This window comes from Curtobacterium sp. 'Ferrero', from assembly GCF_002412165.1.
In the GTDB taxonomy this organism is placed as follows: Bacteria; Actinomycetota; Actinomycetes; order Actinomycetales; family Microbacteriaceae; genus Curtobacterium.
This window is the reverse complement of record NZ_NXIA01000003.1, coordinates 1-228026: the sequence shown is the minus strand read 5'-3', so window position 1 is coordinate 228026 and position 228026 is coordinate 1. Positions and strand designations below refer to the sequence as shown.

The following is a 228026-nucleotide window of genomic DNA, read 5'->3' as shown; positions in this document are numbered from 1 at the left end:
CGAACACGAAAACGGGGTACGTCGGAGCGGATCAGATCGATCCGGCCGACGTACCCCGAAGCAGGAGGGGGAAGCGGGTCACCAGGAGGGTTCGAGCCACCCCTCGCGCCGCTTGGAGGCCTCGAGGTCGGCGTCGCGGTCGAACTCGTCGTACTCGCTCTCGATGTCGCCGACGAGGCTCCGGGCGCTGCGGACGTGCGTGATGGACATGGGGTCGATCGTCGCCCCATTGGACGACGGGGGCGCGTCGCCCGGGCGACGGTCCTGCGACGGCGGGGTGAACGGACGGTGTCGGGCGCGCGGGTCGCTCGGCGGACGGGCACGGCGCGCGGGTCGCTCGGCGGACGGGCACGGCGCGGGTCCCGTGCCCGTCGTGCGGGGGCGGGTACGGCCGGTGTCGGTGTCGGTGTCGGGCTACTCGGCCGAGGTCGGGGCGGGCGCGGGTCGGCCGTGCTCACGCTCGAAGCGGGCGCGCTCCTCGGCCTCGACCTTGGCGTACACGGCCCGCTCGGTGCGGTCGGCCCGGAGGATCGCACGCATGACGAACCAGAAGATCAGACCGACGACGACGGTCGGCGTCAGGGCGAAGATGATCCCGGTCACGACTCCATGCGGCACGGCGACATCGTACCTCGCCGATCCGGCACAGCAGCTCGGCGCACGAGCGACCGCGACCCTACGACGCGGTTGGAGGGGTCGCCTGCATCCAATATGTTGAGGGCATGACAATCTCTTCCCCCGGCCTGGCTCCTGCAGCCCCCGCTGTCGCCCAGTTCCAGTTCGACGGAGGCGCAGGATCATGGTTCGGCGTCCAGATCGCAGGATTCTTCATCACCGTCTGTACGCTCGGGATCTGCTACCCCTGGGCCATCGTGATGACCTACCGCTGGAAGGCGAAGCACACGTTCCTCAACGGGCAGCGCCTGCAGTTCAACGGCAGCGCCGTCGGGCTGTTCGGGATGTGGATCAAGTGGTTCCTGCTGTGCATCGTCACGCTCGGCATCTACACGTTCTGGGTCTACCCGCGGCTGCAGAAGTGGACGATCGAGCACCAGAGTCTCGCACCCCTCGGCGTCTGATCGACCAACCCACCTGCCGGCCAGGCTGCCTGACCGGCCTTCGGCCGCCGGCCGGTCTCCCGACGGGCGACGCGGACCTTCGTTCGCGTCGCCCGCCGGGCGGCTCGTTCAGGCCGCGGGGATGAGCCCGTTCGGGTTGAGCACGTACTTCGTCGCCGCACCCTTGTCGAACTCCGCGTACCCCCGAGGAGCCTCGTCCAGGCCGATCGGCTTCGCGTTGACGTTCTTCGCGATGCTCGTCCGGTCGTGCAGGATCGCCATCATCAGCTGCCGGTTGTACTTCATGACCGGGCACTGACCGGTGGTGAACGACAGCGACTTCGCCCAGCCGGTGCCGAGACTCAGGGACAGCGCACCCTTCTTGGCGGCCTCGTCGATGCCGCCCGGGTCACCGGTGACGTAGAGCCCGGGGATGCCGAGGGCACCGCCCGCCGCCGTGATGTCCATCAGCGAGTTGAGCACCGTCGCTGGCGCTTCGTGGTCGGACCCGGCTCCGTGGCCCTTCGCCTCGAAGCCGACCGCGTCGATGCCGCAGTCGACGAGCGGCTCGCCGAGGATCTGGTCGATCTGCTCGGCCGGGTCGCCCTTCGTCAGGTCGACCGTCTCGCAGCCGAACGACCGCGCCTGCGCCAGGCGGTCGGCGTTCATGTCGCCGACGATGACGACGCTCGCACCGAGCAGGAGCGCCCCCGTCGCCGCGGCGAGACCGACCGGGCCGGCACCTGCGACGTAGACCGTCGAGCCGACCTCCACACCCGCGGTGACCGCACCGTGGAAGCCCGTCGGGAAGATGTCCGACAACATCGCGAGGTCGAGGATCTTCTCCAGAGCCTGGTCACGATCGGGGAACTTCAGCAGGTTCCAGTCTGCGTACGGCACGAGCACGTACTCGGCCTGTCCACCGACCCAGCCGCCCATGTCGACGTAGCCGTACGCACTGCCGGGCCGGTCCGGGTTCACGTTGAGGCAGATGCCGGTCTTGCGCTCCTTGCAGTTCCGGCAGCGGCCACACGCGATGTTGAACGGCACGGACACCAGGTCACCGACCTTGATGAACTCGACGTCCGGGCCGACCTCGACGACCTCGCCGGTGATCTCGTGCCCGAGCACCAGGTCCGATGGCGCAGTGGTGCGCCCGCGGACCATGTGCTGGTCGCTCCCGCAGATGTTCGTCGCGACGGTGCGCAGGATGGCGCCGTGGTTCACCTTCCGGCCGACGTTCGCCGGGTTGACCCCGGGACCGTCCTTGAGTTCGAAGGTCGGGTAGTCGGTCTCGATGACCTCGACCTTGCCCGGCCCCTTGTACGCGACTGCGCGGTTCTCCGCCATGTGGTCCTCCTCGACCTCTGGCCCACCCCGGGACGCACGGCCGACAAGCGTGATCGACGCCCGCGGTCGTTCCCACGTCGTCGTGGGACGGTCCTGGAACGGGGTGGTGACCGGAGACTACGCCTCCGGTCCGAGGACGGCGGGACCGGCTACTTGACGAGCGGGAACAGGATCGTCTCGCGGATGCCGAGCCCCGTGATCGCCATGAGCAGCCGGTCGATGCCCATGCCCATGCCGCCCGACGGGGGCATCGCGTGCTCGAGCGCCCGCAGGAACTCCTCGTCCACGCGCATCGCCTCCGGGTCACCGCCGGCCGCGAGCTTCGCCTGCTCGACGAACCGCTCCCGCTGCACGACCGGGTCGACGAGCTCCGAGTACGCCGTGGCGAGCTCGAAGCCGCGGACGTAGAGGTCCCACTTCTCGACGATGCCGGGACGGCTGCGGTGCTGACGGGTGAGCGGCGAGGTGTCGACCGGGAAGTTCATGACGAACGTCGGACGGTCGAGCGAGTCGATGACGAAGTGCTCCCACAGCTCCTCGACGTACTTGCCGTGGGTGGCGTGCGCGACCTCGACGCCCTCGGCCTCGGCGAGCGCCTGCAGCTCGGACAGCGGCGTCTCCGGGGTGATCTCCCGCCCGGCGGCCTCGGAGAGCGAGCCGTACATGTCGATGCGCGGCCACTCGCCACCGAGGTCGTACGTGGAACCGTCGGCCCACGTCACCTCGAGCGAACCGCCGGTCACGGCGCGTGCGGCGTTCTGCACGAGCTCCTGCGTGAGGTCGGCCATCTGCTCGTAGTCGCCGTACGCCTGGTACGCCTCGAGCATCGCGAACTCGGGCGAGTGCGTCGAGTCGGCGCCCTCGTTCCGGAAGTTGCGGTTGACCTCGAACACCCGGTCGATGCCGCCGACGACGGCGCGCTTCAGGAAGAGCTCGGGCGCGATGCGGAGGTACAGCTCGGTGTCGAACGCGTTCGAGTGTGTGATGAACGGCCGGGCCGACGCGCCGCCGTGCTGGGTCTGCAGCATCGGCGTCTCGACCTCGAGGTACTCGTGCGACGCGAAGGTCTGCCGGAGCGAGGCCATCACGGCGGCACGGGCCCGGACGGTCTTCCGCGCGTCCTCCCGCACGATCAGGTCGAGGTACCGCTGACGGACCCGGGTCTCCTCGTTGAGCTCGTTGTGCAGGTTCGGCAGGGGCAGGATGGCCTTCGCCGCGATCTGCCAGTCGTCGACCATGATCGACAGCTCGCCACGGCGGGACGAGATGACGCGGCCGTGCACGAAGACGTGGTCGCCGAGGTCGACGAACTCCTTCCAGCGCGCGAGCGACTCCTCGCCCACCTCGGCGAGGGAGACCATCGCCTGGACGCGCGAACCGTCGCCGGACTGCAGTGACGCGAAGCAGAGCTTGCCCGTGTTGCGGCTGAACACGATCCGCCCGGCGAGCCCCACGACGTCCTGGGTCTCCTCACCCGTCTCGAGCGACGCGTACCGGGCGCGGACCTCAGGGATCGTCGTCGTGATCGGCAGGCCCGCAGGGTAGGCCTCGATGCCCGCATCGAGCAGCTTCGCGCGCTTGTCGAGCCGGACCTGTCGCTGCTCGCTGGTCTCCTCGGCGGACAGGGCGTCTGCGGCGGCGGTCTCTTCGCTCATTGCTGGTGCGGCTCCGATGGGTCGTGGGGGTCGGGGAAATCGTACCGGGCGGTGCTCGTGACGAGCGACGGCAGCTGTCGGCGCGCGGGGGGGTCGATCGTGCCCGTTCATCGCTCCGACTCATCGCAGCCGCAGTAGGAGGCCGGATCGCTCGTGGGAGGCCGGGAGGAACGACTCACCACGAGCGAATCGGCCCACCACGAGCGAAACGACCAACTACGGGCGCTTCGGTCCACGACGAGCGAATCGACCCATCGCAGCTGCAGTAGGAAGCCGGATCGCTCGTGGGAAGCCGGGAGGAACGACTCACCACGAGCGAAACGGCCAACCACGAGCGGAACGGCACGCAGGGCACGGCAGCACGCGGCACGGCAGCACTTCGGCACGCGGGCGCCCGGGTACCGCGAGCGCCCTCCGCTCAGAGCCGGGCCTGGCCGTCGGCCGCGGCGAGCGCGTTGTCGACCGCGGACCGGACGAGGGCGCCGAGTACGCGCCCGGGGTGTTCGACCCCGATGCCGTCGAGCGTGCCCGCGGACTGCTCGACGATCGCGGTGGAGAAGCTCGCCGCTGCCCGGACGGCGTCGGCGTAGGCGGGACGGTCCTGCTCGCTGACGACGAACGGCTCCGCCCCCATCTCGACCACGAGCGCCTGCGCGATCGGCAGCACCGGCGCGGGGGCGGTCACCGCGCAGTAGGCGTCGCGCAGCCGGACGAGGTCGACGCTCGTGCCGGTGAAGACCATCGCGGGGTGGATCGCGAGCGGGATCGCGCCGGCGGCGAGGGCGGGGCGCAGCACGTCGGTGCCGTGGTCGGGGCTGGTGTGCACGACGAGCTGCCCGGGCTGCCAGATGCCGGCGTCCGCGAGGCCCTGCACGAGTCCGGCGAGCTGGTCGTCCGGCACGGCGAGCAGGACGAGTTCGCTCCGCTCGACCAGGTCCGGCGTCGCGAGCACGGGGATGCCGGGCAGCATCGCCTCGGCGCGGTCGCGTCCCGCGTCGGACACCGCGGTGACACCGACGACGGCGTGCTCGGCGTTCGCGAGGGCGGCGCCGAGCACCGGTCCGACCCGTCCGGCGCCGACGATGCCGACGCCGAGTCGTCCGGCCCTCACCGCGCGGCTCCGGGGGTGGGGACGCCGGTCCAGCCGGGAGGCCCGTCCTGCGTCCGCCAGGCCGGTCCCGTCGACGACGGGGCGGGCGGCGCGCCGGGGGCGACCGCCTGTGCGTCCGCGGCGTTCGGGGCGGACGCGGGCCGTGCCTCCCGTTCGCGCCACCGGTGGGACGTGTCGGCGGCCGCTGCCGCGATCGCCCGTTCCGCGGCCTCGGACCAGAGCCGCTGTGCATCGGCAGCGTCGAGCGCACCGAGCCGGGCGGAGACCGGACCGTGGACCGTGTGGACGTGCACCGAGGCGAGTCGCAGCAGCCGCTCGACGGGGCCCTGTTCAACGGCGACGCTCTGCACCCGCGGGAGCGGCACGACGACCAGGGAGCGCCAGACGGCACCGAGCCGGAGGAGCACCGCTCCCGGCACGAAGCGGTAGCCGTTGCGGCGGAACGACAGCGGACGCAGCCACGCGCCCCGCCTCGGGGAGTGCACGAAGCCGCCGCGGTCGCCGCTCGTGGTGAGGCTGTCGTCGACCACGCTGACGGCCTCGGCCGATCCGGCGCGGAGCTGGTCGCGGGTGGCCGCGGGTCCGGCGACGGCGGTGCCGACCAGACCGGGGAGGATGATGTCGAGCACCTCGCGGACGTCCTCGGCACGACCGACGGGCAGCACGATGGACGACACCTGCTGGTTGTTCGTCTGCCCGTTGCCGGCGTGCGTGGCCCGGTTGATGCGGACGTCCCACCAGCCGAACGGCCGCCAGAGCAGGGGCTGGGCGACGCTCACGGCGTGGATTCGGCCGGGCGGCAGGGTCTCGCTCGTGGTGGACACCAGGCCGAACCCGATCCGGATGCCGTCGCGCGTCTCGGCGATCGTGTACTGCAGCGACCGCGAGAACTTCCGGACGTAGTAGCCGCCGGCGCCGATGACCGCGGGGAAGACGCCGAACAGGATGCCGTACTCACCGGTGAGGGCGACGCTGACGACCATCGCGGCCACGGCCAGGAGGATGAACACCGTCGTGCCGGAGAGGAGCATCGAGGCGACCAGCCGGCCGGGGTGCACGCGCACGATGCGGGTCGGCCGCTCGGCCTCGGTGTCGAGCTCGGGCGAGAAGACCTCGTCGAACCGGTCCTGCAGCACGCCCTGCGACGCGCGACCGCCGGTGGGCCGGTCGTCCTCCTTCGCCCCGGACGCGAGCACGAGGATCCGGCGCCGGAGGTCCTCCGCGGGCTTCGACCCGAGGTACGCGAGCTGCACGTTGGCGTCGTTGCCGGCCTGCGCGATCTCGAGCTTCGCGGTGCCGAGGAGTCGCGGCAGGATCGGCCGGGACACGTTGATGCCCTGGATGCGGTCGAGCCGCGCCTTGCGGTGGTTCCGGAAGACAACGCCGGAGCGGACCTCGACGATCTCGCCCGTCACCCGGAACTCGTGCATGCGCCAGGACAGGTAGAACAGGCCGATCAGCACGAGCAGGAGCACCGCGATCCCGAGCAGCACCCAGCCGACGACGTGGTGCTCGACCACGTAGCGGACCGGGTCGCCCTCGTCGGGCGGTCCGCCGCCGGGGATGAAGAACCCGACGAGCTGGTCCCGCAGGCTGTTGAGCACGTACCCGAGCACCACGATGAGGACGATGCCACCGCGGAGCAGGGGTGTGAGCGGGTGCAGCCGGTGCCACTCGCCGTCGGTGAGCGGTGCCGCGGCGGCGGCGTTGCCCGCGGATCCGGGCGGGGGCGGCGGGGGTGTGCCGGGTCGGAACGTCACGGCGGCCCCTAGAGTCCGGCCCGACGGGACTCGGCGAGGTCGACGAGCCGGTCGCGCAGCTCGTCGGCGTCGGCGGCCGGGATGCCCGGGATCCGCACGTTCGAGGCTGCCGCTGCCGTGACGAACTTCAGCTCGCTCATCCCGAGGGCACGGTCGAGGGGACCGCGCGCGACGTCGACGAGCTGCATCCGCCCGTACGGCACGGCCGTGAAGCGCTGCCACATCAGGCCGCGACGGAACACGAGGTCGTCGTCACGGAGGGCGTAGCCGATCGACCGCACCCGTCGCGGTGTCAGCAGGGCGGTGACGAGCGCGATGATCCCGACCGCGATGCCGATGAGGGTCCACACGGTGCCGGCCGGCCGGGTGAAGCCACCCGTGACGACACCGATCACGACGACCCCGGCGGTGACCGCGGCGCCGATGAGCACGGTGGTCACGAGCTCGGTCCACACCAGCTTCGGGGACACCCGGGTCCAGGTGGTGCCGCTCAGTCCGAGACCCTGCTCGTCGAGGCGTTCTCTCGGCATCGCGGCCCTCCTGCGGTGGATCGGTCGGACCGGCGTCCGGTCAGTACGTCGCTGCCGAACCGCCCGGGTGGTCGTCCTCGTCGTCGTCGCTCGGAGGAGCGACGCACATCCGCTCGGCGACGAGGGCGCACACCGTCAGGACGACCGCTCCCGCGAGCGCCACGGCGTTCGGCACGGTCGAGCCTAGCGAAGGCGTCGCGGAACGGCTCAGCAGGTAGACGAGCAGGCCGATCGCGAACCCGCCGAACAGGGCACCGCCGATGCTCGAGGCCTTCGCGAGGACGACCACCCGGGTCGCGTACATCGGGTCGACCGGGCGCGCCCGTCCGGCGCCGTCACGTGCGTGTCGGCGGACCGGCCGGGCCATCAGGACGACGGCGATCCCGATGAACGCCAGGGTGAGTCCCAGCGGCACCGAGAGCAGCAGGGTCGGGGCGCTGCGGGATGCGAGGACGGCGTCGACGGCGAACCCGGCGACCGCGGTCACCAGGGCGACGCTCACCAGGACGGAGGCTCGGGTCGGCTTCACGCGTCGGCCTCCGGCCCCGTGGTCGGGTCGCCGGGCGCGCCGGTTCGCTCCGGGGGCGCGTCGAACAGCCGCGGCTCGTCGACGCGCTCGGTGTCGTCGCCCACCCGGTCGAGGAGCTCCGCCACCGGTCCGATGCCCGGCAGCACGGCCTCCGGGTCGGCGTCGAGCCACGGGGCGAGCACGAACGCGCGCTCCCCCGCGCGCGGGTGCGGCACCGTGAGGGTCGCCGTGTCGATGCGCCGGTCGTCGATGGCCACCACGTCGAGGTCGAGTGTGCGGTCGCCCCACCTGACCTCGCGCGTGCGGCCGTGGGCGTCCTCGATGCCGTGCAGGGCGTCGAGGAGCGCGTCCGGCTCGAGGTCGGTGTCCACGACCACCACGGCGTTCCGGTACCGGGGCTTCGTCTCGTCGCGACCGCTCAGGGTCACCGCGACCGACTCGACCTCGCGGCTCGATGCCACCGGCTGCACGCCGGGCAGCGCCGCGATCGCCGAGGCCGCCGCCCGCAGGGTGCTGCCGCGGTCGCCGAGGTTCGCCCCGAGCGCGATGACCGCCCGGCTCACTCTTCTTCCTCGGTCGCCACCGCACCACGCGTGCGGCGGATCGTGATCGACACGTCGGTGAACGGCACCGTGATCGGGGCCTGGGGCTTGTGGACGGTCACCTCGGTGGCGAGGGCCGCGCGGTGGGTGAGCACGGCGGCGGCGATCCGCTCCGCCAGGGTCTCGATGAGGTCGACGGGGTCGCGCTCGATCTCGGCGACGACCTGCTCGGCGAGCACCCCGTAGTGCACGGTGTCGTCGAGGTCGTCGGACCCGGACGAGATGCGGGCGTCCACCTCGACGGCGACGTCCACCACGAAGTCCTGGCCGTCCGCACGCTCGTGGTCGAAGACCCCGTGGTTGCCGCGGGCGCGGACCCCCGTCAGTCGGATGGTGTCGTTCACGATCGTGCTGCCCTCCAGGCATCCCAGACGTCGAGCACCGCGCGGGTCGGCGCGGGGTCGTGCACACGCACACCCCACGCGCCGCGTTCGGCGGCGAGCAGGCTGATGGCGGCGGTGGCGAGGTCGCGGTCCTTCGGCGGAGCACCGGCGGCGCTGCCGACCCCGTCGAGGAACCGCTTGCGGGACGCGGCGACGAGCACCGGCAACCCGATCGAGGCGAAGCGCTCGTAGCCGGCGAGGATCTCCCAGTTCTGGGCGCCCTGCTTGGCGAACCCGAGCCCGGGGTCGATGACGAGCTGGTCCTCCTGCACGCCGAGGACGATCAGCTCGGCGACGCGGAGCTCGACCTCGCGCCGGACCTCCTCGACGGCGTGCGCGTACTCGGCGTTGCGGTACATCCGGTCGCTGTGCCCGCGCCAGTGCATCACGACGAAGCCGGCACCGGAGTCCCGCACCACCCGGGTCATGTCCTCGTCGGCCAGACCACCGGACACGTCGTTGATGATCGCGGCGCCGAGCTCCACCGCACGCTCGGCGGTGGCGGCGTTCATGGTGTCGACGCTGACCGCGGTCCCCTCGGCCACGAGCTGCTCGACGACCGGCAGCACGCGCCGCTGCTCGACCTCGACGGGCACGCGGTCGGCGCCCGGACGGGTGGACTCGCCGCCGACGTCCACCAGGTCGGCTCCGGCGGCGACGAGCTCCCGGGCGTGCGCGATCGCCGCGTCGTACGCCTCGTGCAGGCCGCCGTCGCTGAACGAGTCGGGCGTGACGTTGAGGATGCCCATCACGCGTGTCCGGTCGGGCGTCGGCCGCTCCGGAGCAGCAGGACCGCGTCGACGCCCGGTCACGATCTCCGGGACCGGGGCGGGTGCCCGGAGGTCGATCGCGACTGTCGGCGGCTCGGCCGCGGCAGCGCGCGCCGCGTGTTCCGCGGCGCGCGCACGGTCCGCCTCGGCGAGGCGACGCGAGCGTCTCGTCGGCAGGTCGGTCATGCCGGCCTACGCGGGGGCGATACCGGGGTTGCCGAACGGGCGACGACGCGGCTTCGACGACGACTCGGTGTCCGTCGGCTCGGCGGCGGTCGACGCGGCCTTGCCCGGGAACTCGATCGCCGGCAGGTTCGAGACCGGCCGCTTGTCGCTCGAGAGCCACTGCGGGCGCTCCGGCAGCTTGCGGACGTCCTTGAAGATCTCGACGAGCTCCGGCGCGTCGAGGGTCTCCTTCTCGAGGAGCTCGCCGGCCAGGCGGTCGAGGATGTCGCGGTTGTCGTTGAGCACCTGGTACGCCTCGTCGTGCGCGGCCTCGAGCAGCGCACGGGTCTCGGCGTCGACCGTCTCGGCGATGTTCTCCGAGTAGTCGCGACCGCTGCTGCCGCCCATCTCACGGCCGACGAACGGCTCGCTCGATCCCGACCCGAGCTTGACGGACCCGACGGCACGGCTCATGCCGTACTCGGTGACCATCTTGCGGGCGGTGGACGTCGCCTTCTCGATGTCGTTCGAGGCACCGGTGGTCGGGTCGTGGAAGACGATCTCCTCCGCGACGCGGCCGCCCATGGCGTAGGTGAGCTGGTCGAGCAGCTCGTTGCGGGTGACGGAGTACTTGTCCTCGAGCGGGAGCACCATCGTGTAGCCGAGGGCCCGACCGCGCGGCAGGATCGTGATCTTCGTCACCGGGTCGGTGTGCCGCATCGCGGCGGCGGCGAGGGCGTGTCCACCCTCGTGGTACGCCGTGATGAGCTTCTCCTGGTCGGACATGATGCGCGTCCGACGCTGCGGCCCGGCCATGACGCGGTCGACGGCCTCGTCGAGCGCCCGGTTGTCGATGAGCTGCGCGTTCGACCGGGCGGTCAAGAGCGCGGCCTCGTTGAGCACGTTCGCCAGGTCGGCGCCGGTGAAGCCCGGGGTCTTGCGGGCGAGGAGCTCGAGGTCGACGCTCGCGGCGAGCGGCTTGCCCTTCGCGTGCACCTCGAGGATCTGCTTGCGTCCGTCGAGCGACGGGGCGTCGACACCGATCTGGCGGTCGAAGCGGCCCGGGCGCAGGAGCGCCGGGTCGAGGACGTCGGGGCGGTTCGTCGCGGCGATGAGGATGACGTTCGTCTTGCCGTCGAATCCGTCCATCTCGACGAGGAGCTGGTTGAGCGTCTGCTCGCGCTCGTCGTTGCCGCCGCCGATGCCGGCGCCGCGGTGGCGGCCGACCGCGTCGATCTCGTCGATGAAGACGATCGCCGGGGCGTTCTGCTTCGCCTGGTCGAAGAGGTCACGGACGCGGCTGGCACCGACACCGACGAACATCTCGACGAAGTCCGAACCGGAGATCGAGTAGAACGGCACGCCGGCCTCGCCCGCGACGGCACGCGCGAGCAGGGTCTTGCCGGTGCCGGGAGGGCCGTACAGCAGCACGCCCTTCGGGATCTTCGCGCCGACGGCCTGGAACTTCGCGGGCTCCTGCAGGAACTCCTTGATCTCCTGGAGCTCCTCGATCGCCTCGTCCGAGCCGGCCACGTCGGAGAAGGAGACCTGCGGGTTCTCCTTGTTGTTCATCTTCGCGCGGGACTTGCCGAACTGCATGACCTTCGAGCCACCGCCCTGGGCGCTCGAGAGCAGGAACCAGAACAGGGCGCCGATGATCAGGAACGGCAGGATGATCCCGAGGAGCGACAGGAACCAGTTCGACTGCTGGACGGTGTCGTTGTAGGGCACGCCGGCGTCCGAGACGGCCTTGACGACCTCTTCACCACGCGGCGTCGCGTAGTAGAACTGCTCGGTCGCGCCGTCCTTGGTCTTGAGGTCGACCCGCTGCTCGGTCGAGTTGATCACGACGGAGGAGACCTTGCCGTCGGACAGCTGCTGCAGCCCCTTCTGGGTGTCGATCTGCTGGGTGCCGGACTGGCTGATGACCGCCCATCCGATCCAGATCCCCACGAGCGCGATCAGGATGTAGATGTACGGCCCGCGGAGGATGCGCTTGAAGTCCATGTGATCCGGGCAGGACGCCCGACACCTTTCTCTGCCGAAGTTGCGTGCAGGTCAGCATACGGCTGCGATTCTGTGGCGAGAATGGGTGTCCTCTGCGGGCGAACTCCACGCCCCACCAGGGTCGCCCGAGCGTCGTCAGCTGTAGACGTGCGGCGCGAGCACGCCGATGCCCCGCAGGTTGCGGTAGCGCTCGTCGAAGTCGAGGCCGTAGCCCACCACGAAGGCGTCGGGGATCTCGAAGCCGGCGTACTTCACGTCCACCTCGACCTTGGCCGCCTCGGGCTTGCGGAGCAGCGCGACGATCTCGACGCTCGCGGCCCCACGCGACTCGAGGTTCTGCTTGAGCCACGAGAGCGTCAGTCCAGAGTCGATGATGTCCTCGACGATGATGACGTCCCGGCCGTGCAGGTCGGTGTCGAGGTCCTTGAGGATGCGGACGACACCGGACGACTTCGTGCCGGAGCCGTACGACGACACCGCCATCCAGTCCATCCGCGCCTGCATCTTGAGGTGGCGCGAGAAGTCGGCCATCACCATGACGGCGCCCTTGAGCACGCCGACGAGCAGGGGGTCCTTGCCCGCGTAGTCACGGTCGACCACCGCGGCGAGCTCGGCGAGCTTCTCGTCGATCTGCTCGGGGGTGAAGAGCACTTCGGACAGGTCTGCCTGGACGTCGGAGAGTTCCACCACCCCAGCCTAACCGGCGGTGAACGCCAGGCGGTCGCCCGATCGCGACGCCCGGACGCCGGGCAGGTCGATCGGCCCCTGCCCGTGCCAGTCGGTGACGAGCCGGCACACCTCGAGCGTCTGCGTGCGCGAGAGCGTCACCCCGAACTCGCTCTCGACGGCGAGCCGGACGAGTCGCTGCCGCAGGGCCGGCGGGTTCGCGGCGAGCTCCCGGGCCGACAGGGAGATGCCCGCCTCGGAGTGCTCGGCGAGGTCCTCGGCCATCTCCTCGGCGAAGTGGTCGAGCGCGGCGGAGTCCTCGCGGAGCTGCTCGGCGGTGCGGGCGAGCGCCTCGGGCACCCCGGCGCCGAGCTCGCGTTCGAGGGCTGGCATCAGGGCGTTCCGGACCCGCACCCGGCCGTACGCGGGGTCGTCGTTCTGCGGGTCGTCCCACGGCACGAGTCCGGCGGCGACGCACGCGCCGCGCGTGGTGTGTCGCCGGACGCCGAGCAGGGGGCGCCCGTAGGCCGGGCCGACGGCCCGCCGCGCGAGCGGCGGCATCCCCGACAGTGCGTCCGGCCCACTGCCGCGGAGCAGCCCGAGCAGGACGGTCTCGGCCTGGTCGTCGAGGGTGTGCCCGAACAGCACCAGGGGCGACCCGACGTCGGACGCGACCTCCGCGATCGAGGCGTGTCGCGCCTCCCGGGCGGCCCCTTCGGGACCACCCGCCGGACCGACGGTCACCCGGCGGACGGTCACCGGGTCGAGACCCAGCGACGCTGCCTGCCGGGAGGCACGGATCGCCACGTCCGCGGAGCCCGCCTGGAGCGCGTGGTCGACCACCACCGCGCCGGCGCGCAGCGCCTGCTTCGGCGCCTCGAACGCGGTCGCGGCCGCCAGCGCCAGCGAGTCCGCACCGCCGCTCAACGCGACGAGCACCAGGTCGCCGTCCGCGACGACCCCCTCGGCGCGTGCGGTGTCGAGGAGGGTCCGCACCGCGCGGCGGGTCTCGGCGGTGGCGGGGTCCAACCGGGGACGCGGGGAGTTCACCCGGTAACGTTAGCCGCGCTCACCGAACCACCGACAGACCAGGAGTGCACATGGCCGCGTACGACGTCGTCATCGAGATCCCCAAGGGCAGCCGCAACAAGTACGAGGTCGACCACGAGACCGGTCGCGTCTACCTCGACCGCGTGCTCTTCACGTCGTTCGTCTACCCGACCGACTACGGCTTCTTCGAGAACACCCTCGCGGACGACGGCGACCCCGTGGACGCGCTCGTGCTCCTCGAGTACCCGGCGTTCCCCGGCGTCGGTGTCAAGGTCCGCCCGGTCGGCGTGTTCAAGATGAGCGACGAGGCCGGCAACGACGCGAAGGTCCTCGTCGTCCCCGCGAAGGACCCGCGCTGGCAGCACATCCAGGACATCTCGGACGTCGACGAGCAGACGAAGGCCGAGATCGCCCACTTCTTCGAGCGCTACAAGGACCTCGAGCCGGGCAAGTTCGTCAAGGCCGAGGGCTGGGGCGACGCCGCCGAGGCCGAGGAGATCGTGCAGGCCGGCCAGAAGGCGTACGTGCCCGCCGGTCACTGACCGCGCCACCCGCGCCACCCGCTCGGAACCTGGTTCCGTTTGCGGGGGCCTGCGCCGTTCCGGTCCGCTAGAGCGAGCCGGTGGGGCGCGCGACGTACGGGAGCAGCTGGTTCGGCAGCCACACGGCACGCTCGACCACGCCGACGCCCGGGCGCGCGGCTTCGATCATCTGTCCGTTGCCGGTGTAGATCGAGTCGTGGTAACCACCGCTGGCGGTTCCGTTGCTCGAGTAGAAGAGGATGTCGCCGGGCTGCCGCTGCGAGAGCGGGACGAGCCGGCCGATCGAGGCGAAGTAGTTGTACTGCCACACGACGTTGTGGCCGCCGGTCGCGACGCCCTGGGAGTTGTAGGCCATCATCACCAGTCCCGAGCAGTCCCAGCTGTTCGGTCCCGCGGCGCCCCAGACGTACGGGTCGCCGAGCTGGGCGCGCGCGAAGGCGATCGCGCCGGCGGCACGGGACGGGGTGCTCGGAGCCGGCGTGGGCTTCGGTGTCGGCGCGGGCGACGGCTTCGGAGCGGGTTGGCTCGGCGTGCTCGGACTCGGGCGCGACGGCGTGCTCGGGCTCGTCGACGGCTGGGTCGTCGTGGTCCCGCCGCCGTTGGACGGCGAGGTCGTGGTGCTGCCCCCGCTCGACGGGGAGGTCGTCGTGCCGCCCCCGCTCGACGGGGAGGTCGTCGTGCCGCCCCCGCTCGACGGGGAGGTCGTCGTACCGCCGCTCGCCGCGCCGCTGGTCGAGCCGGAGCCGGTCGTGGTGCTGACGACCGGGAGCGCCGCGGCCGCCTGCTTCGCCTGCTCGGCGTTCCAGTACGCGGTCTCGGTCGCCACGCTCGTGCCCTTGAGGTAGGCCAGCTGCTGGAGGACCTCGCCCTGCTGCGCCTGCTCCCTGGTGACCCGTGCCTGCGCCGACGCCGCGATCGCGTTCGCCTCGTCGAGCTTGCGCTTCGTGGTCGTCGTGGCGTCGGCGAGTGCCTTCGTGGCGGCTCGCTGCTGGTCGGCGATCGAGTCGACGGTGTTCTGGTCGGCCTGGGCCGCTGCGAGCACGGTGGCCGAGTGCCCGGAGAGCTGCGCCATCGTGCCGACGCGGTAGAGCAGGTCCTTCGAGTCCTTCGCGTCGACGAGCATCGAGGTCGACAGGTCACCGCCGCCCGTGCGCGCGAGCTCGACGACGAGCGACGCGACCTGTCCGGCCGACGCCTTCGCCTGCCGCTCGGCGCGCTTCGCCTGGCCGTCGAGGGCGTCGAGCGTCGCCTGCGCCTCCTGCTGCTGCGAGGCGGCCATCGCGTAGGACTGGCCCGCCTGCATCTCCCGGACACCCGCGGCGTCCGCGGCGTCCTGCAGGTCCTGCAGCCGCGTGGTCAGCTCGTCGGCGGTCGACTGCGCCTCGGCCGCGTCCGCTTTCGCCGCTCGCACGTCGTCCCAGCTCGGCGCGGACGGCGTGGCCTGTGCCGGCACCGCGAGCGCGAGGGACAGGCCGATGCCGGCCACGGCCACGACGGCGGTGCAGGCGAGGGTGCGAGCGGACTGCTTCATGGTGGGGTCAACGCCTCCTGGCGACGCTCGTGCTCATACCGAGATCCCCCGCGCTGCCATGAAGGGGACCGGGTCGACGGCGGCGCCGTTCACCCGGGTCTCGAAGTGGAGGTGGCACCCGGTCGACCAGCCGGTCGAGCCGACCTTGGCGATCTGCTGCCCCGCGCTGACGTGCTGGCCCGCCGACACGAGGAAGCCCCCGTCGACGATGTGCCCGTACGCGGTCGAGATGCCGTTGCCGTGGTCGATGACGACCTCGTTGCCGTAGCCACCGCCGTTCGCCGCGAGGACGACCGTGCCCGAGGCTGCGGCGTAGATCGGGGCGTAGCACGCGGGCGCGAGGTCGACGCCGGCGTGCAGCGCGTAGGCGTGCGTGTACGGGTCGAGCCGGTAGCCGTACGCGCTCGTCTGGTACCCGCCGGTGGGGCGCACCCACCCGGACGAGGTCGGGGTCCCCCCACCGGTCCCACCCTGGCTCGTGGCGGCGGCCCGGGCGGCGGCGCGTGCCTGGGCGGCGGCGATCCGGGCCTGGCGCTCACGCTCTTCCTTGACGCCCTTGAGGTACTTCGCCTCGACGCCGTGCTGCTTCGTGGTCAGGAGGGTGAGCTGGGCCTCGAGACGCGACTGGTTGTCGTTCTGGGCGGCCACGGCGTCCTGGGCTGCAGCGGCCGCGCCCTGGGCTTCCTGCATCTTGTCCTGCGCGGACTTCGCCAGCGCGCCGAGGGCCTGTTTCTTCCGGTCGGCCTTGTCCGCGAGGCCCTGCGCGGTCCCGCGGTCCTGGCTGGCCTGCGCGTAGATGCCGTCCGCCTGCTCGGTCAGCTTCGACATCGCCCCGAGCTCGTAGAGCAGGTCCCCGGAGTCCGTCGGGTGGGAGAGCAGGTCCGTCGTGACGTTGTTGGCGCTCGCGCGGCCGAGCTGTGCCGCGAGCTGGCCGGCCTGCGCTTCCGACGCTGCGGCGGTCTTCTCAGCCTCGTCCGCCTCGGCCTGGAGGTTCTGCTGCTCGAGGGCTGCGGCGTCGTACTTGGTCTGCGCGGCCTGGTACGCCGTGCCCGCCTGTTCCGCTGCCTGCTGCTTGGCCTTCGCCTCGGACGTCAGGGTGGCGATGAGCCCCTTGATCTCCGTGACCTTGGCCTGCGCGGCATCGGTCGACGACTTCGCCTTCTGCACGTCGTCCCAGCTCGGGTAGCTCGCGGCACTGGCCGGGCCGCTCGGCGTGAGGGCGGCGACGGTCCCGGCGGCGAGCACGACGGCGACCGCGGCGGCGACGAGGCGGCTGCGGCGGCGGAGGGAGAGCGGTGAGGAGGACATGTGTCTCGATTTCGTAACAGCACGGCATGGCGCACGTTCGTAACACTGTTAACAGACGCAACAGTAACAACAGGTGCCGCACCGGGTCACCCCTCGTGCGAGGGGCAGCCGGAGCGACGACGATGCTTCCACGGGACGCATCGACGGCACGGATCGGAGCCGGGTGCTCCACGGTGAGTGAATGCCCGCGGCACCGATCGACCGGCGCGACACGCCGGGGATGACACGGCGAGGCGGCTCGATTTGTGAAACCCCGGGGGCATCCGTATGCTTGTCCATCGGTAGCGCACTGCACCGCTTGCGGCCCTATCGTTTAGTGGCCTAGGACACCGCCCTTTCACGGCGGCAGCACGGGTTCGAATCCCGTTGGGGTCACTCCACGTGAGTGAGCAGGCAAGCAGAGCAACACCGAGCAAGACAGTAATTCAACATGGCCCTGTAGCGCAGTTGGTTAGCGTGCCGCCCTGTCACGGCGGAGGTCGCGGGTTCAAGTCCCGTCAGGGTCGCCACGGCTGGATAGCTCAGTTGGTAGAGCGTTCGACTGAAAATCGAAAGGTCCACGGATCGATGCCGTGTCCAGCCACGGTGAAAGGCCCCCTACTCCGGTAGGGGGCCTTTTTGCGTTGGTCCGGATCGAGCGGCGGTGCGGTCGGGCCGCGACCGCGTCCAGGAGGCGCGGGGCGGGTCGGACCCGCCCCGCGCCTCCCGAGATGGGCACCTACGCCTCGCGCGTCTTCGGGCTGCTGTCGTTCGTCTTCGCCGGGTCGCGCTCGACGACACCACCGAGGGCCTCGTCGATCCGCGACATCAGCTCGTCGGGGATGGTGACCCCGGCCGCGCCGGCGTTGTCGTGCACCTGCTCCGGGCGCGACGCGCCGATGATCGCGGACGCCACGTTCTCGTTCTGCAGCACCCACGCGACCGCGAGCTGCGCCATCGACAGGTCCAGCTCGTCCGCGATCGGCTTGAGGCCCTGCACCGCCGTGAGCACTTCGTCGTTCATGAACCGGGAGATCATCTTCGCGCCGCCCTTGTCGTCGGTGGCGCGCGATCCCTCGGGCAGCGGCTGCCCGGGCTGGTACTTGCCCGTCAGGACCCCCTGGGCGATGGGCGACCAGACGATCTGCGAGATGCCGAGCTCCTCCGACGTCGGGACGACCTCGCCCTCGATGACCCGCCAGAGTGCGGAGTACTGCGGCTGGTTCGAGATGAGCTGGAAGCCGAGGTCCTTCGCGAGCGCGGCACCGGCTCGGAGCTGTTCCGCCGTCCACTCGGAGACGCCGACGTAGAGCACCTTGCCCGCGCGCACGACGTCAGCGAAGGCCTGCATCGTCTCCTCGAGCGGGGTCTCGTGGTCGAACCGGTGCGCCTGGTAGAGGTCGACGTAGTCGGTCTGCAGGCGCTCGAGCGAGCCGTCGATCGACTCGAGGATGTGCTTCCGCGAGAGCCCGGTGTCGTTGTGGCCCTTGGGTCCGGTCGGCCCGAAGACCTTCGTCGCGATCTCGAGCGACTGGCGCCGCTCCCCCTTCAGCGCCTCGCCGAGGACGGTCTCGGCGCCGGTGTTCGCGTACACGTCGGCCGTGTCGAACGTCGAGATGCCGACGTCGAGCGCCGCCCGGACGCACGCGATCGCGGCATCGTTCTCGACCTGGGAGGCGTGGGTCAGCCAGTTGCCGTAGGTGATCTCGGAGACCTTGAGGCCCGAGTTCCCGAGGTAGCGGTACTCCATGTGCGTGTCACTCCTGTCGTGGAGCGCATCGGTGCGCCCCGAACCGTGACGGTACGCGGCCGAGGAGGTGCAGGATCGCAGGGGCGCGGTGCACAGCGGCACCGCCGGGAGCGAAGGAGCATCCATGACCGGAGCGAGCGTGCTGTTCATCGGCGGGAGCGGCGTGATCAGCGCCGCGTGCGTCCGCGAAGCCGTCGAGCAGGGGTTCGACGTGACGGTGCTCAACCGGGGGACCACCGGGGGCAGGCCGATCCCGGAGGGCGTGACGCGCCTCCAGGCAGACGTGTCGGACCGCGCCGCCCTGGCGGACGCACTCGGCGACCGCCGGTTCGACGTGGTGATCAACTGGATCGCCTTCACGGCGGACCAGGTGCAGGCGGACGTCGACTTCTTCGCCGGACGGACCAGGCAGTACGTCTTCATCAGCTCGGCCTCGGCGTACCAGACGCCGGCGACGCACCTGCCGATCACGGAGTCGACGCCACTGAAGAACCCGTACTGGCAGTACTCGCGCGACAAGATCGCGTGCGAGGAACTGCTCATGGCGGCCTACCGGGAGCAGGACTTCCCGGTGACGATCATCCGGCCGTCGCACACCTACGACGAGACGAAGCTCCCGCTGACGGGTGGGTGGACTGCCGTGGCGCGGATGCGGGCGGGCAAGCCGATCATCATCACGGGCGACGGGTCCTCGCTGTGGACGCTCACGAACAGCCGGGACTTCGCGGTCGGGTTCACCGGGTTGCTCGACCGGGCGGAGGCGATCGGCGAGGCGTTCACCATCACGAGCGACGAGGCGCCGACGTGGAACCAGATCGCGGAGGAGATCGCGGCCGCTGCCGGGGTGGACGACCTGCGGATCGTGCACGTACCCGCGGATGCGATCAACGCGGTGGACCCGGAGTGGGGTGCGGCGCTCCTCGGGGACAAGGCGAACAGCTCGGTGTTCGACAACAGCAAGGTGCGCTCGCTCGTGCCGTGGTACCGGCCGCGGATCCCCTACCGGCAGGGCGTCCGCGAGGTCATCGCCTGGTACGAGGCACACCCGGAGGAGCAGGTCGTCGACGAGCGGCTCGACGGGCTGATGGACCAGCTCGCGGAGCGCTGGGCGGTGTAGCGGCGCGGCGCGCGGTCGCGGGTTGCCGGCGGCGGCCGGAACCAGGTTCCGGACACCACACCACGATTTTCCGCGGTGCTGTGTCCAGAACCTGGTTCCGGGGCGCGGCGGGGCCCACCGGCCGGGAGGCACGGCGCGCGCCCGCCCCGTCAGCTGCGGGCGCGCAGGACCTCGCCGAGCACGTCGATCGCGTGGCGCACCTCGTCGTCGGTGACGACGAGCGGGGGCGCGAAGCGGATCGTCGACCCGTGGGTGTCCTTCACCAGGACCCCGCGGTCGGCCATGTCGTGTGCGATCTCCTTGCCGGTGCCGAGTGCCGGGTCGATGTCGATCCCGGCCCAGAGCCCGGCAACCCGGTGCGAGACGACGCCGTGGCCGACGAGGTCGTCGAGGAGACCCCGGAGCGGCGGTTCGCCGTCGAGCGCCCGCTGCTGGAACGCGCCCTCGCCGAGCATCGCCACGACCTCGGAGCCGACGGCCGCCGCGAGCGGGTTGCCACCGAAGGTCGAGCCGTGCTCGCCGGGACGGAGGACGCCCAGGACCTCGCGGCGCCCGACCACGGCGGAGACGGGGACGATCCCACCGCCGAGCGCCTTGCCGAGCGTGATGAGGTCCGGCGTGACGCCGACGCGCTGCACCGCGAGGGTGTGGCCGGTGCGACCGAGCCCGGACTGGATCTCGTCGGCGACGAGCAGCGCGCCGAACTCGTCACAGACCTCGCGGACGGCCGGCAGGTACGACGCCGGCGGGATGACCACGCCGCCCTCGCCCTGGATCGGCTCGAGCAGGACGGCGACGACGGTCTCGTCCATCGCCTCGCGCAGGGCAGCGGCATCGCCGTAGGGCACGGTGCGGAACCCCGGGGTGAACGGTCCGAAGTCGTCGCGCGCCGTCGGGTCGTCCGAGAACGACACGATCGTGGTCGTGCGGCCGTGGAAGTTCCCGGACGCGACGATGATCGTGGCACGGTCGGCCGGGACGCCCTTGACGCGGTAGCCCCAGGCGCGGGAGACCTTGATCGCGGACTCGACGGCCTCGGCGCCCGTGTTCATCGGGAGCACCATGTCGGTGCCCGTCAGGTCGGCGAGCGCCTCGGCGAACGGTCCGAGCCGGTCGTTCACGAACGCGCGGCTCGTCAGGGTCACCCGGTCGAGCTGGGCACGGGCGGCGTCGAGCAGCCGGGCGTTGCCGTGGCCGAAGTTCACCGCGGAGTACGCGGCGAGACCGTCGAGGTAGCGCTTGCCGTCGACGTCCGTCACCCACGCCCCGTCGCCCGACGCGATGACGACGGGCAGCGGGCTGTAGTTGTGGGCGAGGGCGCGGTCCTCGACGGCGAGCGCCGCAGCGGTGGCGGTGCCGTGCGAGGCGGCGGTGGCGTGCGACGCGGACATCGCGCTGGCCATCAGGACCGCGCCACCGAGTTGCCGGTGCCGACCGGGTGTAGGTCGAGGGTGCAGCACTTCACGCCGCCGCCGCCGAGCAGGAGCTCGGACAGATCGACGCCGATCGGGTTGTAGCCCTTCTCGCGCAGCTGCGACGCGAACGTGGTCGCGCGGGACGCGATCACGACGTTGTACCCGTCGGAGTACGAGTTGAGGCCGAGGATCGCGGCGTCCTCCTCGGTCGCGATGATCGCGTCCGGGAAGCGCTCACGCAGGATCGCGAGTGACGGCTCGTCGAAGGCGCTCTCGAGGTACGCGATGTTCGAGCGGCCGGAGGCGTCGGGCTCCGGGTCGAGCACGGCGATCGCGGTGTCGAGGTGGTAGAAGCTCGGGTTGATCAGCTTGAGCGTGACGACCTCGCGGCCGTAGATCTTCGCGAGCTCCTCGTGCGAGGTGCTGTCGGAGCGGAAGCCGGTGCCGGCGAAGATCGTGTCACCGACGAGCAGGAAGTCGCCCTCGCCCTCGTTCGTCTCCTCGGGCTCGGCAACGGTCAGGCCGGCGCTGCGGAACCAGTCCATGTACGCGGGACCCTCGGGCTGGCGCTCGGGGTACTGGAACTTCGCGCCGTAGGCGACGCCGTCGAGCACGAACCCGCCGTTCGCCGCGTAGACCATGTCGGGCAGGCCCTCGATCGGCTCGATGTACGAGATGTCGAAGCCGAGCTGCTCGTAGACGTCGACGAGCGACTGCCACTGCTGGACGGCCTTCGACGTGTCGGTCGGGTCCTCCGGGTGCATCCAGGGGTTGATCCGGTAACTGACCGTGTAGTGGGTCGGCTTGCACATCAGGATCGTGCGCTTGGTGGCGACCCGGGTCGGGGTGGCGAGGGATTCGGGAGCGGTGTTCGACATCAGTCCTCCTGGAGGGACCGGGGCCCGAGCCTGCCAGGAACCACCACTGGACGAGTTGCAGAGCTCCGGCGAGATGCAGGCTCACTCGCCGTAGCGGACCAGGTCGACGCCACGACGAGTCTTGCACGAACAGTCCACCTGGTGCAGTCACGAGGCGGTCACGAGGTGGCACCCGTTCGGGTGACGCACGGATCGTGCGCCGCGGCCACCGTCCGTGCAAGAAGTCCGCGTAGCATTGGTGCAATGGATTCGCTCGACCACCGCATCCTGGACCGCCTCCGGGAGAACGCCCGCGCCGGCTACGGCGACATCGGGTCGGTGGTCGGACTCTCGGCCTCGGCCGTGAAGCGCCGCGTCGACCGGCTCGTCGCCGACGGCGTCATCCAGGGGTTCACGATCAAGGTCGACCCCGCCGTCGAGGACCGCGGCACCGAGGCGTGGGTCGAGCTCTACTGCCGCGGCACGGTCTCCCCCGACGAACTCCGCTCGCTCCTGGACAGCGTGCCCGAGGTCATCGACGCCGGCACGGTCACCGGGAGCGCCGACGCCGTGGTGCACATGCGCTCGAAGGACCTCTCGGCACTCGAGCTGGCCCTCGACCGCGTGCGGCTCGCCCCGCAGGTCGACCACACGCGCAGCGCCATCGTCCTCTCCAAGCTCGTCACCCGCGAGTCCGCCTGACGACGGGGCGCACCCGACGCGTAGGTTCGCCCCTGTGGGACGGAAGACGACGGACGGGAGGCGCGGCGTGCCTCCAGGACGGTCCGTGGCGGCCCGGCGCATGGTCGCCGCCGCCTGCGCCGCGTACGCGGCCAACTGCCTCTGGGGCACGGCCGTGGCCGTGCGCCTCATCCGGACGAAGAAGCTCCGTGTGGTGCACCACGGCCTCTTCGTCGTCACCGCCACGCTGACCGGGGCCGCCGCGACGACGCCGGTCTGGACCCGCGACCGCCGCGCGCTGTTCCTGCTCCCGGCGCTCGTGCCCCTCGCCGTCGCTCCACGCACGAACCCGCGCTCCGGAGCACACTGGAGAGTCGCGGTCGCCGCCGCACCGTCCTACCTGGGGGCGCTCCTGGCGGGCCGGCGACCAGAGAGGTGAGCCGTGGAGCTCTTCGAAGCCATCCGACGTCGACGCACGACCAACGGGGCGTTCCTGCCGGACCCCGTGTCCGAGGAGCACCAGCGGCTGCTGATGGAGCTCGCGGGGCGGGCTCCGTCGCAGCTGAACAGCCAGCCGTGGCGGTTCGTGCTCGTCGAGGAGCGGTCGACGATCGACCGGGTGGCCGAGATCAGCGGGTCCTCGATGACGCGGACGATGGCCGCGGGCACTTTCTTCGAACGCTACAAGCCGTACTTCCGGTTCTCGCAGGCCGAGATGGACGAGCGCCGCGACGGGATGCTGTTCGACAAGCTCCCCGGACCGCTCAAGCCCTTCACGAAGCAGGTGTTCACGAAGCGCGGACAGCTGCTCATGAACACCCTGCGGGTGCCGCAGACCCTCGGTGAGGAGAACCGGAAGCTCGTCGCCGGGTCGCCGCTGCTGCTCGGGGTGATGCTCGACCGGCACGAGTACCGGAAGGAGGAGCTCTCGGGCTTCTACTCGGTGTTCAGCATGGGTGCGGCGATGGAGAACATCTGGCTCGCCACCACCGAGCTCGGCCTCGGCATCCAGTTCGTGTCGTTCCCCATGGAGACGCCGGGTGCCTGGGAGGAGATCGAGGGGTTGCTGCGGGTGCCCGAGTCCCTCGAGCTGATGGCGGTGTACCGGATCGGGTACCTGCCGCCCGAACGCCGTCGGCCGGCGATCGACTGGACGTCGAGCGAGCGGAAGCGGCCGTCGCAGTACGTGTTCCGCGGGACGTGCGACACCCCGCAGCAGGGGTGGGACGACGTGGCACCGTCCGGCGGGGCGGACCCGCGGTGACCGCCGTCTCGGCCGTCGCTCCCCGGCTGCCGGGTCGGCCGTGGATCCAGCAGGACTGGCTCGACGTCGTGTTCGTGCACTGGCGCGTCGACGTCTCGGCGGTCGCTCCGCACCTGCCCCCGGGGATCCGCCCGGACACGCTCGGCGTCGACGGCACCGACGACGGCGTCACCACGTGGGTCGGGCTCATCGCCTTCCGGTTCACCGACACCGCGTTCCCGCCCGTCAAGGTCGGACGTGTCGGGGACTTCGTCGAGGTGAACGTCCGCGTCTACACCGTCGACGACCAGGGCCGACACGGCGTCGTGTTCCTGTCGCTCGACGCCGGGAAGCTCCTGCCCACGCTCGGCGCCCGGGCCGCGACGGCGCTGCCGTACTGGTGGGCGCACGCCGAGTTCCGCCGTCCGGAGCCGGACCGGGCGGCGTACGCGATGCGGCGGCACGGGACGCACACGCGGTCCATGGTGGACGTGCGGGTCGGTGCGCGGATCGAGGAGCCCACCGCTCTCGAGACCTTCCTCACGGCACGGTGGGGCATGCACGTGGCGCGGTTCGGCCGGACCCGCTTCTGGCCGAACGAGCACGAGACCTGGCCGCTGCACCGCGCATCGCTCGTGCACCTGCGCGACGACCTGGTCGCCTCGGCGGGACTGCCGTTCGGACTGACCGGACTCGAACCGGACTCGGTGCTCTACGCCCCCGGGGTCACGACCCGGTTCGGCCTGGGTCGCTGAGCAGATCCGCACGCTGACGCCCCGCTGCGCGCCACCGCAACACCGCGACGACGACGGCCGCCGGGACGATCACGACGCTCCACCCGATCCACCGCGCCCCGAGCCGCCCGTCGACCGCCGGGACCGTCCACGCGACGACGGCGAAGACGATCGACGCCAGCGCGACGGCAGCGGCCGCCGATGCCCGGGCCCGGAGCTCGAACCGCGTCGGCGAACGGCGTCGCCACATCGAGGCGATCGTCGGACCGACCACGAGCCCGGTGACGACGACCTGCGCTCCGACCGAGAGGCCGAACACCGCCAGGGCCACGGCCGCGACGCACCAGACCACGACCTTCGTCCGGTGCAGGCGTTCGGCGGAGGTCCGGTTGGGGTACCAGTAGGCCCGGCGACCGACGACGGCGAGGACGGTCGAGCCGGCGAGCCCGACACCGCCGACGACGAGGGCGACGGGCAGGGCGGGCAGCAGGAGCCACGCGCCGACGGCGATGACCAGCGATGCCGCGAAGGCCAGGGCTGCCGGCGGCCCCCACCACTGCTCGGGGACGAGCGGCGTCCACCGGACCCAGTCCGGCTCGGCCCTGTCGGGCGGCGCCGCGGGCTCCCCTCCGGTGTCCATGGCCCCATCATGGTCCCCCAGGCCCGTTCGGGCGCGCTGCCTGGACGGTCACGCAGTACCGCCTCGGTACAACGGGAGGCATGACTCGAGTGGCAGTGGTGACCGGTGGATCGGCAGGACTGGGACGGGCGACCGTCCGGGAACTCGCATCGCGCGGCTGGGACGTCGCGATCGTCGCGCGCGGGAAGGACGGCACCGACGCGGCCGTCGCCGAGGTCGAGGCCGCGGGACGACGCGGGCTCGCCGTGCTCGCGGACGTGTCCGACCGCCAGGCCGTCGAAGCCGCGGCGGACCGCATCGAGCAGGAGCTCGGCGAGATCGACCTGTGGGTCAACGACGTCATGGTCGGCGTCTTCGGGCGGTTCCTCGACACCGACCCTGATGACTTCGAGCGGGCCCTGCGCGTGACCTACCTGGGATGCGTGAACGGCACGCGCGCGGCGCTCTCCCGTATGGTCCCCCGCGACCGCGGTCAGGTGATCCAGGTCGGCTCCGCGCTCGGCTTCCGGGGCATCCCGCTGCAGGCCGCCTACTGCGGCGCGAAGCACGCGATCGTCGGGTTCACCGAGTCGGTGGTCTCGGAGCTCGAGCAGCAGGGCAGCCACGTCGCGATCTCGCGGGTGGACATGCCGGCACTCAACACCATCCAGTTCCAGTGGGTGAAGTCGACGCTGCCGCACCACCCGCAGCCCGTCGCCCCGATCTACCAGCCCGAGGTCGGCGCCCGGGCGATCGCCGCGACCGCCGAGCACCCGCGCCGCCGGACCTGGGTGGGCGAGTCGACCGTCTACACGATCCTCGGCAACCGGATCAGCGCACGCTTCGCCGACTGGTACGCCGCGAAGACACTGGTGTCCGGTCAGCAGGCTCCTCGGAAGGACGGCGACCAGCTCGGCACCAACCTGTACGAGCCGATCGCCGGCGACCACGGCGCCCACGGCGTGTTCGACGACTCCGCGCACGCCTGGTCGCCGCAGACCTGGTGGGTCGAGCACCGTCGGCTGGGCAACGGCATCATCGGTGCCGTGCTCGGTGCCGCCGGGGCGGTCGCCCTCGCCGCGGGTCGGCGGCGGTGACCCGGACCGGGACCGGCCGCACCGGCGCGGCCGTGGAGTCCGTTCGCTCCGCACTCGGTGCCGTGCACGCGATCCGAGCGCTCCGCGGTCACCCGACACCGGTGCTCGACGCGGTGCTGGCGGTCCGGCAGCTCGGTCAGGCCGTGCTCGTCCGACGATCCGAGACCCCTGACGCCCACACGGCGAGTGCCCTGGTGGACGCGCTGCACGGCGCCTCGATGGTGCCGGTCGTGCTCGTCAGCCGTCGGCTCCGCCGGTTCGCGACCGTCCAGCTCGTCGTGGCCGTGGCGCTCGCGGTCGCGGAGGTCGTCGCGGTGGGACGCCCCGCCCGACCCGGGGCGCACCGCCGCTGAGGAGTGGTCGACGCGCGCCCGGCTGGCTCTGTCGGCCGATGGTGGTGCGGATCACCGTTGGAACACGAGCGGGGTGCGGCTGCTCGACGCACCCCGCTCGCCGTTCCTCGGGAGGATGGTTGTCCGATCAGTTCCCGGTGAGGCTGAGGAACGAGGTCGGCGCGGTCTGGCGCAGGTCGGTGGACAGCACGATCCGCCCGGCGCTGTCACCCGTCGGGACGCCGACGAGCTGCTTGCCTCCGAGGCCCTCGAGCGCGAGCTTGCCGCCGGCCTCGAACGAGAAGGTGTTCATCGCGAGGTCGGACTTGCAGAACGCCGCGTCGCGACCGTTCACGTAGCCGCTGCTGCTCGAACCCTTCGACCCCATGGCGAGGCATCCGGAGCCGTCCTGTGCCCACAGCTCGACACCGCCGCGGACCGGCTGGACGTCGAACGTGGCGGCGGCGGCACGCGCCTGGGCGGCGGTCGTGAAGTAGTCGACGGTGCCGATCTCGTCGGTCACGGCGATGTACGGCAGGCCGTGGAGGGCGCCGACGCGGTCCTGCGCGACGAGCTGGACGTGTGCGGGCTCGGCTGCCTGGGCCGCGCCCGAGAGCGCGAGGCCGCCGGTCGCGGCGGAGAACGCCGTGACGGCGACGGCGGCGATCTTGAGGGAGGTCTTCACTGGATGGTTCCTTCTGTGTGGGGAGGAGGGAGGGGGGAGGGTCGTTCGACCGGGGATCAGAACCGGGGGAGGAACTGGCCGTCGACCGTGTAGGTTCCGGTCGCGGAGCGCTGTCCGTCGTGCAGCTGCACTGCGGTCACGCGGTCCTGACCGGCGAGGAAGCGGCCACCGGGGACCGCCGCGGCGAAGAACCCGGCATCGGTCGCGGTCACGACGGTCGTGTGCCCCGCGTAGGTGATCTCGACGCGGGCACCAGCGGCGACGTTCTCGCCGAGGAGCTCGGGCGTGCCGGACCCGTTGAGGGGGCTGAGGACGGTGTCGATCCGGGGGGCCGCCGACGGGGAGACGGTCGACGCCGGGGTCTCCCAGGGCAGGCCAGCCGACTCAGCTGCCTGCGCGGGAGCGGTCCCGACGGCGATCGCCCCGAGCGCGGCAGCTCCGAGGACTGCGGACGTGATGATGCGACGCATGCATGTGACCTTTCTATTTCATATGTTGCATGATGAAGCACCATGGTAACCGATCCAGCGGCACGAGTCCGCGCGTTCGCTGGACGTGCAGGCCGCCGCCGGGGCGGCTACAGACCCGGACGGGAGGCGCGGCTCACGCGACGTGCGCACGGAACGTGCGCAGGGCCTCCAGTCGGGCGTCGTCGAGGCCGGAACGGGCGCGGAAACGGTCGACGTCGAAGCCGTCGACCACGGCGCGGAACGCGCCCTCGACCGTCGTTCCGTGCTCGGCGCAGAGCGCCTCGATCCGTTCCTCCGGGTCGGGCACGCCGATCGACGCGAAGAGGGCGGGTGCGGCGTCGACGGTCCGCAGGTGGTCGGCGACGATCGCCTCCGGCTCGACGTCGGCGACGGCGAGCAGGGCCAGGGCGACGATGCCGGTGCGGTCACGGCCGCCAGCGCAGTGGAACAGGACGGCGCCGGCCGGGGCGTCGGCGATGGCACGGAGCGCCTGACCGGTGCGCTCGGGGAGTTGCTCGAGGTGCGGGCCGTAGTACAGCGGGGTTCCGACGAGACCGGTCTCCCAGTACGCGCTCCAGAACCCGGGGTCGTCGTCGAGTCCGTCGTGGTCGACGGCCACCGTGGTGAGCCAACCCGGCCGCGCACCGGTGTCCCGCGCCCGTTCGGAGGGTGCTCGGAGGTCGACCACGGTCCGGATGCCGGCGTCGCGGAGCGCCTGCCACCCGGACGGGGTGAGCCGGTCGATCCCCTCGGACCGGAAGATGCGTCCGCGCGGTGTCGTGCCACCGCCCCGCACCGCCAGGCCGCCGAGGTCGCGGGCGTTGAACAGCCCCTCGGCGTGCAGCGTGCGGTCGGAAGCCGCCGGGTCAGACACGGAGCTCCTGCAGGTCGGGGTCCGGGTCGCCGAAGCGGTGCACGGTGATCGACACGGACTGCTCGCGGAGGAAGGGCAGCATCTCGAGCAGGCCCGACTCGACCACCGGGGCGTCGTGCACGGCGGTGTCGATGCTCGCGCCCAGGGCTTCCTCGAGCGCGAGGGGGTCGCCGCCGAGCAGGCGGATGCGGCTCCCCGGTCCGCCGAACGCGGTCGGTGCGGGTCGGTCGTCGGGCTGTGCGAGCACCTGGTCGAGGGCGTCCTGCTGCTGGTCGTCCGGGTCGGACCAGCGCGTGCCGAACACCGCACCGGAGGCGGCGCGCGCCAGGAACTCCGCGTCGGACTCGACGAGGTGGTCGACGACGTCGAGCGGGGACCGGGCGGAGGCGAGCAGCTGCGTCAGCGGACCCGGGAGCGGACGCGCGGTGCTCAGGAGGACGTGCGCCCGAGCGGCGGTCGCGGCGACGAGCACCCGGACGAGGTCACCGGTCGGGGCGTCCTCGGCGTGCCGGACGATGACGGACTGCGGGCGGTACCGGAGGACCTCGCGGCGGACGGCCGACCCGGCGGTGTCGTGCGAGCGGCCGAAGTGTTCCTGACGGGCACGGACGTCGCTCAGCGCCCCGGCCCGCACCTGGTCGAACTCCTCGAAGGACAGGCCGCTCCGCGACGCCTCGATGACCGCCGTCACGCGCGGCGGCAGTCCGTGCAGCTGGATGCTCTTGTGGACCGCACGCTCGGTGCGCTCCCAGCGGCCGAGGGTGACGACGGCGGTCGGGCCGCCGCTCCGCGTGCCCGTGCCGATCGACGAGCGCTTCCAGCCGCCGAACGGCTGCCGACCCGCGACGACGCTGCCGGGGGCGCGGTTCACCACGAGGTTGCCGGCGCGGACGGTGGCGAGCCAGTCCGCGACCTCGTCGGCGTCGAGCGAGTGGATGCCCGCGACGAGGCCATGGTCGGTGCCGTTCTGGATCGCCACGGCCTGCTCGAGGGTCTCCGCGCGCACGATGCCGAGCACCGGCACGCCGGACGGGGTCTGGTGGAGGTCGCTCCCCGGCCGGACACCGTCACGGATGCCGGGCGACCAGAGCCGACCGGAGTCGTCGAGCGGTTCGGGGCGCAGCAGCCATGACTCCCCCGGCCCGAGCTCGGTGAGCGCGGCACGCCCGGCTCCCGTGGGCTCGGCGATCAGCGGTCCGACCTGGGCCGTGGGGTCGTCCGGCCACGCCACCCGGAGGGTCCGGGCGGCGTCGACGAGCTGCCGACGGAACCGCTCGCTGGTGCCGACCGAGCCGACGAGCACGACCAGCGAGGTGGCGGCGCGCGCCTGTCCCGCACGACCGAACGCGGACCAGACGACGTCCTGCACGGCGAGGTCGACGTCGGCGCTCGGGGTCACCACGACGGTGTTCACACCCCCGGTCTCGGCGGTGAGCGGCAGGCCGGCCCGCCACCACCGGAACGAGCGGGCGGTGTCGGCGGAACCGGTCAGCAGGACACGGTCGACGACCGGGTGCGCGATGAGCTCGCGTCCGAGCGCGCCCTCTTCGAGGTCGACGAGCTGCAGCAACGAGTGCGGGACGCCGGCGTCCCAGAGCACGTCGGCGAGGAGTGCGCCGCTGCGCTTCGCCCGTGGAGCCGGCTTCAGGACGACCCCGCTGCCGGCCGCGAGCGCCGCCACGACGCCGCCGGCGGGGACCGAGACCGGAGCATCCCACGACGGGACGACGACGGTCAGGCGCGGTGGCAGGTACCGGGCGCCGTCGCCGTCCGTCGTCGCGAGCAGACGGGCACTCTCGGCCGCGGCGTGGGCGGCGTCGACGGCCTCGGTCACGTCGGCGTCGGCCTCGGCGAAGGTCGCACCGGTCTCGGCGACGACCACCTCGACGAGGTCGGCTCGGCGGGTCTCGAGCTCATGCCCGATCAGGTCGAGGAGCTCGGCCCGGTCGGACGGGTCCTGGCGACCCCAGTTCACGCCGGCCTGGGCGGTGCGGGCCACGATGCGCTCGAGCGTCGAGCGGTCGAGCACCCGCGCGCCACGGATCGTCTGGGCGCCGAGCTGCGACCGCGGTACCCGGCGCAGGACGTCGAGCGCCCAGGAACGGTTCGCGGCGGTCGACGGATCCGTGTCGGGGGCGCGCCGGAACCCGTCTCGGTGCTCGGGCTCGCCGAGCGGCGCCCGACGGTCCTGCGTGCGGTTCGTCGCCGGCACCGGTTCGTCGAGGGCGGCGACGGCGGCGAGGTGGCGGCCGCGCTCGCGGTCGAGGACGCTCGCGTCGCGGGCGATGTCGAAGGCGCCGGACGCGGGGTCGTCGGGGTCGGCGGTCTCCTGCAGCCGCCGGACCAGGTACGGGATCGCGGCGTCGAACTCGTCGGGGTGCACGACCGGGGTGGACAGGACGATCCGGCCGACGTCGGCGCGGACCGCCTCCGCGAGGGTGGCCCCCATGCCGAGGACCGTCTCGTACTCGACCGCGTCGGACACGCCCCGTCGTTCGGCGAGGACCCGGGCCGTCGCGAGGTCGAACAGGCCGTGGCTCGCAGCTCCGATCCGCACGGCGTCGGTGCGTTCGGGGGTCAGGGCGGTGTCGAGCAGCCGGAGCCAGGCCGTGTCGGTCTCCCGCGTGCTGCCCCACGTCGCGAGCGGCCACCCGTGCAGGTCCGCGTCCACCTGTTCGCGCCGGACGACCTCGGCCCCCTTGGTGAGGCGCACGCGGACCGGCGCACCGCCGCGTGCCCGACGGGCCTGCGCCCACGCCGTCAGGTCGTCAAGGGCGCCGGCGGCGTCGGGCAGGGACGCGGGGACGGTGACGCCGCCGACGAGGTCGGCGAACTCGTCGCGGTCGAGCAGCGTGCGGAAGACCGCCAGGGTGACGTCGAGGTCGCGGTGCTCGTGCACGTCGAGCGTGACCGACGCCTGCGGTCGGCCGGACCGCTGCTGGTCGGCCGCGGTCCGGAACAGCGGCACGAGCCGGTCGACGGCACGCTCGACGGTCTGGTCGAACGCCCACTCGGCGCGCTGGGGCACCGCCGTCCCCACCGTGGTCGAGACGCGGTCGACGTCGTCGCGCGCCAGCAACTCGTCCGTCCGCTGGAGCATGCGGTCGCTCTGCGCGCTGCCGAGCACGGCTCCACCGAGCGGGACCACGTCGAGGGTCGTGCCCTCGCCGCCGACCCGCGCGAGCGCCGCCGCGGTCTTCGCCGGGGTCGCGTCGACCACGAGGTGTCCGGTCATGCGCCGCAGGATCCGGCGCACGGTGGGGATCACGGCCCACGGCGCCATGGTCGCGAAGCCGCCGCCGAGCGAGACGGCGCCACGGAGGTACCACGCGAGGGGGTCGGGGACGTCCTCGCTGATCCGCTCGAGGTGACCGGCCGCGACCCGCGGGTCCTCCGGTCGGATCACCCGGTCGACGAACCCGCGCGCGAAGTCGAGGCCGTGCTCGTCCCGCAGGACCTCGGCGAGCCGCGCGGCACCGGGGTCGGGCTTGGCCCCCGCCGACGCCGCCGTCCACCGGCGCACGAGGGCGACGGCGTCGTCGGTGCAGTCGGCGATGCTGGGGCTGGGCATGCCCTCGATCGTATGCCGGGCCTCCGACGCCACCTCGGAGCGCGCCGAGCGTCGGCCAGGAGTCATCCGGACGGACGAAACCGGGCCGATCCTGGGTGTTCCGTGGATACGCTGTCGAGCATGGCGACGCAGGACGACGAGGGGCACGACTGGGCCACGTGGGACGCCTACCACGACGCCTGGCGACGGTTGGACCGAGCGCTCGACCACGCCGTGCAGGAGGGCGCCGGCATCTCGATCCCGGAGTTCGAGATCCTCATCGGGCTGCACCGTGACCCGGACCACCGGCTGCGGGTCCGGGACATCGCGACCGGCATCGGCTGGGAGAAGTCGCGCGTGAGCCACCAGGTGACGCGGATGGTCGCCCGCGGGCTGGTCGAACGGGCCGACTGTCCGACGGACGGGCGTGGCAGCTGGGTGTCGATGACCGCCGAGGGACGACGGGCCGTGCTGTCGGCGATCCGCGCGCACACCGGTGCGCTCGAGGAGCTGTTCTGGAGGCCCGTGGGGACGGACGCCGCGGTCGTGCGGTCCGTCAGTGCGCGCGTCGACGCCGCGATCGGACCGGTCGTCGACGAGGCCGACGCGGGCTGACGCCCGCTGCGTCCCGGGCGTCCCGGGCGTCGTGGACGCTAGAGGTCCACGTCCGCGAGCACCCGGTCGTCGCCCCGGAGCCGGACCTGCACGCTGGCGATGTCCGCACGGGGGACGTCGGTCGAGGCGGACAGGCCGCGGGCGTCCTCCCCCGCGGCCGACCACGACGCCACCGTGACCGTCGACCCGTCGGAGCGGACGACGACGAGGTCGTACATCACCGAGGCGTCCGTCGCCCACGACCGCCCGCCGTACGAGCAGCCCCAGTCGAAGCGCGTGCCCCACGGCTCGCCGCTCACCGCCAGGTCGACGTCGAGACCGCGCTCGCCGACCAGGTCGTACCGGTCGGCGGTCGCGCTGGTCCCCCGGGCCTGCACGTCCGACGGGTCGACCCGCGCCGTGCCCACGGCCAGGCCCCCGAGCACCGCGGCCAGGACGGCGGCGGTGATCGTCGCCCCCACCCACACCCGGCGGCGGCGACGACGGCGCCGGACGCGGTGCGCGACGGCGGCGAGGGTGCTCTCGGGACGCGTGTCGGGCCTCCCGTCGGGTTCTGCGATCTCGACCGCCTGGTCGGCCGGCAGCCGGGACAGCAGTCCGGGCAGGCCGACGAGCTCGGCGACGGCGGCCGCGCAGCGGTCGCACGTCTCGAGGTGCCGCTCGTACTCGAGCCGTTCGTCCGCCGGCAGCGAGCCGAGCACGTAGGCGGCGTCCCAGTCGGCGTAGCGGTCGTCGCTCATCGGGTCACTCCTCGTTCCTGCAGTGCGAGCCGGAGGGCCCGCAGGCCGTAGTGCAGCCGCGACTTCGCGGTGCCCTCGGGGATGTCGTGCCGCCGGGCGATCTCCGGCACGGTGTGGCCGAGCCAGTACGCGTCCACCACCACCCGGCGGTGCTCTGGGCTGAGGGAGGCGAGGGCGTCCGCGACCACGATCCGGTCGAGGACGGCGTCGGTGCGGTCGGCCTCCACCCGGTCGACGGGCTGGTCGGTGCCGTGCTCCCGGCGGCTGTGGGCCGACCGGGCGTCGTCGACGACGAGGTTCCGGGCGACGGTGAACAGCCATGCCCGCACGCTGTCGGGGGACCGCTCGAGCACCGCCGGACGCTGCCACGCGCGCACCATGGTCTCCTGGACGACGTCGTCCACCGTGTGGCCGTCCCGCGTCAGGTGCCGGACGTACCGGGTGAGCGCGTCGCCGTGCTCACGGTGGAGCGCCGCGAGCAGCTCGTCGGCGGGACGACCGGTGACCATCAGCGCTCCAGGTCGAGCGAGAACTCGACGGAACCCTTCGGGTCGACCGTCACGAAGCCGAGCGACGGGGCCTGCACGCCGTAGTCCTCGAAGGTGATCGGGATGCTCCCGGCGACCTGCACCGTGCCGTCCTTCGTGACGCCGACCTGGGCGTCGGCGGTGACGGCCTGCTCGACGCCGTGCAGCTCCATCGTGCCGGTGAGGGTGACGTCCTGCGTGGAGCCGTCGAGGGCACCGGAGACGTCGACCGGCTGCGTCAGCGTGAACGTCGCCGTGGGGTGCTGGTCGGTCTGCAGGGCGGTGTTCCGGAAGTACTCGTCGCGGGCGGACTCGGGCGTGCTGATCGTCGCCACCTGCACGGTGACGGTCGCCTTCGTCAGGGAGCCGCCGCTGACCTCGGCGGTGCCCTCGACGTCCTTCGTGCGTCCGACCACGGTGACATCCTGGCCCTGGAGCACCTCGTGCACCCGGTAGCCGGCGAACGAGTCGCCCGCGGACTTCCAGGTGCCGTCGGCGTCGGCCGCGGAGAGCGTGCCACCGCCCGACGGCTCGGCGCTGAGCGACGGGGCTGCCGCTGCCTGGCCGTTCACGGTGTTCGCGTAGATGACCGGGCCGGCGATCGCGGCCGCAGCGCCGACGACCACGACGCCGGAGGCGATGCCGATGATGACCTTGGTGCGTGTACGGAGTTCCATACCGAGGACACGAGACAGCGCACCGGATCGTTCACCGGCACGCGGACAGCGACGCCACGCCCGAGCCGAGTGAAGCCGGCCCACCGAGGAGTACCACGTGCTCCGGGGCGACGGCGGCGATGTACGCCTCGACTTCCTCCGGAATGCAGTCAGGGTGGACCACGAGAAGAGGCGCGTGCTGCGGACCGGCCAACGGCGTGCCTGATAGGGCGTCAGGGAACTTCGTGCCCACGGTGAGGTAGATCGTGTTCGAGTAACCCGTGTAGCCGAAGGCCCCCCAGCCGACATTCGCGGAGACAGCGTAGCGATCACGGCCGTCGAACCGTCGATCGAACGCATCTCCGGCGACCGCGGCGACGATCGGCTGCGACAACGACACTGGTCCACCGACAGCCGTGACCGAGCGCACGTCCAATTTCTGGCGGAGGGCGGTGCCCGCTTGGTCAGATGAGCGCTTTCCGTCGACGAGAAGGAGCGGTACGCCATCAGAAGCGGCCGCCGCACCGGCGGAGAGCGCGTCCGGAAAGCCGGTCCCGGTCGCGAGGTACGCCTCGTCCGCGCCCGAGGTCGCCCACGTCCGTTCGATGAGCGACCGGCCGACCGCGTAACGGTCCCGCCCGCCCACGACCTGGACGTCGGGCGAGAACGATCGCAGTTGAGCGACAACAGTGGTCGGCACCGAACCGCCGACCACGACGATGTGCTCGGGTTGACGTCGGGAGAGTTCTCGTGCAACAGAGGACGGCACCCCGGACGGGGAGACCAGGAGCAGCGGTGCCTGATCATGGGCGGCTGCGGGTCCGGCGCTCAGAGCGTCCGGGAAGTTCGCTCCGCTGGCGACGTAGACGGTGCCCCGAATGCCCGGGACCCGCGAAGCGACCGCGGCAGACACCTCGTAGCGGTCGCTTCCACTGATCCGGGTCACATCCCGATGGGGGAGCGACAGATTGAATGTGTGCTCCTCGGTCGTTTGCCCGGAGCTGACGGTTACCGGCGTCGCCGCGGATTGGTCCGTGACCGTGCCGTGGTCCGACCAGTACGAGGACGCCCAGAGACCATGCTGCGTACTGAGCCGGAGCACGTAACGGCCCGGCGGCAGCAGGCTGATCCGCCATGAGCTGGAGGTCGCGTCGATCGCGGTGCCGTTCTCGAGGACAGGGGCTCCTCCTCTGTCGTCGAGCCGCCATGCGGCAACGTATCCGGTCATGCCTCGGTTGAAGCCGCCGGGCGGGAACCGGTATGACCCCGCGATGCGTCCGGGTCGGATGCTCCGGAAGCCCGTGACGGCGATGTGGTCACCTGCCGCCACCGTGACCGTCCCAGCGTCGCGCATCGACACCGCAGACGGGTACCAGGTGCTCGCGACCGACTGCTGCTCGGAGTCCAGGTCGCGGACCGCCAACCGGTACCTTCCCGCCGGCACCGCCAGGTCGAAGCCATCACCGTGCTGCTCGGCAGAAGCGACCTCGACGCCGCCACCGTCGACGGCCGAGACACGGACGTGCGGCTGGGGCGCTTCGCTGTCCGCTGCAGCGACGGTTCCCGTGAGATGACCCGCTAGATCACCTGCGTGGGCTCCGAGCGGAAACGAGACGATGCCGAGAGCCGGCACGAGAGCGAGGGCTGCGACGAGGACCTGCCGCCGACGGGAGAGCTGCACGCGTGGAGCGTACGACGCCCGTGGGACCCCTGGCCACTCCCCGTTCGGGTCCATGGAGGGGTTCGACCGCCGTGTCGATCCGTGCCAGGCTCGGACCGTGGAAGCGCATGCACCCGTCGTCGTCGCCGTGGCCCGTGACGGGGGTCACCACTTCAGCAAGCCGCTCGTCGACGAGGTCGTCCTCGTCGCCGGGTGGGGCGTCGAGGGAGACGCCCACGCCGGCACCACTGTGCAGCACCGGTCACGCGTCGCCCGGGACCCCTCGCAGCCGAACCTCCGGCAGGTGCACCTGCTGCACGCCGAGCTGTTCGACGAGGTCGCCGGCGCCGGGTTCTCGGTCAGCCCCGGGGACATGGGCGAGAACGTGACGACGCGCGGGGTCGACCTGCTCGGCCTGCCGACCGGGACGGTCCTGCACCTCGGGGAGTCGGCGAGCGTGCAGGTCACCGGCCTCCGCAACCCGTGCCAGCAGATCAACGGGTTCGAGCCGGGGCTGCTCAAGGCCGTGCTCGGACGGGCCGAGGACGGCGCCGTCGAGCGGAAGGGCGGCGTGATGTCCGTCGTGCTGACCGGCGGGACCGTCCGACCGGGCGACGCCGTGCGGGTCGAGCTGCCCGAGGGCGAGCCGGAGCCGCTGCAGCCCGTGTAGGGCGCGCGCGCGTCCGGCCCGGGCGGTCGCCCCCGCCCGGGCACGGCACACGAAACACGCGCGTTGCGACGTCCCGCGCGTCGATCGACACGTGCCTTGTCGGAACGCGCGCGTTTCCTCGACCTCCGGCTGGCACAGTGGAGCCGTGCAGCACCACGGAACCGTCGTCATCGCCGGCTGCGGCGACCTGGGGACCGAGGCCGGTCTCCGCTTCGCCGCGCGCGGCCACCACGTCATCGGCCTGCGCCGTCGGGGCGAGCTCGTGCCGGCTCCGCTCGAGGGCCGGAGCACCGATCTCCGGACGGACGTGCCGACGATCCCCGCCGACGCGGCCGTGGTGGTCGTCGCGACGGCGGCGGGCAGCCGGGACGTCGACGAGTACCGGGCGACCTACGTCGACGGACTGCGGAACGTGCTCGACGGGATCGACGCGTCCGGTGCTCGGCCCCGCGTCGTCGTGGTGTCGTCCACCGCGGTGTACGACGTGGACGACGGGGGCGAGGTCACCGAGGACACCCCGGCACGCGGCGGGACCCCGACCGCCGCGGTGCTCGTCGAGGCCGAGGAGCTGCTCCGACGACGAGCCCCCGGTGCCGTGCTGCTGCGGCTGTCCGGCGTGTACGGGCCCGGTCGCGAGCGGCTGATCGACCAGGTGCGTTCCGGGAGCGCCCGCCTCGCGCCCGGGACCTCCCCGCACACGAACCGCATCCACCGGGACGACGCGGCCGAGGCACTCGTGCACCTCGCGACGATCCCCGACCCTGCTCCGACCTACCTCGGCACCGACGACGAGCCGGCGCGACTGGACGACGTGCTCCGGTTCCTCGCCCGCGAGCTCGGGGTCGACGAACCGCCGCGCGGGGACGGCGATGCACGCCAGGCGGGCGGCGACAAGCGGCTGTCGAACACCCTGTTGCGCTCGACCGGCTGGGCGCCGCGGTACCCGACCTTCCGCGAGGGCTACCGGGCCGTCCTGGCCGGCGAGGGCGCGCGGCACGCCTGACCCACCCGGCGGGCTGCCGGTGCGCGGGGCGCGCTGACGACGCGCACGGCGTCGGCAGCGTGCGTCGTCGGCGCGCGTCGGCAGCGCGGCGGCGCCTCGGGCGTCAGCTCGCGACGGGCCCGGTGCTCTCGCGGACCACCACCGGGGGGTCGACCGTGTCGAGCGCCAACGGCTGCGCCCCGGTCAGGAGTGCCTGGAGCTGCGCGAGACCGTGCCGACCGAGTTCGGCGAAGTCCTGCCGGGCGGTGGTGAGGGCGGGCAGGAACATCGCCGCCAGCGGGTGGTCGTCGAAGCCGGCGACGCTGACGTCCTCCGGTACCCGTTTGCCGGCGTCGTGCAGCCCCCGGATCAGGCCCATCGCGGTCTCGTCGTTCCCGCAGAACACGGCGGTCACGTCGGGTTCGGCGGCGAGGTCCCGGCCGATCTCGCGGGCGGTGGCCGGGTCCCAGGACACGTCGCGGACCGGAGGGACGTCGACCCCGGCCTCGAGCAGTGCGCGGCGCCAACCCGAGGTGCGCCCGTCCTCCTTGCCGGACGGCGGCACGCGGACGTGGTGGACGGTGCGGTGGCCGAGCCCGAGCAGGTGCCGGGTGAGCGCTGCGGCAGCGTGCGACTCGTCGAGCACCGCCTGTGGGACGCCGCTCTCCGGGACACCCGACAGCGCCACGACGGGGACGTGCTGCTGGAGTGCGGCGAGCGCGGCGACGCCGGGCGGGTCGAACTTCAGCACGACGACTCCCGCCGGGGACTGGCGGAGCACGGCGTCGGTCGCAGCGGTGACGTCGTCGGGCTCGGCGGTCTCGACCACGACGATGAAGCTGAGGTACCCGTTGGCCCGAGCGGCTTCCTCGACGCCGCGGATCGCCTCGGCGTACCCGTAGCGTGACGTGTTGCCCGTCACGATGCCGATCACGTTCGACCGCTTGGACGCGAGGGTCTGCGCAGCGGCGCTCGGCCGGTAGCCGAGGCTCGCGATCGCGTCGAGCACGCGCCGTCGTTTGTCGTCACTGACCCGTGCGGCGCCGGTGATGACGCGCGACACCGTCGGGACCGAGACACCGGCGACGCGGGCGACGTCGCTGATCGTCACCGTCTTCTCGCGTCGCGTCACCATGGTGGCCTCAGCGTACGGCCTGCTCGTGAGGGAGCTCACTTGACCGCTCCGCTGGTGATGCCGGCGATGATCTTCCGCTGCATCACCACGAAGGTGACCAGGAGCGGCAGGCTCATCAGGATGATGTAGGCGAAGATCAGGTGCCAGTTCTGCAGGTAGAGCCCACTCGAGGCGACCTGGTAGAGGTTCAGCGGCAGGGTGTCGAGTCGGCCGCCGACGACGAAGAGTGCGTAGAAGACGTCGTTCCAGATGTACAGGCAGATGAGGATCGTCGCGGTCGCGAGGGTCGGGCCGAGCAGCGGCAGGATGATCCGGACGAACACCCGCACGGGCCCGGCGCCGTCGACCCGGGCGGCTTCCTCGAGTTCGGCGGGGATCGTCCTGACGAACCCGGTGACGAAGAAGATCACCGTCGACAGGTACATGCCCATGTAGACGCCGACCATCCCGACCGCGGTCCCGGCGAGGCCGAGCTGGCGGAGCAGCAGCACGATCGTCACGACGGCGGGCGGGAGGACGATGCCGCTGATCCCGAGGGCGTAGACGAACGAGGTGAGCCGGCTCTTCCGACGGGCGAGCACCCACGACGCCATCGAACCGAGGACCAGGACGCCGAGGACCGACGGCACCATCACGAGCATGCTGCCGAGGAACGCCGGGACCATCCGTCCCTGCGTGAGCACCGTGCCGAAGTTCTCGAGCAGCTGCCAGTGGCTCGGCAGGGAGAGGTTCGGGTTGAGCGCTTCGGCCTGGTCCTTGCCCGCCGTGACGACCACCATCCAGAACGGCACGCCGAGGAGCGCGACGACGAGCAGGACGACGACGACGGGTTGCAGCCACCGGCTGACGGGGCGACGCCGGCGGGGCTGGCCGGCAGCGGCGGGCGATCGACGGTGGTCGGCGGGCAGCGGCAGTTCGGTGACGGTCATGAGAGCACGTCCTCTCGCTTGCGCAGGAAGTAGATGACGGGGAACGCGAGCAGGGTGACCATGACGAAGAGGGACAGGCTCATCGTCGTGGCCTGGGCGAAGAGGCCCTGACCGAAGGTGCGGAAGATGAAGATGTTGAGCAGCTCGGTGGTGCCGCCGGGCCCGCCCGCCGTGGTCGCCTGCACGATGTCGAACCCGTTCATCGACCCGAGCAGGGCGGTCGCGACGTTGAAGGTGACCGCGGGAGCGAGGAGCGGGAACCGGATCGAACGGAAGGTGCTCCACCATCCGCTGCCGTCGATGCGTGCGGCCTCGAGGACGTCGCCGGGGATCGTCTTCAGTCCGGCGAGGTAGATGAGCATCGACAGCCCCATCCACTTCCACGCGTGGATGACCGCGACGACGAGCAGGGTCCAGGTCGTGCTGCCGAGCCACGCGATCGTGACCTCGTGGCCGAGGACGACGCCGAGGATCGCGTTGAGCCCACCGGCGGGCTTGAGCAGTGCCTGGAAGATGTACCCGACGGCCAGGGCGGACATCACGACCGGGACGAAGAACGCGGTGCGTGCGATGCGGTTGATGCGTGTGTCCGCCTCGAGGACGAGCGCGAGCACCAGGCCGAAGAGGTTCTGGAGGACGGCGACGAGGACGGCGTAGACCAGCGTCGTACGGAGGTCGGCGAGCAGGGTGCCGTTCTGGAACAGCGCGACGAAGTTGTCCCCGCCCACGAACTGGATGTCGCTGTGGAAGCTCGACCAGTTCGTGAAGGCGTAGACGAAGTTGAACAGCGTCGGGATGAAGAAGAAGACGACGAGGACGACGAGTGCCGGGACGAGGAACCACAGCGGGTGGTCCTGCCGCCGGCCGCGGGCGGCCGCGCTCGCGACGGGTGGAGCGGCCGGGGACGGCCGGTGCGGCCGGGTCCGGCGTGGGGTGAGCTGGGCGGTCATGGAGTTCCCTCTGCTTGCGGAGTGCGCTCGTGTCGTGGATGGCTGTCGGACGGGAGGCCCGTGGCGGGGCCGCCACGGGCCTCCCGTCCGTCACCGGGTCGGGCTCAGAAGCCGGTGGCGCCCTGCGCCTTGGCGAGCTGCGCGAACTGTTGCTGCGTCGCCTCGGTGACCTGCTCCGGGGTCTTGGTGCCCTGGATCATGTCGGCGAGGTTGAGGTACAGGTCGGGGTTCGCGATGGCCTCGGCCTGCATCGAGCCCACCGAGTCCGGCACGGCGGCCGCGGCGTCCTTGAGCGCGGTCGGGACGGTGGACGGAGTGGCGACGCCCTTCTCGATCGAGACGGTCGACTGGTCCTTGACGAAGCCGGCGTAGCCCGTGCCCATCCAGTACGACAGGAACTGCCGGGCCGCGGCTTCCTGCTTGTCGTTGCCGGTCGTGAAGGCGACGAGGGCGTTGCTCTGGTCCGGGATGAACGTGCCCGTGTTGCCGGACGGCGAGATCGGGAAGAAGCCGATCTTCTGGTTGAGCTCGTCGGTCTTCGCCAGCGTCTGCAGCTGGTTGAAGAACGAGTTCACCTGGATCACCATGCCGGCGTCACCGGCGAGGAGCGCCTTGCCCTGGTCCTCGAAGGTCGCGGTCTTGATGTCGCTGTTGAACAGCCCCTGCTTGATCAGGTCGTCGTAGTTGTCGACGGCCTTCTGGACCGTGGCGTCGGTGAACTTCTCCTTGCCGGTGTTGATCTGCTTCCACAGGCCGTCCTTCGCGGCGTCGGCGAGCTGGACCTGCACCCACCACTGGGTGGCCCACTTGTCGCCGCCCATCTCGAAGAACGGCGTGACGCCCTTGCTCTTGAGGGTCTTCGCGTCGGCGAGGAACTCGTCCCAGTCCTTCGGCGTCGAGGTGATCCCGGCCTTCGCGAACACCTCCTTGTTGTAGTAGACGCCCTCGACGGCGGGTGTGCTGACGAGTGCGGCGTACCGGGTGCCGTCGAGCTTGCCGGTGATGTCGGCGAGGTTCGCGGTGTACTTCGACGTCCACGGGGCTCCGGTCAGGGGCTGCAGGTTCTGCTTCGCGTTGAGCGAGGTGAGCTCGGAGGCGGTGGGCTGCCAGAACGCGAGGTCGGGCTTGTCGCCCGTGGCGACCTTGGTCTGGACGCCCTGCTCGTAGGGGTCGGGGATGGTGACGACCTTCACGGTCGCGCCGGTGGCCTTCTCGAACCCGCTGATGACGGAGTCGGCGGTCTTGTTCGAGTTCTGCGCGGCCCAGATCGTGAGCGTGGTGCCCTTGAGGTCGGCGGTCTGCGACGGCCAGGTCACCGAGCCGGAGCCCGTGGTCGAGCCGGATCCCGGGTCGCTGCAGCCGGTGAGGAGTGCAGCGGCCACGGCGGCGACGGCGACGGCGCCCTTCCATGCGTGCTTCATGTCAGTCCTTGGAGTGTGTGTGAGGGTCGGGTGGGGGTGGTGCTGGTGTTGTCAGGTGCGGTCCTCGTCCGACGGCGCCGTCGGGACGAGGGTGAAGGTCCGGGCCGTCGGGGGTGTGACGGTGGAGCGGACCGACAGGGTGCCGGTACCGGCGTCCCACTGCGTCTGCCACTCGGGCAGGTCGCGCGGGAAGATCGTTGCCACGTCGAGCGCGCGTCCGGCGAGCTCGGGGAAGCGCAGTTCGACGTCGGCGCTGCCGCGACCGCGGTCCCAGACGGACACGACGGTCCGGTCCGGAGCGTGTCGCGCGACGGAGACCCAGCGGTCGTCCCAGGCCGGGAGGCCCGTGGGCCAGGCGGGCGTGGAGGTCGCGAGGTCGCGGCGCAGGTCGCGGGCGACGACGACGGCTTGGCGGACCAGGGCGCGTTGCGCGTCCCCCATGCGGTCGAGGTGACCGGAGAGGTACAGCCGCCCGCTCAGTCCCGTCACCAGGGTGAAGGCGTTCAGTTCGTCGCTCAGGTCGGGCTGCGGGTACGCCCAGTTCGCCGCCTGCTCCGGGAGCACGGAGAGCGGCGCCGCAGCGGCGATCGGCGGGTACCGGAGGGCGTCCTGCTGGTCCGATGTCGACTGCAGCTGCGTGCGTGCGAGCATCGCCGGGTCCATCCGCATCGCTCCGGAGGCGCAGTTCTCGAGCACGAGCGCGGGGTGGCGGTGGTGCACCCCCTCGAGCCAGGCGAGGTGCGCGCGGTTGTGGTCGAGCAGGCCGGCGCCGACACTGTCCGCGTCGCGGTCCGTCCCGGGTCCGCCGTCGATGTTGTAGTCGAGCTTCAGGAAGCCGACGCCGAAGTCCCGCACGAGTCGGTCGACCACCTCGTCGAGGTGTGCCCGCGCCGCCGGGTGGCGGAGGTCGAGGTGGAACCGCCCGTGCTCCTCGACCCGGGTGCCGTGTCGCTGCAGGAAGGCGTCGTCGGGCAGGGTCGCGGCGACCGGGCTGCCGATCCCGACCACCTCCGGTTCGAGCCAGAGGCCCGGGGTCATGCCGGCGGCACGGATGGCGTCCGTGACCTCCGAGAGGCCGCCGGGGAACCGGGTCGTGGACGGCGTCCACGCTCCGACGCTGTCCCACCAGTCCGGCTCGTCCGAGTACCACCCGGCGTCGATGCAGAAGGTGTCGGCACCCACCTCGGCGGCTGCGGCGACGAGGGGCAGCAGCTTCTCGGTGCTCGGGTCGCCGTCGAGGGTGTTCATGTAGTCGTTGAAGACGATCGTGGGCAGCGCGTCGTCGGGGTGCGGGTCCCGCCGTGCGCGCCGAGCCGTGGTGAGTGCGGCGACGGAGTCGGTGAGGTCGCGCCCGAGCGCCACCGTCACGGGGACGGTCTCGAACGACTCCCCCGGCTCGAGTCGCTCGGACCACTGGTGGTCGCGGTCGGTCGGGCCGGAGAGGGCGAAGTAGCAGTCGCCGACGTGCTCGCCGACCTCCCACCGCCACGGTCCGTTGTGCTCGACCTGCCAGGTCCACGCGATCCCGGCGCGGGGCGCGACGAGCCCGGCGACCGGGAGCGCCCCGCCGGTGGACCACGTGCCGTTCGCCGTCCGGACGACGCCGGAGCGCGGGGTGTGCCCGGTGAGCTCCTGACCGAGCTCGGGGAGCAGGTCGGCGCGCAACGGTCGGGTGCTCCACCGCCCCTCGCCCAGCCAGTCACTCGCCCCCTCGACGAGCTGCCAGTCGGCGGCCCCGAGCGCGCGGCCTCCCACCTCGTGCCCGAGCGCGCTGGCCCAGCTGGTGATCGCCGTGAGGACGATCGGCTGCCGCCCGTCGTTCCGGACGGCGACGCGGGAGCGGACGGCGCCGGCCGTCGCCTGGAGCGTCAGCTGCACGTCGAGCGCGGTGTACCGCTCGTCGTCGGTGCCCAGCACGACGACGAGCTGGTCGCCGACCTCGGAGTGGGTGCGGTACCGGAGTGCCGCTCCCAGAGCGGTCTGCACCAGCCGGTCGACGGCCAACGTGTGCCCGTGGCCGACAGCGAGGACCTCGACGAGCGGGACCGCCGCGTCGGTGCAGGCCTGCACGTGGTCGGCGCCGAAGCCGGCGAGGCCGAACGGACGGTCCGGCCCGTGCTCGAACGCCAGGTGCAGTCCGGGTGTCCGCCAGTCGATGCGTGGCAACGTCGCCTCCTCGTCAGCGAGGTCCTCGACGACCTCCGCTCGATGATGATAGCGGTTTCAAGCAACGGCGCAAGACTGCTCTTGAAATCGCTATCGCGGCCTCCGTGCTGATTTTGTAGTTGAGAGGAGGGTTGCTGAAACCGATATCACGAACTACGGTCACCGCAGGTCCGAACGGGCCGTCCGTACGAAGGAGTACACCTGTGACACGACCAAGTCGTTCTCGGCGCCGCTGCGCCGTCCCGCTGCTGTCCATCGTGACCGCGGCCGCGATGAGCGTCGTCGGCCTCGCGCCGACCGCCCACGCCGCCACGACCGACCACCTCGCGGTGGCGTTCGACCAGACCACCGGCGCCGTCCGCGGCGGAGCCGGGGGCACACTGTACGGGCTCGGCGACCCGGGCAACCCGACGCAGGCGCTGATCGATGGAGCGCACATCACGAACACGTCGCAGAAGCCGCCGGGGGGCGCGCAGCACCCGACGGGCGACGCGCTGCGGGTGGAGCCGTCGTTCTTCGCCGGTGCCGGTCAGGACGAGTACGTCTACATGCAGGACCAGTACCCGGACTTCCCGTACAACGGCGGCAAGCGCCCCGGTGATGCGAACAACGACGGTGTCTGGGACTACCTGCCGATCGTCAAGCAGGAGGCGGAGACGATCGCGACGCAGTCGGCTCACCCGAAGCAGTACGTCTTCATCCCGTTCAACGAGCCGGACCTCGACTGGTACACGAACTGGTCGAACGACAAGGCGCAGTTCCTGTCCGACTGGTCCGCCGTGTACACGACGATCCAGCAGGTCTGGACCGCGCACGGTCTCGGACACGCTCGGATCGGGGCGATGGGCGACGGGTCCTTCCACTCGGACCGCACCACCGACTTCCTGACCTACGCCAAGGCGCAGGGACAGCTGCCGGACGTCACGATCTGGCACGAGCTGAACCCGGGCAGCCTGGCGAACTTCCGCGGGAACACGTCCACCTACCGCGGCATCCTGTCGAAGCTCGGTCTGCCCTCGATCCCGGTCGACATCACCGAGTACGGCAACCCGCGGGACATGGGCGTCCCCGGCCAGCTCGTCCAGTGGATCTCGATGTTCGAGGACCAGAAGGTCGACGCCCAGACCGCGTACTGGAACTACGCCGGGAACCTCAACGACAACTCCTCACGCACGAACAGCGCCAACGGTGCCTGGTGGCTGTACAAGTGGTACGGCGACCTGACGGGCACCACCGCGACGGTGACCCCGCCGCAGGCGAACACCACCGACACGCTGCAGGGCGTCGCATCGATCGACACGACCGCGAAGAAGGCCACCGTGCTGCTCGGCGGCGGTTCGAACGACGTGTCCGTCGACCTGTCGGGCCTGAGCAGCAGCGTCTTCGGCACCTCCGTCGACGTCACCGTCCGCGCAGACCGCCTGAACGGCAAGGAGGGGCTCTCGCAGCAGCCGCCCGTCATCGTCTCGCAACGCGCGACGGTGACGAACGGTGCCCTGAGCGTCACCGTCCCGAACTCCGACCGGTACGCCGCGTACCAGGTCGAGGTCACCCCGGTCCGGGCGAACCGGCCGGCGGTCGACACGTCGACGGTCAGCACCGTCGAGGCGGAGAACACCACCCTCTCCGACGCCACCATCTACACACAGGACCCCGCGTCCGTCAACGGCATGGCCTCCGGCGGCAAGGACGTCGGCGGGTTCAGCAAGGCCGACAGCGCCGCGACCTGGACGGTGAACGCGCCCACCGCCGGGACCTACCGGTTGACGGTCCTCGGTGGTGCGAACGCGCAGCCGGGCCAGCACGCGTTGTTCGTCGACAACACCTTCAACCAGCTCGTGAAGTACTCCGCCGACCAGAGCTGGACCTACCGGGGAACGGCGTCGGTGCTCGTGCAGCTCTCCGCCGGGTCGCACACGTTCTCCCTCCGCGCGAGCAAGGACGGCACCACCGTCCTGCCCGGGGCGGACATCACGCTCGACCGCTTCACGGTGCAGAACGTCACGAACGGTGACACGGACACCTACCCGGCCGTCGACGCCCGGCTCGCCGGCGGGGCGACGATGACCTACGGGTCCGGCACGTCCGCGGCGAACGGTGGCGCGTCCCTCTCCGGCACCGCCTCCGCGACGTTCTTCGTGTCGGCGCTCGAGTCCGGCTACCAGGACGTGAGCATCGATTCGGTGACCACCGGCGCGTCCGCCCTGACCCTGGCCGTCGGCGGACGATCGGTGCCCCTCGGTTCGGTGAGCGGCGCGGGCAGCTGGCGCACCACCGTGCGGCTCTGGCTGCCGCAGGGCATCTCGGAGTTCCGTGTCGGCTCCCCGAACGGTGCGACCGTCACCGGCGTCACGACGGTCCGTGGGGCGACACAGCGCGCTGCGGACACCGCGGCCGCGGACGCCGTGCGGGTCGAGGGCGAGTCCCTCACGCTCGCCGGCGCCGCGAAGGCCGTGAGCCTGCCCGCCTCGACCGGTTCGAACGGCGACGCCGATGCGAACGGTGTCGTCACCGAGCTCGGCTACCTCGGGAACGGTGCGGCCAACACCGCGACCCTGACGCGGCCGAGTGCGCTCGGTGCCGGCGCGTACGTCCTGACCGTGTCGGCGGCGAACGCCGAACAGACCTCGAACCTCAACTACAACCCGCAGGTCGTGAACCGGTTCCTGGACGTCTCCGAGGCGGGCGGCAGCACCGCGCGGGGCACGTTCCGCAACGGGTACTCGTGGAACAGCTTCTGGGACACGAGCATCCCGCTCGACCTGACGACGACGAACGGCGCGCTGACCCTCGGCAACGCGACCGCGTACGCGCCGGACATCGACGTCGTGACGCTCGCGAAGCTGGTCGCGGGGAGCGCGACCACCTCCGCGCGGTAGGACCACGGCGGCGGCGCGCATCGGGACGCGCCGCCGTCGTGTCCGAGACGGACGGGAGGCCCGTGGCGCCGTCGCCACGGGCCTCCCGTCCGTCTGTCGGTCGCGTCAGCGACGCTCAGTGCTCGTCGTAGTGGTCCTCGTGACGAGCGTGACGGTGACCGTCGTGCACGAAGTCGACGTGGTCGCCGTGCTCGACGGTCTCGTGCTCGCCACCGTCGTGCTCGTGGTCGTGCTCCGCGACGTCGTGCTCAGCGACGCGGTGCTCGGCGTCGTCGGCTGCGGGGGTGGGGGTGTTGTCGGTCATGATTCCTCCTGAGATCGGTTCTCATCAAGGAGCCTACGACGCAGTCCCCACCTTGTCCGGCGGCTGTGCCGTCGCTCAGTGGAAGCGGTGGTCCTGGATCGTCATCCGCGGCCCGAACGACGGCTTCCGGAACCCTGAGCCCCCGATGAGCCGCACGACGCGCTCCCGGTGCCCCCGGTACGGCTCGAGCAGCTCGAGCATCCCGTCGTCGTCGACCGGCCCTCCCGTCAGCGCCCACCCCACGAGAGCCGGCACGTGGTAGTCCCCGACACTCGGCGAGTCCGGGTCGCCGTGCGCCCGCTGCGCCGTCTCGGCAGCCGTCCACCGCCCGATGCCCGGCACGGACCGCAGCCGCTCGGCGACGACCGGACCCCCGCGACCGAGCGCGAGCGTCCGTTCGAGCGCCGGCGCGACCCGCACCGCGCGCATCACCGTGGCGGAGCGCCCGGGCTCGATGCCGGCCCGGTGCCACTCCCAGCTCGGGATCGCCGCCCAGCCCGCCACGGTCGGCTGCACCCACATGTCGGCGGGCGCCGGACCGGGAGCGGGCGTGCCGAAGCGCCGCAGCAGGTACCGCCAGGCACGCCACGCCTGTCGCGAGGTCACCTTCTGCTCCATGATCGCCGGCACGAGGGCGGCGAAGACCGCGTTCGTGCGGAGGAGTCGCAACCCGGGCTGGCGGTGGCGGGCGTCGGCGAGGAACCGGTGGTCGGAGACGTCGAGGTCGGACCAGTCGTCGCCGCGGCCGAGCATCTCGGGCGCGTGCGTCACCGCCCACTCGGCACCGTCGCCCCACGCCGACACCGCGACGGCGTCCGTGCCTGCGCGCCGCACGAGCACCGAGGCCGCCCCGAGCGGCGTGCGCAGGGCGAGCCACGTGTCGGCTCCGACCACGCGGAAGGCGGGATCGCCGGAGCCGCGCTGCAGCGGCCGGAGCGTCGCGCGGACGTCGAGTGCCCCCGTCGGTCGGTAGACCGTGTCGACGCGCGCGACCGCTCGCTCGACGTCACCGGCGGCGGAGGCGGGCGCGGCGAGGGACACCCCAGGATGGTAATGCGGAACCACCGTCAGTCATGATGGGCGTGTCCCACTGCATCCCGACGACGGAGTTCCCCATGCGCATCGGCATCCTCACCTCCGGGGGCGACTGCCCCGGCCTGAACGCGGTCATCCGCGCGATCGTCCTGAAGGGCATCGCGATCTACGGACACGACTTCGTGGGCTTCCGTGACGGCTGGCGCGGCGTGGTCGACGGCGACATCGTCCCGCTCGGACGCAAGGACATCCAGGGCATCGCGAAGCAGGGCGGCACGATCCTCGGCACCAGCCGGACGAACCCGTTCGAGGGTGAGAACGGCGGCGTCGAGAACATCGAGAAGATGCTCGAACGGCACGGCATCGACGCCATCGTGGCGATCGGCGGCGAGGGCACGCTCGCGGCGGCGAAGCGGCTCACGGACGCCGGGCTGAAGATCGTCGGCGTCCCGAAGACCGTCGACAACGACCTCGGTGCGACGGACTACACGTTCGGCTTCGACACCGCCGTAGCGATCGCGACCGAGGCCATGGACCGCCTCCGCACCACGGGTGAGTCGCACTCGCGCTGCATGGTCGCCGAGGTGATGGGTCGGCACGTCGGGTGGATCGCCCTGCACTCCGGCATGGCCGCCGGTGCGCACGCCATCCTCATCCCCGAGCAGAAGACGAGCATGGAGCAGATCGCGAAGTGGGTGCGCGCCGCCTACGACCGCGGCCGTGCACCGCTCGTGGTGGTCGCCGAGGGGTTCGTGCCGGACCACGAGGACACCGCGCACACCGAGCGTGGGCTCGACGCGTTCGGCCGACCCCGCCTCGGCGGGATCGGCGAGCGGCTGGCGCCCCTCATCGAGGAGATGACCGGCATCGAGACACGCGCCACGACCCTCGGCCACATCCAGCGCGGCGGCACGCCGACGGCGTACGACCGGGTGCTGTCGACCCGGCTCGGGCTCGCGGCGATCGACTCGGTGGTCGAGGAGCGCTGGGGCCGGATGGTGGCGCTCCGCGGGACGGAGATCGAGCACGTCTCGTTCGAGGAGGCACTCGGCGAGCTCAAGACCGTGCCGCAGGAGCGGTACGACGAGGCCGCCATCATGTTCGGCTGAGCGCCGCGCGGCACCGGCCTGGAGGCACGGTGTAGCGTCCGGTACGTGACCCGCGCCGTCCTCGTCTCCAGTTCCGCACCGCCCGCCGTCACGGACGTCGACCTCCCCGACCCCGCCGAGGGCGAGGTGCTCGTCGACGTCACGTACTCGAGCGTCAACTACAAGGACGGGCTCGCGCTCGCCCGGAGCCCGGGGGTGGCACGCGTCGACCCGCTCGTGCCCGGGATCGACGTCGTCGGCACGGTGTCGGCGCTCGGCCCCGGGGTGCACGAGGTCGCGATCGGTGACCGGGTCACACTGAACGGCGCCGGACTCGGCGAGACCCGGCACGGCGGGTGGGCCGCGCACACGGTCGTGCCCGCTGCCGCGCTGGTGGTGCTCCCCGACGCCGTGCCGGACGACTTCGCCGCGGCCGTCGGGACGGCCGGGTTCACGGCGCAGCTCAGCGTGCTGGCGCTCGAGCGGTCCGTCGCCCCCGACGACGGCCCGGTGCTGGTGACCGGGGCGTCCGGCGGCGTCGGCACCGTGGCGATCGCGCTGCTCGCGGCCCGCGGCTACTCCGTGACGGCGTCGACCGGGCGTCCGGGGAACGCGGACTCGCTCCGGCGGCTCGGGGCGTCCGAGATCGTCGACCGGTCGACCCTCGCCGAGCTCGGCAAGCCGCTGCAGCGTGCGGTGTGGGCGGGTGCCGTCGACAGTGTCGGCGGCGCGACGCTCGCGAACGTCCTCGCCGCGACACGCTGGGGCGGCGCCGTGACCGCGTGCGGCCTCGCCCAGGACTCGGCGCTCCCGACCTCGGTGATGCCGTTCATCCTGCGGGCGGTGTCGCTGCTCGGGATCAACTCGGTCGACGCGCCCGCAGCCCTCCGGCAGCAGGCGTGGGACCGGCTGGCGACCGACCTCGACCCGGCGCTCCTGGCCGACGTGACGCGGACGGTCGGGCTCGAGGAGGCGATCGAGGTCGGCGCGCAGGTCGTGGCCGGAGCGGTGCACGGACGGACGGTCGTCGACGTCCGCCACGGGTGATCCAGGTGCATTTCACAAACGTTTGCGCATTGACACGCTAGGATTTGAGTGCAGTACACGGACACCCAACCTGAGGAGCAACGATGCCGGTCCCGAAGTCATCCGTCGAGAACTCGCCGCGGAAGCTCCTGCGGGACGTCGTCCTCGAGAAGATGCTCGCCGCCATCCAGGACGGCACCCTCCAGGCCGGCGAGCGCCTGAACGACGACGAACTCGTCGCATGGCTCGGTGTCAGTCGCACGCCGATCCGTGAAGCCATCGCGAAGCTGGTCGACTACGGCCTGGTCGAGATGGAGGCGAACCGGTACACCCGCGTCGCGACCCCGACTGCCGAGCAGTTCGACGACGCACTGCAGGTGCTGTTCGGGTTCACGGAGCTCGCCGCTCGTTGGGCGGTCCCGAACCTGACCGACGCCGAGGTCGACGAGGTCAACGCCATCCTCGAGCGGATCCGCGGTTTCGCCGAGTCCGAGGACCAGCGGGTGAGCACCGAGATCACCGCCTTCGTCACGTACCTCGTCCAGCACTCCGAGAACGCGCTCTTCACGACGTTCTTCAACAGCCTGGCACCCCGCGTGCAGTTCCTCGCGTTGGCATCGCCCGAGATCGTGTTCTGGGACCTGAAGAACAGCGTCGACCCGCTGCGCGCCGCCATCGAGGACCGGGACGGCGAGGCTGCGAGTGCGGCCCTGCGCTCACTGGCGCGGGTGTCCGACCACCACCTCCGCTCGATGCGCGCTGCGCGCTGAGCGCCCCGGGCGTGGCCGAGCTGATCGTCGCCTCGGGTCTCCGGGTCACCCGCTCCGGTCGTGACCTGCTGCACGACGTCGACCTCACCGTCCGGCGCGGCGAGCACTGGGCGCTCCTCGGTCCGAACGGCGCCGGGAAGTCGACGCTGCTCGCGGTGCTCGGGGCGACCGGCCACCCCACGGCAGGGCGCGTCGAACTGCTCGGGCGGCGGCTCGGTCGCGTCGACGTCCGGGAGCTCCGCGAACGCATCGGGCACGTCGATCCGCGCCACCGGATGCTCTCGCCGTTGACGGTGCTCGAGACCGTGCTCACCGGCGTGACCGGCACGACCGACCTCATGATGCGGTGGACGCCGACCGAGGAGCAGGTCGCTGACGCCGAGCAGCACATCGCCGACGTCGGCCTCGCCGCGCGCCGGGATGCCCGCTGGCCCGTGCTGTCGCAGGGCGAACGCGGACGGACCCTCATCGCCCGGGCGTTGATGGCGCGGCCGGAGCTGCTCCTGCTCGACGAACCCGCCACCGGACTCGACGTCGCCGCCCGCGAGCACCTGCTCGAGACCGTCGACGCCCTCCGACAGCGGCACCCCGACCTCGGCAGCGTGATGGTGACGCACCACCTCGAGGACCTGCCCGTCTCCACGTCGCACGCGATGCTGCTGCGCGACGGCGCCGTGGTGGCGCAGGGCACGGCGGACGAGGTCATCACGTCGTCGGCGGTCTCGCACGCCTTCGACTTCCCGCTCGCGGTGGTGCGCTCGGAGGGCCGCTGGCACGCGAGGCGCGCGGCGTAGGCGACCCGCGCCTCCCGTCCGACCGTCGCGGAACCAGGTTCCGCGGGGGGGGTGAGCGGGGCTACGCGGTCGCGGCGGCCGCCGCTCGCGCCGCGGCCGGAAGCGCGTCGAGCACCCGCCCGACGGCCCGGTCGTCGTGCGCCGCAGTGACGAACCACGCCTCGAACACGCTCGGCGGCAGGGTCACGCCCTGGTCGAGCATGCTGTGGAAGAACGGCGCGTACCGGAACGTCTCCTGCGCGCGGACGTCGTCGTAGTTCCGCGGCACGGTCTCGGTGAACGCGAACGAGAACAGGTTGCCCGCGTGCTGCACGGTGTGCGCGACCCCGGCGGCCGAGAGCGCCTCGCTCGTGGCGGTCGCGATCGTCGTCGCGGTCCGGTCGAGGTGCGCGTAGACCTCGGGCGTCGCCGCACGGAGCGTCGCGATGCCCGCGGCGACGGCGAGCGGGTTCCCGGACAGGGTGCCCGCCTGGTAGACCGGGCCGAGCGGGGCGAGGAAGTCCATGACCTCGCGACGCCCGCCGAGCGCGGCGAGGGGCATCCCACCGCCGATGACCTTGCCGAAGGTGACGAGGTCGGGCTTCCACCCTGCACCGTCCGGCACCGTGTTCGACGCTTCGAGGCCCCACCAGCCGGCCGGGCCGACACGGAAGCCGGTGAGGACCTCGTCCACGATGAGGAGCGCCCCGTTCGCGGCCGTGATCTGCGACAGCGCGCGGTTGAACCCGCGCTCGGGGGCGAGCACGCCCATGTTGGCGGCGGCCGCCTCGACGATCACCGCCGCGATCCGCTCCGAGTGCTCCTCGAACGCCCGGCGGACGGCGTCGAGGTCGTTGTACGGCAGCACGAGGGTCTGCGCGGCGGTCTCGGCGGTGATGCCGGCGGACCCCGGGAGCGCGAGCGTCGCGACGCCCGAACCGGCCTCGGCGAGCAGCGAGTCGGAGTGCCCGTGGTAGTGCCCGGCGAACTTCACCAGGAGGTCACGGCCGGTGTAGCCGCGGGCGAGACGGATCGCCGTCATCGTCGCCTCGGTGCCGGTGGACACCATGCGGAGCTTCTCGATCGGGCCGTCGCCGTCCACCGAGACCCGCTGCTTGACCAGTTCGGCGAGCTCGGTCTCCCCCGGCGTCGACGCACCGAACGACAGTCCGCGCGACGCCGCCTGCTGCACGGCCTCGACTGTGCCCGGGTGCGCGTGCCCGAGGATCGCCGGCCCCCACGACGCGACGAGGTCGACGTACTCGCGGCCCTCGGCGTCGGTGACGTACGCGCCCTTCGCGGCGGTCAGGAAGCGGGGCGTGCCGCCGACCGACCCGTACGCACGGACCGGCGAGTTCACCCCGCCGGGGATGCTGTTCTTCGCGCGGCCGAAGAGCTGGTCGTTCGTCGTCGTGGTGGTCATTCGGGGGCCTTCCCGGTCGAGGCGACGCCGGACACCGCCGCGGTGCTGCCGGACGTGCGCAGGCCGGCCTCCTGGTTGAGCTTCCGGGCGATGTCGACCGCGAAGTAGGTGAGGATCGCGTCGGCGCCGGCGCGCTTGATGCTGACGAGGGCCTCCATCGCGGCGGCGTCCCGGTCGATCCAGCCGTTCTGGGCGGCGGCGGTGATCATCGCGTACTCGCCGCTGATCTGGTAGGCCCACACCGGCACCTCGGACACGTCGGCGGTCCGGGCGAGCACGTCGAGGTAGCTCATCGCGGGCTTCACCATGACGATGTCGGCGCCCTCCTCGATGTCGAGCAGCACCTCGCGCAGGCCCTGGCGGCCGTCGGCGGCGTCGATCTGGTACGTCCGACGATCCCCGACGAGCGACGACGCGACCGCCTCGCGGAACGGGCCGTAGAACGCGCTGGCGTACTTCGCGGAGTAGGCGAGCAGAGCGGTGCCGCTGTGGCCGGCCGTGTCGAGGGCATCGCGCGCGGCGGCGATCTGGCCGTCCATCATCCCGCTCATGCACACCAGTTCGGCACCGGCCTCGGCCTGCGCGACGGCCATGTCGCGGTAGCGGAGCAGGGTGGCGTCGTTGTCGACCGATCCGTCCGCCGCGAGGACGCCGCAGTGCCCGTGGTCGGTGAACTCGTCGAGGCACAGGTCGGACTGCACGACGAGGGCGTCACCCACTTCTTCTCGGGCGACACGGATCGCCACGTTGAGGATGCCGTCCGGGTCGGTGGCTCCGGAGCCGGTGGCGTCCTTGGACGTCGGCACGCCGAACAGGTTGACGCCGCCGATCCCCTGCTCCGCCGCCTCGACGAGCGCGCGCCGGAACGAGTCGAGCGAGTACTGCGACACCCCGGGCATGCTCGTGATCGGCACGGTCTCGGTCGCGCCCTCGCGGATGAACATCGGCAGCACGAGCTCCGCGGGGTGCAGACGCGTCTCGGCGACGAGACGGCGCATGGCCGGGGTGGCGCGCAGTCGGCGGGGGCGGACCTGGGGGAACTGTCCGGTCACGATGACCTTCCTGATCGGGGTGCTTCTGGTGCTTCGGTGGGGAGTGTCTCGACGACGGCGTCGAGGAGGGCTTCGGCGGAGCGGCTGCGTCCGATGACGTGGACCGGGAGTCCGGCCTCGCGCGCGGCTTCGGCGGTCGCGGGGCCGATGCAGGCGATGCGCGTGTGGGGGTCGAGCGGGGTCATCCGTCGGGCGACCTGCGAGGCGACGCTGCCGCTCGTGACGAGCACCACGTCGGGCGCCCGGTCGAGGTGGACCGGCTCGTCACCGGTCCCCACGGTACGGTACGCGACCACGTCCTCGACGTCGATCCCGGCGGCGCGGAGCCCGTCCACGACGGTGGCCGCGGCGATTTCGGAGCGCGGGAAGAGGACGTGCCCGCTGGTGACCGGGAACTCCGCGACGAGTCCGGCGCCGGACTCGTCCTCCGGCACGAGGTCGACCGGCCACCCGGTATTGCGGGCGACGCGCGCGGTCGCCTCGCCGACGCACGCCACGTGGACCCCGGCCGGGAGGCCCGCCATGCGTCCGGCGACGGCGCGGACGGCCGTCGCACTGGTCACCACGAGCCAGGGGGCATCAGCCCCCCGCCCGTCGGGTCGGGCCGCGGCCGCGGGACGCGCGCCGCTCGTGCCCGGGCTGCGCCCGTCAGGCGCAGGCGTGTCCGTGGGAGCCGCGCCGTGCCTCCCGGCCGCTGCCGCGAGGCGGTCGAGGGCCGCGTCGAGCGCTGCCGGATCCTCCGGCGGGGCGTCGACGATCAACGGGACCACGACCGGGTCGAGGCCGCGCGCACGCGCCGCCTCGGCCACCCGGTCGCCCCACGCGCCTCCGCGCGGGACGAGGACGAGCGGCCGCCGTGCCTCGTCCCCGGCGGGAGCGGTCATGGTCGTCGTCAGTCCGTGCCGGCCGTCGGTGCCCCGGACCCGGCATCGTCGGTCGGCTGCGCGGCGGCGGGCGTCGCGAGCCCCGGCCCGGCGGAGTGCTCACCGTCGCTCGGAGCATCCGCCACGGAGGACGCGAGGTCCGCGAGCTCGGCCGCACCGTTCTCGAGGAGTTCGGCAGCGACCCGACGGCCCACGTCGAGCGCCTCGTCCAGACGCTCCTGCGCGGAGCCGTCCAGGTGCGCGGCGTGCGAGGCCGTGCGGTACTCGGAGCCGTCGGGACGGTACACCGTCGCGCTGACGAGCAGCAGCTCGGCGTCCACCACGGCGGTCGCACCGATCGGCGCGGAGCACCCCGCCTCGAGCTTCGCCAGGACCTCGCGCTCGGCCGTCACCGTGAGGCGCGTCGGCGCGTGGTCGAGCTTCCTGAGCGCGGCGAGCAGGTTCCGGTCCGACTCGTCCGACCGGATCTCGACCGCCAGGGCACCCTGACCCGGGGCGCTCGGCCAGAAGCCGAGGTCGAGCAGCTCGGTCGCGGCGTCCAGCCGGTCGATCCGTCCGAGTCCGGCGGCCGCGAGCACGACGGCGTCGAGGTCGTCGTCGACCCGACCGAGCCGGGTGTCGATGTTCCCGCGGATGTCCACGACGTCGAGGTCCGGACGCTGCGCCCTGAGCTGTGCGACGCGGCGGGGCGAACCCGTGCCGACCTTCGCGCCCTCGGGCAGGGTGTCGACCGTCGCGCCGTTCCGCGCAACGAGGACGTCTCGGGCGTCGGCACGCTTCGGCACCGCGGCGATCGTGAGGCCCGGGTACGGCGCCGTCGGGAGGTCCTTGAGCGAGTGCACGAGGACGTCGACCTCGCCGGCGACGAGGGCCTCGCGCAGCGCACTGGCGAAGACCCCGGTGCCGCCGAGGCTCGCGAGCGAGGCGCGGTTCGTGTCGCCCTCGCTCGTCACCTCGACGAGCTCGACGGGTCGGCCGGACGCCTTCGCGAGCCGGTCGGCGACGTCCTGCGACTGCGACATCGCGAGCCGGCTGGCGCGGGTGCCGAGCCGGATCGGAGCCGGGCCGGTCTGCTCGCTCACGGTGCCAGACCTGCGGCGGCGGGCTTGAACCCGGCGCGCACGTTCTCACAGCACCCGGGTCGGCACACGTCGTACCAGGGGCCCAGGTCGGTCTCGTGCGGACGCTCGCTCGTCGGGACGCCGTTCACGCGCTCGAGGACGAGGTCGACCAGACCCGCGACGTAGGCCGGGTCGACGCCCGGGGTCTGCGTGCGGAGCGACCAGAAGCCGAGCTCCTGGGCGGTCTCGGTCGCCTCTTCGTCGAGGTCCCACATGACCTCCATGTGGTCGCTGACGAAGCCGAGCGGGACGATGAGCACGGCGCGCGTCGGGCCGCCCGCGAGCTCCTCGTTCATGTAGTCGTTGATGTCCGGCTCGAGCCACGGCTGCGACGGGGGCCCCGAACGCGACTGGTACACGAGCTTCCACGGCGGCGTGCTCGTCCCGCGCAGCGCGGCGTGCTCGGGCTGTTCGAGCAGCTCTGCCCACGCCTGGTCGAGCACCACTTGGGCGACCGCGAGGTGCTGCGCCTCGTACGCGCCGTGCTCGTCGAACCCGCGGAAGTCCGGGCCGGAGCGGGCGGCGTCGGCGGACGGGATCGAGTGGGTCGAGAACAGGACGTGCAGCTCGGTCGCGAGGTCGAGCCCCTCGTTCTCCGCGATCGCCTTCGCCAGGCCGTCACGGACGCCGTCGACGAACGGGCGGACAAAGCCCGGGTGGTCGAAGAACTGCCGCACCTTGTCGATCTTCACGGTGTCGATCAGCCCCGTGGCGTCGAGGACACGGGCGTAGTCCTCGCGGTACTGCCGGCAGCTCGAGAACGACGAGTAGGCGCTCGTGGCGATCGCGATCAGGTTCGTGAGCCCGCGCTCGGCGGCCTCCTTCACGGCGTCCTCGAGGTACGGGTCCCAGTTGCGGTTGCCCCAGAGCACGGGCAGGTCGATGCCGCGCTGCGCGAGCTCGGCCTCGAGCGCCGCCTTGAGTGCACGGTTCTGCGCGTTGATCGGGCTCACACCGCCGAAGTGGCGGTAGTGGTGCGCGACCTCCTCGAGGCGCTCGTCCGGGATGCCACGCCCGCGGGTGACGTTGCGGAGGAACGGGATGACGTCGTCCTGGCCCTCGGGTCCACCGAACCCGGCGAGCAGGATCGCGTCGTACTGCGTCGGGACCTCGACGTGCTCGGGACCGTCGACGGCCGCGGGCGTCGCGGCGAGGACCGCACCGTGTCCGTTCGTGATGTGGCTGGTGTCGGTCACGACAGCACCTCCGGGAGCTCGGCGGTCGTCACCCGACGACCGGTGTAGAACGGCACCTCTTCGCGCACGTGCATGCGGGCCTCGGTGTACCGCAGGTCGCGCATGAGGTCGACGAGGTCCACCAGGTCCGGGCTCTCGAGCGGCAGGATCCACTCGTAGTCGCTCAGCGCGAAGGTGGCGATGGTGTTCGTCAGGACGCGCGTGTACTTCGCGCCGGCGATCCCGTGGTCGCGGAGCATCTTCGAGCGCTCCTCCTCGGGCAGCAGGTACCACTCGTAGGAGCGGACGAACGGGTAGACCGTGATCCACGCCTCCGGCTCCTTGCCGCGCAGGAAGGCGGGGGTGTGCCGCTTGTTGAACTCGGCCTCCCGGTGCATCGCCATGGCGTGCCAGACCGGCTCGGCATCACGGAACAGCGTGGTCCGGCGGACCTCGCGCAGGACGGCCTGGATCGCCTGGGCGTCGTCGCCGTGCAGCCAGATCATGACGTCGGCGTCGGCCCGGAAGCCGGAGACGTCGTAGAAGCCGCGGATGGTGACCCCGCGCTCGGCCCCGGCGGACACGACCGCGTCGAGCTCGGACACGGCGTCGTCGCCCCCGCGCGCCACGGCGCCGGTCGGACGACGGAACACGGCCCAGAGCGCGTACGCCGTGAGGAGGTTGGGGTCGATCCCGCCCGGCGTGGTCTCGTGCGCTCCGGTGGCGTGCGCTGCCGTGTCGGGCGCTGCGGTCCGGTGCTGCTCAGCGTCGCCGTGCGCGGGCTCGGTGGAACTCATGGGGTCCATGGTGGTGGAGTCGCCGTCCTATCGGTTGCCAGGGATGACCTCGGCCCCCTACTGCCGAGTGCGCTCCGAGACTGCACCCGACCGGGCGGACACCCGCCGGCCGGTCAACGCCGTCGGAGCACCGCTACGACGATACCCCCGACCACCGCCACGCCGGCTGCGAGCCCCGCCAGGTACGGCACCGGGTTCTCGTCGGCCCGCTGCTTGACCTTGGCGGCGGCGATGCCGAGCTGCTTCGGCAGGTTGAGCTTGTCCTCGATCGCGTCGAGGGTGTCGAACAGCTGCGCGCGGGTCGCCGCGACGCGGTCGGCCAGGTCGTCGTGCTGATCGGTCACGGTTCCTCCGTCACGGATGGGGCGGGCGTCAGGGGTGGTGGTGCTGGACACGGCGGTCAGAACCGGCCGTCGACGTCGGGTCGGCGGGTCGCGTAGCGGGTCGGCGGCGTGGGCTTCTTGCCCATGCCCTTCACCGCGTCGACGTCGTTCTTGACACTCGCGATCGTGCGCTTGGGCGTGAGCGGCAGGCCCTTCTTGAAGCGCTTCCACCCCACGAGTCCCAGGATCGCGGCGACGACGAGCATGACGAACGCGACGACCAGCGCCGCGAGCCACGCCGGCATCACGGTCGCAAGGCCCATCACGGCGGCGGTGAGCAGGACGCCGATCGCGTACAGGACGATGACGAGCGCCGCGATCAGGAGGCCGGCCGCGAGGGCGAAGATCTTCGCCTTCCCGAGCATCTCGGCCTTGAGGAGGTTCAGCTCGCCCGTCACCAGCTCCTTGACGAGCCGGGGCAGGTCGCCGACCAGACCGAACAGCGAACGCGGCTTGCGGTCGCGGGTGTCGGTCATGAGGTCTTGCTGTCCTTCTTCTGCCCGACCTTGCGGACGACCTTCTTGGTCTGCTCGCCGACGAACTCCGCGACGTCCGGGGTCTTGTCCGCGATGAACTCCTCGGCCTGGTGGACGCCCTTCTGGACGCCGTTGCTGTTCCAGATCTTGCCGCTGACGGTCTTGATCTGCTCGTACCGCGCCCGTCCGGCTCGCGATCCCAGGACGTACCCGAGTGCGGCGCCGGCGACGAACAGGAGCTTCCCTCGCATGTGCGAATCCTCCGTTGGGTCAGTGTGCGTGGTCATGCGCCGAGCGGAATACGTCCGGCGGTCTCCCCAACAGTAGCCCTCGAGCGGCCGGGGGTCCGCTCAGGAACCCAGGATGCGTTCAGCGGCCGCTCGGGAGGCGGCCACGATGCCTGCGAGGCCGCGGCCGGAGGACGCCTCGCCGATGCCGGTGACGCCCTCGGCGAGGCCGGCGGCGACCGTGTCGGGGCCCGTCCAGCGGACGCGGGCGGCACCGCGCACGGCGCTCGGGCCGAGGGGCAGGCCGAGCAGGGTGGTCGCGTCGCGGAGGGCACGCGCGCCGACGGGGTCGTGCGGGTCGACCGGGAGGCTCGTCCCCGGCTCCGTCACGTCCGCCGCCCCGTCCTCGGGTCGCGCGGGCCCGGGTCGCTCGGCTCCGGGTCGCGCGGGTCCGGGTCGCTCGGGTCCGGGACGCTCGGCTCGCGTCGCGTAGGAGAGCCGGAGCACGTGCGCCCCGTCGGCGGCCTCGGCGAGCCACGGCCACTTCGCGGTCGCGTGCGTCAGCGCCTTCGCGGCGACACCGTCGGCCTCCGGGTGCACGAGCATCCCGGTCCCGCGGGGCGCGGCGTCGAGTGCGGGCTCGTCGACGACGAGCGTGACGAGTTCGATGCCGGTCCGGCGGGCGGGTTCCGGGCGCTGCGGGTCGGGCGTCGAGGCGAGGACGTGCTGCGCGGGCAGCCGCTCGGTCGTGCCGTCCGGTCCGACCACCTCGACGGCGTGCGGCTCGATCGCGGTCGCCCGGGTGTGCAGCCGGACGTCGACCCGGTAGGTCTCGGTGTCCGCCACGAGCTCGTCGACGATCCGGACGATCCCGCCACGGATGCCCTGCACCGCCGACCCCGCCGCGGCGCGGCCGCGCAGGGACAGCACGGCACGGGCGAGTGACCCGTCGCGCAGCAGTGCGGCGCGCAGGCCGGGTGCGACGCGGTCCGGGTCGAGCTCGTCCGGGTGGGTCGAGTGCACGCCACCGGCGATCGGGACCACCAGGTCGTCGAGCACCCGCTCGCCCATCCGCCGACGGACGAGCTCGCCGAGCGACGCGGCCCGCGCCCCGACCGGTGCCGGCAGCAGGGAGTCCATCTGCGCCCGGAGGCCGGCCTTCTGCCCGATCACGGCGAGCACGTCGGCGGCCATCGGACTGCCCGGGATCCCCAGCAGCCCCGTCGCGGGGATCGGCGCGGTCCGGCCGTCGCGGGTCATCAGCCACGCGCCGCGGGCGTCCGGGGACACGATCTCGTTCCCCAGGCCGAGTTCGATCGCGAGCCGCTCCACGGCGTCGTTCCTCGTCGCGAACGAGTCGGCCGCCATGTCGAGGTCGATCCCCGCGACGGTGTGCCGACGGACCATGCCGCCGAGCACGCTCGACGCCTCCACGAGGACGACGTGCGCCCCGCCCTTCGCGAGGTCGCGGGCCGCGACGAGACCGGCGACCCCGCCGCCGACCACGACGACGTCGGTCACGCCGGCTCCCCCACCGTCCGACCGTCGCCGAGGGCGTGCACGAGCTCGACGACCCGGCTGATGACGTCGGGGTCGGTCTCCGGCGGGACTCCGTGGCCGAGGTTCACCACGTGCGCCCGTGCCGCACCGCCGCGACGGACGACGTCACGCACGTGGTCCTCGAGCACCGACCACGGCGCGGAGAGCATCGCGGGGTCGATGTTGCCCTGCACGGTGACGTCGGTCCCGACCCGGCGCACCGCCTCGTCGAGCGGGATCCGCCAGTCGACGCCGACGCCGTCCACCACGACCGTGTCCCCGCCGAGGGTCGTCATGTCGTGCAGCACCTCGCCGCTGCCCACGCCGAAGTGGATGCGCGGGACGCCCAGGTCGGACACGTGCGACAGCGCCCGCGCCGAGTGCGGTGCGACGTGGGCGAGGTAGTCGGCGCGCGAGAGCGATCCGACCCACGAGTCGAAGAGCTGCGCCGCCGAGGCCCCGGCGGTCACCTGGGCCCGGAGGAACGCCCCCGAGACGTCGGCCGCCCAGTCGAGCAGGCGCGCCCAGGTCTCCGGGTCGGCGTGCATGAGGGTGCGGGCGCGGATGTGGTCCTTCGACGGGCCGCCCTCGACCAGGTAGGCAGCCAGGGTGAACGGGGCCCCGGCGAAGCCGATCAGCGGGGTGTCACCCAGCTCGGCCACCGTCCGGGCGACCGCCTCGGTGATCGGGGCGAGCGACGTCGGGTCGAGCGCGGTCAGGGCCTCCACGTCGGCGGCGGTGCGGACGGGGGAACCGAGCACCGGCCCGCGCCCGGGGACGATCTCGACGTCGACCCCGGCGAGCTTGATCGGGACGACGATGTCGCTGAAGAAGATGCCCGCGTCCACCCCGTGCCGGCGGACCGGCTGCAGGGTGATCTCGGAGGCCATCGCGGGGTCGAGGCAGGCGTCGAGCATCGCGGTGCCGACCCGGAGGTCGCGGTACTCCGGCAACGACCGCCCGGCCTGCCGCATGAACCACACCGGCAGGGTGTCCGGCCGGTCGCCGCGCAGCGCCCGCACGAGCGGGGAGCCCGCGGTCCGCCCCGACACGAGGGGGTGGGCGTCGGGCAGCGCGGAGGTGGTGGCGTCGGTCACCGGATGATTCTCCCATCGGCGCCGAGGGGTGCCTGAGCACGCGATCAGCGAACGCGCCTCCGAGCGAACGCGGGTTACGATGGAAGACGTGCTCATCTGTCTCACGGCGTCGCACCGCAACGCCAGCTTCGATCTCCTGGAGCGACTGAGCATCGGCGCACCGACCGCCGCGAGCCGGCTCGTGACCGACTCCGACGTGTTGGACGGAGCCGTCGTCCTCGCCACCTGCAACCGCTTCGAGGCCTACCTCGACATCGCGGGGGACGACCGCGACTCCGCCGTCTCGGCCACCGTCGACGCCGTCGCCGCCGCCAGTGACCTCTCCCCCACGGAGCTCCGCGACTCCGTCCGTGTGCTCGGCGGTGGTGACGTCGTCCAGCACCTGTTCGCCGTCTCGAGCGGCCTCGAGTCCGTCGTCGTCGGCGAGACCGAGATCTCCGGCCAGGTCCGGCGCTCCCTCGAGGACGCCCGCGCCAACGGCACCACCACCTCGGACCTCGAGCGGCTCTTCCAGGAAGCCGCGCACACCTCCCGCGGCGTCAAGACGCGCACCCGCATCGGTGCCGCCGGCCGCTCGCTCGTCCGCCTCGGACTGGAGCTCGCGTCGTCCCGGATCACCGAGTGGTCGCGCACCCGCGTGCTCCTGGTCGGCACGGGCAGCTACGCCGCGACGACGATCGCCGCACTCCGTGACCGCGGCGCCGCCGACATCCAGGTCTTCTCGCCGTCGGGTCGGGCCGCCTGGTTCGCGGCGAAGCACGACCTCGTCGCCGCCCACGACCTCCGCACGGCCATCGGACGCAGCGACGTCGTCATCACCTGCACGTCGAGCGAGACGCCGGTCGTCGCGCCCGCCGACCTCGACGACGGTGTCCGCCGCATCGTCATCGACCTGGGACTCCCGCGCAACGTCGACCCCGCCGCGGCCGGGGTCGACGGTGTCGAGCTGCTCGACCTCGAGACCATCAGCATCCACGCGCCGATCAACGAGCTGAACGCCGAGTCCGAGGCCCGGGCGATGGTGGACGACGCGGTGTCGCGCTTCCGGGAGCAGGCCCGCGAGCAGTCGACCACTCCGGCCCTCGTCGCGTTCCGCAAGCACGTGTTCGACATCCTCGACGACGAGATCGACCGGGCGAAGCGCCGCAGCGACGGCGACCCGGCAGCAGCCGAGCAGACCGAGCGGGCGCTCCGACACCTGGTCGGCGTGCTCCTGCACCGCCCGTCCGTCCGCGCCCGCGAGCTCGGCCGCGCCGGTCGCGGCGACGAGTTCGTGGGTGCGCTCGACGCCCTCTTCGGCGTCCGTCCCGACGAGGCGGCGCAGGTGCCGTCCCCGATCGTGCCGCTCGCGGAGCGCGCCGGCACGCCGCTGACCGGCACCGACGCCGACCGCACCGACGCGGCGGACGCGAGCTGAGCTCCCCGTCCGGACCCGCGACACTGCGCGTCAGCGCGCTGCTGCTCGTGCGTGACCGCCGCGTGCTCATGGTGCGCGCCCGCGGTCGCGACGTCCTCTACCTGCCCGGCGGCAAGGCCGAGCCGGACGAGACCGACCTCCGGGCGGTCCTGCGCGAGGCACGGGAGGAGATCGCGCTGCGCCTCGGTCCCGAGGACGTCGAGCTGTTCGGCACCGTGCTCGAACCGGCCCACGGGCAGGCGCCGGGCACGATGGTCGCGATGACGCTCTTCACGGTCCGGCCGGGAGGCACGGCGGACTCCGCCTCGCCGGTCGCCTCGTCGGAGGTGGACGCGGTGGAGTGGGTCACGTCCGCGGACGCGGACCGGTGTCCGCCCGCGGGCGTCGAGACCCTGCGGCGGCTCGTGGCCGCCGGGCTGGTGGACTGAGCGGGCTACTCGTCCTTGTCGACGTAGTGGCCGACCTCGCCGTCGGTCTGCGGCTCGGCCTCACCGGGGATCTGGCTGTCGACGTACTCGCCCTGCTCGCCGTCCGGGGTGGGTCGCTGCTCGCCCGGGATGTCGCTCTCGACGTACTCCCCGACCGGCTCGGTGCTCGTCACGTGCTCGTCGCCGGGGATGTCGCTGTCGGTGTAGGCCCCGGCGTGCGTCTCGACGCCGTCCGCGCGTCCCTCGTCGCCGCGTGCCTGCTCGTGCTTGTCCGTCATGGCGGTCTCCGTCGTCCGTGGTCGGTGGCGCGGTGGTCCACGCCCGTTGAGCGCGAGTGTGCTCGGGGTGGCTGGACGCTGACCGAGTCCGGTCGCAGGGTGCGGTGGTTGCCTTGCGGCATGTACCGCTCGCGTACCATCTCCGGGGCCGTGGCCGTCGGCGTGCTCGTCGTCGGGGTCCTGGCCGGCTGTTCCAGCGGGGGCGTCACGACGCCGACCGCGACCGCCACCCGGACCGTGACCGCGGCCCCGACATCGACCTCGTCCGGCGCACCGACGGACGCACCGTCGGCGACGCCGAGCAGCGGTACGCGTCCTGACGGCGACGCTCCGTCCAGCAGCGGCACCGGCGCGGCAGGACCGGCACGGTGCGTCACGGGGGACCTCGCCGGCAGCGTGCAGGCCGGCAGCGGAGGCGCCGCGGGGAGTGTCTACGTCCACCTCGTCCTGCGCAACACCGGATCGGGACGGTGCACGCTGCAGGGGTGGCCGGGTGTGTCCTTCGTCGGGGACACGAACGGGACGCAGCTCGGCAACGCCGCGGCGGAGGACCGCACCGCGGCTCACCCGACCGTCACCCTCGCGAGCGGCCAGGAGGCGGTCGCGCCACTGCGGATCACCCGCGCGGGGAACTACCCCGCGGCGACGTGCGACCCGACCTCCCCCGACGGCCTGCGGGTCTACCCCCCAGGCTCGAGGACCTCGCTCTTCGTGCCCGTCACGCAGTACACCGCGTGCCGGTCCACCGGGGTCACGATCCTCTCGGTGCAGGCGCTCGTGCCCGAGCGGCAGGCGGCCGACTGAGCGGGTCGTCCGACGCGTCGGACCGCCGTGCGAGGATGACCCGGTGCTGAGCATCGAGGCGGAACGGCCCGGGATCGACGAGGTGCTGCCGCTGTACGAAGCCGTGGGGTGGTCCGCGTGCACCCGCGACCCGGACGCGCTCGCGGCTGCCGTCGCCGGCTCGCACGAGGTCTTCGTCGCACGGCGGGCAGGGGCGGTCGTCGGGCTCGTGCGGACGGTGTCCGACGGGGTCACGATCGTGTACGTCCAGGACCTGCTGGTCCGTCCCGACGCCCAGCGGCACGGGGTCGGCGGTCGGCTCCTCGACGCAGTGCTGCGGCGGTACGCGACGATCCGGCAGACGGTGCTGCTGACGGACGACGAGGCCGGACAGCGGGCGTTCTACGAGTCGCGCGGGTTCGTCGAGGCGCACGACGTCGAGCCCGGCGCGCTGCGGTCGTTCGTGCTGCTGCGCTGAGCTGTCGGGGCTGAGGCGCAGGCGCTTGGTCCGCTCAGCGGCGGGCGGGCTCGTGCACGGCCTCGAGGACCTCGGTGCCCATCGTCCGGAGGGCGTCGACCACCGCGAGCCGGCGCTGCAGCGAGGCGTCGTCGAACGTCACCGTGACGGCGTAGCTGACCGACGACCCCGGCCCGCGGAGGATCCCCGCCTCGGCCCGGACGCCGAGCGAGGAACCGGTGACGGCGACCGCCTGCAACCCGTGGTCGAGCGATCGGTGCGCCAGCGGATCGAGTCCGAACGAGCCCGCGACGAGCGAGAGGTCGCTGGCGAGCGACAGCCAGCCGAGCACCCGGTTCGACACGGCCTCGTCGACGACCTCGCCGAGCGCGAGTCCCCGGAGGAGCCAGGCCAGCTCCCCGGTCGGCGCCACGGAGGCGTCCGGCGCGTCGTCCGGGCCCCGGCGGTCGCGGACCCGGTCGATCAGGGCGGTCCGCTCCATGCCGAGCGACTCCGCACGCTCCCGCACCGCGTCGATGCCGACGGTCGACAGCAGCGCGTTCATCGCCCACGCGTCGGCACTGGCGCCGACGAGGGTCGCGAGGTCGGACACCTGCATGGTCGACTCCTGCAGGAACTGCCAGAGACCGGCGCCGGTCGCGGTGTCCCGCGCCATCCGCTGCAGCCGGTCGCCGTGCAGCCCGCCGTCCTCGAGCTGTGCCGCGACCTCGATGAGGAGCAGGACGCGACCGAGGCTCGCGACCGGCTGCACGAGCGTGTCGTCCACCGCGAGCAGGGCCTTGCCCGTCGAGGTGTCGATCACGGAGGCGCTGACCCCCGCACCCTCGCGCGCCAACGTGCCCAGTGCCTCCAGGGTGGCCCCGAACCGGTCGTCACCGCCCCCGCGGTGGCGACCACGAGCGCGACTGCCGTCCCCGCCGCTCCCGTGACCCTGGCCCTGGCGGCGACGCCGGGACGGCGGAGCCGCGTCCGGCTCCACCATCACCAGATGGCGACGCGCTCGGCGGGGTCGAGGTACATGGCGTCCCCCTCCTGCACGCCGAAGGTGTCGTAGAAGCCGTCGATGTTGCGGACGACCTGGTTGCACCGGAACTCGTTCGGCGAGTGCGGGTCGATGCTGAGCAGGCGGGCTGCCTCCTCCGGGCGGATCGCCATCCGCCACGCCTGCGCCCAGCTCAGGAAGAAGCGCTCCGCGCCGGACAGGCCGTCGACCACCGGGGGCTCCTGGCCGTCGAGGGACAGCAGGTACGCCTTCCACGCGATCGAGAGCCCGCCGAGGTCGCCGATGTTCTCGCCGATCGTGAGCGCGCCGTTGACGTGGCCGTCCGGCACCTCGGTCGGCACGAGCGCGTCGTACTGGGCGATGAGGGCCTTCGTCCGCTCCTCGAACGCGGCCCGGTCCGCCTCGGTCCACCAGTTCTGCAGCCGCCCGTCGCCGTCGTACTGCGAGCCCTGGTCGTCGAAGCCGTGCCCGATCTCGTGACCGATGACGGCACCGATCGCGCCGTAGTTGGCGGCGGCGTCACGGCCGGCGTCGAAGAACGGGAACTGCAGGATCGCCGCGGGGAAGACGATCTCGTTGAAGCCGGGGTTGTAGTACGCGTTGATGGTCTGCGGCGTCATGAACCACTCGTCGCGGTCGATGGGCTTGCCGATCTTGCCGAGCTCGCGGTCGACCTGGAAGCTCGCGACCGCGCGGACGTTGCCGATGAGGTCGTCGGGCGAGACCTGCAGCGCCGAGTAGTCCCGCCACGTGACCGGGTACCCGATCTTCGGCGTGAACTTGTCGAGCTTGTCGAGGGCACGCGCACGGGTCTCGTCGGTCATCCAGTCGAGCGCCGTGATGCTCCGGCGGTAGGCCTCGACGAGGTTGGCGACCAGGTCGTCCATGGCCGCCTTCGAGGTCTCGTCGAAGTGCTCCTGCACGTAGATGCGTCCGACGGCCTCGCCCATCGCGCCCTCGACGAGCGAGACACCGCGCTTCCAGCGCTCGCGCTGCTTCGGCGCGCCGGTGAGCGCCGTGCCGTAGAACGAGAAGTTCGTGGCCGAGAAGGCGCTCGTGAGGTACGCCGCGGACCCGCGGACCACCTGCCAACGGAGCCAGTCCTTCCACACCCGCAGCGGGTGTTCCCGCAGCAGACGGGTCAGGCCGGTGATGAACGACGGCTCGCGCACCACCACGGTGTCGAACGCGCCGGCGGGGGCGTCGATGGACTCCCACCACGTGCGGAGGTCGACGCCCTCGGCCAGCGCCGCGACCTCGGCCCAGGGCAGCTTGTTGTACGTCTTCTGGCTGTCACGAGTGGTGACGTTGTCCCAGTGCTCGGCTGCGATCGCGGTCTCGAGACCGATGACGTCGTCGGTGCGCTCGGCGCCGTCGTCGAAGCCGGCGAGGGGGAACATCGCGGCGACGAACTCGCGGTACTTCGCCCGGATGTCGGCGAAGCGCTCCTCGCGGTAGTACGACTCGTCGGGCAGGCCGAGGCCGCTCTGCTCGAGGAACACGACGTACGACTCGGGGTCGCCCGGGTCGTTGTCGACGAAGAGCTGGAGGAAGCTCGGCAGGCCCAGTCGCTCGAACCGGCCGACCATCCGGACGAGGTCCTCGACGGAGTCGACCGCGTCGACCTCGGCGAGCAGCGGCTCGATGGGCTCGGTGCCGAGCGCCTCGAGCCGCTCCTCGTCGACGAACGAGGTGTAGAGGTCGCCGACCTTGCGCTCCTCGGTGCCCGGCGCGGCCTGCTGCGAGCGCTCGACGATGTCGCGCACGGCGAGCTCGGCGGCCTCGGCCAGGATGGTGAACGAGCCGTACCGGGCCTTGTCGTCGGGGATCGGCGTCGCGTCGACCCACGAGCCGTTGACGTGCCGGTAGAGGTCGTCCTGCGGTCGGACCGACGCGTCGAGCTCGTCGGTGTGGATGCCTGAGGTGCTTGCGACGTCGGTCATGGGTCCACGATAGCCACCGGACCCATGCGAGCGGTGTCGGTCCCGGGGGGCTGTGGACAGCGCGATCGGGCCTGTGGACAGGTCGTCACCGGCAGCGTCGTGCCGCTACCGTCGTCTGCATGGGACTCCCTTGGAAGCTGCACGGTGACGGCCGGACCGTGTCGGCGACGACGATCGTGGCGCCGGACGAACGGCTCGGCTGGGGTCGCACGATCGGCCTCGGTGTCCAGCACGTGGTCGCGATGTTCGGTGCGACGTTCCTCGTGCCCCTGATCACGGGCTTCCCGCCGTCGACGACCCTGCTGTTCAGCGGCATCGGGACCATCCTGTTCCTGCTCATCACGGGCAACCGGCTGCCGAGCTACCTGGGGTCGTCGTTCGCGTTCCTCGCCCCGATCGGTGCCGCGACGAAGATCGGGGGGATCCCGCTCGCGCTGTCCGGCATCATCGTCGTCGGTGCGCTGCTCGCGGTCGTCGGGCTCGTGGTGCACCTGGCGGGTGCCGGTTGGATCGACCGGCTGATGCCACCGGTGGTCTCCGGCGCCATCGTCGCGCTCATCGGCTTCAACCTCGCCCCGGCGGCCCGGGACAACTTCGTCAAGGCGCCGCTCATCGCGCTGATCACCCTGTTGACGATCATCCTCGTCACGGTGCTGTTCAAGGGGCTCGTCGGGCGGCTGTCCATCGTGATCGGTGTCGCGGTCGGGTACCTCGCGGCGGTGATCGCCGGCGAGGTCGACTTCTCGAAGGTCGCCGACGCGCCGCTGATCGGGCTGCCGACGTTCACGGCCCCCGCGTTCGACGCCGGCCAGCTGGCGATCTACCTCGGCTTCGTGCCGGTCGTCCTGGCCCTGGTCGCCGAGAACGTCGGGCACGTCAAGGGCGTCGGACAGCTCACCGGACGCGACCTCGCCCCGCTGACCGGTCGGGCACTCTTCGCGGACGGCGTCTCGACCGTGCTGGCGGGCATCGGCGGCGGGTCCGCGACGACAACCTACGGCGAGAACATCGGGGTGATGGCCGCCACCCGGGTCTTCTCGACGGCCGCGTACTGGGTCGCGGCGATCGTCGCGGTCCTGCTCGGGCTCTCGCCGAAGATCGGGGTCATCATCTCGTCGGTGCCGGCGGGGGTCCTCGGTGGTGCGACCACGGCGCTCTACGGCCTGATCGGTGTCATCGGCATCCGGATCTGGGTCGAGAACCGCGTCGACTTCGCGAAGCCGAAGAACCAGCTCACGGCCGGCATCGCCCTCATCATGGGCATCGCCGACTTCACGTTCTCGTTCGGCGGTGCGAGCTTCGGCGGGATCATCGTCGGCACGGTCGCCGCGATCGTGGTCTACCACCTGATGGACCTGATCGGCCGTGCCCGCGGGACGGATCCGGCGACGCCCGCGGCGTCGGACGAGGCGCACGCCGCGACCGGGGCGGTGCCGGCTGAGCCGCGCGTCGGTTGAGCCGCGCGTCGGCTGAGCCGCGCGTCGACCGGACCAACCGCTGCCGAGACCGGCCGTCTCGTCACGTCGGCCGACCGAGCGGGTCGAGCCGTGCCTCCCGGCCGGCCCGTCATCAGCCCCTCCGGTCAGCGCAGCTCGGTCACGCCGATGACGAGTTGCACCACAGCGAGGACGACCAGGACGACGACGAGGGCGCGCGCCCCCCACTCGGCGATCCACGACCGCATCGTGCGGAGCGGCCGTTCGGCACGCCGACCGAGGGCCACGGCCAGCAGGACGGGCAGCGACACCACGGCACCCGAGGCCAGCACGAACAGCGCCCCGACCACGAGGGTCTGCAGGGCGGCCGGGTCCTCGTCGCCGAGGGTGAGGCCCGCGGCGAGCGCCAGGACCACCGACTTCGGGCTGAGGAACAGCAGCGCACCCAGCAGGAACGCCCGGCCCGGGCCGAGCGCCTCCATCGCGTCGGCCCACCGGGTGCTCGCCGGTGATCCGTCCGGCAGCCGACGGCGCGTCCACTGCCACCCCGCGAGGACGAGGAGCACCGCCGCAGCCACGAGCGCGACGATCGCCTGCACGGGCGGTCCGTCGTCGGTCGCGGGCGGGAGCTGCTCGCCGACCGCGACCGCGACGACGAGGGCCACGGCCACGGCGGCCATCCATCCGAGGGCGCACGCGACTGCCGACCCGTACCCGCGGCGGTGGCCGAGCAGGAACACGACCGAGGCGATCGGGAGCGGGCTCAGCGCGATGCCGACCGCGGCCGGCACCAGTGCGGCGATGTCCACGCTCGGAGCGTAGTCCGGCTGCCGGTGGTCAGCGCGGCCGGTGGTCAGCGCGGCCGGTGGTCAGCGCGGCCGGTCGTCCAGCACAGTCGGTGGTCAGCGCGGTCGGACGGGAGGCCCGGATCGCCTCCGCCCCGCGACCCGCGACCCGCGGTCCGCAGGCGGTCACCGATGCCGCGTCGCGGCCGCTCCGCATCGCCGACAGAATGGGTCGGTGCCCCGACCGACCCTCTCCGCGCACGCCGACCGGCGCGCGGTCGACCGGGACATCCTCCGGCTGGCGGTGCCGGCGCTCGGCGCGCTGGTCGTCGAACCGCTCTTCCTGCTGACCGACACGGCGCTCGTCGGGCACCTCGGCGCGACCCCCCTCGCGGCGGTCGGGGTCGCCAGCGCCGTGCTGCAGACGGTCACTGGGCTGCTCGTCTTCCTCGCGTACTCCACGACCCCGGCCGTGGCACGGGCGCTCGGGGCCGGCGACCGTCGCGGCGCCGTGCACGCGGGCATCGACGGGATGTGGCTCGCGCTCGTGCTCGGTGTCGTGCTCGCGCTCGTCGGGTGGCCGGTGGCTGGGCCGCTCGTGTCGGCGTTCGGCACCGCGGGTCCGGTCGCGGAGGCTGCGACCGCCTACCTCACGCTGTCGCTCCTCGGACTCCCGGCGATCCTGGTGGTGACGGCGTCGACCGGGCTGCTCCGTGGACTGCAGGACACCCGCACACCGCTCGTCGTGGCGACGGTGGGCTTCCTTGCGAACGGACTCCTGAACGCCGCGCTCATCTACGGCGCCGGATGGGGCGTGGAGGGGTCGGCAGCCGGGACCGTGATCGTGCAGTGGGCGATGGCCGGCGTGTACGTCGTGATCGCGGTGCGGGCGGCCCGGTCGTCGGGAGCACCGCTGCGGCCGGGGCCCTCGGGCGTGGTGCGGGCGTTGCGGTCGGGCGCCTGGCTGTTCGTGCGGACGGCGTCGCTCCGGGTCGCCATGCTCGCGACCGTCTCGGTGGCGGCGGGGCTGGGGACGACCGGCCTCGCGACGACCCAGGTCGGGCTGACCGTGTTCGCCACGCTCGCCTTCGCCCTCGACGCGCTCGCGATCGCCGGGCAGGCCCTGGTCGGGCACGGTCTCGGGGCGCGGGACCCCGACCGGGTGCGGCTCGTGACCGGTCGGCTCGTGCTGCTCGGGATCGCGGGCGGGGTGCTCCTCGGCGTCCTGACCGCGGCCGTGAGCGGGGTGGTCGCACCGGTGTTCTCCGACGCCGAGGGGGTCCGGGAGGCGTTGCCCGGCGTCCTGCTCGTGATCGCCGCGGGGATGCCGGTGGCGGGGTACGTGTTCGTCCTCGACGGCGTGCTCATCGGCGCGGGCGACGCCCGCTACCTGGCCGTCGCGGGAGGGGTGAACCTCGTGGTGTACCTGCCGCTGCTCTGGTGGGTGGGCGGGACGCTCGCGGGGCTGTGGGCTGCGTTCGCCCTCGGGTACATCGGGGTCCGGGCGGTGACGCTCGGGGTCCGTGCACACCGTCGGGGATGGGTCGAGGCGGCACTCGCGCGCTGAGCGGTGCCGCGCGGCGGGCGCGGTGGTCCGGGCGGAGGCGGGGAGTGTTCCGCGGGAGCGACAGATGCGTGGCGCCCGGCAGCGGGAAACTGTCGCTTTCGCGGGACGGGCCAGACAGAAGTGTCGCTTTCGCGGAACACACCCCAGCCCAGAAGCGCCCCCAGCCCAGGCGCGCCGGCGCCGCGCCTCAGCGCGCGCGGGGCGGGGCCGTCGTGTCGCCGATGCGCAGCTCGGACCGGAACGCGGCGGGCTGCGCCGGCTCCCCCTCGAGCATGGCGATGGCCGCGCGGGCCGCCGCCTGCCCCTTCTGCACGAACGGCTGCACGAGCGTGGTCAGCTGCCGGATGTGGGTGCGGTGGAACAGGCTGTCGTCCACGGTGATGCCGTCGAAGCCCACCACGCTGACGTCCTCCGGCACGCGGAGCCCGGCGTCGAGCGCGGCCGCGACCACCCCCACCGCGAGGACGTCGCTCTGGACCACCACCGCGGTCGGTCGGGGGCCGTCCGGAGCGAAGAGCGGAGCGGCGGCGATGCGACCCTCCTCCACCGAGCTGCCGGACGCCTCGTAGGCCTGCGCCTCCGGGTAGACGCCGCGGACACCGCGCAGCCGCTCGAGCGACGTGTGGGCGATGCCCTCGGCCTCGCGCTCGGGGGAGATCCACCCACGCTGGTGGTTGCCGTCGAGCGGGAGCGTGACCACGGCGACATCGGCGTGCCCGAGGTCGCGGAGGAACGCGGCGGCCCGGCGTGAGGCCTCGCGGTTGTCGAGCTGGACGGGGACCGCGCCCTCGATGTCGTCGGCCTCGATCGCGACGACGGGGATGTTCCGCCGCCGCAGCACGGCGACCGCCGGGTCGATCCGGACCGAGCACCCGATGAGCACGACGGCGTCCATCGGGGCGTCCACGAGCGGCCCCGGGTTCGCTGCGTCGTCGAGCGGGCTGCGCACGAGGAGCAGCGACGTGCCGGCCTCCCCCGCGACCTCGGCGATCCCGTCGAGCGTCAGGACGTTGACCGGGTCGCGGAAGGCGTCGCTGAGCCGTTCGTCCATCACGACCCCGATGACCCCCGAGCGACCGCGCCGGAGCGACCGGGCACGAGGGTCCGGCCCGCCGTAGCCGAGCTCGGCGGCCGCGGCCAGGACCCGTGCGCGGGCGTCCTCGGACACCGGCCCGGCGCCGCTGAACGCGAGCGACGCGGTGGAGGCCGCGACGCCGGCGGCACGTGCGACCGCGGCCAGGGTCGGTCGGCCCGGGCGCGCGGCACGGGGCCGGCCCGACTCGCCGTTGCCCGTTGCCGCTTCGTCCATCGCCCGCTAGCGTATCCACGAACGGCGCTCGAATCGATTCGACCCCGACCCGACACGCAACACGAGGGCCGGAACGCGAGCACGAGCACCGCCCACCAAGCACCAACACCGGCACCGGCACCGGCACCGGCACCGAGCACCAGCACCACCCGCCGAGCACCAGCACCACCCACCGAGCACCAGCACGACCCGCACCCCCCGGAAGCACACCATGACCACGACCACCGCCCGCACCGCCCCGACCACCCGCGCGTGGATCGTCGCCGTCTTCGTCGTGTTCACCCTCTCCGGCCTCGACATCGCCACCTGGCTCGGGCGGATCCCGAGCGTCCGCGACGCCCTCGACGCGAGCACCTTCGAGATGGGCATGCTCGTGCTCGGCATGGCGGTGGGCTCCATCGGCGGCCTGACCTTCGCCGGGCACATCGTCGCGAAGCTCGGCGCCCGTCGGGGCGTGCAGGTCGCGGCGCTCTGCCTGACGGTCGGCATGCTGTTCGCCGGCCTCGCCGTGACGCTCGGGTGGGGCTTCGCCGCCATCTGGGTCGCCCTGATCGCGTTCGGCTTCGGCAACGGCCTGTGCGACGTGTCGATGAACGTGTCCGGCGCCGCCGCGGAGAAGGCCGGCGGCCGCACGATCATGCCGCTCTTCCACGCCGCGTTCAGCGTCGGCACCCTCGCGGGCGCGGGCCTCGGCGCCCTCACCGAGCAGCTCGAGGTCCCGGTCGCGTGGCACTTCGCGGTGCTCGGCGTCCTCGCGAGCGCGGCGATGCTGGTCGCGGTGCAGCGCTTCGGCGACGAGCACCGCTTCGAGGAGCACGAGGCCACCGACACCAGCCCGGTGCCGACCCGCCTCACCCGCTGGCAGGTGTGGGCACAGCCGTCGACGATCGCGATCGGGGTGATCGTGCTCGGCATGGCGCTGGCCGAGGGCTCGGCGAACGACTGGCTCCCCCTCGCGATGATCGACGGGCACGGCCTCGGGAACGCCGCCGGCTCGGCCGTCCTGACCGTGTTCCTGGCAGCGATGACGGCGGGTCGCGTCGCCGGCAGTCCGCTCATCGACCGGTTCGGCCGGGTCCCGGTGCTCCGTGCGAGCGCCGCGGTCGCGGTCGTCGGACTCGGCATGCTCATCTTCGTCGACAGCGTCCCGGTCGCGATCGTCGGGGTCGTGCTCTGGGGCCTCGGCGCGAGCCTCGGCTTCCCGATGGGCATGTCCGCCGCGGCGGACGACCCCCGCACGGCCGCGCTCCGGGTGAGCGCGGTCGCGACGATCGGCTACGTCGCGTTCCTCGCCGGCCCGCCGCTCATCGGGTTCCTCGGGGAACACCTCGGACTCCTGCACGCCCTGCTCGTGGTGTTCGCGTTCATCGTCGCCGCCGGCCTCGCGTCGGGCGCCGCCCGCGAACAGGGTGATGCGGCCCGCCAGCTCGCAGCCCGTCGCGCCCGCCGGCGCGACCGACGGGGCGGAGGCGAGCCGCGCCTCCAGGCCGACCCGACGGGCGACCGCGCGCCCGACGCGACCCACCCGCGCCCCACCGACACGATGGCGGGCCCCGCGTCCGACGGCGGCGTCGACCGCCGGTAGGCTGCCGGGCGTGCGTCTCGTCATCGCCCGCTGCTCCGTGGACTACGCGGGGCGACTCTCGGCCCATCTCCCGCTCGCGACGCGGCTGCTCATGCTCAAGGCGGACGGCTCGCTGCTCGTGCACTCCGACGGCGGCAGCTACAAGCCGCTCAACTGGATGAGCCCGCCCTGCTCGATCGCGATCACCGAACCCGACGACGAGCAGGCGAGCGCCGGCATCACCCAGGTGTGGACGGTCACGCAGAAGAAGACGCAGGACAAGCTCATCGTGAGCCTGTACGAGGTGGTCGCCGACGAGACCCACGACCTCGGCGTCGATCCCGGCCTGGTGAAGGACGGCGTCGAGGCGCACCTGCAACAGCTCCTCGCGGAGCAGATCGAGCTGCTCGGTGAAGGCCACACCCTCGTCCGCCGCGAGTACATGACGGCCATCGGGCCGGTCGACATCCTCGCGCGCGACGACGCGGGCGCGAGCGTGGCGGTCGAGATGAAGCGCAACGCGAACATCGACGCGGTCGAGCAGTTGACGCGGTACCTCGAGCTCATGAACCGCGACCCGCTGCTCCGGCCGGTGCAGGGCGTGCTGGCGGCGCAGACGGTCGCGCCGCAGGCGCGCACCCTGGCCGAGGACCGCGGCATCCGTGTCCTGGTCCTCGACTACGACGCGATGCGCGGCATCGAGGGCGGGCACACCCGCCTGTTCTGAGCAGGGCCGTTCCACCGTGCGGCCGGTCCACCGTGCGGCCGGAACCAGGTTCTGGACACAGCACCAGGATGTTCCGCGGTTCCGTGTCCGGAACCAGGTTCCGGACGTCACGCCCGGTCGGGAGGCCCGGCTCACCCCCGGCAGGCATCCGCCGGGCCGCCATGTGGTCGCCACCACGGCCCGACTAGGCTGGGCAGGACATGACGCGCCCGTTCTCCGCCATCCTCTTCGATCTCGACGGCACCATCAGCGACTCCGCTCCGGGCATCCTCGAGAGCATGACGCACACGTTCCGCACCGTGGGCGTCCCCGTGCCGGACCACGCGACGCTCATGTCGTTCGTCGGTCCGCCGATCCTCGACACCTTCCGCGACGCCATGGGCATGGACGAGGCGCAGGCCGATGACACCCTCGCCGTGTACCGGGAGCACTACCTGTCGCACGGCGCGCTCGACTCGCAGATGTTCCCGGGCATCGACGTCGTCCTGCACACCCTGCACGAGGCCGGCCTGCCGATCTCCACCGCCACGAGCAAGCCGGAGACCCCGGCGACGTACATCCTCGAGCACTACGGCCTGACCGGGGACATCGACATCATCACGGGCGCGAGCGACGACGAGGTGCGCAGCGCGAAGGCCGACGTGGTCGAGGAGGCCCTGCGCCGACTCGACGCCCGCGGGTTCGACATCAGCCGTCCGGTGCTCGTCGGCGACCGTCTGCACGACGTCGAGGGGGCCGCCGCCCACGGGGTGCCGACGATCTTCGCCGAGTGGGGGTACGGCTCCCCCGCCGAAGCCCAGGGCACCATCGCGCAGGCCGCCACCCCGCTCGACCTGCTCCCGATCCTGCTGCCGTGACCGGCGCCGTCCGCACCGGGCTCCGCGGGGCCGCGTGGCTGCTGCCCGCCGCCATCGTCCTCGTCGCGCTGAACTTCCGCGGGCCGATCGTCGCCCCGGCCCCGGTCATCGGGGACATCCGCGCCGACCTCGGCCTGACCGCGACCGTCGCCGGTCTCCTGACGACCATCCCGGTGCTGTGCTTCGCCCTCGCGACGCCGCTCGCGAGCTGGGTCATCGCGAAGGCCGACCCGGAACGCGCGGTGTCGCTGTCGCTCGTCGTGGTGCTCGTCGGCACCGTCATCCGCTCGCTGCCCTCCACCGCCGGGCTGCTCGTGGGCACCGCCGTGATCGGCATCGGGATCACGATCGGCAACGTCGTCGTGCCCGTCGTCATCCGGCGGGACACCTCGCCCGAACGCGTCGGCCTGGTCACCGGGGTCTACACGTCGGCGCTCAACGTCGGGTCGATGACCACCTCGCTCGCGACCGCGCCGATCGCCGCGGTGTGGGGCTGGCCGGTCGCGATCGCGCTCTGGGCCGTCCTCGCGGTCGTCGCCGGTCTCGCGTGGACGTACGCCGTCGGGGCGCGGGCAGCGTGGCGGCGTCCGGCGGTCGCGGAGCCCGTGGTCGAGACGGGGCCCATCGACCAGGTGCTCGGCACGGGGTCGATCCGCACCGTGCCTGCCGCGACCTCGGCCGGCACCGTCCGTCCCGCACGTCGGCTGATCACGTGGGGGCTCACGCTGGCGTTCGGCGGCCAGGCGTTCTCGTACTACGCCCTCACCGCGTGGATCCCGACGCTGCTGCACGACGAGATCGGGTTCTCGAAGGAGTCCTCCGGTGCGAGCTCGTCCGTGTTCCAGATCCTCGCCGTCGTCGGTGCCCTCGGCGTCCCGGTCCTCGCGGCGAAGTGGCGGCCCCGGGCGATCATCGCGCTCGTCGGGTTCTTCTGGCTCGCGATGCCGCTCGGCCTGCTGTTCGCCCCGCAGCTGTGGTTGCTCTGGTCGATCCTCGGCGGAGCAGCCCAGGGCGGTGGCATCACCGTCATCTTCATCGTGATCGTGCGGATCGTGTCGAGCGACGCCGATGCACGCCGCATGTCCGCGTTCGTGCAGGGCGGCGGCTACCTGATCGGGTCCGCGGGGCCGCTCGTCGCCGGCAGCCTGCACGGAGCCACCGGGGACTGGACGGCGCCGCTGCTCGTCGTGCTCGTGGCCGTCTTGACCCTCGGTGTCGTCGGGTCGGTGGCGGCGCGGCGGGTGGCCTGAGTCGTCGCGCCCCTCGAGGCGTGGTGGGCGTGACGACGATCTGCCGGTGACGCCACGCTCCACCAGTGACCCATCCGGACATGGGCAACCAGTTCCGTCCGGAACGCTCCGTCCAGGCGCTCGAGGACGAACCAACGAGTCGACTCGACCTGCAGCGGTCCCCCGCCCACCACGTGGGTGTCTGGAGAAGACCGTGGGAGGCTTCGGGCACGACCAAACCAGGTCAGCCTCTGCCGTGTGTTCCACCGCCGCCGGGCCACTTCGTCGACGTCGGCACGTCCGAGGACCGACTGCCGTCATGTGCTCGAGCGGTCATCGCGTTCGGCGGTGTCGGCGCAGTGCCAGCAGCCCGGCGCCTGCGAGGAGGAGTAGGGCTGCGAGTGCGGCTGCCTGCGCTGTGAGGGCCGCGCCCGTGAATGCGAGCTCACCGCCGCTCGGGGTCGGAGAAGCGGCTGCGATGGTGAAGGTCATGGTGCTGCGAGGTTGCTCTTGGCTCGCTGAATCTTGTCCGTACCGTCCGCGCTCTTCGTCACTGAGCAGTCAGCACCGGTCGCGACTCTCGTGATGGAGCAGCAGGTCAAGTCGACGACCTGCGTCGGGTTCGCGCTGTCCGACGACGTCTGCACGCGGGTGACCTTGTTGCCGGCCCCGTTGGTGATCTTCTGGTGCGCCGCCCGTCGTGGGCGCCGTGTCCGGCGTCGCGTTGGCGGGGGCGCCGAGCCAGGTGTCGATGCGGCGGCCGTGGTCGTCGATACTTTTACTTGCCTTTCCGACGCAAACGGTTGATCACCATGCCGAGCCGACCTAGTAGACGAGGCGCAGAACTGTAAGGCCAATAAGAAGAAGTGCCGTGATTACCAGAATAAGCACTGCGCTCTTAGTGGAGCGAACCTTGCCCTTTCCATCTCTCGCCCGCCGCGCTCGCTCCCCCCAGCGCCCACCGAGATATTGAGAGCCGAAAACGCAGACTGCCACCGCAATCACAGTCAGAACAATCTGAACCGGGGTGCTCACAGGAACTTGCTTCCTATCTTCCCGACCGTGAGCAGGAAGCTGAGGTAGGCCAGACCATATCCTGAACCAAGAACTGACGAACGACCTCGGCCGCCGGGTGCGCGAGTCGTTTGTGAGCGGCTACGCCGAGCGGCTGAACTCCGGAAACGAGTGGCTGCAAGCGAGCAGTCCTACCAGATCCCGAGTATGTTCAATACGACCGTAGCGACAAAAAAGACGACCACGCAGGCTACAACTGCCCATGCCCCCCGCGTTAATGGCTTTCGAGGCGCGCCACGTCCACGTTCCGCCGCTGCCTGCGACCATCGGACCACGAGTAGACTTCCGCTGACAACGACGAGCAGGACGCCTATCAAGATCCCGACGGCATTCCCAATCAATTTAACGCACCGACTTCCCGATTTGCGCAACTGCCAAGAGGAATCCGAGGTAGCCGGTCCCGCCGGCAACGGAGGACTTCTGATCGGCCGGAACCAAGTCCGTCAGCAATTGTGATCCAATATTGAAGGCACATCCTAAGCCCGCTTCAACGAGAAGCCCTTGAGGAGTGTAGGAGGTGCCAACTCCGAGCCCAATTCCAACACTAGTGAGCGCTCCGGTTGCGCATTGTGTGGTATAGGTACCGAACGAAGAGAGTTCGCCCGTCGGGTCCGCACTGTTGATCGGGTAGTCCCCGGCGAAAGCGTACCGGTTGGCGTTGCTCGGGCTGAGGGGTGCGTCGAGGGTGTCGCGTTCGATCCAGCCGCCGGTCTGGCTGGACTGCCACCGGTACCCGAACTTCGTCAGCCCGTTGCTGGAGCTGCTGGAGCGCAGACCGTTCTTGAAGCCGTACGGGTTCTGCAACCACTGCGCGCTGGTACTGCCAGAGGTGACGCTCTCCTGCCCGTACGGGTCGTACGTCACGGTGAACGCCGTCGCGCCGGTGTCCGCGATCGCCGCAGCCGGGTTCCCGACCGCGTCAGCGACGTGCATGCTGGTCACACCATCCGTGGTCTGCAGATCCACCGCCTGACCGGTCGCAGGATCACTGACCACCCATGCCGTTCCCGTCCCTGCAACGGTCCGGCCCGCGATCACGGGAACCCCGTTCTGGTCAGTCGCGCCATACGTGTAGTCGTACTCGGCGACGCCGCGTTGTAGGTCAACGTCTGCGAGCTGGTCGCGTCACCGGTCTCGTCCGCGGTCAACCGATTCCCGGCCGCGTCGTACGTGTACGCCCACGTCACGTTCGACGGCCCGCCGGACTGCGCAGCCTTCGTGAGCCGACTGTTCGCGTCGTACGTGTACGCGGTCACCTGGCCGTTGCCCGGCAGGTCGTTGCGCGACCACTGCAGCCTGTCGGTGTCGTTGCTCGCATCGGCCGCGCAGTCACCACTGGTCGCGGCACCGAAGATGTAGCAGTACGTCGTGTCGACCACAGCGGTGGCGTCGTCGTTCCCCGACCAAGCGCGCACGTGCGTGATCTTCCCCGACGCCTCGTAGTCGACGTGCTGGTGAGCCTGCCGTGACGCCGGCTGCACGCCGGGGGTCGCAGCTGCCGTCGGGTTCAGTTTGCCCAAAGGACTCAGTCAAGGAGTGATTGGACCGCGTTCCACAGGTCCATCTGCTTCCCGCCCGCGCACCAGGCTCCTGCACGTTTGAAACGGTAAGTGGTGGCTCCCGGCGTCCCTGCGCTCAGGAGGTGAACGCGCCCGATCGGAGCCGAGCTGTCCAAGTGCAGCACGTCCCAATCCGACTCCCGGTGCCGCTGGTGATCGAGCTGGACGAGTGCGCGAACATCGTCCGGTGGACGGCACTGCCGTCCGTGTACTCGTTCTACGGCTCGCTCGGAATGCCGCTCAACACTTCCAGTCGCGGGACCAGGCCGTCGAGGCGTTCGGGCAGAACGGGTGGGGCGCAATCTGGGGTTCCGCTGTGACACGCGTGTTCGGTGGCGGCGCGATGGATGACCAGTTCCTCAAAGGCCTGTCGAGCCTGACCGACGAGGAGCGCGACGCTTTCAACGACGCCGACGTCGAGGAAGAGGAGGAGTTCGACCTGACGCCGCTGTTCCTCGAATGCGTCGAGGAGCACCTGGCGGTGGTCGAGTACACGCACTCGGACAAGAGCACGGCCGTGTGGTGTCCGGAGTGGTGGAAGCACCCGGAGGCTGTGGAGCGGCTTGGGGCGTCGTTTGAGGCGCGGCAGCAAGCGAAGATCGACGCCGCGGAGCATGCCGACGCTCTGTCGGACTGGTGGTTGACGCACTGGGACCGCCACGCGGCGATCCTGTTCGATGGCAAGGCTGGCCCGTTCCGCAACTGCGACCGGAACCTCGGCCACCTGCACGACACCGAGGGCCGAAGCGAGCAACGAGTGCCGTACTACGCGCTGCCCGCCGACTGGCAGCGCTGACCCGCTGAACGACGAACGCCCCCTGATCCCGGTGGGGCGTTCGTCGTCGGTGGCTACCGCTCGCGGGCGTCGTCGCCGCGGGCCCGCTGCCAGACCGGCGGACGTTTCAACGACGCGCGCGGAGCGAGATCAGCCCCCACACCAGACAGGCGACACCAAGCCCGAAAAAGAGCAGCACGAGCAGGCCAGCAGGCATTCCACCCCTGCCAATTGGCTGCCAGAAGCCTCGCTCCGTGATTAATGTCACGACACCCAACACGATGAATATGGGTCCCGCGATACAAGCCAGGAATCTCCTCGTGCCGACGCTCGCCTGCTGACGGTCACTCATCTTCAATCACCCTATTCGCACTGCAGGTAATGAACTCTCCGACCGCGAAGCATCCCGCCGCGGAGATGAACCCTGCTCCGCCACTGCGCGCTGGTACTGCCAGAGGTGACGCTCTCCTGCCCGTACGGGTCGTACGCCACGGTGACGCCCTCACGCCGGTGTCCGCGATCGCCGCGGCCGGGTTCCCGACGGCATCTGCAACCTTCCAAGACAGTCGTGGACTACGGACGCGTCTCCCGATCTCGGCCAGGTGCCCACGTCCAGAGCCACCCAACCAGCAATCCAACAAACAGGTTGGACACGCCAAATATTACAACAGCCAGGGATTCGGGGCGGCCGATTGCAATGACAAGAAAAACCGCCATCCAGAGAGGAAAAATAACTGCACCTAATATGCGAGCGATCCGCCGCAGTTTGAAGTTATCCAACTTTAAGCCTGACCCGTGAGCTGCAAAATTGAGTTTGTAATGAAGCCGCCTACGAAGCCCGAAATAAGCCCCGACGCGAACCCGAGACCACAACCTGGAAGCGCTCCAGGACCCGCAGTAGTCAAGCCACCCACGATTCCTCCGGCGATACATCCACCAACACCCGAACCAACCGCGGTGGCCGCACCAGTCACGGTTGCCGCCCAGAGGTCATACTGGCCCGTTGGATCGAACTGATTGACAGGGTCTCCCGCGACGAAACCGTAACGATTGCCGTTACGCGGGTCGAGGGGCGCGTCGAGGGTGTCGCGCTCGAGCCACTGTCCCGTGCTTGCGGACTGCCACCGGTACCCGAACTTCGTCAACCCGGCGTCGCTGTTGCTCGAGCGGAGGCCGGTCTTGTACCCGTACGGGTTCTGCAGCCACTGCGCGCTGGTACTGCCGGCGGTGACCGTCTCGGCACCGTAGGCGTCGTAGGAGACCTGGTAGGCGATCTTGCCAGTGTCCGCGATCGCGGCGGCGGGGTTTCCGATGCCGCTCAGGACGTACATGCTGGTCACCCCGTCCGCGGTGCGCAGGTCCAGCGGCTGCCCGGTGACCGGGTCGGACAGCACCGACGCGGCGCCGGTGCCGGCGACTGCACGAGTGGCGATCACGGGAACCCCGTTCTGGTCGGTGGTGCCATACGTGTATTCGTACTCTGCACCGCCGTTCGTGGACTCTGTCAGCAGCTTGTTCATGTCCGCCCCGGCGTACGTGTAGCTGGTCGTCGTCCCGTCCTTCGTGGACGAGGTCAGCTGCTGCGCCCCGTTGTACGTGTAGGTCTCGCCCGGCGCCTTGGTGAGGTTGCCGGTCCCGTCGTACGTGTACCCGTCGGAGGTGATCTGCGACGCGGCGTTGTAGGTGAGCTGCTGGTCGCTGAGCACGGCGCCGGTGGCGGCGTTGGTGGACTTGGCTTCGGTGCGGTTCCCGGCGCCGTCGTACGTGTACGTCCAGTTCGTCGGGTTGGTGCCGCCGGTCTGGGTGATGCCAGTGAGGTGCTTGCTCGGCGTGCCGTCACTGTTCTGGTACGCGTAGGTGCTCACCTGCCCGGTGATGTTGTCCTTCGCCCACTGCAGCTTCGTGCGGTCGTTCGCCGCCGAAGCTGTGCAGTCGGGTGCGGTCGTGGACGCGGTGTAGCAGTAGCTGGTGTCCACCACCAGCTGCGGGTCCTCGTCAGCCGCCCACGCCTGCACCCGGGTGACCTTGCCCGACTTGTCGTACGTCAGCTTCTGGTGCGCACTCCACGTCGACGGTTCCACACCCGGCATCGCGGACGTGTCGGCACCGAGCCACGTGTCGGTGCGACGGCCCTGCGGGTCGGTGAGGTAGATCTGCTTCGCCGTACCCGAAGCGGTCGGGTACGTCGTGGCGGTGAGCACCTCCGATGGGTCGTACGTGTGGGTGACGGTGCCGGTCGAGTCGGTCACCTGGGCGATGTTGCCCGCCAGGTCGTACCCGTAGGACACGGTCCCGCCGCCGGCAGTGTTCACAGTGGCCACCAGCCGGTTGCGCTGGTCGTACGTGTTGGTGATGGTGCCGGTCGCGGAGCTCTGGCTGGTTTGGTTGCCATCGCCGTCGTAGACGTTGGTGACCGTCGCCGTGCCGTCACTGAACGCGGTGGTCGTGTTCCGGTCGTCCGCGTCGTATCCGTACGTGGTCGTGTTGCCGCGGCCGTCGGTCTCGGTCCTGACCCGGCCGAACGCGTCGTACGTGTACGTCTTCACACCGAGGCTGGTGCCGGTCGGCGGGGTGATCGTCGACAGCTGCTTGTTGGCGTCGTAGGCGTACGTGGTCGAGTTCGACCCGTTCCCCGGCGCCGTCGCGCTCTTGACCGTGCCATCAGAGTTGTACGACACCTTCGCCTGCACACTCGAATCCGAACCCGACTGCGATGACGTCTGGTTCCCGACACCGTCGTACCCGATCGTGGTGCTGTTACCGGAACTGTCCGTGACCTTCGACGGCAGGTACGCCGTCGCCGAACCCGACCCGTAATCCGCCGTGGAGCTCGACCCAGTCGCGGAGGTGGACTTCGTCAGTGACTGGCTGCTGTTCTTGCCGTACGTGTTCGTCGTCGTACCCGACCCACTGTCACCAGCAGCACCGGTGGTCGAGGTCGCGACGCCGTTGTTCGCCGCGTTGTACGTCTTGGACCGCTCACGGCCGGCCGCGTCGACGACGTTGGTGACCAGGTCGTCGCTGTTCAGCGTGTACGTGGTGTGCGCCGCGGACGCGACCGCCTGGGACTGGTCCGAGCGCGGGTCCGCGACCTGGGTGTGGTCACCATCCGTGTACGAGAACCGCGTCACCGCCGTGCCCGGCGAACCGGCCGTGGTGTTCGCCTGCGACACCTTCGTGACCCGCTTGGTCGCGTCGTACGTGAACGAGGTCACCCCACCCGTCGGTGCGGTGATCGAGGACAGGTCCCCGTTCGTGTACGCGAACGTCGTCTTCGCACCCGTCGCGTCCGTGTAAGTGGTGATGTCGCCGTTGCTGTTCTTCGTCCACGACACCTTCCGGCTGCTCGAGCCCGAGGTCTGCGTGAACGTCTGCGTGCCGTTGGCGTACGACGAGTTCGCCGTCTTCGCCCCCGCCGTGCCCGCAGTCGAGACCAGGCTGCTCAGCCGGTACCCGTCCGAGGTGTTGAAGCGGACCTGGTTGCCGTTGCGGTCGACCACGGAGGTCGGCTGCCCGGCGAGGTTGAAGTGCGTCGTCGCGTTCGACGTCCACCCCTTCAACGTGTACTCGTGCGTCGAGCCGCTGTCGACCCGGGTGAGGGTCTGCTGCAGGCCCGCCGGAGTCGTGAACGATCCGGCCGCACCAGTCGCCGTGAACTGCCACGCCGTGCCGACTGCGTCCGTGTACACCACGCCCTGCGCGTTCGCAGACAGGTCGCCAGCACCGCCGAGCGCGTACTGCCACCGGTTCGCGTCCATCGTGTTGCTGTTCGCCACGTTCATCGCCCGCGAGTTGTACGCAGCACCGATCGTGGTGTTCTGCGTCACCCCCGGCAGGCTCAACGCGCTCGTGGTCACCAGCAGGTTGCCGGTACCGACATCCACCGACGCGTTCGTCTGATCGGTGATCGGGAACGGCAACGTCGTCGCCGAGCTGCGCTGCCCGGTCACGTCCGTCTCCGCCGGACCACCCGGGAGCGAGTTGTACGTACCCTGCAGGTCGATCACGTAGTTCATCGCGGCCGGCCCACTGTTGCGGACCCGGATCGCACCGTTCGCACCCACCGGCGTGACGACCATGTTCGACCGCGTCGACGTCGCATCACTGTCGATCGCCGACCCAGACGGCACCGCCGCGCCGTCCGCGTACACCTGCGCGTACGTGTCCGACGAGCTGCTGTTCACCGCGGTGAACGTCAACGCCACCGCGGACAGTCCCTCCGCCACCGTGGGCACCCCGTCACGAACACCTCCGACCTGCACCGCGAACGTCGCACCCGACGCGATGCTGCCCGTGCTGCGCGTGTCGACCAGCCGGCCGGCCTGCGGCGTGAACCCTCCACCCGGGTTCGACGGCAGGAAGTACCCCTGCACGTCCACGAGCACGTCGATCAGACCGGCACCGCTCGCGGTGTCGAGGGTGATCTTCCCGTCCGAACCCAACGCGACCTGCGCACTCATCGACGTCGAGAGCCCCTTCGTCGAGTTGTAGTTCAACACCCCGGTGCTCTTGGTCCCGCCCGACGGCGACGGCCGGATCCACCCGGCAGCCTCCTGCTGGTTGATCACGATGATGTTCAACGCCACCGCCGCAGCACCCGCTGGGATCCCGTTCTTGCCGGTCACCTGGAACGACACCGAGTCACCGCCGTCGAGACGGCCCTGCGGAACACCCGTGCCGTTGCGCGTGTCGACGAACCGGGTCGGCGCCATCGGCACCAGGCCACCCGCCCCCACACCGTTCTGCGTCGACGTGTAGTAACCCGTGACGTCGATGATCACCCGCGACTCCGACGTCTGCGTCTTGATCTGGATCGTCCCGTCATCACCGACCGCGAGCAGACCCGTGTTCGACGTGTTCCCTCCGACACCGGCGTCGTAGGTCAGCATCAGCGTCTGCGAATCCGACGACGACGGACGGGCGAACAACTGCCCCGTCCCGCTCGGGTCCGCGACCGTGATCATCAGCGTCACCGCGCCGATCCCCGACGACGGCAGGCCTCCGACCCCGGCGACCTGCACCGTGCGGTACGTGTTCGCGGTCGTCGCACCACCGTTGAGCACGCGCGCGTTCGACGGCATCGGCACGTACTGACCGCCCGTGCCCGTCACCGCCGCCTGCGCTGGCAGCGGCTGCGCCACCACCGACAAGAACGACCCCAGCAGCGCCAACACCGTCACCAGCGCCAGCACCACCCAACGAGAACGACCAGACGACACCGTCGATGCGAACACGCGCAGAACCCCTCAACGGCTGCGACGAACGCGACCGCCCCCGTGACGGCACCGTGCAACCAGAAAGTCACGCTACGGAACCATCTCAACGACTGCGCCCCCACTAGAGGGGGTAGAAGTGAGGCACACTCGACCGATATCCGCGCGCGAACCTGCGACCGCCCTGGACGCCGCACACCCCCGCCCGCACGTCGACACAGCACGACGGTCCCGTCCGCAGCCGCTCGGCAGCGGGAACGCGGCACCCGGTCATCCCCGTCCGCCATGGTCCTCGGGTGGACACCCGACGACCCGCACGGTGGCGGGACCAGCACCTCGGCGCACGGCTGGCGCTCCTCGCCGTCCTCGCCGGCATGACGGTGCTCACCGGATGGAACGCGGCGCGGGGCGGCGCGTCGAGCTTCTACGCCGCAAGCGCGCGCTCGATGTCCGAGTCGTGGCCGGCCCTGCTCTCCGGCTCGTTCGACCCGTCCGCCACGGTGACCCTCGACAAGCTCAGCGGGTTCGCGGTGCCCCAGGCCGCGAGCGTCGCGGCGTTCGGCATGTCGACGGAGGCGCTCGTGCTGCCCGAGGTCGTCGCGGGCCTGGTCACGGTGTGGGCGTGCGCGACCGTCGGACTCCGCTGGGCCGGCGTCGGCACCGGGCTGGTCGCCGCCCTCGCCGCTGCGACGACCCCGGTGTTCGTGTCGATGTTCGGGCACCCGATGGAGGACGGCATGGTCACGGCCGCCCTCGCCGTGGCCCTGGTGTGCTGGCAGCGTGCCGCGATCACCGGTCGGTGGTGGCCGCTCGTCGCCGCGGGGCTGATGGTGGGCGTCGGGTTCCAGGCGAAGATGCTGCAGGCCTGGTTCGTGCTGCCCGCGCTGGTGGTCGGCACGCTGCTCGCGTCGGCCGCTCCGGACGGCGGTGTCCTCGGCCGTGCGCGGCGACTGGCCCGTGCGGCGGTGCTCGGCGCCGTCGCTGTCGCGGCGTCGCTCGCGTGGGTGGTCGGCATCACGCTGACGCCCGCCGGCTCCCGCCCGTGGGTCGACGGGTCGGTCGACGACGGTGCGTTCGCGATGGTGTTCGGGTACAACGGCGTCGACCGGTTCCTGCCGGGTCTGGTGCCGGGAGCGGTGGTGGCGGGCACGGAGCCGGGCCACGGGCACGAGCGGTTCGGCGGGCCGGGCGGGGTCACGAAGCTGCTCGACGCGCACCTGGCGTCACAGGTCGCCTGGCTCCTGCCCGCAGCCCTCTCCGCGATCGTCGTCGGGTCGGTCGTCGTGCTGCTCCGACGCCGGACGTGGCCGTTCGGCGCCGCGCTCGACACGCGTGCCGGGACCGCGGTGCTCGTCGTCCTGGTGGTGTGGCTCGCCACCGCTGCCGGGGTGCTGTCGGTCGCGAAGATCCCGCACACCGCCTACGTCGCGGCGATCGGCGTGCAGCTCGCCGTCCTCGCAGCCTTCGGGTGGCGCGGTGCCGTCGGGCTCCTCCGCGCACACTCGCCGTGGCTCCGAGCGCTCCCGGTGCTGCTCGCCGCGGGCCAGGCGGTCTGGTGGGGTGTCCTCGCCCGCGGCACGTCGATGCCGTCCGGACTGGCCCGGCCGGCCCTCGACGTCGCGACCGGCGCCCTCCTCGCGACGCTCGTCGCGCTGGTGTGGCGACCCCGCGCGGACCTGCGACGCGGGGCGGAGCCGCACCGCGCCTCCCGGCCGGCCGTCGCGCGAGCGACCATCGCCCTGACCGCCGGGCTGGCGCTCGTCGTCGGACCCGCGGCGTACTCGCTGCAGGCGCTCGACGCGACCCGCGACGGCAGCGGCACCGAGGCCTCCGTGGGCGGGTGGCAACGCGGTACCGACGGGACCTTCCGCGTGTCGCCGGCCGACTGGCAGGGCGGCACGCCGACGCCGTTCGACCCGCAGGACCGCGCGCTCGTCGCCACGACCCGTCGCCTCGACCGGTACCGGTCCGACCTGCCCCTGTTCCTGACCGACACGTGGCGCATCTCGGCACCGGTCATCGACGCGACCGGGCTGCCCGTCCTGACCGACGGCGGCTTCAGCGGGACGGTGCCCGTCTTCACGCCCACCCAGATCCGGCAGCGGATCGCGCACGGACTCCGTGTGCTCGTCGTCGAGGCCGGCGCGCCGCGCACCGACCCGGTGCTGCGAGCGGCCCTCGCGGGCGGGTGCCGGGCGGTGTCCGACACCTTCCCGGACGCGGTGCCGCCCGCGCAACCGTGGATGGTGACCCGGATCGGGTGGACGGTGTGGCGCTGCGGGCTGCCGGGGCCGTCGCTCGACCGTCTGCACGGGCTGGTGCCGCACCCGCTGCGCACGCGGCGAGCGGACGCGCACGCCCGGTGAGCGGGCGCGAGCACGCGCCAGGCGGAGGCGCGCACTCGCCCGACAGACGCGCGAGACCAGGGTTGACCGTGCGGAGGCCGGGCCGGTTCAGCCCTGCTCGAGGACCTCGCGCAACGACATCGGTCGGCGGCCCGTGACCCGCTCGACATCGCCGGAGACGTGCGCGAGGGCACCCTCCGCGATCGCCGTGTACGTGCTCACCCAGGCGTCGGCCTGCCACGGCTCCGGGTTCCAGCGCGCCCGGGAGGCGTACGCCTCCTCCAGGGTCTCCGGGTGGTAGGTGACCGTGCGCCCGCGGACCTCGCTGACGGTCGCCGCGGCCTGCGCGAGGGTGATCGCCGCGGGCCCGGTCAGCTCGTAGGTGCGGTCGAGGTGGGCGGCGGGTGCCTGCAGCACGGCGGTCGCCACGCGGGCGACGTCGGCCCGGGCGACCGCGGCCATCGCACCGTCGCCGGCGGGGCCGCGGATCACGCCGTCCTCGCCGACGAGGTCCTCGACGAAGTCCAGGTAGAACGAGTCACGGAGGAACGTGTGCGCCATCGAGGTCGCCCGGATCGCCTCCTCGGTCGCCCAGTGGTCGCGGCCGAGGGTGAAGGTGGCGTCCGCAGTAGCACCGACGAACGAGGTGTAGACGACGTGCCGGACCCCGGCGGTCGCGGCGGCGGCGACGAAGGAGCGGTGCTGTGCGAGTCGGTCCCGGGCCTCGGCGCCCGAGACCATGAGGAGTGTGTCGACGCCCTCCAGTGCCGCGCGGCTCGCGTCGGCGTCGCCGTAGGTCGCGCTTGCGACCTCGGTGCCGGGCAGCTGCGGTGCCCGTGATGGGTCGCGGACGACCATGCGGAACGGCACGTCCGCTGCGGCGAGCGCGCGGGCGACGGCTCCCCCGATGTTGCCGGTGGCTCCGGTGACGGCGATGGTCATGGTCGGTCCTCTCGTCGGGGCTGCTGGGCGGGTCCGGTCGCGTCTCCTGGTCGCGCCGGGCGGTCGGCGCCGGTCGCGCGTCGGGTCACGTCCGCACCGTCCTGGAGGCCCGACCCACCCTGGCAGCGACGCGCGCGGCGTTCACGCCGTCGACCTCCAGCGCCCAGGCGCGGGCCGCGTCGTGGTCGCGGCCGTGCCGCATGTGGCGGCCCACCAGGCGGTCGACGCGGACCGCGTCGTCGACGACGCACGCCCAGGTCTCGGTGAACAGGTCGACCAGGTCGGCCCAGGGTTCGTCGGCGTCGAGCAGGTAGTTGCCCTCGGTCACGACGAGTCGGGCCGACCGGGGCACCGCGATGCTGCCGGCGACGGGCTCGTCGATCCGCCGGTCGAAGTCGGGCGCCCAGACCACCGGCTCGGTGTTGGCGGCGAGTCGACGCACGAGCGCCACGTAGCCGCCGGCGTCGAAGGTGTCGATCGCGCCCTTGCGGTCGTGTCGTCCGAGTTCGTCGAGCGCGGCGTTCGCCAGGTGGAAGCCGTCCATCGGGACCTGCACCGCGGTGCCCGGGCCGAGGGCGGCGTCGACCTCGGAGACGATGCGTCGGGCGAGGGTGGACTTGCCGGCCCCTGGGGCTCCGGTGATGCCGAGCACGGCGCGGGTGGCGGTGCGGTCGGGGTCGGAGGTCCGGGCGGGGTCGGCGGTCTGGGCGCGGTCGGCGGTGCGGGCGAGCTCGACGGCGCGGGCGACGGCCTCGTCGACGGACACGGACGGCTGCGGCACGGGTTCATCCTGGCAGGCGCGGTGGTTCACTGGCCGCATGGTGGATGCGACGACGGCGTTCAGCGGGTTCTCGGTGCGGGACGTGGCCGAGGCCCGGTCGTTCTACGAGGGCGTGCTCGGCGTTCCCGTCGACGAGGAGCACGGCATGCTCTGGCTGCACCTCGGCGACGGACACCGGGTGCTCGTCTACCCGAAGGGCCCGGCGCACGAGCCGGCGTCGTTCACCGTGCTGAACTTCCCCGTGCCGGACGTCGACGCCGCCGTGGACGAGTTGCGGGCGGCCGGGGTCTCGTTCCTGCACTACGACGGTGTCACGGACGAGCGCGGGGTGAACCGGCAGGGCGGGCCGCTCATCGCGTGGTTCACGGATCCGTCGGGGAACGTGCTCAGCGTCATCGAGGGGTGATCGGCCCAGCACGCGGCGGACCCGGGTCAGCGGGTGAGGGCTCCGGCCCACCCGAGCGCGATCGGCACGAGCAGGCCGTGGCGGTGGTGCGGGAGCTCGGCGATGGGGATCCACCGCGCCTCGTCGGTGGTGCCGTCCTCCTCGTGCCGGAGCGCTCCGCCGGTCACGGACGCCCGGAACACGACCTGCACCGCCTTCATCGCCCGGCCGTTGGCGTGGATCCGACGTTCGGCGGGGACGATGTGGTGGCGCACGCCGAGCAGCGGTCCGACCGCTGCCTCGAGCCCGGTCTCCTCCCGGACCTCGCGGACCACGGCCTGTTCGACGGTCTCGTCGAACTCGACGCCCCCGCCGGGCAGCGTCCACGTGCCGGCGTCGGGGAAGCGCAGCCGCGCCAGGAGGACCCGCTCGCCCTCGGTGATCACGCCGTACGCAGCGAGCCGGGTGTCGTAGTCGGTGTACTCCATCACCCGACCATGCCAGAAGGCGAGCCGGACTCGCACAGCCGCGCCGCGCCTCCCGGCTGGAGGAGCGTGCGCAGCGCGCTCAGACCGGCGCGACCGCTCCCCAGCCGACGCGCAGGCGGGCGACTGCCCGGTCGTAGGCGCCGAGCACCTCGGCGTCGTCGCGGAGCATCGACTGGAGCTGCAGGCCCTCGTACAGCGCGACGAGCTGCTCCGCGGCGTGCCGCGGCGAGGCTCCGCGCGACTCGCGACCGGCGACGACGTCCCGGGTGAGCGCGAGCGTGATGTCCTCGAACGACCGCGTGTACTGCCCGCGGAACCATCCTCCCGCCGGGTGTCCCGGGGTGGACGAAGCGCTGAGCAGGGCCATCCGGAGTCGCACGAGTGCCGGCTCGTCGAGCCCGGCCTGCAGTCGGGCCCGGAGGTAGGCGACCACGCCGTCCCGCTCGGCGACGACCCAGAGCGCGCGTCGACTGCCGTTGTTCCACCGGTCCATCACCGCCACCACGAGCAGGTCCCACAGCGGGTAGGCCGCACGGACATCGGCCTCGGACATGCCTGCCGCGCGGGCGACCTCTGCGACCCCGACCCCGTGGAAATCCCCGGTCCGGTAGGCCTCGATCGCGCCGGACACGACGCGCGCGCGGAGTTCGGGATCGCTCTCGGACATGCGCACGATTCTGGGGCGCGCGGGTCGGTGGCCGCAGCGCCCAGTTCAGGGGCCGCGTGTCGACGACCGCGTCGCCTTGCTTGGTGGGCGGTAGCAGCCGGGCGGGGTCAGCCTCGGTCGAACGTGATGCCCGCGTCGTCCGGGGCGTCGACCCTGCCGGTCCGAGCGAACTCGGCCCAGACGGCTCGGAGTCGGCGCCCCCGCTCCGCCACGGCCGGCCAGTCCCGCGCCGCCACGAACGGCGATCCCGCCCAGGCGTCGCGTCCGCCGAGGAGCAACGGCAGGTCGCTCATGTGGACCGCACCCGTCGGTCGGGTCGTCGCACCGTGTCGGAGCCGGTACGACACCGCGTGCCCGCCCGCGGCCCGGTGGCGGTCCCGGAAGCGACGGACGTCGCGCCCGTAGATGATCTCGGAGAGCGGTCGGACGAGCAGCCAACGGACCAGGGCGCGGAGCGGACGTGACCGCACGGTGGCGCGCAGTGCGGGGACGGCCGGGAGGAACATCGCGGCCTCGTCCGCTGCCGAGCCGATGAGGACGTCGAACTCCGGGGCGACGGAACGCCAGGCTTCCGACGCGCGTCGCTCGGGCGGGAGCGGAGCGTGGCCGTACTGGGTGCCGAAGGGCATCCCGCCGCGGAGGCCGAACCGGGCCGTCGCACGCTCGGCCGCGACCTGGCGGGCGATGACCTCGTCGACCGGGGTGTCCGAGTCGATCGTCCCGACGGCACGGAGCAGTGCGCGCGTCATCCTCGCGCGGCGGCGGGAGATGCCGAGCGGTGCGCTCTGGATGATCGCGCGCTGGAAGAGTCCCCGGGTGCCGTCGCTGATCATGAGGTGGGCGGTGGCGTCGCCGCCGGCGGACTGGCCGAACACGGTGACGCGGTCGGGGTCGCCGCCGAAGGCCGAGATGTTCGTGCGGACCCAGCGCAGCGCCTCGACGAGGTCGAGGAGGCCGAGGTTGGCGGGGAGGTCGGTGCGCGGGCGGTCGCTGCGCGGGCGGCGCGTGCGGCGGTCGCGGCGCGTGCGGCGGTCGCGGGCGCTGCTGGAGCTGCTGGTGCGGCCACCGAGGAAGCCGAGCACCCCCAGGCGGAACGTCACCGCCACGACCACCACACGCTGTTCGAGGACGAGCTCGCGCGGGTCGTAGATCGGGAGGTCTCCCCCACCGATGACGTAGGAGCCGCCGTGGATCCACACCATCACGGGCAGCCGCTCGTCCGCGGAGACATCGGCTGGCATCGTGATCGAGAGCCGCTGGCAGTGCTCGTCCGACACGACGTCGGGCATCGGGTGGAGGAGCGATCCGACGTACCCCGACTCCGGCTGGGGGGCCACCGGCGCCGGGCTCAGTGCCTCGAATGGCTCCGTGAAAGCGGGAACGGGCCGGGGCGCAGCGAACCGGTCCGCCTGGGCGTACGGGATGCCGAGTGCTCGCACCACATCGTCCTCGTGGCGCGCAAGGACGGTGCCGACCGGGGTGGTGAAGGTGCGGAGGTCGGTCATCCCGTCACGCTACCGCGGGCGGACCACGCTTGCAGAGCCGTACGTGCCTCGAGCGGCATGTGTCCTGGGTTCCCCTGGCTCTCGCATCCCCTTCGCCTTCCCTTCGCCTTCCCTTCGCCGAGCGGGCTCTTCCGGCCGGGCCTGGCGCTCGTGCGTGACCGGATCCGCCCGCTCGCGGCCCGCGCGTCGGTTCCGGGTGCGCAGGCGTGCGCCTCGGTTGCGCGAGCGGGCGAAAGAGGCCGGTGACCGAGGTCGCAGGTGACCGATTCCACCCGCTCGCGAACGGGCGAAACCAGGCGGTGTCCGTCCCACCGGGCGCCAGGAAACGCCCGCTCGCGACGTGACTCGGACGTCCGGACCCGCCCCTCAGCGGAGGAGCCGCCCCGGAGACCGTGAGCGGGCAGAACACGCAGGCGTCGCCGTCCGCGAGCGACAGGAAACGCCCGCTCGCGACCCGGGCCGGGGCTCGCCGCGCCAGCACGTGCGTGGAGCGGCATGCCTCACCACGAGCGGGCGGAATCCGCGAGCATCGGCGTCCGCGAGCAACAGGGAACGCCCGCTCGCGCACCGAACGCGCCGAACGCCCGCTCGCGCACCGAACGCACCGAACGCACCGAACGCCCCCTCGCGCACCGAACGCGACACTGCGCACCAAACGCGACGCGGCGACAAAAACTACACAGCGGGTGGTTTCTCCGGTAGCGTCGTACTCGGTCTCGCCGTGGAGCAGCGCTCCTCGACGGGCTGCGACATCCAGTGCCGCGCCACCCAGACAGGATCGAAGGAGCCTCTGCAATGCCCACCACCTCTGTGCAGCTCTACTCGCTGCGCGACGCCATCGCCGAAGACCTCGACGCCGCCATCGCCCGCGTCCGTGAGATCGGCTACGAGAACGTCGAGCCGTACGCGTTCGTCGAGCGCGTCGACGACTTCGAGCGGGCACTCCGGGCGACCGGCCTCCAGGCTCCGTCGGGGCACGTCGCGGTGATCGACGCCGACGACACCGCGCCGATCTGGGACGCGGCGAAGCGGCTCGGCCTCCAGACCGTCATCGACCCGTTCATCCCCACCGACCGCTGGCAGACCGCCGACGACGTGAAGAAGATCGCGGACCGGGTGAACGAGCTCACGGCCGAGGCGGCCAGCCACGGCCTGCAGTTCGGCTACCACAACCACCAGTGGGAGTTCACGAACAAGGTCGACGGCCGCACCGTCTACGACCTGTTCGTCGAGCAGCTCGCGCCGGAGACCGTGCTCGAGGTCGACACCTTCTGGGCGACCGTCGGCGGCGCGGACGCCCCGGCCGTCCTCCGCTCCCTCGGTGACCGGGTCGTCGCGATCCACGTCAAGGACGGCAAGGTCGACGGTGACATCCTGACCGCGCTGCCCTCGTCGGAGAGCGCGCTCATCGTGCCGGAGGCGCTCCAGCGCGCCTTCGAGAACCAGACCCCGGCCGGCCAGGGCGACGTCGACGTGGCGGGCATCCTCGCCGCTGCGCCACAGGCGATCCGCGTGGTGGAGTTCGACGCCTACTCGGGCGACGTCTTCCAGGGCATCACCGAGTCGCTGCAGTGGCTCCGTGAGAACGACACCGCCGGGAGCGCCGCGTGAGCCGCGTGGGCGTCGGCATCATCGGTGCCGGCAACATCTCCGACCAGTACCTGACCAACCTGACGCAGTTCGCCGACGTCGAGGTGCTGTTCGTCGCCGACGTCATCCAGGAGCGCGCGAAGGCCCAGGCCGAGAAGTACGGCGTCCCGTCGTACGGCACGGTCGAGGAGCTCCTCGCCCGCGACGACATCGCGATCGTGGTGAACATCACCATCCCGGCCCAGCACGCCGAGGTCGGCCAGCAGATCATCGCCGCCGGCAAGCACACCTGGAGCGAGAAGCCGGTCGCCACCACGGCCGAGGACGCGCAGGCCCTGCTCGCCGCCGCCGATGCCGCGGGCGTCCGCTACGCCACGGCGCCGGACACCGTGCTCGGCGCCGGCATCCAGACCGCGATCCGCGCCATCGCCCGCGGCGACATCGGCACGCCGCTCACCGCGACGACGATGTTCCACGTGCCCGGGCCGGACCAGTGGCACCCGGACCCCGAGTTCCTCTACGCGCAGGGCGCCGGTCCGCTGTTCGACATCGGCCCGTACTACGTCACGACGCTGCTCCACGCGTTCGGTTCGGCCTCGCGCGTGCAGGCCGTGTCGTCGAAGTCCCGCGAGACGCGCGTGATCGGGTCGGGCCCGCGCGCCGGCACCGAGTTCGCGGTCGAGGTGCCCACGCACCACGCCGCCCTCATCTCGTTCGCCGACGGCCAGTCCGCGCAGACGACGCTGTCGTTCCAGCACGCCCTGCCCCGCAACGGGTTCGTCGAGATCAACGGTTCCGAGGGCACGATCGTGCTGCCGGACCCGAACGTCTTCGACGGCGACAGCACGCTGTGGACGCTCGGCAAGGACGAGCCGACCACGCTCGAGCACCGCGGTTCGACGTGGGGCCGCGGCACGGGTGTGGTCGAGATGGCCCGCGCGATCGCCGAGGGCCAGCCGGAGCGCGCCTCCGGTGCCGTCGCCTCGCACGCGCTCGACGTCATGCTGGGCATCCGTGACGCCGCCGAGTCCGGTCAGGCCGTCGAGATCACGTCGCGGATCACGAAGCCGGAGCCGCTACCCGAGGACTTCGACCCCGCGGCCGCGGTCCTGGCCGAGGGCGTCAACGCCTGAGCACGCCGCGAGCAGCAGCAGGGGCCGGTCCCGTCGGGGCCGGCCCCTGCTGCACCCCTCAGGTCGGCCGCGTCGCGGATGGCGCGGACTGGAGGCACGGCTCGCCTCCGCCACGTCGCGCACGCGGGTCCGCTTCGATGGTGCAATGGAGCGAGCCCGACGGACGGGCAGGAGAGGCGAGGATGCCAGCACCCACGAGCGACACCGAGGTCACGTACCCCGCCGGCGACCTGACGAGCGAGGGAACGGTCGTGCACGTGGAGCCGACCGCCGACGACCGCTGGGCCGTGTTCACCGACCGCACCGCCGCGCATCCGGTCGACACCGCGTGGCCCGACCAACCGGCCGACCGGGTGACCCTGACGGCGGGCGGCATGCGGTACGACGACGTCGAACTCCGCGTCGCGGGGTTCCAGGACGGCGCGGTCCACATCGGCGACGACCTGCCGGTCCGCACCGGGACCGACGGGTGGGTCTTCGCCGTCGCACACGTCGTGACGGGCACCCCTCCGCAGGTCGGCGAGCCGATCACGGTCAGCGTCGATCCCGCGTACCGTGCTGCGCTCAGCGTCGGGCACACCGCCTGTCACCTGGCGTCCCTCGCCCTCGACGCCGTGCTCGCGGAGCACTGGGGCAAGCCCGCCCCGGGGGACGCGCTCGGCCACCCGGCGTTCGACTCGCTGGCGATCACCCGGTCAACGATCGGTGCGTACCGGTCCGAGGACGCCTACCGCATCGGCAAGTCCCTGCGGAAGAAGGGGTTCGACCCGGCTGCGTTCGACGACCCCGACGCCGTCGCGGCCCGGATCACCCGACGGCTCCGCGACTGGGTCGCCACCGGGGGCACCGTGCGGATCGACACCGACGGCCCCGGCCTGTCCGACCGACGACGATGGACGTGCGAGCTGCCCGAGGGCGTCGCGACCATCCCGTGCGGCGGAACGCACCCGACGAGCCTGGCGGACCTCGTCGACCCCACCGTCGAGCTCGCCGTGGAGGACGTCCCCGGTGCGCGTCTGGTCACGATGACGACCACGCTCACACCGCGCTGAGTCCAGCCCGCGCTCGGTCGGTCGCATGCCGGACGGTGCCCGGGGTCAGTCCGCCCGCGGGACGATCTGCTCGAGCATCCGGAGCACCCGCTCGCCGTCCACGGCACCCGGGTCGAGCAGCCACTGCACCTGCAAGCCGTCGGACGCCGCGATGCTCAGTGCGGCGAGGTCGACCGGGTCGAGGTCGGCACGGATGCGTCCGGCCTCCTGGTCGGCCCGGATCCACCCGGCGAGCTCGGCGCGGAGGCTCGCGAACCGCTCGCGCATGAACTCGCGCGTCGACGGGTGGCCCTCCTGCACCGCATCGGCGGAGAGCGTCGTGTACAGCTGCACCAGGCCGGGTACCGCACGGTTCCGCACGGCGCTGTCCCGCATGTCGCCGATCGCCGACTTCTGCCGGTCCGGGTCGGGCTGCGACCGGACCTCGTGCTCGTGGTAGACGGCCAACAACAGGTCGTCCCGGCTCGGGAAGTAGTGGCGGAGCGCGGCGTGCGTGATGCCGAGCGCCTCGGCGACCGACCGGAGCGACGACGCGTCCACGCCCTGCGCCGCGACCATCCGGATGGTCTCGTCGAGGATCTGCGCGCGACGCTCGGCGCCCTTGCGGTACCCGCGTCGCTGCGGGCCCTCGTGCTCGTCGGCCGGGGTCGTCATCCTGCCAACTTACCGCTGGAAGGTTTTCCGTGCGAGGACCGCGTCCCCGCCGGACGTCAGCGCCGCTGCGTCGCGGGGGCGTCCTCGTCGGCCGGGGTCGGCGTCCCCTCGGCGAGGGCGTCGACGACGGCCGTGAGCGCCCGGCTCACCACCGCGTTGTCCGCGTCCGAGAGACCGTCGAAGACGTCCACGACGGCCTGGTGGAACGCCGCGTACGAGGCGTCGATCTTCGCGGCCGCCTGCTCGGTCGGCTGCAGGACCTGCTGCCGTCGGTCGGTCGGGTGGGCGTCGCGGACGAGGTCACCCTTCTCCACGAGCGCGTCGACGACCTTGGTGACCGAGGCGTTCGACACCGCGAGCATCACCGCGAGGTCCTTCGGCCCCATCGGCCGCTCGTCGCGTGAGGCCTGCAGGAGGTACCGCAGCGCGAGCGACTCGTTCTTCGACAACCCGGTGTCGACCCGCGCTGCCTCCACCTGCTGCTCCTCCGCGTGCTGCAACCGGAGGATGGCGTCGACGGCGGTCCTCGCGGCGGCCGAGCGGGGTGCTCGTGCGTAGAGGTGGTTGTGCTCGCGGCGGACGACGGTCAGCGGCATGGGGTCATGGGCTCCTGTGTCAGACGGCCGGGACGGCGAAGAAGTCGGCGTAGGACGGCTCGGAGCGCTGGGACAGGAGCGAGGGGTCCTCGATCCGGCGCTCGACGAACGCGTCGATGACGGCCTGGTCGGTGAGGCCCGCGCGCGGGTGGCTCCGACCGATCCGTGCGTGTCGCGGCATCCCCGTGTACGTGCTGTGCATGTCTGATCCCGCCTTCCTGCTCACTGCTGCCCGGCCCGGGCGGCAGTCCCTCGTGGACGTCGAAACTCTTTCACGGCGCGAACGGTTTCCACAACGAACCGTTTCCGGAATGGACGTTTCGCGCACCGAACCTCCGCGAACTCGTCGCCTGACGGACATCCGGCACGTCGCCGAGCGGGAGACGTGCGCTGCAGGACCCCCAGCGACCTCACGGCGTCCTGTTGGCACTCTCTGGGTTCGAGTGCTAAAACAGAAGCAGTTGAGTCGAGGGGACTCAACGAGAATCCACACGAAGGAGTTGACGACGATGACGATGAACTTCGACCCGTTCCGCGAGCTCGACCGCCTCGCCGGCTCCCTGCTCGGGAGCGCCGGCGGACCGCGTTCGATGCCGATGGACCTGTACCGCACCGGGGACCACTACGTCCTCGACGTCGACCTGCCGGGCATCGACCCGGGCTCGGTCGACGTCGACGTCGACGGGTCGGTCCTGACCATCCGTGCCGAGCGGACGCTCGGTGCGCCGGAGGGCTCGCAGTGGATCACGCGCGAGCGCCAGCCGGGCACCTTCGTCCGCCAGCTGACCCTCGGCGACCACCTGGACGCCGGCCGCATCACGGCGAACTACGACAACGGCGTGCTGAGCATCACGATCCCGGTCAAGGAGTCGGCGAAGCCGCGCAAGATCGAGGTCGCCGTCGGCGGCGGTTCCCAGCAGCTCGCGGTCGGCACGGGCCAGGGCGCCGCGGACTAGCCCGGAGGCGCCGTGGGAGCACTGCTCAACGCACTCGTGGCCGTCCTCGCGGTCACCGCCGCGCTGACCACGTGGAGCCTCGACCGCCGCACCGCGCTCGTGCTCGGTGCGGCGGGCAGCACGGTCGGCACGTTCCTGGCCTGGGTGGTCGCCCCGGCCGCCTTCACGGGGGTGGTGCCGTGGATCGCTGCTGTCCTCGGGACGGCGGCCGTCGTGGCCGGGTGGAGCGCCGTGCGGCTCTACGACGGCGTCTTCGCGCCGCCACCGGAACCGGAGGACGACACGCAAACGGTCGCGACGATCTCGAGGTGACCACAGAACGGACGGGAGGTCGCTGCCAGCCGGCACCGCGCCTCCCGTCCGTCTCGTGGACGGTCCGGGCTACTCCTTGTGCAGCTTGTCCTGCACCGTCCCGGCCGTCTTCTCGACGACGTTCGGCAGCTCGGTCGTGCCGTAGAACCGGACGTCCGGGTGGGTGGGCGGCGGCATCGGCGCCGACGTCGTCGGACCGTCGTGGTAGCTGTACTCGCCCTTGCCGTCGAACGAGGGACCGCTCGCCCACGGGCCGTTCGCCGCCTCCTTGCCGTCGGAGAAGTTCAGGTACTGGTAGTCGACCTCCTGGTTCTCCTTCGACTGGGGGAAGTTGCTCGGTGTCGGGAAGTCCTCGATCCCCTGTTCCCGGAGTTCGGCGGCCGCCGTCGCCCACATGTTCTGGTGCATCGTGTCGCGTGCGAGGAGGAACGAGAGCAGGTCCCGCACCCCGGCGTCGTCGGTCATGTGGTATAGCCGGGCGACCTGCACCCGACCCTGCATCTCGGCGTTGGCGTTCGCCGTGAAGTCCGCGAGCAGGTTCCCGCTCGCGGTGATGTACGAGCCCTGCCACGGGTTGCCGTTGCTGTCGACCGGCCGGGCTCCGGCACCGGCGACGATGCCCTGCTGGACGTCCGTGCCTCCGATGATCGCGGCGACGGTCGGGTCGTCCTGCACGGCGTCCTCGGTGATGCCCAGCGGGCTCTTCTCGAGCAGCTGCGCGATCATCGTGGCGAGCATCTCGACGTGGCCCATCTCCTCCGCGCCGATGCCGAACACCAGATCCCGGTACTTGCCGGGCATGTGCATGTTCCACGCTTGGAACTGGTACTGCATGGCGACGGTGATCTCGCCGTACTGACCGCCGAGCACCTCCTGCAGCTTGCGGGCGTAGACGGCATCGGGCTTGTCCGGGGTGGACGCGAACTGGAGTTCCTGCTTGTGGAAGTACAAATCGTTCTCCTGTCGTGGTGGTGCGGTCGGTCGCCGGGCAGCGGTGGTCTGCCGCTCAGAGGATCGGGGTGCCGCCCGTCACGGCGACACGGGCGCCGGAGACGTAGCTACCGTCGTCGCTCGCGAGCAGCACGTAGACCGGGGCGAGCTCGGCAGGCTGTCCGGGGCGGCCGAGCGGCGTCTGCTTGCCGAACTGCTCGACCTCCTCGGGCGGCATCGTCGAGGGGATGAGGGGCGTCCAGATCGGCCCGGGTGCGACGCTGTTGACGCGGATGCCGCGGGGGCCGAGCAGCTGGGCGAGCGCTGCCGAGAGGTTCGCGACGCCGGCCTTCGTGACGTCGTACGGGGCGAGGTCCGGCTTCGGGTTGTCGGAGTTCACCGAGCTCGAACCGATGATCGCCGAGCCCGGGCCGAGGTGCGGGAGCGCGGCCTTGACGAGGTGGAAGTACGCGCTGAGGTTCGTCGCGAGGGTGTGGTCCCACTCCTCGTCGCTGATCTCCTCGATCGTCTCGTGGGTCATCTGGTACGCCGCGTTGTTCACGAGCACGTCGAGCCCGCCGAGCCGCTCGACCGCGGTGGCGACCACGGACCGGCAGTACGCCGGGTCGCTGACGTCACCCGGGAGCAGGACCGCCGTCCGCCCGGCCTCCTCCACCCAGCGCTTCGTGTCCTGGGCGTCGTCCTCCTCGTCCGGGAGGTAGCTGATCAGGACGTCCGCTCCCTCGCGGGCGAAGGCGATCGCGACCGCCTTGCCGATGCCGCTGTCCCCGCCCGTGATCACCGCGCGCTTCCCGGTGAGCTTGCCGGAACCCCGGTAGGACTCCTCGCCGTGGTCGGCTGCCGGGGTGAGCTGCTGGTCGCTGCCCGGGGGCTGCTGCTGTTCGGTCATGTCGTCTCCTGATCGGTGGTCCGTCGTCGCTGCGGTCGGTGTCGCTGCGGTGCGGCCGATGGTCGGCGGCGGGCGCTGGACGGCCGTTCGGGAGTGGCCCGATCGCGCGGTCCGGCGGTGCCGGCCTCGTCGATCCGGGTCACCGACCGACGGGGCCGCGCGTAGCGTGACCGGCATGGACCTGCAGCTCTCGGATCGTGTCGCGCTCGTCGTCGGGGGGAAGGGATACATCGGCCGTGCCGTCGCCGACCGGCTCCGGGCCGAGGGCTCCACGGTGGTGGTGGCGTCCCGGAGCGCCGAGGACGGCGACGACAGCGTCTCGATGGACACCGCGTCACAGGAGTCGGTCGACGCCGGGGTCGCTGCGGTGCTCGCGCGGCACGGGCGCATCGACGTGCTCGTCGTCACCGCCGCTCCGAGTGCGCAGACGCTGGACCCGGCACGGAAGTCCGACCCCGAGCAGGTCGCCGAGGCGATCGACGGCAAGGCGCTGGGCTTCCTCCGCGTCGCGAACGCCGTCCTGCCGCACCAGCGGGAGGCGGGCTCCGGTCGCGTCGTCGTGGTGAGCGGGCAGAACGCCTACATCTCCGGCAACATCACCGCATCGCTCCGGAACACGGCGGTGAACGTCATCGCGAAGAACCTGGCCGACGACCTGGCGGGATCGGGCGTCAGCGTGAACGTCGTGAACCCGGGAACGGTCACCGACGAGCCCGGGTCCGAGGTGCAGCGCGGCGCGGGCGGCGAGTCCAGCCCGCAGCAGATCGCGGACCTGGTCGCGTTCCTGTCCTCGCCGCTGTCGGCGCTCAGCGGCGAGTCGATCTCGATCGCGCACCGGATGCTCGGCTCCGTGGTCGTCTGACGCCGACCCGCGGCGGACGGGAGGCACGTGGCGCGGCCGCCACGCGCCTCCCGTCCGCCGTGTGGGCACGTCGCGCGCACCCGCGCGCCGAGAGGGCTTCGTCCTGCGGGCTGATGCGCTTCGGCCGTGCGCCCGATGTCGCCGACCCACGACTCCACGAGGCTGAGCACATGGAGTCCTCGAGCAAGCACGTCATCGCCACCCTGAGCGTCTGCGCCGGGATCGTCGCCGTCACCGTGTGGGCCATCCTCGCCGTGGCACCCGTCGCCTGACCCAGACGACGGCGATGCCCGCACACCGCCGTGCGATGATCGGTGCCGTGACCCCACGGCGCACGCTCGTCCGACCGCTCGCGGTGCGCTCGGTCGTCGCCGACGTCGTGTGGGCGGTCGTCGCCGCAGCGGCGTTCCTCGCGCCGGTCGACCTCGGACTCGAGCACGCGAGCATCCTCGCGGTCGTCGCAGCTGCCGGAGCGATCGCCGTCCGCCGGGTGTCGCCGTCGGGCGCGATGCTCCTCGTCGTCGTGCTCGGTTTCGTGCAGGTCGCGGGCGGTGAGCGCCCCTCCCTGGTCGACCTCGCCATCTTCGTGGTGATCGGCACGACCGCGATCCTCGGGACCCGCGCCGAGGTCGTGTTGTCCGGCCTCCTCGCCTTCGTGACCGGGGTCGGGGCGACCCTGTACCTCACGGTCACGGGCTTCCGCTTCGCGGTGCTCGTCAACGGCCCGCGCGACCAGGCGTTCCTCGCGATGGTCGCACCGGTCGCGGCCCTGCTCGCCGTGTGGGCCGGGGGGCTCGCGGTGCGGGCGTTCCGCTCGCGCGACCGCGAGTCGGAGCGCCGTGCGCACGCCGAGGAGGCCCGCTCCCGCGCCGAGGCCGTCGCGACCGAGGCCGAGGCCACCGCCACCCGCGCCATCGACGTCGCCGAGGCGGAACGGATCCGCGCCGCGATCGCCCGGGACGTCCACGACGTCGTCGGGCACTCGCTCGCGGTCATCATCGCGCAGGCCGACTCGGTGCCGTTCCTCGCCGACGAGGCCCGGGTGCGCGAGGTGAGCGCCACCATCGCGAGCACGGCCCGCAGCTCGCTCATGGAGGTCCGGCAGGTCCTCGGGCAGATCGACGGCACGGCCGACGCGGGCCCGGCGACCCTGGACGAGATCGTGCAGGGGATCCGCGACGCCGGCATCCAGGTCGACCACACCGTCCGGGGCGTCCCGCGCACACTCGGCCCGGACAGCGGGACCGCCGCCCGGCGGGTGCTGCAGGAGATGCTCACGAACGCACTCCGGCACGGCGCACCCGGCATGCCCGTGACCGTGCACGAGACCTGGCGGTCGGGCGACCTCGTGCTCGAGGTGGAGAACCGGGTCGGCAGCGGGTCGACCGGCGGTTCCGGCCGTGGCGTCGACGGCATGCGCAGCCGGCTCGCCGCCCTCGACGGCTCCTTCGACGCAGCGGTCCTCGACGACGCGTTCGTCGCCCGCGCACGCATCCCGATCGACATCCCAGGGGGGAGCCACCGATGACCGAACGCATCCGCATCCTGCTCACCGACGACCAGGCACTCTTCCGGGCGGGTCTGCGCGTCGTCCTCGACGCCCAGGACGACATGGAGGTGGTGGGCGAGGCATCCGACGGCGCCGAGGCCCTCGCCGCGATCCCGACGCTCCGGCCGGACGTGGTGCTGCTCGACATGCGCATGGCCGGTGTGGACGGTGTCGAGACCGTCCGTCGGCTCTACTCGGGCGAGGTCGAGGGTCCGCTGCCACGGGTGGTCGTGCTCACCACGTTCGGCCTCGACCCGGCCGCCGCCACCGCCATCCGGCTCGGCGCGAGCGGCTTCCTGCTGAAGGACACCACGCCACCGTTCCTGTTCGCCGCGATCCGCGCCGTGCACGAGGGCAGCTCGGTGATCGCACCGAACGACCTCGCCCAGCTGTTCGGCGCCGACGTCGAGCGTGCGCCGAAGCCGCAGCCGATCGAGTTCGCGTCGCTGTCCGACCGGGAGCGCATCGTGTTCGGGTGGGCCTCGCGCGGGCTGTCGAACGCCGAGATCGCCGCGAAGGAGTTCGTCACCGAGTCGACCGTGAAGACGCAGATCTCGAGCATCCTGGGCAAGCTCCAGCTCCGGGACCGCGTGCAGCTCGTGGTGTACGCGCACGACCACGGGCTCGCGGGGGCGCGGGACGAGGTCTAGCCGGGCACGACCTCGTCGAGGATCGTGGCCACCGCCGCCGGGTCGTGCGCGAACCGCCCGAGGAACAGACCCCCGATCCGCCCCTGCCCACGCGTGAGCAGGCCGGGTCCGGCGCTCCCCCCGTAGATCACCCGGGAGCCCGCGAGCTCCGGGATCGCCGCCACGTGCGCCTCGATCCCCGCGAGCACCTGGACGATGTGCTCGTCCGGGGCCGGAGCCGGTGCGCCGATGGCCCAGACGGGCTCGTAGGCGACGATGACCGGACCCGCGACACCCTCCGCGATCGCCGGCGCGAGGGCGCGGTCGAGTTGCGCGGTCACCTCCGTCACGGCGGCCGCCGCGGAGGCCCTGACCGGCTCCCCGACGCACACCAGCGGCCGCAGGCGGTTGCGGAACGCCGCGAGCACCTTGGCGGCGACGACGTCGTCCGTCTCGTGGAACAGGGAGCGTCGTTCGGCGTGGCCGATCTCGACCAGGTCGACGCCGATCTCGCGGAGTTCTGCGCCGGAGACCTCCCCGGTGAACGCCCCGTCGTCGGCCCACGACAGGTCCTGCGCGCCGAGCAGCACCGGCCCGTCGCCGAGCACCTGCCGGACGGGGACGAGCGCCGGGAACGACGGGACCACGAACAGCTCGGCGGCTCCCGACCGCACGGCGGGGTGCCGCTCGGCGATGTCCGCCACCCGCCGGGCCCAGTCGAGGGTCCTGGCGTGCGAGAAGTACATCTTGAGCGACACCCCGACGAGCGTCATGCGCGGTCGGCTCCCTCGGCGTCGAGGCCCTCGGCCGCGGAACCGTCGTAGCCGCAGATCGCCTGGACCTTCTCGGCGCTGGCGGACGACGGGTCGAACTCGTAGCCGAGCCACTCCTTCGCCATCCGACGGGCGACCTCGAGCCCGACGACCCGCTGCCCCATGCAGAGCACCTGCGCGTCGTTCGACAGCACGGACCGCTCGACCGAGTAACTGTCGTGGGCGGTCACGGCTCGGATGCCGGGCACCTTGTTGGCGCTGATCGCCACGCCGAGCCCGGTGCCGCAGATCAGGATCGCGCGGTCGGCCTCGCCGTTCGCGACCATCCGGGCGGCGTCGACGGCTATGTGCGGGTAGGCGGTGTGCCCGTCCGCGTCGACCCCGACGTCGGTGACGTCCGCGACCCGTCCGTCCGCGAGCAGGTCGGCCTTGATCGCCTCCTTGTACTCGTAGCCAGCGTCATCCGACCCGACGACCAGACGCAGCGTCATGATGCTGCTCCTTCCTCGATGACCGCGGTCACCGTCTCGACGATCAGTGCGAAGGACACCGCTCCCGGGTCCCTCGTGCCCACGGCCTGCTCGGCGTGGGTCTTGGCGCGCCCCTTGCGGGGCACGAGGTCGGCCGTGGCGTCCGCAGCCGCACGGGCCGCCGTCGCCGCGGCGCGCCAGGCATCCGCGGTCGACGCCCCGCCCTCGACGGCGGACCCGAAGGCGTCGTCGAACGGCACGAGCGCGTCGACCATCGTCTTGTCACCGGGCACGGCGCCGAACGCGGACACCGCCGCGGTCGCGGCGTGCACCGCCTCCGCGAGCCGCGCCGCCGACGGACGCGACTCGTCCCCGACCACGCGACCCAGTGCCTCCAGGGCGGCGCCCCAGATCGCACCGGACGTCCCGCCGGCCTTGTCGGACCACGCATCGGCCGCCACGGCGAGCAGTCCGCCCGCCCCGACGCCGCGACCCAGTGCCTCCTGGGCGGCCGCGTCCGCCGCGTGGACGCCGCGCTGCATGCCGATGCCGTGGTCGCCGTCGCCGGCGATCGCGTCCATCTCGCCGAGCTCGTCGACGTGCTCGTCGACGACGCGGCGCGCGGCGGCGAGCGCCGACGCCACGCGGGCGGCGACCTGCTGGGACTCGTCCGTGCCGGTGCCGACCTCGATGCCCTGCGCGGCCTCGAGCTCCGACTCCGGCAGCGGCTCGGCCGCGATCGCACCGCCCTTGCGGAAGGCGGGGGTGTCGGCGGGTGCGGACCAGAGCCGCTCGAGCTCGTCGTCGAGCCAGAGCAGCGTGAGCGAGACCCCGGCCATGTCGAAGCTGGTGACGAGCTCCCCGACCTCGGGCTCCACGACCACGACGCCGGCGTCCTCGAGCAGGCAGGCCACGGAACGCCAGACGACGAAGAGCTCCTCGTACTTGACGCTCCCGAGGCCGTTGAGGATCGGGACGACCCGCGCACCGTCGGCGGTGACGCCGTCCGGCAGCTCGTCGAGCAGACGCGCGACCAGCAGCTGCGCGAGGCCGTCGGCCGTCGGGACGTCGGTCTCGTCGATGCCGCGCTCACCGTGGATGCCCATGCCGATCGCCATGCGACGTTCGGGCACCTCGAACAGCGGCTCGGACGCCCCGGGGAGCGAGCACCCCGAGAACGCGACGCCGAAGGACCGGGTGCGCTCGTTCGCACGCTCCGCGACGGCGGTCACGGCGTCGAGGTCGCGCCCCTCCTCGGCGGCGGCGCCGGCGACCTTGAAGACGCAGAGGTCCCCGGCGATGCCGCGACGCTCGGCGGCGCGGTCGGCGGGTGCGCTGACGACGTCGTCGGTGACCCGGACCGTCCTGACGGGGATGCCGTCGGCCTCGAGGGTCCGCGCCGCGGCGTCGAAGTTCAGGCAGTCGCCCGCGTAGTTGCCGTACGAGAACAGCACCCCGCCACCGCGCTCGGCGGCGCGTGCGACCCCTGCGACCTGCTGGGCCGACGGGCTGGCGAACAGGTTGCCCATCGCCGCGCCGGCCGCGAGCCCCGGTCCGACCAGTCCGCCGAACGCCGGGTAGTGGCCGGAGCCGCCGCCGATGACCACGGCGACCTGTCCGTCGGGGCTGGCCGTGGAGCGGGCGACGCCGCCGTGCACGCGCCGGACCCACCGCTGGTTGGCGAGGACGAAGCCGTCCGCCGCCTCGTCGGCGAAGTCCGCCGGGTCGTTGAACAGCCGGGTCACCGGGCCGCTCCCTTCGTGCTCGGGCGCGACGGCGTCGCGACGTGGGAGGTGTCGAGCAGCTCGTCGGCCCGTGCGCCGCGGAAGAACTTCGTGCAGAAGATCATCACGGCCGCCAGGAAGGCGAGGACCCCGAGCGAGACGATGCCGAACGCGCCGCTGTCCGTCGGGACGACGTCGTTGATCGCGGTGCGCATGATCGGGGCCACGAACCCGCCGAGGTTGCCGAGCGAGTTGATCAGGCCGATGCCCGCTGCGGCGGCGGCACCGGTGAGGAACGCCGTCGGGTAGGCCCAGGTGATCGGGCCGACCGCGAGGAAGCTCGCCACGGCCAGGGTGATGAAGAGGATGCCGAGAAACGGCTGCCCGTTCGCGCCCGCCCACGCGGAACCGAGGATCGACAGGCCGGTCGTGATGTAGAACATGGTGCCCCAGTGCCGGCGGCGCCGGACCGTGTCCGCCTTCGAGCCGACGAGGTAGCAGGCGACCAGCCCGACGAGCCACGGGATCGCGGCGACGAGCCCGACCTGCCAGCCGACGTCCTGCCCGAGGAGGGCCGACACCTGCTGCGGCAGGTAGAAGGTGGTGCCGTAGACGGCGACCTGCAGGCAGAAGTAGATGACGGTGAAGTACCAGACGCGGCCGCTCGCCATCGCCTTCCAGATGCCCTTCGGACCGTCCTCGTTCCTGGCGGTGTCCTCGCGGGCCATCGCCGCGGTCAACGACGCCTTCTGGCCGTCGTCGAGCCACTTCGCCTGCTGCGGGCTGTTCGTGAGGAACACCAGTGCGGCGACGCCGGCGAGCACGGCGAGGATGCCCTCGCCGGCGAACATGACCTGCCAGCCCGCGAACGGGGTGACCTGGTCGCCGACGCTGATCAGGCCGCCGGAGAGCGGTGCGCCGATCATCTGCGAGAACGGCTGCGCCAGGTAGAAGATCGCGAACATCCGCACGCGGACCTTGTTCGGGAACCACTCGGACAGGTACATGATCACGCCGGGGAACAGGCCGGCCTCGGTGACGCCGAGCAGGAACCGCAGGACGATGAACATTGTGTCGTTCGTCGTGAAGGCGAACAGGGCGGCGACGATCCCCCAGGTGACGGCGATGCGGGCGAGCCAGAAGCGCGCGCCGAACCGCTTGAGCAGCAGGTTGGACGGGATCTCGAAGATCGCGTAGCCGATGAAGAAGATGCCGGCGCCGAGGGCGAAGGCGGCGTCCGAGACGCCGCGGTCGACGCGGAGCGCCTCCTCGGCGAAGCCGACGTTGGTGCGGTCGAGGAAGGCGACGAAGTACAGGATGACGAGCATCGGCATGAGGTGCTTCGTCGCCTTGCCGATCGCCGACCGCAGTGCGGGGTCGTGGGTCGAGCCCAGGGCTGGGGTGGTTGCGGACACGAATCGCTCCTTCGCGATCGGGTGGGACTGTGGCCGGTGGCGGCCTGGAGGCACGACGGACGTCGAGCACGTCGGCTCGCTCTGGTCGTGGGGCCGGGTCGGCCCGGTGCGTGCTGGTCGCGCGCTGGTTGCGTTGGTGCGGGGCTCAGTGCATGTAGAGGCCGCCGTCGACGTTGAGGGTCTGGCCGGTGACGAAGCCGGCGTCCTCGCTGATGAGGTAGGCGACCGCGGCCGCGATGTCCCGCGGCGTCCCGATCCGGGGGAGCACGCCGTCGGCGGCCATCTCGGCCTTGCGCTCCTCGGAGAGCGTGCCGCCCATGATGTCGGTGTCGATCGGTCCGGGGGAGATCGCGTTGACGGTGACCCCCTGGTGCCCGAGCTCGCGGGCCATGCCGCGCGTGAGCCCGACGACGCCGGCCTTCGCGACGGAGTACGGCGTCTTGCTGAACGTCCCGCCGCCGCGCTGGGCGGACACCGACGACAGGTTGACGATCCGGCCGTAGCCGTTCCGCACCATCGACTGCGCCGCACGGAGGCTCGCGAAGTGCACCCCGTCGAGGTTGATGCTGAGGACGCGGTGCCACTCCCCCTCGGGGAGGTCGAGGTAGGCGTGCGCCGAGGAGACGCCCGCCAGGTTCACGAGCGCGGCGATCGGCGGCAGCGCGGCCTCGATCGAGTCGAACGCCGCGCGGACGGCGGCCTCGTCGGCGACGTTCGCCCCCGCCCCGACGGCCTGCACGCCGTGCTGCTCGCGGATCTCCGCGGCGACCTGCTCGCTCGCGGCCTGGTCGAGGTCGATGACGCCGACGTTCCAGCCCTGCTCGGCGAGGTGGTGGGCGGTGGCGCGGCCGATGCCCCGCGGGGAGGCGGCACCGGTGAGGACGACGGTTCGGTCCGTGGTGGTCGTGGTCATGGTCGTCTGCTCCCTCAGTGGATCGGGGCCGGGCCGAGGTCGTCGAGGAGCTTCTGCATCGCGACGTACGCCTTGTTGCGGTAGGCGACGAGCTCGGGCGTGCGGTCGGCCGGCACGTCGAGGTAGCCGGAGCCCGACTTCGTGCCGAGCTCGCCGGCGTCGACGTGCTGCTGGAGCGAGGGCGGCGTCGCGAAGCGCTCGGGCCAGCGGGTCTGCAGCGACTCGAAGCAGAACGCGTAGACGTCGAGCCCGGCCATGTCGGCGATCGCGAACGGGCCGAAGAACGGCAGGCGGAACCCGAAGGTGGTCCGGACGATCGTGTCGATGTCGTCCGGGCTGGCGATGCCCTCGTCGGCGATCTTCGTCGCCTCCTCGAACAGGGCGTACTGCAGGCGGTTGAGGACGAACCCGGTCGAGTCCTTCACCCGCGCCGACTGCTTGCCGGTCGCGGCGACGACGGTCTCCCCGACCTCGATCGCGTGCTCGTTCGTCGTCGGGTGCGGGATGAGCTCGACGCCGGGGATGAACGGTGCCGGGTTCGAGAAGTGCACTCCGAGGAAGCGCTCGGGCCCGGTGACGGCTTCGGCGAGCGACTCGATGAGGATCGTCGAGGTGTTCGAGCCGATGACGGCGTCCGGCCGGGCGGCCTCGCTGATGCGGCGCAGCGTCGCGTGCTTGATCTCGAGCTTCTCGGGGACGGCCTCCTCGATGAAGTCGGCCCGGGCGACGGCTTCCTCGATGGACGCCGCTGCGGTGAGGTGCGCGTCGACGCGGGACACGGCGTCGGCCGGGAACAGGCCGTCGGCGACGAACTGCTCCGTCTCGGTGAGGAGTCGTGCGCGGTTCGACGCCGCGACCTCGGCCGAGACGTCGGCGATCGTGACGGTGTGGCCGGCGAGGGCGAGGACCTGGGCGATCCCGCCGCCCATGTACCCGGACCCGACGACGGCGATGTCGAGGGTGCTCATCGGAGTGCTCCTTGCTTCGCCGCCCCGACCACCGAGGTGGCGAGGACGGAACGGATGTACTGCTGGTTCGTGGCGCAGACGCCGAGGCTGTCCCCGCCGTACTGCTCGGTCATGACGATCCCGCGGAAGCCGTCGGCGACCGCGTCGCGGAGGACCCGGCGGTAGTTGATGAGGCCGGTCTCCATGGTGCTCGGGACGCTCGTCGCCCAGCTCCCGTCGCTGGCCTCGTCGCGCGTGTAGTTCTTCACGTGCAGGTAGTTCGTGTACGGCAGGGTCGCCGCGAAGAGCTCCTGCCAGTCCTCCACGGGCCGGTGCAGGCGGATGAGGTTCGCGACGTCCGCGTTGAGCCCGACGTTGTCGAGCCCGATCTCCTCGACCAGGCGGACGGCGCTGTCGGCGGTGCCGAGGTAGGTGTCCTCGTAGAGCTCGAGGGCCATCGGCAGGCCGACGCTCGCGGCGTGCTCACCGAGCTCCCGGAGCCGGGAGACCGCGGCGTTCCAGACCTCGGGGTCGTCGGGGTCCTTCGGCCCCGGCGCCGTCCAGAACCACAGCGCCTTCCGCTGGGCGTCGGTGAACGGCTGGTGCAGCCCGGTCGAGAAGACCTGCATGCCCCACTCGGCCGCCGCGTCGATGGTCCGGTGGGCGTAGGCGAGGTTGTCCTCCTCGTGGCCCGGCTGGATGACGCTCTTGCGCTGCAGGTGCACCGAGGGGATCCCGACGCCGTGCGACGCCGCGATCGAGAACAGCTCGTCCCGCCGCGAGCGCTCGAGGTCCGCCGGACGGATGTGGCTGTCGGCGAGTTCGGCGAGCGTGAACCCGACCGCCTCGATCTGTGCGAACACGTCGTCCCAGACCTCGGGGTCGGCGTCGTGGAACGCGACACCGTCACGGGTGGTCTGCGGGAAGCCGTGCAAGCACGTCGCGATCGGCCAGGTCTCGGCGGTCCAGGTCGACGGGTCCCAGTCCTGGGTGACCCACTCCTGTGGTGATGCCACGTGCTTGCTCCTTCGCAGTCGTGCGGGGTTCTGCTCTGAACCTCTTTCCTATAGGAAATATAGTCGCACGAGCGCAGAGCGCAACCATCCTGCGTGATCAGGACCGCGGGTCAGGACTGGTGCGACGCGTCCGCGCGGGAACGGACCCGCACGTTGTCGATGTGGACCCGCATGGCCGACACGGCCGCCGACGGGCTCACCGCGAGGGCGTCCAGGATCGACCGGTGCTCCTGCACGGCACGCTCCGTGTCGTCGTCGCCACCGCCGACGATCTGCCGTGCGCGGTGCACGCGGGTGGTGATGATCTCGGACATCTCCTCGAGGAACGGGTTGTGCGTCGCGTCGAACAGCACCTGGTGGAAGTCCCAGTCACTCCGGAAGAAACGGGCGGTGAGTTCGTCGGGCACGGAGTCGCCCGGGACTGCCGCGATCTCGTCGGCCACGGCGGCCTGCACCGCGAGCGCCGCGGCGAGACGCTCCCGGAGCACGGCGACGTCCCCGTGGGCGGCGAGCTCCACGGCACCGCTCTCGACGATGAGCCGGGCGTCGAAGAGCGCCTCGAGCTGATCGCCCGCGAGGGGCGGCGCCACCCGGTACCCCTTGTTCGCCTCACGCGTCACGAGTCCGGTGCGTTCGAGCTGGACGAGCGCCTCCCGCACCGGGGTCGGCGAGACGCCGAGGGTGCGGGCGAGCCCGTCGATCGAGAGCCGCATCCCGGCCTCGACGTCGTGGCCCATCAGGAACTCGAGCACCCGGTCGTACACGCGGTCCCGCAGGCCGAGCTGGGTGATCCGCTGCGTGCCGAACCCGGCGACGGTCGTGGCGCTCGTCATCCTCCGATCATAGAGAATCGACGATCAGCCAACGGCCGCGATGCCGAGCACGTCGCCGAGTCCCAGGGTCCGCTGGGCGGTGTCGCACGGCGCCGAAGCCGGCTTCATCACCAACCCCGAGGCCTGCGGCGTGTGCCCGAGGCCGTACGCGTGCCCCCACTCGTGCGTCGCGACCCCGCGGAGGTCGTAGCGGGACCCGGAGCACGTGGTCGTGGCCGACCAGACGTGCCCCGTCGAGTAGCGCTGGTCGACCTCCGTCGCCGTACCGCTCCGTGACCACACGCAGGTCACGGCCAGGACCCCGGAGGACAGCGATCCCCACCCGGCGACGCTCGATCCGTCCGACGAACCGCACCCGCCCTTCGCCGTGACCCCCATCGCCCGTTTCAGCACTCCGCGGTAGGTGTCGTCCGCCCGCGACGTGACCGTCTTCCCGCAGGAGCTGATCCGCCCCGTCCACGCGTCCGCGCCGGCCCCGATCGCCGCGGCACCGGAGACCTTCTGGTTGTTCGGGTTGTAGCTCCACGAGACGACGCTCGCCCACCGGTACCCGAGGGCTGTGTACGCCTTGCTGCCGCAACTCGCGGCGACGGTCGTCCCCCGCGCCGTCGCCGGCTGCGCCAGTGTCGCCGCGAGCGACCGACGCTGGGTCGCGGCACGCTCCTGGCGGACCGCCGCGGGTGCGCCCGTCCAGGTGTCGTCGAGCCGGATCGCCACACCCGTCCGTCCGGTGTTCGTCACCGAGACGTCGCCCGGGTCGACGGAACCGACCGCTGCCACCGGGGCAGCGGTCACCGTGACACCGGGGGACGGGATCGTCATGGTCCGACCACCGACGACCACCACCGTCCCGGAGGCCGGGGTGCAGCCCGCTGCGAGCTGCCCGAGCGTCACCTGCGTCCCGCGACAAGCCGCTAGCGACTGAGCTGTCACGGCCTGTGCCGGTCCTCCGCCGACGCCGACGACGGCCGTGGTCCCGATCCCGATCGCGGCCGCCACTGCGACCGCACGCGTCCTGCGCACGATGATGCCCTCCCTGGCTCCGCCCCCGGCGGTGTCCCGGTCGCTCGGCGGCCCAGCAAGTGTGCGAACCTCGGTGCCGCGCGGTCAAGCCCCCCGAACAGGCCGTGGGAGGCGGCTACGCTCGTCCCGTGTCCTCGGGAACGGTGCGTCCGCAGGTGGTGACCGTGTCGGTCGTGCTCTGGCTGGTGTGGCTGGCGGGCTGTGTGCTGGCGTCCGTGGTCGGTTTCGTCGAGTTCCCGTCGACCGTGCTCGTCACCGTGGTGTCCGTCGTGCTCTCCCTCGTGGTCTGGGGACTCGTCGGGTGGGCGGTGGTGCGGGTCCGGCAGGGATCGGCGACCTGGCGGATCGTCCTCGTGGTGGTCGCGGCCGCCCGGGCACTGCTGAGCATCGGGGACGGGCTGTCGACGGTCCTGCTGGTGGCACTCTCGGCGGTGGCGGCGGTGCTGCTGTTCCTGCCGTCGGCGCGGCCGTTCTTCGCCCGGCGGTCCTGACCCGGCTGCGCAGTGGGCGCGCGCGGCGTCCGGCACTCGGCCGTCCGCGCGCTCAGCTGTCCGCGCGCTCGGGCAGCAGCTCGGCCAACAGCTCGGTCACCCGACGCCGGACCTCGTCGCGGATCGGCCGGACGTCGTCGATGCCCTTGCCGGCGGGGTCCGTGAGTTCCCAGTCCTCGTACCGCTTGCCCGGGAAGATCGGGCACGCGTCGCCACAGCCCATCGTGATCACCGCGTCCGATGCCCGGACGTCCTCGGTGAGCAACAGCTGCGGCGTGTTCCCGGTGATGTCGATGCCCTCCTCAGCCATCGCCGCCACGGCGACGGGGTTGATCTCCGCGCCGGGCTCCGACCCACCGGAGAGCACCCGGACGCGGTCGCCGCCGATCGCCCGCGCGTACCCGGCCGCCATCTGGGAGCGCCCCGCGTTGTGGACGCAGACGAACAGCACGGTCACCGACGAGGTGGCGGTGGTGTCGGTGGTGGTGTCAGGCATCGGGCTCCTCTTCCGGTCGGTGTGCCCAGTCTGCCCGACCGACCGGCCTACCCCCGGCGACGGAGCTACCCTCGCGTCCGCGCCAACCGCCGGTTCAGGGCGCCGTTGAGCAGTGCGACGAGCAGACCGACCGCGAACACGAGCGTCCCGAAGCAGAGCACCTGCGGCGGCATCCCGGCCTTCGCGGCGCCGTACACGAACAGCGGGAACGTGACGGACGGCCCCGCCACGAACGAGGTGATGACGTAGTCGTCGATCGACATCGCGAGCGCGAGCAGCCCGGCGGCGAGCATGCCCGGCGCGAGGAGCGGCAGGGTGACGAGCCGGAACGCCTGGAACGGTGTCGCGCCGAGGTCGCTCGCCGCCTCCTCGAGCACCCGCGCGGTGCCGGCGATCCGCGCGCGCAGCACGACGACGACGTACGCCACGTCGAACGCCACGTGCGTGATGAGGATCGTCAGGAAGCCCGTGCCGAGTCCGACGGACAGGAAGAACGACAGCGATGCCGAGCCGACGACGATCGAGGGTGCGGCGATGTCGGCGAACACGATCGAGCTCACCACGCCGCGCCCCGGGAACCGGTAGCGCTCGAGGGCGAGCGCGAGGGGCAGGCCGATCGCCACGGACACGATCGCCGCCAGGAAGGCCACGACCACCGACGTCACGAAGGCCGACCCCAGCCCGGAGACGTTCCAGAGGTTCTGGTACCAGTACGTCGTGAAGCCGTTCCACGCGAACGTGAGCCGGTTCGTCGGTGCGTCGTTGAACGAGTAGGCGATCATGTAGACGATCGGCACGAGGGTGATCGCGATGACCACCCAGTAGACGACGGCGAGCCACGGCCCGCGGCGGGTCGCTCCCCCGCGGCGACGGCGACCGGGGCGGACGGCCGCGCCCGCGGTGACGGGCGACGCGGGCGCGGTGGGCCCCGGACGGGTCGGGCTGACGGCGGTCATACGAGGTCCTCCAGGTCGTCGGTGCCGGACACCCGGGCGTAGATGAACAGGATGATGCCGAGCACGACCATGAGCACGGTCGACAGTGCCGCGGCGACGTTGTACTGCTGGTTGCCGGAGTAGGCGTCCTGGATGGCCTGACCGATCGTGTACGTGTTGGTCCCGCCCAGCAGCGCCGAGTTGACCGGGTCGCCGACGCAGTCGATGAACACGAGCAGCACGCCCGCGAAGATGCCGGACCGTGACAGCGGGAGCGTGGTGTGCCAGAACGCCCGGAACCTCCCGGCGTACAGGTCGTGGGCGGCTTCGCCGAGCCTCGGGTCGATGCGCTCGAGTGCCGCGTAGATCGGCAGCACCATGAACGCGAGGTCGTTGTACGCGTCGCCGAAGATGACCGCCCCCGACGTACCGAGGATGTGGAAGTCCTTGCCGGCCAGGCCGATCGCCTGCAGCGTCGTCACGACCGGCCCCTGCGACGCGAGCACGAACGCCCACATGTCGGTCCGGATCACGAACGACACCAGGAAGCTGATGAACACGAGCATGAGCAACGGGTTCTTCCAGCGCGGCGAGACCCGGAACGCGATGAAGTACGCGATCGGGTACCCGACGAGGATCGTCACGATCGTGGCGGCGAGCCCGTACCAGAGCGAGCGGAGCAGGAACGTCAGGTACGGCACCTGCGGGTCGACGAACAGCGACGAGTAGATCCCGAAGTTCCACGTGAACGTGTAGCCGTCGTCGGGGTTCCCCGACATGAGCGACACGATGAGCCCCGAGACGAGCGGGATCACGAAGAACACGCAGAGGTAGACGGTGCCCACCACGGCCAGCAGGAAGGGCACGCGCAGTCGCCGTCGTGCCGGTCCGCTCCCGAGGCCGGCGAGCGCAGCCGTCCCGACGGTGGAGGTGCCGGGCCCGCTCACGACTGCACCACCGCGTTGAAGATGCCGTTCCACTCCGAGTACTCGTCGTAGTTCTCGAACACGCGGAACTCGTGCGACCGGTCGAGGACGTCCTGCGACGGGAACACGAGCGGGCTGTCGGCGACCGTGGGGTCGTCGAGCACGTCGCGGACGTAGGCCTGCGCCCCCGGGACCGGACACACGTAGTTGACGTAGTCCTCGACGATGCCCGCGATCTCGGGCGTGTAGTAGAAGTCCATCCACGCCAGGGCCGACAGCGGGTTCGCCGCCTGCCTCGGGATCATGAGGTTGTCGTGCCACATCATCTGCCCTTCCTCGGGCGTGACGAACTTCAGGTGCTCGAACCCGGACTGCTGTGCCTGGAACACGTCGCCGGACCACGCCTGCGTGATCCAGGTGTCGCCGTTCTCGAGCTTGTTGATGTAGCTCTGGTCGTAGAACCCGGTCACGCTCGGCCGGAGCTTCCGCAACCAGGCCTGGGCCTTCCGCCAGTCCGACGGCGTCGAGGTCTCCGGTGTGATCCCGTTGGCGAGCAGCGCGAGCGACCCGAGCTCGGTGTTGTCGCTCATCAGCCCGACCCGACCCCGGAACGCCGGGTCGAGGAGGTCCTGGAAGGACGTGATCTCGCGGTCGACGTACTTCGGGTTGTAGGCGAGCCCGGTGAACCCCGTCTGCCACACCACCGAGTGCGCGTTGTCGGGGTCGTACGTCGGGTCCTTGACGGAGTCGCCGGCGTACTTCGCGAAGTTCGGCAGCCGCGAGTGGTCGAGCTCGCACACGAAGCCGTTCTTGATCATCTGCGTCAGCTCGAAGCCGTTCGTCATCACGACGAGGTCGTACCCGGTCGATCCCTGTGCGCGGAGGATCGGCGACACCGTCGCGTAGAACGTCGCGTTGTCCTGGATCACCGCCTGGTAGTCGACGGAGATGCCGGTGGCCTTCTCGAACAGCTGCAGTGACTCCGACTTGCCCTTGTCCGAGTCGATGTAGAGCGGCCAGTTCGCGAAGTTCAGCTGCTTCGTCGGCTTCGCGTCCGCCCAGAACCGCTTCCAGTCGACCGGGTGGTCCGCGAGCGAGGCCGCCGATCCCTCGATGCTGCACCCCGCGAGCAGCGCGGCGATCGCGGCGGCGCCGCCGCCGGCGAGGAACCCGCGTCGGCTGACGCGCGCGGACGTCAGCCCGCGGAGCAGGTCCGGCCGCCCGCTCACGCGACCGCTCCTGCGGTCGCCGGTGCGGACTGGAGGCCCGGGTCGCCCTGGGTGGTGACCGTCGCGTCGGACGCGGGGTGCGCCTCCAGGCCGAATCCGTGGTCGACGCCCCACGTCAGCCAGACCTCGGTGCCCGGGGCGATCCGCGGCCCGCCCTTCGAGTTCTGCGCGAACACGGAGACGTGCCCGGCGCCGGGGACGTCGACCAGGTACTGCGTGCTCACGCCGGAGAACGAGACGTCGACGATGCGGCCGGGCCCGAGGATGTTCCGGCCGGCCTCGGGCGACGGCTCCGCGGTGCGGATCTTGAGCTTCTCGGGTCGGACGCCCACGACGACCCGGCCGGTGGTCGCGACGGCCCGGTGGGCGGGCACGGCGAGCGAGCCGGCCGCGGTCCGGACGACGAGCAGCGGTCCGTCGGTGCCCGTGACCTCGCCCTCGAACAGGTTCGACTGGCCGAGGAAGTTCGCGACGAACGCCGTCCGCGGCAGCTCGTAGAGCTCCTGCGGGCTGCCCAGCTGCTCGATCCGTCCGCCGTTCATGACGGCGACGGTGTCGGCCATCGTCATCGCCTCCTCTTGGTCGTGCGTGACGTGCAGGAAGGTCAGCCCGACCTCGGCCTGGATCGCCTTGAGTTCGAACTGCATCTGGTGCCGCAGCTTGAGGTCGAGGGCGCCGAGCGGCTCGTCGAGGAGCAGGAGCGCGGGCCGGTTGACGATCGCGCGGGCCAGGGCGACCCGCTGCTGCATGCCGCCGGAGAGCTGGGCGGGTCGCTTCGACGCGGACCCCTCGAGCTCGACGAGCCGGAGCGCCTCGCGCGCCTTCGTCACGGGGTCGGCGATCTTCCGGCGCTTCAACCCGAACGCGACGTTGTCGAGCACGCTCATGTGCGGGAAGAGCGCGTAGTTCTGGAAGACCGTGTTGACGGGGCGCTGGTACGCCTTGGTGTCGGTGACGTCCTGGCCGCCGATCGTGATCGTGCCGCTCGTGGGCTCCTCGAGTCCGGCGACGAGTCGGAGCGTCGTGGTCTTCCCGCACCCGGACGGGCCGAGCAGGGCGAAGAAGGAGCCTGCCGGGATCACGAGGTCGAGCGCGTCGACAGCGGTGTGGCCGGGGAAGGCCTTCGTGATCTGGTCGAGCCGCAGATCGGCTCCGGATTCGGCGAACGTGCCGGTCATTGCCATGGTGCCTCCTGCTGCTCGGGTGCTGGTCGTCGCGGGGTCAGCCCGTGTAGGACATGACGTGCTTGATGCGGGTGTAGTCGTCGAACCCGTACTGGGACAGGTCCTTGCCGTAGCCGGAGTGCTTGAAGCCGCCGTGCGGCATCTCGGCGACGATCGGGATGTGCGTGTTGATCCACACGCAGCCGAAGTCGAGGTCGCGGGAGCACCGCATCGCCCGCGCGTGGTCGGTCGTCCACACCGAGCTCGCGAGGCCGTACGCCACGTCGTTCGCCCTGGCCAGGGCCTGCTCCTCGGTCGAGAACCGCTGCACGGTCTGGACCGGGCCGAAGACCTCCTGCTGCACGATGCGGTCGTCCTGCCGGAGCCCGGACACGATCGTGGCCTCGTGGTGGAACCCGCGGTCGCCGATCCGGTGGCCACCGAGCTCCACGGACGCGTGGTCGGGCAGGTCGTCGAGGAACGACCGGACCTGGGCGAGCTGTGCCGCGTTGTTGACGGGACCGAACGCCGGGTCCACGACGTCCGGGCCGGTCCGGGCGTGCGTCCGGGCGTGCTCGACGAGGGCCGCGACGAACTCGTCGTGGATGCCGTCCTGCACGAGCAGCCGGGTCGCGGCGGTGCAGTCCTGCCCGGCGTTGAAGAACCCGGCGGCAACGATCCCGGCGACGGCGGCGGGGACGTCGGCGTCGTCGAACACGATGACCGGGGCCTTGCCGCCGAGCTCGAGGTGGGTGCGCTTGAGGTCGGTCGCGGCGGCCCGGGCGACCTGCATCCCGGCGCGGACGGAGCCGGTGATGCTCACGAGCTGCGGCGTGGGGTGGTCGATCATCGCGGCCCCCGTGGTGCGGTCGCCGAGGACGACGTTGAGGACCCCCGGCGGCAGGAACTCGGCGGCGACCTCGGCGAGCAGGAGCGTCGAGAGCGGCGTGGTGTCGCTCGGCTTGAGCACGGTCGTGTTCCCCGCGGCGAGCGCCGGCGCGACCTTCCACACCGCCATGTTGAGCGGGTAGTTCCACGGGGTGACCTGTGCGACGACGCCGATCGGCTCGCGCCGGACGAACGACGTGTGGTCGGGCAGGTACTCGCCGGCGCTCCGGCCCTCGAGGTTGCGCGCGGCACCGGCGAAGAAGCGGATCTGGTCGACGGACAGCAGGATCTCGTCCTGCACGAGGGTGGCCCGGGGCTTGCCGGTGTCGAGCGACTCGAGGTCGGCGAACTCCTCAGCCCGCCGTTCCATCGCGTCGGCGATCCGGAACAGGGCGAGCTGTCGTTCCGCCGGCGTCGTCCGCCGCCACCGGGTGAAGGCGTCGGCGGCCGTGGCGAAGGCGGCGTCGACGTCGGCCGCCGTGGAAACCGGAGCGGTGCCGTACACGTGCTCGTCGGTGGGCGCGACGAGGTCCATCGTGGCGTCCCCCCGCGCGTCGACGTGCTCGCCGCCGACGAAGTTCCGGAGCACGCCGGTGGGCGTCGCTGCCCCCGGAGTGGTGCTGCGGGAGCCTGTGTCACTGTCCAGCATGGCGGCGATACTGGCACGGAAAGCCCGGCGCGGGAAGAAGAATTCCGAGGTTGTGGAGAACTGTAACAACGGAAATCGTCGCGAAACATCGTGTTCACAACGAAATCCCTTGCGCACGGCACCCGCCGCTGCCATGCTGTCCGGCATGGCGGCAGCACCTCGACGTCCTGGTCCGATCGATGAGACGTCCAAGCGGATCATCGAGCAACTCCAGGCGGACGGTCGTCGCCCGTACGGCGAGATCGGCAAGGCGGTCGGTCTCAGCGAGGCGGCGGTCCGCCAGCGGGTGCAGAAGCTCACGGAGACCGGCGTCATGCAGATCGTCGCGGTGACGGACCCGATGCAACTCGGCTTCCACCGCCAGGCGATGATCGGCATCCGGGTCAGCGGCGACACCCGAACCGTCGCGGACGAACTCGAACGGCTGCCGGCGGTCGACTACCTCGTGATGACCGCCGGCAGCTTCGACCTCATGGTCGAGGTCGTCTGCGAGGACGACGACGGACTCATCGAACTGCTCAACGGCACGATCCGGGCGATCCCCGGAGTGGCCGGCACCGAGACGTTCGTGTACCTGCAACTCCGCAAACAGCTCTACGACTGGGGAACGCGATGACCATCCAACAGCCCACGCGCCTGGGTTCCTACGACCCGTTCGCCGCGGTCGACGACGCCGACCTGCAGCGCAAGTCGCGCGACCACCTCTGGATGCACTTCGCCCGGCACGGCGCGAACCAGGCGGGCGCCGACGTCCCGATCATCGTCCGCGGCGACGGCCACAAGGTCTACGACAGCCACGGCAAGGAGTACATCGACGGGCTCGCCGGGCTCTTCGTCGTCGCAGCGGGCCACGGGCGCAAGCGCCTGGCCGAGATGGCGGCGAAGCAGGCCGAGACCCTGAGCTTCTTCCCGATCTGGTCCTACGCGCACCCCGCCGCGATCGAGCTGGCCGACCGGTTGGCCGAGCAGGCACCCGGCGACCTCAACAAGGTCTTCTTCTCCACCGGCGGCGGCGAGGCGGTCGAGACCGCGTTCAAGCTCGCGAAGTACTACTGGAAGCTCCGCGGCAAGCCGATGAAGCACAAGGTGATCTCGCGGGCGGTCGCGTACCACGGCACGCCGCAGGGAGCGCTCGCGATCACGGGCATCCCGGCGATGAAGCAGATGTTCGAACCGCTCACCCCGGGCGGGTTCCGCGTGCCGAACACGAACTACTACCGCGCCGACGAGATGGGCTTCCCCGGCGGCACGGAGGAGGAGTTCGGCATCTGGGCGGCCGAGCGCATCCGGGAGATGATCGAGTTCGAGGGCCCGGACACCGTCGCCGCGGTCTTCCTCGAACCGGTGCAGAACTCCGGCGGGTGCTTCACGCCACCGCCCGGGTACTTCCAGCGCGTCCGCGAGATCTGCGACGAGTACGACGTGCTGCTCGTCTCCGACGAGGTCATCTGCGCGTTCGGCCGCATCGGCACGATGTTCGCCTGCGACACCTACGACTTCGTGCCGGACATGATCACGTGCGCCAAGGCGATGACCTCGGGCTACTCCCCCATCGGCGCGACGATCATCAGCGACAAGCTGTTCGAGCCGTTCTCGACCGGCGACACGACCTTCTACCACGGCTACACGTTCGGTGGTCACCCCGTCTCGGCCGCGGTCGCGATGGAGAACCTCGACATCTTCGAGGAAGAGGGGCTCCTGCAGAACGTGCAGGACAACGCGCCGCTGTTCCGGGCCGAGCTCGACACGCTGCGTGACCTGCCGATCGTCGGGGACGTCCGCGGCGCGGGTTACTTCTACGGCATCGAACTCGTGAAGGACAAGGCGACGAAGACGACCTTCGACGACGCCGAGTCCGAGCGGCTGCTGCGCGGGTTCCTGTCGAAGGCGCTGTTCGACGCGGGGTTGTACTGCCGCGCCGACGACCGTGGCGACCCCGTGGTCCAGCTCGCTCCGCCGCTGACCATCGGCCAGCCGGAGTTCCGCGAGATCACGTCGATCCTGCGGAGCGTGCTGACCGAGGCGTGGACGAAGCTCTGACATGAGCGCACACCGGGGCGTCTCGTTCTGGCTCGACGCGCTCGTCACGAGCGGTCGCGACGACCTGACGCCCCGGCCTCCGCTCGACGGCGACACCACGGCCGACGTCTGCATCGTCGGTGCCGGACTGACCGGTCTCTGGACCGCGTGGTACCTGCACCAGGCCGATCCGGGCCTCCGCATCGTCGTCGTGGAGCGTGAGATCGCGGGGTTCGGTGCCTCCGGCCGCAACGGCGGTTGGTGCTCCGCCCTGTTCCCGGCGTCCGCGGCGTCGATCGCGGAACGCCACGGGCACGACGCCGTCCGCGCACTCCGCGCGGCCATGCGCGACACCGTCGACGAGGTCGGCCGGGCTGCCGCCGAAGCCGGTGTCGACTGCGACTTCGTGAAGGGCGGGACCGTCCTGTACGCGCGGTCCGCCGTGCAGGAACGTGCGGCCCGGGCCGAGGTCGCGTCGGCCGCCGAGTGGGGCGACGACATGACGTACCGCGACGCCCGTCCCGGTGACGCCGCGGGCACCGCGGGCGTCTCGTGGACACCCGACTGCGCGCGCGTGCAGCCCGCTGCGCTGGTCCGTGGCCTGGCGGCCGCCCTGGAGGCACGGGGCGTCCGGATCGCCGAGCAGACGTCCGCCTCGTCCTGGGACCACGGCCGGGTGGTCACCTCCCGCGGGACCGTCACGGCCGGCGCGGTGGTCGTCGCGGTGGAGGGCTACGGCGCACAGCTCGAACAGACGCGACGACGCGTCCTGCCGCTCTACTCGCTCATGATCGCCACCGCACCGCTGCCCGCTACGGTGTGGGACCGCATCGGGCTCGAGCACGGGCAGACGTTCTCCGACCACCGGCACCTGCTCGTGTACGGGCAGCGCACCGCGGACGACCGGATCGCGTTCGGCGGCCGCGGCGCCCGCTACCACTGGGGTTCCGCGATCCGTCCCGGGTACGACCGGGTGCCTCGGGTGTTCGCCCACCTGCGCCGGGCGCTCGTGGAGCTGTTCCCCGCCGTCGCCGACGCCCCGGTGACGCACTCCTGGGGCGGCCCGCTCGGCGTCCCGCGCGACTGGTGCGCCTCGGTGACGTGGGACGGTCACGTCGGGACCGCGGGCGGCTACGTCGGCGACGGCCTCTCGACGACGAACCTGGCGGGCCGGACCCTCGCCGACCTCGTGCGCGGGGTGTCCTCGCCGCTGACCGCGCTGCCGTGGGTGAACCACCGGTCGCCCGACTGGGAGCCCGAGCCACTGCGGTTCCTCGGGGCGAACGCCGGGCTCCTCGCGACCGACCTGGCCGACCGCGAGGAAGCCCTGACCGGCCGGCCGAGCCTCGCCGCCCGGCTGATGGCACCGCTGACAGGAGGGCACTGATGACCGACACCGCACCGGACACCGACGTCGTGGTGGTGGGGGCCGGGGTCTCCGGTCTCGCCACGGCCCGCGCACTCGCGCTCGCGGGTCGGAGCGTGGTCGTGCTCGAGGCCCGCGACCGGATCGGCGGCCGCACCTGGACCGACGACGCCCTCGGGGTACCGGTCGACCTCGGCGCCTCATGGATCCACGGCGTGGACGGCAACCCCCTCTGGGCCCTGGCCCCGGCGCTCGGCATCGACACCGTCGAGTTCACCGTCGGGAGCTTCCAGTACGCCGGCCGTCCGATCGCCTGGCACGCACCGGACGGCCGTCGGCTCACCCCGACCGAGGCGGCGTCGTTCGTCGCCGACCTGCACGCCGTCGACGAGGCCCTGCCCGCCGTGGTCGAGCACGCCCCGCCGCCCTCGACCTACGCCGCCGCGGTCGACACCGTCCTGCGCGCCCTGCGGATCGAGGGCGACCGGGCCGTCCGGGTGCGGGAGTTCATGGCGCACCGGTCCGAGGACCTCTGCGGCGCTCCCGTGACGGTCCTCGACGCGCACGGCCTCGACGAGGAGCACGTCGCCGGGGACGAGGTCGTGTTCCCGGGTGGGTACGGGCAGTACGCCGCCGCGTTCGCCCGCGGGCTGGACGTCCGGACCGGCCACGAGGTGCGCTCGCTGCACGCGACCGACCAGGACGTCACCGTCGTGCTGGCGGACGGGACGCGCCTGCGTGCCGCGCACGCCGTCGTCACGGTGCCGCTCGGGGTGCTGCAGGCCGGTGGCGTCGTGTTCGACCCGCCGCTCGACCCGCGCGTCCGGGGTGCGATGGACCGGCTCGGCATGGGGACCTACGACAAGGTCTTCCTGCGGTTCCCGTCCCGGTTCTGGGGCGACGACTGGGTCCTCCGGCAGCAGGGTCCCGCCGGGGTGGACTTCCACTCCTGGTACGACATGTCACGGGTGACGGGCGAGCCGGTGCTCGCGGCGCTCCTCGGTGGCACGGGTGCGCGGCGGGTCGAGGAGCTCCCGGACGTGATGATCGTCGACGAGGCGGTCACCGCGCTCCGCCGGATGTTCGGCGACGTGCCAGCGCCGGAGTCGTGGCGCATCACCCGGTGGGCCACCGATCCCCACGCCCGCGGGTCGTACTCCTACCTGCACGTCGGCGCCTCGCCGGACGACCACGACCTGCTCGGCACGCCGTCGGGTCGGGTGCAGCTCGCCGGCGAGGCCACGTGGGGTGAGGACCCCGCCACGGTGCACGGTGCCCTGCTCTCGGGGTTGCGCGCCGCCGGGCGCCTGCTCGGACACGACGTCGACCCGCTGACCCTCGCCGAACCGGTCAGCGTGGTCGGAGCTCCCGGCGCGGTCGGCGTTCGCGACGCGGGCGGCGACTGAGGACACCCACACGGTCCGCAGCCCGGAGGGACCGCTCGCGGGTGCGACACTGGCGACCGTGAGCGCGACGACCGCACCGACCACGCCGACCGGAGCCCAGCACGAGCACCGTGCGCCGGTGGCCGTCGCCGTCCTGGTGAACCTCGCCCTGAGCCTGTTCCTGCCGGACCAGGTGCGGTTCTTCCCCGCGTGGGTGGTCCCGCTCCTCGGCGTCCTCCTGCTCACGCCGCTCATCGTCTTCAACCCGCGGCGGCTGACCCGCGAGACGACGTGGTCGCGGTGGGTGTCGACCGCCCTCGCCGTGCTGCTCACCCTCGCGAACCAGTTGACGGTCGTGCGGACGGTCGACCAGCTCCTGCACGGCCACCCCGACGGCGGCGCGGTCCTGGTCACGGCGCTCCAGGTCTGGGTGAGCAGCATCATCGCGTTCGGGCTCGTGTACTGGGAGCTCGACCGCGGTGGTCCGGTGGCCCGTCGTCGGCCGGGGCTGTGGGCGACCGCCCGCGCCGACTTCCAGTTCCCGCAGGAGACCGACCCGCGCTCGGCCGACTGGCGACCGGTGTACCTCGACTACCTCTACGTCGCGTTGACGAACATGATGGCGTTCAGCCCGACGGACACGATGCCGATGACGACGCGGGCGAAGATGATCATGGCCTACCAGTCGGTCGGCGGGTTCATCCTGCTGGCCCTCGTGATCTCGCGGGCGGTGAACATCATCAACTGACCGTCCGGCCGACGAGCGCTTCGGACACGTCCCACAGCCGTGCCGCGTCGTCGTCCCGGAGCAGCGGCGCCCACGGCTCCCGTCGACCGGCCGGTCCACTCGTCTGACCGAGCCCGGTCGGACCGACGAACGCACCGTCGAGCGAGGGATCGGTCGCGGCCAGGAGCGCCGGCTCCGCTGCCGAGGCGGGTGTCCCCGCGAGGATGCCGCGAGCGGACAGCCACCGGATCATCCGGACCGAGACCGTGTCCCCGGACCGGCCGATCTCCGGACGCGCGGCGAGCAGGTTGGTGGGGGCGACACCCGGGTGGCTCACCGCGGCCGACACCCCCCAGCCGCCGGCCCGGCTCCGGCGGCCGAGCTCGAGCGCGAACAACGCGCACGCGAGCTTGGACTGGGCGTAGGCGCGAGCGACGTCGTAGTCCCGCTCCGACTGCAGGTCGTCCCATCGGATCGACGCCCGTCGCGCGGCCACGCTCGACTGCATGACGACGCGTCCATGAGCGCTCCGCAGCAGGGGCAGCAGCTCGCCGACCAGGGCGACGTGCCCGAGGTGGTTCGTCCCGAACTGCAGCTCGAAGCCGTCCCGGGTCCTCTGGCGCTGCGGCGGGTTCATCACCCCGGCGTTGCCGACGACCACGTCGAGCGGTGTGCCCTCCGCGCGCAGGCGTTCGCCGAGCGCTGCGACGGACGCCAGCGACGCCAGGTCGAGGTCCTCGAGCACCACCGCAGCGTCGGGGTGACGGTCGACGATCTCGGCGACCGCTGCCGTTCCCTTGTCGCGGTTCCGCACCGGCACCACGACCTCGGCTCCGGCGCCGGCGAACCGCGCCGCGATCTCCAGCCCGATGCCGTCGCTCGCGCCGGTCACCAGCACCCGCCGCCCGCCGAGGTCCGGGAGGGTCAGCTGTTCGTTCCGTGCCATGGTCCACCTCGTCCGTCCTGGTCCGCTCCCGACGAGCGCCCGGGGTGATCCTCTCGCCGACCCCGCGGGCGCAACCACGGCCCGTCGATCCGTGGCTCAGGAGTCAGCGCTGGGAGAGGATGGGCGCATGATCGACCGAGCGTCCCTGGCGGGGTTCCTCCGCAGTCGTCGTGCGTCGCTGCAGCCGGAGGACGTCGGACTGCCCCGTGGCGCGCGCCGCCGCACGAGCGGGCTCCGGCGTGAGGAGGCGGCGCTCCTCAGCAACATGTCCGTGGACTACTACGCGCGCCTCGAGCGCGAGCGCGGACCCCAGCCCTCCGACCAGATGCTCGCGTCCATCGCCCAGGGCCTCCGGCTGACGATCGCAGAGCGCGACCACCTGTTCCGGCTCGCCGGCCACGAACCCCCGACACGGGCCTCCGGCGGGGACCACGTGAGCCCCGGTGTGATGCGGATCTTCGACCGGCTCGCGGACAGTCCGGCCGAGATCGTGACCGAGCTCGGTGAGACGCTGCGGCAGACACCCCTCGCCGCGGAGCTCACCGGGGACGCGAGCGGACGGCGGGGTGACGACCGGAGCATCGGGTTCCGGTGGTTCACCGACCCCCGTGCCCGGGAGGTACACCCCGTGGAGGACCACGCCTTCCTCTCGCGGTTGTACGCCTCGGGCCTCCGGGACGTCGTCGGCCGCCGCGGGCCCGGATCGCGCGCAGCCGGCATGGCAGAACGACTGCTCGCCACGAGCGCCGAGTTCCGGGAGGTCTGGGCCCGGCACGAGGTGGGCATCCGGCCGCGGGACCAGAAGACGTACCGGCACCCGGAGGTCGGCGTGCTCACCCTCCAGTGCCAGGTGCTGCAGGACCCCGACAGCTCGCAGAGCCTCCTCGTCTTCACCGCGGAACCCGGCAGCGAGTCCGCGGAACGACTCCGGTTGCTCGCGGTGGTCAGCGCGGCGGTGGGGCACCGCTGACAGACCCTTGCGCTCGTTGATCATGTGGTCAACAATGGCGCTCATGGACGTCCTCACCGCCGGACCGCAGCCCTCGCCGCTCCGGGAAGACCTTGACCGACCACGGAGGTCGACCCGGGTCGCCCTCGTGCAGACCCGCTGGCACGCCGACCCCGACGCGCACCGCTCGGTCCTGGCCGACGGCATCGCGACCGCCGCACGTGCGGGCGCCGACGTGGTCTTCCTCCCCGAGCTGACGCTGTCCCGGTACCCCGCCGACACCCCGGCGACCGGGACCCCGAAGGACTCGGCGGAGTCGCTCGACGACGGGCCGACGACCACGTTCGTGCGGGGCCAGGCCGCCGAGCACGGGATCCTGGTGCACGCGTCGCTGTACGAACGGCCCGCCGACGACGACCGGGCCGAGGACCCTCGCGGCTACAACACGGCGGTGCTCGTCGGCCCGGACGGCTCCCTGGTCGGCCGGACGCGCAAGACGCACATCCCGATCAGTGCCGGCTACCACGAGGACGCCTGGTTCCGGCCGGGCCCCGCCGTCGATGCCTTCCCGGTGTACGAGGCTGCGGGTACCCGCATCGGTCTGCCGACCTGCTGGGACGAGTGGTTCCCCGAGGTCGCCCGGGCGTACTCGCTGGCGGACGCCGAGGTCCTCGCGTACCCGACCGCCATCGGTTCCGAGCCGACCTTCCCCGACTTCGACACGGCCCCGATCTGGCGGCACGTCATCGTCGCGAACGGCATCACGGCCGGACTCTTCATGGTGGTGCCGAACCGGTGGGGCGACGAGGGCGACATCACGTTCTACGGCTCGTCGTTCATCTCCGACCCGTTCGGGCGAGTCCTCGTCGAGGCACCGCGCTCGGGTGACGTCGTCCTCGTCGCGGACCTCGACCTGGAGCAGCGCACCGAGTGGCTCCGGCTCTTCCCGTTCTCCCTCACGCGGCGCCCCGACCTGTACGGCACACTCACCGCCCCCGTCGACGAGGACCGCCACGCCTTCGGCGCCCGCGAGGCGGCCGACCGCGCGGTGGCGGAGCAGCAGGCTGCCGCCCCCGCGGCCGGGGCGAGCGCCGTCGGACGGACGGTGCGCGCATGACGTGGACCATGCCTCCCGAGACGGCACCGCAGGACCGGACCTGGATGGCGTTCCCCCGCCCCGGCCTGACCCTCGGCGACGACGCGGCGAGCGCCGAGGCCGCCCGCGTCGCCTGGGCGACGACGGCGAACACCATCGCGGACCACCAGCCGGTCACCGTGGTCGTCGACCCCGTGGCCAGGGCGGACGCTCGACGGCTCCTCGCGGGTGACGTCGACGTCCTCGAGGCACCCCTCGACGACTTCTGGATGCGGGACTCCGGGCCGACGTTCGTCACCGACGGCGATCGACTCGGCGCCGTCGACTGGGTGTTCAACGGCTGGGGTGCGAACGCCTGGTCGACCTGGACCCGGGACGCGGCGGTCGCGGCGACGGTGGGCACCGCGGCGGGCGCCGAGCTCCTGCCGTCGCTCCTGGTGAACGAGGGCGGTGCGATCCACGTCGACGGACAGGGACGGGTGCTCGTGACGGAGACCGTCCAGCTCGATCCCCGGCGGAACCCCCACCTCGACCGAGCGCGGGTCGAGGCGGAGCTGGCGCGGACCATCGGCGCGACCGAGGTCGTCTGGCTGCCGCGTGGCCTGACCCGGGACTACGACGGCTTCGGGACGCGGGGGCACGTCGACATGGTGGCGACCTTCGCGGCGCCCGACGTCGTGCTCCTCCACGCCCAACCGGATCCCGGGCACCCGGACCACCTCGTGGTGCCGCAGATCCGTGCGGCGCTCGAGACGGCGATCGGGCCGGACACGGCGATCGTCGAGCTCCCGGCACCGGGCACCCGCGCCGACGAGGGCGGGCCCGTCGACTGGAACTACGTCAACCACGTGGTGGTGAACGGTGCCGTGATCGCGTGCGGGTTCGGGGACGCGGTCGCCGACGACCGGGCGCGCGGCATCCTGGCGGAGGTGTACCCGGGGCGTGCGGTGCACACGATCGACGCACGCGAGGTCTTCGCCCGTGGTGGCGGGCTGCACTGCATCACGCAGCAGCAGCCGAGCACCGAGGCGTAGCCGCGTCCGGCCCGCGCGGCTCAGTCCCCCGGCGCCAACCCGAGCCGTGCCTGCAGCCAGGCGACCCCGGCGGCGAGCGCGGCACGGGCGGTGATCCAGCTGTGCGCCTCCCCGGGGACGACCCACGTCGCGACGTGCATGCCGGCGGCCCGGGCGCGCGCCGCCATGCCGGGCATGACGGGGCCGTAGGTCCGGTCGCGGGCGCCCACGGCGAAGAACGCGTCCGTCGAGCGGAACGGTGCCCCGGCGGCGAGGAGTGCTGCGGGCTGCGCGGCCAGGTACGCGGCACGGTTGCCGGCGAAGCCCTTCGCGATGGTCTCGGCCTCGGTGCCGAGCGTGGGGCCCTCCTCACCGGAGACGTCGATCAGGTTCCCGAAGCGCGAGGGGTCGCCGGCGCCGAGCTGGATGGCGCACGTGCCGCCCTGGGAGAACCCGCCGATGGTCCACGCGGACGCGGCGGTCTGGACGCGCAGGTGCGCCTCGATCCACGAGGGGACGTCCTGCGTCAGGTACGTGCGGCTGTTGCCGAGCGCGCCGTCGACGCACATCGGGTTGCCGGACTGCGGGCCGAGCTGGTCGGGGACGACGACGATCGGGGTCAGACCGCGGTCGACGGTGGCGAGCGCGTCCATCGTCTGCTCGATGTGGCCGCCGTTCTGCACGTCGTCGGGGCCGGCACCTCGCGACTGTCCGGACAGCAGCACGTCGACGGGCAGGTACGGGGCGTCGGGCGTCAGGGCCGCCGGGGGCAGGTAGAGGAGGGCCTGCCGGGCGGCGAAGTGGGACCGGGTGGCGGGGATCGTGACGTGCAGGAGTCGTCCCTGCGCGGGCATGTCGGTCGGTGCGGTCCAGCTCGTGGCGAGGTCGACGGTGGCGGGTGCGTGTCCGGTCGGGTCCTCGGTGGCCGGGATCTGCCCGTCGGGCACGGACGAGGCGGGCACGGACGAGGTGGGCACGGACGAGGCGGCGGCGGACGCGGCACCGGCGGAGGCCGTGCCCCCGTGGACCGCGACGGTGCCCGACGCCGAGGCCGTCGGGCTGGCCGCCAGCACGCCGTCGTGCCGCCCCGCGCCGACGGCGATGCCCCACCCGCCGACCGCGCCGACCACGAGCCCCGCCGCGACCCCGACCGCGACGAGCCGGACGGGTCCGCTGCTGCCTGCTCGTGTTCGTGCCATCGGTCGTCCTTGCCCTCGGGGTCCGCGTCGGCGGGTCGGCCGGCGGTGCTGTCGGCTGCCCACGGCGGTGGGCGCCCGAGCGTGAGCGTAGGGTCCGGCACCGGGAACGGACCCCCGAGCACGGGCGGATCGCTGAGGGTCCTCGTGGCCGTCCCGCAGCGACCGTCGAGCACCCCCACAGCAACTGACATGACGTCTAGCCGCTGTCGTTCCGGTGGACACGGCGTCGGGTCAGCTGGACCGGAGCCCGTCGGTACAGTGCTGCAACCGGTCCGGGCGACGACGCCCTGCGGCCGCAGCCGTGGCACCGGTCGGGTGTCGAGGAGGGAAGTCAGATGGCATCACCCACCGTGGTCCCCACCGTCGGTGCTCCTGCGCGGGGCGGTGCCCTGAAGCGGAACCTCGGGCTGTGGGCGATCGTCGGCCTCGGGCTCGGCTACATGACCCCGACGGTGGTGTTCGACACGTTCGGGATCGTCTCCGACGAGACGAACGGTGCCGTCCCGAGCGCGTACCTCGTCGCGCTCGTGATCATGCTGCTCACCGCGATCAGCTACGGCAAGATGGTCCGGGTCTACCCGGCCGCCGGGTCCGCCTACACCTACGTGCGGGAGTCGATCCACCCGAACGCGGGCTTCATGGTCGGGTGGGCCTCGCTCCTCGACTACCTGTTGCTGCCGATGGTGAACGCGCTGATCATCCGGCTCTACCTCGAGCAGGTGTTCCCGGCGCTGCCGTCCTGGGTGACGGTCGTCGTCTACACGGTGTTCGTCACGACGGTCATCTGCCTGTCGATGCGCGGCACGTCGAACCTCAACATGGTGCTGCTCGTCGGCGCGGTCCTCGCGATGGTGGCGTTCGTGGTCTTCGCGGTCATCGAGCTCGCGGAGGGCGCCGGTGCGGGCACGGTCGTCAGCGCGGAGCCGTTCGTGCACGACGGGGTGACGATGTCGGCGCTCCTCACCGGCGCGACGGTGGTGTGCTTCTCGTTCATCGGCTTCGACGCGGTGACCATGTACGCGGAGGAGGCGAAGAGCATCCGCATCATGCCGAGGGCCATCATGCTGACGGTCCTCCTCGGCGGCCTGATCTTCCTCGTCGCCTCGTACTCCGCCCAGCTGCGCTTCCCGACCAACGCCCCGTTCGGCGAGTTCACCGACGACCCGCTGCCGCAGATCGGGCTGCTCGTCGGCGGTCGGGTGTTCCAGGCGGTCCTCGTCTCGGCGGGCTTCGTCGCCGCGCTGGCGTCCGGACTGGCCTCGCACGCAAGCGTCGCGCGGATGCTCATGGTGATGGGACGGAACAACGTGCTGCCGAAGCGCGTGTTCGGCTACGTGCACCCGAAGACCCGCACGCCGGTGTTCAACGTCATCGTGGTCGGCGCCGTCACCCTGCTCGCGATGACCTTCTCGCTCGACACCATCTCGTCGTACATCAACTTCGGCGCGCTCGTCGCCTTCACCTTCGTCAACGCCACGGTGATCGTGCACTTCGCCTGGCGGCAGGGCCGGCGACGCACCCCGGCGGACGTCTGGCGGTTCATCGTCCTGCCGGGGGTGGCGATGGTCCTCACCGGCGTGCTGTGGTCGCAGCTCCACGCCGACGCACTGATCGCCGGAGGAGTGTGGGCGGCGATCGGCTTCGCCTACCTGCTCGTGATCACGAAGGGCTTCCGGGTCGCTCCGAAGGGCTTCGACGAGAACCAGCCCGTCACCGGCGTGAACAAGCAGCTGACCGACGCCGAGTTGTAGGAAGAACAGCAGGAACCACGGACCACGTCCACCAGGGACACCAGGGAGGCCACCACCATGCCGAGCACCACCGAGACCGTCTACGCCGTCACCGACCCGACCACGGGCGAGGTGCGCGCCCGGTTCGACACCATCACCGACGACGCCCTCCGCCAGGCGGTCGCGACGGCCGACCGCACCCACTCCACCTGGTCGCGCGACACCACCGTGGCCGACCGCGCCGTCCTGGTCCACCGGGTCGCCGAGCTCTACCGCGAGCGACGCGAGGACCTCGCCGCCACCATCGTGCGCGAGATGGCGAAGCCGATCGACCAGGCCCTGGGCGAGGTGGACTTCTGCGCCGACATCTACGACTGGTACGCGGACCACGCCGAGACGTTCCTGGCGGACCAGCCGATCACCCTCGCCGAGGGGTCCGAGGGCAGCGCGTTCGTCCGCAAGACCTCGGTCGGGGTGCTGCTCGGCATCATGCCGTGGAACTTCCCGGCGTACCAGATCGCCCGGTTCGCCGGTCCGAACCTGCTCATCGGCAACACCGTGCTGCTGAAGCACGCACCGCAGTGCCCCGAGTCGGCGCTGGCGATCGAGGGCATCTTCCACGAGGCCGGGTTCCCCGAGGGCGCCTACACGAACGTGTTCGCGACGAACGACCAGGTCGAAGACGTCATCGCCGACCCGCGCGTGCAGGGCGTCTCGCTCACCGGCTCGGCACGGGCCGGCGCGGCCGTCGCCGAGATCGCCGGCCGCAACCTCACGAAGGTCGTGCTCGAGCTGGGCGGCTCCGACCCGTTCATCCTGCTCTCCACCGACGACCTCGACGCGGTCGTCGAGTCCGCCGTCGCGACTCGGCTCGAGGGCAACGGGCAGGTCTGCAACGCGGCGAAGCGGTTCCTCGTGGTCGACGGCCTGTACGACGCGTTCGTCGAGCGCTTCACCGCCGCCATGGCAGCCGTGTCGCCCACCGACCCCGCGACGCCCGGCGCTGAGCTCGGCCCGCTGTCCTCGCCCACCGCCGCCGATCGTCTCGAGCAGCAGCTCGACGCCGCCCGCGCGCAGGGGGCGACGGTCCTGATCGGTGGCACCCGGCAGGGCAACGCCTTCGTCCCGACCGTCCTGACCGACGTGTCGCCGGACAACGACGCGTACCGCGAGGAGTTCTTCGGTCCCGTCGCCGTCGTGCACCGGGTCGCGGACGAGGACGAGGCCGTCCGCATCGCGAACGACACCCCGTTCGGCCTCGGGTCCTACCTGTTCACGACCGACCACGACCAGGCCCTCCGCGTGGCCGACCGGATCGAGGCCGGGATGGTCTACGTGAACATCGTCGGCGCTGACAGCCCGGAGCTGCCGTTCGGTGGCGTCAAGGCGAGCGGGTTCGGCCGCGAGCTCGGGTCGTTCGGCATCGACGAGTTCGTCAACAAGAAGCTCATCCGCATCGGGTGACGGCGCCGGGCCGACGTCGCGTCGCGACGCGACGCGACGCGACCCGGTGACGGACGGGAGGCGCGGTGCCGGCTGGTGCCGCGCCTCCCGTCCGTCATCGGCGCGCGACGCGCGTCCCCCTACCGGGAGCGAACGGGGTACAGCAGTCTCCGAGGGGCGCGACCGGCCGGAGGTAGACACGACGTGTGACCGCCACCGCGTTCTGCCTCCACGCCCTCGGCTCCAGCTCCGAGGAGTTCGCCCTGCTCCACGACCGACTCGACGGCACCCTCGACCTCGTGGGGATCGACCTGCCCGGCTTCGGGACCAGCCCCGCCGCTGTCGGCACGACCGTCGAGGAGATGGCCCAGCAGGTCGAACGGGCGATCGGGGCGAGCGGCGTCACCGAGTGGCTGCTCGTCGGACACTCCATGGGCGGCAAGGTCGCCGCCGTCGTCGCCGACCGGACGATCTCCGGGGCGAACGGCCTGTTCGGGCTCCGCGGCGTGGTCCTGATGGCCGCGTCCCCGCTCTCTCCGGAGCCGATGGGCGACGACCGCCGCCAGGCGATGCTCGGCTGGGCCGCACACGGACCGATCAGCACCTCGCACGCCACCGAGTTCGTCGACGCGAACACCGCCGCAACGCTCGACACGGAGCGGATGCGCGCCGCCCTGCACGACGTCGAACGCACCGACCCCGAGGCCTGGACCGCCTGGCTCGAACGCGGGAGCCGCGAGGACTGGTCCGACGCCGCGCCGAACCCGACGCCCGCGCTCGTGCTCGCCGGGGCCGAGGACGGCGACCTCGGTGAGGACGCCCAGCGACGCCACACCCTGCCGCACTGGCCGCACGGGCACCTGGAAGTCGTCCCCGGCGCAGCGCACCTGCTGCCGTGGGAGCAGCCCGACGACGTCGCCGACCGGATCCGTCGCTTCTGGGAGCGCCGGGTCGACCGCGGTCCGCTCGTCCCCGAGGACACCGTCCGGGTGATCGCGTCGCCGCGCGTCAGCGCCCGGATGCGCGGTGCGCTCGCGGCACGTGCGCTGCCGGACGATCCCGACGCCGAGCCGCGGGTGCTCGACCGCACACAGCTCGACACCCTCCGGGCGGTCGCCGACCACCTCGTGCCACAGGCCGGCGACCGGCCGATCGACCTCGCCCTCCGCGTGGACGCCCAGCTCGCCGCGGGTGTCGGCGACGGATGGCGTCCCGACGGCCTGCCCGCCGACGCCGACGCGTTCCGGGCCGCCCTCGACGAGCTCCACGGCGCTGCGAAGGCGGGACCGGACCGTCTGGCCGAGGTGCTCGACGCCATCGCCGACGGCACGTACGAGTCGACCGGGGCACTGCGGGGCGACCAGCTCCGCGCCTGGGCCGAAGACGCGGCCGTCGACCTCGCCCGGCACTGGATCGCGCACCCGGCGACGATGGCCGAGATCGACTTCGACGGCTACGCCAACGGCGGCGACGGGGTCCGCAAGCAGGGCTTCCAGCTGCTCGGAGCCGGCGAGCGCGAGGCATGGGAGGCGGCCGCCCCGGCGGAGACGGCCGGGACAGCGACGGAGGCAGGGCGATGAGACTCGACGGACAGCGGCACTGGGGCACGGACGAGGTCGTCGACGTGGTCGTCGTCGGCACGGGCGCGGGCGGTGCGCCCCTCACGGCGGTGCTCGCACGGAACGGGCTGTCGGTCGTCGCGCTCGAGGCCGGTCGCAACACCTCGCCGGAGGACCACGCCCCGGACGAGGTCATCGCCCCGGGTGACATCAACTGGATGGACGACCGCCTCAGCGGCGGCGGCGCCCCGACCGCGTTCGGACCGAACAACAGCGGCACCGGGGTCGGCGGGTCGACGCTGCACTGGGGCGCGTTCACCCCGCGGCCGAGCGTGCACGACCTGCGGCTCCGGACCGAGTCCGGCGAGGGCGAGGACTGGCCGATCGAGCACGCCGAGCTCACCCGGTGGATCGAGCAGGCCGAGCACGACGTCGGCGTCGCGGGACCGGAGCACTACCCGTGGGACCCGTCGCGTCGCTACCGGATGCGTCCCCCGGCCCGGAACGCCTCGTCGGACATGATGATGCGCGGCACCGCGGCGCTCGGCATCACCGCGACCGACGCCCCCGTCGGCCTGACCACCGAGGACCGGCACCAGGAGCACCACGGCCTGCGCCAGGCGTGCGTGTCCTGCGGCTCGTGCCACCAGGGCTGCCGGAACGGCGCGAAGGTGTCGATGGACACGACGTACCTGCCCGCAGCGGTGGCGTTCGGCGCGGAGATCCGCCCCGAGGCGTTCGTGCACGGCATCGAGCTCGACGCCCGTGGCCGGGTCGAGGCGGTCGTCTACCGCCAGGACGGCCGCGACCACCGGCAGCGCTGCCGCTCCCTCGTCCTCGCCGCGGGCGGTGTGGAGACGCCGCGGCTCCTGCTGCACACGGGCCTGGCGAACGGCAGCGGGCAGGTCGGCCGCAACTTCACGGCGCACGGCGCGACCCAGGTGTGGGCGACGTTCGACGAGTCGATGCGCTCGTACCGCGGCTACCCGTCGTCGATCATCACGGAGGACTTCGTCCGGCCCGACGACGCCGACTTCGCGGGCGGCTACCTCATCCAGAGCCTCGGCGTGCAGCCGATCACCTTCGCCACCACGCTCGTGCGCGGCGGCGGCCTGCGGGGGAAGGCGCTCGTCGACGCGGTGCGCGCCTACCCGTACACCGCGGGCGTCGGCATCAACGCCGAGTGCCTGCCGTACGACGGCAACCGGCTCGAGCTGTCCGACGAGCTCGACGAGCACGGGGTCCCCCGGGCACGCGTGTCGTTCAGCCCGGGCGCGAACGAGGACGCCATCGAGCGGCACGCCGTCCGCACCATGACCGCGATCGTCGAGGCCGCCGGCGGTCGGGACGTCCGGGTGCTGGAGCGGACCGCGCACACCATCGGCACGGCACGGATGGGCACCGACCCGGAGCGGTCCGTCGTCGACCCGGCCGGCCGCTCGTGGGACGTGCCGAACCTGTGGGTGTGCGACAACTCGGTGTTCCCGAGCGCGGTCATCGCCAACCCGGCGCTGACGATCATGGCGCTGTCGCTGCGGACCGCGGACCGGATGCTCCGCGACGACGTCGCGGCCGACCGCGCGCCGGTCGCGCAGGCGACCGCCTGACGGACGGGAGGCACGTGGCGACCCCGCCCCGTGCCTCCCGTCCGGACCGGATCACCCGGTCACGCCACCGGCGCCCCCTGCGGCACGGCGGCGAGGATCTCGTCCGCCACCCGGCGACCGATCCGCACCGCGCCGTCGACGTGCTGGTAACCGTGCCCGGCGAGGTCGCTCGACGCGAACCGGACCGGCCCCACGGCGGCGTGCTGGTCCGGGCCGTAACGGACGAGGCCACCGAGGTCGAAGCTCGCCGCGTAGGCGCCGCGCGTCCACTCCTCGGAGCCCCAGTCGCTCTCGTAGTAGACGACCGGGCGCTTCGCCTCGTCGCCGTAGTAGTGCGCCAGCGACTCGAGCACCCGTGCCCGGCGCTCCTCGGCCGGCAGTGCCAGGACCTCGTCGGCGAGCTCGTCGGACACGAAACCCACGAGGGTCCCCTGCTCCTGGCCGAACGCGGTGTTGTCGTAGGCCTCGTGCACGAGCTCGTACGGGCTGAACGCGGTCCCGGACAGGCCCGCACCACGCCAGAACGGCCGGTCGTAGACGGCGTGCACCTTGATCACGAACCCCATCGACAGGTGCTGGTGGAGCTGGTGCTGCCGACGCGGCAGCGGGGGCTCGTACGAGATCCGCGAGTAGAGCGGCGGCGGCACCGCGACGAGTGCCTGCCGGGCGTGCACCTCGACGCCGCCGTCCGCGATCGCCACCACACCGTCGTCGCCCCAGCGGAGCGTCCGGACGGGCGTGTCGAGGTGGACGTCGTCGCCGAGCCGCGCCGCGAGCCGCTCGGACACCTGCTGCATGCCGCCGATGACGCGCTTGTCGAGGATGAAGTCGGCGTCGACCAGGTGCGAGAAGCTGCCGGCGGACGCGGCCATCAGGAGCGCCTGCAGGGCGGAGAACGTGTGCGCGGGCTTGGTGAGCATCGCACCGGCGATGAACAGCTCGACGTTCTCGGTCGCGACCCGGTCGTCGCTCAGGCGGCGGAGCCACTCCCGGAACGAGACCTCGTCGAGCCGTTCCGCGTCCGGGGTCGCCCACGGGCGGTCCGGGTCGACCTGCGCCACGTACTCGTCGACGACCGCCACCAGCCGTTCGATCTCGGCCGCCGTGGCCTCGGGCAGCGGGAAGATGTCGCCGGTGTACTCGGTGCGGGTGCCGTCGGCGTCGATGTAGACGCTCGACCCCTCGCGGTACCGGTCGTGGGTCTCGAGCCCGAGCTCGTCGAGCAGACCGAGCAGCGCGGTCTGGTCCGGGGACACCCACTGGCCGCCGATCTCGAGCGTGACGCCCTCGATGTCGTTCGTCCACGTGCGACCGCCCACGCGGTCCCGCGCCTCGAGCACGGCGACGCTGAGTCCCGCGTCGCGCAGGCGGTCGGCGGCGACGAGACCGGTGACCCCGGCCCCGATGACGACGACGTCACGTTCGGTGGTCATCGCTGTGCTCCCTTGGTGCGCCGGAACGGGTCCGGGGTGAGTGTGTACATGGTCTCGAGGTACTCCGCGATGCCCTCGGCGCCGCCCTCGCGTCCGGTGCCGGACTGCTTCACGCCGCCGAAGGGTGCCGCCGCGTTCGAGACGACGCCCGTGTTGAGTCCCAGCATGCCCGTCTCGAGGGTCTCCATGAGCCGCTGCCCGCGCGCGGGGTCCTCGGTGCAGGCGTAGGCGATGAGCCCGTACTCGGTGTCGTTCGCCGCCGCGACGGCCTCGTCCTCGGTGCGGAACGTCCGGATCGCGAGCACCGGACCGAAGATCTCGTCGTCGAGGATCGCGCTGCCGGGCTGCACGTCGGTGAGCACGGTCGGGGCGTAGAACGTGCCGGGTCCGGCGACCGGGTGGCCCCCGGTGCGGACGACGGCGCCGCGCTCGACGGCGTCCGTCACCAGCCGGTCGGCCTTCGCCACGGCACGGTCGTCGATGAGCGGCCCGATCGCGACGCCGTCCTCGGTGCCGCGACCGACCCGCATCGCCCCGACCCGCGCGGTGACCCGGTCGGCGAACTCGGCGGCGACGTCCTCGTGCACGAGGAACCGGTTCGCCGCGGTGCACGCCTGTCCGGTGTTGCGGAACTTGGCGGCGAGCGCGGCGTCGACGGCCAGGTCGAGGTCGGCGTCCTCGAACACCAGGAACGGCGCGTTGCCGCCGAGCTCCATGCTCGTCCGCAGCACGTTCTGCGCCGCCTGGGCGAGGAGGGTCCGACCGACCGGGGTCGAGCCGGTGAAGCTGAGCTTCCGGAGGCGCGGGTCGGCGATGACGGGACCGCAGACGTCGCCCGCCGTGGTGGTCGGGACGACGTTCACGACGCCCGCGGGCACCCCGGCCTCGAGGAGCAGGTCGGCGAACAGCAAGGTCGTCAGCGGGGTGAGCTCGGCCGGCTTCACGACCACGGTGCACCCCGCGGCGAGCGCCGGGGCGACCTTCCGCGTCGCCATCGCGAGCGGGAAGTTCCACGGCGTGATCAGGAGTGCCGGGCCGACGGGCTTGTGCGTGACGAACGCGCGGCCGGTGCCCTCGGGGTTGGTGGAGTGGTCGCCGCCGATGCGGACGGCCTCCTCCGAGAACCACCGGAGGAACTCGCCGCCGTACGTGACCTCGCCGCGGGCCTCGGCGAGCGGCTTGCCCATCTCCAGGGTCATCAGGAGTGCGAACTCCTCACGGCGCTCCTGGAGCAGGTCGAACGCGCGGCGGAGGACCTCGGCGCGCTGCCGCGGCGGGGTGGTGGCCCAGCCGTGGCGGGCGGCGTCGGCGGCGTCGAGTGCCCGGAGGCCGTCGGCCGGGGTCGCGTCGGCGATGCGGGCGAGGACGTCGCCGGTCGCCGGGTCGACGACGTCGAAGGTGGCGCCGTCGGCCGCGTCGACCCAGTGCCCGTCGATGAGCAGGCCTCGGGGGACGCGGTCGAGGACGGCCTGCTCGGCGGCGGGACCGGTCGCCGCGGTGGTGTCGTGGTCCGGGACGGCGGGCCAGGTGCTCTGGGTGGTGGTCATGCGGATGCCAGTCCTTCCAGGACGACGTCGAGGCCCTCGTGGAGCAGGGCGTCGTCGATCGCGAGCGGGGGGAGGAAGCGGAGGACGTTGCCGTACGTGCCGGCGGTGAGTGCGATGACGCCGTGTTCGTAGGCGTACCGGACCACCCGACCGGTCAGGGCGGCGTCGGGTTCGCCGGTGGCGGGGTCGACCAGCTCGATCGCCACCATCGCGCCGCGACCGCGGACGTCGCCGATGCGTGGGTCGTGCTCCTGGGCGGCGCGGAGTCGCCCGAGGAGCACCTCGCCGATCGCGGCCGCCCGCTCGACGAAGCCGTCGTGCTCGAACGCGTCGATCGCGGCGAGTGCGGCGGCGCACGCGATCGGGTTGCCGCCGTAGGTGCCGCCGAGCCCGCCGACGTGCGCGGAGTCCATGATCTCGGCACGCCCGGTGACCGCCGACAGCGGGAGTCCGCCGGCCATGCCCTTCGCAGTGGTGACCAGGTCGGGGACGATGCCCTCGTGGTCGCTGGCGAACATGGCGCCCGTGCGCGCGAAGCCGGTCTGGACCTCGTCGGCGATGAAGACGACGTCGTTCGCCGTGGCCCATTCGGACAGCGCGCGCAGGAAGCCGGGGGCGGGCACAACGAAGCCGCCCTCGCCCTGGATCGGCTCGATGAGCACCGCGGCGGTGTTCTCCGCGCCGACCTGCTTCTCGATCTGGGTGATGGCCCGCTTCGCCGCCTCTGCCCCCGAGAGGCCGCCGTCGCGGAACGGGTACGACATCGGGACGCGGTAGACCTCGGGGGCGAAGGGACCGAAGCCGTTCTTGTACGGCTGGTTCTTCGCGGTGAGCGCCATCGTGAGGTTGGTGCGGCCGTGGTAGGCGTGGTCGAACACGACGACGGCCTGCTTGCCGGTGTGCTTGCGGGCGATCTTCACGGCGTTCTCGACGGCCTCGGCGCCCGAGTTGAACAGCGCCGTCCGCTTCTCGTGGTCGCCCGGAGTCAGCCGGTTGAGCGCCTCCGCGACCTCGACGTACCCCTCGTAGGCGGCGATCGTGAAGCAGGTGTGGGTGAACGACGCGACCTGCTCCTGCACCGCCGCGACCACCCGGGGGTGCGCGTTGCCGACACTGGTCACGGCGATGCCGGACCCGAGGTCGATGAGCGAGTTGCCGTCCGCGTCGACGACGACCCCGCCGCCCGCCGCGACCACGGCGACCGGGACCGCCACACCGACGCCGACGGCGACCGCGGCCTGCTTGCGGGCGAGGAGCTCCTGCGAGCGCGGCCCGGGGACCGCGGTGACGAGTCGGCGCTCCTGCGGCAGGCCGGGGCCGCCGGTGGAGGCGTGGAGGGCGGGGGCAGCGGTGGAGGACATGTCGCGATGCTAGGAGCCCCGGTGCACCGCCGGCACTGTCCGTCGCGTACACCCGGTGCGTGCTGGCTCGCCCTGGTGGACACCCCGCTGGGTAGGGTGACGCCATGACCGCGACGCTGCGAGCGCTCCTGCACCGCGCCGACCTCCGCCTGCGCCTCCGCACCGACGAGGTGCCCGCGGACCGGTTGGACGCCCCGCTGTCGTGGCTGCACAGCTCCGACCTCGCCGACCCGACGCCGTTCCTCGCGCCGGGGCAGGGCCTGCTCACCACCGGCACGCAGTTCGGCACGCGCGCCGAGGTGTCCGACGCCGTCGCGGGTGCCTACGTCGACCGCCTCGTCGCGCGCGGGGTGGTCGCACTCGGCTTCGGCACCGAGGTCGTCCGCGCCGGCACCCCGGACGCCCTGGTCGCGGCGTGCGCCCGTGCCGGCCTGCCCCTGTTCGAGGTGCCGTACGAGACGTCGTTCATCCAGGTCGCCCAGGCGAACGCCGAGGCGGTCGCGCGGGACGCGAACGCGCGCGGCGCGTGGGCGATGTCCGCCCAGCGCGCGATCTCGCTCGCGGCGATGCGCCCGGACGGGCTCGGCGCCACGATCGCCGAGCTCTCCCGGCAGCTCGACGGGTGGGTCGGGCTGTTCGACGTCACCGGACGACTCGACCGCGGCCACCCCGCAGCGGGCGTCCCCGAGGACGACCTCGACGTGCTCCGCGCCGAGACGCTCCGGCTCCTGCGCGCCGGGCAGCGTGCGAGCCTGCCCGTCACCACCGAGCGGGGCGGGTACACGCTGCAGACCCTCGGCAGCGGCGGCCACCTGAGCGGCGTGCTGGCCATCGCGAACGGCGGCACCCTCGACCAGGCCGGCCGCGAGGTCGTCACCGCGGTGATCGCGCTCGCCGGCCTCGCGCTGCAGCAGAACCGCGAACTGGCCCGGGCCCGCGGGCTCCTCCGCACGGGCCTGCTCACCATGCTGTCGGTCGGTGACCCCGAGGTCGTCGACACCACCGCACGGGAGGTCTGGGGGCCGCTGCCCGAGCAACCGGTGCGGATCGCCGCCGTCGACGTGGCCGAACGCGACCTCGACGGCATCGTGGACCTGCTCGAGCTCCGGGTGCAAGACCGTCCCGGGCACCTCTTCTTCGCCGTCGACGACGCCCTCTTCCTGTGCCTGTCCGCGGACGACCTGGACCTCGTCGACGAACTCGTCGGACGCTACGACGCCCGGGTCGGCCTGTCCGACGGCACGTCCTACCGGGGCTTCGGCCGCGCACGGACCCAGGCGGTCCAGGCGCTCGACCGCCGCCGCGAGGGGCGCCCGGGCACCACGGAGTTCGGCGACCTCGCCCGCGAGGGGGTCCTCGCCCACCTCGCGCACGTCGACGTCGAGGCCGGTGCGGTGGCCAGGGCGTTCCTCGAGCCCCTCCTCGCCCACGACCGGGCGACCGGCGCCGAACTCACCACCACCGTGCGGACCTGGCTCCGGCAGAACTGCGAGTACGACCGCACCGCGCAGGCGCTCGGCGTGCACCGGCACACCGCCCGCGCCCGGGTCGAGCACGCCGGACGCCTGCTCGACCGAGACCTCTCCGCGTTCGCCACCCGCGCCGACCTGTGGGCGGCGTTCGTGGTGCACGACAGTGCCGGAGACGACGACGTGGCCGCCGTCTAGGCTGGGGCGGTGCCGACCACACCGGCCCGCCGGCGCCTCAGCCCGGCCGAACGGGAGGCCCAGATCGCCGAGGCCGCGATCGCCGTCGCACGGGCCGAGGGCCTGGCCGGCGTGACCCTCCGTGGCGTCGCCGCGGCCGTCGGGGTGGCCCCGTCGCTCGTCGCCCACTACCGGCCGTCGATGGAGGAGCTCGTCGGGGAGACCTTCCGCGTGGTCGCGACGGCCGAGGTCGCCGAGGTCGCCCGGCTGGTCGACCGCGCCACAGGTCCCCTGGAGCGGTTGGCCGCGCTCGTCGCCTGCATCGAGGACCCGGCCCGTGACGACGTCGCCGTGCTCTGGGCGGACGCGTGGAGCCTCGGCCGCACGAACGCCGTCCTCGCCACCGCGGCGCGCGAGGTGATGGACGACTGGCAGCGGCTCGCAGCCGGCATCGTCGCGGACGGCGTCCGCCAGGGCGTCCTGCACACCGACGACCCGGACGGCGTCGCACGGCTCCTGTTCGCCCTGGTCGACGCGACGAACGGCTACGCGCTCGTGGACCACCTCGACCGCGCGACCCGCGAGGACCTGGTCCGCGTCACCGTCGCGCGGGCCGTCGGCGTGCCGGCGGACGCCCTCGACGCGGCCCGCTGACGGACGGGAGGCGCGGTGCGGCGCCGCCCCGTGCCTCCCGTCCGACACGGCGGAGCCGTCTTCCGGACCGCGGGTGCGGGCGGGCGCGCGTGATCGCGCGCCCTGGGAAAGCAGAACGGCCCCGGATTCCTCCGGGGCCGTTCCTTGCGTGGTGCGCGAGGGGGGACTTGAACCCCCACGCCGTTTCCAGCACACGGACCTGAACCGTGCGCGTCTACCAATTCCGCCACTCGCGCCAGCCCCAGAACACTACCATGCACAGACGGCCCCAGGTGCCAACCACTACCATGCAGAGGTCCGTGACCGAGAACACTGGAGACCCATGGGCCTGTTGGACAGCTTCGAGCGGGGGTTGGAACGTGCCGTGAACGGCGCGTTCGCCAAGACCTTCCGCTCCGGCGTGCAGCCCGTCGAGATCTCGAGCGCGCTCCGTCGGGAGCTCGACACGAAGGCCGCCGTGGTCTCGCGCGACCGGATCCTCGTGCCGAACGAGTTCACCGTGCGCCTCGCGCCGCCGGACTGCTCGCGCATGACGGACGTCGGGCAGCCGCTCATCGACGAGCTGCGGCAGATGGTGCAGCAGCACGCGGTCGCGCAGAACTACTCGTTCTCCGGACCGGTCGACATCCGGCTGCAGCAGGACGGCACGCTCTCGACCGGCATCCTGCAGATCGACTCGACCACCGTGCAGCGGGACGTCGCGTGGGTCGCCGTGCTCGACATCGGCTCCCAGCGGCACAGGCTCCAGCGCGGGCGCACCGTCATCGGCCGCGGGACCGATGCGGACATCACCGTCGCCGACACCGGCACCAGCCGCAAGCACGTCGAGGTGATCTGGGACGGCAAGCACGCGCAGGCGAACGACCTCGGGTCGACGAACGGCTCGAAGCTGAACGGCGAACGCTTCCAGCAGGCGATCGTGGAGCCGGATTCCACGATCGAGATCGGTCGTACCCGTATGGTGTTCCGGGTGATCCCCGAGAACGACGGAGGTACGAGGTGACCACAGGGCTGACCCTGCTCGTCCTGCGCTTCGCGTTCCTCGCGGTGCTGTGGCTGTTCGTCTTCGTGATCGTCTTCGCACTGCGGAGCGACCTGTTCGGCCAGCGCGTGCGCACGATCCCCACCGACCCCAAGGCCGGACCGTCCGGGCCGACCACCCCGGCGGTGCCCTCGGCCGCGGCGGCACCCGCGTCCGGCGGCGCGTTCACCGAGCTCATCGAGCAGTCCGGCGGCGCGCAGACGGGTGCGCCGGTCGCCACCCGGCTCGTCATCACCGAGGGCTCGCGCGAGGGCATGGAGATGCCGCTCGGCGGCGGCCCGATCACGATCGGCCGGTCCAGCGAGTCCAACGTCGTCATCCGCGACGACTACACGTCCACCAACCACGCCCGACTCGATCTGCGTGCCGAGGGCTGGGTCGTCACCGACCTCGAGTCCACCAACGGCACGTTCGTCAACGGTCAGAAGGTGACCTCCCCCGTGCTCGTCGCGGAAGGGACGCCCATCACGATCGGGACGACGACCTTCGAGCTGCGGCGGTAGGCGCGGATGACGGCACGGACGCTGAGCGCCGCTGTGTCCCACGTGGGACGCATCCGCGCGAACAACCAGGACTCCGGCTACGCCGGGGCGCACCTGTTCGCGGTCGCGGACGGCATGGGCGGCCACGCCGGCGGCGACGTCGCGTCCGCCATCGCCATCCGCCGCATCCGCGAGGTCGACCGGGAGTTCCCGTCGGCGCACGACGCCGAGTTCGCGCTCCAGTCGGCACTCATCGCCGCGAACCAGCTGATCACCGAGACGGTGTTCGAGCACCAGGAGCTCACCGGGATGGGCACCACGGTGTCCGCGCTCATCCGCGTCGGCGACCAGATCGCCATCGCCCACATCGGCGACTCCCGCATCTACCGGTTCCGCGACGGCGAGCTGCAGCAGATCACCTCGGACCACACCTTCGTGCAGCGTCTGGTCGACAGCGGCCGCATCACGCCGGAGGAGGCCGCGGTCCACCCCCGCCGCTCCGTGCTCATGCGCGTGCTCGGCGACGTCGACGCCGCACCCGAGGTCGACACCGCCGTCATGGACATCCGCCCGGGCGACCGGTGGCTGCTCTGCTCCGACGGCCTGTCGTCCTACCTGGCCGAGGAGCGCATCCGGCACGCCCTCGCGTCGAACATGGACGCGAACCAGGCGACCCAGCGTCTGGTCAAGGAGACGCTCGACCACGGCGCCCCCGACAACGTGACCGTCGTCATCATGGACGTCACCGACGCCGAGGTGGACGACGAGGACGACGCGGCCACCACGGTCGGGTCCGCCGCGGCACCGCTGACCTTCGAGGCGTCCACCGGCCGCAAGCCGATCCGCCTCCCCACGATCCTCCTGCACCCGCTCAAGGTGACGACCGCGCCGGAGGACTCCCACTTCGAGCCGGAGTCCGACCAGTACTTCGCGGAGCTCATCGCCGAGGACCGCCGTCGCCGGGTCCGTCGCCGCGTCGCCTGGAGCATCGCGCTCGTCGTCGCCATCGCGGCCCTCGTCGGCGCCGTGTTCCTCGGGTGGCGCATCACGCAGGACCACTACTACGTCGGCTCCGACCGCGGCACCGTCGCGATCTACAAGGGCGTGCAGCAGTCGATCGGGCCGATCGCGCTGTCGGACGTCTACGAGGACACCGACATCGACGTCTCGGGACTCCCCGAGTACACGCGCGAGAACGTCCGGTCCACGATCAACGCGCAGTCCCTCGAGGACGCCCGCGAGATCGTCGACCGGCTGCGGAAGGCGGCGGAGACCGGGCAGGACCAGGCCGGGACCGGCGGCTCCTCCCCCGCTCCGTCCGCATCACCGAGCGCCTCGGCCACCGGCACCCCGTCGGCCACCCCCGGGACGAAGCGATGAGCAGCGCCACCGCCCAGTCCTTCACGCAGGCGATCACGATCAAGCTGCGTGAGCCGGCCCGCGCCCGCAACCTGGAGCTCGTGCTGCTCGTCATCGCCTGCGGCATCTGCGCCGGGGCGATGGTCCTCGTGCAACTCGGCACGAAGGGCAGGATCTTCGACACCTCGGTGCTCTGGATCGGCGCGACCATCCTCGGGCTCGCCCTGGTGATGCACGTCGTCCTGCGCGTCGTCGCGAAGAACGCCGACCCGTTCATCCTGCCGGTCGCGCTCGTCCTCAACGGCATCGGGATCGCGGAGATCTACCGCATCGACGTCCACAACGGGCTGTCCGGCTGGGCGGCGATCGGCGTCAAGCAGATCGTGTGGACCATCCTGGCGATGGCCGTCGCGATCGTGGTGCTGCTCGTCGTGCGGAACCACCGGTTCCTGCAGCGCTACCGCTACATCTTCATGCTGCTGACCATCGTGCTGCTCCTGCTGCCGATGCTGCCGGGGATCGGCGAGAACGTCGGCGGTGCCCGGGTGTGGATCCGGATCGGCCCGTTCTCGTTCCAGCCGGGCGAGCTCGCGAAGATCACCATGGCGCTGTTCTTCGCCGGCTACCTCGTCACCGCGCGCGACTCGCTGTCGATCGTCGGCAAGAAGTTCCTCGGGATGACGTTCCCGCGCGCCCGCGACCTCGGCCCGATCCTCGTGATGTGGGCCGCCGCGATGAGCGTCCTCGTGTTCCAGCGGGACCTCGGCACCGCCCTGCTGTACTTCGGGCTCTTCCTCGTCATGATCTACGTCGCGACGGCGCGGCTCAGCTGGGTGCTGATCGGCCTCGTCCTGTTCGTCGGCGGGGCCCTGGTCGCGCAGAGCGTCCTCGTCTACGTGCACGGCCGGTTCGAGCAGTGGCTCAACCCGTTCGACAACACGATCTACAACGCGCAGACCCAGGCGAGCTACCAGCTCGTGCAGGGGTTGTTCGGCTTCGCGAACGGCGGGATCACGGGCACCGGGCTCGGGCAGGGTCGGCCGTACATCACGCCGGTCGCCAACGCCGACTACATCGTCGCGTCGCTCGGCGAGGAGCTCGGCCTGATCGGCGTCTTCGCGATCCTCGCCCTCTTCATCGTGTTCGCCTCGCGCGGCCTGCGCGTCGGGTTCATGGCGCAGGACGACTTCGGCAAGCTCCTCGGCGTCGGCTTCGGCTTCACCATCGCCCTCCAGGTGTTCGTCGTCGTCGGCGGCATCACCCGCGTGATCCCGGTGACCGGACTGACGACGCCGTTCATGGCCGCCGGCGGGTCCTCGCTCATCGCCAACTGGATCATCGCGGCGATGCTGCTGCGGTTGACGGACTCGATCCCGGCGGAACAGCGCGTGCAGCAGGGGGCGATCCCCGCGGCCCGCGGCAGAGGGGCGACCAGGAAGGAGCGCCGTCGATGAACCGACAGCTCCGCGGTGTCTCCACCGTCATCGTGCTCATGTTCGTCGCACTGTTCGTGTCGACGACCTCGATCCAGTTCTTCTCGGCCGAGTCGCTCCGCGCCGATCCCCGGAACTCGCGAACCATCCTGGCCAGTTACTCGACCAAGCGCGGGGCGATCCTCGTCGACGGCAGCCCGGTCGCCGAGTCGACGCCGTCGAACGACCAGTACCAGTACCAGCGCAAGTACACGAACGGCGACCTCTACTCCGCGGTCACGGGGTACTTCACGATCGGGCAGGGCAACGCCGGCATCGAGAGCGCCGAGAACACCGTGCTGTCCGGCAACTCGGACGCCTCGTTCTTCCAGAACCTCAACGCGATCCTCACCGGGCAGGACGTCCAGGGCGACAACGTGAACCTGACGATCGACCCCGACGTGCAGAAGGCCGCGTACGACGCGCTCGGCTCGAACACCGGAGCCGTCGTCGCGATCCAGCCGAAGACGGGGAAGATCCTCGCGATGGTGTCGAAGCCGGGCTACGACCCGAACTCCCTCACCTCGCACGACACGCAGAACGTGATCGACCAGTACAAGGCGCTCGAGCAGAACAGCGGCAAGCCCCTGCAGAACCGGGCGATCGGCGGCGATCTGTACACGCCAGGATCGGTCTTCAAGCTCATCGTCGCGTCCGCGGCGCTCGAGGGCGGCAAGTACACGCTCGACTCGGAGTTCCCCAACCCCTCCCGCCTGCAGCTGCCCGGTACGAGCACGTACATCAACAACGCCGAGGGCGGCACCTGCGGCGGCGGCGACAAGGTCAAGCTCCGCACCGCGATCCAGTACTCGTGCAACATCCCGTTCGCCGAGCTCGGGCAGAAGCTCGGCTACGACGCGATCAAGAGCATGGCGGACAAGTACGGCTTCGGCGACGCGATCGAGGTGCCGATGAAGGCCACCCCGAGCCAGTACCCCGAGGTCGACTCGACCGCACAGCTCATGCTGAGCGCGTTCGGCCAGGCCAGCGTGCGCGTGTCGCCGCTCCAGATCGCCATGGTGTCCGCGGGCATCGCGAACGGCGGTACGGTGATGCAGCCGACCCTGGTCGACTCGATCACGACGAGCGACCTCAAGCAGGTGGAGTCGTTCTCCCCGAAGGAGTACAGCAGCCCGCTGTCCTCGTCCGAGGCGAGCGACCTCACCGAGGCGATGCAGAGCGTCGTGAGTTCCGGGACCGGCACGAACGCCAAGATCGACGGGATCGACGTGGCGGGCAAGACCGGGACGGCAGAGGGCGGCACCGGCGACCCGTACACGCTCTGGTTCACCGGGTTCGCCCCGGCGAAGGACCCGGAGGTCGCGGTGGCGGTCGTCGTCGGGAACGGCGGCGGGCTCGGACAGTCCGGGGTCGGCAACACGGTCGCGGCGCCGGTCGCGAAGAAGGTCATGGAGGCGGTGCTGAACAAATGAGACCCACCAGCGGGCTCACCTTCGGTGGGCGGTACCAGCTCTCGTCCCGCGTCGCGATCGGCGGCATGGGTGAGGTGTGGCAGGCGACCGACCTGGTCATCGGCCGCACCGTCGCGCTCAAGATCCTCAAGGACGAGTACCTCGGCGACCCCGGCTTCCTCGAGCGCTTCCGTGCCGAGGCCCGGCACGCTGCCCTGGTCAACCACGAGGGCATCGCGAACGTCTTCGACTACGGCGAGGAGGACGGCAGCGCCTACCTCGTGATGGAGCTCGTCCCCGGCGAGGCGCTCTCGACCATGATCGAGCGCGAGCACACCCTGCCGGTCGACAAGGTGCTCGACATCGTCGCCCAGACCGCCAACGCCCTGCAGGCGGCGCACGCGGTGGGGCTGGTCCACCGCGACATCAAGCCGGGCAACCTGCTCATCACGCCGGACGGCCGCGTCAAGATCACCGACTTCGGCATCGCGCGGATCGCCGACCAGGTCCCGCTGACGGCCACCGGTCAGGTCATGGGCACGGTGCAGTACCTCTCGCCGGAGCAGGCGAGCGGGCACCCCGCCTCACCCTCGACCGACATCTACTCGCTCGGCATCGTCGCGTACGAGTGCCTGGCCGGACGCCGTCCCTTCACCGGCGAGTCGCAGGTCGCGATCGCGATGGCGCACATCAACGAGCAGCCGCCCGCGCTGCCGTCGGACGTCCCGGAGCCGGTGTCGGCGCTGGTGCTGTCCTGCATCGCCAAGAAGCCGGCCGACCGTCCCGCCACCGCGGCGAACCTCGCGCGGGCCGCTCAGGCGCTCCGCCGTGGTGACGTCGCCGCCGCCACCGTCGCCGTGCCGATGCTCGCCGAGGCCGGGACGGTCGCGTTCAACCCGCCGCAGCGGCCGGGCGACGACGCGGCCACCGCGCTGCTCGGCACGCAGGCCGGTCCGGTCGGTGGGGGTCCCCGGACGCCGGCGTCCCCGGCGACGGCGGAGGACGAGCCGCGGAAGCGTCGCGCGTGGATCTGGTGGCTCGTCGGCGCCGTGGTCGTGCTCGCGATCGCCGGGGTCATCGCCGCCTTCGCCCTGACCGGTGGTGCGACCACACCCGAGCCGAGCCCGACCAAGTCGAGTGCGCGGCCGTCGAGGACCCCGTCGTCGACCCCGACCCCGGAACGGGTGTTCGTGAACGCCGACGACTACGCCGGCATGCAGGCGACGGACGCCCGTGCCCGTCTCGCCGCACTGGGACTGTCCCCGGACATCGTGGACGGCGACCCGGCGAAGACGAGCGACCAGGTCGGGACGGTGCAGTCGATCAGCCCGACCGGGAGCGTCGAGGTCGGCTCGACCATCACGATCAAGGCCTACACCGACCAGCCCACCGTCACGTCACCCCCGGCGACCCCGCAGGCCGGCACGGTCTCCGACAGCGGCAAGGTGACCTTCACGTGGCAGGCCTACGAGTCGTGCCCCGCCGGCTACTCGCTGACCGGGTACAACTACACGATCACGAACGGCACGGACACCCAGGGCAACACGTCCGGCACCGGCAAGAACACGTCGGTCGAGGTGCAGGCGACCGATCCCGGCACCGTCTCGTTCTCGTACACCGTGAGCTGTGGCGACCTGACCTCGCCGACGTCGTCGTCGACGACCGCCACCTGGACGCAGCCGACCCAGGAACCCACGGCCGACCCGACGAGCGGCAACAACCCGAGCTCGGGTCCGCAGGACGGCAACTGACCCTCCGCCACCACGTCCCCCGGATGGGGGCTCGCGACACCGTTCCGTAACGGTTCGGTCCGGGCCCCCGTCACCAGGCTCCGGCCAGGTACGGCTGCCGTACACTGGGCCGGACGAACAGACGGAGGAGTACGTGGCAGAAGGTGTGACCGCGGGGATCACGCTCCTCGCCGACCGCTACGAGATCGGTGACGTCATCGGTCGGGGCGGCATGGCGACGGTGCACCTGGGGAACGACACCCGGCTCGGCCGCAAGGTGGCCGTCAAGCTGCTGAAGCCGAGCCTCGCCAACGACCCGGCGTTCCGGACCCGCTTCCGTCAAGAGGCGCAGTCGGCCGCGCGGATGGCCCACCCGACGATCGTCCGCGTGTACGACGCGGGCGAGGAGACGGTCACCGAGCCGTCCGGCGCCGAGGTGCAGGTCCCGTACATCGTGATGGAGCACGTCGACGGTCGTCCGCTCTCCGACATCATCGCCGACGGTCCGGTCTCCTCGTCCGAGGCCGTGCGCATCACCGAGGGCATCCTCACGGCGCTCGAGTACTCGCACCGCGCCGGTGTCGTCCACCGGGACATCAAGCCGGCGAACATCATGGTCACGCACTCCGGCCAGGTGAAGGTCATGGACTTCGGCATCGCCCGGGCCATCACCGACACCTCGGCGACGGTCGCGCAGACCACGTCGATCCTCGGCACCGCGTCGTACTTCTCGCCGGAGCAGGCCCGGGGCGAGACCGTCGACGCCCGCACCGACCTCTACTCGACGGGCGTGGTGCTCTTCGAGCTGCTCACCGGGCGCCCCCCGTTCCTCGGCGACAGCCCGGTCGCGGTCGCCTACCAGCACGTCAGCGAGCAGCCCGTCGCCCCGTCGACGATCACGCCGGACGTCTCGCCCGCCCTCGACGCCGTCACCCTGCACGCCCTGGTCAAGGACCGCACCCGTCGCTTCCAGAGCGCGGCCGAGTTCCGCACCGACCTGCAGCAGGCGGCGGCCGGCCAGGTGCCGTCGTCGACCCGGAAGCTCCAGCAGCAGCACGCGCACGATGCCTCGACGATGCTGTTCGGCGTCAACCCGCGCACCACGTCGAACCCGGCGGTCGCGTTCCGCGAGCTCGACGACGACACCGCCGAGCACCGCCCGCAACGGACGCAGAACCGGCCGCCGGTGGCGTGGATCTGGGTCGGCATCGTGCTCATCGTCGCCGTCATCGCCGCGATGGTGTTCTTCGTCGCGAACCTCCAGCCCGGCCGGGCCCCCGTGTCGTCCTCGGTCACGGTGCCGAACGTCGTCGGTGCCTCGTGGTCGTCCGCAGCGTCGACGCTGAAGAAGAGCGACCTGACCCCGGTCAAGGTGGAGGAGAACTCCGACACCGTCGACTCGGGCATGGTGATCCGCACGGAACCCGGGTCCGGCAACACCGTCGCGCGCAAGTACGACGTCGACGTGGTCGTGTCGTCGGGCCCGGCCCAGGTGAACGTGCCTGACGTCGCGAACCAGTCGCAGGACGACGCCACGCAGGCCCTGAAGGACGCCGGCTTCCAGGTCGGCGCCGTCACGAGCGACTACTCGCCGTCCGTGCCCGAGGGGACGGTCATGTCGTCCGACCCCGGCGCCGGCTCGACCGCGACGAAGGGCACCGTCGTCGACCTGACGGTGTCGAACGGCAAGGTCCAGTTGCCCGATGTCCGGCAGCAGCCGTTCACCGAGGCGAACCAGACCCTGCAGAACCTCGGGCTCAAGGTCGCGCAGAACCCGGCGTACACCTGCACCGGTGGCGCCGTGACCCAGCAGGACCAGCCCGCCGGCGACATCGCGCAGGGCAGCACCGTGACACTGACGTACTGCGCGGGTTCGGCGCAGCCGCAGCAGACGCAGCAGCCGGACCCGGGCAACGGGAACGACGGCGGCAACGGCAAGGGCGGTGACCGCGGCAACAACGGCTGACCGCGGTCCGGTTGGTCGTCGCGACCGCCGGGAGGCCCGTGCCGCGTGGCCGGACCGCTCGCGTCCGCCATCGGGTCGCCCCAGCGGGCACGTCCTCACCGGACCGACGTGGGGGCGACGGGTCCGCGCAGTGGCCTTCCGGGGGAGCAGCGGGCGATCGCTCGAGTGGGGCAGCCTCCACTCGGCGGCGCGGACGAGAGCCGTCCGTCAGGCGCGCGGTGACCCGATGAGCGGGTTGAGCGCCGCGGCACGCTCCGCAGCGCCGGACAGGCCCGTGGTCTCGAGCCAGTTGCCGACCATGCGGTAGCCGCCCTCGGTCAGCACGGACTCCGGGTGGAACTGCACGCCGTAGACCGGGTGCTCGCGGTGCTGCACGCCCATGATCACCCCTCCGCCGGTCCGAGCCGTCACGGTCAGCTCGTCCGGGACCGTGCCGTCGACGATCGCGAGCGAGTGGTACCGCGTTGCGGTGAACGGGTGCGGGACGCCCGAGAAGAGCAGGCTGTCGTCGTGGTCGACCTGCGACGTCTTGCCGTGCATGAGTTCCTCGGCGTGCGTGACGGTCGCGCCGAGGGCCTCGGCGATCGCCTGGTGGCCGAGGCACACGCCGAGCAGCGGCTTGTCAGCCGCGATGGCCGCGTGGACCGTCGGGATGGAGACACCAGCATCGGCGGGCGTCCCCGGTCCCGGAGAGAGCAGGACACCGTCGTAGTCGGCCAGGCGTTCGGCGAGCTCGTCGGGCGTGAGCGAGTCGTTCCGCACGACATCGGTGTCCGCACCGAGCTGCTGGACGTAGCCGTTCAGGGTGTAGACGAAGCTGTCGTAGTTGTCGACGACGAGGATCTTGGTCATGGGCGGTCCACCGTACTCCTGGGGGATGTGCACAGCCGGATCGACGCCGTCGAGCACACGTGTTGACGGTAGGATACCGGCCATGGCCAAGGACAAGGACCGCACCAAGCCCGCCCGGAGGACCCGAGCCGACTCGGTCGACACCGCGGGGGACAGCCCCAACCCCGTGTGGTTCAAGCCGGTCATGTTCGGCTTCATGCTCATCGGCCTGGCCTGGGTCATCGTCTTCTACGTCTCCCAGGGCACGCTCCCGGTGCCGTCGCTCGACTCCTGGAACATCCTGATCGGGTTCGGGATCATGTTCATCGGCTTCCTCATGACCACCCGCTGGCGCTGATCTCCGGCTCCACATCCCGACGCCCGTCGTACCCGCTCGGTACGGCGGGCGTCGTCGTTTGCAATGTCAGGGCACGGCCCGTGGTTTTTCCACATTGTCACCCCGCGGATGAGGTCGTTCGCACCCGCTCTCCACGGTCTGTCCACAGTTCTGCACACTTTCCCCAGTGGTTTCCACATGCTGATGCCGGAGTTATCCACATGTGCATCCACAGTGGGGATAATCACACGCGTGTAACTCACCGATCTGTCCACAGCTGTGGACAACTGGCGCCCCTCGCTGTGGAAACAAGCCGTTCTCTCGTCGGCGAGCGTTCCTGCGCCTGCGTGACGACCACTGTCACGTGAGCGCCCGGCTCCACACCTACCTGACGACCGCTGCCTCGTCAGCGCCCGGCTCTCGACATGCGTGGCCACCGCTGCCCGGGAACGACGAACGCCCCGCCGCAGTGCGACGGGGCGTTCGAACCGGAGGGCTGTCAGGCGAAGAGGCCTGCCGCTCCGAGGAGGATGCCGGCGAGGAGCACGACGGCCTCTCCCACGAGCAGCCCGATCTGGAGACCCCGCTGCCGGATGTTCCGTGTCCTGGCGAAGACGAACCCCGTGATGAACCCGAGCACGATGCCGCCGATGTGTGCCTGCCACGAGATCGCGGTGCCCGGCAGGAACCCGACGATCAGGTTCAGGCCCATGATCACCAGGAGCTGCACGGCGTTGTACCCGAGGCTGCGCTGGATCACGAAGAACGCCGCGAAGAGCCCGAAGATCGCCCCCGAGGCGCCGACGACCGGCGTGGTCGGACTGAGGATCGTGACCGCGAGGTCACCGCCCAGCCCCGCGAGGAAGTACAGCGCGAGGAACCGCCACGTCCCGAGCAGGTTCTCGAGCATCCGTCCGAAGATCCACAGGGCCCACATGTTGAACAGGATGTGGAAGAAGGACGAGTGCACGAACAGGCCGGTGATGATCCGCCAGGGCTGCGTGTCCGCCACGGGTGCGTAGTAGAGCAGCACCCCGGACAGCGCCCGACCCGACACCAGGTCGAGCAGCCAGACGGCGACGCTGATGGCCACCAGGACGACCGTCGCCTTCTGGTCGAGCATGGCGAAGCGTCGACGAGCGACGGTGAACCCGCTCGCGGCGCCGGACGCGCGCCGGTTCGCCTGGAACTGCGCGCGCTGCTCGCGCACGCACTCCGGGCAGTGGACACCGACCGCCGCCGGTGTCTGGCACTCGGGACAGATCGTCCGCCCGCACCGTTGGCACAGGACGAAGCTCTGCCGGTCCGGGTGTCGGTAGCAGGTGTTCGGGTTCGACGCGGGGTCGGTCAAGGGTGTCAGACGTCCTCGACGTCGATGCTCTCGATCACGACGTCCTCGAGCGGCTTGTCACGGCCGTCGGTCGCGACACCCTCGATCGCGTCGACGACCGCGCGGGACTCGTCGTCCGCGACCTCGCCGAAGATGGTGTGCTTGCCCTGCAGCCAGGGCGTCGCGACCGTCGTGATGAAGAACTGCGAGCCGTTCGTGCCTCGGCCGCCCTGGATGCCGGCGTTGGCCATCGCGAAGATGTACGGCTTCTGGAAGGTGAGCTCGGGGTGGATCTCGTCGTCGAACCGGTAGCCCGGGCCGCCGATGCCCTGGCCGAGCGGGTCACCGCCCTGGATCATGAAGTCCTTGATGATGCGGTGGAAGATGACGCCGTCGTAGAGCTTGTCGGTCGAGACCTTGCCCGTGCCGGGGTGCGTCCACTCCTGCTTGCCCGTCGCCAGGTCGACGAAGTTCTTGACGGTCTTGGGGGCGTGGTTGCCGAACAGGTTGACGCGGATGTCGCCCTTGTTCGTGTGGATCGTTGCGACAGCGGTGTGCAGAGACATGTACCGATTCTCGCATGTACCGCCGACGTGCAGACGGTACGCACAGGCAAGCCTCCGTGACCTGTCAGGCGGCGCGGTGGCAGGATGGGGTGACGTCGAACTGTGGAGGTACCAGATGACGATCGAGATCCCGCGCAAGCGCAGGAAGCAGATCAAGAAGCTCAAGGGCAAGACCGCCTCGCTCCTCGGTGAGCAGCGCAAGGTCCTCGAGCACGCGAACGCGATCCTCGCCGAGGCCCGCTCCCACGCTGCTGATGCGGCGCGCAAGGACATCGCGCCCCGCGTGCAGAACGCGATCGACAACGGGATCCGTCCCGCGGTCGCCACGGGTGTGCACGCCACGAAGAGCGCCGCGCAGTCCGCTTCGCACCGCTTCCAGACCGAGGTCGTGCCCGGCCTCGTGGCGACGGCCGGCTCCGTGATGAGCGTCAAGGACCTCGCGAACGACCCGCGCGTCAAGAAGATCGTCAAGGAGGCCCAGAAGAAGGGCAAGAAGGCGAAGAAGTCCGCGGAGAAGTACGTCCCGCACCAGAAGAAGGGCCTCGGCTTCGGCGGCGTCGCGCTGATCGTCGTCGGTGTCGTCGCGGTCGCGGGTGCGGCGTACGCGGCGTACCAGACCCTCCGCGCGGACGACGACCTCTGGGTCGCCGACGACGCGGACACGGCAAGCAAGCCTGCCGCCTGACCTCCCGGTTCGTACGAAGGGCCCCGGCGCCTGCCGGGGCCCTTCGTCGTCTCCGGGACGACGCAGTGCCTCGAATCGTCCCCTGGCCTGGTCGCCCCGCCGGCCTGGTCGTCCCGCCGACCTGGTCGCACGACATGCCGCCCGCTGACCGCCGAGGTCGCAGAACCCGTCGCCCTTCGGCCGCCCGAGCGACACCTTCCGCGACCAACCCCCACCCCGGCACGACGAGCGCACCGGCGCCGACCACGACGGCGCCGCCCATCGCGGAGCGGCGCGCCGGAGGCGCAGACCAGCACAACGACCGAACGCGGCGGAGCGAGGAACGAGCGAAGCAGCGTTCGCCCCGAGGGAGTGGAGCCTAGGAGAATCGAACTCCTGACATCCTGCTTGCAAAGCAGGCGCTCTACCAACTGAGCTAAGGCCCCGAGAGATCCAGCGTACTGGACCGGGAGGGAGATGGTGGGGCTACAAGGACTTGAACCTTGGACCTCTTCGTTATCAGCGAAGCGCTCTAACCGCCTGAGCTATAGCCCCTCAGACCAGATGAGAGCCTACCGTACCGATCCCGCAGAACGAAATCGAGCGGCGGCCCCCATCCGGCCCGGGTGTGTCAGTTGTTCGTGAAGCCGACGAGCAGGCCGCCGGTGATCCGCACACTGAGGTTGTAGAGGACGCTGACGATCGCGCCGAGCACGGTGCCGACGACCACGTTGAGGATGCCCACCACGATCGAGAACCCGAGGACCTGCCCGAGGGAGAACTGGTCCATGATCGAGTAGTTGTTCTGCCCGGTGACGTCCTTGAGCAGGGCGTCGATCTGGGTGAACACGCCGGTCTGGTTCAGGATGATCCACACGAGCGCGGTCGCGACGACGATCACGATGGAACCGGCCAGGGCGATGAGGAAGCTCAGCTTCACCATCGACCAGAAGTCGACGTACACCAGCCGCAGGCGGACCTGCCGGGTGCCGACGGGCCGCTTCGCCTTCTTCTGGAGCTTCTCGGCGACACTACTCATTGCTTGACTGGTCCTCTCCGGCCACGGTGTCCGTGGGCACTGTGTCGGCGGGGTCTGCGGCCGCTTCGTCCGGGCTGACCGTCTCCACCGGGCCCGCGGGCTCGATCTCGGCGTCGTCCTGGTCGTCCAGGTTCCGTTCACTGTTGCGGGCCACTGCGATGATGCGGTCGTTGTCCGCGAACCTCGCGAAGACGACGCCCATCGTGTCGCGGCCCTTGGCGGGCACCTCGGCCACGGCAGACCTTACCACCTTGCCCGATTGCAGCACGACGAGCACCTCGTCGTCCTCGCCGACGATGAGAGCCCCCACAAGGTCACCCCGGTCGGCGGCGAGCTTGGCCACCTTGATGCCGAGACCACCACGGCCCTGGACGCGGTACTGGTCCACGGAGGTGCGCTTGGCGTAGCCGCCCTCGGTCATGACCCACACGTACCCGTCGTCCGAGACCACCCGGGCGGCGAGCAGCGAGTCGTCGTCGCGGAAGGACATGCCCTTCACGCCCGAGGTCGACCGGCCCATCGGTCGGAGTGCGTCGTTGGAGGCGGTGAAGCGGAGCGACATGCCGTGCTTCGACACGAGGAGCAGGTCGTCGGTCTCGTCGACGAGCAGCGCCTGGACGAGCGTGTCGCCGTCGCGCAGGTTGATCGCGATGATGCCGCCGCTGCGGTTCGTGTCGTACTCGGTGAGCGCGGTCTTCTTGACGAGTCCGTGCGCCGTCGCGAGCACGAGGTACTGCGCGGCCTCGTAGTCGCGGATGTCGAGCACCTGCTGGATCTGCTCGTCCGGCTGCATCGCGAGGAGGTTCGCGACGTGCTGGCCCTTGGCGTCGCGACCACCCTCCTGCAGCTCGTACGCCTTGGCCCGGTACACCCGGCCCTGGTCGGTCAGGAACAGCAGCCAGTGGTGCGTGGTCGTGACGAAGAAGTGCTCGACGATGTCGTCCGCACGGAGCTGCGCACCCCGGACCCCGCGTCCGCCGCGGTGCTGCGACCGGTACTGGTCGCTCCGGGTGCGCTTGACGTACCCGCCGCGGGTGATGGTGACGACCATCTCCTCCTCGGGGATGAGGTCCTCCATCGACATGTCGCCGTCGAACCCGAGCAGGATCTCGCTGCGGCGGTCGTCACCGAAGCGGGCGACGATCTCGTCGAGCTCCTCGATCACGATGGCGCGCTGGCGCTCCGGCTTGACGAGGATGTCGTTGAAGTCGGCGATCTTCCGCTCGAGCTCCTCGGCCTCGTCGTGGATCTTCTGGCGCTCGAGGGCGGCGAGTCGACGGAGCTGCAGTTCGAGGATGGCGCGCGCCTGGATCTCGTCGACGTCGAGCAGCTCCATCAGGCCGGAGCGCGCCTCTTCGGCGTCGGGCGAGCGGCGGATGAGGGCGATGACCTCGTCGAGCGCGTCGAGCGCCTTGAGGTAGCCGCGGAGGATGTGCGCACGCTTCTCGGCCTCGCGGAGCCGGTACTGGGTCCGGCGCACGATGACGTCGATCTGGTGGTCGACCCAGGCGGAGATGAACCCGTCGAGCGCGAGGGTGCGCGGCACACCGTCGACGATCGCGAGCATGTTCGCGCCGAAGTTCTCCTGCAGCTGCGTGTGCTTGTACAGGTTGTTGAGGACGACCTTGGCCACGGCGTCGCGCTTGAGCACGATCACCAGGCGCTGCCCGGTGCGCCCGGACGTCTCGTCGCGGATGTCGGCGATGCCGGCGAGCTTGCCGTCCTTCACGCCCTCGGCGATGCGGATCGCGAGGTTGTCCGGGTTCACCTGGTACGGCAACTCGGTGACGACCAGGCAGGTCCGGCCCTGGATCTCCTCGACGTTGACGACCGCTCGCATCGTGATCGAGCCACGACCCGTCCGGTAGGCGTCCTGGATGCCCTTGGTGCCGAGGATCTGCGCGCCGGTCGGGAAGTCCGGCCCCTTGATCCGCTGCATGAGCGCGGTCAGCAGTTCCTCGCGGGTGGCGTCCGGGTGCTCGAGCGCCCACTTCGCGCCGTCCGCGACCTCGCGCAGGTTGTGCGGCGGGATGTTCGTCGCCATGCCGACCGCGATGCCGACGGAACCGTTGACGAGCAGGTTCGGGAAGCGCGACGGCAGGATCGCCGGCTCCTGCGTGCGACCGTCGTAGTTGTCCTGGAAGTCGACGGTCTCTTCCTCGATGTCCCGCACCATCTCGAGCGCGAGCGGGGCCATCTTGGTCTCGGTGTACCGGGGGGCCGCGGCTCCGTCGTTGCCCGCCGAGCCGAAGTTGCCCTGTCCGAGGGCGAGCGGGTACCGGAGCGACCACGGCTGCACGAGCCGGACGAGCGCGTCGTAGATCGCGGAGTCGCCGTGCGGGTGGAACTGGCCCATGACGTCGCCGACGACGCGGGAGCACTTCGAGAACGCACGATCGGGGCGGTACCCGCCGTCGTACATCGCGTAGATCACGCGGCGGTGCACCGGCTTCAGACCGTCTCGCACCTCCGGCAGCGCGCGACCGACGATGACCGACATCGCGTAGTCGAGGTACGACCGCTGCATCTCGAGCTGCAGGTCGACCTGCGAGATGCGGTCGCCGGAGACGACGATGTCCCCGCTGTCGCCGTGGACGACCTCGGGCTCGTCGTGGTTCTCGTTCTCGTCAGCCATGTGGCCTGGTCACCTTTCTGCACTGCCTGGAGGCAGGGGTTCCGTCGGTCGCGCCGGGCACGACCACAGGGGGTCGGGACCGTCGACGCGGCCGGTGCCGCGCCTCCGGTCCGTCGGTCAGATGTCGAGGAACCTGACGTCCTTGGCGTTCTGCTGGATGAACTGCCGACGCGCGTCGACGTCCTCGCCCATCAGCGTCGCGAAGACGCTGTCGACGGCGGCGGCGTCCTCGAGGGTCACCTGCAGGAGCGTCCGGGTGTCCGGGTTCATCGTGGTGTCCCACAGCTCCTTGTAGTCCATCTCGCCGAGGCCCTTGTAGCGCTGGATCCCGTTGTCCTTCGGGATCCGCTTGCCGGACGCGAGGCCCGCCTGGAGCAGCGCGTCGCGCTCCCGGTCGGAGAACACGTACTCGTGCGCGGCGTTGGACCACTTCAGGCGGTACAGCGGCGGCTGGGCGAGGTACACGTACCCGCGCTCGATGAGCGGTCGCATGTAGCGGAAGAGCAGGGTGAGCAGCAGCGTCGTGATGTGCTGCCCGTCGACGTCGGCGTCGGCCATCAGCACGATCTTGTGGTACCGCGCCTTCTCCGGGTCGAAGTCCTCGCCGATGCCGGCACCGAACGCCGTGATCATCGACTGGATCTCCTGGTTGGCGAGGGCACGGTCGAGCCGGGCCTTCTCGACGTTCAGGATCTTGCCGCGCAGCGGGAGGATCGCCTGCGTGAGCGGGTTGCGGCCCTGCACGGCCGAGCCGCCGGCGGAGTCACCCTCGACCATGAAGATCTCGGAGATCGTCGGGTCCTTCGACTGGCAGTCCTTGAGCTTGCCGGGCATGCCGCCGGACTCCAGGAGTCCCTTGCGGCGGGTGGTCTCGCGGGCCTTGCGGGCGGCGAGACGGGCCTGCGACGCCTGGATGGCCTTGCGGATGACGTCGCGCGCCTGGCTCGGGTTGCGGTCGAACCAGTCGGCGAGTTCGCTGCCGACGACCTTCTGCACGAAGCCCTTGGCCTCGGTGTTGCCGAGCTTGGTCTTCGTCTGGCCCTCGAACTGCGGTTCGCCGAGCTTGATGGAGATGACGGCGGTCAGGCCCTCGCGGATGTCGTCACCCGTGAGGTTGTCGTCCTTCTCCTTGATGATCTTGTTGTCGCGGGCGTACTTGTTGACCAGGTACGTCAACGCGGCACGGAAGCCCTCCTCGTGGGTCCCGCCCTCGTGCGTGTTGATCGTGTTCGCGAAGGTGTGGACGCTCTCCTGGTACGAGGTGTTCCACTGCATCGCGATCTCGAGCGCGATGTGGCGCTCGGTGTCCTCGGACTCGATCGAGATGACGTCGTCGTGGACCTTGTCCGCCTTCTTCTGCGCGTTGAGGTACTCGACGTAGTCGATGAGCCCGCGCTCGTAGTGGAAGGTGTCCTTGCGGGCTTCTTCGCCCTCGTCCGGGGTGCGCTCGTCGCGCAGCTCGATCTTCAGGCCCTTGTTGAGGAACGCCGTCTGCTGGAAGCGGGTGCGCAGGGTCTCGTAGTCGAACTCGACGGTCTCGAAGATCTCGTCGTTCGGCCAGAAGGTGATCGTGGTGCCGGTGCGGTCCGTTTCCTCACCCTCGGCGACCGGGGCGACGGGGACACCGTCGGTGTAGCTCTGGCGGTAGACGTGTCCGTCGCGCGCGACCTCGACGTCGAGCTCGGTGCTCAGCGCGTTCACGACCGACGAGCCGACGCCGTGCAGACCGCCGGACACCGCGTAGCCCCCACCGCCGAACTTGCCGCCGGCGTGCAGCACGGTCAGGACGACCTGCAGCGTGGAGACGCCCTCGGTCGGGTGGGTGCTGACGGGGATCCCGCGGCCGTTGTCGACGACGCGGATGCCGCCGTCCTCCCGGATGGTGATCGAGATGGTGTCGCAGTAGCCGGCGAGGGCTTCGTCGACGGAGTTGTCGACGATCTCGTAGACCAGGTGGTGGAGACCGCGCGGACCCGTCGAGCCGATGTACATGCCCGGGCGCTTGCGGACGGCCTCGAGGCCCTCCAGCACCTGGATCTGGTCTGCACCGTAGGACGGTTCGTTCTTCTGTGCGTCGTCAGATCCTGATGTCATGTCGAGAGAGCTCCTGCCTGCGCACGGAACACCCGCGCACTGCACCAGCCAGTCTACCGCCTCGGCAGGGTGAACGAGGCGGAATCCGGGCGCTGACGGGCCTTTTTTCGCCCGCCAGGATGAAATTGCCGGGTCAACCGTAGGTGTCGCGAGGACCGCGCCCCTGGACCGTCCTGGGACCGCGTTTCCACGTGGGGGCGTCGGGCCCGGAAACCCGGATCGACTCGACCCCGGCCTGCGGGTGCCGTTCGGCGATGGTCGTGGTGATGGTCGCGCGCATGAGCCGGAGCTGCGTCGCCCACGCCGTCGAGTCGCAGCGGATGACGAGCGCGCCGTCGTCGATGGTGACGGGGTGGGAGTGCTTCGCGAGCTCCGCGCCGACCACACCGGGCCAGTCGACGAACAGCTCGGACCGCGCGAGGGGCTCCACCCAGCCGAGCTCGTTCGCCAGGGAACCGACCACGTCGCCGAGGCCCTTCGGCTCGCGGCCACGCCCGTACGGCACCGAGTCGGCGTCGACCTCCCGGGCACGACGACGACGGGCGTCGACGGTCCGGAGCGACGGGTCGCCGAACACGGCCTTGAGGTGCCGGTAGTACCGCGCCGGTTCGGCCGGCCGCCAGGGCTTCGGCATCAGGCGTCGGCTCCCGCCGGGTGGTCGGCCGCGGTGGACGAGGCGTCGACGTCGGCACGCACGATCGTGCCGGCCTCGATGTGGACGGTGTGCGCCGCGAGCTGCTCCGGCACGTCCCCGAACACGGCCGCGGTGATGAGGACCTGCTCGTAGTCCGCGACCGCGTTCGCCAGGCGCTCCCGTCGGGACTCGTCGAGTTCGGCGAAGACGTCGTCGAGGATGATGATCGGGTCACCGAGGGTCGACTCCGCCCGGAGCACCGCGGCGCTCGCGAGCTGGACGGCCAGCGCGAACGACCAGGACTCCCCGTGACTGGCGTAGCCGCGCGCGGGTAACCCGTTCAGCTGGAACAGCACATCGTCGCGGTGCGGACCGACCAGGGTGAGTCCTCGGTCGAGCTCGTCCCGACGGCGGCGCTCGAGCGCGCTCCGGAACGCCTCGGCCGCCGCGGCGACCGACACCGGCTCGTCGGGCGTCCCGAGCACGGGGTCCGTCGCGGCCGCGTCCTCGGGGTCCCCGCCCCGGACGCTGAGCACGCCCGTGATCGTCGCCTCGTGCCGCTCGCCGGCGACCGTGGCGTACGCCTCGGTGACGAAGGGTGCGAGCCGTCGGGTCAGGTGGTCCCGCGCGGCGATGATCTCGGCGCCGAACGCCACGAGCCGGTCGTCCCAGACGTCGAGCGTGGAGAGCGATCCGGCCTTCGAGCCCGTCGCCCGTGCCGACTTGAGCAGGGTGTTGCGCTGCCGGAGCGTCCGGTCGTAGTCGGCGAGGACCCCCTGCATGCGCGGGGCGATCTGACCGAGGAGCTCGTCGAGCATGCGGCGGCGGCCGGCGGGCTCCCCGCGGACGAGCGCGAGGTCCTCCGGGGCGAACAGCACACTCGTGCAGTAGCGCGGGAGCTCGCGGGGCTTGATCGCCGCGCGGTTCACCTGCGCCCGGTTCGACCCCGAGCGGTTGATCTGCACCTCGGCGAGGATGCTGCGGTCCTCGTGGGCGAGCCGGGCGCGGACGATCGCCGCGTCGCGGCCCTGCCGGACGAGTGCCGCGTCGGTGGGGACCCGGTGCGAGCCGAGGGTGGACAGGTAGCCGATCGCCTCGACGAGGTTCGTCTTGCCCTGACCGTTGCGGCCCACGAACAGGTTCGGCCCGCGTGCGAGGTCGACCTCCGCCTCCCGGTAGTTCCGGAAGTCGGTGAGTTGCAGGTGGTCGACGTGCACGCGGGCCGAGACGAGCTCAGGTGGTTACCTGAACTACGCCTTCTTGACGGCGTGGCCGCCGAACTGGTTGCGGAGCGCCGCGACGGCCTTCATCGTCGGGGACTGGCTGCCCTGACGCGAGACGAAGCGCGCGAACATCGCGGCTGAGAGCGCGGGCATCGGCACGGCGAGCTCGATCGCCTCTTCCAGGGTCCAACGGCCCTCGCCGGAGTCGTCGACGTAGCCCTCGAGCTCGTCGAGCTTCGGGTCCTCGTTGATCGCGAGCACGAGGAGGTCGAGCAGCCAGGAACGCACCACGGTGCCGCGCTGCCAACCGGCGAACACGGCGGGGACGTCGTGGACGATGTCCTTGGCCTCGAGGAGCTCGTAGCCCTCGCCGTACGCCTGCATGATCGCGTACTCGATGCCGTTGTGGACCATCTTCGCGTAGTGGCCCGCGCCGACGCCGCCGGCGTGCGAGAAGCCCTCTTCGCGCGGGCCCTCGGGACGGAGCGCGTCGAAGACCGGCATGGCGAACTCGACGTCCTCGGGGGCGCCGCCGACCATGAGGCCGTAGCCGTTGTCCTTGCCCCAGACGCCACCGGAGACACCGGCGTCGACGTAGCGGATGCCCTTCGCGTCGAGCTGCTCGGCGTGCACCTCGTCGTCGAGCCACTTCGAGTTGCCGCCGTCGATGACGAGGTCGCCCTCGCCCAGGACGTCCGCGAGCTGCGTGATGACGTCGTCGGTGATCTTGCCGTGCGGGACCATGACCCACACGAGCTTCTTGCCCTCGGGCAGCGCGGCCGCGAGGTCGGCGATGCTCGCGACGTCCGAGACCTCGGGGTTGGCGTCGAAGCCGGTCACCTCGATGCCGGCGTTGCGGAGACGGGCACGCATGTTGTTGCCCATGCGACCGAGGCCAACGAGACCGATGTGCATGATTTCCTCTTCTGTTCGTCGTCGCGCTGGCGCAGGGGACAGGGCGTCAGCGCAGTGGTCGGCTGTTGCGCTTACCGCAGCAGGAGATTGGGCTGCAGCAGGTACCGGTATCCGTCCGTGGCAGGGGCTTCCTGCGAAGTCTGGCCGGTGAGCAGCACCGGACCGGGCTTGTTCGGGTTCTCCGTCTTGGTGAAGGAGATGCGGACGAACTCGGAGTGCACCGCGTTCAACCCGTCCAGGAGGAAGGCGGGCTTCAGCGAGACCACCGTTTCCTCTCCGGTCAGCAACGCATCGATCGACTCTGACGCCTGCGCTTGTTCGGACCCGATCGCCTCGAGCGTGAGCCCGTCGACCGAGAAGGAGAACCGGAGCGCCGCTTCGCGCTCCAGGACGAGGGAGACCCGTCGGACGGCCTCGACCAGTTCCGCGGTGTTGATCACGGCGTGGTCGTCGACGGTCTCGGGGAAGAGCCGGCGGACCGGCGGGTAGTTGCCCTTGATGAGCAGGGACGTCACGGTCTTGTCGTCGGCGTGGAACGCGATGAGCTCACGGTCCGAGGTGCCGCTGATCGAGACGGACACCGTGGACGCGGATCCGAACGTCCGGCCGACCTCCTGCAGGGTCCGGGCCGGGACGAGGGCGTGGAGCGGCTCCGAGCCGACACGACCGGAGTCCCACGCGATCGTCCGGACCGCCACGCGGTAGCGGTCCGTCGCGATCAGGGACAGGTCGTTGTCGCCGACCTCGAGCTGCACGCCGGTGATGACCGGGGTGACGTCGTCACGGCTGGCGGCGACGGCGACCTGGGACACCGCCTCGGAGAACGCGTCGCCCGGGATGACCCCGGTCTGCGGTCCGATCTCGGGCAGCGTCGGGTACTCCTCGACGGGCATCGACAGCAGCGTGAAGTGCGCCGAACCGCAGGTGACCGAGATCTTCGCGTCCTCGGTCGTGAACGTGACGGGGGCGTTCGGGAGCCGGCTCGCGATGTCGTTGAGCAGGCGTCCGGAGACCAGGACGGTGCCGGGGTCGTCGATCTGCGCCGTGATCGAGGTCTGCGCCGAGACCTCGTAGTCGAAGGACGACAAGGTGAGGCGATCGCCCTCTGCGTGGATCAGGACGCCGGACAGGATCGGGAGGGTCGTGCGCTGTGGGAGGAGCTTCACCGCGAAGGAGACGGCTTCGGAGAAGACGTCCCGGTTGACCTCGAACTTCACAGCTGGGACCCCTGTCGATCGGTTGGACTGTCCGGCCGCCCCATTGTGGCACAGCCCAGCGGAGCCCGGATTCTTGTCATCCCGCCGTCCACAAGGTTGTCCCGCGGAGATGGATCGTTAACCAGGATCAATGGTGTTAACGCCTGTGCACAGTGTGGACAACTCGCCGCATCCCGCTTGTCCACAGGGAACTACACAGCTGTGAGTTGTGAGTCGTGTGTTGACGGCATCTGGATGAGCAAACGTCATCTATCCACTTCCATCCCCAGTCTCCACAGGTGGGGTCAGATCTGTGAACAACGCCACCGCGTGTCATCCACAGTTATCCACAGGCTTTCCACACTGTGGGAATCTCGCCGCCTGGAACCGTCTCAGATGGTGGACATGTCGGTGTTCACACTGATCAGGAGGCGAGTCGCGTGCATGCGGGATGTCGCTGACGCGACGAAAGACGGACGGGAGGCACGGCGTGCGCCCGCACCGTTCCTCCCGTCCGTCGTCCGGTCGCGTCGTCGACGCGAGCCACGCGGTCAGCGGTAGCGGCGGTCCTGCTTGATCCGGCTGGTGAGTTCGGTGACCTGGTTGTAGATCGACCGACGCTCCTTCATCAGCTCCGTGATCTTCTTGTTCGCGTACATGACCGTCGTGTGGTCGCGGTTGCCGAACAGCTGCCCGATCTTCGGCAGCGACAGGCTCGTCATCTCGCGGCAGAGGTACATCGCGATCTGCCGCGCGGTGGCGATCGCCTGCGACCGCGACGACCCGTAGAGGTCGTCCACGGAGAGCTTGAAGTACTCCGCGGTGTGGTTGATGATGTCCGTCGGCGCGATCACGTTGTCGTCGTCGAGCGTGATGAGGTCCTTGAGCACGGTCTGCACGAGCGTCATGTCGACGGCCGTCCGGTTCAGGCTCGCGAACGCGGTGACGCGGATGAGCGTCCCCTCGAGCTCCCGGATGTTGCTCGACACCTTCGACGCCATGAACTCGAGGATGTCGTCGGGCACCTGCAGGTGGTCGGACTGCGCCTTCTTGCGGAGGATCGCGATGCGGGTCTCGAGGTCCGGCGCCTGCACGTCGGTGATCAGGCCCCACTCGAACCGCGACCGCATCCGGTCCTCGAACCCGGTGAGGTGCTTGGGTGCGACGTCCGACGTGATCACGACCTGCTTGTTGTGGTCGTGGAGGGTGTTGAACGTGTGGAAGAAGGCCTCCTGCGTGGAGTCCTTGCCCTGGAGGAACTGGATGTCGTCGATCAGCAGGATGTCGATGTCGCGGTACCGCTGCTGGAACTGGTTCGAGCGGTTGTTCGCGATCGAGTTGATGAAGTCGTTCGTGAACTCCTCGCTGGACACGTACCGCACCCGGATCCCCGGGTAGAGGCTCTCGGCGTAGTGGCCGATCGCGTGCAGGAGGTGGGTCTTGCCGAGGCCGGAGTCGCCGTAGATGAAGAGCGGGTTGTAGGCCTTCGCCGGCGCCTCGGCGACGGCGACCGCGGCGGCGTGCGCGAACCGGTTCGAGGAGCCGATGACGAAGTTGTCGAAGTTGTACTTCGGGTTGAGCCGGGACTCGGGGCGGCCGCCGGTGCCCGGGGAGTCGATCTGGCTCGGGACGAACGGTGCCTCGATGTACTGGCGGGGCGCGGCGCTCTGCTCGACGGTCGCCTGGGACGGCTCGGCGTACTCGGGGACGTGCGTGGCCGCCGGGGTGTCGACGCGCGGTTCCGAGGCCATGTCCGGGTTGACCGTGATCGCGAAGTTGGCCACCGCGTCGTCACCGATCCGGCCGATCGCCTCGGTGATCGGGATGCGGATGCGCTGTTCGAGCATGCCGCGGGTGAGGTCGTTCGGCACCTCGAGGTAGAGGGTGCCGGCGAGCACGCCCTTCGGCTCGACGAGGTTGAGGAAGCCGTGCAGCTGCGGCGTGATCCGGTCGTCCTCGGCGAGGATCCCGAGCACGGAGGACCAGAGGTCCTCGACGGGGTCGGCCGGCATCGTCATGTCGCGCTCGTCTCCAGGTTCGTTGGTGCTCGTGTCCGGTGGTGGTCGTGGTTCGTCCGGTTCGGTGCCGCTCCCGGTCCGCCGGGCGCGCGCGGTGAGGCACCCCCGGCTTCCGATCGGTCGTGGACGGCGTCGGCGACGTCGTCGGCACCGGATCAGCGGACACCGGGCGGAACCGTTCGGCCCACAGGGTTGTCCACAGCCTTGTCCACGACCGCCAGGCGACGTCTCGAGGGGGTACTCCCCTGTCGTACCGCGCCACGGACGGATCGATCACACCACTGTACGGGACCACGGCGCGTCGCACCGAACCGAAGTTTTCCCCAATGTGGAGAATCGTGGTGCGCGCCGCCGCGACGGCCGTCGTTTGACCTGCCCGCCGCTGTCACGTACCGTTAACCAGTTGACTGCGGCCGGATGGTCGCGCCCGTTACGCGTCGGCCGGTGCTCCGGTCGGCACCACACATACATACGTGACGGCTCGCTCCGAGCCCCGCTCCGTGCGGGGAACCGGTGCAGCCGCGTGGAGATCATCATGAGCAAGCGCACCTTCCAGCCGAACAACCGCCGCCGCGCCAAGAAGCACGGCTTCCGCGCCCGCATGCGGACCCGTGCCGGCCGCGCCATCCTCGCCGCGCGCCGCGCCAAGGGCCGCACCGAGCTCAGCGCCTGATCGAGCAGCGCCTGATCGACCAGCGCCCGACCTCCCGTCGACCGGTCCGCTCGCGGACTGCTCGCCGGTAGCGAGCATGCTGGCCCGCGCCAACCGGATCGTCCGCGGGGACGACTACCGGTCCGTCGTGCGCCGTGGACGCAAGAGCGCCACGGCGCACGTCGTCGTATCCGTGGTCCGTCACCCCGGGGCGACCGGTCCGACGCGGTTCGGGTTCATCGTCGCGAAGACCGTGGGCAACGCCGTGACCCGCAACCTGGTGCGCCGCCGGCTCAAGGCGATCGCGCACGGACTGCTCGTGGACGTGCCGGTCGGGCACGACGTGGTGATCCGCGCACTGCCAGCCGCTGCGCAGGCCGGATGGCCTACCCTGCTCGAAGACGTTTCGCGCTCGTTCGCGCGCGGAGTGGAGAAGGCAGCATGAACCGCAGTCCGCTGACCCGGGTCGCCTGGGTCGTCGCGTTGCTCCCGCGCAACGCGTGCGTGCTGGTGCTGCGTGCCTACCGGGCCGTCATCTCCCCGCTCTACGGCAACGTCTGCCGGTACCACCCGTCGTGCTCCCGGTACGCGTTGGAGGCGATCCAGCAGTACGGGGTCGTCGCCGGCTCGGCCATGGGCGCGTGGCGCATCGTCCGCTGCAACCCCTGGGCAGCGGGCGGCATCGACGACGTCCCGGAACGGCGTCGTTCCTACGCCGTCAACCGGTTCGGCTTCGTCACCGGCCCCACGGCCGACCCCCACACCCAGCAGCACCAGCAGACCGCGGTCACCCCGCCGCTGCTGCACCCCCAGCGCACTCGAAAGGCGTGACCGCTCCCCATGGAACTCTTCAACGCGATCGGGAACATCCTGTGGCCGCTCAAGTGGGTGGTCTCGGCCATCCTCGTCGGCTTCCACTGGATCTTCGAGCAGCTGGGCATGGACCCGGGCGCCGGCATCACCTGGGTGCTGTCGATCATCTTCCTGACCTTCGTGGTGCGCGCGGCGCTGATCCCCATCTTCGTGCGGCAGATCAAGTCGCAGCGACGGATGCTCGAGGTCGCCCCGCAGCTGAAGAAGATCCAGGACAAGTACAAGGGCAAGAAGGACCAGTTCTCGCGTGAGGCGATGAGCCGCGAGACCATGGCGCTCTACAAGGAGACCGGGACCAACCCGCTGAGTTCCTGCCTGCCGCTGCTCATCCAGATGCCGATCTTCTTCTCGCTGTACTCCGTGCTGCACGAGGCACAGATCAACAAGACGGGCATCGGCCTGCTGACGAACGACCTCGCTCGCTCGTTCGGCGACGCGTCGCTGTTCGGGGCTCCCCTGCACGAGACCTTCACGAACGCCTCCGGGTGGGAGGTCCGGGTCATCGCGGGCTTCATGATCATCGTGATGACGGTCTCGCAGTTCATCACGCAGCTGCAGCTCGTCGCCAAGAACATGTCGCCGGAGACCAAGGAGTCTCCGATGTACCGGCAGCAGCGGATGATGCTCTACATCCTCCCGCTCATCTTCATCATCTCCGGTCTGTCGTTCCCGCTCGGCGTCATGTTCTACTGGCTCGCGTCGAACGTCTGGACCATGGCGCAGCAGTTCTTCGTCATCCGCAGCATGCCGACCCCGGGGTCGGAGGCAGCGCTCGCCCGTGAGGCACGTCTCGCCAAGCGCGCACAGCGCCGTGGCACGCCGGTCCTGGCGGAGGCGGGTGCCGGTGCCGGTGCCGTCGAGGTGGAGCCCGTGCGGGTGAACACGCAGCGCCAGCAGCCGGTCGGCAAGAACCGCGCGAAGAAGAACGGGAAGAAGTAAGTGACGGACGACACCACCACGGCCGCCCCGGTCGAGGACCTCGACAGCATCGAGCAGGACGCCGAGGACGGCCGCGACGAGGCCGACATCGCCGCCGACTACATCGAGGAGCTCCTCGACATCTGCGACCTCGACGGTGACATCGAGATCGAGGAGCGCGGTGGCCGGGTCTACCTGTCCGTCACGGACGACGGCGACGCGCTGCGGGTCCTGGCGAAGCCGGAGACCGTCACGGCGCTCCAGGAGCTCACGCGCATCGCGGTGCAGGCCGAGACGGGCGAGTTCAGCCGTCTGATCCTCGACGTCGGTGGCTCGCGTGACGCCCGCGCGTCCGAGCTGCAGCGGCTCGTCGACACCGCGATCGAGCGGATCGAGGGCGGGTCGTCGTCGGCCGCGCTCCCCCCGATGTCGTCCTACGAGCGGAAGCTCGTGCACGACCTCGTCGCCGAGAAGGGCTTCCACTCGGAGTCCGAGGGCGAGGGCCGGGACCGCCACACCGTCGTCACCCGATGACCGACTCCTTCGCACCCGAGCTCGAACGCGAGCCGGGTGCCGCAGTCACGCTCTTCGGAGACCGTGTCGACCTCGCACGCTCGTTCACGGACCAGCTGGCCCGGCGTGGGGAGGAGCTCGGCCTGATCGGGCCGCTCGAGCTGCCCCGCCTCTGGACGCGACACATCCTCAATTCTGCGCTGTTGGCACCCCTCCTGGAGGAACGTGGCCGGGTCGCCGACGTCGGTTCCGGTGCTGGTCTGCCGGGCTTGGTGCTCGCGATCGCTCGGCCGGACGTGCAGTTCACGCTGATCGAGCCGATGGAGCGGCGCACGGACTGGCTGTCGTCCGAGGCCGAACGTCTCGGGCTGGACAACGTCACGGTGCTCCGCGGTCGGGCGGAGGACGTCGCTGACGAGGTCGTCGTGGACCAGGTGACTGCCCGCGCGGTCAGTGCGCTCTCGAAGCTGATCCCCCTGGTCGTCCCGCTCGTTCGTTCCGGCGGACAGCTCGTGCTCATGAAGGGTGCGCGGGTCGACGAGGAGATCGAGAAGGCACGCAAGGTGATCCTGCGGAAGCGACTCACCGACGTCGAGGTACTGGAACTCGGAACGGGTGTGGTCGAGGAGACCACGCGTGTGTTCCGGGCTACAGTTGACTGACGGCGGCAGCAGCGCTCCGCGTTCCACGTGAAACACTGCACCGGGGAAGAGGGCACTCGTTGAGTTCATCCACCGACTACGACGCGTCGACGCCGCTCGCTCGGGAGATCGCTGATCTCAATCGTCGTCGGCGAGCGATCGCGACGCAGCAGTTCCCCCTGCCGGATTCGACCCGGATCCTGACGGTGTCGAACCAGAAGGGGGGCGTCGGGAAGACCACGACGACCGTGAACCTGGCCGCGGCTCTGGCGCACGGCGGTGCCCGGGTCCTCGTGATCGACCTCGATCCCCAGGGCAACGCGTCGACCGCACTCGGTGTCGACCACCAGGCCGAGGTGGCGAGCATCTACGACGTGATCGTCGACGAAGCCCCCATCGCCGACACCGTGCAGCGGTCCCCCGAGTCGGACACCCTGTGGTGCGTCCCGGCGACGATCCACCTGGCCGGAGCCGAGATCGAGCTCGTGTCGCTGGTGGCTCGTGAGCAACGGCTCCGGACCGCGCTCGATCAGTACCTCGAGTCGCTCGACGAGCCGTACCACTACGTCTTCATCGACTGCCCGCCGTCGCTCGGCCTCTTGACCATCAACGCGTTCGTCGCAGCCCAAGAAGTCCTGATCCCGATCCAGTGCGAGTACTACGCGCTCGAGGGACTCAGCCAGCTGCTGCGGAACATCGAACTGATCGAGCGGCACCTCAACCCGAAGCTCCGGGTGTCGACGATCCTCCTGACGATGTACGACGGGCGGACGAACCTGGCGAACCAGGTGGCCGCCGACGTCCGGGAGCACTTCGGCGACCAGGTCCTGCAGGCGATGATCCCTCGGTCAGTGCGGGTCAGCGAAGCGCCGAGCTACGGGCAGAGCGTCGTCGCGTACGACGTCAACTCCAGCGGGTCGCTCTCCTACCTGGAGGCGGCCGCCGAGATCGCAGCACGAGGAGCACAGAACTGATGGCACCCAAGCGCACCGGGCTCGGCCGAGGCATCGGCGCCCTCATCCCCACCGCAACGGACCAGCAGGACCGGCCCGTCGACGTGTTCTTCCCGACGGGCGGATCGCCGGCGTCGGCTCCGACGGCCGAAGACCTGGTCGCAGTCCCGGGCGCACGTCTGGCGAACCTCAACCCGCTCGACGTCGTGCCCAATGCCCAGCAGCCCCGGAAGGAGTTCCGAGAGGAGGAACTCCAGGAGCTCGTCCACTCGATCCGTGAGATCGGTGTCCTCCAGCCCATCGTCGTCCGGCCGATCGCGGGCGCGAGCGGGACGGAGCCGCAGTACGAGCTGATCATGGGCGAGCGCCGGCTGCGGGCGACGAAGGAGCTCGGCCTGAGCACGATCCCGGCGATCGTGAAGGACACTCCGGACGACGCGATGCTCCGGGACGCGCTGCTGGAGAACCTGCACCGAGCGCAGTTGAACCCGCTCGAAGAGGCTTCGGCCTACCAGCAGCTGCTCGCCGACTTCGGGATCACCCAGGAGCAACTGGCGCAGCGGATCGGGCGCTCCCGTCCCCAGATCACCAACACCATCCGGCTGCTCCGCCTCCCCTCCCCCGTGCAGCGACGCGTGGCGGCCGGCGTGCTCTCCGCTGGGCACGCCCGGGCAATCCTCGCTGCCCCGGACGCCGAGGCCATGGAGTACCTCGCCGAGAAGATCGTCAACGAAGACCTGTCCGTTCGAACGGCTGAGGCGCTTGCGCAGCAACTCGCGGCGAAGACGCCCCCGAAGCAGAAGCCGGCACCCACCAAGCGGCAGGCGCATTTCGACGACCTCGCGGAGCGTCTCGGCGATCGGCTGAACACCCGGGTGAAGATCGCCGTCGGAGCTCGGAAGAGCTCGGTGACGATCGACTTCGCGAACGGCGAGGACCTGAACCGCATCCTCGCGGAGCTCGGGATCAGCGACGTCGCTGGCTGACGGACTGCGACCCGCGGACGACCGCGGCGGGGGAGAGCGCCCGCGAGTGTTTGCGCAGATTCACCGTTTCACGTGGAACCTCTCGGCGGCTGAGACCGGGCGCGCGAACGCTCACTCGTAGCGAGTGGCGAGCCGGTGTTTCACGTGGAACGCCGCAGGTGCCGCAGCTTCCAGACGCCGACGGCAGCGAACAGCGGCTTGACGAGGAGCATCTCACACCAGCGGTGGTCCCGGCCACGGACCAGGCGCTCCGCGAGGTCGGGGCGTTGGTCTCGGAGGTACACTCGTGCCTTCTCCGCGTGCAAGCTGCCCGACGCGAAGACGATCCAGTCCGCGTTGGACACAAGAGGTGCGGTGTTCGCGACGTTCTCCCACGTCGATCGGCTCGTCGTGTCCAGGAGTATCCGACCGGACCATCCGAGGTCGTGCCGGATGTGGTCCCGGAGAAGGACCGCTTCGGGCACAGGACCGCGGACCGCGCCCCCGGAGCAGATGATCGTCGTCGCAGGGCCAACCGAGGCACAGCGAACGGCGACCCGTGCCCGCCAGCGGTTGACCATGTTGGGCCGAGGTCCAACGTTGGCGAAGCCGAGCACCACCACTGCACCACTCTGACCCGGCTTCGGGAACGTTCCGGTGGTTCCGCGGCGCGATGCGCGTGCATGCAGAGCGTCAGAAGCGATGCAGAGTGCGGCGGCAACCGAGGCGAGGATCAGCGCGACGGCAGATGTTCCACGTGGAACACCGCCACGGAGTCCGCGCGAGTGGCTCGATCGCACCGGGTCAGGATGCGTGATCGCGGATGGCCTGCTCGGCCAGCTCCGCGTACGTCCAGCCGAGATCGAACCCGGATGCGCTGAGGGCCTGCGGAACGAGCGAGGTCTCGGTCAGGCCGGGAAGGACGTTGGCCTCGAGGAACCACGGGGTTCCAGCACCGTCGACGATGAGGTCCACGCGCGACAGGTGGCGCAGCCCGAGGGCCCGGTGAGCCGACACTGCGGCGGAGGCCACTGCCTCTGCGTGCGCCGAGCTGAGTCGTGCGGGGGTGTAGAAGGTCGTCTCCCCCGCGTTGTAGCGGGCCTCGAAGCCGTACACGCCCGCCCGCGGCACGATCTCCACCGCAGCCAGGGGCACGGGACCGTCGCCGGTGTCGATGATCCCGACGGCGACCTCGGTCCCCCGGATGAACTGCTCCACGACGACGTCGTCGCAGTAGGTGTAGGCAGCCACCATCGCGCGCGGCAGGTCGTCCACGTCGTCGACCAAGGTGACGCCCTGGGCGCTTCCGCCACGGGCCGGCTTGACCGCGAGCGGCACCGGGTGCTCAGTGGCGATCGCGGCGAGGACGCCCACGGCACCGAGCTCACGGAAGACGTCGTGCGACAGGGTGATCGACCGCGGGGTCCGGACGTCTGCGCGCGCGACGAGCGCGGACGCCGTGGGCTTGTCCCATGCCAACCGGGCCGACGTGGATCGTGAGCCGACGAACGGGATGTCCAGTGCCTCCAGGATGCCGCGCAGCGCGCCGTCCTCGCCGGAGGCTCCGTGCAGCGCCGGCCACACGACGTCGGGGCGGGACTCGGTCAGCGCGGGCAGGAGGGACGCACCAGCGTCGCGCAGGTCGACCTGCCATCCGTACCCGGTGAGCGAGTCGGCGACGCGGCGCCCCGAGCGGAGTGAGATGTCGCGCTCGTGGGAGATGCCCCCCGCGACGACGACGACGTGACGATGGCTGAGCGCGGCCATGCGAGGGGACCTCCGGGAGCGTGAACGTGGAAAGTGCTGATCAGGAGACGTTCGGCGGCGGAGCCATGACCGATCGGCTGTCCCGCACCACGGTGTTCGGGCGGGTGGCCGGGCCGAACGTCTCGAGCAGCTCGAGCTCGTCGTTCACGACGGTCGCGAGCCGCTTGACGCCGACGCGGATCTGCTCGGGGGTCGGGTAGCAGAACGACAGCCGGATGTTGCCGCCACCCCGGCCGTCGGCGTAGAAGGCGGTGCCCGGCGTGTAGGCGACGAGTTCCTTGACGGCGCGCGGGAGCATCCCCTTCGAGTCGAGCGACTCCGGGAGGGTGAGCCAGACGAAGAAGCCGCCGTTCGGGCGGGTCCAGGTGAGGTCTGGCAGGAACTCCCCCAGAGCGGCCAGCATCGCGTCCCTGCGCTCCGCGTAGAGGCCCCGGAAGGTGTCGACCTGTCCCTTCCAGTCTGCGGCGTCCAGGTAGGCGTTCACGACGTACTGACCGAACGAGTTCGGCGCGAGGACCGCGGACTCGTTCGCGAGCACGAGCTTCTCGCGGATCGCGTGGGGAGCAAGGGCCCAGCCGACGCGGAACCCCGGCGCGAGGGTCTTCGAGAACGAGCCGAGGTAGACCACGCCCTCCTCGTCGATGGAGCGGATCGCCTGCGGCGCCGGCTCGTCGAACCAGAGCAGACCGTACGGGTTGTCCTCGAGCACGAGGATGCCGTTCGAGCGGCAGATGTCGAGGACCTCGATGCGACGCTCCCGGCTCATGGTGACGCCGGCCGGGTTGTGGAAGTTCGGGATCGTGTAGAGGAACTTGATCCGCTTGCCCTGGGTGCGGAGGTTCGCGATGGTCTCGCGCAGGGCCTCCGGCACGAGTCCGTGCTCGTCGGTGGTGACGTGCACGGTGTCGGCCTGGTACGAGCGGAACACCCCGATCGCACCGACGTAGGACGGCGACTCGGCGAGGACGACGTCACCCAGGTCGATGAACAGGCGCGTCACGAGGTCGAGGGCGTGCTGCGAACCGGTCGTGACGACGACGTCCTCGGCGCTGGCGCGGATGCCCTCGAGGCTCATCACGTCGACGATGTGCTCACGGAGCGACCGCAGGCCCTGCCCGCCGCCGTACTGCAGCGCCATCGCCGCGTCCTCGGCCATCACCCGGTCGAGCGAGCCCGTGACGAGCTCCCGCGGCAGCGCGGACACGTACGGCATGCCGCCGGCGAGCGAGACCACCTCGGGCCGCGACGCGACGGCGAACAGGGCTCGGACCTCGGAGGCGCTCAGCCCGGCGGTGCGCTGGGCGTAGGAGTCGTACCAGGGGTCGAGGCTGTTGCCGTTCGTCATCGAGTGCTCCGTTCAGTGGGACATTCCCGCCACACTACGACATGTGCTGGGGAAACCCGGGGTCCGATCGCCGACGGGTGGCTCCCGGGGTGAGAGAACGCACCACCCATCGTCCAGGGACACACGAACGCCCCGCCCCCACGAGGGGACGGGGCGTTCTACGGATCGACCTACGCGAGGAACTCGGCCAGGTCGGCCTCGAGCGCGGGCTTCGGCTTGGCGCCGATGACGGTCTTGACGACCTCGCCGCCCTTGAACACCTTCATCGCCGGGATCGACGTGATCTGGTAGTTCATGGCCGACTGCGGGTTGTCGTCGACGTTGAGCTTGACGATCTCGATCTTGTCGGCGTGCTCCGCAGCGATCTGGTCGAGGATCGGCGAGACCGCGCGACACGGACCGCACCACTCGGCCCAGAAGTCGACGAGGATCGTCTTGTCGGACTTCAGGACCTCGTCCGAGAAGGTGGCGTCGGTGACTGCCTTGGCGTTGGACATGTGTGCTCCTTCGTGGATCCCGGTCGCAGCCGAGAAGTCGTTCGGTGGGTACAACGGCTGACGCGTCGTGACATTCCCGGCGGCCGGTCGATCGCTGGCCGCCCGGTCGTCGTCGGCGTCAGGTCGTCGTCGGGGTCAGGCGCGCGCGGCCTCGACGTCGATCGTGGCCGGACCGTCGAGCGAGACGCCCTCGGCCTGGTCGGTCAGCGCGTCGTCGAGCTCGGCGAGGTACTTCTCCGCGTCGAGCGCGGCGACGGTGCCGGAGCCGGCTGCCGTGATCGCCTGGCGGTAGGTCGGGTCGATGACGTCACCCGCGGCGAAGACGCCGGGAAGGTTGGTCTTCGACGAGCGCCCCTGGACGGCGATCGTGCCCTCCGGGGCGATGTCGATCTGGCCGTGGATCAGGTGCGTGCGCGGGTCGTTGCCGATGGCGATGAACAGGCCGTCGAGCTCGAGCGACGAGGTCTCGCCGGTGACGGTGTCACGCAGCTGGACGCCCGTGACGGAGGAGTCGCCGTCGATGCCGGTGACCTCCTTGTTCCACGCGAACTCGATCTTCGGGTCGTTGAACGCCCGGTCCTGCATGATCTTCGACGCACGCAGCGAGTCCTTGCGGTGGATGACCGTCACCTTGTCGGCGAAGCGGGTGAGGAAGGTGGCCTCCTCCATCGCGGAGTCGCCGCCGCCGACGACGGCGATGTTCTTCTGGCGGAAGAAGAAGCCGTCGCAGGTCGCGCACCAGCTGACGCCGTGGCCGGAGAGCCGCTCTTCGTCGGCGAGACCGAGGTGGCGGTACGCCGAACCGGTCGCGTAGATGACGGCGAGGGCCTCGTAGGTCTCACCCGAACCGACCGTGACCTTCTTCACCTGACCGGTGAGGTCGACGGACACGGCGTCGTCGTACAGGACCTCGGCGCCGAACTTCTCGGCCTGTTCCTGCATCTTGATCATCAGGTCGGGGCCCTGGATGCCCTCCGGGAAGCCGGGGAAGTTCTCGACCTCGGTGGTCTTGGTGAGCTCGCCGCCCGTCTCGACGCTCGACGCGACGATCAGGGGCTTGAGTTCCGCCCGCGCGGCGTAGATGCCGGCGGTGAACCCGGCCGGGCCGGAACCGATGATGATGAGCTGGCGCATGCCTCGCTGCCCTTCCGTTGAGTGCTGACCGGGTCAACACATGCTACCGGCGCGGCATTCCACGCGGGCTGGTCACCGACCGAGGCGGGCCCGCACGATGTCCACGGCGCCGCGGATCTCCTGGTTGCGGGCGAGCGCCAGGACCCCGAAGTACACGAGCGCCATGACGGCACCGGTGAGCAGGATCGTCAGCACGGCGCCCGTCGCGTCGGCCATGGCGAACCCGCTCGGCGTGAACGCCCCGAAGAACCAGACGACGCCCAGGCCGACGACCCCGGCGACGACGGCGGCCACGATGAACTGCAGGTGCGAGCGGAGCACGTTCGGCCCCTCCATCCCCCGCAGGCGACGCGACACGAGCACGAGCGCGACGACGGTCTGCGTGGACCCCGCGAGCGTCGTGCAGGCCGCGATCGCGAACCCGATGGCCTCACCCGGCAGCAGCGACACCGCGAGGGCCCCGATGACGAACAGCGCCGACTGCACGCACTGCATGAGGAACGGCGTCCGGTGGTCGTGCAGGGCCCAGAACACGCGCTGGATGATGAAGAGCATGCTGAACAGCACCAGGCCGGGCATGTAGGCCAGCAGCACGGCGCCGATCGACAGCGCTCCGTCGAACGTGCTCGCGAAGATCCGGCCGAACGGCACCGACACGACCATGAGCGCCACGGACGCGAACACCGTGAAGAGTCCGACGATCCGCAGGCTGAGCGACAGGTTCCTTCGGACGGCGTCGAGGTCCCCGCGTTCGGCGTCGTGGCTCATCCGGGTGAAGTACGCCGTCGCGATCGACACCGTGATGATCGAGTGCGGCAGCATGAAGAGCAGCCAGGCGTTCTGGAGCACCGCGTTGCCCGCGGCCCCGGTGCCGAGCGAGGACACCCGCGACTGCACGAGCCCGGCGAGCTGCGTGACGAGGATCATCGCGAACAGCCACCCGGCTGCGGTCCCGGTCGCCTTGAGCCCCACTCCGCGCCACCGGAAGTCGGGACGGAAGGTCAGGCCGGCGCGGCGCCAGAAGAACGGCAGGAACGCCGCCTGCGCGACCACACCGAACGAGGCGCTGCCGGCGAGCACAGCGATCTTCGCCGGCGTCCAGTCGTCGAGTCCGGCGTTCACCGAGCGGTCGCCGAACAGGGCCATGAACACGATGAGCCCGGCGACCGCGATCACGTTGTTGATGAGCGGAGCCCACGTGAACGGGCCGAACACCTGCTTGGCGTTGAGGACCTCGCCGAGGAGCGAGTACATCGCGTAGAAGAGGATCTGCGGCAGGCACCAGAACGCGAACGCCACCGCGAGGTCGGTCTGGGCCGGGCTGAAGCCCTTCGAGCCGTCGCCCGCCTGCGTGCTGTACAGCCGGACGAGGACCGGGGCGAGCACGGTGGCGATGACCGTGATGACCACGAACAGCGACCCGCCGAGCGTGACGATCTTGTTGACGTACGCCGTCCCGCCGTCGGTGTGCTGCTGCATCGACCGGACGATCTGCGGGATCAGCACGGCGGAGAGCAGGCCGCCGGCGATGAGCGCGTAGATGTTGTTCGGCAGCTGGTTCGACACGGCGAAGGCGTCGGCCGCGACGGAGCCCTGCTGCCCGATCGCGTAGGCCAGGATGATCGTCTTCGCGAAGCCGAGGACCCGGGAGACCATGGTCCCCGCGGCGAGCATGGCGCTCGCGCGGCCGAGGCTGCGCTCTGCGACGGGCTGGGCATCGACCACGGGCTCGGCCTGGTTGGTGCTGATGGTCGACTCCTCGTCCACGACGTTCCCGTCGTCCGTCACGCCGGCCGGGAGGCGCGGCTCGTCCCCGCCGCGGTGGCTTGCGTCACCGGAGCGGTCGCCGTGGTCGCGCGGAGCGGCCTGGTCGCCCGCGGCGGTCTGGTCGAGCGCGGGGGCCTGGTCGAGCGCGACGGCCTGGTCGGACGGCTCCGGCCGGGCGACGGTCGGGGCGCCGGCCGCGCGGTGCGCGACGGCGCTCCCGAGCGCGTCCGTCCGCGGTGCGGACCCGGCCGGCTGCGGCACCGCAGCCGGCGAGGCGGGGTCTCCCGTGCCTACCGGCCGGTCGGGCTGGACGTCCAGCGGGCGGTTCGGGTCCTCGTCGTCGTCGATCTCGCCCCGGCGGCGGCGGGCCCGCTTGCGGATGCTGCGGAAGATACCGAAACCGAAGATCGCGATCAACGCGACGGCCGCGGCGGCGGTGATGACCGTCTCCCACTGGGCCTGCACGTTCAGTTCGACGGTCGCCGGGGCGGCGATCCGCTCGCCGGTCGGGCTCGTCAGGGTCATCGTGAGTGTGACCTTGCCGTTCGCGACGGACTGCACGGGCACGGTGGTCCGGGTCGACGACTCCTTCTGGACCTTCACCTCGATGTCGTTCCGCACGACGCGGAGCGCCGAGTTCGAGGGCTGCACGCTGAGGCGCACGGTGACCGGGTACTGCGACTCGTTCCGGATCGAGATCGGCAGGGACGACCGGTCGCCGAGCAGGGTCAGGCTGCTGGAGTCGACGATGCCGACCTGCTGGGTCTCCCTCGACCACCGGGCGACCCGGTTCGTGATCGCCTGGTCGAGGGCGTCGTCGCTGCCGCGCCACGCGTTGGAGGCCAGCGCGAGGAGCTGCAGGCGGGCCGGCGCGGTCACCGCGGTCGGGGTGTCGAGCGCCGTGGCGAAGGACGCGAGGGACTGCTCGCCGTCGACGAGCCGCTCCAGCCGGTCGATGCGCTCGTCGCCGTCGGACGAGTTCCGCAGCGTGAGCGACCCGGCGGTCGCCGACGCGGTGGAGGACAGGTCGGTCGGGGCGACCCACGGGGTCTGCTCGAGGGCGTCGAGGGCGTCGGCGAGCCGCGAGGAGTCCGACGGCCACTCGCGGCCGAGGGTCAGCAGCACCGGGTTCGCCGCCGTCCCCGCGCGGGCCGCGGTCGCGAGCGTCGCGGTGAGGTCGGACATCGCGGTGTCCCAGGTGCGCTGGTCGGTCGCCGTGGCGGCACGACGGAGCAGGGAGGACATCGCCTGGTCCGCGACGAGGACGTGGGCGTCGCCGATCTTCTCGGACGCCGAGATGGTCGTGTCGGCGCCCGCCGAGGTGTTGCCGCTGGCGATGATCGTCGTCTTCGTGCCGGCCTTGGTGAGGGCGGGCAGGTCGCCCTGGTTCACCGTGCCCTCGACGGGCCAGGCGACGGCGTCCATCGAGTAGTCGAAGTCGAGGAGCGACGCGGTGGTCGGCAGGACGTCGGTGCTGTCCGGGTCGGTCGTCGAACCCGTGCCGTCCGTGCCGCCCGTGGCTCCGTCGGTGGGTCCGGTCGCCGTGTCGGTCGGCGTGGCGTCCGGGGCCGTCGTGGCGCCGCTCGTGGGCGTCCCGGTGGCGGACGACGTCGGGCTCGGGCTCGGCGTGGAGGCGCCGGGGAAGTCGTCCGGGTCGACCTGCTGGTCGAGGGAGATCGGCCCGAGGATGCCGTCCGACCCGGCCTGCCGCAGGCCCGTGACGTCGGCGTCGGCCCACGGGAGCGCGAAGGTCTCGTTCCGGATCGACTCGAGTCGCTGCAGCCAGGCGAGCGCGGTCGAGGGCGCGTTCTGCCCGAGCACCCGGATGGAGGCGATGATGCGCGGGTCGATCGCCACGGCGACGTTGTGGCCCTCGGCGGCGTCGAGCTGCTGCGTCAGGGTGCCGTCGACGGCGGTGGCGGCGGCGAGCTCGTTGGCGGGGAGGAACCCGGAGGCGGTCTGCGGCACCGTGATCGGCATCGCGACGGAGACGCCGACCGGGGTCTGCTCGAAGTCCGGGTACCAGGTGATCGCCGAACGACCGATCGCCGTGGTGTCGCCGGCGGTGTACACGGCCGCGATGCGTCGGGCACCGAACGAGGAGTACCCGCCGAGCCCGACGTTCCCGGCGACGATCTTGATGGACCCGAGCGTGACCGAACGGTGCGCGGGGACGGCCGGGACGTCGACCGAGTCCATCGGGGCGCCGGGGTAACCGGTCGTGCTGGTGTCGCTGAGCCAGTCGGCGAGCAGGTCGCGCGAGCTCACGGAGCGGAAGATGTCGAGCTCGGCGGTGCCGGCGGGCAGCGCCTGGTCGGTGTCGTTCGTCACCGTCACCGAGAGCTCGAGCTCCTCGCCCCGGCGGACCACCCCGCGGTCGGCGGGTGCGACCGTGACGCTCGTCTTCCCCTCCGCCGACCCGGACGGGTCGGCGGTCGCGGTCCGGACGGTGGACGTCGTGACCGCCTCCGCCGGGGTCGCGGTCGAGGGCGCGGTGACGAGGCCGAGGGCGACGAGGGCCGACGCGGCGACGGCGAGCGAGGTGCGGAAGAGCTGCATGCGGAAGGTGGGTCCGGCGGATCGACCCGGACCGGTCACGAGTGTATGAGGCCCGTCCATGAACACCGCCCGTGCGCGCGCAGGGTGTGGAGAACTCGTGGGCACGATCTGGGAGGATTGGTCCGTCATGCAGTCCGTTGCCCAGGCCGTCGAGCGACTCGACGCACTCGCCGAAACCCTCCCCGTGGCCACCCTCGCACGGGCGTTCGCCGACGCCGGACACGAGCTCGCCCTCGTCGGCGGGCCGGTGCGCGACGCCTTCCTCGGGCGGCCGGTGACCGACCTCGACTTCACGACCGACGCCACCCCCGACGAGGTCCTCCGCATCGTCGAGCCGATCGCCGGCGCGACCTGGGACGTCGGTCGGCAGTTCGGCACCATCGCCGCCCGCGTGCGCGACGAGCAGGTCGAGATCACGACGTACCGCAGCGACGTCTACGACGGCGAGACCCGGAAGCCCGAGGTCGCGTTCGGCGAGACGATCCAGGACGACCTGCTGCGGCGGGACTTCACGGTGAACGCGATGGCGCTCCGGCTCCCCCAGCGTGAGCTCGTCGACGTGCACGGCGGGGTCGAGGACCTGCTCGCCGGGCGGCTGCGCACCCCGCAGCAGGCGACGGTGTCGTTCCGGGACGACCCGCTGCGGATGATGCGGGCCGCGCGGTTCACGTCGCAGCTCGGGTTCACGGTGTCCGACGACGTGCGGGACGCCATGACCGAGCTGGCGGACTCCCTCGAGATCGTGTCCGCCGAGCGGGTCCGGGACGAGTTCGTCAAGCTCCTGGGCACCGCCGACCCCGTCCCCGGACTGCGACTCCTCGTGGACACCGGTCTCGCCGAGCGGTTCCTGCCCGAGCTGCCGGCGATGCGGCTCGAGATCGACGAGCACCACCACCACAAGGACGTCTACGAGCACTCGCTCACGGTGCTGACGCAGGCGATCGGGTACGAGGCCGAGCGCCACCCCGGCGAGGCACCGGACACCGTGCTCCGGCTGGCCGCGCTCCTGCACGACATCGGCAAGCCCGCGACCCGGAAGCTCGAGCCCGGCGGGGCCGTCAGCTTCCACCACCACGACCTCGTCGGTGCGAAGCTCGCGAAGAAGCGGCTCCGAGCGCTGCGGTTCGACAACGACACGATCGCCGCGGTCGCCCGGCTCATCGAGCTCCACCTGCGCTTCTTCGGGTACACGGACGGTGCGTGGACCGACTCGGCCGTCCGACGGTACGTGCGGGACGCGGGGCCGCAGCTCGAGCGCCTGCACATGCTCACCCGCTCGGACGTCACCACGCGGAACCGGCGCAAGGCCGACCGGCTCGGGTTCGCGTACGACGACCTCGAGGACCGCATCGCCACGCTCGCCGAACAAGAGGAACTCGACTCGATCCGTCCCGACCTCACCGGCGACGACATCATGCGCATCCTCGACATCGCTCCCGGTCGGGCCGTCGGCGAGGCCTACCGCTTCCTGCTCGAGACCCGGATGGACGAGGGGCCGCTCGGTCCCGACGAGGCCGAGGCGCGACTGCGTGCTTGGTGGGCGGCGCGCGACTGAGCGTCGGAACACCCGAAACCAGGTTTCGGACACAGAACCCCGGAAAAGCGCGGTTCCGTGTCCGGAACCTGGTTCCGCACCCCGGGTGCCGTGCCGGTGGGGAGAGGACCGCAGCGGCTTCCACAGGCGGGTGGCGCGCCTCCAGGCGGTCCGGTAGGCTACTCAGGTTGTCTCCGCGCGTCTGCGCGCTGACACATGCATCAACCCTCCTGCTCCGGGAACCGCCCGGAGCCGCCGAGACCAAAGGAGGTGGGTTCCGCATGCACCAGTACGAACTGATGGCGATCCTCGACCCCGAGATCGACGAGCGCACCGTCGCTCCCAGCCTGGACAAGTTCCTCGCCGTGATCCGCAACGACGGTGGGACCGTCGACAACGTGGACGTCTGGGGCCGTCGTCGTCTCGCCTACGAGATCGCGAAGAAGTCCGAGGGCATCTACGCCGTCGTGGACTTCACGTCCTCCCCCGAGGCCGCCAAGGAGCTCGACCGTCAGCTCGGTCTCTCCGAGGCCGTCCTCCGCACGAAGGTCCTCCGCGCCGAGGAGGCGATCGCCCAGGTCGCCGCCCAGAAGCAGCGCGACGAGGCCCGCGCGGCCCGCAAGGCCGCGAACGCGACCGCGAGCGCCGAGTAAGTCATGGCCGGCGAAACCGTCATCACGGTGGTGGGCAACCTCACCGCGGACCCCGAGCTGCGCTACACGCAGAACGGGCTCGCGGTGGCGAACTTCACCATCGCCTCCACCCCGCGCACGTTCGACCGTCAGGCGAACGAGTGGAAGGACGGCGACGCGCTGTTCCTCCGCGCGAGCGTGTGGCGCGAGTTCGCCGAGCACGTGGCGGGCTCGCTGACGAAGGGTTCGCGCGTCATCGCGCAGGGCCGTCTGCGTCAGCGCTCGTACCAGGACCGTGAGGGCCAGCAGCGCACGAGCATCGAGCTCGAGGTCGACGAAATCGGCCCCTCGCTCCGCTACGCGACCGCGCAGGTCACCCGTGCTGCGGGTGGCAACGGCGGCGGTCGTGGCCAGGTCGGCGGCGGCAACGCTGGCGGCAACGGCGGCGGCAACTGGAACAACGGCGGCGGTCAGTCGGACGCACCGTGGTCGCCCCAGGGCGGCCAGCAGGGTGGCAACGCACAGTCGAACGACGTGTGGAGCACGCCCGGCGGCTCGTACGACGACGAGACCCCGTTCTGATCCCTCCGGTCCACCGGACACAACTTCTTCATCTCTAAGGAAAAACAATGGCTGGAAAGAGCACCGGCGACCGCCGGAAGCCTCGCGGCAAGGGCGGCAAGAACGCCGCTCCCGCGAAGTCGATCAAGGTCGGCGTCATCGACTACAAGGACGTCGCGACCCTTCGCAAGTTCATCTCCGAGCGTGGCAAGATCCGCGCCCGTCGCATCACCGGCGTCTCCGTCCAGGAGCAGCGCCTCATCGCCCGTGCCGTGAAGAACGCCCGTGAGATGGCGCTCCTCCCCTACGCCGGCTCCGGCCGCTGATCGGAGGATCACCCATGTCGAAGCTCATCCTCACCCACGAGGTCTCCGGCCTCGGTTCCGCCGGTGACGTCGTCGACGTCAAGAACGGCTACGCCCGCAACTACCTCATCCCCCAGGGCTTCGCCGTCGCGTGGTCCAAGGGCGGCGAGAAGCAGGTCGAGTCGATCCGTGCGGCCCGTGCCGCTCGCGAGCTCGCCACCATCGAAGAGGCCCAGGACCTCAAGATGAAGCTCGAGAACGCCACCATCAAGCTGACCGTCAAGGCCGGCAAGGACGGCCGCCTGTTCGGTTCGGTCCGCCCGGCGGACGTCGCCGACGCGGTCCAGGCGCAGGGCGTCGGTTCGCTGGACAAGCGCAAGGTCGAGGTCCCCGCGACCATCAAGACCGTCGGTGACCACGAGGCCACCGTGCGTCTGCGCGAGGACATCACCGCGGTGATCTCCCTCCAGGTCGTCGCCGCCAAGTAAGGTCGCGTCTTCCGCTCACGACGGGCGGGTCTCCTCCGGGAGGCCCGCCCGTCGTCGTGCGTGCGGCTGGCTGTTCGCGGCTGGCTGGTTACCGCTCAGGTGCGTGCGCCGAACCTGGAAGCAACGTGAGAAAGTTGTCCTCAGGTTTCGATTTGTCAACTGGTTTTACACACCTGAAACGCCCCGATCGACAACCTTCAATGGGAACTTGAACCCCACTTTTCCACACATGGTGTGGAGCGGAAAAGCCCCGTTCAGCGGGTCGAAACTGTGTTCTACACCCTCGTTGTCCACATGGCTGTCCACAGTTGTCCACACGACACCCCGGCGTGTTCCGCAGGCTCTCCACAGAGTTATCCACAGGTGCCATTTGTGGGGATAACTCTCCCCCCGTACGGTGGCCCAGCGACTCGGTGATGTCGGTCGCTCGGGGTAGACCTTCAGTGCGGGCAGGGGCTCGCGCCGTTCCAACGACAGGAGTCCGTGTGTCGATCGCGCATCTCGATCCGTCCCCCCGCGACGTCGCAGAGCGCGGTGGCATGGAGCGGACGCCGCCGCACGACCTCCTCGCCGAGCAGTCGACCATCGGCGGCATGCTGCTGTCGAAGGACGCCGTCGCCGACGTCATCGAGACCGCGCGCGGGGTCGACTTCTACATCCCCAAGCACGAGGTCATCTTCGACGCCATCCTGTCGCTGTACTCCCACGGCGAGCCCACCGACGTCATCGCCGTCACGGACGAGCTCACGAAGACCGGACTGCTCTCCCGGGCCGGTGGCGCCGAGTACCTGCACAGCGTCACGAGCATGGTGCCCACGGCCGCGAACGCCGGGTACTACGCGTCGATCGTCGCCGAGAAGGCCGTGCTCCGCCGCCTGGTGGACGCCGGCACCCGGATCGTGCAGATGGGCTACGCGTCCGAGGGTGAGGTCACCGACCTCGTCAACAGTGCGCAGGCCGAGGTCTACAACGTCGCCGGCGGTGTCCAGACCGAGGACTACGTCCCCCTGACCGACGCCATCGGTGCCGCCATCGACGAGATCGAGGCCGCCAAGGGACGCGACGGGCAGATGACCGGTGTGCCGACCGGGTTCAGCGGCCTCGACGGTCTGACCAACGGTTTCCACCCCGGGCAGCTCATCATCGTCGCCGCCCGACCCGCACTCGGCAAGTCCACGCTCGCGCTCGACCTGTGCCGTGCCGCCGCGCTCAAGCACAACCAGACCGCGGCGTTCTTCTCGCTCGAGATGGGCCGCGCCGAGATCGCCATGCGCCTGCTCTCCGCCGAGTCGAGCGTCCCCCTGCAGAACATGCGCAAGGGCACGGTCGACTCCCGCGACTGGACCACCATCGCGCAGACCCGCGGGCGCATCAACGACGCCCCGTTCTTCATCGACGACTCCCCCAACATGACGCTGGTCGAGATCCGGGCGAAGTGCCGCCGACTCAAGCAGCAGCACAACCTCAAGCTCGTCGTCATCGACTACCTGCAGCTCATGACCTCGGGCAAGCGCGTCGAGTCCCGCCAGCAGGAGGTCTCCGAGTTCTCGCGTGCTCTGAAGCTCATGGCCAAGGAGCTCGGCGTGCCCGTCATCGCCCTGTCGCAGCTGAACCGTGGTCCGGAGCAGCGTGCCGACAAGAAGCCGATGATCTCCGACCTGCGTGAGTCCGGGTCGATCGAGCAGGACGCCGACATGGTCATCCTGCTGCACCGTGAGTCGGCGTACGAGAAGGACAACCCGCGACAGGGTGAGGCGGACCTGATCGTGGCGAAGCACCGCAATGGGCCGACGGACACGATCACGGTGGCGTTCCACGGGATGTTCTCGAGGTTCGTGGACATGCCGCAGTAGGCGGTTGTGTCGTCCGCCAGCTAACTTGTCCAACTGCCACGCAACGTGTCTGAAATACGAAACTGGACACGTTGTTTGGCAGCAGCGCGGTACACCTTCCCGTCGCCGCCTCGCGAGGTCCTCTTGCGGCCTCAGCCGGTCGGACTAGTCCATGCCGGCGATCGAGTTCGTTCGGGCAGGCAGGTCCCGAGACGTCCGCGCAGATTGCCGCAGCCGGGTCAGCGCGGCATGGCGAATCATTGCGCCATGGACTGAAGGTCACGTGGTTTACGCAGTTGCGGCGTCGTTCCAGGCCGTAGTCGTAAAGGGCGGTGTCCCGCTCAGGTAGCGCCTCGCGTCGACGGACCTATTTCGTGGGAGTGGTGATCAGGCTCGCGACGGACTCGAGGGCCCCGGGGACAAGGGAGAAGTAGGCCCAGGTGCCGCGCTTCTCGCGGTGCAGGATGCCGGCGTCGACGAGCACCTTGAGGTGGTGTGAGACGGTCGGCTGAGACAGCCCGAGCGGTTCCTGCAGGTCGCAGACACATGCTTCCGCGCCCTCGTGAGCGGCCACCATCGAGATCAGCCGCAAGCGCGCCGGGTCCGCAATCGCTTTCAACGACTTCGCCAGGACTTCGGCGGACTCCTGCGTCATTGCTTCGGTCGTGACGGGTGAGCAGCAGGCGGTGACGTCCTGGATGGGGAGCAGCTCGATCGTCGTCATCGCCCCATCATCCCACGTCCTTCGATGCACGTCTATATTTGCGCTCATCGATATCGACGTGCTTCGATGTTCTTGCTCGACCTCCGCTCGATCTGTGAAGGACCGACCCGATGACTCACCTTGTTGCCGTTGGTGGCAGTGACGCCGGTATCGCTGCGGCGCTGCGCGCCCGTGAGCTGGACCCGTCAACCGATGTGACAGTGATCCTCGCCGACGAGTTCCCAAATTTCTCCATCTGCGGCATCCCCTACTGGGTCTCCGGCGACGTCGCCACGGAAGCATCGCTCGCGCACCGCACCCGCGGAGACCTCGAAGCCGCCGGGATGACGGTCCGCTCCTCGACGTGGGCTTCCGCCGTCGACGTCGAGCGCCGGCTGCTGGCCGTCACCGGTCCGGCCGGTGAGGAGCAGATCGGGTACGACGAGCTGCTGATCGGGACCGGCGCTGAGCCGGTCCGTCCGGCCGGGATCCCGTTCGGTGAGCCCGGCATTCACCTGCTGCACTCGATGACCGACGCGGAGCAGGTGGTCGCCGCCCTGGAACTGCTGCCTGCCGGGAGCCGCGTCGCGGTCGTCGGCGCCGGCTACATCGGCATCGAGATGACCGAGGGGCTCGTCGCTCGCGGGTTCGACACGACGCTGATTCAGCGCGGACCGGAAGTGCTCTCCACCCTCGACCCGGAACTTGGGTCCCTGGTCACCGCGGAGGTCCGCCGGCATGGCGCGACGGTGCTAACTGGTGCGACGGTCACCGGAATCACCCCGGCAGGTGGCGGCCAGTGGCGCGTCGCAACCAGCTCTGCATCCGCGGACGCCGCGGGCGTGTTCGCGCTCGTGGTGGTCTGTGTCGGGGTGCGGCCGGTAACGGACCTCGCGGCCGCCGCCGGTGCGCAGCTCGGGCAGGCCGGCGCGATCGTCGTCGACGAGCAGATGCGCACCGGGGTGCCGCACGTGTGGGCGGCGGGCGACTGCGTCGTGACGCACCACCGGCTCCTCGGGACGACGTGGCTGCCGCTCGGAACGACCGCGCACAAGCAGGGCCGCGTCGCCGGGGAGAACATGCTCGGCGGCAGCAAGGTCTTCGCCGGTTCGGTGGGGACGCAGGTGGTGAAGGTGTTCGACCTCGTCGCTGCCCGCACGGGCCTCCGCCACCACGAAACCGCTGCGCTCGACGTGTCGCCGCTGACCCGGGTGACGGTCGCGGATGACCACAAGCGGTACTACCCGGGGGCGGTGCCGCTGACGATCAGCGTCACGGCCGACCAGCCGTCCGGGCGGCTCCTTGGGGCGCAGATAGTCGGTGAACGGTCTGCGGAGATCAGCAAGCGCATCGACACGTTCGCCACCGCGCTCCACGCCGGCTTCACCGTCGACGACGTCATCGACCTGGACCTCAGCTACACGCCGCCGCTTGGGTCCCCGTGGGATGCGGTGCAGGTCGCCGCGCAGGGCTGGGAACGTGCCGCCGCGGCAGCCAAGGCGGGGGTGAGCGCCTGATGGTGCTGGCGGTGGTCGCTGCGGCGATTTTCGTCGCGACGCTGGTGGTGGTGATCTGGCAGCCCAAGGGCTTCCCGATCGGCTACACCGCACTCATCGGCGCGGTTATCGCTCTCGCGACCACGGTCGTCGGGCTCGGGGATGTGCCGACGGTGGTCGGGATTGTGTGGAACGCGACGTTGACGTTCGTCGCGGTGGTGCTGATCTCGTTGATCCTCGATGAGGCCGGGTTCTTCGAGTGGGCCGCGCTCCATGTGGCCCGGTGGGGTCGCGGGAACGGGCGGCTGCTGTTCGTGCTGATCGTCGGCCTTGGCGCGGTCATCGCGGCCGTGTTCGCCAACGATGGGGCCGCGCTGATTCTCACCCCGATCGTGGTCGGGATGCTCCGCGCCTTGAACATGCCGGCGAAGGCGGCGCTGGGGTTCATCCTCGCCACCGGGTTCATCGCCGACACCGGCAGCCTGCCGCTGGTGGTGTCGAACCTGGTCAACATCGTCTCCGCCGACTACTTCGGCCTCGGGTTCGCCGAGTACGCCGCCGTCATGGTGCCCGTCGGCATCGTGTCCGTGCTGGCGTCCCTCGGGATGCTGCTGGCGTACTTCGGCAGGAGCATCCCGAAGCGGTACGACGTCCTCGCCCTCACCCGGCCCGCAGCCGCGGTGAAGGACCGGGCGACGTTCCGCGCCGGCTGGGTGGTCCTCGCCGTGCTGCTGGTCGGCTACTTCGCCGCCGACCCGATCGGGGTTCCCCTCGCCGCGGTCGCTGGTGTCGGCGCTGTCGTGATCGTTCTCGTCGCCGCCCGGCAGCCCGCGTTCCTCTTCGCCCGTCAGACTGCGTCCCCAGTCCTCGTCACCACCGGCGGCACCGCTACCGTCACCGCCGGCAGCAATGGCACCGGTGGCGCCGGTGGCGAGTCGGGGCGGGTGATCCCGGTGTGGAAGACGATCCGGGAGGCGCCGTGGCAGATCGTGCTGTTTTCGATCGGCATGTACCTCGTCGTCTACGGGCTGCAGAACCAGGGTCTCACCGACTACCTCGCGAAGCTGTTCGACGTGTTCGGGGACCACGGTGTCCTCGTCACAGCGCTCGGGGTCGGGTTCGTGATCGCGATCCTGGCGTCGCTGATGAACAACATGCCGACCGTCCTCATCGCCGCCCTCGCGATCGGCGGAGCCGGCGCGACCGGGCTGACCCACGAGGTGATGATCTACGCCAACGTCATCGGCTCCGACCTCGGCCCGAAGATCACCCCGATCGGCTCGCTGGCGACCCTGCTGTGGTTGCACGTGCTCGAACGGAAGGGCATCCACATCGGCTGGGGCCAGTACTTTCGCACCGGCATCGTGCTGACCGTCCCCGTCCTCGCCGTCACCCTGACAGCCCTCGCCGGCTGGCTCACCCTCATCCGATGACCACCCCAACCGAAAGCACCACCATGACCGCGACCCCCACGATCCTGTTCGTCTGCGTCCACAACGCCGGCCGTTCCCAGATGGCCGCCGGCTACGCCCAGGCCCTCGGCGGCGACCGCGTTCAGGTCCTCTCCGCCGGCTCCGCGCCGAAGGACCAGATCAACCCCGTCGCGATCCAGGCGATGGCCGAGGACGGCATCGACATCGCCGGGAACCAGCCGAAGGTCCTCACCACGGACGCTGTCCGTGAGTCCGACGCGGTCATCACGATGGGCTGCGGCGACGCGTGCCCGATCTTCCCCGGCAAGCGGTACGAGGACTGGGACCTCACCGACCCCGCCGGGAAGGGCATCGACGACGTTCGCACCATCCGCGACGAGATCAAGACCCGCGTGCAGGCGCTCCTGGCCGAGCTGCTGCCCACCGAAGCATCCGCCTGACCACCGGAAGGACCACCCCCATGACCCTCACCCTCACCGTCCCACCCCGAGCCGACGCGGACCGCCTCACCGGACTGCCCGTCGCGGTCATCGGCGCCGGCCCCGTCGGGCTCGCAGCCGCCGCGCATCTCCTCGAGCGGGGCCTGCCCGTCGTCGTCTACGAAGCCGGCGACCAGGTTGGTACGTCTGTCCGTGCGTGGGGGCACACCAGGCTGTTCTCCCCGTGGCGGTACGTCATCGACGTCGCCGCCCGCCGCCTCCTCGAAGCCACCGGCTGGACCGAGCCCCGCCGGTCGTCGCTGCCGACCGGGCACGACCTCGTCGCCCAGTACCTCGAACCCCTCGCTCAGACGCCCGAGCTGGCACCCGTGATCCGGTGCGGGGTCCGCGTGGACGCGGTGTCCCGGCAGGGTATGGACCGCACCCGCTCCACCGGCCGCGCCGACATTCCCTTCCTTCTCCGCCTCCACACGAGCGACGGCGTCGAGGACGTCACCGCCCGCGCGGTCATCGACACCTCCGGCACCTACACGTCCCCGAACCCGCTCACCGCCGCCGGCCTGGCACCCGCTGCGGATCTCGGTGACCGGGTCGTGCACGCCCTCCCGGATGTGCTCGGAGCGGACCGTGCCCGGTTCGCTGGGAAGCGGGTCCTCGTCGTCGGCGCCGGCCACTCGGCCGCGAACACGCTCATCAAGCTCGCCGCCCTCGCGAAGGACGAGCCCGGCACGACGCTGTTGTGGGCGATCCGGAACGCCGGCACCGCACGCCTTGGCGCGGATGCCGCTGACGGGCTCGCGGCCCGCGGGCAGCTCGGCTCGAACGTGCACGGCCTCTTCGAGTCCGGGCAGGTCGAGCAGCTCGCCTTGTTCGAGATCGACGACGTCCGTCCCGACGGTGACCAGGTCACCGTAAGCGGCCGCCGTGCCGGTGAGGCGTTCGCAGTGACGGTGGATGTCGTCGTGGCTGCGACAGGGTTCCGGCCCGACCTCGACATGCTCCGCGAGATCCGGCTCGGCCTCGACGACATCGTCGAAGCACCCCGGGCGCTGGCACCGCTGATCGACCCGAACTTGCACTCCTGCGGCTCCGTGCCGCCGCACGGTGTCGCGGAGCTGGCGCATCCGGAGCCGAACTTCTTCATCGCCGGGATGAAGTCCTACGGCCGCGCACCCACGTTCCTGCTCCTCACCGGCTACGAGCAGGTCCGCTCCATCGCCGCGGAACTCGCCGGCGACCACCAGGCCGCCCGCGACGTGCAGCTCGAGCTCCCCGAGACGGGTGTGTGCTCCACGAGCATCGGCGGCGGGACGTCCTGCTGCACAACCGACCAGACGGACACGACCTCGACGACGGGTGGCTGCTGCGGATGACGACCGGGACGACACTGACCGTGCGGGCGATGACCGCGGCGGACTGGCCGAGCGTGCAATCGATCTACCGGGAGGGCATCGCGACCGGGAACGCGACGTTCGAGGCGGAACCGCCAGAGTGGGCGGCGTTCGACGCAGGGAAGCTGCCGGCGCACCGGCTCGTCGCCGTGGACGGTGACGAGGTCCTCGGCTGGGTGGCGGTCTCCCCGACCTCCGCCCGGCCCGTGTACCGCGGGGTCGTCGAGCACTCCGTGTACGTCGCCGAGCAGGCGCGCGGCCGCGGCGTCGGGCACACGCTCCTCGAGGCACTGATCACGTCCACCGAGGCGGCAGGCATCTGGACGATCCAATCCTCCCTCTTCCCAGAGAACACCGCGTCCATCGCCCTGCACGCCGGGCACGGCTTCCGGCAGATCGGAACACGCGAACGCGTCGCACTGATGGGCTACGGTCCCTTCGCCGGCCGATGGCGGGACACGGTTCTCATCGAGCGGCGAAGCGCCCGGGTCGGTGTCTGACCGCACCCGCGGCCTGCTCCTGCTGGTCAGTCTGTGCGCCTCCCAGGTCATCTCCTGGGGCACCCTCTACTACGCGCTTCCCGCGACCAGCACCGTGATCGCCGCCGCCACTGGCTGGACCGTCGCCGCGATCACCACCGCGTTCTCGGCCGGGCTCATCCTCTCCGCGGTGATCGGCATCCCCATCGGGCGGCTCCTCGACCGCGTCGGGCCGCGCAGGGTGATGACCGCCGGGACCCTGCTAGGCACCATCGGCCTCGTCACCGTCGCGGCCGCACCGTCCCCGCCCCTCTTCGCCGCAGCGTGGTGCCTGACCGGTATCGCCCAAGCCGCCACGCTCTACCAGGCGGCGTTCACCGTCATCAACAAGCAGTACCGGCAGCACCGAGCCAGGGCGCTGACCGTCCTCACCCTCACCGCAGGGCTCGCGTCCACGATCTTCGCCCCCATCGCCGCCGCCCTCACCAACGCGTTCGGCTGGCGGGACAGCTCCCTCGTCCTCGCCGGAATCCTGCTGGTCGCAGTGACACCGATCCACGCGTTCCTGGTGCCCGTGTACTGGCCTGAGCACGCCCGGACCGCGGACGCCACCGCGGACCCAGGCCGCACCCGTCGCATCATCCGGTCCGCTCCGTGCCTGCAGGTCGGAATCACAGGCCTCGCCCTCGCGCTCTACGCAGCGACCCTGAACCTCGTGCCGAGCCTCACCAGCAGCGGCCACACGCTCGCCGCAGCCACCGCAGCGTTCGGCCTCGTCGGCATCGGCCAGGTCGCCGGCCGGATCCTGTTCATCCTCCCCGGCGCCCGCACCAACGGCACCCTGCTGGTGACCATCGTCGCGGTCGCCGCGCTGATCCTGCTCGCGTTGGTGCCGCGGCCATTCGGGGTCGTCGTTGTGATCGTCCTCACCGCCGGCGCCGCCCGCGGCGCACTCACCCTCGTACAAGCATCCGCCGTCGTCGACCGGTGGGGCACCGCAGGCGCCGGCCACCTCACCGCGGTGTTCGCCGCGCCCGTCACGATCGCCACCGCCATCGCCCCCGCAGTCGGCGCGAGCCTCGACGCCGTACTCGGGACCGGCGGCGCGACGATTCTCCTCGCGCTCGTTTCCGCTGCTGGTGGGGCAAGCCTCATCATCGGTAGCCGCCTCCGGTGCCGGACGGCCGCTGAATGCCGCACCGGTTAGACCTCGACGACCGGCCGCCGTCGCTCGTCGCTAGGGCTTCTTGCACCGAGAGCACACGCGCTCCACGCGCCGCATCATGGTCTAGCTCGCCGGGGACGACATCACGATGTCGGCCCGAACGGGCTCTCGGGTGTTCGACAGGCTCGGATCGAACCGCCGGCACATCGACCCCGACGGCGGGTCGAACCGCGCCCTGGAAAGCTCGTGGCCCGTATTCGAGACAAATGGTGCATCTGGACGTGAGAAGTCGGTCGGGTCTCGGGCGGCGGCTAGCGAGTCCATGGCCGTGAATTCGATCAGCACCGCGCGAGCGCGAGAGCCCGCAGCCCGCTTCCTCACACCTCGTCTTCGATCTTCGATGCGGAGCGCGGCCGGCGCGCGTCGATGGCCGTGTAACGGAGCATCTTGCCGGTCTTGCCTGCGACCAGCGCAACCTGGTTGGGCAGCGTCTTCAGGCGATCGGTGGCGCTGCGATTGGTTCGATACTGCACGGCGATGAACCAGCCGTGCGTCGCGACGTCGGAGGTCATATAGCTGGGCAGCTGGTGGTTGAGCCCGTTCCAAAATTTGCCGTTGTGGAGCTTCTTCACCTCGATGAGCACCCGAGCCGTGGTTCCAGATGAGGCTTTGAAGTCCACCGGTCCGCGGCCGAGCTCCACTTCGCGATCAAGTTCGACATCGAATTGCCGCAGGTACGGCTGCGCGAGACCAAGGAACAGCAGTTGCACCGCTTCCTCGGGCTTCTCGGAGCTGTCATCGTTCCACAAGAGGCTCCACCCGCGTTGCTGCTCGACGAAGTGCTGGAAACGATCGACGACCTCGGCGACGAGCTCGAGGAGGTCGTCGTGTGTGGTGACCACGCGGGCCGCCAAGGGGTGTTCGGTCGCGAAGCGGGACGCCTCCTTGTCCCATTGCACGACGCCGAGCGGGTCACTGCCGAAGTTGTATCCGGCGAGGTCGTTGCGGCTGGTTTGGGTGCGCGCCCAATCGCGGACCCGGTCCGGGTGTTGCCGAGCGAATTGCACGATGCTGGCCTTCGAGACGCCCTCACCGACTTTCAGATTGAGCGAGAGGCGGATGTCGTCGTTGAAGTGCGAGTCAAACCAGTCATCCGCATTCAGCGTCGGGAGGCCGTTGAGGAGCTGTTCTGGGACCAGAATGATCGGCTGCTGGTTCGTGGGATTGATCGGCAGCTCGACGATGTCATCGTGCCATCTCGCTGCGTCGAGCGTGACACGCGCGTTCCGCACCTTGCGTGCGACAAGCGGGATACCGTGACGACGTGCGACGTCCTGCGTGTAAGCAATGAGGTGCCGTTTGAGGACGTTGGCCGTCGCGTCGGAGATGCGGTCTGCTCCGATGCCTTCGTTGAGGATGCCGATTTCTTCGATGTGCTCGGGGTGGTCTAGGCCGGCGCTGATGGCGACGGCGATGCCGTCGGCCATGCGCGCCGCGAAGCGGTCGCCGGATCCGGAGCCTCGGGTACCGGCCGAGGTGTAGCCGAGACCGAGCTCGAACGGTTCGGGGAACGTCAGCAGGCGTCGTGCTGCCTTCGCTGACACGGAGGACGGGGACGTCGCCTTCGCAACCAGTCTGTAGCAGTGGACGAAGTGAGCGATGAGCTCCTCATGTGCGGCAGTCCAGTCTCCGCCGGCCTCGAGGAGCAGCAGCGGGTCGATGAACAGCTTCGTGTCAATCGTGAGGTGCGAATCAAACCAGTCGTCGGCTTCCGCCCGGTCTACGCCGAAGGCTTCCGAGAAGCGCATGGGTTCCTTTCGATGAAGTTACTGCGCAGGTTCTAGAGCCGCCGCGGTCGGCACCCGAGACGCCGCGATCGCGTAGAGCGCCGACGGCAGCCCCGAGCCGGCCAAGAAGTCTTCATCGTTAATCCCCGCTTCGCCGAGCACCTCTCGCGCTCGGGGGAGCATCGACGGCATCTCGAGTGAGGAGATTCGTCCCGGTTCGGCACGTCGCCAACCGTTCTGCGACATCCGGATGACCGCGTTGCGATACGAGACATCGCCCATCACGCCGAGCGTCCGGGCACGGTACAGGAGAGCGGCGAGACTGACGCCCCAGTGCTCCTTGAGCTCAGCGAGCTGCGCCCATGCCCGACCCGCGGTCGAGCTCGGCAAGAGGGGGGCAATCTCTTCTGCAGGCAGGAGGAACTCCGCCGCGAAGCGGTTGGCTTGTTCTTCAGCCACCTTTCCGCCGGGCTCGGCGTCGTGGTGCATGATCAGATGGCCGAGCTCATGGGCGACGTCGAAACGCTGCCGGTAGTAGTCGTCCTTCACCGGGTTCAGGATGATGACCGGCCGTGTGGCGGTGTGCAGCGAGTACGCGTCGATCGCTGCGACACCGGGCTCGCTGAACACCACGACGACACCAGCACGTTCGGCGAGACGCACGACATGCTGAATCGGTCCGGGTACAACGCCGAAGAACTCGCGAGCCGCCTTCGCGGCGTCCTCGGGGGTCATCGTTCGTTCATCCGGATCCACGGGAAGATCCGGCAGGAGAGCCTGCGGGAACTCGACGGCGTTCTCGAGCATGCCGGACACCTCCGCGACGAATCTTCCGTACGCCTCCGCCTCGTCTTGAGCGATCTGCGGAGTCGAGCGGAGGGAACGGAAGTGGGGCTTGTTGACCTTGGGTGGAGAGCCGCCACCGAAGAACTGAGGTTCAACGCGTAACGCCAACGCGAGCTTTGCAACCGTTGCCCGGTTGGGCTGCTTCGCGCCGCTCTCCCACGACGTCACCGAAGCCGGTGACATCTCGATCAGGGTCGCCAGGTGGGACTTCTTCAACCCTGCGAGCTGTCGGGCCATCGTGAGCCGCTCACCGTTGAAGAGCGACGACGCTGCCGACAGAGCCTGCGAGGGCCGCAGTGGACTATCCATTTGCCGACCCGAGACCCTCGGCAGCGCTCGGACGCTTGATGCGGACCGGGACGTCTTCGACATCGGTCGACGCGCCGCGGCTCGGCTGCGCCGGAGGAGTGACCGTGCCAACACCGCCGATCGGCGTGCCGCCGGAGATGAGCTTCACGCGCCAGTGCCAGCAACCGTCGTGGGGGTACGCCGGATTCTTGCTCTGGCCGAGGTAGAGCTCGAACTGCTTGGTCGTGGGATTGAACGCGTGTGCGGCCACGAGGGTGACGCCGGTGAAGCCGTCATCCTCGGGGATCCCGTCGATGGACTCGAGCCCGAAGTCCTCGTCGTCAAAGAGCGTGCCGTCGCTGATGAAGTGCTGCGACGCGACCCGGCGCTTGGCGTCGCTGCGTTGCACCCACTTGATGTCGTCGATGCCGCCGAACGTGAACGACTGCAGGAGCACGCGGAAGCCGCCCACCGCCCAGCCTGGTGACTGTCGGTAGTTGCTGCGCGTCACCGCGTGGGCCGCGAGGAGGGGCATCGAACGGAACACCTGCGGCGGAACACCGCGCTCGAGAACGTCACCGCCGACGCCCTCCACCTCCGGCCCGAGGCCGAACCGTCCGTTCGACGTTGCGCGATCCAGATGGTCCTGGAGGTGCTTGTAGTTGAGGTAGCCGACGACGCCCTGATCATGGCCGGCGTCCTCGTCGTAGATCTGGTTTGTCGCCGCGAAGGCTGCGGGAGCTGCCCACTTCAGGACACTGAGGAAGCCAGCCTCACCGAGGCTCTTCATGGCGTCGTCTTCTGCACTCACGGGACTCAGCATAGATCGAGAGCAGTAAGTTCTGCGCTCATTTTTACTCTTGGCGTGTCACGACCGTCGGGCTTGCGCTCCTGGAGGGCTAGAGATGACCAGGGGACCGAGCCTCAAGAGCGCGTCGAGGCGGACCTGCCGCTCCTGGGGGGGCGAGGGGGAAACGGGAGTGGGCTGAGCGGCTCTTCGGTGCAGTGCCTACCTCATCCGCCGTGTCTCGAGCAGCTCCAGCAGCGGCTTCGCGTCGCGGCCTGAGGTGAGCCACTCGACCGGCGTTGCCGGCTCGCCGTCGATGGACGTGTACGAGTGGGGTGTTGTCATGAACCCGAGGATCGACGTCGGGTGCATGTCCTCATCGAACGCTCGGACCAGCGACGACATGTAGTTCAGCGATGGCTGGTCCGGGTCGTCGGTGAACTGCCATGCCGGGAACAGAAGCTCGTCGTCGCACACGAACGCGAACAGGTCACCTAACGCGAGGTGGGTGAGCACACGTCCCGTTCCTGTGTCCAGCCAGTCGGCTGCCTCTTCCAAGGTGAGTGAGGCGCTCAGTCCGCGCTGCCAGGACCGACGTTCGATTGCATCGAGCTCTCCTCGCGCGACAGCAGCCTTCGCCGCTTCGTACCGCTCCCGCGTGCCGAACGCAGCCTCGATGAGGGCCTCCTCCTCGTCCGGGGTGAGATCTCGACCGGTTCGAGGCTGCGGCGGGTTGTGGCGAGGCCCGAAGTCGTGACCGCCGGCGTGGACGCCGACGAATTGTCTGAAGGCGCCGCGTAGCCGGGGCGGGTCGAGCTCGCGGTCCCGGTCGACTGCGACCGCATCGTCGGCGTCCGCGAAGTCCATGGCCGCGGCCCTCCGGACGCTCTCCGGTAGGTCCTCACCGGTCCGGCCGGCGAGAGCCACACGTGCGCGAGCGCGAGCGATCTGTAGCCGTGACGCCATCAGGTCGTCTCTTCTCGATCGACTTCTGGGGTGGCCATCGATGCCTCCTGCAGGGATGGGTGTTGGTAGGTGATGGCACGACTCGAAACGGTGTGGTCGGGGGCCGTCGAGGTGTTTCTACCGCCAGCTGGCGGCTTCGAGCTGGTCAAGGACGACCTGCAGGTCTCCGCCGAGCCTGAGCCACTCGACTGGAGTGAAGGTGTCGTCGGTACCAGGGATCTCGAGGCAGGCGTTGTACATGAACCCCAAGACCGTTGCGGGGTGCTTCTCGTCACCCCACGCCGGTGTCAGTCGTGCCATGCCCGAAAGGACTGGTTGGGCAGGGTCGTCCGTGAACTGCCATGCCGGGTACCGCAGCTCGCCGTCGGAAACGAATGCGACCACCTCGCCGGCAGCAAGCAGCGCGTGCAGCTGAGCCTCACTGATGCCAAGCCAGTCGGCGGCTTCCTCAGCTGCCAGCGTGGCAACGAGCGCCTCCTGGACGGTCAGACGCTCGGCCTCCTCCAGCTCCCCGCGAGCGACCGCCGCCTTCGACTCCTCGTATTCCTCGCGAGTCAGGCTGCCGGAGCGGATCAGGAACTCCTCCTCCTCGGGCGTCGCTTGACGTCCTCGGGGGCCGTCTGGGGGCCCTTCAGCCAGGCCGAAGTCGCGACCGTGAGCGAGCACGCCCGCGAGCGAGGCCAAGGACGGGTCGACCTCGTTCATCTCTGCTCCACCTCTCGAATCGTCGATTTGCCTCGTAAACGAGCGAGAATGGGGGCACTGACCCGGCGCGAAGCCGGCGAGGGACGAGGACGGAGTCCGGGAGCTACCATGGTTTGTAGGCACAACTTGCAGGGGTCGTCATTGACCCCTCGGCACGCGACGGCCAAACCGCGTGTAGTGCCCGCCACAACTCGAGACTGCCTGCCTGATCCGAGCGAGATTCGCGTCGGATCTTTCCACGTGCCCGCGGGGCGCGCAACCGCCGTTCCGACGTTCGATTCGATCGTTGGAGCGCATCTATGAGCGAGCCGACCCCCGCGCGCAGGACTGGACGTCCGCCGAAGAGAGTCACGGACAAAGTTCGTGCGGACGCCCTTATGGAAGCGATGCGGCGTGCGGAGAAGGTGCTCCGCGAGACGAACGAGGAGCGCGTTCGTCTCGCTCGCGAGGCGTATGACACTGGCCTCACGATGAATGCCATTGCGGAGGCGCTCGGTGTCAGCCACGTCGCGGTTAGTAACTGGATTCGGGCAGCGAAGCAAGATGCGTCTTCTCACGAGCGGTAGCGGCTCCTGCAAGGATTGATTCTGTAAGCAACTTACAGTTAGTGTGCCGCCATGAGCCCACTGCTGTCCACTACCCACCTCGAAATCTCCGACGCGTATCGCCGTCGTAGAGACGAACGGCCGACAGGTGCGGTCCGCGTGGGGCCTTCCGGCGACGCCACATGAGCACGGATACGCTTGTCGCTGGCCCGCCAGACGAGCCCGGCCGTGCCGGCCGACCGGCGTACGTGCGGCTTCCGGACACCCCTCCAGCCTGGGCGGGGGGCCTCGGGAGCCCAATGCTCCGCGATAGCGAACGGCTCGCTCATCGTGGCCGGACGCGCGTCGGTGAGTGGGACGTCGATCCCATGGAGGTCCTGAACTCCTGGGCGGCGAACCCCAGGCATGTGACAGACCGCGTCGGCAGCTTGGTACGGGGGCTTCGGATGAGGTTTCACCGGCCGTGGTCGACGTACCGTTTGAAGCCCGAGAGGCCTTCCGCCGGCGTTATCGCCGGGTACTCGACGGACGGGCGCACTGTCCGCAGTGTGCAGGTCGCTGATCTGACGGCGGAGCTGCTGCGTTCCGCGCATCCGATGCGCGAGTTCTCTCGCAGACTGACGCAAGATCACAAGCCCGTCGCCGTGTGGACCCACACCACCGGGTCGCTCGTCGGCGCGGAGTCGCATCTGGAACGGGACTTCATCACGCTCGCGGATTTCCATCCGGCGGTGCGCTACATCGGTGGTCAGCCGTTCACGTTGGCGTTCCAGCGAGGAGCGCCGTGCAAGCTGCACACGCCGGACCTGGTCCTTCTTGGGGACGGGCTGCCGCCGCTGGTCGTCGACGTGAAGAACCCCGAGCAGGCGGCGCAACGGAAGTGGCGGGCTCGGGCGGCCTTGGTCAGGGGCGTTCTTGCCGAGGCAGGTATCGGCTACGAGGTCTGGACGGGGATGCCGCGACTGATGCAGGCGAACCTCGAGAATTTCACTGAGGCGCGGGTTCCCGAGCCGTCCTACCGGCGCTGGGCACCGATCGCGGCGGAGCTGTGCACGCGACCCATGCCCGTCGTCGAGCTCGTGGCACGCGTCGCCGCACGGGGGTACGAGCCGGGGTTCGCGATGATGTTGATCCGTCGGATGCTGTGGCGCCGTGACCTCCGCACGGACATGCGGTTGCCGTTCCGGCCGACCTCGATCGTGTGGACGGTGAACCCGTGACGAAGGACTCGGAGTGGGTCGCGAAGCTGCGCGTGGGTATGCCGGTGGTGTTCGACGGCGAACAGGTGTTCGTGCAGTCATGGGCTGACGGGTGGGTGCAGTTCGTCGACGCCGCGAACCGACCCGTGACTCCTCGGCCGCTCCGCGCGGTGGTCAAGGCGATCGCCAGCCCGGAGAACCCGCCGCCGGCGTCGATGCTGCTGCATGACCTCGACGACCGGCTCAGCGACACCGCAATCGGCAAGCGCGACTACCACCGCGCGCTCATCCGCTACATCGACACCGGCATCGCACCCTGGCAAGGGGATAACGAGAAGCCCTCCCGGGACGTCGACCCGGACGTCATCCACATCGAAGGCAAACGTCTCGCCGCGATCGCGAGACGCATCGCCGAGCACGACGAGATCCCCTACGAGACGGCCCGCAAGCGCGTCAGCCGCGCCATCAAGCGAGAAACGGCCGGCCCCACAGCGACGGTCGACGGTCGCTACACACGGGAACGTCGGAAGAACCGCGACGCTGACATCCCCGCCCTGGTGGAGAAGTTCCTGCTCGACCGCGTGTTCGATCCGGCTCTGCACACGCAGACGCAGTACCTCGAGTTCCGCCTCTGGCTCCTCGGCACCGCTCCCGACATCACGAAGCCGCCGTCGGAGCGAACGTTCTACCGTCTCGTCAATCGCGTCCACAAGCGGATGCCGCACCTGAAGACCAAGTCGAAGACGAAGCACGGCACTGAGCAAGCGCCCAAGCAGTCCTTCGCCCTGCGCCACCTGGAGCGCCCGGGGTCGCTTTGGCAGATCGACGCCACGACCTCGAACGTGATGCTTTGGGACCCGAAGGACCGCACCGGGAAGGCCCGCACTTACCGGGTCACGCTGGTGAAGATCATCGACTCCGCCACCCGCATGATCGTCGGCCGCTCCATCAGCGAGCACTCCTCGGGCGTCGGTGTCGTCCTCGCTCTTGCCGACGCGTTCGCATCGATGGTCGACGACCGCGAAACGGTCACCGTCGACGGCCGGGTATACCCGCGCCCCTTCGTCGGGATACCGCGCGCGCTCACTCGGTGGCCGATCCCGCCGCGCCGCCTGATCACTGACAACGGGAAAGACTTCCTCTCCAACTTCCACGTCAGCCAACTCGCCCGCCTGGGATGCGAGGTCGAGTTCGCTCGCGTCCGTGACCCGCGCGCCAAAGCCTTCATCGAGCGCAGCTTCCTCAGCTACAAGACCGAGTTCGAGGAACTCTGCGCCGGCTACGTCGGCGGGTCAATCGACGAACGCGGCCTCCACACCGAGGCCCTCCTCACCTGGGACCAGCTCTGGGAACGCGACCAGCAATGGACCGACCTCTACAACTTCCGCGAGCACCGGGGCCTTCGCGCTGAACTCGGACGGCGCATCAGTCCTTACCAGCGCTGGGCGGAACTCGTCGGCGAGACCGGGTTCGTCGAGATGCCTAAGTGGGAGAACGAGTGGATCCGTTTCCTGCCGACCTTCCGAGCCAAGCTCCGGAAGTACGGCATCACCCGCCGCTACGAGCTCTTCAACGCACCCATCATTGAGACGCTGCTGCGCACCCCCGGTGCTTCCCGCGACGGCTACTGGACGTTCCACTACAACCCATCCGACCTGCGGCAGGTGTACTGCTTCGACCCCGACGGCACCGCATGGGAAGTGCCCTGGGTGCTCCGCACCGAAGACACGCCCCAGTTCTCGGACCACTCCCTCACCGTGCTCGGCGGGCAGGTCGGCGATCTGACGTTGCGGCGGACTGAGTACCAGGACCGGATGCTGCAGCTGCTGATTCAGTGGCGCGCTGACGACGACCTGATCCGCGGCGGCCGGTCAGAGCTCTCCCGAACTGACGAGATGAACGCTGTCGCCTACGAGCGGCTGCAAGCGCTCGACTCCGGCACCGTGATCCCCAGCGACATGGACTACGACCTCGAGGAACTCCTCGATCAAGCCGGAGCCGACGTCGATGCTGACTCCGACGATGACCTTGATGACATCGACGACCTCTTCGGCCGATTCGCATGACCCTCATCGACGAACGAGTCCTACCGACTGCAGTCCGGCGACTGTTCGGCGACGATCCTCTCCCGGAGCAGAGCTGGGCGCTGATGGCCGATCAGGACCGAGCGTTCGTTCGCGGCGTCACGGGTGCTGACATCCTCGATCCTGGCCATCTGCACGTCGGTGCGGGCCCGGACGAGCGACGGCGTCACCGGGCCGCGCTCGAAGACTGGCACCACTCGTGGCCGTACCTGCGGACCCGCCAGACCGCAGAGGCCGAGATGCGGTACCGGACCGTGCGAAGTCCACAGCCACGCCGCACCGCTGATCTCATCCCCATCACCCTCGTCACCGGACCTCCCGGTACCGGGAAGACGAAGCTCATTCGTCGCATCGCCGCGGAAACGATGTGCCAAGCCGCCTGGGACGCCCGCATCGGGATCAGCGCACCGCTACACGATGACGGCCTGTTCACCGCTCCTCGGAGAGACGTGGTGTTCGTGGATCTGCCGAAGAAGCAGGCCGAGCAGCAGCTGTTCGCGCTGCTCTGCCAGCAGGTGGGAGCGCCGTATGACAAGGACGCTCGTGCGGCGTTCGGGCGAGCGGTTGAGCGGCACCGGATCCGGTGGGTGTTCGTCGACGAGATCCAGTTCATCAACTTCGACGGCCAAACCGGCAAGTACGTCCACGACGGATTCAAGTCGCTCCAGAACATGGGCGTCCGGATCGTCTTGGCTGGTCACGACATGCGGCAGCAGCTCGCCGAGCAGCGCAGCGGCGCACGAGAGGCAGCACGGGTGCAGTCCGAAGCGCGCTGGATGCTCATCGAGCTGGAACCCTACCGACGCAGCACCAAGACCGAGATCACCGAATGGAGAAAGATCCTGCATCGGATCGAGCGAAGGATCCGACTCAGCGGTCACAAGCCGGGAGAAGCGGTGCTCAGCGACGAGTTCGAGGAGTACCTCTGGGTCGCAACGCTCGGCTACATGAGCCACGTGTCGACGCTCGTGTCCGGCGCCGTGAACGTCGCCGCCGCGACCGCTGACCAGCGCATCACCCGGAAGATCCTCGACATGGTCGCCGTGGAGAAGCGGGCACAGGATGGGCGTGCGCAACGCCTGCAACTCTGGGACGCCGGCCGGTTCTCGTTCCGGCAGAGCTGGCGTTGAAATGAGGGCGTCAACTCCGCGGACGGATGCTTCGGACCTTGCCGGTACGCTCCCGTTCGGGTTCCGGACGACCGTCGTGCCCGGAGAACACCTGCCGAGCCTGCTGCTACGGATCGCTGCATACGTCGGCGAGCCCCCGGCAGCAATCAGCCGTTGGTGCGGTCTCGGCGCACTCCGGTCAGCGGACCGGCGCCGGCTCGACATGATCCTCCCCGCCGAGGTCGCACGGTCTATCGCAATCGCCGTCGGCTGCAGCACCGGCGAACTCCTGGATGGCATGATGCGGTCCTTCGTGAACGACGCGCTCGCGCCCGGCGACGACGGTCTGCCCGCGCACGCAAAGAACTGGACCCGAGGATCCGGAACCCGGTACTGCCCACAGTGCCTCACCGCCCGGCCAGCCGTCTTCCTCGCGCACTGGCGCTTGTGGTGGTCGTTCCTCTGCGAGACGCACCAGGTGCCGCTGCACGACACCTGTCCAGCGTGCGGGGAAGGCATCTCAGATCCCGCGCTCATGGAAGCACACCCGGTCGACCCCTCACGCTGTCGCGCACGCCTCGAGGACGGCAGCCGGTGTGGTCACGACTTGGGGGCCACGTGGCACGAGGCGGCGTTCGACGAGAGCGCGCCTATCGTCCGCGCACAGGCCGCGATTTCGGCCGCTTGGAAGCGTGACCGACAGACGCTGGATGTCTTCATTCCAGACGTGCAGCACCTCTTCCGCACGCTACGCGGCGTCGGAATCGCGCTCCTCGCCGCGGACGACACCGCCCTCATCGCAGAGCTCGCCGAGCTTGACCCGTCACAGCTGCACGGCCTCTTCGACGAGACCGCACGTATCGGAACCGCGCCTCCGAAGAACGCGCTAGCGATGGGGGCGCTCATGGCCGCCGCGTTCGCGCTCATGTTCACCTCGGAGGAGGAAGTTCGACCCATCATCCGGCGGCTGACCTTCGCGCGGCCCTCCGCGCAGGGGCAGACCGAACGCGGCCCCGGCAGTGCCGCGACCCTCCTCGGCTACTGGCCGGGCGTCGGACCGCGCTTTCGAGGCCGCGTCCTCCGGGCGATCGACGGCGACCTGCCGGCGATGCAACGTCTCGTGACCGGTAGCGCGGTGCGAGCCGAGTTCGACGAACCAGCCGTCGCTGCCTACGTCGACTTCCTGATGCCTCACGACTCCCTACGCAACCCGACGTGGACCGCCGATCACATCCCGCCCCTGCTCTGGGCGAACTGGGCAGTGCCACTGAGCGTGGCCGGCGGCGCCGACCCCGAGACCCTTCAGCGATCACTCGCGCTCGGTCTGACCGCAGCTCTCGCCGGCGCCTACCGAGACGTACCTGACCATGAGGCGATCGCCGGTATCGGACGACGACTCCGACCAGCCATGCTCGGCACACCGGCTCAAACGACCGCGATCCTGCGGCAACTCGGCGAGCTCGCCCGCTACCTCGCAGCATCCGAACCGGGCATCAACTACGCGACCCGGCAGCGGCACCTGCCGTGGTGGCAACTCCTCGAACCGACGCACTGGGACATGATCTGCGCCAGCGTCGGCACCTTCACCGGCGGCCCCCGCCGCCTCCTCAACGCACGCCGCTACCTCTACCTCCGAGCCACAGCACAACCCATCAGCGCCCTCCCCACCCCTTGGGCCGTCGTCGCGAACGGACGGGATGCGGCTGAGTACACCGACTTCCAGATCCGCATGACAGCACAGCTACAGATCGCCCTCGACGCATACCTGGAGGCCTGGCTCACATCCACCATCGACGCCGTAAGCGCGTACGACCGAGGCAAAGGCACGTCCCCCGTCGCTGTCTGGGAGCCACCGCGATGGGCCGGCCGAGAAGCGGTCCACCTCGGCCCCGAAATCGACGACATCGAGGTGCCAGCGCTCCACGACCTTGTCGCCTCCGGCGTCACGACCGTCAGAGCCCTGGCCGCAGCTACACGCCGCACTCCGCAGCACGTCCGATGGGCGCTCCGAAGGCATCCCGTCCCGTCGGACCAGCCGATCTTCCCCATCGACTGGAGCGCACATCTACGGCAAATTCCGTGGCAGCCGTACCTTCCTGTGACGCACCGGAATGGGAACGACGCCGACCAGGATGTGACCGTGCTGCTGCCCTACGGATGGCACGGCGCCCGCGTCTATCGGGGAGCAGGCGGCAGCCACCTAATCGACTGGCGCTGAGAGCACGACGCTGCGGCTAGCTCGATCAACCACGAAGAGAACAACGATCGCGAGCCGTGCCGGTCAGCAGCGTGCTGCAGGCATTTTCCAATGCTCGGGCCCAAGCCGCTGGAAGTACACCGCCGCGCTACGCGATGCTTAGCGCGAGGTACGAGAAGGTCCGGATACGCGTGGGGGTGCTCCGAGAGGAGAAGCGAGAGCGAGCTTGACAGCGAGACCCACACCTCGAAGCGAGCCCTATTAGGAACTCTCGTCGCGCGAGGTCGACAACGGTTCCGCGACGCAGGGATCGGTCTTCAGGTTCGGTGTCCCCCTTTTGGGTACTGGCGGCAACTTCCTCAATACCGAACACTTGCTTGGAGCCACGCGCAAGCCAGGGGAACAATGCGACTACGAGAAGTCACCGTCAAGAACTTTCGATCAATCGGCTCTCAAACAAAATTTCAACTCGGCGACCTGACGACGCTCGTCGGACCGAATAACGAAGGCAAGAGCAATCTTCTACGTGCCGTGGGTTTAGGCATGTACTTGATCGACCGCTGGAGCTCCATTCCGGGCAACGTCAGCGATACGGATCTGACTGGGGCCCTCGCGTCCTGGATCGCCCGGAGTACCAGGGGCGGCACAGGTACTCGCCGGCAGGACGCGCTCGGATATTCATGGACTGACGACTATCCGATATCGAAGCAGCATCGTCCTGGCTCACACCCTACTGTCCTCCGCTTGACCTTTGGACTCACGCCGGAGGAGGTCCAGGAGTTTCATGAAGCCACCGGTATCACCAATAACGGTGAACTGCCCGTGGAGATTAGTTTGTCCCGGAATGGTGCGTCTTTCGGGGTCGTTAAGCCCGGTCGCGGCGCTGCGAGCCACAAGGCGAAAGCTCGCGAAATTGCATCGTTCATCGCGGACCGACTAACATTCGTTTCGATTCCGGCTGTGCGTACTATTGAACAGGCGCGAGGGTTGATGAATGACCTGAGTAGAATTCGGATACGCGAACTCACTCAATCTGAAGAGTATGTCGCGCTTGCCGAGAAACTCAGAGATCTTCGGCATTCCGCCATCGACGGAGTAGGGGCCGAGTTAACAGCCTCGGTTCAACGATATCTGCCCAGTATCTCCGCCATCCAGATCCTAACGACCGACCTGGAGCGGTCGGACAACGTCGAGGATGTTCTCGTAGATGATGGTTCCATCACGTCACTCGCAAACAAGGGTGACGGCGTCAAGAGCCTCGTGACTCTGGCATTGATCCAGGAACTTGCACGAGAAAGGACAAAGAGCCATAGCTTCATCCTGCTGGTCGATGAGCCCGAGGCCCATTTGCACTCGTCAGCTGTTCATGAACTTCAGGTGCTATTCGAAGACATTTCGTCTGATCAGCAAGTGGTGCTCGCAACTCATAATCCGATCTTCGTGAACCGAGACCACGAGCAGTCCAATATCCTGGTCAGGGCGAATGAAGCCAAGCCGGCCAAGTCGATCGCAGAAATCCGCGAGACCCTCGGAGTCCAGTTGCATGACAATCTCGATTCCGCTGAGGTCGTGGTTCTCGTCGAGGGTATTACAGATGTGACATCTCTTGCCTCCGTGGTAGCGGAGCAGGTGAGTCAGAAGTCTGACGTGCGCAACGGTCGAGTTGTTTTCAAAGCGATCAGGGGCGTAGGGAAGCTACGCTCGCAAATCACACGAGAAAAGTCTTCGGTGAGCCGAATAATTGCCGTATTGGACGGCGATGAAGCTGGTCAAGCGGAGGCGGTCCGACTCAGGGAACTCAAACTCATTAGGGCGGCGAATGTCTTCGTCGTTCGGGATGTGCAGCGAGCCCACTCTGAGCTTGAAGATCTTTTCCTCCCTGAAGCATACTTGCCACGCTTGAACTCGGCGTTCGGTAGGGAATTCAAGGACTCTCACTTCCAAAACAGAGGCAAGAAGTGGACGAGCAACCTGACGGCCGCCGCGGCGTCCTTGGGCATCGCCGAGACGGGCGATGCACTTACGACACCCGCGAAGATGGCCGTAGCTGAGTCCGTCAGGGAACTCGGAGCAGGTGCACTGAAGGCACATGCGAGTGAGAATATCGCGGCTCTCCGATCCTTGATCTGGACGAATCGGACCGACTGAAGGACTCGTTGTGGCGTGTTCCTCAACTGGCTGCGTTCCAATCTGGCTTGTTGGAACGCGCGCCCCCGGGGAGGGACCCGGCGGATGCCACGAGGCTCATCGATCGGTCGTTCAGATAGTCTAATGTTTCGAACATGCTAATCGGACAAGCGTGACTCGCTTTGTGTAACGGAAGAAGGCTAACCGCGATGCTTGCCCCTCCTCAGCCAGCAAAAACATCCGGCCTGCCCCGAGTGATCCTCACTGACTACACGATCGCGAGTTACGGAGAAGCTAAGACAGCAATCCTCAGAGAGCTACGCGTCCTGCGCGCCACGTGTCTCGTGAAGAGCGGATCCATCCTGTCGGCCCCGAGGGAGGTCTTGACGGTCGAGTACGGACCTCACGAAGACGGAGCTCGCCGGCTGCTTCGATCAAGCCACAGAACACCACTTGATCGTCAGCGGACATGGGTAGAGCAGTTCGTGTCCTCAACTAGCATCGAGGGCGCTGGCGTCGGCTTTGTCGAACAGATAGAGCGTCTCGGGATGGACTGCCTCGCTTTCAGCAACTTGACAGACGCGGAGTGGGAGGCGATCCGCAGTTTGCCCGAAGTGGAGGCGGTCTCTTGCGGGAGGGCGACCTTCGCAGTCGACAACGCCATTGCGCGGTATTTCGTTTGGGACTTGCTCATACCAATTGTGATTGCCGGAGAGGGTGTCATTCTCACTGACTACGAGGATGCCCCGTCGACCGTGTTCCCAGCACAAGGCAGCGGCAGGATGGAGTTCATATGCGATCGTGACCACACAACCGAGCCGGAATCCGACGGGCACTTCTACGGTTTCGACGTCAGTGAAGCATTGGCCATCGAGGCGGGCGTCTACCTGCCGACGATGCCCCAGGAGCTTCCGCCGGCAGAACCGATCGTCTATCACCGCTCGCCGCTAGCATCTGTTTTCGATCGACTTCCCCACACCGGTCCTGCGCGAATCAGCAAGCTGGATCGGCCGGATGCGAACGCGCACGCTGAGATCAGCGAGGCCATGCAACAGTTCCCGGACTTCACGCGAGTGAAGGATAAAGTTCGCGGATACTGTTTGAATCCTGAGCAATCTGAACAGAAGTGGAAGGGGTTCTTCCAGGCAGGCTACGACATCCGCGAAGAGGGCCATGTCGAGATACTGACCGCTCTCATTTGCAGCGCGCTCAACGGAGAATTTCCCATTCGAGACGCGCGCGCCACTGCCGACGGTCGTGTGCAGTTCACGGTGCCGGTCGCTCTTCCAACGACCGACGGGGGACTTGTGCCCCTCTTGACGTCGTGGCTGGGCGGAGGCGGTGTTCCTCTTTCTTTGGCAACGGCGTACCGCGCGGCCGGTTTTGACGAGTTGTCCGGAACCGCGGCGATCCCGGCCGACCTTTGCGAAACGACAAATTGGGACGCGTTGTTCGCATACGTTTCGGCCGAAACTCTCAATCATGCCTCGCGGCTGGATGGTGAAGGTTACCCGTTCTTCTATAGTACTTTATGGATTGAGCACGCTGACAAGCGGTCCAGGGCGTTTGCCACTTGGGTGCGGAAGAACCGGCGCGGATTCAGTGGGGTGTTCTCTCGCGTCGCGTTCGGAGGCAGGGTAACCTTCGTGCGCTTTCCCGAGGAGGGGAATCAAGTTTCAGCTGCTCGCGCTGCCGCGCAGGCAAATCACGCACAAGTCCTGTTTCAACTTGCTGGTATTCGTGCACATGCTTCTTTGGTTGGTCTGTAAGGCGAGCCAAGGTCTGGAGTGGGAGAACCCCTCAGTTTGGATTGGGGTGATACCTGCGTCCTTTTTCGTGAGCGACATATGCCGCCAGGCCCTGAAGCTCAATCGAAGGGCCGCATCGAACCGCCCCCGGCGAGCGGATCAAGTCGATCACGAAGTTGCTGGGGGCGCGCCGTCGAGTGACCGATGGCTCCTGGTTCTCGATTGCGCATATAGTCAGAACCGTTGAAGGGGAGGTGGACAGTCTTCGTACCTAGGCCCGGGTGCTGATTCAACCGCGACGTGGAACCCCTCAATCGCGGCCTGTTCGCTTGTTTCGGGGACCGCCTGATGTCACACTGCGAGGCGGACAAGTAATTTGGCAGTAGTCGCGGACTGTTTGGTGGCAGGAGCGAGGATCCGCGGCGCTGGGGGGACAAGATAGCTGGCAGCCGACAGGTTGTTTGTGACTGTTCACGAAAACGGTCGCCTGCTCACGAAAGCGGTCGCAAACGCCTCTTGGCGACAAGTTCTGCGGGCAGCGTCGCCGCATCTGCCCGATGCGCTGCCTGCACCACCCCTCGGAGGCAGAAAGGTTCGGCGGTCCTGCGGCGATCGAGTGGGGCAGAACTGAGTACGACGTTCACCCCGACCCGGGCTGCCGAGCGCGCGGTTGCAACGAGAGTGGTGGCGGAGCGAACACTTCGAGGGCTCGACCCGGTCGCTTGAGTACCCGCCGGACTGGGGCGTTATTGGCGGTTTCCTCACCTCTAAGCTGGGACTGCCAATGATCATGAGGGGGATCGTGCTTCCAGCTATGGACGGACGCGGCTTGCTGCCGCCCGCGGCCCACCCTTATTTGGCGACGCTCGAGGAGCTGCATGAGCGCTTCGTCGTCGAAGCACCGTTTCGTGAGCAACGTCAGCGTGTGTTCGACGCTCTCTCGCTGTACGCAGCACTCGTCTGGGACGCTCTTCCATCAGCACGCCTCCGCATCGACGGTGGCTTCATCACCCACAAGACTTGGGCCGCTCCCGAAGACGCCGACGTCGTCGTCGTGTACGACAAGCCAACACCTCCGGGGGGCCTGGATCGGGTCGTTCGGGCATCGCTGTTCACGATGAGCGACGTCACCGCTGTCATCGCAAACAAGCCTGCCGCCCTCGACAAGGTCGCCGTCATGGGAGGGCTGATCGACGCTTACCCTGCACCAGCGGACAAGCCGGCTCTCCTCGAGTACTGGGACCGCATGTGGTCAAACGTCACCGGTCCAGGGAAGACTCTCCTCGAAGGAGAACGGAAGGGGTACGTGGAGGTGACGAATCCCAATGCCGAGCAGTGACGAGAAGTCGCTCGAAGACCTCTTCCGGGCGGCCTTACGCGAAGCGCTTGACGACCCCGATCGCGATCTGCTGCTCGGCGCGCTTCTGGCATCCGCGGACGCATCCCCGACACTGCAACTCGTGGCAGAAGAGGAACTTGCGCCCGACGCCGCTGAACTCGAACTGCATCTCAACGAGGGAGACGTTCAGGAGCACGCCACGAACGCCAAGTCCTTCGGTGTCTTCGTCAGCGCTATGGCAGATGCGTCGAAGGAGTACGTCAAGAGCGTCCTGCGCCTGGGCGCGATGAGCGCGCCACTGCGCGTCGCACCAGGGCCCGGGTCAGTGCGCGCGACATTTATCGCTCCGACCCCGCATGAACGCTCTGACGCTCGCCACACCCCGCTCTCCGGTGACTCGAACCAAGACCGCGTCTGGACCGAGAGTGACGTGTACTCGGACTCGCTATGGGCTATCGCGACCGTCTTCAGTAACGCTGAACCCGATCCGGACAACGTCGCGCTCGACGGCATCATCCAGACCATCCCGTTCCGAGCACGGACACAACTGCGGAAGGTCGCGGAACAGGTAGCGGCAAGGGACTGGCAGGTCACAGGAGAGTTTCGGAAGCAGGGCCTTCAAACGCATGGTGTGTCGCTGTCCAGCCGCGGCGCGAAGCACCTCGCCGAGCAGCTCGCAGTCCAAGACGTTCACCGAACGCAGTGGAACACCTCCGGTGCAATCACCGGGCACCGCTGGGACAAAGGCTTGATGTTCTTCGCGGCTGACGATCGCACTCGCACCTTCGCCGCCAGCTTCGAATCATCCGACCTGGAACAGCGCGTTGCGCAGTTGGCGACGGTCGAGGACCGACGAGTAGAGGCTCGCTTCACTATCTACACCGCGGTTGGCAGAGGCGCGGACGAGGGCCGTCGAAGCTATGTGCTCGAAGCGATCTACCCCGTCGCAGCGGACACCGAGCTCGACCTGCCTTCAGATACTTGACGGCGGGTCGCCTACCTGCAGCCACCTCCCGATGACTGAGAGAACTTGTGGATGCGAAACAGGTAAGCGAGGTCCGATCCCATAGCGGCACCATGCGAGCTTCGTATCTCGCTTTCATGGCGTCCGGTACCCGGACCAAGGCCCGGTAGCGCAGACGGCGTTGATCCGGACGTCGGCGGCGGCATGCTCGGCGTCGTCGCGGGTCACGAAAACACGACCCGATCGAGCGACAGCGATACGAGCGCGGCACGCTCGCCAACGCCATTCGTCGACCGCATTCACATAGACCTCGAAACGACCCGTCGGGGAGAGCGCTCTGAACCTGGCCGCGGCTCGCTGCGCGCTGGCGAGGGTGTCAAAGCCTTGCCCTGACCGCGCGAGCGACTCGTTCTTGGAATTGTGCAAACGCCAGACGAACTGGCCGTTCTGCATCGGGACCGACGTAAATCGAAGGGACACTGCGCCCCACCACGTTAAACAGCGCCGCAAGCATCAACATCATCACGACGAGGGCACGCGGAAGGGCCGCGGGCGCTCTGGCTTCGGTCATCCCGACACAGTACGAGCGCTCGGTGGAGGTTCTGTCGCGGAGCCCGCACACCGCGATGAACGTCCTCGAGCGTTCTCTGCGCTTGCCTCGACGGTGACCGGTACCGTCCACCTAAGGATCCTCGAACAGGCGCCACAACGCAGCTACGTCAACAGCGCGGTCAGCTCGTCGCTCAACACGTCGAACGTGCGTTGGTAGACCAGGTGATGCTGGTAAGTACGAACGAGGTACCTGCCCTCGTCACTGCGCATCTGAATCGAGATGCCGCTCCCTGTCGCGCTATCGGCAACACGCCAAGTCAGCCGCATCGGCAGCCTGCTCAAGCCTCGTCGTGTCGCGCCCCACATCCGGTACGTGAACCGCGAGCCCAGATCGACAGCGCCCTCCGTCATCGCTTCAACGGGGCTGCCGCTCTTCTCGGCTAACCAACCGGCGACGATTTGTACTGCGCGCTCGGGGGGGCTGGGCGCTCGAGAGCGTGACCTCACGGGTCTCGGCAAGATCAATCATTTGACCGTCCTACAGGGCAGCACTCCTGACCGCCCGATAGCCGATCTGTCACCGGGCGGCCTTGGCATCGCCCGGCCGGAAAGCCCTCGGTCCGACGTGATCATAGCCCCGCCGCGAAGCTGCCGAGGACAATGCCCACCGCAACCATCCCGAGCGCGACCGCGCGAAAGACCGCCGTAGGCAAAGTGCGGTAGCGCCGTGCGGCTCGTTCACCGTGGAAGACCCTGACCTGCCGCGCGAAGAACTCGCGGCCCTCCTCAGGAGCTGCTGCGAAGATCACACCGACTAGAACGAACGCGCCTCCGACGACCCACAGTGGCCAAACTGCCTCCACTTGCATTCCCTCCACTCCTGCTGCCCTCTTGCCAGCCAAGCAGATTTCGCTGTCCCCGCCCCTGTCTCGTCCACCGATCGTCTACGGGTCGCGCTTCGCTCCGCGAAGAGCAAAGCGCCACAGTCTCACGCCGGCGTAGAGCAAGAGGATGCCGAGTGCGGTGTTCAGGATCACGAGGACGACATCGAGGTCCGCGCGAAACGAGCGCACAGCCGACGTCACGATGAAGATCAGTCCGAAGACGAAAGCGCCGGTACCAAGCACCTTCGCGCTGACCACATCCATGCGGTCAACGTACTGCTCTCGAGCCTGCTGCATCTCACACGCCTTGCAGGCGACGGCAGCGCCACGTCACAGAACTCGACTGTGACGTTGCCGAACGGACATCGGCACCAGTCACGTGGACGAAAGGGCGCCGGCCTGGACAGAGGAACCAGGACCTTGCCCTTGCGGAAACGGGTGGTTGCCCGTAATGGCGGAGCGACCTTCGTGTGGCAGCGGATTTCGCAGACTCGGTCCGGAAACACCCACTGCGGACAACGAAGTGGTTCCAGGGACGAGATCACATGGGCAAGGACAAGTTAGAACCAGAGTCCACAGATCGTCGTGTCGTCCGCCAGCTGACTTGTCCAACCCTGCAACCGCTCGGCTGTCGAACGGACGTGATCCGCCTCGTCACTCCGGCGTACCCGGCGGCGGCTTCTTGGTCCGCCGAGCTCGGAGCTCGAACACGAGGCTTGCGACGAAAGCGGCGCCAGCGATGAGGTAGCAGCCGATCATCGCCGCGAGCGACCAGTCTCGGCCGCGAGCCGCCAAGGAGAGGATCGCCCCGATGAGGCACGGAACGAAGACGAGGGCCTGCAGGCACGTCCCGAGCCACTGATCTCTGTTCATCACGTCCTCACCTCCTGAGGGGATGCTCGCTGGGCGTCAGGGTTGCGGTCCCAGCCTTCCAGTCCGGGCTCTCACGGGTGCTCCGGTAACGAGACGGCCTCACGGTACCCGTTCCGGGATGGACTACTCTCGGCCTCGACCGCTGCGGAGTTGACATCGCTCTACGACGGGCGCGTTCTCCGAGCGGCACGGCTTCGAGCGCCGATCTGAGACCGGACCGGGCATGGACGTGACAAGCGTTCACTGACCCGATCGACGTCCGGCGCGACGAGCGGACGACCTGGCGGATGATGGGTCGGTGAACCGGACCGACCGTCTCTACGCGATCGTTGAGGAACTCCGGGCCGTTGCGCCGCGGCCGCGGAGCGCTCGGCGCCTCGCGGAACGGTTCGAGGTGTCGGTCCGCACCATCGAACGCGACCTCTCCTCGTTGCAGCAGGCGGGCCTCCCGATCTGGGCGGAACCGGGCCGGACCGGCGGGTACGTGATCGACGCCGCAGCGACCCTGGCGCCCCCAGGGTTCACGGTCGACGAGGCCTTGGCCGTGCTGATCGGGCTCGGCTCGCTGGGACGGAGCCCGTTCCGGCAGGCAGCCCGGACCGCGGCCCGGAAGGTGCTCGCCGTCATGCCCGACGGCGACGCCGCGCGTGCCAGCGCGCTCGCCTCGCGGGTGCACTTCCTGGAACGCGAGCACGACGAGCACGAGCGTCGTCACGACCACCACCACCACCAGCACCAGCACCAGCACGACGACGAACGCCAGCACAGCCACGACCACCACCACGACGCGACCATCCCGACCGCCTTCGCGGAGGCCCTCCGTGCCGACCGCGTGGTGCGCCTCCGGTACCGGGACGCCAGCGGCACGGAGTCGACCCGCGACGTCGAGCCCCTGGGGTCGATCGGCAAGGAGGGGCACTGGTACCTCATCGCCTGGTGCCGGAGGCGGGACGGGGTCCGGGCGTTCCGCGGGGACCGGATGCTGGCGATCGAGGTGACCGGGGAACGGGCGCGCCGGCGTGCCCTCCGGGCGGAGGACCTCATGATCCCGTTCGGGCGACTCCGGCCCGTCCTCGACGGCTGACACGGCTGACACGGCTGACACGGCCGACGCGCGCGACGAGATCCGTGGAACACCGACAGGACGGTGTCGCGAGGGGAGACGACGCTGGTGCTCCCACCTCGTCGATCCACCGAAGGAACCCCATGTCGTTCACCTCCATCCGCATCGTCACCGATGACCTCGACGGTCTCGTCGCCTTCTACGAGCGGCTCACCGGCCAGCGCGCCGAGCGCCCCGCACCGGTCTTCGCGCAGTTCAGCGGACCGGGTGCGAACCTCGCGATCGCGAGCACCGCCACCGTCGCCGCTGCCGGCGAGGCACTCACCCCCGGGGCGAATCGTTCCGTCATCATCGAGTTCCGCGTCGCCGACGTCGACGCGGCCTTCGCCGCGCTCGCGCCCGCCGGCGAGGACGTTGTCCTCGAGCCGTCGACGATGCCGTGGGGGAACCGGTCGGCGCTGATCCGCGACCCCGACGGCAACGTCGTCAACCTGTTCAGCACGCCGGCGACCGTCGCGCACTGACCCGGCCTGGAGGCACGGATCGCCTCCGCCGCGCTGATCGCGATCGCGGGGCCGCGCGACAACAACCCTCCCGTTGCGTTAGAGTCGGAGCAGGCCGACCCTGACGCAACGGAAGGGTTGGTCGTGCCGGACGCCCTCCCGCCGCCGGCCGTGCGCGACGACGCGCCCCACGACACCGCTCGCGGGCGCAGCGCCCGCACCCCCATCCGAAGGAGAACCGTGACGACCGTCACGCAGCCCGTGCCCGTCCAGGCACATCGCAGTCCCACCGTCCTGTCCGCCCTGCGGAACCCGAGGGTCCTGCTCCGGGAGGTCCTCGCCGGCCTCGTCGTCGCCCTCGCCCTCATCCCCGAGGCCATCTCGTTCTCGATCATCGCCGGCGTCGATCCGCGGGTCGGTCTGTTCTCGGCGTTCGTGATGGCGGTGGTGATCTCGTTCGTCGGCGGCCGGGCGGCGATGATCTCCGGCGCCACCGGGGCGATCGCCCTCGTCGTCGCCCCGGTCGTCAGGGAGCACGGCCTCGACTACCTCATCGCCACCGTGCTGCTCGGTGGCGTCTTCCAACTCGTCCTCGGCGGGCTGGGTGCGGCGAAGCTGATGCGGTTCGTGCCCCGGTCGGTGATGGTCGGGTTCGTCAACGCCCTCGCGATCCTCATCTTCACGGCGCAGCTGCCGAACATCATCGGGGTCTCCTGGCTCGTCTGGCCGATCGCCGCCGCCGGCATCGCGATCATCGTCCTGCTCCCCCGCCTGACGAAGGCGATCCCCGCACCCCTGGTCGCGATCGTCGTGCTGACGCTGGTGACCGTGCTCGCGTCGGTCGCGATCCCGACCGTCGGTGACGAGGGCAAGCTCCCCGACAGCCTGCCGACGCTGTTCCTCCCGGACGTCCCGCTCACCCTCGGGACGCTCGCGACCATCGCCCCGTACGCACTCGCGATGGCGATCGTCGGCCTGCTGGAGTCGCTGATGACCGCCAAGCTCGTCGACGAGGTCACCGACACCGGCTCCCGGAAGACCCGCGAGGCCCTCGGGCAGGGCGTCGCGAACATCGCCTCCGGTCTGTTCGGCGGGATGGGCGGCTGCGCGATGATCGGGCAGACGATGATCAACGTCAAGGCGTCCGGCGCCCGCACCCGGATCTCGACCTTCCTGTCCGGGGTGTTCCTGCTCGTCCTCGTCGTCGGCCTCGGTGACGTCGTCGCGATCATCCCGATGGCCGCGCTCGTCGCCGTCATGGTGATGGTCTCCGTCGGCACCTTCGACTGGCACAGCATCCGTCCCTCGACCTTGCGGCGGATGCCCGTCGGCGAGACCGTCGTCATGGTGCTCACGGTCGTGGTCGTCGTGGCGACCGACAACCTCGCGATCGGTGTGGTGATCGGTGTCGTCGCGGCGATGGTCGTCTTCGCCCGCCGCGTCTCCCACTTCACCTCGGTCGCGCGGAGCATCGAGACCCTGCCCGACGGCGAGCAGCACGCGCGCTACACGGTCGTGGGCGAGCTGTTCTTCGCCTCCTCGAACGACCTCACCACCCAGTTCGACTACTCCGGCGACCCGGAGCTCGTCGTCATCGACATGACGGAGTCGCACGTGTGGGACGCCTCGACCGTCGCCGCCCTGGACGCGATCGAGACGAAGTACCACCAGCACGGCAAGCGGGTGGAGATCCGGGGCATGAACGACGCCAGCCAGGCCTTCCACGGCCGGCTCGCCGGCACCCTCGGAGCCGCCCACTGAAGCGCGCCCACCGCAGCGCGCCCACTGAAGCGCGCCCACCGCAGCGCGCCCACTGAAATCGCCGCCACTGACCGCACAGACCTCCGCCCAGCCTGACCCGAACAGGCACCGAGTGATCGGGCGGAGCAGTGGGGCCGGCACCTGATCCGCCGGCTCCGCAGCGGGCACCGCCACGTCGTCCGGGCGGTGCCCGCCTCCGGACGGCGGCCCTTCTAGCCCCGCTCCCGCAACGTCACGCTCGGCAGCTCGCCGAACGCCTGCTCGTAGTACCCCGCGAACCGACCGAGGTGCCCGAACCCCCACGCCACGGCGACCGCCCCGACGGTGGTGGTCGCGGGGTCAGCGTGTCGCAGGGCATCGCGGACCAGACGCAGGCGGGTCTCCCGGAGCGCGGTCATCGGCGACGGCAGGTCCGCCCGCACGAACGCCTGCTGCAGCCCACGGGAGCTCATCCTCGCGGCCGCTGCGATGTCGGCGGTCGTCATCGGCTCCGCCGCGTGGTCGTCGATGTACTGCAGGGCGCGGCCGACGGCGTCGCTCGGGCCGAGCCCCGCGTCGTCGCCGGGATCGACGAACGCGTCGAGCACGAGCTGCGCGACCGCCCGGGTCAGCATCGCTCGGCGGCCCGGGTCGGTGTCGGGACGCAGGAGTTCCGGCGCAGCCGTGGCGAGTCGGCGGCGGAGCGCGAGGAGTTTCGTGGGGTCCGGCTTCCGCGTGAAGCGCAGTCGTCGCGGTGCCGCCGCACGCCGCTCCGCGTCGAGGTCCTCGAGGAACGCCGCCCGGAAGTCCACGGCGTGCAGCACGGTGCCCGCCGATGCCTCGATCGTGAGCGCCCGACCGGTCGGGTACATCGCTGCCGTCCCGGGCAGGAGCAGCTGCTCCTCGTCGGTGCCGGCGTCGATCGCCGCCGCCCCGTCCTGCGCCCACGTCAGCAGGAAGTGCCCCTCGGGCTCGATCCGGCCCCACCGGTCGGCGGACAGTGCCGAGCTGCGGATCGTCATGTGCTCGTCGCCGACGCTGCGGACCCGGTACGAGAACGCGGCGTCCGTGGGGGTGAGCACGACACGGTGGGCGTTGTGCATCCGCTCGTAGAACGAGGTCGCCTGGGCGAGGTCGTCGCCCGCCGCCTCGCGGCGCGCAGCCGCGCGCGGCCGTCCGACACAGTCGGCGGCCGGTGCTGCATCCGTTCGGTCGCTCATCTCCCGGAAGCCTACGTCCGCGGATCGCGGACAGCCTCCGAGTCGGTCCGTCCGCGCNGTCAGGAGCCGGGCTGGACCGCCTGCACCTGCAGCTGGTCCGCGCTCGTCGCGGTGCACGCGGACAGTTGCAGCTGCCCCGCGTCGACGAACAGCGACCGCTTCGACCCGGGCGGGTAGACCCGGAACCCGTCCGCCGTGACGGCGCCGCAGTCGCCGTAGTTGCCGGCCTCGGCGACGAGCACCGTCGCGTGCGCCACACTGCCGGCAGCGATCGTCACCGTGCCGTGCGCGCTCGACCGGTCCAGGACCGCGGGTGCGCCGAGCTGCGTCCCGTTGCCCTTCCCCACGAAGGAGACACCCGGCCAGCCCTGCAGGGTGCACGACGACGAGCCGGTGTTGCGGAACACGATGTCGTACGCCTGGTGGCCGGCACTGCCGCCCCCGGCGGCCGCCGTCAGCGACCCCTGCAGGTCGGTGGCGGCGCAGCGGCTCGAGCGGAGTGTCCCGGTGCCCGACGACGTCCCTCCGGATCCGCTGGCCGCGGCCGGACTGGAGGCACTGCTCGCGTCGTGCGCGGTCGTCGCGCCCGACGTCGGGTCCGGTGTGGTGGTCGCGCTGGGTGCAGTCGTCGTCGTGGGTCCGGCCTGCACCGACGCGGTCCCGGCGCACCCGGCGAGGGCGACCAGCGCGACGATGGTCGCCGCCCCGGCGAACGCCGTGCTCCTCCACGCTCTCGTGGTCATCTCAGGCTCCTTCCTGTCGGCCTGGTTCCACCCTCGACCCGCGACGATGAGGTTTCGATGAGGCGCCCGTCCCGGCACCGACCCGGGCGGCACGGAACCGCACGACGACGGTCAGGCCGGGGTCGGACGCGCCCGGCCGGGTGTCGCGCAGCTCGAGTTCGGCGCGCTGCGCGGCCGCTGCCCACTGCACGATCGCGAGTCCCGTTCCGGTCCCCCGTCCCCCGGTGCCGCCCGCACGGAGGGCGTTCCGTCGCGCCCGCGCCGGGATGCCCGGACCGTGGTCGACGATCCGCAGCACACCGTCGCCGACGTGCACCTCGACGGGCGGTGCCCCGTGCCGTGCGGCGTTCGCGAGCGCGTTCTCGACGATCCGCTCGACGAGCTCCGCGTCGGCGTCGACCGTCGTCGGCTCGACCGTGAGCACGATGTCCGCAGCGCCCTCGGGCCCAGATCGTCGCTCGGCGGCCTCGACGTGCGCGATCACCGCACGCTCGACGACCTGGTCGAGCCGGAGCGGTCCGGTGTCGACGGCCGTCCGGCTCGACGAGCGGGCACGGAGGAGGAGCCGGTCGGCGAGCTCGGTGAGCCGGTCGACCTGCCGGACGGTCTGCTCGGGCGGTGCCCGACGCTCGGCGAGCACCCGCAGGGTGGCGAGCGGGGTGCGCAGCTCGTGGGCGGCCTCGACGAGGAACTGCTCCTGCGCCTCGAGCCCGCGGACCGCCGGTCGCACCGCCAGGGCGGCCACCAGGTGCGCGAGCACGGCGGCGAGGAGCGTCAGCGCCCCGGCGGACAGCAGCAACCCCGTGCGCAGCTGCGTGTGCCCCACCGCTGCCGCGACCGGCTTGCCGGCGACCGCGATCCCGCCCGTGAACCCGCCGTCGATGTAGGTGCCGAAGTCGGTGATCGTCGCCGCGGCCCAGTGCAGGCGCGGACCGTCCGGGGCGTCGGCCTCGGGCGCCACGAAGGTCACCACCTGGCCGTCCGCCCGGCGGGCGTCCGCCAACGCTCGTCGCAGCACGGCGTCCGAGGGCAGGGCGTCCTGGCCGGGCTGGGCGTAGGCGATCTCCCGGTCGGTCACGAAGCCGTAGACCGGCACGGACCGCGCGGCGTGGCTCTGCTGCACCGGACCGAGGTGGAGCGCCTGGTCGTCGCCGAACGTCACCAGGTCGGCGAGGGTCTCGGCGCGCTGGCGCAGGTCGGTGTCGGTCGCCTCGGCGCGCGACGACAGATCGATCCGGAGCGCGGCGGCGACGAGGATCCCCAGGCAGGCGGCGGTCGCGGCGGCGAACACCAGGGTCGTCGTCCACCGGATGCGGGCGATGCGCCGCCGGGCCGGGTCCGACGGACGGCGGCCACCCCGCGGCGGCGTCACCCGACCACCCGGTACCCGACCCCGCGGACGGTCTGGATCGGGTCGGGAGCGCCGAGGCGTCGGCGGAGCTGCCCGACGAGGACGTCGACGACGTTCGACCCGGGGGCGCTGTTCTCGTCCCAGCACCGTTCGAGCAGCTCGGTCCGACCGACGACCCGTCCGGCGGCGGTCACGAGCACCTCGAGCACGGCGAACTCCTTGGCCGTCAGGTCGACGAGCGCCCCGTCCCGCCGCAGCTCGTGACGGGCGGTGTCGAGCCCCAGGTCACCGACCCGGAGCACGGGCGGCGCCGGTTCGGAAGCGCGACGGCCGAGGGCCCGGATCCGCGCGGTCAGCTCGGCGAAGGCGAACGGCTTGACGAGGTAGTCGTCCGCTCCGTGCTCGAACCCGGCGACCCGGTCGGACACGCGGTCGCGGGCGGTGAGGAGCAGCGTCGGCGTGGTGTCGCCCGCGCGCCGCATGCCGTCGACGAGCGTGAGGGCATCACCGTCGGGCACGATCCGGTCGAGCACCAGGCAGTCGTACCGGGCGATGGTCCGCTGCAGGTCGGCGTCGGCGACCGTGCCGACGTGGTCCACGACGAACCCCTCGTCGCGGAGCCCGTCGACCACGGCGGCGCCGAGCTCGTCGTCGTCCTCGAGGAGCAGCACCTTCACCCCGACGACGCTACGCCGCGGAGATCACGGTGCGACGGCTTGCGCTGCACACGCGGACACCGCTTCGATGAGAGCGTGCACACCCCCGAGGTCGGCGTCGACCAGTCGCGGCTCGCTCGCTGGCGGACGGCGATCATCGTCGCGTTCGCGATCGGCGGTGTCAGTCTCGCCGCCTGGGGTCCGCGGCTGCCGGAGCTGCGGGCCGACCTCCGGGTCGACGTCGGCACGATCGGTGTGATGCTCGCCGGCGTCACCGTCGGGTCGGTGGGCGGTCTGCTCAGTGCGGCTCCGCTCCTCCGTCGGTTCGGCGGCCGGCGAGCCCTGACGGGGGTGGTCGTCCTCGTCCCGGGTGCGGTCGCGGTCCTCGGGGTCGCCGCGGCGGTGCACTCGGCGCCGCTCGCCGCCGTCGCGTTCGTCGTCGGCGGGGTCGGGATCGGCGCCCTCGACGTGATGGCCAACGTCGAGGGCACCGCGATCGAGGCCCGAGCCGGTCGGACCCTGCTGCCCCTCATGCACGCCGCCTGGTCCGGTGGTGCCGCCCTGGGCGCTGGGATCGCCGCGCTGTGCTCGTGGCTCGGGGTCACCATCGAGCAGCAGCTCATCGCAGAAGCGATCCTCATCGGTGTCGTCGGCGTCGTCGCGATGCGGGCCGTGCCCGACGGCACGCGGGCGGAGGAGCACGATGCGTCGTCGACGCCACGGCAGCGGCTGCGTCGGTGGGCGCGGGGCTGGGCGGACCCGAGGCTGCTGCTCATCGGCGTGGTGATGCTGGGCGTCGAGCTCGGCGAGGGGTCGGCGAACAACTGGCTCGCGCTCGGGGTGACGGACGGTCACGGCGGGTCGCCGACGGCCGGAGCACTCCTGTTCACGGTCTTCGCGATCGCGGAGGCCGCGACCCGGGTGTTCGCCGGACCGGTCGTCGACCGACTGGGACGGGTCCGGACCGTCCGCACCACGGCCGCGCTCGGGGTCCTCGGCGCGATCTGCTTCATCCTCGGGTCGGCGTGGTGGGTGCTCCTCGTCGGTGTCGTGCTCTGGGCGGTGGGCGTCTCGATGGGATTCCCGCTCGGCATGTCCGCTGCGGCGCAGAGCGGGCCGAACGCCGCGGCACGGGTGAGCGTCGTCGCCTCGATCGGCTACTTCGCGAACTTCGCAGGCCCACCGGTCGTCGGGGCGCTCGCCGCGAACGTCGGTCCCCTGGCTGCGCTGTGGCTGGTCGCGGTGTCCTTCGTGGCGGCGTTCCTGGCGGCCGGTGCGCTCCGGCCGGTGCCCGCCCGCTGACGACGGCGAACACCCGGCCACCGGTCCGGTTCACCGTGCCGGCAGGGTGACCCCGGTCGCGTCGGCGAGGGCGCGGAGCAGGTCGTCCCGGAAGCGTGCGTCGCGGACGGCGGGGTGCGGCTCCTGCTCAGCCTGGTGGTACCAGTACCCGCCGCTGACCGTCGCCTCGGCCGCGGTGGCGAGCCACTCCTGCGTGCGGTGCCCGAGCTCCAGGTCGTCGGGCGCTCCGGCACCGCCCATCTTCGTCGGCACCCAGCCGGGGTCGACCGCGTTGGCTCGCACCCCGGGCCACCGCGCGGCGACGGCGGCGCTCAGCGTGGTCACGAAGAGCTTGCTGTCCGAGTAGCTCCGCGAGGCCGTGCGGCCGGTCCAGTCCACGCCGTCCAGGTCCGGCGATCCACTGCGGTGCATGCCGCTGCTCAGGTAGACGTGCCGGGTGGGGCTCGTCAGGAGCGCCGTGAACAGGTACGGCGCGACCACGTTCACGGGGACGATCGACGCGCCGGAGATGACGCCGGCGTTGTGCACGACGGCGTCGAGCGGCTCACCGTCCTCGAGCGTTCTGACGGCAGCCAGGACCTCGTCTCGCTCGGCGAGGTCCGCAACGACGAGGTCGGCTCCGGCGTCCGTCAGGTCGGACACCGCATCGGCACGTGCGGTCGAGCGAGCGTGGACGACGACGTCGTGTCCCTCGCGGAGCAGCGTCTCGGCGGTCGCCCGCCCGAGCCCGTCGGTGGATCCGGTGACCAGGATGCGTACCATGCCGCCATCCTGCGCCCCGAGGCTGACCGCGCACGCCGGTCGGGCGCCCGCGCGGCGCGCGACGGACGGGAGGCGCGTGTCGGGCGCGCACCGAGCCTCCCGTCCGGCTCGTGCTCCCGCCCGGCCTCCGGCCGGACACCCCGACACAGCACACGGCGCCGTCCCCGGGCAGGGACGACGCCGTGTGGTCTGCGGTGCTGGTGTTACTTGATCTGGGCGGTGATGGTGGCGGTGCCGACGAGCAGGCCGCGCTTGACGGCGTCGGTGCCGAAGGTCTTGTTGAGCAGGTCGGCGGCGTCCTGGCTGATGTGCACGGTGGTGCCGGTCAGGATGGCGTCGTTGCCCTCGAGCTGCAGCGGCTTGAGGGTGCCGCCCCAGAGCTCGAACAGGTACGCGTTGGCCGCGGCGACCTTGCCGTTGACGAGCACGTCGCCGTAGAGCTTGGACGAGCCGGGGTTGACGACGAAGTTCTCCAGGGTGACGGTGGTGTCGCCGG

The 228026-nt window shown here is 70.7% G+C and carries 212 protein-coding genes, 6 tRNA genes and 2 pseudogenes; 100 read left to right on the top strand and 120 right to left on the bottom strand.

What is annotated here, in order from left to right; all coding sequences use genetic code 11:
- Positions 1 to 78: 78 nt before the first annotated feature.
- Both Csp2054_RS18480 and Csp2054_RS05105 read right to left on the bottom strand, forming a co-directional pair.
- Entirely contained in the window at positions 79 to 210 is a 132-nt protein-coding gene (locus tag Csp2054_RS18480; protein ID WP_255252616.1) for a hypothetical protein, read from the bottom strand.
- 204 nt (positions 211 to 414) lie between these two features.
- Positions 415 to 618 carry a hypothetical protein gene (locus Csp2054_RS05105; protein WP_096898216.1) on the bottom strand — a complete coding sequence of 68 codons (204 nt, stop codon included), beginning with the start codon at positions 616 to 618 and terminating at the stop codon, positions 415 to 417.
- A 104-nt stretch (positions 619 to 722) separates the two neighbouring features.
- Between Csp2054_RS05105 and Csp2054_RS05100 the strand changes: the two genes are divergently transcribed.
- Positions 723 to 1079, top strand: coding sequence for a DUF898 family protein (locus Csp2054_RS05100; protein ID WP_096898215.1), 357 nt, complete (start codon positions 723 to 725; stop codon positions 1077 to 1079).
- Between the two features lie 108 nt (positions 1080 to 1187).
- Here the strand turns inward: Csp2054_RS05100 and fdhA are convergent, their stop codons facing one another.
- The 12 genes from fdhA to tilS all read right to left on the bottom strand — a co-directional run bounded on the left by fdhA (position 1188) and on the right by tilS (position 13636).
- Positions 1188 to 2408, bottom strand: a complete 1221-nt coding sequence (gene fdhA / locus Csp2054_RS05095; protein ID WP_096898214.1) for a formaldehyde dehydrogenase, glutathione-independent — start codon at positions 2406 to 2408, stop codon at positions 1188 to 1190.
- 149 nt (positions 2409 to 2557) lie between these two features.
- On the bottom strand, positions 2558 to 4063 hold the full coding sequence (gene lysS / locus Csp2054_RS05090) for a lysine--tRNA ligase (RefSeq protein WP_096898213.1): 1506 nt from the start codon (positions 4061 to 4063) through the stop codon (positions 2558 to 2560).
- A gap of 418 nt (positions 4064 to 4481) precedes the next feature.
- Positions 4482 to 5174, bottom strand: coding sequence for a Rossmann-like and DUF2520 domain-containing protein (locus Csp2054_RS05085; protein ID WP_255252615.1), 693 nt, complete (start codon positions 5172 to 5174; stop codon positions 4482 to 4484).
- A complete protein-coding gene (locus Csp2054_RS05080) occupies positions 5171 to 6934 on the bottom strand; it encodes a PH domain-containing protein (RefSeq protein WP_096898212.1) in 1764 nt (587 codons plus the stop codon). Before Csp2054_RS05080 ends, Csp2054_RS05085 begins: the two co-directional genes overlap by 4 nt.
- An 8-nt stretch (positions 6935 to 6942) precedes the next feature.
- Positions 6943 to 7464: a PH domain-containing protein gene (locus tag Csp2054_RS05075; protein WP_096898211.1), complete on the bottom strand. Its 522-nt coding sequence runs from the start codon at positions 7462 to 7464 to the stop codon at positions 6943 to 6945.
- Positions 7465 to 7504: 40 nt separating this feature from the next.
- Positions 7505 to 7993 carry a DUF3180 domain-containing protein gene (locus tag Csp2054_RS05070; protein WP_096898210.1) on the bottom strand — a complete coding sequence of 163 codons (489 nt, stop codon included), beginning with the start codon at positions 7991 to 7993 and terminating at the stop codon, positions 7505 to 7507.
- Entirely contained in the window at positions 7990 to 8556 is a 567-nt protein-coding gene (gene folK, locus Csp2054_RS05065) for a 2-amino-4-hydroxy-6-hydroxymethyldihydropteridine diphosphokinase (protein ID WP_096898209.1), read from the bottom strand. The genes Csp2054_RS05070 and folK overlap by 4 nt, the downstream gene beginning before the upstream one ends.
- Positions 8553 to 8939, bottom strand: a complete 387-nt coding sequence (folB, locus tag Csp2054_RS05060) for a dihydroneopterin aldolase (protein WP_096898208.1) — start codon at positions 8937 to 8939, stop codon at positions 8553 to 8555. Before folB ends, folK begins: the two co-directional genes overlap by 4 nt.
- A complete protein-coding gene (folP, locus tag Csp2054_RS05055; protein WP_217990866.1) occupies positions 8936 to 9934 on the bottom strand; it encodes a dihydropteroate synthase in 999 nt (332 codons plus the stop codon). Before folP ends, folB begins: the two co-directional genes overlap by 4 nt.
- Before the next feature lie 6 nt (positions 9935 to 9940).
- On the bottom strand, positions 9941 to 11920 hold the full coding sequence (ftsH, locus tag Csp2054_RS05050) for an ATP-dependent zinc metalloprotease FtsH (protein WP_096898207.1): 1980 nt from the start codon (positions 11918 to 11920) through the stop codon (positions 9941 to 9943).
- A 135-nt stretch (positions 11921 to 12055) separates the two neighbouring features.
- Positions 12056 to 12607, bottom strand: coding sequence for a hypoxanthine phosphoribosyltransferase (gene hpt / locus Csp2054_RS05045; RefSeq protein ID WP_031272831.1), 552 nt, complete (start codon positions 12605 to 12607; stop codon positions 12056 to 12058).
- Positions 12608 to 12616: 9 nt separating this feature from the next.
- Positions 12617 to 13636 carry a tRNA lysidine(34) synthetase TilS gene (gene tilS / locus Csp2054_RS05040; RefSeq protein ID WP_096898206.1) on the bottom strand — a complete coding sequence of 340 codons (1020 nt, stop codon included), beginning with the start codon at positions 13634 to 13636 and terminating at the stop codon, positions 12617 to 12619.
- A gap of 50 nt (positions 13637 to 13686) precedes the next feature.
- Between tilS and Csp2054_RS05035 the strand changes: the two genes are divergently transcribed.
- Positions 13687 to 14178: an inorganic diphosphatase gene (locus tag Csp2054_RS05035; protein WP_096898205.1), complete on the top strand. Its 492-nt coding sequence runs from the start codon at positions 13687 to 13689 to the stop codon at positions 14176 to 14178.
- Positions 14179 to 14245: 67 nt separating this feature from the next.
- On the opposite strand, the gene Csp2054_RS05030 is transcribed toward Csp2054_RS05035, so the two are convergent.
- Both Csp2054_RS05030 and Csp2054_RS05025 read right to left on the bottom strand, forming a co-directional pair.
- Positions 14246 to 15709, bottom strand: a complete 1464-nt coding sequence (locus tag Csp2054_RS05030; RefSeq protein ID WP_096898204.1) for an NlpC/P60 family protein — start codon at positions 15707 to 15709, stop codon at positions 14246 to 14248.
- A 33-nt stretch (positions 15710 to 15742) separates the two neighbouring features.
- Positions 15743 to 17017 (bottom strand): M23 family metallopeptidase, encoded by a 1275-nt coding sequence (locus Csp2054_RS05025; protein WP_096898203.1) that lies wholly within the window; start codon positions 17015 to 17017, stop codon positions 15743 to 15745.
- A gap of 302 nt (positions 17018 to 17319) precedes the next feature.
- Here Csp2054_RS05025 and Csp2054_RS05020 point away from each other — a divergent pair.
- The 3 genes from Csp2054_RS05020 (at position 17320) to Csp2054_RS05010 (ending at position 17600) form a co-directional block, all read left to right on the top strand.
- A tRNA-Glu gene (locus tag Csp2054_RS05020) sits at positions 17320 to 17392 on the top strand.
- Between the two features lie 57 nt (positions 17393 to 17449).
- A tRNA-Asp gene (locus tag Csp2054_RS05015) sits at positions 17450 to 17526 on the top strand.
- Between the two features lies 1 nt (position 17527).
- Positions 17528 to 17600, top strand: a tRNA-Phe gene (locus tag Csp2054_RS05010).
- A 135-nt stretch (positions 17601 to 17735) separates the two neighbouring features.
- Here Csp2054_RS05010 and Csp2054_RS05005 read toward each other — a convergent pair.
- Positions 17736 to 18746, bottom strand: a complete 1011-nt coding sequence (locus Csp2054_RS05005; RefSeq protein ID WP_096898202.1) for an aldo/keto reductase family protein — start codon at positions 18744 to 18746, stop codon at positions 17736 to 17738.
- 124 nt (positions 18747 to 18870) lie between these two features.
- Here Csp2054_RS05005 and Csp2054_RS05000 point away from each other — a divergent pair, with 124 nt between their 5' ends.
- Entirely contained in the window at positions 18871 to 19863 is a 993-nt protein-coding gene (locus Csp2054_RS05000; protein ID WP_096898201.1) for an NAD-dependent epimerase/dehydratase family protein, read from the top strand.
- A 149-nt stretch (positions 19864 to 20012) separates the two neighbouring features.
- Here the strand turns inward: Csp2054_RS05000 and rocD are convergent, their stop codons facing one another.
- Together rocD and ddaH are read right to left on the bottom strand one after the other, a co-directional pair.
- Positions 20013 to 21254 (bottom strand): ornithine--oxo-acid transaminase, encoded by a 1242-nt coding sequence (gene rocD / locus Csp2054_RS04995; RefSeq protein WP_096898269.1) that lies wholly within the window; start codon positions 21252 to 21254, stop codon positions 20013 to 20015.
- A gap of 11 nt (positions 21255 to 21265) precedes the next feature.
- Entirely contained in the window at positions 21266 to 22156 is an 891-nt protein-coding gene (gene ddaH / locus Csp2054_RS04990; RefSeq protein ID WP_096898200.1) for a dimethylargininase, read from the bottom strand.
- A gap of 243 nt (positions 22157 to 22399) precedes the next feature.
- On the opposite strand from ddaH, the gene Csp2054_RS04985 reads away from it, so the two are divergent.
- The 4 genes from Csp2054_RS04985 to Csp2054_RS04970 all read left to right on the top strand — a co-directional run bounded on the left by Csp2054_RS04985 (position 22400) and on the right by Csp2054_RS04970 (position 24814).
- Positions 22400 to 22837: an Lrp/AsnC family transcriptional regulator gene (locus tag Csp2054_RS04985; RefSeq protein ID WP_096898199.1), complete on the top strand. Its 438-nt coding sequence runs from the start codon at positions 22400 to 22402 to the stop codon at positions 22835 to 22837.
- Between the two features lie 85 nt (positions 22838 to 22922).
- On the top strand, positions 22923 to 23255 hold the full coding sequence (locus Csp2054_RS04980) for a hypothetical protein (protein WP_141399135.1): 333 nt from the start codon (positions 22923 to 22925) through the stop codon (positions 23253 to 23255).
- A gap of 3 nt (positions 23256 to 23258) precedes the next feature.
- Entirely contained in the window at positions 23259 to 24080 is an 822-nt protein-coding gene (locus tag Csp2054_RS04975) for a nitroreductase family protein (protein ID WP_096898197.1), read from the top strand.
- Positions 24077 to 24814 carry a YqjF family protein gene (locus Csp2054_RS04970; RefSeq protein WP_096898268.1) on the top strand — a complete coding sequence of 246 codons (738 nt, stop codon included), beginning with the start codon at positions 24077 to 24079 and terminating at the stop codon, positions 24812 to 24814. The genes Csp2054_RS04975 and Csp2054_RS04970 overlap by 4 nt, the downstream gene beginning before the upstream one ends.
- On the opposite strand, the gene Csp2054_RS04965 is transcribed toward Csp2054_RS04970, so the two are convergent.
- Positions 24786 to 25433, bottom strand: a complete 648-nt coding sequence (locus Csp2054_RS04965) for a hypothetical protein (RefSeq protein WP_096898196.1) — start codon at positions 25431 to 25433, stop codon at positions 24786 to 24788. The genes Csp2054_RS04970 and Csp2054_RS04965 overlap by 29 nt on opposite strands.
- An 80-nt stretch (positions 25434 to 25513) precedes the next feature.
- Between Csp2054_RS04965 and Csp2054_RS04960 the strand changes: the two genes are divergently transcribed.
- Entirely contained in the window at positions 25514 to 26509 is a 996-nt protein-coding gene (locus tag Csp2054_RS04960; protein ID WP_096898195.1) for an SDR family oxidoreductase, read from the top strand.
- Positions 26510 to 26571: 62 nt separating this feature from the next.
- Positions 26572 to 26862, top strand: a complete 291-nt coding sequence (locus Csp2054_RS04955) for a hypothetical protein (protein ID WP_141399134.1) — start codon at positions 26572 to 26574, stop codon at positions 26860 to 26862.
- Positions 26863 to 26989: 127 nt separating this feature from the next.
- On the opposite strand, the gene Csp2054_RS04950 is transcribed toward Csp2054_RS04955, so the two are convergent.
- The 4 genes from Csp2054_RS04950 to Csp2054_RS04935 form a co-directional block, all read right to left on the bottom strand.
- Positions 26990 to 27526 carry a hypothetical protein gene (locus Csp2054_RS04950; RefSeq protein WP_096898193.1) on the bottom strand — a complete coding sequence of 179 codons (537 nt, stop codon included), beginning with the start codon at positions 27524 to 27526 and terminating at the stop codon, positions 26990 to 26992.
- Between the two features lie 56 nt (positions 27527 to 27582).
- Positions 27583 to 27996, bottom strand: coding sequence for a hypothetical protein (locus Csp2054_RS04945; RefSeq protein WP_096898192.1), 414 nt, complete (start codon positions 27994 to 27996; stop codon positions 27583 to 27585).
- Positions 27997 to 28129: 133 nt separating this feature from the next.
- A complete protein-coding gene (locus tag Csp2054_RS04940) occupies positions 28130 to 28870 on the bottom strand; it encodes a tyrosine-protein phosphatase (RefSeq protein WP_096898191.1) in 741 nt (246 codons plus the stop codon).
- Entirely contained in the window at positions 28863 to 32441 is a 3579-nt protein-coding gene (locus tag Csp2054_RS04935; protein WP_096898267.1) for a proline dehydrogenase family protein, read from the bottom strand. The genes Csp2054_RS04940 and Csp2054_RS04935 overlap by 8 nt, the downstream gene beginning before the upstream one ends.
- 120 nt (positions 32442 to 32561) lie before the next feature.
- Between Csp2054_RS04935 and Csp2054_RS04930 the strand changes: the two genes are divergently transcribed.
- Complete coding sequence (locus Csp2054_RS04930; protein WP_176491563.1) at positions 32562 to 33035, top strand: MarR family winged helix-turn-helix transcriptional regulator; 474 nt, start codon at positions 32562 to 32564, stop codon at positions 33033 to 33035.
- Positions 33036 to 33073: 38 nt separating this feature from the next.
- Here Csp2054_RS04930 and Csp2054_RS04925 read toward each other — a convergent pair whose 3' ends face one another.
- From Csp2054_RS04925 to Csp2054_RS04910, 4 genes are read right to left on the bottom strand one after another with little or no spacing between them, the layout of a single operon-like run.
- On the bottom strand, positions 33074 to 33775 hold the full coding sequence (locus Csp2054_RS04925; protein ID WP_096898189.1) for a zf-HC2 domain-containing protein: 702 nt from the start codon (positions 33773 to 33775) through the stop codon (positions 33074 to 33076).
- Entirely contained in the window at positions 33772 to 34284 is a 513-nt protein-coding gene (locus Csp2054_RS04920; protein WP_096898188.1) for a sigma-70 family RNA polymerase sigma factor, read from the bottom strand. Before Csp2054_RS04920 ends, Csp2054_RS04925 begins: the two co-directional genes overlap by 4 nt.
- Positions 34284 to 34979 (bottom strand): YceI family protein, encoded by a 696-nt coding sequence (locus Csp2054_RS04915; RefSeq protein WP_096898187.1) that lies wholly within the window; start codon positions 34977 to 34979, stop codon positions 34284 to 34286. Before Csp2054_RS04915 ends, Csp2054_RS04920 begins: the two co-directional genes overlap by 1 nt.
- Positions 34980 to 35010: 31 nt before the next feature.
- Positions 35011 to 36639: a cell wall-binding repeat-containing protein gene (locus Csp2054_RS04910; RefSeq protein WP_176491562.1), complete on the bottom strand. Its 1629-nt coding sequence runs from the start codon at positions 36637 to 36639 to the stop codon at positions 35011 to 35013.
- Positions 36640 to 36736: 97 nt separating this feature from the next.
- Between Csp2054_RS04910 and Csp2054_RS04905 the strand changes: the two genes are divergently transcribed.
- Together Csp2054_RS04905 and Csp2054_RS04900 are read left to right on the top strand one after the other, a co-directional pair.
- Positions 36737 to 37288, top strand: a complete 552-nt coding sequence (locus tag Csp2054_RS04905; protein ID WP_096898266.1) for an MOSC domain-containing protein — start codon at positions 36737 to 36739, stop codon at positions 37286 to 37288.
- Positions 37289 to 37433: 145 nt separating this feature from the next.
- Positions 37434 to 38291 (top strand): NAD-dependent epimerase/dehydratase family protein, encoded by an 858-nt coding sequence (locus Csp2054_RS04900; RefSeq protein ID WP_096898185.1) that lies wholly within the window; start codon positions 37434 to 37436, stop codon positions 38289 to 38291.
- A gap of 103 nt (positions 38292 to 38394) precedes the next feature.
- Here the strand turns inward: Csp2054_RS04900 and Csp2054_RS04895 are convergent, their stop codons facing one another.
- From Csp2054_RS04895 to Csp2054_RS04875, 5 genes are all read right to left on the bottom strand, one after another.
- Positions 38395 to 39405, bottom strand: coding sequence for a LacI family DNA-binding transcriptional regulator (locus Csp2054_RS04895; RefSeq protein ID WP_096898184.1), 1011 nt, complete (start codon positions 39403 to 39405; stop codon positions 38395 to 38397).
- Between the two features lie 35 nt (positions 39406 to 39440).
- On the bottom strand, positions 39441 to 40334 hold the full coding sequence (locus Csp2054_RS04890) for a carbohydrate ABC transporter permease (protein WP_096898183.1): 894 nt from the start codon (positions 40332 to 40334) through the stop codon (positions 39441 to 39443).
- Entirely contained in the window at positions 40331 to 41284 is a 954-nt protein-coding gene (locus tag Csp2054_RS04885; protein ID WP_096898182.1) for a carbohydrate ABC transporter permease, read from the bottom strand. The genes Csp2054_RS04890 and Csp2054_RS04885 overlap by 4 nt, the downstream gene beginning before the upstream one ends.
- A gap of 104 nt (positions 41285 to 41388) precedes the next feature.
- The gene (locus Csp2054_RS04880; RefSeq protein WP_096898181.1) at positions 41389 to 42705 is read right to left on the bottom strand and encodes an ABC transporter substrate-binding protein; all 1317 of its coding nucleotides are present in this window, start codon (positions 42703 to 42705) and stop codon (positions 41389 to 41391) included.
- 51 nt (positions 42706 to 42756) lie between these two features.
- Positions 42757 to 44871 carry a glycoside hydrolase family 36 protein gene (locus Csp2054_RS04875; protein ID WP_096898180.1) on the bottom strand — a complete coding sequence of 705 codons (2115 nt, stop codon included), beginning with the start codon at positions 44869 to 44871 and terminating at the stop codon, positions 42757 to 42759.
- A gap of 203 nt (positions 44872 to 45074) precedes the next feature.
- On the opposite strand from Csp2054_RS04875, the gene Csp2054_RS04870 reads away from it, so the two are divergent.
- Positions 45075 to 47750, top strand: a complete 2676-nt coding sequence (locus Csp2054_RS04870) for a CBM35 domain-containing protein (protein WP_255252614.1) — start codon at positions 45075 to 45077, stop codon at positions 47748 to 47750.
- 115 nt (positions 47751 to 47865) lie between these two features.
- Here the strand turns inward: Csp2054_RS04870 and Csp2054_RS04865 are convergent, their stop codons facing one another.
- A complete protein-coding gene (locus Csp2054_RS04865; protein ID WP_096898179.1) occupies positions 47866 to 48054 on the bottom strand; it encodes a zinc transporter permease in 189 nt (62 codons plus the stop codon).
- 75 nt (positions 48055 to 48129) lie between these two features.
- Positions 48130 to 49095: a DNA-3-methyladenine glycosylase family protein gene (locus Csp2054_RS04860; protein WP_096898178.1), complete on the bottom strand. Its 966-nt coding sequence runs from the start codon at positions 49093 to 49095 to the stop codon at positions 48130 to 48132.
- Positions 49096 to 49169: 74 nt separating this feature from the next.
- On the opposite strand from Csp2054_RS04860, the gene Csp2054_RS04855 reads away from it, so the two are divergent.
- The 4 genes from Csp2054_RS04855 to Csp2054_RS04840 all read left to right on the top strand — a co-directional run bounded on the left by Csp2054_RS04855 (position 49170) and on the right by Csp2054_RS04840 (position 52767).
- Positions 49170 to 50198, top strand: a complete 1029-nt coding sequence (locus Csp2054_RS04855; RefSeq protein WP_096898264.1) for a 6-phosphofructokinase — start codon at positions 49170 to 49172, stop codon at positions 50196 to 50198.
- 45 nt (positions 50199 to 50243) lie between these two features.
- A complete protein-coding gene (locus Csp2054_RS04850; RefSeq protein ID WP_096898177.1) occupies positions 50244 to 51224 on the top strand; it encodes an MDR family oxidoreductase in 981 nt (326 codons plus the stop codon).
- Between the two features lie 83 nt (positions 51225 to 51307).
- Complete coding sequence (locus Csp2054_RS04845; protein ID WP_096898176.1) at positions 51308 to 51973, top strand: GntR family transcriptional regulator; 666 nt, start codon at positions 51308 to 51310, stop codon at positions 51971 to 51973.
- Positions 51974 to 51984: 11 nt separating this feature from the next.
- Positions 51985 to 52767, top strand: a complete 783-nt coding sequence (locus Csp2054_RS04840; RefSeq protein ID WP_096898175.1) for an ABC transporter ATP-binding protein — start codon at positions 51985 to 51987, stop codon at positions 52765 to 52767.
- Between the two features lie 61 nt (positions 52768 to 52828).
- Here the strand turns inward: Csp2054_RS04840 and hemL are convergent, their stop codons facing one another.
- The 11 genes from hemL to hemE form a co-directional block, all read right to left on the bottom strand.
- A complete protein-coding gene (gene hemL / locus Csp2054_RS04835) occupies positions 52829 to 54169 on the bottom strand; it encodes a glutamate-1-semialdehyde 2,1-aminomutase (RefSeq protein ID WP_096898174.1) in 1341 nt (446 codons plus the stop codon).
- The gene (gene hemB, locus Csp2054_RS04830) at positions 54166 to 55221 is read right to left on the bottom strand and encodes a porphobilinogen synthase (protein WP_176491561.1); all 1056 of its coding nucleotides are present in this window, start codon (positions 55219 to 55221) and stop codon (positions 54166 to 54168) included. The genes hemL and hemB overlap by 4 nt, the downstream gene beginning before the upstream one ends.
- Complete coding sequence (locus tag Csp2054_RS04825) at positions 55218 to 56105, bottom strand: uroporphyrinogen-III synthase (protein ID WP_096898173.1); 888 nt, start codon at positions 56103 to 56105, stop codon at positions 55218 to 55220. Before Csp2054_RS04825 ends, hemB begins: the two co-directional genes overlap by 4 nt.
- An 8-nt stretch (positions 56106 to 56113) precedes the next feature.
- Positions 56114 to 57187 carry a hydroxymethylbilane synthase gene (gene hemC, locus Csp2054_RS04820; protein WP_096898172.1) on the bottom strand — a complete coding sequence of 358 codons (1074 nt, stop codon included), beginning with the start codon at positions 57185 to 57187 and terminating at the stop codon, positions 56114 to 56116.
- A complete protein-coding gene (locus Csp2054_RS04815) occupies positions 57184 to 58422 on the bottom strand; it encodes a ferrochelatase (protein ID WP_096898171.1) in 1239 nt (412 codons plus the stop codon). Before Csp2054_RS04815 ends, hemC begins: the two co-directional genes overlap by 4 nt.
- Positions 58419 to 59198, bottom strand: a complete 780-nt coding sequence (hemQ, locus tag Csp2054_RS04810) for a hydrogen peroxide-dependent heme synthase (RefSeq protein WP_255252613.1) — start codon at positions 59196 to 59198, stop codon at positions 58419 to 58421. Before hemQ ends, Csp2054_RS04815 begins: the two co-directional genes overlap by 4 nt.
- Positions 59199 to 59311: 113 nt before the next feature.
- Positions 59312 to 59542 (bottom strand): hypothetical protein, encoded by a 231-nt coding sequence (locus Csp2054_RS04805; RefSeq protein ID WP_096898170.1) that lies wholly within the window; start codon positions 59540 to 59542, stop codon positions 59312 to 59314.
- 56 nt (positions 59543 to 59598) lie between these two features.
- A complete protein-coding gene (locus tag Csp2054_RS04800; RefSeq protein ID WP_096898169.1) occupies positions 59599 to 60057 on the bottom strand; it encodes a phage holin family protein in 459 nt (152 codons plus the stop codon).
- A complete protein-coding gene (locus Csp2054_RS04795; protein WP_096898168.1) occupies positions 60054 to 60308 on the bottom strand; it encodes a hypothetical protein in 255 nt (84 codons plus the stop codon). The genes Csp2054_RS04800 and Csp2054_RS04795 overlap by 4 nt, the downstream gene beginning before the upstream one ends.
- A gap of 99 nt (positions 60309 to 60407) precedes the next feature.
- The gene (locus Csp2054_RS04790) at positions 60408 to 61805 is read right to left on the bottom strand and encodes a protoporphyrinogen/coproporphyrinogen oxidase (protein WP_255252612.1); all 1398 of its coding nucleotides are present in this window, start codon (positions 61803 to 61805) and stop codon (positions 60408 to 60410) included.
- A complete protein-coding gene (hemE, locus tag Csp2054_RS04785) occupies positions 61802 to 62920 on the bottom strand; it encodes a uroporphyrinogen decarboxylase (protein WP_255252611.1) in 1119 nt (372 codons plus the stop codon). The genes Csp2054_RS04790 and hemE overlap by 4 nt, the downstream gene beginning before the upstream one ends.
- A gap of 88 nt (positions 62921 to 63008) precedes the next feature.
- On the opposite strand from hemE, the gene Csp2054_RS04780 reads away from it, so the two are divergent.
- Positions 63009 to 64337: a glutamyl-tRNA reductase gene (locus Csp2054_RS04780; RefSeq protein WP_096898166.1), complete on the top strand. Its 1329-nt coding sequence runs from the start codon at positions 63009 to 63011 to the stop codon at positions 64335 to 64337.
- Positions 64334 to 64765, top strand: a complete 432-nt coding sequence (locus tag Csp2054_RS04775; RefSeq protein ID WP_255252622.1) for an NUDIX hydrolase — start codon at positions 64334 to 64336, stop codon at positions 64763 to 64765. Before Csp2054_RS04780 ends, Csp2054_RS04775 begins: the two co-directional genes overlap by 4 nt.
- A gap of 5 nt (positions 64766 to 64770) precedes the next feature.
- Here the strand turns inward: Csp2054_RS04775 and Csp2054_RS04770 are convergent, their stop codons facing one another.
- A complete protein-coding gene (locus Csp2054_RS04770) occupies positions 64771 to 65043 on the bottom strand; it encodes a hypothetical protein (RefSeq protein ID WP_096898165.1) in 273 nt (90 codons plus the stop codon).
- Between the two features lie 120 nt (positions 65044 to 65163).
- Here Csp2054_RS04770 and Csp2054_RS04765 point away from each other — a divergent pair, with 120 nt between their 5' ends.
- Both Csp2054_RS04765 and Csp2054_RS04760 read left to right on the top strand, forming a co-directional pair.
- Complete coding sequence (locus tag Csp2054_RS04765; protein ID WP_096898164.1) at positions 65164 to 65847, top strand: DUF4232 domain-containing protein; 684 nt, start codon at positions 65164 to 65166, stop codon at positions 65845 to 65847.
- 43 nt (positions 65848 to 65890) lie between these two features.
- Positions 65891 to 66304 carry a GNAT family N-acetyltransferase gene (locus tag Csp2054_RS04760; protein ID WP_096898163.1) on the top strand — a complete coding sequence of 138 codons (414 nt, stop codon included), beginning with the start codon at positions 65891 to 65893 and terminating at the stop codon, positions 66302 to 66304.
- 34 nt (positions 66305 to 66338) lie between these two features.
- Here Csp2054_RS04760 and Csp2054_RS04755 read toward each other — a convergent pair whose 3' ends face one another.
- Both Csp2054_RS04755 and Csp2054_RS04750 read right to left on the bottom strand, forming a co-directional pair.
- Positions 66339 to 67106, bottom strand: a complete 768-nt coding sequence (locus tag Csp2054_RS04755) for a serine hydrolase (RefSeq protein WP_255252610.1) — start codon at positions 67104 to 67106, stop codon at positions 66339 to 66341.
- Between the two features lie 179 nt (positions 67107 to 67285).
- Positions 67286 to 69250, bottom strand: coding sequence for a M13 family metallopeptidase (locus tag Csp2054_RS04750; RefSeq protein WP_096898161.1), 1965 nt, complete (start codon positions 69248 to 69250; stop codon positions 67286 to 67288).
- Positions 69251 to 69369: 119 nt separating this feature from the next.
- Between Csp2054_RS04750 and Csp2054_RS04745 the strand changes: the two genes are divergently transcribed.
- Entirely contained in the window at positions 69370 to 70707 is a 1338-nt protein-coding gene (locus tag Csp2054_RS04745) for a uracil-xanthine permease family protein (protein ID WP_096898160.1), read from the top strand.
- A gap of 125 nt (positions 70708 to 70832) precedes the next feature.
- Here Csp2054_RS04745 and Csp2054_RS04740 read toward each other — a convergent pair whose 3' ends face one another.
- Positions 70833 to 71495 (bottom strand): GAP family protein, encoded by a 663-nt coding sequence (locus tag Csp2054_RS04740; RefSeq protein WP_176491560.1) that lies wholly within the window; start codon positions 71493 to 71495, stop codon positions 70833 to 70835.
- Between the two features lie 211 nt (positions 71496 to 71706).
- On the opposite strand from Csp2054_RS04740, the gene Csp2054_RS04735 reads away from it, so the two are divergent.
- Positions 71707 to 73038 carry an MATE family efflux transporter gene (locus Csp2054_RS04735; protein WP_096898158.1) on the top strand — a complete coding sequence of 444 codons (1332 nt, stop codon included), beginning with the start codon at positions 71707 to 71709 and terminating at the stop codon, positions 73036 to 73038.
- A 187-nt stretch (positions 73039 to 73225) separates the two neighbouring features.
- Here the strand turns inward: Csp2054_RS04735 and Csp2054_RS04730 are convergent, their stop codons facing one another.
- Positions 73226 to 74347: a substrate-binding domain-containing protein gene (locus tag Csp2054_RS04730; protein ID WP_096898157.1), complete on the bottom strand. Its 1122-nt coding sequence runs from the start codon at positions 74345 to 74347 to the stop codon at positions 73226 to 73228.
- 211 nt (positions 74348 to 74558) lie between these two features.
- On the opposite strand from Csp2054_RS04730, the gene Csp2054_RS04725 reads away from it, so the two are divergent.
- The 5 genes from Csp2054_RS04725 to Csp2054_RS18355 all read left to right on the top strand — a co-directional run bounded on the left by Csp2054_RS04725 (position 74559) and on the right by Csp2054_RS18355 (position 79531).
- Positions 74559 to 75932: an MFS transporter gene (locus tag Csp2054_RS04725; protein ID WP_096898156.1), complete on the top strand. Its 1374-nt coding sequence runs from the start codon at positions 74559 to 74561 to the stop codon at positions 75930 to 75932.
- A 10-nt stretch (positions 75933 to 75942) separates the two neighbouring features.
- On the top strand, positions 75943 to 76638 hold the full coding sequence (nucS, locus tag Csp2054_RS04720; protein ID WP_096898155.1) for an endonuclease NucS: 696 nt from the start codon (positions 75943 to 75945) through the stop codon (positions 76636 to 76638).
- Positions 76639 to 76838: 200 nt separating this feature from the next.
- Entirely contained in the window at positions 76839 to 77495 is a 657-nt protein-coding gene (locus Csp2054_RS04715; protein WP_096898154.1) for an HAD hydrolase-like protein, read from the top strand.
- Positions 77492 to 78745 carry a CynX/NimT family MFS transporter gene (locus Csp2054_RS04710; protein WP_096898153.1) on the top strand — a complete coding sequence of 418 codons (1254 nt, stop codon included), beginning with the start codon at positions 77492 to 77494 and terminating at the stop codon, positions 78743 to 78745. Before Csp2054_RS04715 ends, Csp2054_RS04710 begins: the two co-directional genes overlap by 4 nt.
- 564 nt (positions 78746 to 79309) lie before the next feature.
- Positions 79310 to 79531 (top strand): hypothetical protein, encoded by a 222-nt coding sequence (locus Csp2054_RS18355; RefSeq protein WP_141399133.1) that lies wholly within the window; start codon positions 79310 to 79312, stop codon positions 79529 to 79531.
- A 609-nt stretch (positions 79532 to 80140) separates the two neighbouring features.
- Here Csp2054_RS18355 and Csp2054_RS04700 read toward each other — a convergent pair.
- A complete protein-coding gene (locus Csp2054_RS04700; protein ID WP_141399132.1) occupies positions 80141 to 80836 on the bottom strand; it encodes an RHS repeat-associated core domain-containing protein in 696 nt (231 codons plus the stop codon).
- Positions 80833 to 81318, bottom strand: coding sequence for a hypothetical protein (locus Csp2054_RS04695; RefSeq protein ID WP_141399131.1), 486 nt, complete (start codon positions 81316 to 81318; stop codon positions 80833 to 80835). The genes Csp2054_RS04700 and Csp2054_RS04695 overlap by 4 nt, the downstream gene beginning before the upstream one ends.
- 226 nt (positions 81319 to 81544) lie before the next feature.
- Here Csp2054_RS04695 and Csp2054_RS04690 point away from each other — a divergent pair, with 226 nt between their 5' ends.
- On the top strand, positions 81545 to 82153 hold the full coding sequence (locus Csp2054_RS04690) for a DUF4913 domain-containing protein (protein WP_141399130.1): 609 nt from the start codon (positions 81545 to 81547) through the stop codon (positions 82151 to 82153).
- A gap of 106 nt (positions 82154 to 82259) precedes the next feature.
- Here the strand turns inward: Csp2054_RS04690 and Csp2054_RS17645 are convergent, their stop codons facing one another.
- A complete protein-coding gene (locus tag Csp2054_RS17645; RefSeq protein ID WP_141399129.1) occupies positions 82260 to 82484 on the bottom strand; it encodes a hypothetical protein in 225 nt (74 codons plus the stop codon).
- Between the two features lie 430 nt (positions 82485 to 82914).
- Positions 82915 to 87366, bottom strand: coding sequence for an RHS repeat-associated core domain-containing protein (locus Csp2054_RS04685; RefSeq protein ID WP_141399128.1), 4452 nt, complete (start codon positions 87364 to 87366; stop codon positions 82915 to 82917).
- A 275-nt stretch (positions 87367 to 87641) separates the two neighbouring features.
- On the opposite strand from Csp2054_RS04685, the gene Csp2054_RS04680 reads away from it, so the two are divergent.
- Positions 87642 to 89711, top strand: a complete 2070-nt coding sequence (locus Csp2054_RS04680; protein ID WP_096898147.1) for an ArnT family glycosyltransferase — start codon at positions 87642 to 87644, stop codon at positions 89709 to 89711.
- An 87-nt stretch (positions 89712 to 89798) separates the two neighbouring features.
- Here the strand turns inward: Csp2054_RS04680 and Csp2054_RS04675 are convergent, their stop codons facing one another.
- Together Csp2054_RS04675 and Csp2054_RS04670 are read right to left on the bottom strand one after the other, a co-directional pair.
- Positions 89799 to 90632: an NmrA family NAD(P)-binding protein gene (locus Csp2054_RS04675; protein WP_096898146.1), complete on the bottom strand. Its 834-nt coding sequence runs from the start codon at positions 90630 to 90632 to the stop codon at positions 89799 to 89801.
- Positions 90633 to 90717: 85 nt separating this feature from the next.
- Entirely contained in the window at positions 90718 to 91413 is a 696-nt protein-coding gene (locus Csp2054_RS04670; protein WP_255252609.1) for a nucleoside/nucleotide kinase family protein, read from the bottom strand.
- Between the two features lie 37 nt (positions 91414 to 91450).
- Here Csp2054_RS04670 and Csp2054_RS04665 point away from each other — a divergent pair, with 37 nt between their 5' ends.
- A complete protein-coding gene (locus Csp2054_RS04665) occupies positions 91451 to 91819 on the top strand; it encodes a VOC family protein (RefSeq protein WP_096898144.1) in 369 nt (122 codons plus the stop codon).
- 26 nt (positions 91820 to 91845) lie between these two features.
- On the opposite strand, the gene Csp2054_RS04660 is transcribed toward Csp2054_RS04665, so the two are convergent.
- From Csp2054_RS04660 to Csp2054_RS04650, 3 genes are all read right to left on the bottom strand, one after another.
- Complete coding sequence (locus Csp2054_RS04660; RefSeq protein ID WP_096898143.1) at positions 91846 to 92286, bottom strand: NUDIX hydrolase; 441 nt, start codon at positions 92284 to 92286, stop codon at positions 91846 to 91848.
- A 79-nt stretch (positions 92287 to 92365) separates the two neighbouring features.
- On the bottom strand, positions 92366 to 92953 hold the full coding sequence (locus Csp2054_RS04655; protein WP_096898142.1) for a TetR/AcrR family transcriptional regulator: 588 nt from the start codon (positions 92951 to 92953) through the stop codon (positions 92366 to 92368).
- 107 nt (positions 92954 to 93060) lie between these two features.
- Positions 93061 to 94458, bottom strand: a complete 1398-nt coding sequence (locus tag Csp2054_RS04650; RefSeq protein ID WP_096898141.1) for a carboxylesterase family protein — start codon at positions 94456 to 94458, stop codon at positions 93061 to 93063.
- A gap of 795 nt (positions 94459 to 95253) precedes the next feature.
- Between Csp2054_RS04650 and Csp2054_RS04645 the strand changes: the two genes are divergently transcribed.
- The 3 genes from Csp2054_RS04645 to Csp2054_RS04635 all read left to right on the top strand — a co-directional run bounded on the left by Csp2054_RS04645 (position 95254) and on the right by Csp2054_RS04635 (position 98233).
- Complete coding sequence (locus Csp2054_RS04645; RefSeq protein ID WP_096898140.1) at positions 95254 to 96069, top strand: sugar phosphate isomerase/epimerase family protein; 816 nt, start codon at positions 95254 to 95256, stop codon at positions 96067 to 96069.
- On the top strand, positions 96066 to 97181 hold the full coding sequence (locus Csp2054_RS04640) for a Gfo/Idh/MocA family protein (RefSeq protein ID WP_096898139.1): 1116 nt from the start codon (positions 96066 to 96068) through the stop codon (positions 97179 to 97181). The genes Csp2054_RS04645 and Csp2054_RS04640 overlap by 4 nt, the downstream gene beginning before the upstream one ends.
- Positions 97182 to 97363: 182 nt before the next feature.
- Positions 97364 to 98233, top strand: coding sequence for a metal-dependent hydrolase (locus tag Csp2054_RS04635; protein ID WP_096898138.1), 870 nt, complete (start codon positions 97364 to 97366; stop codon positions 98231 to 98233).
- 45 nt (positions 98234 to 98278) lie between these two features.
- On the opposite strand, the gene Csp2054_RS04630 is transcribed toward Csp2054_RS04635, so the two are convergent.
- From Csp2054_RS04630 to Csp2054_RS04620, 3 genes are read right to left on the bottom strand one after another with little or no spacing between them, the layout of a single operon-like run.
- Positions 98279 to 98887, bottom strand: a complete 609-nt coding sequence (locus Csp2054_RS04630; RefSeq protein ID WP_096898137.1) for a TetR/AcrR family transcriptional regulator — start codon at positions 98885 to 98887, stop codon at positions 98279 to 98281.
- Positions 98888 to 98943: 56 nt separating this feature from the next.
- Complete coding sequence (locus Csp2054_RS04625) at positions 98944 to 99483, bottom strand: MarR family winged helix-turn-helix transcriptional regulator (protein WP_096898136.1); 540 nt, start codon at positions 99481 to 99483, stop codon at positions 98944 to 98946.
- A 19-nt stretch (positions 99484 to 99502) separates the two neighbouring features.
- Positions 99503 to 99685: a hypothetical protein gene (locus tag Csp2054_RS04620; RefSeq protein WP_096898135.1), complete on the bottom strand. Its 183-nt coding sequence runs from the start codon at positions 99683 to 99685 to the stop codon at positions 99503 to 99505.
- A gap of 307 nt (positions 99686 to 99992) precedes the next feature.
- Here Csp2054_RS04620 and Csp2054_RS04615 point away from each other — a divergent pair, with 307 nt between their 5' ends.
- Entirely contained in the window at positions 99993 to 100439 is a 447-nt protein-coding gene (locus Csp2054_RS04615) for an Hsp20/alpha crystallin family protein (RefSeq protein WP_096898134.1), read from the top strand.
- A gap of 12 nt (positions 100440 to 100451) precedes the next feature.
- Complete coding sequence (locus tag Csp2054_RS04610) at positions 100452 to 100751, top strand: hypothetical protein (protein ID WP_096898133.1); 300 nt, start codon at positions 100452 to 100454, stop codon at positions 100749 to 100751.
- 69 nt (positions 100752 to 100820) lie between these two features.
- Here the strand turns inward: Csp2054_RS04610 and Csp2054_RS04605 are convergent, their stop codons facing one another.
- Positions 100821 to 101702 (bottom strand): manganese catalase family protein, encoded by an 882-nt coding sequence (locus tag Csp2054_RS04605; RefSeq protein WP_096898132.1) that lies wholly within the window; start codon positions 101700 to 101702, stop codon positions 100821 to 100823.
- A gap of 55 nt (positions 101703 to 101757) precedes the next feature.
- Complete coding sequence (locus tag Csp2054_RS04600; protein ID WP_096898131.1) at positions 101758 to 102591, bottom strand: SDR family oxidoreductase; 834 nt, start codon at positions 102589 to 102591, stop codon at positions 101758 to 101760.
- Positions 102592 to 102766: 175 nt separating this feature from the next.
- On the opposite strand from Csp2054_RS04600, the gene Csp2054_RS04595 reads away from it, so the two are divergent.
- The 3 genes from Csp2054_RS04595 (at position 102767) to Csp2054_RS04585 (ending at position 105652) form a co-directional block, all read left to right on the top strand.
- On the top strand, positions 102767 to 103453 hold the full coding sequence (locus Csp2054_RS04595) for an SDR family NAD(P)-dependent oxidoreductase (protein ID WP_096898259.1): 687 nt from the start codon (positions 102767 to 102769) through the stop codon (positions 103451 to 103453).
- A 319-nt stretch (positions 103454 to 103772) separates the two neighbouring features.
- The gene (locus tag Csp2054_RS04590) at positions 103773 to 104981 is read left to right on the top strand and encodes a sensor histidine kinase (RefSeq protein ID WP_176491559.1); all 1209 of its coding nucleotides are present in this window, start codon (positions 103773 to 103775) and stop codon (positions 104979 to 104981) included.
- A complete protein-coding gene (locus Csp2054_RS04585; RefSeq protein WP_096898129.1) occupies positions 104978 to 105652 on the top strand; it encodes a response regulator in 675 nt (224 codons plus the stop codon). The genes Csp2054_RS04590 and Csp2054_RS04585 overlap by 4 nt, the downstream gene beginning before the upstream one ends.
- On the opposite strand, the gene Csp2054_RS04580 is transcribed toward Csp2054_RS04585, so the two are convergent.
- From Csp2054_RS04580 to Csp2054_RS04540, 9 genes are all read right to left on the bottom strand, one after another.
- On the bottom strand, positions 105649 to 106404 hold the full coding sequence (locus Csp2054_RS04580) for a triose-phosphate isomerase family protein (protein WP_096898128.1): 756 nt from the start codon (positions 106402 to 106404) through the stop codon (positions 105649 to 105651). The genes Csp2054_RS04585 and Csp2054_RS04580 overlap by 4 nt on opposite strands.
- Positions 106401 to 106895 carry a ribose-5-phosphate isomerase gene (locus Csp2054_RS04575; protein ID WP_096898127.1) on the bottom strand — a complete coding sequence of 165 codons (495 nt, stop codon included), beginning with the start codon at positions 106893 to 106895 and terminating at the stop codon, positions 106401 to 106403. The genes Csp2054_RS04580 and Csp2054_RS04575 overlap by 4 nt, the downstream gene beginning before the upstream one ends.
- On the bottom strand, positions 106892 to 108619 hold the full coding sequence (locus Csp2054_RS04570) for a dihydroxyacetone kinase family protein (protein WP_096898126.1): 1728 nt from the start codon (positions 108617 to 108619) through the stop codon (positions 106892 to 106894). Before Csp2054_RS04570 ends, Csp2054_RS04575 begins: the two co-directional genes overlap by 4 nt.
- Positions 108616 to 110013 carry an MFS transporter gene (locus tag Csp2054_RS04565; RefSeq protein WP_096898125.1) on the bottom strand — a complete coding sequence of 466 codons (1398 nt, stop codon included), beginning with the start codon at positions 110011 to 110013 and terminating at the stop codon, positions 108616 to 108618. Before Csp2054_RS04565 ends, Csp2054_RS04570 begins: the two co-directional genes overlap by 4 nt.
- A 145-nt stretch (positions 110014 to 110158) precedes the next feature.
- On the bottom strand, positions 110159 to 110926 hold the full coding sequence (locus Csp2054_RS04560; protein WP_096898124.1) for an SDR family NAD(P)-dependent oxidoreductase: 768 nt from the start codon (positions 110924 to 110926) through the stop codon (positions 110159 to 110161).
- Between the two features lie 14 nt (positions 110927 to 110940).
- A complete protein-coding gene (locus Csp2054_RS04555; protein ID WP_096898123.1) occupies positions 110941 to 111894 on the bottom strand; it encodes a 3-hydroxyacyl-CoA dehydrogenase family protein in 954 nt (317 codons plus the stop codon).
- A complete protein-coding gene (locus Csp2054_RS04550) occupies positions 111891 to 112889 on the bottom strand; it encodes a sugar phosphate isomerase/epimerase family protein (protein ID WP_096898122.1) in 999 nt (332 codons plus the stop codon). Before Csp2054_RS04550 ends, Csp2054_RS04555 begins: the two co-directional genes overlap by 4 nt.
- 110 nt (positions 112890 to 112999) lie before the next feature.
- The gene (locus Csp2054_RS04545) at positions 113000 to 113722 is read right to left on the bottom strand and encodes a GntR family transcriptional regulator (RefSeq protein WP_096898121.1); all 723 of its coding nucleotides are present in this window, start codon (positions 113720 to 113722) and stop codon (positions 113000 to 113002) included.
- 24 nt (positions 113723 to 113746) lie between these two features.
- A complete protein-coding gene (locus Csp2054_RS04540; RefSeq protein ID WP_141399127.1) occupies positions 113747 to 114616 on the bottom strand; it encodes a matrixin family metalloprotease in 870 nt (289 codons plus the stop codon).
- Between the two features lie 257 nt (positions 114617 to 114873).
- On the opposite strand from Csp2054_RS04540, the gene Csp2054_RS04535 reads away from it, so the two are divergent.
- Positions 114874 to 115236: a hypothetical protein gene (locus tag Csp2054_RS04535; RefSeq protein WP_141399126.1), complete on the top strand. Its 363-nt coding sequence runs from the start codon at positions 114874 to 114876 to the stop codon at positions 115234 to 115236.
- 52 nt (positions 115237 to 115288) lie between these two features.
- Here the strand turns inward: Csp2054_RS04535 and Csp2054_RS04530 are convergent, their stop codons facing one another.
- The 6 genes from Csp2054_RS04530 to Csp2054_RS04505 all read right to left on the bottom strand — a co-directional run bounded on the left by Csp2054_RS04530 (position 115289) and on the right by Csp2054_RS04505 (position 121522).
- Entirely contained in the window at positions 115289 to 115732 is a 444-nt protein-coding gene (locus Csp2054_RS04530; protein WP_096898118.1) for an arsenate reductase ArsC, read from the bottom strand.
- Positions 115733 to 115797: 65 nt separating this feature from the next.
- The gene (locus Csp2054_RS04525; RefSeq protein WP_096898117.1) at positions 115798 to 116688 is read right to left on the bottom strand and encodes an ABC transporter permease; all 891 of its coding nucleotides are present in this window, start codon (positions 116686 to 116688) and stop codon (positions 115798 to 115800) included.
- The gene (locus Csp2054_RS04520; protein WP_217990865.1) at positions 116685 to 117614 is read right to left on the bottom strand and encodes an ABC transporter permease; all 930 of its coding nucleotides are present in this window, start codon (positions 117612 to 117614) and stop codon (positions 116685 to 116687) included. The genes Csp2054_RS04525 and Csp2054_RS04520 overlap by 4 nt, the downstream gene beginning before the upstream one ends.
- Entirely contained in the window at positions 117611 to 118822 is a 1212-nt protein-coding gene (locus tag Csp2054_RS04515) for a PotD/PotF family extracellular solute-binding protein (RefSeq protein WP_096898116.1), read from the bottom strand. The genes Csp2054_RS04520 and Csp2054_RS04515 overlap by 4 nt, the downstream gene beginning before the upstream one ends.
- Positions 118819 to 120000 (bottom strand): ABC transporter ATP-binding protein, encoded by a 1182-nt coding sequence (locus Csp2054_RS04510; RefSeq protein ID WP_411897135.1) that lies wholly within the window; start codon positions 119998 to 120000, stop codon positions 118819 to 118821. The genes Csp2054_RS04515 and Csp2054_RS04510 overlap by 4 nt, the downstream gene beginning before the upstream one ends.
- Before the next feature lie 43 nt (positions 120001 to 120043).
- Positions 120044 to 121522 (bottom strand): gamma-aminobutyraldehyde dehydrogenase, encoded by a 1479-nt coding sequence (locus Csp2054_RS04505; RefSeq protein ID WP_096898114.1) that lies wholly within the window; start codon positions 121520 to 121522, stop codon positions 120044 to 120046.
- A gap of 133 nt (positions 121523 to 121655) precedes the next feature.
- On the opposite strand from Csp2054_RS04505, the gene Csp2054_RS04500 reads away from it, so the two are divergent.
- The 5 genes from Csp2054_RS04500 to Csp2054_RS04480 are packed head-to-tail and all read left to right on the top strand — an operon-like array spanning position 121656 to position 127040.
- Complete coding sequence (locus tag Csp2054_RS04500; protein ID WP_096898113.1) at positions 121656 to 122138, top strand: Lrp/AsnC family transcriptional regulator; 483 nt, start codon at positions 121656 to 121658, stop codon at positions 122136 to 122138.
- Positions 122135 to 123562: an aspartate aminotransferase family protein gene (locus Csp2054_RS04495; RefSeq protein ID WP_096898112.1), complete on the top strand. Its 1428-nt coding sequence runs from the start codon at positions 122135 to 122137 to the stop codon at positions 123560 to 123562. Before Csp2054_RS04500 ends, Csp2054_RS04495 begins: the two co-directional genes overlap by 4 nt.
- A 1-nt stretch (position 123563) precedes the next feature.
- Positions 123564 to 124928 (top strand): NAD(P)/FAD-dependent oxidoreductase, encoded by a 1365-nt coding sequence (locus Csp2054_RS04490; RefSeq protein WP_096898111.1) that lies wholly within the window; start codon positions 123564 to 123566, stop codon positions 124926 to 124928.
- A complete protein-coding gene (locus Csp2054_RS04485; protein WP_096898110.1) occupies positions 124928 to 126313 on the top strand; it encodes a flavin monoamine oxidase family protein in 1386 nt (461 codons plus the stop codon). Before Csp2054_RS04490 ends, Csp2054_RS04485 begins: the two co-directional genes overlap by 1 nt.
- Before the next feature lie 58 nt (positions 126314 to 126371).
- Entirely contained in the window at positions 126372 to 127040 is a 669-nt protein-coding gene (locus Csp2054_RS04480) for a DUF1345 domain-containing protein (RefSeq protein ID WP_096898109.1), read from the top strand.
- Here the strand turns inward: Csp2054_RS04480 and Csp2054_RS04475 are convergent.
- Positions 127033 to 127965 (bottom strand): SDR family oxidoreductase, encoded by a 933-nt coding sequence (locus Csp2054_RS04475; protein WP_096898108.1) that lies wholly within the window; start codon positions 127963 to 127965, stop codon positions 127033 to 127035. The two genes, Csp2054_RS04480 and Csp2054_RS04475, sit on opposite strands and share 8 nt — an antisense overlap.
- 127 nt (positions 127966 to 128092) lie before the next feature.
- On the opposite strand from Csp2054_RS04475, the gene Csp2054_RS04470 reads away from it, so the two are divergent.
- From Csp2054_RS04470 to Csp2054_RS04460, 3 genes are read left to right on the top strand one after another with little or no spacing between them, the layout of a single operon-like run.
- The gene (locus tag Csp2054_RS04470) at positions 128093 to 128935 is read left to right on the top strand and encodes a helix-turn-helix transcriptional regulator (protein WP_096898107.1); all 843 of its coding nucleotides are present in this window, start codon (positions 128093 to 128095) and stop codon (positions 128933 to 128935) included.
- Between the two features lie 43 nt (positions 128936 to 128978).
- Positions 128979 to 130031: a nitrilase-related carbon-nitrogen hydrolase gene (locus Csp2054_RS04465; protein WP_096898257.1), complete on the top strand. Its 1053-nt coding sequence runs from the start codon at positions 128979 to 128981 to the stop codon at positions 130029 to 130031.
- The gene (locus Csp2054_RS04460) at positions 130028 to 131044 is read left to right on the top strand and encodes an agmatine/peptidylarginine deiminase (protein WP_096898106.1); all 1017 of its coding nucleotides are present in this window, start codon (positions 130028 to 130030) and stop codon (positions 131042 to 131044) included. Before Csp2054_RS04465 ends, Csp2054_RS04460 begins: the two co-directional genes overlap by 4 nt.
- Positions 131045 to 131064: 20 nt before the next feature.
- Here Csp2054_RS04460 and Csp2054_RS04455 read toward each other — a convergent pair whose 3' ends face one another.
- On the bottom strand, positions 131065 to 132222 hold the full coding sequence (locus Csp2054_RS04455; RefSeq protein WP_096898105.1) for an alpha/beta hydrolase: 1158 nt from the start codon (positions 132220 to 132222) through the stop codon (positions 131065 to 131067).
- Positions 132223 to 132557: 335 nt separating this feature from the next.
- Between Csp2054_RS04455 and Csp2054_RS04450 the strand changes: the two genes are divergently transcribed.
- From Csp2054_RS04450 to Csp2054_RS04435, 4 genes are all read left to right on the top strand, one after another.
- Positions 132558 to 133973 (top strand): APC family permease, encoded by a 1416-nt coding sequence (locus Csp2054_RS04450; protein ID WP_096898104.1) that lies wholly within the window; start codon positions 132558 to 132560, stop codon positions 133971 to 133973.
- A 57-nt stretch (positions 133974 to 134030) separates the two neighbouring features.
- Positions 134031 to 135416 carry an NAD-dependent succinate-semialdehyde dehydrogenase gene (locus tag Csp2054_RS04445; RefSeq protein ID WP_096898103.1) on the top strand — a complete coding sequence of 462 codons (1386 nt, stop codon included), beginning with the start codon at positions 134031 to 134033 and terminating at the stop codon, positions 135414 to 135416.
- 185 nt (positions 135417 to 135601) lie between these two features.
- Positions 135602 to 136975, top strand: a complete 1374-nt coding sequence (locus Csp2054_RS04440) for an alpha/beta fold hydrolase (protein ID WP_096898102.1) — start codon at positions 135602 to 135604, stop codon at positions 136973 to 136975.
- Positions 136972 to 138561, top strand: coding sequence for a GMC family oxidoreductase (locus Csp2054_RS04435; protein ID WP_096898101.1), 1590 nt, complete (start codon positions 136972 to 136974; stop codon positions 138559 to 138561). Before Csp2054_RS04440 ends, Csp2054_RS04435 begins: the two co-directional genes overlap by 4 nt.
- A 59-nt stretch (positions 138562 to 138620) precedes the next feature.
- Here the strand turns inward: Csp2054_RS04435 and Csp2054_RS04430 are convergent, their stop codons facing one another.
- The 3 genes from Csp2054_RS04430 to gabT are packed head-to-tail and all read right to left on the bottom strand — an operon-like array spanning position 138621 to position 142902.
- Entirely contained in the window at positions 138621 to 139994 is a 1374-nt protein-coding gene (locus Csp2054_RS04430) for a flavin monoamine oxidase family protein (RefSeq protein ID WP_096898100.1), read from the bottom strand.
- On the bottom strand, positions 139991 to 141541 hold the full coding sequence (locus tag Csp2054_RS04425; RefSeq protein WP_096898099.1) for an NAD-dependent succinate-semialdehyde dehydrogenase: 1551 nt from the start codon (positions 141539 to 141541) through the stop codon (positions 139991 to 139993). The genes Csp2054_RS04430 and Csp2054_RS04425 overlap by 4 nt, the downstream gene beginning before the upstream one ends.
- Positions 141538 to 142902 (bottom strand): 4-aminobutyrate--2-oxoglutarate transaminase, encoded by a 1365-nt coding sequence (gabT, locus tag Csp2054_RS04420; protein ID WP_096898098.1) that lies wholly within the window; start codon positions 142900 to 142902, stop codon positions 141538 to 141540. Before gabT ends, Csp2054_RS04425 begins: the two co-directional genes overlap by 4 nt.
- 104 nt (positions 142903 to 143006) lie before the next feature.
- Here gabT and Csp2054_RS04415 point away from each other — a divergent pair, with 104 nt between their 5' ends.
- Both Csp2054_RS04415 and Csp2054_RS04410 read left to right on the top strand, forming a co-directional pair.
- Complete coding sequence (locus Csp2054_RS04415; protein ID WP_096898097.1) at positions 143007 to 144569, top strand: PucR family transcriptional regulator; 1563 nt, start codon at positions 143007 to 143009, stop codon at positions 144567 to 144569.
- 9 nt (positions 144570 to 144578) lie between these two features.
- The gene (locus tag Csp2054_RS04410; RefSeq protein ID WP_096898096.1) at positions 144579 to 145202 is read left to right on the top strand and encodes a TetR family transcriptional regulator; all 624 of its coding nucleotides are present in this window, start codon (positions 144579 to 144581) and stop codon (positions 145200 to 145202) included.
- Between the two features lie 149 nt (positions 145203 to 145351).
- On the opposite strand, the gene Csp2054_RS04405 is transcribed toward Csp2054_RS04410, so the two are convergent.
- Positions 145352 to 145438, bottom strand: a tRNA-Leu gene (locus Csp2054_RS04405).
- An 86-nt stretch (positions 145439 to 145524) separates the two neighbouring features.
- On the opposite strand from Csp2054_RS04405, the gene Csp2054_RS04400 reads away from it, so the two are divergent.
- The 7 genes from Csp2054_RS04400 to pknB all read left to right on the top strand — a co-directional run bounded on the left by Csp2054_RS04400 (position 145525) and on the right by pknB (position 154665).
- Positions 145525 to 146205 (top strand): FhaA domain-containing protein, encoded by a 681-nt coding sequence (locus tag Csp2054_RS04400; protein WP_096898095.1) that lies wholly within the window; start codon positions 145525 to 145527, stop codon positions 146203 to 146205.
- A complete protein-coding gene (locus Csp2054_RS04395) occupies positions 146202 to 146747 on the top strand; it encodes an FHA domain-containing protein (protein WP_096898094.1) in 546 nt (181 codons plus the stop codon). The genes Csp2054_RS04400 and Csp2054_RS04395 overlap by 4 nt, the downstream gene beginning before the upstream one ends.
- A 6-nt stretch (positions 146748 to 146753) precedes the next feature.
- Positions 146754 to 148106 carry a Stp1/IreP family PP2C-type Ser/Thr phosphatase gene (locus Csp2054_RS04390; RefSeq protein ID WP_096898093.1) on the top strand — a complete coding sequence of 451 codons (1353 nt, stop codon included), beginning with the start codon at positions 146754 to 146756 and terminating at the stop codon, positions 148104 to 148106.
- Complete coding sequence (locus Csp2054_RS04385) at positions 148103 to 149539, top strand: FtsW/RodA/SpoVE family cell cycle protein (protein ID WP_096898092.1); 1437 nt, start codon at positions 148103 to 148105, stop codon at positions 149537 to 149539. The genes Csp2054_RS04390 and Csp2054_RS04385 overlap by 4 nt, the downstream gene beginning before the upstream one ends.
- Positions 149536 to 150990, top strand: a complete 1455-nt coding sequence (locus tag Csp2054_RS04380) for a peptidoglycan D,D-transpeptidase FtsI family protein (protein ID WP_096898091.1) — start codon at positions 149536 to 149538, stop codon at positions 150988 to 150990. The genes Csp2054_RS04385 and Csp2054_RS04380 overlap by 4 nt, the downstream gene beginning before the upstream one ends.
- Complete coding sequence (locus tag Csp2054_RS04375; protein WP_096898090.1) at positions 150987 to 152720, top strand: protein kinase domain-containing protein; 1734 nt, start codon at positions 150987 to 150989, stop codon at positions 152718 to 152720. The genes Csp2054_RS04380 and Csp2054_RS04375 overlap by 4 nt, the downstream gene beginning before the upstream one ends.
- A 133-nt stretch (positions 152721 to 152853) precedes the next feature.
- Positions 152854 to 154665 carry a Stk1 family PASTA domain-containing Ser/Thr kinase gene (pknB, locus tag Csp2054_RS04370; protein ID WP_255252608.1) on the top strand — a complete coding sequence of 604 codons (1812 nt, stop codon included), beginning with the start codon at positions 152854 to 152856 and terminating at the stop codon, positions 154663 to 154665.
- A 207-nt stretch (positions 154666 to 154872) separates the two neighbouring features.
- Here pknB and Csp2054_RS04365 read toward each other — a convergent pair whose 3' ends face one another.
- The gene (locus Csp2054_RS04365; protein WP_096898255.1) at positions 154873 to 155517 is read right to left on the bottom strand and encodes an anthranilate synthase component II; all 645 of its coding nucleotides are present in this window, start codon (positions 155515 to 155517) and stop codon (positions 154873 to 154875) included.
- An 82-nt stretch (positions 155518 to 155599) separates the two neighbouring features.
- Here Csp2054_RS04365 and Csp2054_RS04360 point away from each other — a divergent pair, with 82 nt between their 5' ends.
- The gene (locus Csp2054_RS04360; protein ID WP_096898089.1) at positions 155600 to 155854 is read left to right on the top strand and encodes a cell division protein CrgA; all 255 of its coding nucleotides are present in this window, start codon (positions 155600 to 155602) and stop codon (positions 155852 to 155854) included.
- Positions 155855 to 156332: 478 nt separating this feature from the next.
- On the opposite strand, the gene Csp2054_RS04355 is transcribed toward Csp2054_RS04360, so the two are convergent.
- Together Csp2054_RS04355 and Csp2054_RS04350 are read right to left on the bottom strand one after the other, a co-directional pair.
- Positions 156333 to 157043: a rhomboid family intramembrane serine protease gene (locus Csp2054_RS04355; RefSeq protein ID WP_317951515.1), complete on the bottom strand. Its 711-nt coding sequence runs from the start codon at positions 157041 to 157043 to the stop codon at positions 156333 to 156335.
- A gap of 146 nt (positions 157044 to 157189) precedes the next feature.
- A complete protein-coding gene (locus Csp2054_RS04350; RefSeq protein WP_176491558.1) occupies positions 157190 to 157729 on the bottom strand; it encodes a peptidylprolyl isomerase in 540 nt (179 codons plus the stop codon).
- 115 nt (positions 157730 to 157844) lie between these two features.
- Here Csp2054_RS04350 and Csp2054_RS04345 point away from each other — a divergent pair, with 115 nt between their 5' ends.
- Positions 157845 to 158414 (top strand): hypothetical protein, encoded by a 570-nt coding sequence (locus Csp2054_RS04345; protein WP_176491557.1) that lies wholly within the window; start codon positions 157845 to 157847, stop codon positions 158412 to 158414.
- 352 nt (positions 158415 to 158766) lie between these two features.
- Here the strand turns inward: Csp2054_RS04345 and Csp2054_RS04340 are convergent.
- The 10 genes from Csp2054_RS04340 to dnaA form a co-directional block, all read right to left on the bottom strand.
- Positions 158767 to 158839: transfer RNA gene (locus Csp2054_RS04340), tRNA-Ala, on the bottom strand.
- A gap of 32 nt (positions 158840 to 158871) precedes the next feature.
- Positions 158872 to 158948 (bottom strand) — tRNA-Ile (locus Csp2054_RS04335).
- Positions 158949 to 159024: 76 nt separating this feature from the next.
- Positions 159025 to 159432, bottom strand: coding sequence for a DUF3566 domain-containing protein (locus tag Csp2054_RS04330; RefSeq protein ID WP_096898085.1), 408 nt, complete (start codon positions 159430 to 159432; stop codon positions 159025 to 159027).
- Positions 159425 to 162067: a DNA gyrase subunit A gene (gyrA, locus tag Csp2054_RS04325; RefSeq protein WP_096898084.1), complete on the bottom strand. Its 2643-nt coding sequence runs from the start codon at positions 162065 to 162067 to the stop codon at positions 159425 to 159427. Before gyrA ends, Csp2054_RS04330 begins: the two co-directional genes overlap by 8 nt.
- Positions 162068 to 162184: 117 nt before the next feature.
- Positions 162185 to 164161 carry a DNA topoisomerase (ATP-hydrolyzing) subunit B gene (gene gyrB / locus Csp2054_RS04320; protein WP_096898083.1) on the bottom strand — a complete coding sequence of 659 codons (1977 nt, stop codon included), beginning with the start codon at positions 164159 to 164161 and terminating at the stop codon, positions 162185 to 162187.
- Between the two features lie 133 nt (positions 164162 to 164294).
- The gene (locus Csp2054_RS04315) at positions 164295 to 164795 is read right to left on the bottom strand and encodes a DUF721 domain-containing protein (RefSeq protein WP_096898082.1); all 501 of its coding nucleotides are present in this window, start codon (positions 164793 to 164795) and stop codon (positions 164295 to 164297) included.
- On the bottom strand, positions 164795 to 166012 hold the full coding sequence (gene recF / locus Csp2054_RS04310) for a DNA replication/repair protein RecF (RefSeq protein ID WP_096898081.1): 1218 nt from the start codon (positions 166010 to 166012) through the stop codon (positions 164795 to 164797). The genes Csp2054_RS04315 and recF overlap by 1 nt, the downstream gene beginning before the upstream one ends.
- A gap of 33 nt (positions 166013 to 166045) precedes the next feature.
- Positions 166046 to 166933, bottom strand: coding sequence for a phosphogluconate dehydrogenase (NAD(+)-dependent, decarboxylating) (gene gnd / locus Csp2054_RS04305; protein WP_096898080.1), 888 nt, complete (start codon positions 166931 to 166933; stop codon positions 166046 to 166048).
- A 71-nt stretch (positions 166934 to 167004) separates the two neighbouring features.
- The gene (dnaN, locus tag Csp2054_RS04300) at positions 167005 to 168150 is read right to left on the bottom strand and encodes a DNA polymerase III subunit beta (protein WP_096898079.1); all 1146 of its coding nucleotides are present in this window, start codon (positions 168148 to 168150) and stop codon (positions 167005 to 167007) included.
- 530 nt (positions 168151 to 168680) lie between these two features.
- Positions 168681 to 170147, bottom strand: coding sequence for a chromosomal replication initiator protein DnaA (dnaA, locus tag Csp2054_RS04295; protein WP_096898078.1), 1467 nt, complete (start codon positions 170145 to 170147; stop codon positions 168681 to 168683).
- A gap of 535 nt (positions 170148 to 170682) precedes the next feature.
- Between dnaA and rpmH the strand changes: the two genes are divergently transcribed.
- The 8 genes from rpmH (at position 170683) to Csp2054_RS04255 (ending at position 175683) form a co-directional block, all read left to right on the top strand.
- Positions 170683 to 170820, top strand: a complete 138-nt coding sequence (gene rpmH / locus Csp2054_RS04290; RefSeq protein WP_058724833.1) for a 50S ribosomal protein L34 — start codon at positions 170683 to 170685, stop codon at positions 170818 to 170820.
- Positions 170821 to 170896: 76 nt separating this feature from the next.
- Positions 170897 to 171244: a ribonuclease P protein component gene (gene rnpA / locus Csp2054_RS04285; protein ID WP_096898077.1), complete on the top strand. Its 348-nt coding sequence runs from the start codon at positions 170897 to 170899 to the stop codon at positions 171242 to 171244.
- Positions 171241 to 171630 (top strand): membrane protein insertion efficiency factor YidD, encoded by a 390-nt coding sequence (gene yidD, locus Csp2054_RS04280; protein WP_096898076.1) that lies wholly within the window; start codon positions 171241 to 171243, stop codon positions 171628 to 171630. The genes rnpA and yidD overlap by 4 nt, the downstream gene beginning before the upstream one ends.
- A 9-nt stretch (positions 171631 to 171639) precedes the next feature.
- Positions 171640 to 172611, top strand: coding sequence for a membrane protein insertase YidC (yidC, locus tag Csp2054_RS04275; RefSeq protein ID WP_096898075.1), 972 nt, complete (start codon positions 171640 to 171642; stop codon positions 172609 to 172611).
- Positions 172612 to 173124, top strand: a complete 513-nt coding sequence (locus Csp2054_RS04270; protein WP_096898074.1) for a protein jag — start codon at positions 172612 to 172614, stop codon at positions 173122 to 173124. It abuts the gene before it with no gap.
- The gene (gene rsmG, locus Csp2054_RS04265; RefSeq protein ID WP_096898073.1) at positions 173121 to 173765 is read left to right on the top strand and encodes a 16S rRNA (guanine(527)-N(7))-methyltransferase RsmG; all 645 of its coding nucleotides are present in this window, start codon (positions 173121 to 173123) and stop codon (positions 173763 to 173765) included. Before Csp2054_RS04270 ends, rsmG begins: the two co-directional genes overlap by 4 nt.
- Before the next feature lie 35 nt (positions 173766 to 173800).
- Positions 173801 to 174718 (top strand): ParA family protein, encoded by a 918-nt coding sequence (locus tag Csp2054_RS04260; RefSeq protein WP_096898072.1) that lies wholly within the window; start codon positions 173801 to 173803, stop codon positions 174716 to 174718.
- On the top strand, positions 174718 to 175683 hold the full coding sequence (locus tag Csp2054_RS04255; RefSeq protein ID WP_096898071.1) for a ParB/RepB/Spo0J family partition protein: 966 nt from the start codon (positions 174718 to 174720) through the stop codon (positions 175681 to 175683). Before Csp2054_RS04260 ends, Csp2054_RS04255 begins: the two co-directional genes overlap by 1 nt.
- 140 nt (positions 175684 to 175823) lie before the next feature.
- Here the strand turns inward: Csp2054_RS04255 and Csp2054_RS04250 are convergent, their stop codons facing one another.
- From Csp2054_RS04250 to Csp2054_RS18475, 6 genes are all read right to left on the bottom strand, one after another.
- Positions 175824 to 176279 carry a YdcF family protein gene (locus tag Csp2054_RS04250; protein ID WP_255252618.1) on the bottom strand — a complete coding sequence of 152 codons (456 nt, stop codon included), beginning with the start codon at positions 176277 to 176279 and terminating at the stop codon, positions 175824 to 175826.
- A 187-nt stretch (positions 176280 to 176466) separates the two neighbouring features.
- Positions 176467 to 177429, bottom strand: coding sequence for a D-alanine--D-alanine ligase (locus tag Csp2054_RS04245; protein WP_096898069.1), 963 nt, complete (start codon positions 177427 to 177429; stop codon positions 176467 to 176469).
- 40 nt (positions 177430 to 177469) lie between these two features.
- Positions 177470 to 178774 carry a PLP-dependent aminotransferase family protein gene (locus Csp2054_RS04240; RefSeq protein ID WP_096898068.1) on the bottom strand — a complete coding sequence of 435 codons (1305 nt, stop codon included), beginning with the start codon at positions 178772 to 178774 and terminating at the stop codon, positions 177470 to 177472.
- Between the two features lie 170 nt (positions 178775 to 178944).
- Positions 178945 to 179271, bottom strand: a complete 327-nt coding sequence (trxA, locus tag Csp2054_RS04235) for a thioredoxin (RefSeq protein ID WP_022832611.1) — start codon at positions 179269 to 179271, stop codon at positions 178945 to 178947.
- A gap of 135 nt (positions 179272 to 179406) precedes the next feature.
- Positions 179407 to 180405, bottom strand: a complete 999-nt coding sequence (trxB, locus tag Csp2054_RS04230; RefSeq protein WP_096898067.1) for a thioredoxin-disulfide reductase — start codon at positions 180403 to 180405, stop codon at positions 179407 to 179409.
- 72 nt (positions 180406 to 180477) lie between these two features.
- Complete coding sequence (locus tag Csp2054_RS18475) at positions 180478 to 184731, bottom strand: DUF6049 family protein (protein ID WP_255252607.1); 4254 nt, start codon at positions 184729 to 184731, stop codon at positions 180478 to 180480.
- A 127-nt stretch (positions 184732 to 184858) separates the two neighbouring features.
- Between Csp2054_RS18475 and Csp2054_RS04220 the strand changes: the two genes are divergently transcribed.
- From Csp2054_RS04220 to dnaB, 6 genes are all read left to right on the top strand, one after another.
- Positions 184859 to 186286 carry a CCA tRNA nucleotidyltransferase gene (locus Csp2054_RS04220; RefSeq protein WP_096898253.1) on the top strand — a complete coding sequence of 476 codons (1428 nt, stop codon included), beginning with the start codon at positions 184859 to 184861 and terminating at the stop codon, positions 186284 to 186286.
- A 260-nt stretch (positions 186287 to 186546) separates the two neighbouring features.
- Positions 186547 to 186918 carry a 30S ribosomal protein S6 gene (rpsF, locus tag Csp2054_RS04215; RefSeq protein ID WP_058724526.1) on the top strand — a complete coding sequence of 124 codons (372 nt, stop codon included), beginning with the start codon at positions 186547 to 186549 and terminating at the stop codon, positions 186916 to 186918.
- 3 nt (positions 186919 to 186921) lie between these two features.
- Positions 186922 to 187479 carry a single-stranded DNA-binding protein gene (locus Csp2054_RS04210; protein ID WP_096898066.1) on the top strand — a complete coding sequence of 186 codons (558 nt, stop codon included), beginning with the start codon at positions 186922 to 186924 and terminating at the stop codon, positions 187477 to 187479.
- Between the two features lie 47 nt (positions 187480 to 187526).
- Complete coding sequence (rpsR, locus tag Csp2054_RS04205) at positions 187527 to 187784, top strand: 30S ribosomal protein S18 (protein ID WP_017887834.1); 258 nt, start codon at positions 187527 to 187529, stop codon at positions 187782 to 187784.
- A gap of 14 nt (positions 187785 to 187798) precedes the next feature.
- Entirely contained in the window at positions 187799 to 188251 is a 453-nt protein-coding gene (rplI, locus tag Csp2054_RS04200; protein WP_058728351.1) for a 50S ribosomal protein L9, read from the top strand.
- A gap of 539 nt (positions 188252 to 188790) precedes the next feature.
- The gene (dnaB, locus tag Csp2054_RS04195; RefSeq protein WP_096898252.1) at positions 188791 to 190104 is read left to right on the top strand and encodes a replicative DNA helicase; all 1314 of its coding nucleotides are present in this window, start codon (positions 188791 to 188793) and stop codon (positions 190102 to 190104) included.
- 346 nt (positions 190105 to 190450) lie between these two features.
- Here the strand turns inward: dnaB and Csp2054_RS04190 are convergent, their stop codons facing one another.
- The gene (locus Csp2054_RS04190) at positions 190451 to 190807 is read right to left on the bottom strand and encodes an ArsR/SmtB family transcription factor (RefSeq protein ID WP_096898065.1); all 357 of its coding nucleotides are present in this window, start codon (positions 190805 to 190807) and stop codon (positions 190451 to 190453) included.
- Between the two features lie 110 nt (positions 190808 to 190917).
- Between Csp2054_RS04190 and Csp2054_RS04185 the strand changes: the two genes are divergently transcribed.
- Genes Csp2054_RS04185 through Csp2054_RS04160 form a run of 6 tightly spaced genes read left to right on the top strand, consistent with a single transcriptional unit; the run spans position 190918 to position 197232 of the window.
- A complete protein-coding gene (locus Csp2054_RS04185) occupies positions 190918 to 192303 on the top strand; it encodes an FAD-dependent oxidoreductase (protein ID WP_096898064.1) in 1386 nt (461 codons plus the stop codon).
- Positions 192303 to 193715 (top strand): arsenic transporter, encoded by a 1413-nt coding sequence (locus tag Csp2054_RS04180; protein WP_176491556.1) that lies wholly within the window; start codon positions 192303 to 192305, stop codon positions 193713 to 193715. Before Csp2054_RS04185 ends, Csp2054_RS04180 begins: the two co-directional genes overlap by 1 nt.
- Positions 193716 to 193738: 23 nt before the next feature.
- Positions 193739 to 194155: an arsenate reductase ArsC gene (locus tag Csp2054_RS04175; protein ID WP_096898063.1), complete on the top strand. Its 417-nt coding sequence runs from the start codon at positions 193739 to 193741 to the stop codon at positions 194153 to 194155.
- A gap of 20 nt (positions 194156 to 194175) precedes the next feature.
- Positions 194176 to 195528: an FAD-dependent oxidoreductase gene (locus Csp2054_RS04170; protein ID WP_096898062.1), complete on the top strand. Its 1353-nt coding sequence runs from the start codon at positions 194176 to 194178 to the stop codon at positions 195526 to 195528.
- The gene (locus Csp2054_RS04165) at positions 195525 to 196046 is read left to right on the top strand and encodes a GNAT family N-acetyltransferase (RefSeq protein ID WP_096898061.1); all 522 of its coding nucleotides are present in this window, start codon (positions 195525 to 195527) and stop codon (positions 196044 to 196046) included. The genes Csp2054_RS04170 and Csp2054_RS04165 overlap by 4 nt, the downstream gene beginning before the upstream one ends.
- Positions 196039 to 197232 (top strand): MFS transporter, encoded by a 1194-nt coding sequence (locus Csp2054_RS04160; RefSeq protein WP_217990864.1) that lies wholly within the window; start codon positions 196039 to 196041, stop codon positions 197230 to 197232. Before Csp2054_RS04165 ends, Csp2054_RS04160 begins: the two co-directional genes overlap by 8 nt.
- Positions 197233 to 197567: 335 nt before the next feature.
- Here the strand turns inward: Csp2054_RS04160 and Csp2054_RS04155 are convergent, their stop codons facing one another.
- The 5 genes from Csp2054_RS04155 to Csp2054_RS04135 form a co-directional block, all read right to left on the bottom strand.
- Complete coding sequence (locus Csp2054_RS04155; protein ID WP_096898060.1) at positions 197568 to 198998, bottom strand: hypothetical protein; 1431 nt, start codon at positions 198996 to 198998, stop codon at positions 197568 to 197570.
- Positions 198999 to 199016: 18 nt separating this feature from the next.
- Positions 199017 to 200132, bottom strand: a complete 1116-nt coding sequence (locus tag Csp2054_RS04150) for an XRE family transcriptional regulator (protein ID WP_096898059.1) — start codon at positions 200130 to 200132, stop codon at positions 199017 to 199019.
- The gene (locus Csp2054_RS04145; protein WP_096898058.1) at positions 200125 to 200922 is read right to left on the bottom strand and encodes a hypothetical protein; all 798 of its coding nucleotides are present in this window, start codon (positions 200920 to 200922) and stop codon (positions 200125 to 200127) included. The genes Csp2054_RS04150 and Csp2054_RS04145 overlap by 8 nt, the downstream gene beginning before the upstream one ends.
- 198 nt (positions 200923 to 201120) lie before the next feature.
- On the bottom strand, positions 201121 to 201765 hold the full coding sequence (locus Csp2054_RS04140; RefSeq protein WP_141399123.1) for a hypothetical protein: 645 nt from the start codon (positions 201763 to 201765) through the stop codon (positions 201121 to 201123).
- Between the two features lie 216 nt (positions 201766 to 201981).
- Positions 201982 to 202569 carry a hypothetical protein gene (locus Csp2054_RS04135; RefSeq protein ID WP_096898056.1) on the bottom strand — a complete coding sequence of 196 codons (588 nt, stop codon included), beginning with the start codon at positions 202567 to 202569 and terminating at the stop codon, positions 201982 to 201984.
- Between the two features lie 299 nt (positions 202570 to 202868).
- On the opposite strand from Csp2054_RS04135, the gene Csp2054_RS18690 reads away from it, so the two are divergent.
- The 10 genes and pseudogenes from Csp2054_RS18690 (at position 202869) to Csp2054_RS04095 (ending at position 215902) form a co-directional block, all read left to right on the top strand.
- On the top strand, positions 202869 to 203135 hold the full coding sequence (locus Csp2054_RS18690) for a transposase (RefSeq protein WP_141399122.1): 267 nt from the start codon (positions 202869 to 202871) through the stop codon (positions 203133 to 203135).
- Positions 203136 to 203662: 527 nt separating this feature from the next.
- Positions 203663 to 204334 carry a TnsA-like heteromeric transposase endonuclease subunit gene (locus Csp2054_RS18005; protein ID WP_176491555.1) on the top strand — a complete coding sequence of 224 codons (672 nt, stop codon included), beginning with the start codon at positions 203663 to 203665 and terminating at the stop codon, positions 204332 to 204334.
- Positions 204331 to 206379, top strand: a complete 2049-nt coding sequence (locus tag Csp2054_RS04120; RefSeq protein ID WP_141399120.1) for a DDE-type integrase/transposase/recombinase — start codon at positions 204331 to 204333, stop codon at positions 206377 to 206379. The genes Csp2054_RS18005 and Csp2054_RS04120 overlap by 4 nt, the downstream gene beginning before the upstream one ends.
- Entirely contained in the window at positions 206376 to 207527 is a 1152-nt protein-coding gene (locus tag Csp2054_RS04115; RefSeq protein WP_096898052.1) for an ATP-binding protein, read from the top strand. The genes Csp2054_RS04120 and Csp2054_RS04115 overlap by 4 nt, the downstream gene beginning before the upstream one ends.
- 76 nt (positions 207528 to 207603) lie before the next feature.
- Positions 207604 to 209724 (top strand): TniQ family protein, encoded by a 2121-nt coding sequence (locus Csp2054_RS04110; protein ID WP_176491554.1) that lies wholly within the window; start codon positions 207604 to 207606, stop codon positions 209722 to 209724.
- A gap of 90 nt (positions 209725 to 209814) precedes the next feature.
- Positions 209815 to 210222: pseudogene (locus Csp2054_RS18685) on the top strand (hypothetical protein); the annotation flags it as partial.
- 225 nt (positions 210223 to 210447) lie between these two features.
- Positions 210448 to 211851, top strand: a complete 1404-nt coding sequence (locus Csp2054_RS04105; protein WP_255252606.1) for an ATP-dependent nuclease — start codon at positions 210448 to 210450, stop codon at positions 211849 to 211851.
- 527 nt (positions 211852 to 212378) lie between these two features.
- Positions 212379 to 213599, top strand: a complete 1221-nt coding sequence (locus Csp2054_RS17640) for a hypothetical protein (RefSeq protein WP_141399119.1) — start codon at positions 212379 to 212381, stop codon at positions 213597 to 213599.
- Positions 213600 to 214248: 649 nt separating this feature from the next.
- The gene (locus Csp2054_RS04100) at positions 214249 to 214917 is read left to right on the top strand and encodes a DUF6932 family protein (RefSeq protein WP_141399118.1); all 669 of its coding nucleotides are present in this window, start codon (positions 214249 to 214251) and stop codon (positions 214915 to 214917) included.
- The gene (locus Csp2054_RS04095) at positions 214904 to 215902 is read left to right on the top strand and encodes a hypothetical protein (RefSeq protein WP_141399117.1); all 999 of its coding nucleotides are present in this window, start codon (positions 214904 to 214906) and stop codon (positions 215900 to 215902) included. The genes Csp2054_RS04100 and Csp2054_RS04095 overlap by 14 nt, the downstream gene beginning before the upstream one ends.
- Before the next feature lie 355 nt (positions 215903 to 216257).
- Here Csp2054_RS04095 and Csp2054_RS18000 read toward each other — a convergent pair whose 3' ends face one another.
- The 3 genes from Csp2054_RS18000 to Csp2054_RS04075 all read right to left on the bottom strand — a co-directional run bounded on the left by Csp2054_RS18000 (position 216258) and on the right by Csp2054_RS04075 (position 218193).
- Positions 216258 to 216452, bottom strand: a complete 195-nt coding sequence (locus tag Csp2054_RS18000; protein WP_176491552.1) for a hypothetical protein — start codon at positions 216450 to 216452, stop codon at positions 216258 to 216260.
- A 925-nt stretch (positions 216453 to 217377) separates the two neighbouring features.
- On the bottom strand, positions 217378 to 217581 hold the full coding sequence (locus tag Csp2054_RS04080; protein WP_141399115.1) for a hypothetical protein: 204 nt from the start codon (positions 217579 to 217581) through the stop codon (positions 217378 to 217380).
- A 390-nt stretch (positions 217582 to 217971) separates the two neighbouring features.
- On the bottom strand, positions 217972 to 218193 hold the full coding sequence (locus Csp2054_RS04075; protein ID WP_141399114.1) for an MFS transporter: 222 nt from the start codon (positions 218191 to 218193) through the stop codon (positions 217972 to 217974).
- Between the two features lie 295 nt (positions 218194 to 218488).
- On the opposite strand from Csp2054_RS04075, the gene Csp2054_RS04070 reads away from it, so the two are divergent.
- From Csp2054_RS04070 to Csp2054_RS04060, 3 genes are all read left to right on the top strand, one after another.
- On the top strand, positions 218489 to 219274 hold the full coding sequence (locus Csp2054_RS04070) for a helix-turn-helix transcriptional regulator (RefSeq protein WP_096898043.1): 786 nt from the start codon (positions 218489 to 218491) through the stop codon (positions 219272 to 219274).
- A 122-nt stretch (positions 219275 to 219396) separates the two neighbouring features.
- Positions 219397 to 219777 carry a VOC family protein gene (locus Csp2054_RS04065; protein ID WP_096898042.1) on the top strand — a complete coding sequence of 127 codons (381 nt, stop codon included), beginning with the start codon at positions 219397 to 219399 and terminating at the stop codon, positions 219775 to 219777.
- A gap of 219 nt (positions 219778 to 219996) precedes the next feature.
- On the top strand, positions 219997 to 221517 hold the full coding sequence (locus tag Csp2054_RS04060) for a SulP family inorganic anion transporter (RefSeq protein ID WP_096898041.1): 1521 nt from the start codon (positions 219997 to 219999) through the stop codon (positions 221515 to 221517).
- A 212-nt stretch (positions 221518 to 221729) separates the two neighbouring features.
- Here the strand turns inward: Csp2054_RS04060 and Csp2054_RS04055 are convergent, their stop codons facing one another.
- From Csp2054_RS04055 to Csp2054_RS04040, 4 genes are all read right to left on the bottom strand, one after another.
- Positions 221730 to 222716: a helix-turn-helix domain-containing protein gene (locus Csp2054_RS04055; RefSeq protein WP_096898040.1), complete on the bottom strand. Its 987-nt coding sequence runs from the start codon at positions 222714 to 222716 to the stop codon at positions 221730 to 221732.
- Between the two features lie 59 nt (positions 222717 to 222775).
- Positions 222776 to 223459: a DUF4232 domain-containing protein gene (locus tag Csp2054_RS04050; protein WP_096898039.1), complete on the bottom strand. Its 684-nt coding sequence runs from the start codon at positions 223457 to 223459 to the stop codon at positions 222776 to 222778.
- Between the two features lies 1 nt (position 223460).
- Positions 223461 to 224831, bottom strand: coding sequence for a sensor histidine kinase (locus Csp2054_RS04045; RefSeq protein WP_096898038.1), 1371 nt, complete (start codon positions 224829 to 224831; stop codon positions 223461 to 223463).
- Positions 224828 to 225487, bottom strand: a complete 660-nt coding sequence (locus Csp2054_RS04040) for a response regulator transcription factor (RefSeq protein ID WP_096898037.1) — start codon at positions 225485 to 225487, stop codon at positions 224828 to 224830. Before Csp2054_RS04040 ends, Csp2054_RS04045 begins: the two co-directional genes overlap by 4 nt.
- Before the next feature lie 75 nt (positions 225488 to 225562).
- Between Csp2054_RS04040 and Csp2054_RS04035 the strand changes: the two genes are divergently transcribed.
- Complete coding sequence (locus Csp2054_RS04035) at positions 225563 to 226768, top strand: MFS transporter (protein WP_141399113.1); 1206 nt, start codon at positions 225563 to 225565, stop codon at positions 226766 to 226768.
- Between the two features lie 30 nt (positions 226769 to 226798).
- Here Csp2054_RS04035 and Csp2054_RS04030 read toward each other — a convergent pair whose 3' ends face one another.
- Together Csp2054_RS04030 and Csp2054_RS17995 are read right to left on the bottom strand one after the other, a co-directional pair.
- A complete protein-coding gene (locus tag Csp2054_RS04030; RefSeq protein ID WP_096898035.1) occupies positions 226799 to 227530 on the bottom strand; it encodes an SDR family NAD(P)-dependent oxidoreductase in 732 nt (243 codons plus the stop codon).
- A 203-nt stretch (positions 227531 to 227733) separates the two neighbouring features.
- Positions 227734 to 228026, bottom strand: a pseudogene (locus tag Csp2054_RS17995) (hypothetical protein); the annotation flags it as partial.

Bases quoted from the DNA above. Each gene is read 5' to 3' on its own strand.
- Csp2054_RS04575 (WP_096898127.1), bottom strand. From the start codon at position 106,895: ATGACGCTGCGTCTGGTCGTCGGGTCGGATGACGCTGGCTACGAGTAC.
- Csp2054_RS04615 (WP_096898134.1), top strand. From the start codon at position 99,993: ATGACGATGAACTTCGACCCGTTCCGCGAGCTCGACCGCCTCGCCGGC.
- trxB (WP_096898067.1), bottom strand. From the start codon at position 180,405: ATGCGCCAGCTCATCATCATCGGTTCCGGCCCGGCCGGGTTCACCGCC.
- Csp2054_RS04890 (WP_096898183.1), bottom strand. From the start codon at position 40,334: ATGACCGTCACCGAACTGCCGCTGCCCGCCGACCACCGTCGATCGCCC.
- dnaB (WP_096898252.1), top strand. From the start codon at position 188,791: ATGGAGCGGACGCCGCCGCACGACCTCCTCGCCGAGCAGTCGACCATC.
- Csp2054_RS17645 (WP_141399129.1), bottom strand. From the start codon at position 82,484: ATGAGTGACCGTCAGCAGGCGAGCGTCGGCACGAGGAGATTCCTGGCT.
- dnaA (WP_096898078.1), bottom strand. From the start codon at position 170,147: ATGACGATGCCGGCCGACCCCGTCGAGGACCTCTGGTCCTCCGTGCTC.
- Csp2054_RS05075 (WP_096898211.1), bottom strand. From the start codon at position 7,464: ATGCCGAGAGAACGCCTCGACGAGCAGGGTCTCGGACTGAGCGGCACC.
- Csp2054_RS04470 (WP_096898107.1), top strand. From the start codon at position 128,093: ATGATCGACCGAGCGTCCCTGGCGGGGTTCCTCCGCAGTCGTCGTGCG.
- Csp2054_RS04080 (WP_141399115.1), bottom strand. From the start codon at position 217,581: ATGGATGTGGTCAGCGCGAAGGTGCTTGGTACCGGCGCTTTCGTCTTC.
- Csp2054_RS04315 (WP_096898082.1), bottom strand. From the start codon at position 164,795: ATGCCGAAGCCCTGGCGGCCGGCCGAACCGGCGCGGTACTACCGGCAC.
- Csp2054_RS04945 (WP_096898192.1), bottom strand. From the start codon at position 27,996: ATGCGTCGCATCATCACGTCCGCAGTCCTCGGAGCTGCCGCGCTCGGG.
- Csp2054_RS04675 (WP_096898146.1), bottom strand. From the start codon at position 90,632: ATGACCATCGCCGTCACCGGAGCCACCGGCAACATCGGGGGAGCCGTC.
- Csp2054_RS04845 (WP_096898176.1), top strand. From the start codon at position 51,308: ATGCCGGTCCCGAAGTCATCCGTCGAGAACTCGCCGCGGAAGCTCCTG.
- Csp2054_RS04455 (WP_096898105.1), bottom strand. From the start codon at position 132,222: ATGGCACGAACACGAGCAGGCAGCAGCGGACCCGTCCGGCTCGTCGCG.
- Csp2054_RS05000 (WP_096898201.1), top strand. From the start codon at position 18,871: ATGACCGGAGCGAGCGTGCTGTTCATCGGCGGGAGCGGCGTGATCAGC.
- Csp2054_RS04115 (WP_096898052.1), top strand. From the start codon at position 206,376: ATGACCCTCATCGACGAACGAGTCCTACCGACTGCAGTCCGGCGACTG.
- Csp2054_RS04635 (WP_096898138.1), top strand. From the start codon at position 97,364: ATGCCAGCACCCACGAGCGACACCGAGGTCACGTACCCCGCCGGCGAC.
- Csp2054_RS04150 (WP_096898059.1), bottom strand. From the start codon at position 200,132: ATGGATAGTCCACTGCGGCCCTCGCAGGCTCTGTCGGCAGCGTCGTCG.
- Csp2054_RS04645 (WP_096898140.1), top strand. From the start codon at position 95,254: ATGCCCACCACCTCTGTGCAGCTCTACTCGCTGCGCGACGCCATCGCC.
- Csp2054_RS04385 (WP_096898092.1), top strand. From the start codon at position 148,103: ATGAGCAGCGCCACCGCCCAGTCCTTCACGCAGGCGATCACGATCAAG.
- Csp2054_RS04175 (WP_096898063.1), top strand. From the start codon at position 193,739: ATGACCGCGACCCCCACGATCCTGTTCGTCTGCGTCCACAACGCCGGC.
- Csp2054_RS04800 (WP_096898169.1), bottom strand. From the start codon at position 60,057: ATGACCGACACCCGCGACCGCAAGCCGCGTTCGCTGTTCGGTCTGGTC.
- Csp2054_RS04400 (WP_096898095.1), top strand. From the start codon at position 145,525: ATGGGCCTGTTGGACAGCTTCGAGCGGGGGTTGGAACGTGCCGTGAAC.
- yidD (WP_096898076.1), top strand. From the start codon at position 171,241: ATGAACCGCAGTCCGCTGACCCGGGTCGCCTGGGTCGTCGCGTTGCTC.
- rsmG (WP_096898073.1), top strand. From the start codon at position 173,121: ATGACCGACTCCTTCGCACCCGAGCTCGAACGCGAGCCGGGTGCCGCA.
- Csp2054_RS04750 (WP_096898161.1), bottom strand. From the start codon at position 69,250: ATGACCGACGTCGCAAGCACCTCAGGCATCCACACCGACGAGCTCGAC.
- Csp2054_RS04415 (WP_096898097.1), top strand. From the start codon at position 143,007: ATGACCGCGACGCTGCGAGCGCTCCTGCACCGCGCCGACCTCCGCCTG.
- Csp2054_RS04460 (WP_096898106.1), top strand. From the start codon at position 130,028: ATGACGTGGACCATGCCTCCCGAGACGGCACCGCAGGACCGGACCTGG.
- Csp2054_RS04345 (WP_176491557.1), top strand. From the start codon at position 157,845: ATGACGATCGAGATCCCGCGCAAGCGCAGGAAGCAGATCAAGAAGCTC.
- Csp2054_RS04925 (WP_096898189.1), bottom strand. From the start codon at position 33,775: ATGAGCGACGACCGCTACGCCGACTGGGACGCCGCCTACGTGCTCGGC.
- Csp2054_RS04490 (WP_096898111.1), top strand. From the start codon at position 123,564: ATGAGCGCACACCGGGGCGTCTCGTTCTGGCTCGACGCGCTCGTCACG.
- Csp2054_RS04765 (WP_096898164.1), top strand. From the start codon at position 65,164: ATGTACCGCTCGCGTACCATCTCCGGGGCCGTGGCCGTCGGCGTGCTC.
- Csp2054_RS05025 (WP_096898203.1), bottom strand. From the start codon at position 17,017: ATGTCCTCCTCACCGCTCTCCCTCCGCCGCCGCAGCCGCCTCGTCGCC.
- Csp2054_RS05035 (WP_096898205.1), top strand. From the start codon at position 13,687: ATGGCCGCGTACGACGTCGTCATCGAGATCCCCAAGGGCAGCCGCAAC.
- Csp2054_RS04220 (WP_096898253.1), top strand. From the start codon at position 184,859: ATGCAGTCCGTTGCCCAGGCCGTCGAGCGACTCGACGCACTCGCCGAA.
- Csp2054_RS04960 (WP_096898195.1), top strand. From the start codon at position 25,514: ATGACTCGAGTGGCAGTGGTGACCGGTGGATCGGCAGGACTGGGACGG.
- Csp2054_RS04135 (WP_096898056.1), bottom strand. From the start codon at position 202,569: ATGAACGAGGTCGACCCGTCCTTGGCCTCGCTCGCGGGCGTGCTCGCT.
- Csp2054_RS04730 (WP_096898157.1), bottom strand. From the start codon at position 74,347: ATGGACGAAGCGGCAACGGGCAACGGCGAGTCGGGCCGGCCCCGTGCC.
- rpsR (WP_017887834.1), top strand. From the start codon at position 187,527: ATGGCTGGAAAGAGCACCGGCGACCGCCGGAAGCCTCGCGGCAAGGGC.
- Csp2054_RS04255 (WP_096898071.1), top strand. From the start codon at position 174,718: ATGGCACCCAAGCGCACCGGGCTCGGCCGAGGCATCGGCGCCCTCATC.
- Csp2054_RS04050 (WP_096898039.1), bottom strand. From the start codon at position 223,459: ATGACCACGAGAGCGTGGAGGAGCACGGCGTTCGCCGGGGCGGCGACC.
- Csp2054_RS04650 (WP_096898141.1), bottom strand. From the start codon at position 94,458: ATGACCGACCTCCGCACCTTCACCACCCCGGTCGGCACCGTCCTTGCG.
- Csp2054_RS04745 (WP_096898160.1), top strand. From the start codon at position 69,370: ATGGGACTCCCTTGGAAGCTGCACGGTGACGGCCGGACCGTGTCGGCG.
- Csp2054_RS04715 (WP_096898154.1), top strand. From the start codon at position 76,839: ATGACGCGCCCGTTCTCCGCCATCCTCTTCGATCTCGACGGCACCATC.
- Csp2054_RS04545 (WP_096898121.1), bottom strand. From the start codon at position 113,722: ATGACGAGCGCCACGACCGTCGCCGGGTTCGGCACGCAGCGGATCACC.
- Csp2054_RS04560 (WP_096898124.1), bottom strand. From the start codon at position 110,926: ATGACCACGACCACCACGGACCGAACCGTCGTCCTCACCGGTGCCGCC.
- Csp2054_RS04825 (WP_096898173.1), bottom strand. From the start codon at position 56,105: ATGACCGCTCCCGCCGGGGACGAGGCACGGCGGCCGCTCGTCCTCGTC.
- Csp2054_RS04600 (WP_096898131.1), bottom strand. From the start codon at position 102,591: ATGACCGAACAGCAGCAGCCCCCGGGCAGCGACCAGCAGCTCACCCCG.
- folP (WP_217990866.1), bottom strand. From the start codon at position 9,934: ATGACCGACCTGCCGACGAGACGCTCGCGTCGCCTCGCCGAGGCGGAC.
- Csp2054_RS04190 (WP_096898065.1), bottom strand. From the start codon at position 190,807: ATGACGACGATCGAGCTGCTCCCCATCCAGGACGTCACCGCCTGCTGC.
- lysS (WP_096898213.1), bottom strand. From the start codon at position 4,063: ATGAGCGAAGAGACCGCCGCCGCAGACGCCCTGTCCGCCGAGGAGACC.
- Csp2054_RS04935 (WP_096898267.1), bottom strand. From the start codon at position 32,441: ATGCCCAGCCCCAGCATCGCCGACTGCACCGACGACGCCGTCGCCCTC.
- Csp2054_RS04425 (WP_096898099.1), bottom strand. From the start codon at position 141,541: ATGACCACCACCCAGAGCACCTGGCCCGCCGTCCCGGACCACGACACC.
- Csp2054_RS18480 (WP_255252616.1), bottom strand. From the start codon at position 210: ATGTCCATCACGCACGTCCGCAGCGCCCGGAGCCTCGTCGGCGACATC.
- Csp2054_RS04920 (WP_096898188.1), bottom strand. From the start codon at position 34,284: ATGGTCACCGGTCGTCCCGCCGACGAGCTGCTCGCGGCGCTCCACCGT.
- Csp2054_RS04525 (WP_096898117.1), bottom strand. From the start codon at position 116,688: ATGACCGCCGTCAGCCCGACCCGTCCGGGGCCCACCGCGCCCGCGTCG.
- Csp2054_RS04500 (WP_096898113.1), top strand. From the start codon at position 121,656: ATGCTGTCCGGCATGGCGGCAGCACCTCGACGTCCTGGTCCGATCGAT.
- Csp2054_RS04655 (WP_096898142.1), bottom strand. From the start codon at position 92,953: ATGTCCGAGAGCGATCCCGAACTCCGCGCGCGCGTCGTGTCCGGCGCG.
- Csp2054_RS04180 (WP_176491556.1), top strand. From the start codon at position 192,303: ATGGTGCTGGCGGTGGTCGCTGCGGCGATTTTCGTCGCGACGCTGGTG.
- Csp2054_RS04485 (WP_096898110.1), top strand. From the start codon at position 124,928: ATGACCGACACCGCACCGGACACCGACGTCGTGGTGGTGGGGGCCGGG.
- Csp2054_RS17640 (WP_141399119.1), top strand. From the start codon at position 212,379: ATGGACTGCCTCGCTTTCAGCAACTTGACAGACGCGGAGTGGGAGGCG.
- Csp2054_RS04630 (WP_096898137.1), bottom strand. From the start codon at position 98,887: ATGACGACCCCGGCCGACGAGCACGAGGGCCCGCAGCGACGCGGGTAC.
- Csp2054_RS04465 (WP_096898257.1), top strand. From the start codon at position 128,979: ATGGACGTCCTCACCGCCGGACCGCAGCCCTCGCCGCTCCGGGAAGAC.
- Csp2054_RS04855 (WP_096898264.1), top strand. From the start codon at position 49,170: ATGCGCATCGGCATCCTCACCTCCGGGGGCGACTGCCCCGGCCTGAAC.
- Csp2054_RS04475 (WP_096898108.1), bottom strand. From the start codon at position 127,965: ATGGCACGGAACGAACAGCTGACCCTCCCGGACCTCGGCGGGCGGCGG.
- rpsF (WP_058724526.1), top strand. From the start codon at position 186,547: ATGCACCAGTACGAACTGATGGCGATCCTCGACCCCGAGATCGACGAG.
- ftsH (WP_096898207.1), bottom strand. From the start codon at position 11,920: ATGGACTTCAAGCGCATCCTCCGCGGGCCGTACATCTACATCCTGATC.
- Csp2054_RS04330 (WP_096898085.1), bottom strand. From the start codon at position 159,432: ATGAGTAGTGTCGCCGAGAAGCTCCAGAAGAAGGCGAAGCGGCCCGTC.
- Csp2054_RS04930 (WP_176491563.1), top strand. From the start codon at position 32,562: ATGGCGACGCAGGACGACGAGGGGCACGACTGGGCCACGTGGGACGCC.
- Csp2054_RS04210 (WP_096898066.1), top strand. From the start codon at position 186,922: ATGGCCGGCGAAACCGTCATCACGGTGGTGGGCAACCTCACCGCGGAC.
- Csp2054_RS04365 (WP_096898255.1), bottom strand. From the start codon at position 155,517: ATGACCAAGATCCTCGTCGTCGACAACTACGACAGCTTCGTCTACACC.
- yidC (WP_096898075.1), top strand. From the start codon at position 171,640: ATGGAACTCTTCAACGCGATCGGGAACATCCTGTGGCCGCTCAAGTGG.
- Csp2054_RS04170 (WP_096898062.1), top strand. From the start codon at position 194,176: ATGACCCTCACCCTCACCGTCCCACCCCGAGCCGACGCGGACCGCCTC.
- Csp2054_RS04880 (WP_096898181.1), bottom strand. From the start codon at position 42,705: ATGAAGCACGCATGGAAGGGCGCCGTCGCCGTCGCCGCCGTGGCCGCT.
- Csp2054_RS04380 (WP_096898091.1), top strand. From the start codon at position 149,536: ATGAACCGACAGCTCCGCGGTGTCTCCACCGTCATCGTGCTCATGTTC.
- Csp2054_RS04915 (WP_096898187.1), bottom strand. From the start codon at position 34,979: ATGGAACTCCGTACACGCACCAAGGTCATCATCGGCATCGCCTCCGGC.
- Csp2054_RS04510 (WP_411897135.1), bottom strand. From the start codon at position 120,000: ATGACCGGCACGTTCGCCGAATCCGGAGCCGATCTGCGGCTCGACCAG.
- Csp2054_RS04155 (WP_096898060.1), bottom strand. From the start codon at position 198,998: ATGCGCTTCTCGGAAGCCTTCGGCGTAGACCGGGCGGAAGCCGACGAC.
- Csp2054_RS04660 (WP_096898143.1), bottom strand. From the start codon at position 92,286: ATGGAGTACACCGACTACGACACCCGGCTCGCTGCGTACGGCGTGATC.
- Csp2054_RS05100 (WP_096898215.1), top strand. From the start codon at position 723: ATGACAATCTCTTCCCCCGGCCTGGCTCCTGCAGCCCCCGCTGTCGCC.
- Csp2054_RS04445 (WP_096898103.1), top strand. From the start codon at position 134,031: ATGCCGAGCACCACCGAGACCGTCTACGCCGTCACCGACCCGACCACG.
- Csp2054_RS05005 (WP_096898202.1), bottom strand. From the start codon at position 18,746: ATGGAGTACCGCTACCTCGGGAACTCGGGCCTCAAGGTCTCCGAGATC.
- Csp2054_RS04240 (WP_096898068.1), bottom strand. From the start codon at position 178,774: ATGACGAACGGCAACAGCCTCGACCCCTGGTACGACTCCTACGCCCAG.
- Csp2054_RS04665 (WP_096898144.1), top strand. From the start codon at position 91,451: ATGGTGGATGCGACGACGGCGTTCAGCGGGTTCTCGGTGCGGGACGTG.
- Csp2054_RS04030 (WP_096898035.1), bottom strand. From the start codon at position 227,530: ATGGTACGCATCCTGGTCACCGGATCCACCGACGGGCTCGGGCGGGCG.
- trxA (WP_022832611.1), bottom strand. From the start codon at position 179,271: ATGTCCAACGCCAAGGCAGTCACCGACGCCACCTTCTCGGACGAGGTC.
- Csp2054_RS04865 (WP_096898179.1), bottom strand. From the start codon at position 48,054: ATGACCGACAACACCCCCACCCCCGCAGCCGACGACGCCGAGCACCGC.
- Csp2054_RS04505 (WP_096898114.1), bottom strand. From the start codon at position 121,522: ATGCTGGACAGTGACACAGGCTCCCGCAGCACCACTCCGGGGGCAGCG.
- Csp2054_RS04625 (WP_096898136.1), bottom strand. From the start codon at position 99,483: ATGCCGCTGACCGTCGTCCGCCGCGAGCACAACCACCTCTACGCACGA.
- rocD (WP_096898269.1), bottom strand. From the start codon at position 21,254: ATGTCCGCGTCGCACGCCACCGCCGCCTCGCACGGCACCGCCACCGCT.
- Csp2054_RS05030 (WP_096898204.1), bottom strand. From the start codon at position 15,709: ATGAAGCAGTCCGCTCGCACCCTCGCCTGCACCGCCGTCGTGGCCGTG.
- Csp2054_RS04435 (WP_096898101.1), top strand. From the start codon at position 136,972: ATGAGACTCGACGGACAGCGGCACTGGGGCACGGACGAGGTCGTCGAC.
- Csp2054_RS04555 (WP_096898123.1), bottom strand. From the start codon at position 111,894: ATGAGCACCCTCGACATCGCCGTCGTCGGGTCCGGGTACATGGGCGGC.
- Csp2054_RS04965 (WP_096898196.1), bottom strand. From the start codon at position 25,433: ATGGACACCGGAGGGGAGCCCGCGGCGCCGCCCGACAGGGCCGAGCCG.
- rplI (WP_058728351.1), top strand. From the start codon at position 187,799: ATGTCGAAGCTCATCCTCACCCACGAGGTCTCCGGCCTCGGTTCCGCC.
- rnpA (WP_096898077.1), top strand. From the start codon at position 170,897: ATGCTGGCCCGCGCCAACCGGATCGTCCGCGGGGACGACTACCGGTCC.
- Csp2054_RS04185 (WP_096898064.1), top strand. From the start codon at position 190,918: ATGACTCACCTTGTTGCCGTTGGTGGCAGTGACGCCGGTATCGCTGCG.
- Csp2054_RS04375 (WP_096898090.1), top strand. From the start codon at position 150,987: ATGAGACCCACCAGCGGGCTCACCTTCGGTGGGCGGTACCAGCTCTCG.
- Csp2054_RS04055 (WP_096898040.1), bottom strand. From the start codon at position 222,716: ATGAGCGACCGAACGGATGCAGCACCGGCCGCCGACTGTGTCGGACGG.
- Csp2054_RS04350 (WP_176491558.1), bottom strand. From the start codon at position 157,729: ATGTCTCTGCACACCGCTGTCGCAACGATCCACACGAACAAGGGCGAC.
- Csp2054_RS04245 (WP_096898069.1), bottom strand. From the start codon at position 177,429: ATGGCCGCGCTCAGCCATCGTCACGTCGTCGTCGTCGCGGGGGGCATC.
- Csp2054_RS04360 (WP_096898089.1), top strand. From the start codon at position 155,600: ATGGCCAAGGACAAGGACCGCACCAAGCCCGCCCGGAGGACCCGAGCC.
- Csp2054_RS04795 (WP_096898168.1), bottom strand. From the start codon at position 60,308: ATGCGAGGGAAGCTCCTGTTCGTCGCCGGCGCCGCACTCGGGTACGTC.
- ddaH (WP_096898200.1), bottom strand. From the start codon at position 22,156: ATGTCGAACACCGCTCCCGAATCCCTCGCCACCCCGACCCGGGTCGCC.
- Csp2054_RS04770 (WP_096898165.1), bottom strand. From the start codon at position 65,043: ATGACGGACAAGCACGAGCAGGCACGCGGCGACGAGGGACGCGCGGAC.
- Csp2054_RS04620 (WP_096898135.1), bottom strand. From the start codon at position 99,685: ATGCACAGCACGTACACGGGGATGCCGCGACACGCACGGATCGGTCGG.
- Csp2054_RS18475 (WP_255252607.1), bottom strand. From the start codon at position 184,731: ATGCAGCTCTTCCGCACCTCGCTCGCCGTCGCCGCGTCGGCCCTCGTC.
- fdhA (WP_096898214.1), bottom strand. From the start codon at position 2,408: ATGGCGGAGAACCGCGCAGTCGCGTACAAGGGGCCGGGCAAGGTCGAG.
- rpmH (WP_058724833.1), top strand. From the start codon at position 170,683: ATGAGCAAGCGCACCTTCCAGCCGAACAACCGCCGCCGCGCCAAGAAG.
- Csp2054_RS04895 (WP_096898184.1), bottom strand. From the start codon at position 39,405: ATGGTGACGCGACGCGAGAAGACGGTGACGATCAGCGACGTCGCCCGC.
- gyrA (WP_096898084.1), bottom strand. From the start codon at position 162,067: ATGGCTGACGAGAACGAGAACCACGACGAGCCCGAGGTCGTCCACGGC.
- gyrB (WP_096898083.1), bottom strand. From the start codon at position 164,161: ATGACATCAGGATCTGACGACGCACAGAAGAACGAACCGTCCTACGGT.
- Csp2054_RS04595 (WP_096898259.1), top strand. From the start codon at position 102,767: ATGGACCTGCAGCTCTCGGATCGTGTCGCGCTCGTCGTCGGGGGGAAG.
- Csp2054_RS18690 (WP_141399122.1), top strand. From the start codon at position 202,869: ATGAGCGAGCCGACCCCCGCGCGCAGGACTGGACGTCCGCCGAAGAGA.
- Csp2054_RS04580 (WP_096898128.1), bottom strand. From the start codon at position 106,404: ATGACGCTCGTCGGGGTGTCGCTCAAGATGTACTTCTCGCACGCCAGG.
- Csp2054_RS04495 (WP_096898112.1), top strand. From the start codon at position 122,135: ATGACCATCCAACAGCCCACGCGCCTGGGTTCCTACGACCCGTTCGCC.
- Csp2054_RS04430 (WP_096898100.1), bottom strand. From the start codon at position 139,994: ATGACCACCGAACGTGACGTCGTCGTCATCGGGGCCGGGGTCACCGGT.
- Csp2054_RS04065 (WP_096898042.1), top strand. From the start codon at position 219,397: ATGTCGTTCACCTCCATCCGCATCGTCACCGATGACCTCGACGGTCTC.
- Csp2054_RS04450 (WP_096898104.1), top strand. From the start codon at position 132,558: ATGGCATCACCCACCGTGGTCCCCACCGTCGGTGCTCCTGCGCGGGGC.
- gnd (WP_096898080.1), bottom strand. From the start codon at position 166,933: ATGCACATCGGTCTCGTTGGCCTCGGTCGCATGGGCAACAACATGCGT.
- hemL (WP_096898174.1), bottom strand. From the start codon at position 54,169: ATGACCACCACGACGACGAACGACCAGCTCTTCGGCCGCGCGAAGAAC.
- Csp2054_RS04725 (WP_096898156.1), top strand. From the start codon at position 74,559: ATGACCACGACCACCGCCCGCACCGCCCCGACCACCCGCGCGTGGATC.
- Csp2054_RS04095 (WP_141399117.1), top strand. From the start codon at position 214,904: ATGCCGAGCAGTGACGAGAAGTCGCTCGAAGACCTCTTCCGGGCGGCC.
- Csp2054_RS04885 (WP_096898182.1), bottom strand. From the start codon at position 41,284: ATGACCGCCCAGCTCACCCCACGCCGGACCCGGCCGCACCGGCCGTCC.
- hemQ (WP_255252613.1), bottom strand. From the start codon at position 59,198: ATGAGTTCCACCGAGCCCGCGCACGGCGACGCTGAGCAGCACCGGACC.
- Csp2054_RS04140 (WP_141399123.1), bottom strand. From the start codon at position 201,765: ATGGACTTCGCGGACGCCGACGATGCGGTCGCAGTCGACCGGGACCGC.
- Csp2054_RS04165 (WP_096898061.1), top strand. From the start codon at position 195,525: ATGACGACCGGGACGACACTGACCGTGCGGGCGATGACCGCGGCGGAC.
- Csp2054_RS04585 (WP_096898129.1), top strand. From the start codon at position 104,978: ATGACCGAACGCATCCGCATCCTGCTCACCGACGACCAGGCACTCTTC.
- Csp2054_RS04530 (WP_096898118.1), bottom strand. From the start codon at position 115,732: ATGCCTGACACCACCACCGACACCACCGCCACCTCGTCGGTGACCGTG.
- gabT (WP_096898098.1), bottom strand. From the start codon at position 142,902: ATGTCCTCCACCGCTGCCCCCGCCCTCCACGCCTCCACCGGCGGCCCC.
- Csp2054_RS18000 (WP_176491552.1), bottom strand. From the start codon at position 216,452: ATGACCGAAGCCAGAGCGCCCGCGGCCCTTCCGCGTGCCCTCGTCGTG.
- Csp2054_RS18355 (WP_141399133.1), top strand. From the start codon at position 79,310: ATGGAGCAGCAGGTCAAGTCGACGACCTGCGTCGGGTTCGCGCTGTCC.
- Csp2054_RS04985 (WP_096898199.1), top strand. From the start codon at position 22,400: ATGGATTCGCTCGACCACCGCATCCTGGACCGCCTCCGGGAGAACGCC.
- Csp2054_RS04390 (WP_096898093.1), top strand. From the start codon at position 146,754: ATGACGGCACGGACGCTGAGCGCCGCTGTGTCCCACGTGGGACGCATC.